General features: G+C 44.9%; 214 protein-coding genes, 1 tRNA gene, 2 pseudogenes and 2 riboswitches (1 of these 219 only partly in view). Of the genes and pseudogenes, 140 read left to right on the plus strand and 77 right to left on the minus strand.

What is annotated here, in order from left to right; all coding sequences use genetic code 11:
- Positions 1-190 precede the first annotated feature (190 nt).
- Positions 191-2,755, minus strand: a complete 2,565-nt coding sequence (gene gyrA, locus BN1546_RS11285; protein WP_040102452.1) for a DNA gyrase subunit A — start codon at positions 2,753-2,755, stop codon at positions 191-193.
- Positions 2,756-3,221: 466 nt separating this feature from the next.
- Here gyrA and BN1546_RS11290 point away from each other — a divergent pair, with 466 nt between their 5' ends.
- Positions 3,222-4,049 (plus strand): YheC/YheD family protein, encoded by an 828-nt coding sequence (locus BN1546_RS11290; RefSeq protein ID WP_090737508.1) that lies wholly within the window; start codon positions 3,222-3,224, stop codon positions 4,047-4,049.
- A 142-nt stretch (positions 4,050-4,191) separates the two neighbouring features.
- On the opposite strand, the gene gyrB is transcribed toward BN1546_RS11290, so the two are convergent.
- From gyrB to dnaA, 6 genes are all read right to left on the minus strand, one after another.
- On the minus strand, positions 4,192-6,102 hold the full coding sequence (gyrB, locus tag BN1546_RS11295; protein WP_013368648.1) for a DNA topoisomerase (ATP-hydrolyzing) subunit B: 1,911 nt from the start codon (positions 6,100-6,102) through the stop codon (positions 4,192-4,194).
- A gap of 31 nt (positions 6,103-6,133) precedes the next feature.
- Positions 6,134-6,385 carry an extracellular matrix regulator RemB gene (remB, locus tag BN1546_RS11300; protein ID WP_007433255.1) on the minus strand — a complete coding sequence of 84 codons (252 nt, stop codon included), beginning with the start codon at positions 6,383-6,385 and terminating at the stop codon, positions 6,134-6,136.
- Between the two features lie 16 nt (positions 6,386-6,401).
- Positions 6,402-7,517: a DNA replication/repair protein RecF gene (recF, locus tag BN1546_RS11305; RefSeq protein WP_058830899.1), complete on the minus strand. Its 1,116-nt coding sequence runs from the start codon at positions 7,515-7,517 to the stop codon at positions 6,402-6,404.
- Positions 7,518-7,571: 54 nt separating this feature from the next.
- The gene (yaaA, locus tag BN1546_RS11310; RefSeq protein WP_016822440.1) at positions 7,572-7,790 is read right to left on the minus strand and encodes a S4 domain-containing protein YaaA; all 219 of its coding nucleotides are present in this window, start codon (positions 7,788-7,790) and stop codon (positions 7,572-7,574) included.
- Between the two features lie 37 nt (positions 7,791-7,827).
- On the minus strand, positions 7,828-8,970 hold the full coding sequence (gene dnaN, locus BN1546_RS11315) for a DNA polymerase III subunit beta (protein ID WP_013368645.1): 1,143 nt from the start codon (positions 8,968-8,970) through the stop codon (positions 7,828-7,830).
- Between the two features lie 186 nt (positions 8,971-9,156).
- On the minus strand, positions 9,157-10,503 hold the full coding sequence (gene dnaA, locus BN1546_RS11320; protein ID WP_013368644.1) for a chromosomal replication initiator protein DnaA: 1,347 nt from the start codon (positions 10,501-10,503) through the stop codon (positions 9,157-9,159).
- Positions 10,504-11,592: 1,089 nt separating this feature from the next.
- Between dnaA and rpmH the strand changes: the two genes are divergently transcribed.
- From rpmH to BN1546_RS11375, 11 genes are all read left to right on the plus strand, one after another.
- The gene (gene rpmH / locus BN1546_RS11325; RefSeq protein WP_007433250.1) at positions 11,593-11,727 is read left to right on the plus strand and encodes a 50S ribosomal protein L34; all 135 of its coding nucleotides are present in this window, start codon (positions 11,593-11,595) and stop codon (positions 11,725-11,727) included.
- A 260-nt stretch (positions 11,728-11,987) separates the two neighbouring features.
- Positions 11,988-12,338 (plus strand): ribonuclease P protein component, encoded by a 351-nt coding sequence (gene rnpA / locus BN1546_RS11330; RefSeq protein ID WP_013373922.1) that lies wholly within the window; start codon positions 11,988-11,990, stop codon positions 12,336-12,338.
- Positions 12,339-12,409: 71 nt separating this feature from the next.
- On the plus strand, positions 12,410-13,276 hold the full coding sequence (locus BN1546_RS11335) for a YidC/Oxa1 family membrane protein insertase (RefSeq protein ID WP_058830900.1): 867 nt from the start codon (positions 12,410-12,412) through the stop codon (positions 13,274-13,276).
- Positions 13,273-14,031, plus strand: coding sequence for an RNA-binding cell elongation regulator Jag/EloR (gene jag, locus BN1546_RS11340; protein WP_013373920.1), 759 nt, complete (start codon positions 13,273-13,275; stop codon positions 14,029-14,031). The genes BN1546_RS11335 and jag overlap by 4 nt, the downstream gene beginning before the upstream one ends.
- 126 nt (positions 14,032-14,157) lie before the next feature.
- Positions 14,158-15,534, plus strand: a complete 1,377-nt coding sequence (mnmE, locus tag BN1546_RS11345) for a tRNA uridine-5-carboxymethylaminomethyl(34) synthesis GTPase MnmE (RefSeq protein ID WP_013373919.1) — start codon at positions 14,158-14,160, stop codon at positions 15,532-15,534.
- 97 nt (positions 15,535-15,631) lie between these two features.
- Positions 15,632-17,521 (plus strand): tRNA uridine-5-carboxymethylaminomethyl(34) synthesis enzyme MnmG, encoded by a 1,890-nt coding sequence (mnmG, locus tag BN1546_RS11350; RefSeq protein WP_013373918.1) that lies wholly within the window; start codon positions 15,632-15,634, stop codon positions 17,519-17,521.
- Positions 17,521-18,243, plus strand: coding sequence for a 16S rRNA (guanine(527)-N(7))-methyltransferase RsmG (gene rsmG / locus BN1546_RS11355; protein WP_090737510.1), 723 nt, complete (start codon positions 17,521-17,523; stop codon positions 18,241-18,243). The genes mnmG and rsmG overlap by 1 nt, the downstream gene beginning before the upstream one ends.
- Before the next feature lie 386 nt (positions 18,244-18,629).
- Positions 18,630-19,448, plus strand: coding sequence for a nucleoid occlusion protein (noc, locus tag BN1546_RS11360; RefSeq protein ID WP_013373916.1), 819 nt, complete (start codon positions 18,630-18,632; stop codon positions 19,446-19,448).
- Positions 19,449-19,635: 187 nt separating this feature from the next.
- The gene (locus tag BN1546_RS11365) at positions 19,636-20,397 is read left to right on the plus strand and encodes a ParA family protein (RefSeq protein ID WP_013373915.1); all 762 of its coding nucleotides are present in this window, start codon (positions 19,636-19,638) and stop codon (positions 20,395-20,397) included.
- Positions 20,390-21,232 (plus strand): ParB/RepB/Spo0J family partition protein, encoded by an 843-nt coding sequence (locus BN1546_RS11370; RefSeq protein ID WP_090737512.1) that lies wholly within the window; start codon positions 20,390-20,392, stop codon positions 21,230-21,232. Before BN1546_RS11365 ends, BN1546_RS11370 begins: the two co-directional genes overlap by 8 nt.
- 204 nt (positions 21,233-21,436) lie before the next feature.
- The gene (locus tag BN1546_RS11375; protein ID WP_090737515.1) at positions 21,437-21,958 is read left to right on the plus strand and encodes a DUF4446 family protein; all 522 of its coding nucleotides are present in this window, start codon (positions 21,437-21,439) and stop codon (positions 21,956-21,958) included.
- Here the strand turns inward: BN1546_RS11375 and yyaC are convergent.
- Positions 21,912-22,517: a spore protease YyaC gene (gene yyaC / locus BN1546_RS11380; RefSeq protein ID WP_080771881.1), complete on the minus strand. Its 606-nt coding sequence runs from the start codon at positions 22,515-22,517 to the stop codon at positions 21,912-21,914. The genes BN1546_RS11375 and yyaC overlap by 47 nt on opposite strands.
- A 250-nt stretch (positions 22,518-22,767) precedes the next feature.
- On the opposite strand from yyaC, the gene BN1546_RS11385 reads away from it, so the two are divergent.
- The 4 genes from BN1546_RS11385 to BN1546_RS11400 all read left to right on the plus strand — a co-directional run bounded on the left by BN1546_RS11385 (position 22,768) and on the right by BN1546_RS11400 (position 25,524).
- Complete coding sequence (locus BN1546_RS11385; RefSeq protein WP_013373910.1) at positions 22,768-23,718, plus strand: mechanosensitive ion channel family protein; 951 nt, start codon at positions 22,768-22,770, stop codon at positions 23,716-23,718.
- Positions 23,708-23,932 (plus strand): DUF951 domain-containing protein, encoded by a 225-nt coding sequence (locus BN1546_RS11390; protein ID WP_013373909.1) that lies wholly within the window; start codon positions 23,708-23,710, stop codon positions 23,930-23,932. Before BN1546_RS11385 ends, BN1546_RS11390 begins: the two co-directional genes overlap by 11 nt.
- Before the next feature lie 77 nt (positions 23,933-24,009).
- A tRNA-Ser gene (locus BN1546_RS11395) sits at positions 24,010-24,100 on the plus strand.
- A gap of 279 nt (positions 24,101-24,379) precedes the next feature.
- Positions 24,380-25,524, plus strand: a protein-coding gene (locus tag BN1546_RS11400) for an IS3 family transposase (RefSeq protein ID WP_090737517.1) whose coding sequence is annotated in 2 segments (ribosomal slippage) — positions 24,380-24,653 and positions 24,653-25,524 — 1,146 coding nt in all. Because the reading frame shifts where the segments join, the coding sequence is not laid out codon by codon here.
- Between the two features lie 72 nt (positions 25,525-25,596).
- Here the strand turns inward: BN1546_RS11400 and BN1546_RS11405 are convergent.
- Both BN1546_RS11405 and BN1546_RS11410 read right to left on the minus strand, forming a co-directional pair.
- Positions 25,597-25,914: a hypothetical protein gene (locus BN1546_RS11405; RefSeq protein ID WP_013373907.1), complete on the minus strand. Its 318-nt coding sequence runs from the start codon at positions 25,912-25,914 to the stop codon at positions 25,597-25,599.
- Between the two features lie 366 nt (positions 25,915-26,280).
- Positions 26,281-26,475 carry a YjzC family protein gene (locus BN1546_RS11410; RefSeq protein WP_013373906.1) on the minus strand — a complete coding sequence of 65 codons (195 nt, stop codon included), beginning with the start codon at positions 26,473-26,475 and terminating at the stop codon, positions 26,281-26,283.
- Between the two features lie 318 nt (positions 26,476-26,793).
- Between BN1546_RS11410 and rpsF the strand changes: the two genes are divergently transcribed.
- The 24 genes from rpsF to BN1546_RS11530 all read left to right on the plus strand — a co-directional run bounded on the left by rpsF (position 26,794) and on the right by BN1546_RS11530 (position 52,233).
- Positions 26,794-27,078, plus strand: coding sequence for a 30S ribosomal protein S6 (rpsF, locus tag BN1546_RS11415; protein ID WP_007433230.1), 285 nt, complete (start codon positions 26,794-26,796; stop codon positions 27,076-27,078).
- A 49-nt stretch (positions 27,079-27,127) separates the two neighbouring features.
- Complete coding sequence (ssb, locus tag BN1546_RS11420; protein ID WP_010346813.1) at positions 27,128-27,619, plus strand: single-stranded DNA-binding protein; 492 nt, start codon at positions 27,128-27,130, stop codon at positions 27,617-27,619.
- Between the two features lie 21 nt (positions 27,620-27,640).
- Entirely contained in the window at positions 27,641-27,913 is a 273-nt protein-coding gene (gene rpsR, locus BN1546_RS11425; protein ID WP_013312800.1) for a 30S ribosomal protein S18, read from the plus strand.
- 530 nt (positions 27,914-28,443) lie between these two features.
- Positions 28,444-30,183, plus strand: a complete 1,740-nt coding sequence (locus BN1546_RS11430) for an ABC transporter substrate-binding protein (protein WP_013373905.1) — start codon at positions 28,444-28,446, stop codon at positions 30,181-30,183.
- Between the two features lie 68 nt (positions 30,184-30,251).
- Complete coding sequence (locus BN1546_RS11435; RefSeq protein WP_090737520.1) at positions 30,252-31,214, plus strand: ABC transporter permease; 963 nt, start codon at positions 30,252-30,254, stop codon at positions 31,212-31,214.
- A gap of 11 nt (positions 31,215-31,225) precedes the next feature.
- Positions 31,226-32,149, plus strand: coding sequence for an oligopeptide ABC transporter permease (gene opp4C, locus BN1546_RS11440; protein WP_013373903.1), 924 nt, complete (start codon positions 31,226-31,228; stop codon positions 32,147-32,149).
- Between the two features lie 13 nt (positions 32,150-32,162).
- Entirely contained in the window at positions 32,163-33,146 is a 984-nt protein-coding gene (locus BN1546_RS11445; RefSeq protein ID WP_013373902.1) for an ABC transporter ATP-binding protein, read from the plus strand.
- Positions 33,143-34,108: an ABC transporter ATP-binding protein gene (locus tag BN1546_RS11450; RefSeq protein ID WP_025679381.1), complete on the plus strand. Its 966-nt coding sequence runs from the start codon at positions 33,143-33,145 to the stop codon at positions 34,106-34,108. Before BN1546_RS11445 ends, BN1546_RS11450 begins: the two co-directional genes overlap by 4 nt.
- A gap of 159 nt (positions 34,109-34,267) precedes the next feature.
- Positions 34,268-35,209 carry a D-alanyl-D-alanine carboxypeptidase family protein gene (locus BN1546_RS11455; RefSeq protein ID WP_090737523.1) on the plus strand — a complete coding sequence of 314 codons (942 nt, stop codon included), beginning with the start codon at positions 34,268-34,270 and terminating at the stop codon, positions 35,207-35,209.
- 234 nt (positions 35,210-35,443) lie between these two features.
- A complete protein-coding gene (locus tag BN1546_RS11460; RefSeq protein WP_025679378.1) occupies positions 35,444-36,505 on the plus strand; it encodes an LCP family protein in 1,062 nt (353 codons plus the stop codon).
- Positions 36,506-36,550: 45 nt separating this feature from the next.
- Entirely contained in the window at positions 36,551-36,979 is a 429-nt protein-coding gene (locus BN1546_RS11465; RefSeq protein WP_013373897.1) for a CBS domain-containing protein, read from the plus strand.
- Between the two features lie 120 nt (positions 36,980-37,099).
- The gene (locus tag BN1546_RS11470) at positions 37,100-37,402 is read left to right on the plus strand and encodes a MazG-like family protein (protein WP_013373896.1); all 303 of its coding nucleotides are present in this window, start codon (positions 37,100-37,102) and stop codon (positions 37,400-37,402) included.
- Positions 37,403-37,407: 5 nt separating this feature from the next.
- Positions 37,408-38,325 (plus strand): DUF2232 domain-containing protein, encoded by a 918-nt coding sequence (locus BN1546_RS11475; protein ID WP_090737524.1) that lies wholly within the window; start codon positions 37,408-37,410, stop codon positions 38,323-38,325.
- 11 nt (positions 38,326-38,336) lie between these two features.
- Positions 38,337-40,325: a DHH family phosphoesterase gene (locus tag BN1546_RS11480; protein WP_090737526.1), complete on the plus strand. Its 1,989-nt coding sequence runs from the start codon at positions 38,337-38,339 to the stop codon at positions 40,323-40,325.
- Complete coding sequence (gene rplI / locus BN1546_RS11485) at positions 40,322-40,765, plus strand: 50S ribosomal protein L9 (protein ID WP_040102463.1); 444 nt, start codon at positions 40,322-40,324, stop codon at positions 40,763-40,765. Before BN1546_RS11480 ends, rplI begins: the two co-directional genes overlap by 4 nt.
- Positions 40,766-40,767: 2 nt before the next feature.
- A complete protein-coding gene (gene dnaB, locus BN1546_RS11490; RefSeq protein WP_013373892.1) occupies positions 40,768-42,126 on the plus strand; it encodes a replicative DNA helicase in 1,359 nt (452 codons plus the stop codon).
- Between the two features lie 376 nt (positions 42,127-42,502).
- On the plus strand, positions 42,503-43,789 hold the full coding sequence (locus BN1546_RS11495; RefSeq protein ID WP_040102464.1) for an adenylosuccinate synthase: 1,287 nt from the start codon (positions 42,503-42,505) through the stop codon (positions 43,787-43,789).
- 230 nt (positions 43,790-44,019) lie between these two features.
- Entirely contained in the window at positions 44,020-44,676 is a 657-nt protein-coding gene (locus tag BN1546_RS11500; protein WP_090737528.1) for a hypothetical protein, read from the plus strand.
- A gap of 310 nt (positions 44,677-44,986) precedes the next feature.
- Positions 44,987-46,510, plus strand: a complete 1,524-nt coding sequence (locus tag BN1546_RS11505) for a M23 family metallopeptidase (protein ID WP_090737530.1) — start codon at positions 44,987-44,989, stop codon at positions 46,508-46,510.
- A 232-nt stretch (positions 46,511-46,742) separates the two neighbouring features.
- Positions 46,743-47,474 (plus strand): response regulator YycF, encoded by a 732-nt coding sequence (gene yycF, locus BN1546_RS11510; protein ID WP_090737532.1) that lies wholly within the window; start codon positions 46,743-46,745, stop codon positions 47,472-47,474.
- Positions 47,471-49,300 (plus strand): cell wall metabolism sensor histidine kinase WalK, encoded by a 1,830-nt coding sequence (walK, locus tag BN1546_RS11515; RefSeq protein ID WP_013373887.1) that lies wholly within the window; start codon positions 47,471-47,473, stop codon positions 49,298-49,300. Before yycF ends, walK begins: the two co-directional genes overlap by 4 nt.
- Positions 49,297-50,637 (plus strand): YycH family regulatory protein, encoded by a 1,341-nt coding sequence (locus tag BN1546_RS11520; protein ID WP_013373886.1) that lies wholly within the window; start codon positions 49,297-49,299, stop codon positions 50,635-50,637. Before walK ends, BN1546_RS11520 begins: the two co-directional genes overlap by 4 nt.
- 18 nt (positions 50,638-50,655) lie before the next feature.
- Entirely contained in the window at positions 50,656-51,420 is a 765-nt protein-coding gene (yycI, locus tag BN1546_RS11525; protein WP_013373885.1) for a two-component system regulatory protein YycI, read from the plus strand.
- Between the two features lie 6 nt (positions 51,421-51,426).
- Complete coding sequence (locus tag BN1546_RS11530) at positions 51,427-52,233, plus strand: MBL fold metallo-hydrolase (RefSeq protein ID WP_090737534.1); 807 nt, start codon at positions 51,427-51,429, stop codon at positions 52,231-52,233.
- Here the strand turns inward: BN1546_RS11530 and BN1546_RS11535 are convergent.
- Positions 52,202-52,408: a hypothetical protein gene (locus BN1546_RS11535; RefSeq protein WP_013373883.1), complete on the minus strand. Its 207-nt coding sequence runs from the start codon at positions 52,406-52,408 to the stop codon at positions 52,202-52,204. The two genes, BN1546_RS11530 and BN1546_RS11535, sit on opposite strands and share 32 nt — an antisense overlap.
- Before the next feature lie 503 nt (positions 52,409-52,911).
- Here BN1546_RS11535 and BN1546_RS11540 point away from each other — a divergent pair.
- Positions 52,912-54,147, plus strand: a complete 1,236-nt coding sequence (locus tag BN1546_RS11540) for a S1C family serine protease (RefSeq protein WP_013373882.1) — start codon at positions 52,912-52,914, stop codon at positions 54,145-54,147.
- Positions 54,148-54,233: 86 nt separating this feature from the next.
- Here the strand turns inward: BN1546_RS11540 and BN1546_RS11545 are convergent, their stop codons facing one another.
- Positions 54,234-55,955, minus strand: coding sequence for a cellulase family glycosylhydrolase (locus BN1546_RS11545; RefSeq protein WP_090737536.1), 1,722 nt, complete (start codon positions 55,953-55,955; stop codon positions 54,234-54,236).
- 212 nt (positions 55,956-56,167) lie between these two features.
- Between BN1546_RS11545 and BN1546_RS11550 the strand changes: the two genes are divergently transcribed.
- The 4 genes from BN1546_RS11550 to BN1546_RS11565 all read left to right on the plus strand — a co-directional run bounded on the left by BN1546_RS11550 (position 56,168) and on the right by BN1546_RS11565 (position 58,744).
- Positions 56,168-56,932 carry a class I SAM-dependent methyltransferase gene (locus BN1546_RS11550; RefSeq protein ID WP_090737538.1) on the plus strand — a complete coding sequence of 255 codons (765 nt, stop codon included), beginning with the start codon at positions 56,168-56,170 and terminating at the stop codon, positions 56,930-56,932.
- Positions 56,933-57,036: 104 nt separating this feature from the next.
- A complete protein-coding gene (locus tag BN1546_RS11555) occupies positions 57,037-57,204 on the plus strand; it encodes a CxxH/CxxC protein (protein WP_013373879.1) in 168 nt (55 codons plus the stop codon).
- An 82-nt stretch (positions 57,205-57,286) separates the two neighbouring features.
- A complete protein-coding gene (locus tag BN1546_RS11560; protein WP_090737540.1) occupies positions 57,287-58,228 on the plus strand; it encodes a helix-turn-helix domain-containing protein in 942 nt (313 codons plus the stop codon).
- Between the two features lie 27 nt (positions 58,229-58,255).
- Positions 58,256-58,744 (plus strand): DinB family protein, encoded by a 489-nt coding sequence (locus tag BN1546_RS11565; RefSeq protein WP_090737542.1) that lies wholly within the window; start codon positions 58,256-58,258, stop codon positions 58,742-58,744.
- Positions 58,745-58,823: 79 nt separating this feature from the next.
- Here the strand turns inward: BN1546_RS11565 and BN1546_RS11570 are convergent, their stop codons facing one another.
- Entirely contained in the window at positions 58,824-59,168 is a 345-nt protein-coding gene (locus tag BN1546_RS11570; protein ID WP_090737544.1) for a helix-turn-helix domain-containing protein, read from the minus strand.
- A gap of 177 nt (positions 59,169-59,345) precedes the next feature.
- On the opposite strand from BN1546_RS11570, the gene BN1546_RS11575 reads away from it, so the two are divergent.
- From BN1546_RS11575 to BN1546_RS11590, 4 genes are all read left to right on the plus strand, one after another.
- Positions 59,346-60,179: a DNA-binding protein gene (locus tag BN1546_RS11575; protein ID WP_090737546.1), complete on the plus strand. Its 834-nt coding sequence runs from the start codon at positions 59,346-59,348 to the stop codon at positions 60,177-60,179.
- Positions 60,180-60,358: 179 nt separating this feature from the next.
- Entirely contained in the window at positions 60,359-60,838 is a 480-nt protein-coding gene (gene rlmH / locus BN1546_RS11580) for a 23S rRNA (pseudouridine(1915)-N(3))-methyltransferase RlmH (RefSeq protein ID WP_013312768.1), read from the plus strand.
- Between the two features lie 390 nt (positions 60,839-61,228).
- A complete protein-coding gene (locus BN1546_RS27295; protein ID WP_176702330.1) occupies positions 61,229-64,420 on the plus strand; it encodes a sacsin N-terminal ATP-binding-like domain-containing protein in 3,192 nt (1,063 codons plus the stop codon).
- Between the two features lie 21 nt (positions 64,421-64,441).
- Positions 64,442-65,404, plus strand: a complete 963-nt coding sequence (locus BN1546_RS11590; protein WP_044786740.1) for a TIR domain-containing protein — start codon at positions 64,442-64,444, stop codon at positions 65,402-65,404.
- Positions 65,405-66,044: 640 nt separating this feature from the next.
- Here BN1546_RS11590 and BN1546_RS11595 read toward each other — a convergent pair.
- Together BN1546_RS11595 and BN1546_RS11600 are read right to left on the minus strand one after the other, a co-directional pair.
- A complete protein-coding gene (locus tag BN1546_RS11595) occupies positions 66,045-66,701 on the minus strand; it encodes a hypothetical protein (RefSeq protein ID WP_090737548.1) in 657 nt (218 codons plus the stop codon).
- Positions 66,702-66,943: 242 nt separating this feature from the next.
- Entirely contained in the window at positions 66,944-67,546 is a 603-nt protein-coding gene (locus BN1546_RS11600) for an isochorismatase family protein (RefSeq protein ID WP_090737550.1), read from the minus strand.
- A 142-nt stretch (positions 67,547-67,688) separates the two neighbouring features.
- Here BN1546_RS11600 and BN1546_RS11605 point away from each other — a divergent pair, with 142 nt between their 5' ends.
- Positions 67,689-68,531, plus strand: a complete 843-nt coding sequence (locus tag BN1546_RS11605; protein ID WP_090737552.1) for a helix-turn-helix transcriptional regulator — start codon at positions 67,689-67,691, stop codon at positions 68,529-68,531.
- Positions 68,532-69,326: 795 nt separating this feature from the next.
- On the opposite strand, the gene BN1546_RS11610 is transcribed toward BN1546_RS11605, so the two are convergent.
- Positions 69,327-69,749 (minus strand): tetratricopeptide repeat protein, encoded by a 423-nt coding sequence (locus BN1546_RS11610; RefSeq protein ID WP_090737553.1) that lies wholly within the window; start codon positions 69,747-69,749, stop codon positions 69,327-69,329.
- Between the two features lie 326 nt (positions 69,750-70,075).
- On the opposite strand from BN1546_RS11610, the gene BN1546_RS11615 reads away from it, so the two are divergent.
- The 11 genes and pseudogenes from BN1546_RS11615 (at position 70,076) to BN1546_RS11660 (ending at position 85,256) form a co-directional block, all read left to right on the plus strand.
- On the plus strand, positions 70,076-70,702 hold the full coding sequence (locus BN1546_RS11615) for a hypothetical protein (protein ID WP_090737556.1): 627 nt from the start codon (positions 70,076-70,078) through the stop codon (positions 70,700-70,702).
- Between the two features lie 70 nt (positions 70,703-70,772).
- The gene (locus BN1546_RS27300) at positions 70,773-71,141 is read left to right on the plus strand and encodes a hypothetical protein (protein ID WP_025679340.1); all 369 of its coding nucleotides are present in this window, start codon (positions 70,773-70,775) and stop codon (positions 71,139-71,141) included.
- Between the two features lie 49 nt (positions 71,142-71,190).
- On the plus strand, positions 71,191-71,604 hold the full coding sequence (locus BN1546_RS11620) for an AAA domain-containing protein (RefSeq protein WP_255305314.1): 414 nt from the start codon (positions 71,191-71,193) through the stop codon (positions 71,602-71,604).
- Positions 71,605-71,829: 225 nt separating this feature from the next.
- Positions 71,830-73,793, plus strand: a pseudogene (locus BN1546_RS11625) (GTP-binding protein).
- Between the two features lie 173 nt (positions 73,794-73,966).
- Positions 73,967-74,740 (plus strand): BBE domain-containing protein, encoded by a 774-nt coding sequence (locus BN1546_RS11630; RefSeq protein WP_090737558.1) that lies wholly within the window; start codon positions 73,967-73,969, stop codon positions 74,738-74,740.
- Between the two features lie 673 nt (positions 74,741-75,413).
- A complete protein-coding gene (locus tag BN1546_RS11635; RefSeq protein ID WP_369690578.1) occupies positions 75,414-81,554 on the plus strand; it encodes a DUF7601 domain-containing protein in 6,141 nt (2,046 codons plus the stop codon).
- Positions 81,555-81,573: 19 nt separating this feature from the next.
- Positions 81,574-82,353, plus strand: coding sequence for a class B sortase (locus BN1546_RS11640; protein ID WP_090737560.1), 780 nt, complete (start codon positions 81,574-81,576; stop codon positions 82,351-82,353).
- A 201-nt stretch (positions 82,354-82,554) separates the two neighbouring features.
- Complete coding sequence (locus BN1546_RS11645; RefSeq protein WP_090739147.1) at positions 82,555-83,127, plus strand: uracil-DNA glycosylase; 573 nt, start codon at positions 82,555-82,557, stop codon at positions 83,125-83,127.
- A gap of 197 nt (positions 83,128-83,324) precedes the next feature.
- Positions 83,325-83,884 (plus strand): annotated as a pseudogene (locus BN1546_RS11650) (DUF4303 domain-containing protein).
- Between the two features lie 51 nt (positions 83,885-83,935).
- A complete protein-coding gene (locus BN1546_RS11655) occupies positions 83,936-84,577 on the plus strand; it encodes a hypothetical protein (RefSeq protein WP_090737562.1) in 642 nt (213 codons plus the stop codon).
- A 142-nt stretch (positions 84,578-84,719) separates the two neighbouring features.
- Entirely contained in the window at positions 84,720-85,256 is a 537-nt protein-coding gene (locus BN1546_RS11660; protein ID WP_090737564.1) for a hypothetical protein, read from the plus strand.
- 67 nt (positions 85,257-85,323) lie between these two features.
- Here the strand turns inward: BN1546_RS11660 and BN1546_RS11665 are convergent, their stop codons facing one another.
- The 3 genes from BN1546_RS11665 to BN1546_RS11675 form a co-directional block, all read right to left on the minus strand.
- Positions 85,324-85,704 carry a hypothetical protein gene (locus BN1546_RS11665; protein ID WP_090737566.1) on the minus strand — a complete coding sequence of 127 codons (381 nt, stop codon included), beginning with the start codon at positions 85,702-85,704 and terminating at the stop codon, positions 85,324-85,326.
- A gap of 207 nt (positions 85,705-85,911) precedes the next feature.
- Positions 85,912-87,906 (minus strand): serine hydrolase, encoded by a 1,995-nt coding sequence (locus tag BN1546_RS11670; RefSeq protein WP_090737568.1) that lies wholly within the window; start codon positions 87,904-87,906, stop codon positions 85,912-85,914.
- Between the two features lie 166 nt (positions 87,907-88,072).
- A complete protein-coding gene (locus tag BN1546_RS11675) occupies positions 88,073-89,161 on the minus strand; it encodes a GntR family transcriptional regulator (RefSeq protein WP_090737569.1) in 1,089 nt (362 codons plus the stop codon).
- Between the two features lie 289 nt (positions 89,162-89,450).
- Here BN1546_RS11675 and BN1546_RS11680 point away from each other — a divergent pair, with 289 nt between their 5' ends.
- The 5 genes from BN1546_RS11680 to BN1546_RS11700 all read left to right on the plus strand — a co-directional run bounded on the left by BN1546_RS11680 (position 89,451) and on the right by BN1546_RS11700 (position 95,379).
- Complete coding sequence (locus tag BN1546_RS11680; RefSeq protein ID WP_090737571.1) at positions 89,451-91,064, plus strand: xylulokinase; 1,614 nt, start codon at positions 89,451-89,453, stop codon at positions 91,062-91,064.
- A 1-nt stretch (position 91,065) separates the two neighbouring features.
- Positions 91,066-91,761 (plus strand): L-ribulose-5-phosphate 4-epimerase, encoded by a 696-nt coding sequence (locus BN1546_RS11685; RefSeq protein WP_058711384.1) that lies wholly within the window; start codon positions 91,066-91,068, stop codon positions 91,759-91,761.
- Positions 91,762-91,802: 41 nt separating this feature from the next.
- Positions 91,803-93,227, plus strand: a complete 1,425-nt coding sequence (araA, locus tag BN1546_RS11690; RefSeq protein WP_090737573.1) for an L-arabinose isomerase — start codon at positions 91,803-91,805, stop codon at positions 93,225-93,227.
- 173 nt (positions 93,228-93,400) lie between these two features.
- A complete protein-coding gene (locus BN1546_RS11695) occupies positions 93,401-93,646 on the plus strand; it encodes a P-loop NTPase family protein (protein WP_058830925.1) in 246 nt (81 codons plus the stop codon).
- A 155-nt stretch (positions 93,647-93,801) separates the two neighbouring features.
- Positions 93,802-95,379 carry a sigma-70 family RNA polymerase sigma factor gene (locus tag BN1546_RS11700; protein ID WP_090737575.1) on the plus strand — a complete coding sequence of 526 codons (1,578 nt, stop codon included), beginning with the start codon at positions 93,802-93,804 and terminating at the stop codon, positions 95,377-95,379.
- Positions 95,380-95,410: 31 nt separating this feature from the next.
- Here the strand turns inward: BN1546_RS11700 and BN1546_RS11705 are convergent, their stop codons facing one another.
- Complete coding sequence (locus tag BN1546_RS11705; RefSeq protein WP_040102489.1) at positions 95,411-95,767, minus strand: hypothetical protein; 357 nt, start codon at positions 95,765-95,767, stop codon at positions 95,411-95,413.
- A gap of 545 nt (positions 95,768-96,312) precedes the next feature.
- Here BN1546_RS11705 and BN1546_RS11710 point away from each other — a divergent pair.
- The 5 genes from BN1546_RS11710 to BN1546_RS11730 all read left to right on the plus strand — a co-directional run bounded on the left by BN1546_RS11710 (position 96,313) and on the right by BN1546_RS11730 (position 100,885).
- A complete protein-coding gene (locus BN1546_RS11710) occupies positions 96,313-97,812 on the plus strand; it encodes a malate:quinone oxidoreductase (protein WP_044786715.1) in 1,500 nt (499 codons plus the stop codon).
- A 373-nt stretch (positions 97,813-98,185) separates the two neighbouring features.
- The gene (locus BN1546_RS11715) at positions 98,186-98,764 is read left to right on the plus strand and encodes a TetR/AcrR family transcriptional regulator (protein WP_013373847.1); all 579 of its coding nucleotides are present in this window, start codon (positions 98,186-98,188) and stop codon (positions 98,762-98,764) included.
- An 80-nt stretch (positions 98,765-98,844) separates the two neighbouring features.
- Positions 98,845-99,405, plus strand: coding sequence for an NAD(P)H-dependent oxidoreductase (locus BN1546_RS11720; RefSeq protein WP_025678166.1), 561 nt, complete (start codon positions 98,845-98,847; stop codon positions 99,403-99,405).
- A gap of 21 nt (positions 99,406-99,426) precedes the next feature.
- On the plus strand, positions 99,427-100,137 hold the full coding sequence (locus BN1546_RS11725; protein ID WP_013373845.1) for an SDR family oxidoreductase: 711 nt from the start codon (positions 99,427-99,429) through the stop codon (positions 100,135-100,137).
- 172 nt (positions 100,138-100,309) lie between these two features.
- Positions 100,310-100,885, plus strand: a complete 576-nt coding sequence (locus tag BN1546_RS11730) for a histidine phosphatase family protein (protein ID WP_090737577.1) — start codon at positions 100,310-100,312, stop codon at positions 100,883-100,885.
- Between the two features lie 90 nt (positions 100,886-100,975).
- Here the strand turns inward: BN1546_RS11730 and BN1546_RS11735 are convergent, their stop codons facing one another.
- Both BN1546_RS11735 and BN1546_RS11740 read right to left on the minus strand, forming a co-directional pair.
- On the minus strand, positions 100,976-102,043 hold the full coding sequence (locus tag BN1546_RS11735; protein ID WP_090737579.1) for a DUF4367 domain-containing protein: 1,068 nt from the start codon (positions 102,041-102,043) through the stop codon (positions 100,976-100,978).
- A complete protein-coding gene (locus BN1546_RS11740) occupies positions 102,004-102,594 on the minus strand; it encodes an RNA polymerase sigma factor (RefSeq protein WP_090737581.1) in 591 nt (196 codons plus the stop codon). Before BN1546_RS11740 ends, BN1546_RS11735 begins: the two co-directional genes overlap by 40 nt.
- A gap of 244 nt (positions 102,595-102,838) precedes the next feature.
- Between BN1546_RS11740 and BN1546_RS11745 the strand changes: the two genes are divergently transcribed.
- Entirely contained in the window at positions 102,839-103,657 is an 819-nt protein-coding gene (locus tag BN1546_RS11745) for an elongation factor G (RefSeq protein WP_090737583.1), read from the plus strand.
- Positions 103,658-103,720: 63 nt separating this feature from the next.
- Here BN1546_RS11745 and BN1546_RS11750 read toward each other — a convergent pair whose 3' ends face one another.
- Positions 103,721-105,166: a DEAD/DEAH box helicase gene (locus BN1546_RS11750; protein WP_090737586.1), complete on the minus strand. Its 1,446-nt coding sequence runs from the start codon at positions 105,164-105,166 to the stop codon at positions 103,721-103,723.
- Positions 105,167-105,451: 285 nt separating this feature from the next.
- On the opposite strand from BN1546_RS11750, the gene BN1546_RS11755 reads away from it, so the two are divergent.
- A complete protein-coding gene (locus BN1546_RS11755; RefSeq protein ID WP_019689041.1) occupies positions 105,452-105,862 on the plus strand; it encodes a YjdF family protein in 411 nt (136 codons plus the stop codon).
- A gap of 147 nt (positions 105,863-106,009) precedes the next feature.
- On the opposite strand, the gene BN1546_RS11760 is transcribed toward BN1546_RS11755, so the two are convergent.
- Entirely contained in the window at positions 106,010-106,591 is a 582-nt protein-coding gene (locus BN1546_RS11760) for a TetR/AcrR family transcriptional regulator (protein ID WP_016324915.1), read from the minus strand.
- A 321-nt stretch (positions 106,592-106,912) separates the two neighbouring features.
- Here BN1546_RS11760 and BN1546_RS11765 point away from each other — a divergent pair, with 321 nt between their 5' ends.
- The 5 genes from BN1546_RS11765 to BN1546_RS11785 all read left to right on the plus strand — a co-directional run bounded on the left by BN1546_RS11765 (position 106,913) and on the right by BN1546_RS11785 (position 111,301).
- A complete protein-coding gene (locus tag BN1546_RS11765) occupies positions 106,913-107,974 on the plus strand; it encodes an LLM class flavin-dependent oxidoreductase (RefSeq protein WP_090737588.1) in 1,062 nt (353 codons plus the stop codon).
- A gap of 26 nt (positions 107,975-108,000) precedes the next feature.
- The gene (locus BN1546_RS11770) at positions 108,001-108,939 is read left to right on the plus strand and encodes an alpha/beta hydrolase (protein ID WP_090737590.1); all 939 of its coding nucleotides are present in this window, start codon (positions 108,001-108,003) and stop codon (positions 108,937-108,939) included.
- A gap of 294 nt (positions 108,940-109,233) precedes the next feature.
- The gene (locus BN1546_RS11775; protein ID WP_090737592.1) at positions 109,234-110,190 is read left to right on the plus strand and encodes an endo-1,4-beta-xylanase; all 957 of its coding nucleotides are present in this window, start codon (positions 109,234-109,236) and stop codon (positions 110,188-110,190) included.
- A 188-nt stretch (positions 110,191-110,378) separates the two neighbouring features.
- Positions 110,379-110,930: a TetR/AcrR family transcriptional regulator gene (locus tag BN1546_RS11780; RefSeq protein WP_090737594.1), complete on the plus strand. Its 552-nt coding sequence runs from the start codon at positions 110,379-110,381 to the stop codon at positions 110,928-110,930.
- Entirely contained in the window at positions 110,930-111,301 is a 372-nt protein-coding gene (locus BN1546_RS11785) for a DMT family transporter (protein ID WP_016822518.1), read from the plus strand. The genes BN1546_RS11780 and BN1546_RS11785 overlap by 1 nt, the downstream gene beginning before the upstream one ends.
- A 107-nt stretch (positions 111,302-111,408) precedes the next feature.
- Here the strand turns inward: BN1546_RS11785 and BN1546_RS11790 are convergent, their stop codons facing one another.
- From BN1546_RS11790 to BN1546_RS11800, 3 genes are read right to left on the minus strand one after another with little or no spacing between them, the layout of a single operon-like run.
- Positions 111,409-112,755, minus strand: a complete 1,347-nt coding sequence (locus BN1546_RS11790) for a GntP family permease (RefSeq protein WP_017426040.1) — start codon at positions 112,753-112,755, stop codon at positions 111,409-111,411.
- A 26-nt stretch (positions 112,756-112,781) separates the two neighbouring features.
- The gene (gntK, locus tag BN1546_RS11795) at positions 112,782-114,320 is read right to left on the minus strand and encodes a gluconokinase (protein WP_013373829.1); all 1,539 of its coding nucleotides are present in this window, start codon (positions 114,318-114,320) and stop codon (positions 112,782-112,784) included.
- Positions 114,313-115,044: a GntR family transcriptional regulator gene (locus BN1546_RS11800; RefSeq protein ID WP_090737595.1), complete on the minus strand. Its 732-nt coding sequence runs from the start codon at positions 115,042-115,044 to the stop codon at positions 114,313-114,315. The genes gntK and BN1546_RS11800 overlap by 8 nt, the downstream gene beginning before the upstream one ends.
- Positions 115,045-115,257: 213 nt before the next feature.
- On the opposite strand from BN1546_RS11800, the gene BN1546_RS11805 reads away from it, so the two are divergent.
- Positions 115,258-116,553, plus strand: coding sequence for a GntP family permease (locus BN1546_RS11805; RefSeq protein ID WP_090737597.1), 1,296 nt, complete (start codon positions 115,258-115,260; stop codon positions 116,551-116,553).
- Positions 116,554-116,574: 21 nt separating this feature from the next.
- A complete protein-coding gene (locus BN1546_RS11810) occupies positions 116,575-117,735 on the plus strand; it encodes a glycerate kinase family protein (protein WP_090737599.1) in 1,161 nt (386 codons plus the stop codon).
- A 9-nt stretch (positions 117,736-117,744) separates the two neighbouring features.
- Here the strand turns inward: BN1546_RS11810 and BN1546_RS11815 are convergent, their stop codons facing one another.
- Positions 117,745-118,785, minus strand: a complete 1,041-nt coding sequence (locus BN1546_RS11815; RefSeq protein ID WP_090737600.1) for a CdaR family transcriptional regulator — start codon at positions 118,783-118,785, stop codon at positions 117,745-117,747.
- A gap of 221 nt (positions 118,786-119,006) precedes the next feature.
- Positions 119,007-120,125: an RDD family protein gene (locus BN1546_RS11820; RefSeq protein ID WP_090737602.1), complete on the minus strand. Its 1,119-nt coding sequence runs from the start codon at positions 120,123-120,125 to the stop codon at positions 119,007-119,009.
- 245 nt (positions 120,126-120,370) lie between these two features.
- Here BN1546_RS11820 and BN1546_RS11825 point away from each other — a divergent pair, with 245 nt between their 5' ends.
- On the plus strand, positions 120,371-120,928 hold the full coding sequence (locus BN1546_RS11825; RefSeq protein ID WP_090737604.1) for a GNAT family N-acetyltransferase: 558 nt from the start codon (positions 120,371-120,373) through the stop codon (positions 120,926-120,928).
- 97 nt (positions 120,929-121,025) lie between these two features.
- Here BN1546_RS11825 and BN1546_RS11830 read toward each other — a convergent pair whose 3' ends face one another.
- Positions 121,026-121,883, minus strand: coding sequence for a GNAT family N-acetyltransferase (locus BN1546_RS11830; RefSeq protein WP_025678126.1), 858 nt, complete (start codon positions 121,881-121,883; stop codon positions 121,026-121,028).
- A gap of 172 nt (positions 121,884-122,055) precedes the next feature.
- Between BN1546_RS11830 and BN1546_RS11835 the strand changes: the two genes are divergently transcribed.
- On the plus strand, positions 122,056-124,008 hold the full coding sequence (locus BN1546_RS11835) for a BglG family transcription antiterminator (protein WP_090737606.1): 1,953 nt from the start codon (positions 122,056-122,058) through the stop codon (positions 124,006-124,008).
- A gap of 170 nt (positions 124,009-124,178) precedes the next feature.
- Positions 124,179-126,176 (plus strand): PTS fructose transporter subunit IIABC, encoded by a 1,998-nt coding sequence (locus tag BN1546_RS11840; RefSeq protein ID WP_090737608.1) that lies wholly within the window; start codon positions 124,179-124,181, stop codon positions 126,174-126,176.
- Between the two features lie 89 nt (positions 126,177-126,265).
- Here the strand turns inward: BN1546_RS11840 and BN1546_RS11845 are convergent, their stop codons facing one another.
- Positions 126,266-127,165 (minus strand): DMT family transporter, encoded by a 900-nt coding sequence (locus BN1546_RS11845; protein WP_090737611.1) that lies wholly within the window; start codon positions 127,163-127,165, stop codon positions 126,266-126,268.
- A gap of 109 nt (positions 127,166-127,274) precedes the next feature.
- Here BN1546_RS11845 and BN1546_RS11850 point away from each other — a divergent pair, with 109 nt between their 5' ends.
- Positions 127,275-128,648 carry a MocR-like pyridoxine biosynthesis transcription factor PdxR gene (locus BN1546_RS11850; protein ID WP_090737613.1) on the plus strand — a complete coding sequence of 458 codons (1,374 nt, stop codon included), beginning with the start codon at positions 127,275-127,277 and terminating at the stop codon, positions 128,646-128,648.
- Positions 128,649-128,730: 82 nt separating this feature from the next.
- Here the strand turns inward: BN1546_RS11850 and BN1546_RS11855 are convergent, their stop codons facing one another.
- Both BN1546_RS11855 and BN1546_RS11860 read right to left on the minus strand, forming a co-directional pair.
- Complete coding sequence (locus BN1546_RS11855) at positions 128,731-129,072, minus strand: DUF3243 domain-containing protein (protein WP_013373818.1); 342 nt, start codon at positions 129,070-129,072, stop codon at positions 128,731-128,733.
- Between the two features lie 133 nt (positions 129,073-129,205).
- Positions 129,206-130,120, minus strand: coding sequence for a phosphatidate cytidylyltransferase (locus BN1546_RS11860; RefSeq protein WP_090737615.1), 915 nt, complete (start codon positions 130,118-130,120; stop codon positions 129,206-129,208).
- 97 nt (positions 130,121-130,217) lie between these two features.
- On the opposite strand from BN1546_RS11860, the gene BN1546_RS11865 reads away from it, so the two are divergent.
- Positions 130,218-130,760: a hypothetical protein gene (locus tag BN1546_RS11865; protein ID WP_025678121.1), complete on the plus strand. Its 543-nt coding sequence runs from the start codon at positions 130,218-130,220 to the stop codon at positions 130,758-130,760.
- A 14-nt stretch (positions 130,761-130,774) separates the two neighbouring features.
- On the opposite strand, the gene BN1546_RS11870 is transcribed toward BN1546_RS11865, so the two are convergent.
- Positions 130,775-131,668: a diacylglycerol/lipid kinase family protein gene (locus BN1546_RS11870; protein ID WP_090737617.1), complete on the minus strand. Its 894-nt coding sequence runs from the start codon at positions 131,666-131,668 to the stop codon at positions 130,775-130,777.
- Positions 131,669-131,946: 278 nt separating this feature from the next.
- Entirely contained in the window at positions 131,947-132,612 is a 666-nt protein-coding gene (locus tag BN1546_RS11875) for a TetR/AcrR family transcriptional regulator (protein WP_025678118.1), read from the minus strand.
- 156 nt (positions 132,613-132,768) lie between these two features.
- Here BN1546_RS11875 and BN1546_RS11880 point away from each other — a divergent pair, with 156 nt between their 5' ends.
- The 3 genes from BN1546_RS11880 (at position 132,769) to BN1546_RS11890 (ending at position 135,316) form a co-directional block, all read left to right on the plus strand.
- Positions 132,769-133,722 (plus strand): aldo/keto reductase, encoded by a 954-nt coding sequence (locus BN1546_RS11880; protein ID WP_025678116.1) that lies wholly within the window; start codon positions 132,769-132,771, stop codon positions 133,720-133,722.
- A 231-nt stretch (positions 133,723-133,953) separates the two neighbouring features.
- A complete protein-coding gene (locus tag BN1546_RS11885; protein ID WP_013373814.1) occupies positions 133,954-134,820 on the plus strand; it encodes an SDR family oxidoreductase in 867 nt (288 codons plus the stop codon).
- Positions 134,821-134,974: 154 nt separating this feature from the next.
- Positions 134,975-135,316 carry a zinc ribbon domain-containing protein YjdM gene (locus BN1546_RS11890; protein WP_040102512.1) on the plus strand — a complete coding sequence of 114 codons (342 nt, stop codon included), beginning with the start codon at positions 134,975-134,977 and terminating at the stop codon, positions 135,314-135,316.
- A 118-nt stretch (positions 135,317-135,434) separates the two neighbouring features.
- Here the strand turns inward: BN1546_RS11890 and BN1546_RS11895 are convergent, their stop codons facing one another.
- Complete coding sequence (locus BN1546_RS11895) at positions 135,435-136,190, minus strand: AIM24 family protein (RefSeq protein ID WP_016822536.1); 756 nt, start codon at positions 136,188-136,190, stop codon at positions 135,435-135,437.
- Between the two features lie 250 nt (positions 136,191-136,440).
- Here BN1546_RS11895 and BN1546_RS11900 point away from each other — a divergent pair, with 250 nt between their 5' ends.
- A complete protein-coding gene (locus tag BN1546_RS11900) occupies positions 136,441-137,493 on the plus strand; it encodes an LLM class flavin-dependent oxidoreductase (protein WP_058830946.1) in 1,053 nt (350 codons plus the stop codon).
- Between the two features lie 124 nt (positions 137,494-137,617).
- On the opposite strand, the gene BN1546_RS11905 is transcribed toward BN1546_RS11900, so the two are convergent.
- The 3 genes from BN1546_RS11905 to BN1546_RS11915 form a co-directional block, all read right to left on the minus strand.
- Complete coding sequence (locus BN1546_RS11905) at positions 137,618-138,127, minus strand: DUF1036 domain-containing protein (protein ID WP_013373808.1); 510 nt, start codon at positions 138,125-138,127, stop codon at positions 137,618-137,620.
- An 81-nt stretch (positions 138,128-138,208) separates the two neighbouring features.
- Positions 138,209-139,717, minus strand: coding sequence for an aminotransferase class V-fold PLP-dependent enzyme (locus BN1546_RS11910; RefSeq protein ID WP_090737619.1), 1,509 nt, complete (start codon positions 139,715-139,717; stop codon positions 138,209-138,211).
- Between the two features lie 135 nt (positions 139,718-139,852).
- Positions 139,853-140,329, minus strand: a complete 477-nt coding sequence (locus BN1546_RS11915; protein WP_058711928.1) for a DsrE/DsrF/DrsH-like family protein — start codon at positions 140,327-140,329, stop codon at positions 139,853-139,855.
- A gap of 371 nt (positions 140,330-140,700) precedes the next feature.
- On the opposite strand from BN1546_RS11915, the gene BN1546_RS11920 reads away from it, so the two are divergent.
- From BN1546_RS11920 to BN1546_RS11935, 4 genes are all read left to right on the plus strand, one after another.
- The gene (locus BN1546_RS11920; RefSeq protein WP_064962866.1) at positions 140,701-141,444 is read left to right on the plus strand and encodes a spr1630 family ClpXP-sensitive toxin; all 744 of its coding nucleotides are present in this window, start codon (positions 140,701-140,703) and stop codon (positions 141,442-141,444) included.
- 40 nt (positions 141,445-141,484) lie between these two features.
- Positions 141,485-142,705, plus strand: coding sequence for a spr1629 family repressor/antitoxin (locus tag BN1546_RS11925; RefSeq protein WP_090737621.1), 1,221 nt, complete (start codon positions 141,485-141,487; stop codon positions 142,703-142,705).
- Between the two features lie 200 nt (positions 142,706-142,905).
- Positions 142,906-143,868: a radical SAM protein gene (locus tag BN1546_RS11930; RefSeq protein WP_025675717.1), complete on the plus strand. Its 963-nt coding sequence runs from the start codon at positions 142,906-142,908 to the stop codon at positions 143,866-143,868.
- A 165-nt stretch (positions 143,869-144,033) separates the two neighbouring features.
- Positions 144,034-145,008, plus strand: a complete 975-nt coding sequence (locus BN1546_RS11935) for an aldo/keto reductase family protein (protein WP_058830950.1) — start codon at positions 144,034-144,036, stop codon at positions 145,006-145,008.
- An 84-nt stretch (positions 145,009-145,092) separates the two neighbouring features.
- Here BN1546_RS11935 and BN1546_RS11940 read toward each other — a convergent pair whose 3' ends face one another.
- The 5 genes from BN1546_RS11940 to BN1546_RS11960 all read right to left on the minus strand — a co-directional run bounded on the left by BN1546_RS11940 (position 145,093) and on the right by BN1546_RS11960 (position 150,164).
- Positions 145,093-145,488 carry a hypothetical protein gene (locus BN1546_RS11940; RefSeq protein ID WP_013373802.1) on the minus strand — a complete coding sequence of 132 codons (396 nt, stop codon included), beginning with the start codon at positions 145,486-145,488 and terminating at the stop codon, positions 145,093-145,095.
- A 189-nt stretch (positions 145,489-145,677) separates the two neighbouring features.
- A complete protein-coding gene (locus tag BN1546_RS11945) occupies positions 145,678-147,618 on the minus strand; it encodes an ABC transporter permease (RefSeq protein WP_058830951.1) in 1,941 nt (646 codons plus the stop codon).
- Positions 147,608-148,369 carry an ABC transporter ATP-binding protein gene (locus BN1546_RS11950; protein WP_013373800.1) on the minus strand — a complete coding sequence of 254 codons (762 nt, stop codon included), beginning with the start codon at positions 148,367-148,369 and terminating at the stop codon, positions 147,608-147,610. Before BN1546_RS11950 ends, BN1546_RS11945 begins: the two co-directional genes overlap by 11 nt.
- 102 nt (positions 148,370-148,471) lie before the next feature.
- On the minus strand, positions 148,472-149,476 hold the full coding sequence (locus tag BN1546_RS11955) for a sensor histidine kinase (RefSeq protein ID WP_040102519.1): 1,005 nt from the start codon (positions 149,474-149,476) through the stop codon (positions 148,472-148,474).
- Positions 149,469-150,164 (minus strand): response regulator transcription factor, encoded by a 696-nt coding sequence (locus BN1546_RS11960; protein ID WP_013373798.1) that lies wholly within the window; start codon positions 150,162-150,164, stop codon positions 149,469-149,471. Before BN1546_RS11960 ends, BN1546_RS11955 begins: the two co-directional genes overlap by 8 nt.
- Before the next feature lie 167 nt (positions 150,165-150,331).
- On the opposite strand from BN1546_RS11960, the gene BN1546_RS11965 reads away from it, so the two are divergent.
- The gene (locus BN1546_RS11965) at positions 150,332-150,961 is read left to right on the plus strand and encodes a YfbR-like 5'-deoxynucleotidase (RefSeq protein WP_013373797.1); all 630 of its coding nucleotides are present in this window, start codon (positions 150,332-150,334) and stop codon (positions 150,959-150,961) included.
- Positions 150,962-151,129: 168 nt separating this feature from the next.
- Here the strand turns inward: BN1546_RS11965 and BN1546_RS11970 are convergent, their stop codons facing one another.
- Entirely contained in the window at positions 151,130-152,314 is a 1,185-nt protein-coding gene (locus BN1546_RS11970) for an RCC1 domain-containing protein (protein WP_090737623.1), read from the minus strand.
- A 119-nt stretch (positions 152,315-152,433) separates the two neighbouring features.
- On the opposite strand from BN1546_RS11970, the gene BN1546_RS11975 reads away from it, so the two are divergent.
- Positions 152,434-152,925 carry a hypothetical protein gene (locus BN1546_RS11975; RefSeq protein WP_090737625.1) on the plus strand — a complete coding sequence of 164 codons (492 nt, stop codon included), beginning with the start codon at positions 152,434-152,436 and terminating at the stop codon, positions 152,923-152,925.
- Between the two features lie 51 nt (positions 152,926-152,976).
- On the opposite strand, the gene BN1546_RS11980 is transcribed toward BN1546_RS11975, so the two are convergent.
- Positions 152,977-153,684: a phosphodiester glycosidase family protein gene (locus tag BN1546_RS11980; protein WP_176702331.1), complete on the minus strand. Its 708-nt coding sequence runs from the start codon at positions 153,682-153,684 to the stop codon at positions 152,977-152,979.
- 238 nt (positions 153,685-153,922) lie between these two features.
- Between BN1546_RS11980 and BN1546_RS11985 the strand changes: the two genes are divergently transcribed.
- Positions 153,923-154,909 (plus strand): aldo/keto reductase, encoded by a 987-nt coding sequence (locus BN1546_RS11985; RefSeq protein ID WP_090737627.1) that lies wholly within the window; start codon positions 153,923-153,925, stop codon positions 154,907-154,909.
- 113 nt (positions 154,910-155,022) lie between these two features.
- On the opposite strand, the gene BN1546_RS11990 is transcribed toward BN1546_RS11985, so the two are convergent.
- The 6 genes from BN1546_RS11990 to BN1546_RS12015 all read right to left on the minus strand — a co-directional run bounded on the left by BN1546_RS11990 (position 155,023) and on the right by BN1546_RS12015 (position 158,977).
- The gene (locus BN1546_RS11990; protein ID WP_025675727.1) at positions 155,023-155,322 is read right to left on the minus strand and encodes a spore coat protein; all 300 of its coding nucleotides are present in this window, start codon (positions 155,320-155,322) and stop codon (positions 155,023-155,025) included.
- A 4-nt stretch (positions 155,323-155,326) separates the two neighbouring features.
- Positions 155,327-155,530: a hypothetical protein gene (locus BN1546_RS27845; RefSeq protein ID WP_090737629.1), complete on the minus strand. Its 204-nt coding sequence runs from the start codon at positions 155,528-155,530 to the stop codon at positions 155,327-155,329.
- Between the two features lie 29 nt (positions 155,531-155,559).
- Positions 155,560-156,696, minus strand: coding sequence for a zinc-dependent alcohol dehydrogenase (locus tag BN1546_RS12000; RefSeq protein WP_090737631.1), 1,137 nt, complete (start codon positions 156,694-156,696; stop codon positions 155,560-155,562).
- The gene (locus BN1546_RS12005) at positions 156,693-157,073 is read right to left on the minus strand and encodes a spore coat protein (RefSeq protein WP_090739150.1); all 381 of its coding nucleotides are present in this window, start codon (positions 157,071-157,073) and stop codon (positions 156,693-156,695) included. Before BN1546_RS12005 ends, BN1546_RS12000 begins: the two co-directional genes overlap by 4 nt.
- Before the next feature lie 40 nt (positions 157,074-157,113).
- Complete coding sequence (locus BN1546_RS12010; protein WP_016324904.1) at positions 157,114-157,365, minus strand: hypothetical protein; 252 nt, start codon at positions 157,363-157,365, stop codon at positions 157,114-157,116.
- A gap of 73 nt (positions 157,366-157,438) precedes the next feature.
- Positions 157,439-158,977 carry an FAD-dependent oxidoreductase gene (locus tag BN1546_RS12015; protein WP_090737633.1) on the minus strand — a complete coding sequence of 513 codons (1,539 nt, stop codon included), beginning with the start codon at positions 158,975-158,977 and terminating at the stop codon, positions 157,439-157,441.
- A gap of 157 nt (positions 158,978-159,134) precedes the next feature.
- Between BN1546_RS12015 and BN1546_RS12020 the strand changes: the two genes are divergently transcribed.
- Positions 159,135-159,803 carry a hypothetical protein gene (locus BN1546_RS12020; RefSeq protein WP_090737634.1) on the plus strand — a complete coding sequence of 223 codons (669 nt, stop codon included), beginning with the start codon at positions 159,135-159,137 and terminating at the stop codon, positions 159,801-159,803.
- 221 nt (positions 159,804-160,024) lie between these two features.
- Here BN1546_RS12020 and BN1546_RS12025 read toward each other — a convergent pair whose 3' ends face one another.
- From BN1546_RS12025 to BN1546_RS12035, 3 genes are all read right to left on the minus strand, one after another.
- Positions 160,025-160,318 carry a DUF1330 domain-containing protein gene (locus tag BN1546_RS12025; RefSeq protein WP_013373783.1) on the minus strand — a complete coding sequence of 98 codons (294 nt, stop codon included), beginning with the start codon at positions 160,316-160,318 and terminating at the stop codon, positions 160,025-160,027.
- 139 nt (positions 160,319-160,457) lie between these two features.
- Positions 160,458-160,829 (minus strand): winged helix-turn-helix transcriptional regulator, encoded by a 372-nt coding sequence (locus tag BN1546_RS12030; RefSeq protein ID WP_058711918.1) that lies wholly within the window; start codon positions 160,827-160,829, stop codon positions 160,458-160,460.
- A gap of 208 nt (positions 160,830-161,037) precedes the next feature.
- On the minus strand, positions 161,038-161,661 hold the full coding sequence (locus tag BN1546_RS12035) for an acetate uptake transporter (RefSeq protein WP_013373781.1): 624 nt from the start codon (positions 161,659-161,661) through the stop codon (positions 161,038-161,040).
- Positions 161,662-161,878: 217 nt separating this feature from the next.
- Between BN1546_RS12035 and BN1546_RS12040 the strand changes: the two genes are divergently transcribed.
- The 3 genes from BN1546_RS12040 to BN1546_RS12050 all read left to right on the plus strand — a co-directional run bounded on the left by BN1546_RS12040 (position 161,879) and on the right by BN1546_RS12050 (position 163,882).
- Positions 161,879-162,235 carry a nucleotide excision repair endonuclease gene (locus BN1546_RS12040; protein ID WP_090737638.1) on the plus strand — a complete coding sequence of 119 codons (357 nt, stop codon included), beginning with the start codon at positions 161,879-161,881 and terminating at the stop codon, positions 162,233-162,235.
- A gap of 116 nt (positions 162,236-162,351) precedes the next feature.
- Positions 162,352-163,296, plus strand: coding sequence for a helix-turn-helix transcriptional regulator (locus BN1546_RS12045; RefSeq protein WP_090737640.1), 945 nt, complete (start codon positions 162,352-162,354; stop codon positions 163,294-163,296).
- A 64-nt stretch (positions 163,297-163,360) separates the two neighbouring features.
- Complete coding sequence (locus BN1546_RS12050) at positions 163,361-163,882, plus strand: DinB family protein (protein WP_040102530.1); 522 nt, start codon at positions 163,361-163,363, stop codon at positions 163,880-163,882.
- On the opposite strand, the gene BN1546_RS12055 is transcribed toward BN1546_RS12050, so the two are convergent.
- The 4 genes from BN1546_RS12055 to BN1546_RS12070 all read right to left on the minus strand — a co-directional run bounded on the left by BN1546_RS12055 (position 163,815) and on the right by BN1546_RS12070 (position 166,416).
- Complete coding sequence (locus tag BN1546_RS12055) at positions 163,815-164,351, minus strand: Crp/Fnr family transcriptional regulator (RefSeq protein ID WP_013373777.1); 537 nt, start codon at positions 164,349-164,351, stop codon at positions 163,815-163,817. The genes BN1546_RS12050 and BN1546_RS12055 overlap by 68 nt on opposite strands.
- Before the next feature lie 36 nt (positions 164,352-164,387).
- The gene (locus BN1546_RS12060) at positions 164,388-165,128 is read right to left on the minus strand and encodes an SDR family oxidoreductase (protein ID WP_090737642.1); all 741 of its coding nucleotides are present in this window, start codon (positions 165,126-165,128) and stop codon (positions 164,388-164,390) included.
- A 28-nt stretch (positions 165,129-165,156) separates the two neighbouring features.
- Complete coding sequence (locus BN1546_RS12065; protein ID WP_090737645.1) at positions 165,157-165,735, minus strand: TetR/AcrR family transcriptional regulator; 579 nt, start codon at positions 165,733-165,735, stop codon at positions 165,157-165,159.
- A 135-nt stretch (positions 165,736-165,870) separates the two neighbouring features.
- Positions 165,871-166,416: a glutathione peroxidase gene (locus BN1546_RS12070; protein WP_013373774.1), complete on the minus strand. Its 546-nt coding sequence runs from the start codon at positions 166,414-166,416 to the stop codon at positions 165,871-165,873.
- 277 nt (positions 166,417-166,693) lie between these two features.
- On the opposite strand from BN1546_RS12070, the gene BN1546_RS12075 reads away from it, so the two are divergent.
- Positions 166,694-167,425, plus strand: a complete 732-nt coding sequence (locus BN1546_RS12075) for a YheC/YheD family protein (RefSeq protein ID WP_255305318.1) — start codon at positions 166,694-166,696, stop codon at positions 167,423-167,425.
- A 182-nt stretch (positions 167,426-167,607) separates the two neighbouring features.
- The gene (locus BN1546_RS12080; RefSeq protein ID WP_176702365.1) at positions 167,608-168,123 is read left to right on the plus strand and encodes a DUF2798 domain-containing protein; all 516 of its coding nucleotides are present in this window, start codon (positions 167,608-167,610) and stop codon (positions 168,121-168,123) included.
- Positions 168,124-168,183: 60 nt separating this feature from the next.
- Here BN1546_RS12080 and BN1546_RS12085 read toward each other — a convergent pair whose 3' ends face one another.
- Positions 168,184-168,924: an SDR family NAD(P)-dependent oxidoreductase gene (locus BN1546_RS12085; protein WP_090737651.1), complete on the minus strand. Its 741-nt coding sequence runs from the start codon at positions 168,922-168,924 to the stop codon at positions 168,184-168,186.
- Positions 168,925-169,083: 159 nt separating this feature from the next.
- Between BN1546_RS12085 and BN1546_RS12090 the strand changes: the two genes are divergently transcribed.
- Positions 169,084-169,971, plus strand: a complete 888-nt coding sequence (locus BN1546_RS12090) for a LysR family transcriptional regulator (protein ID WP_090737653.1) — start codon at positions 169,084-169,086, stop codon at positions 169,969-169,971.
- Between the two features lie 45 nt (positions 169,972-170,016).
- Here BN1546_RS12090 and BN1546_RS12095 read toward each other — a convergent pair whose 3' ends face one another.
- Positions 170,017-170,886 carry an AraC family transcriptional regulator gene (locus BN1546_RS12095; protein WP_090737655.1) on the minus strand — a complete coding sequence of 290 codons (870 nt, stop codon included), beginning with the start codon at positions 170,884-170,886 and terminating at the stop codon, positions 170,017-170,019.
- A gap of 246 nt (positions 170,887-171,132) precedes the next feature.
- Here BN1546_RS12095 and rlmN point away from each other — a divergent pair, with 246 nt between their 5' ends.
- The 3 genes from rlmN (at position 171,133) to BN1546_RS12115 (ending at position 173,985) form a co-directional block, all read left to right on the plus strand.
- Positions 171,133-172,230 (plus strand): dual-specificity RNA methyltransferase RlmN, encoded by a 1,098-nt coding sequence (gene rlmN, locus BN1546_RS12105; protein ID WP_058830965.1) that lies wholly within the window; start codon positions 171,133-171,135, stop codon positions 172,228-172,230.
- Positions 172,231-172,370: 140 nt separating this feature from the next.
- Positions 172,371-173,072 carry a dihydroorotate dehydrogenase electron transfer subunit gene (locus BN1546_RS12110; protein WP_040102538.1) on the plus strand — a complete coding sequence of 234 codons (702 nt, stop codon included), beginning with the start codon at positions 172,371-172,373 and terminating at the stop codon, positions 173,070-173,072.
- Positions 173,053-173,985, plus strand: a complete 933-nt coding sequence (locus BN1546_RS12115; protein ID WP_090737657.1) for a dihydroorotate dehydrogenase — start codon at positions 173,053-173,055, stop codon at positions 173,983-173,985. Before BN1546_RS12110 ends, BN1546_RS12115 begins: the two co-directional genes overlap by 20 nt.
- Positions 173,986-174,086: 101 nt before the next feature.
- Here the strand turns inward: BN1546_RS12115 and BN1546_RS12120 are convergent, their stop codons facing one another.
- Positions 174,087-174,269: a DUF2524 domain-containing protein gene (locus BN1546_RS12120; RefSeq protein ID WP_090737659.1), complete on the minus strand. Its 183-nt coding sequence runs from the start codon at positions 174,267-174,269 to the stop codon at positions 174,087-174,089.
- 250 nt (positions 174,270-174,519) lie between these two features.
- Here BN1546_RS12120 and BN1546_RS12125 point away from each other — a divergent pair, with 250 nt between their 5' ends.
- Positions 174,520-176,145, plus strand: a complete 1,626-nt coding sequence (locus BN1546_RS12125) for an ATP-binding protein (RefSeq protein ID WP_255305319.1) — start codon at positions 174,520-174,522, stop codon at positions 176,143-176,145.
- Complete coding sequence (locus tag BN1546_RS12130) at positions 176,142-176,879, plus strand: response regulator (RefSeq protein WP_090737663.1); 738 nt, start codon at positions 176,142-176,144, stop codon at positions 176,877-176,879. The genes BN1546_RS12125 and BN1546_RS12130 overlap by 4 nt, the downstream gene beginning before the upstream one ends.
- 51 nt (positions 176,880-176,930) lie before the next feature.
- Here BN1546_RS12130 and BN1546_RS12135 read toward each other — a convergent pair whose 3' ends face one another.
- Together BN1546_RS12135 and BN1546_RS12140 are read right to left on the minus strand one after the other, a co-directional pair.
- Complete coding sequence (locus BN1546_RS12135; RefSeq protein WP_090737666.1) at positions 176,931-177,950, minus strand: 2-hydroxyacid dehydrogenase; 1,020 nt, start codon at positions 177,948-177,950, stop codon at positions 176,931-176,933.
- Between the two features lie 18 nt (positions 177,951-177,968).
- The gene (locus BN1546_RS12140; protein ID WP_058830969.1) at positions 177,969-179,024 is read right to left on the minus strand and encodes an AEC family transporter; all 1,056 of its coding nucleotides are present in this window, start codon (positions 179,022-179,024) and stop codon (positions 177,969-177,971) included.
- 291 nt (positions 179,025-179,315) lie between these two features.
- Here BN1546_RS12140 and mmuM point away from each other — a divergent pair, with 291 nt between their 5' ends.
- Entirely contained in the window at positions 179,316-180,263 is a 948-nt protein-coding gene (gene mmuM, locus BN1546_RS12145; protein WP_058711910.1) for a homocysteine S-methyltransferase, read from the plus strand.
- Positions 180,264-180,459: 196 nt separating this feature from the next.
- Here mmuM and BN1546_RS12150 read toward each other — a convergent pair whose 3' ends face one another.
- The 5 genes from BN1546_RS12150 to rhaB form a co-directional block, all read right to left on the minus strand.
- Positions 180,460-182,697 (minus strand): GDYXXLXY domain-containing protein, encoded by a 2,238-nt coding sequence (locus BN1546_RS12150; protein ID WP_172800039.1) that lies wholly within the window; start codon positions 182,695-182,697, stop codon positions 180,460-180,462.
- Between the two features lie 143 nt (positions 182,698-182,840).
- Entirely contained in the window at positions 182,841-183,734 is an 894-nt protein-coding gene (locus BN1546_RS12155) for an AraC family transcriptional regulator (protein WP_058830971.1), read from the minus strand.
- Between the two features lie 268 nt (positions 183,735-184,002).
- Positions 184,003-184,848, minus strand: a complete 846-nt coding sequence (rhaD, locus tag BN1546_RS12160) for a rhamnulose-1-phosphate aldolase (protein ID WP_058830972.1) — start codon at positions 184,846-184,848, stop codon at positions 184,003-184,005.
- A 52-nt stretch (positions 184,849-184,900) separates the two neighbouring features.
- Positions 184,901-186,157 (minus strand): L-rhamnose isomerase, encoded by a 1,257-nt coding sequence (rhaA, locus tag BN1546_RS12165; RefSeq protein WP_058830973.1) that lies wholly within the window; start codon positions 186,155-186,157, stop codon positions 184,901-184,903.
- A 12-nt stretch (positions 186,158-186,169) separates the two neighbouring features.
- Positions 186,170-187,651, minus strand: coding sequence for a rhamnulokinase (gene rhaB, locus BN1546_RS12170; protein WP_090737668.1), 1,482 nt, complete (start codon positions 187,649-187,651; stop codon positions 186,170-186,172).
- Positions 187,652-187,978: 327 nt separating this feature from the next.
- Positions 187,979-188,082: riboswitch (purine riboswitch) on the plus strand.
- A gap of 157 nt (positions 188,083-188,239) precedes the next feature.
- Here rhaB and BN1546_RS12175 point away from each other — a divergent pair.
- From BN1546_RS12175 to BN1546_RS12250, 16 genes are all read left to right on the plus strand, one after another.
- Positions 188,240-188,857, plus strand: a complete 618-nt coding sequence (locus tag BN1546_RS12175) for a xanthine phosphoribosyltransferase (RefSeq protein ID WP_016822598.1) — start codon at positions 188,240-188,242, stop codon at positions 188,855-188,857.
- Positions 188,851-190,158 carry a nucleobase:cation symporter-2 family protein gene (locus tag BN1546_RS12180; protein WP_040102547.1) on the plus strand — a complete coding sequence of 436 codons (1,308 nt, stop codon included), beginning with the start codon at positions 188,851-188,853 and terminating at the stop codon, positions 190,156-190,158. The genes BN1546_RS12175 and BN1546_RS12180 overlap by 7 nt, the downstream gene beginning before the upstream one ends.
- Before the next feature lie 733 nt (positions 190,159-190,891).
- A riboswitch (cobalamin riboswitch) is annotated at positions 190,892-191,096 on the plus strand.
- Positions 191,097-191,314: 218 nt separating this feature from the next.
- The gene (locus BN1546_RS12185) at positions 191,315-192,898 is read left to right on the plus strand and encodes an ABC transporter substrate-binding protein (protein WP_090737670.1); all 1,584 of its coding nucleotides are present in this window, start codon (positions 191,315-191,317) and stop codon (positions 192,896-192,898) included.
- Between the two features lie 15 nt (positions 192,899-192,913).
- Complete coding sequence (nikB, locus tag BN1546_RS12190) at positions 192,914-193,843, plus strand: nickel ABC transporter permease (protein WP_090737672.1); 930 nt, start codon at positions 192,914-192,916, stop codon at positions 193,841-193,843.
- A 14-nt stretch (positions 193,844-193,857) separates the two neighbouring features.
- On the plus strand, positions 193,858-194,673 hold the full coding sequence (nikC, locus tag BN1546_RS12195) for a nickel transporter permease (protein WP_013373745.1): 816 nt from the start codon (positions 193,858-193,860) through the stop codon (positions 194,671-194,673).
- The gene (locus BN1546_RS12200; protein WP_090737674.1) at positions 194,673-195,578 is read left to right on the plus strand and encodes an ATP-binding cassette domain-containing protein; all 906 of its coding nucleotides are present in this window, start codon (positions 194,673-194,675) and stop codon (positions 195,576-195,578) included. The genes nikC (BN1546_RS12195) and BN1546_RS12200 overlap by 1 nt, the downstream gene beginning before the upstream one ends.
- A complete protein-coding gene (locus tag BN1546_RS12205) occupies positions 195,575-196,354 on the plus strand; it encodes an ABC transporter ATP-binding protein (protein ID WP_090737676.1) in 780 nt (259 codons plus the stop codon). Before BN1546_RS12200 ends, BN1546_RS12205 begins: the two co-directional genes overlap by 4 nt.
- Positions 196,355-196,496: 142 nt before the next feature.
- Positions 196,497-198,122 carry a nickel ABC transporter substrate-binding protein gene (gene nikA, locus BN1546_RS12210; RefSeq protein ID WP_090737678.1) on the plus strand — a complete coding sequence of 542 codons (1,626 nt, stop codon included), beginning with the start codon at positions 196,497-196,499 and terminating at the stop codon, positions 198,120-198,122.
- 46 nt (positions 198,123-198,168) lie between these two features.
- Positions 198,169-199,113 (plus strand): nickel ABC transporter permease subunit NikB, encoded by a 945-nt coding sequence (gene nikB, locus BN1546_RS12215; RefSeq protein ID WP_090737680.1) that lies wholly within the window; start codon positions 198,169-198,171, stop codon positions 199,111-199,113.
- Positions 199,113-199,943, plus strand: a complete 831-nt coding sequence (gene nikC / locus BN1546_RS12220) for a nickel ABC transporter permease subunit NikC (RefSeq protein WP_090737682.1) — start codon at positions 199,113-199,115, stop codon at positions 199,941-199,943. The genes nikB (BN1546_RS12215) and nikC (BN1546_RS12220) overlap by 1 nt, the downstream gene beginning before the upstream one ends.
- Before the next feature lie 19 nt (positions 199,944-199,962).
- Positions 199,963-200,784 carry a nickel import ATP-binding protein NikD gene (gene nikD, locus BN1546_RS12225; RefSeq protein WP_090737684.1) on the plus strand — a complete coding sequence of 274 codons (822 nt, stop codon included), beginning with the start codon at positions 199,963-199,965 and terminating at the stop codon, positions 200,782-200,784.
- A 41-nt stretch (positions 200,785-200,825) separates the two neighbouring features.
- Positions 200,826-201,635, plus strand: coding sequence for a nickel import ATP-binding protein NikE (gene nikE / locus BN1546_RS12230; protein ID WP_013373736.1), 810 nt, complete (start codon positions 200,826-200,828; stop codon positions 201,633-201,635).
- A gap of 140 nt (positions 201,636-201,775) precedes the next feature.
- Positions 201,776-202,585, plus strand: coding sequence for a transporter substrate-binding domain-containing protein (locus tag BN1546_RS12235; protein WP_013373735.1), 810 nt, complete (start codon positions 201,776-201,778; stop codon positions 202,583-202,585).
- Between the two features lie 30 nt (positions 202,586-202,615).
- Positions 202,616-203,332, plus strand: coding sequence for an amino acid ABC transporter permease (locus BN1546_RS12240; RefSeq protein ID WP_090737686.1), 717 nt, complete (start codon positions 202,616-202,618; stop codon positions 203,330-203,332).
- 4 nt (positions 203,333-203,336) lie between these two features.
- Entirely contained in the window at positions 203,337-204,104 is a 768-nt protein-coding gene (locus tag BN1546_RS12245) for an amino acid ABC transporter ATP-binding protein (RefSeq protein WP_090737688.1), read from the plus strand.
- A gap of 229 nt (positions 204,105-204,333) precedes the next feature.
- On the plus strand, positions 204,334-205,347 hold the full coding sequence (locus BN1546_RS12250; RefSeq protein ID WP_044786650.1) for an asparaginase: 1,014 nt from the start codon (positions 204,334-204,336) through the stop codon (positions 205,345-205,347).
- A 38-nt stretch (positions 205,348-205,385) separates the two neighbouring features.
- On the opposite strand, the gene BN1546_RS12255 is transcribed toward BN1546_RS12250, so the two are convergent.
- Positions 205,386-206,333, minus strand: a complete 948-nt coding sequence (locus BN1546_RS12255; RefSeq protein ID WP_090737690.1) for a Gfo/Idh/MocA family protein — start codon at positions 206,331-206,333, stop codon at positions 205,386-205,388.
- A 112-nt stretch (positions 206,334-206,445) separates the two neighbouring features.
- Between BN1546_RS12255 and BN1546_RS12260 the strand changes: the two genes are divergently transcribed.
- Entirely contained in the window at positions 206,446-207,405 is a 960-nt protein-coding gene (locus BN1546_RS12260) for a helix-turn-helix transcriptional regulator (protein ID WP_090737692.1), read from the plus strand.
- Between the two features lie 42 nt (positions 207,406-207,447).
- On the opposite strand, the gene BN1546_RS12265 is transcribed toward BN1546_RS12260, so the two are convergent.
- Positions 207,448-207,693 (minus strand): DUF6953 family protein, encoded by a 246-nt coding sequence (locus BN1546_RS12265; protein ID WP_013373729.1) that lies wholly within the window; start codon positions 207,691-207,693, stop codon positions 207,448-207,450.
- A gap of 211 nt (positions 207,694-207,904) precedes the next feature.
- Between BN1546_RS12265 and BN1546_RS12270 the strand changes: the two genes are divergently transcribed.
- Entirely contained in the window at positions 207,905-209,305 is a 1,401-nt protein-coding gene (locus tag BN1546_RS12270) for a helix-turn-helix transcriptional regulator (RefSeq protein WP_090737694.1), read from the plus strand.
- Between the two features lie 206 nt (positions 209,306-209,511).
- Here the strand turns inward: BN1546_RS12270 and BN1546_RS12275 are convergent, their stop codons facing one another.
- Positions 209,512-211,254 (minus strand): ABC transporter substrate-binding protein, encoded by a 1,743-nt coding sequence (locus BN1546_RS12275; protein ID WP_090737696.1) that lies wholly within the window; start codon positions 211,252-211,254, stop codon positions 209,512-209,514.
- A gap of 147 nt (positions 211,255-211,401) precedes the next feature.
- On the opposite strand from BN1546_RS12275, the gene BN1546_RS12280 reads away from it, so the two are divergent.
- From BN1546_RS12280 to BN1546_RS12290, 4 genes are all read left to right on the plus strand, one after another.
- Positions 211,402-212,916 (plus strand): DUF4153 domain-containing protein, encoded by a 1,515-nt coding sequence (locus BN1546_RS12280; protein ID WP_040102561.1) that lies wholly within the window; start codon positions 211,402-211,404, stop codon positions 212,914-212,916.
- Between the two features lie 13 nt (positions 212,917-212,929).
- Positions 212,930-213,496 carry a hypothetical protein gene (locus BN1546_RS12285; RefSeq protein ID WP_040102562.1) on the plus strand — a complete coding sequence of 189 codons (567 nt, stop codon included), beginning with the start codon at positions 212,930-212,932 and terminating at the stop codon, positions 213,494-213,496.
- A gap of 9 nt (positions 213,497-213,505) precedes the next feature.
- Positions 213,506-213,664 (plus strand): hypothetical protein, encoded by a 159-nt coding sequence (locus BN1546_RS27305; RefSeq protein WP_176702310.1) that lies wholly within the window; start codon positions 213,506-213,508, stop codon positions 213,662-213,664.
- 214 nt (positions 213,665-213,878) lie between these two features.
- On the plus strand, positions 213,879-214,316 hold the full coding sequence (locus BN1546_RS12290; protein WP_090737698.1) for a hypothetical protein: 438 nt from the start codon (positions 213,879-213,881) through the stop codon (positions 214,314-214,316).
- Between the two features lie 71 nt (positions 214,317-214,387).
- Here BN1546_RS12290 and BN1546_RS12295 read toward each other — a convergent pair whose 3' ends face one another.
- Together BN1546_RS12295 and BN1546_RS12300 are read right to left on the minus strand one after the other, a co-directional pair.
- Positions 214,388-215,503, minus strand: a complete 1,116-nt coding sequence (locus BN1546_RS12295) for a WG repeat-containing protein (protein ID WP_090737699.1) — start codon at positions 215,501-215,503, stop codon at positions 214,388-214,390.
- Between the two features lie 158 nt (positions 215,504-215,661).
- Positions 215,662-215,922, minus strand: a complete 261-nt coding sequence (locus BN1546_RS12300) for a hypothetical protein (protein ID WP_255305322.1) — start codon at positions 215,920-215,922, stop codon at positions 215,662-215,664.
- A 340-nt stretch (positions 215,923-216,262) separates the two neighbouring features.
- On the opposite strand from BN1546_RS12300, the gene BN1546_RS12305 reads away from it, so the two are divergent.
- The 5 genes from BN1546_RS12305 to BN1546_RS12325 all read left to right on the plus strand — a co-directional run bounded on the left by BN1546_RS12305 (position 216,263) and on the right by BN1546_RS12325 (position 220,715).
- A complete protein-coding gene (locus BN1546_RS12305; RefSeq protein ID WP_040102565.1) occupies positions 216,263-216,580 on the plus strand; it encodes a PTS sugar transporter subunit IIB in 318 nt (105 codons plus the stop codon).
- Entirely contained in the window at positions 216,573-216,905 is a 333-nt protein-coding gene (locus BN1546_RS12310; RefSeq protein ID WP_013373717.1) for a PTS sugar transporter subunit IIA, read from the plus strand. The genes BN1546_RS12305 and BN1546_RS12310 overlap by 8 nt, the downstream gene beginning before the upstream one ends.
- Before the next feature lie 83 nt (positions 216,906-216,988).
- Entirely contained in the window at positions 216,989-218,317 is a 1,329-nt protein-coding gene (celB, locus tag BN1546_RS12315; RefSeq protein WP_064962775.1) for a PTS cellobiose transporter subunit IIC, read from the plus strand.
- Between the two features lie 71 nt (positions 218,318-218,388).
- Positions 218,389-219,798, plus strand: coding sequence for a glycoside hydrolase family 1 protein (locus BN1546_RS12320; RefSeq protein ID WP_090739151.1), 1,410 nt, complete (start codon positions 218,389-218,391; stop codon positions 219,796-219,798).
- Positions 219,799-220,004: 206 nt separating this feature from the next.
- Complete coding sequence (locus BN1546_RS12325) at positions 220,005-220,715, plus strand: GntR family transcriptional regulator (protein WP_025675749.1); 711 nt, start codon at positions 220,005-220,007, stop codon at positions 220,713-220,715.
- Positions 220,716-220,810: 95 nt separating this feature from the next.
- Here BN1546_RS12325 and BN1546_RS12330 read toward each other — a convergent pair whose 3' ends face one another.
- Positions 220,811-222,352 carry a family 43 glycosylhydrolase gene (locus tag BN1546_RS12330; RefSeq protein WP_090737701.1) on the minus strand — a complete coding sequence of 514 codons (1,542 nt, stop codon included), beginning with the start codon at positions 222,350-222,352 and terminating at the stop codon, positions 220,811-220,813.
- A 388-nt stretch (positions 222,353-222,740) separates the two neighbouring features.
- On the opposite strand from BN1546_RS12330, the gene hmpA reads away from it, so the two are divergent.
- Entirely contained in the window at positions 222,741-223,970 is a 1,230-nt protein-coding gene (hmpA, locus tag BN1546_RS12335) for an NO-inducible flavohemoprotein (RefSeq protein WP_013373712.1), read from the plus strand.
- A gap of 105 nt (positions 223,971-224,075) precedes the next feature.
- A protein-coding gene (locus BN1546_RS12340) for an IS3 family transposase (RefSeq protein WP_369690579.1) occupies positions 224,076-225,238 on the plus strand; the annotation gives its coding sequence in 2 pieces (ribosomal slippage) (positions 224,076-224,340 and positions 224,340-225,238; 1,164 coding nt in all).
- Positions 225,239-225,369: 131 nt separating this feature from the next.
- On the opposite strand, the gene serS is transcribed toward BN1546_RS12340, so the two are convergent.
- Positions 225,370-226,659, minus strand: a complete 1,290-nt coding sequence (gene serS, locus BN1546_RS12345; protein WP_090737703.1) for a serine--tRNA ligase — start codon at positions 226,657-226,659, stop codon at positions 225,370-225,372.
- Between the two features lie 900 nt (positions 226,660-227,559).
- On the opposite strand from serS, the gene BN1546_RS12350 reads away from it, so the two are divergent.
- Positions 227,560-228,291: a hypothetical protein gene (locus BN1546_RS12350; RefSeq protein ID WP_090737705.1), complete on the plus strand. Its 732-nt coding sequence runs from the start codon at positions 227,560-227,562 to the stop codon at positions 228,289-228,291.
- Positions 228,292-228,329: 38 nt separating this feature from the next.
- Here the strand turns inward: BN1546_RS12350 and BN1546_RS12355 are convergent, their stop codons facing one another.
- Positions 228,330-228,548: a hypothetical protein gene (locus BN1546_RS12355; protein ID WP_044786992.1), complete on the minus strand. Its 219-nt coding sequence runs from the start codon at positions 228,546-228,548 to the stop codon at positions 228,330-228,332.
- A gap of 456 nt (positions 228,549-229,004) precedes the next feature.
- Here BN1546_RS12355 and BN1546_RS12360 point away from each other — a divergent pair, with 456 nt between their 5' ends.
- Positions 229,005-230,686 carry the 5' portion of a DUF2339 domain-containing protein gene (locus tag BN1546_RS12360; protein ID WP_090737707.1) on the plus strand. 871 nt of this gene lie beyond the right edge of the window, so the window shows 1,682 of its 2,553 coding nt (coding positions 1-1,682); its start codon is at positions 229,005-229,007; its stop codon lies off the right edge, out of view.

The following is a 230,686-nucleotide window of genomic DNA, read 5'->3' on the forward strand; positions in this document are numbered from 1 at the left end:
TCACAACAGCTGCTCCAGCTGCCAGTTATGATGTCATTATATTACTTGGAAATGATCCTGTACATTCATTTTATGCCATTTAAAACGTACTGGTCTGAATTGATCAGCCTGAACAAGAAAAAAAGACTCTCTTGACCAAATAGCCAGAGAGTCTCTTCAATCTAAAATTTGTTGTTTCTATATTCAGGGCTTATTCGTCCTCAGAAGATTCTGAATCGTTACCTTCCGTATCTTCTGTATTCACTTCAAGAGTTGGTTCAGCAGATGATAGAGTTGGCTCCTCACCAGTTCCTCCATCCTCTAATAAATCCTCAAGCAGTTCATCTTGCTCCTCATTCTTGTTCGCACGACAAACCGTTGCAACCGAATCATCATCGCGAATATTAATCAGTCTTACCCCTTGCGTATTCCGACCCATCGTGGAGATTTCCCCCATGCTAGTACGGATCAAGGTGCCACTAGCTGTAATAATCATCAAGTCCTCTTCGGCTTTTACAACCTTGAGGCCGACAACTGGACCATTTTTATCGGTAACGTTAATCGTCTTGATCCCCTTGCCTCCGCGGCTCTGGATACGATAATCCACAGCAGGGGTACGTTTGCCATAACCCTTGGCTGTTACGATCAGAATATCCAGGTCGGTATTGACGATATCCATGCCGATTACAGCATCACTTTCATCAAGACTAATCCCTTTAACCCCTGTAGCACTACGCCCCATAGATCGTACATCACTTTCAGGGAAACGGATAGACATTCCTTGTGCTGTACCGATAATCATTTCCTGCTGTCCATCAGTCAGCTTCACTTCGATCAGGGCGTCATCTTCGCGCAAGTTAATGGCAATCAGGCCGCCTTTGCGGATATTCGCATAGTCATCAAGAGGTGTTTTCTTAATAATCCCATGTTGGGTCGCAAAGAATAGATAACTGTCCTCCACAAATTCCTCAATTGGAATTACCGCATTGATCGACTCACCCTGTTCAATCTGAATCAGGTTAATAATCGGTGTCCCCCGAGCTGTCCGGCTTAAGTCTGGAATCTCATAAGCCTTAATCCGGTATACCTTGCCCTTGTCCGTAAAGAATAACAAATGATGATGTGAATTCGTAATGAACAGATGCTCTACGAAGTCCTCATCTTTGGTATCCATACCTACTACACCACGACCACCGCGTTTTTGACTGCGATACGTAGTAACAGGAAGGCGTTTGATATATCCAGTATGGGTTACAGTAATAATAACGTCTTCACGCGGAATGAGATCCTCATCAAGAATACTTTCTTCACCCACTGTAATTTCAGTGCGACGATCATCGGCGAAGCGTCCTTTCAGCTCATTCAGCTCTTCGCTAATGATGTTGAGTACCAGATGCTCATTCGCCAAAATTTCACGGTATTCCATTATCTTTTGAATTAGCTCGTTATATTCGTTCTCGATCTTCTCACGTTCCAAACCGGTTAAGCGTTGCAGACGCATATCGAGAATAGCCTGAGCCTGCTCAAGAGTCAGCGAGAAACGCTCAATCAGTCCTTCACGGGCTGCTTCTGCAGTTTGGGAAGAACGAATCAAGGAAATAACTTCGTCCAGATGGTCAAGAGCAATACGCAAGCCTTCCAGAATGTGTGCTCTAGCTTCGGCTTTTTTCAGATCGAATTCTGTCCGACGACGAATAACCTCAACCTGATGCTTGAGATAATAATACAAGACATCTTTCAGGTTCAAAATCTTCGGCTCATTGTTTACAATCGCAAGCATATTGATACCGAAATTGGACTGCATGGCTGTATGTTTAAACAAATTATTCAGAACGACGTTCGGGTTCACATCTCTACGCAACTCGATAACGATACGCATACCCGTACGGTCGGATTCATCTCGAAGATCCGTAATGCCTTCAATACGCTTGTCACGTACTAATTCAGCAATTTTCTCGACCAGACGAGCCTTGTTCACTTGGTAAGGCAGCTCATGCACGATAATCCGTGCTTTATTGCCAATCTCTTCTATGGTGGTCTTCGCACGCATGGTCACAGATCCGCGGCCAGTCTGATACGCCTGGCGAATGCCTGAGCGACCTAAGATATAACCTGCTGTCGGGAAATCCGGCCCTTGAATGTAATCCATAAGTTCCATCGGCGTAATGTCAGGGTTTTCGATCAGCGCTTGTACACCATCGATAACCTCTCCCAAGTTATGCGGAGGAATATTGGTTGCCATACCAACTGCAATCCCGCCGACACCGTTAACCAGCAAGTTAGGATAACGTGCAGGCAATACGACAGGCTCGTTCTCTTCACCATCGTAGTTAGGCATAAAATCAACGGTCTCTTTGTTCAAATCACGGAGCATTTCCATGGCTATCTTGGACAGCCGTGCTTCAGTGTAACGCATTGCTGCTGCCATATCTCCATCCACGGAGCCAAAGTTACCGTGTCCATCCACCAACATATAACGCAAGGAAAAATCCTGCGCCATCCGCACCATCGTATCATACACAGCCGTATCACCATGAGGGTGGTACTTACCGATAACTTCACCGACGATTCTTGCCGATTTTTTATAAGGCTTATCTGGCGACATGCCTAGCTCGGACATCGCGTACAGAATACGACGGTGTACCGGCTTCAGTCCGTCCCGCACATCAGGCAAGGCACGGCTAACAATAATACTCATGGCATAATCCATAAAGGATTCGCGCATTTCCACTCCGATATCCCTATTGATGATTTGCGAGTTATTTTGATCCGCCATGCTGGTCCTCCTTCTCATCCTTCAATACAGCGCTCTCTATGTGAAAAGCCTAACAAGACACTGCCTATATACTCCGCTCCTTGCGCAGGATTTTGGCTGAAATCCTCATCTGTATAATTATATTACTTTCACAAAAAGAGCACAATTAAACGCATTTGTCCTCTTTACAGCGTAAAACCCTCGTCATTCCCCTTCTGCCTGTAGCAGATTGCTATTTTCTTGTACAACTTACAAGCCCTGATTATAACAAATTCCCCTGAACTGGGGATTAGCCCCCACCCTAAGGGCCTTTTCCACATACAATACGTATACGGTCAGGGTTCTACTTAGCAAAATTCCGAAAAACGCCGTATTTCTCTATTATATCATTGTTTTACGCGCTTGTCCTTTAGTTTCCCTTGTTTTGTTAAAGGGTGTGAATTCCAGGTACATGACTCATATTTCGAAAAGAAAGGGATGAGAATACTTGTCTATTCAGCGAGTATCCAGTAAGTGGGCCAAAACAAATGCCATTCTTCCCCATCCGACATTGGCCGCTTATATACCGGAAACACGTTTGTACACGTTTGAGCACCTGAATGAAATGTTGGCGGTGTATGGAACTGTCTATATTAAGCCGGATAATGGTACTTATGGTAAAGGGGTTATGCGCGCAGAAAGGCAGACAGAGCAGCTTACGCCGACAGAAGAAGGAATCATCGAGGAGAGAACTTGGTATGTGCTTCGCTATGAAGTAGATATCCTCACCTTTGAAAGTCTGGATGAGTTGCATAGGGTGGTTTCTTCTCGTATAAAGAAACGTCCATATCTAATACAGCGCGGAATTCCTCTTCTTCAGCATGAAGCCCGTCCCTTCGATCTGAGGGTATTAACCCAGATGAACTTGAGGCATCAATGGGAAACAACGCTTATTGTAGGACGTGTAGCTGCTCCTGACAAAGTCGTCACCAATCATCACAGCGGTGGGACAACGCGCTTTTTCAATGAACTGGTGGCTCCATACATGGATGTAAAGGAAGCCGTTCGACTGGAGCAAAAATTATCGAAAATGGGCGAGCGAGTAGCTTGGCAGCTACAAAAAAGATACCCTCGTTTAAGGGAAATCGGGTTAGATGTAGGATTGGACCAGCAAAACTATCCGTGGATTTTGGAGGTCAATACAAGACCAGCCATCAAAGTGTTCGCTTCTCTCCCAAACAAAAGCCTCTATCATAAAATATTCAGATATGCAGTAGGCTACGGCCGGTATACGGCATCCACAGGTAAACCTGTACGCTCTAAGAAAAAGGCCTAAAACATTGAAATTAAATATTCAAATCCATCCGGGCTGGTTAATGACAAGAAAAGGGACGCCCCATTTGGGCGCCCCTTGTGCACTCTTTCCTATACAATCCTAATGAACAGATAACATAGCCATCAGGATGGAATAACACACATTAGAAATCTAGGTTTTTCACGTACTTCGCATGTTCTTGGATAAAGTCGCGGCGAGGTTCTACATTGTCACCCATTAAGGTATTGAACAGCGTATCAGCCAGCATCGCGTCACTGACAGTTACCTGCAGCATTGTACGGCTCTCTGGGTCCATCGTGGTTTCCCAAAGTTGGGTCGCATTCATCTCACCCAAACCTTTATAACGCTGTACATTGTACTTCGCATTTTCTCCAAATTCCTTAATGATCTCGTCACGTTCCGCCTCAGAGTTCGCATAACGAACAACTTTGTTACGCTCAACTTTGAATAGTGGTGGCTGAGCAATGTATATATAGCCCGCATCAATGATTTTGCGCATGTAGCGATAGAAGAACGTCAGCAACAATGTGCGAATATGAGCACCATCGACATCGGCATCTGTCATGATAATGACCTTGTGGTAACGGGCTTTGGTGATGTCAAAATCATCTCCGATCCCTGTACCCATTGCTGTTACCATCGAACGTATTTCATCACTGGACAAAATACGGTCCAAGCGTGCCTTTTCAACATTCAGGATTTTACCGCGAATTGGCAAAATCGCTTGAAAGTGACGATCACGCCCCTGCTTGGCCGATCCCCCTGCTGAGTCACCTTCGACGATGTACAATTCACTGATCGAAGCGTCCTTAGAGGAGCAATCCGCCAGCTTACCTGGGAGCGAACTAATTTCCAACGCACTTTTGCGACGTGTAAGTTCACGCGCTTTGCGCGCTGCTTCCCGGGCTCGAGCTGCTTGTAATGATTTATCAACCACACGGCGGGAGACGGACGGGTTCTCCTCCAGGAATTCCTGGAGTTTCTCTGCGAACAGAGACTCGACAATTCCTCGCACTTCACTGTTGCCGAGCTTTGTTTTAGTCTGACCCTCAAACTGTGGTTCTGGGATTTTGACGGAGATGATCGCTGTCAAACCTTCGCGTACATCGTCACCAGTCAAATTGGCGTTGTTATCCTTAATCAAGCCATTTTTGCGTGCATAATCGTTAATAATCCGGGTTAATGCACTCTTGAAACCTGATTCATGAGTTCCGCCCTCATGGGTGTTGATATTGTTGGCAAAAGAATAAATATTCTCGGTATAGCTGTCGTTATATTGCAATGCAACTTCGACCTGAATCATGTCACGAGAGCCTTCGACATAAATCGGCTGTTCATGCAGTGCTTCTCTTTTTTGATTCAGAAACTGCACATATTCACTGATTCCACCCTCATAGTGAAATGTATCGCTGGCGCCTGTCCGTTCATCGGTCAAGCTAATTGCAATGCCCTTGTTCAGGAAAGCCAGCTCACGAATCCGCGTCTGCAGCGTATCATAGTCATATACGGTCGTTTCGGTAAATATTTGTTCGTCCGGATAGAAGGTCGTTTGGGTACCTGTCTCTTCTGTATCACCGATGACTCTGACATCATACTGTGGAGCACCACGATGGTATTCCTGCTCATATACATGTCCATCCCGTTTGACATGAACGATCATTTTGCTGGAGAGAGCGTTCACCACGGATACACCAACCCCGTGCAGACCACCAGACACCTTGTACCCTCCGCCTCCGAATTTACCACCTGCGTGAAGTACGGTCATTACGACTTCCAGCGCTGATTTTTTCATTTTGGCGTGTTCACTTACCGGAATACCGCGGCCGTTATCTGTAACGGTAATGCTATTATCTTTGTGAACGACAACTTGAATGCTGTTACAATAACCCGCCAGCGCTTCGTCAATACTGTTGTCCACAACTTCCCAGACCAGATGATGGAGCCCCTTGACGCTCGTGGAGCCAATATACATCCCGGGACGTTTCCGAACCGCTTCCAGGCCTTCGAGGACCTGAATCTCGCCCGCATCATAAGATGGTTGATTCATAGACATGCCTTTCACCTACTTCTATAGATTTCTATGGTTAAGCATTGGCAACAAACTGGTTTGCCCGCTTTTTGAGTGTTGTTGAGGAGATGGGGGAATAATACACCGTATTCTGAGTCACTACGATGGACTTGGCTTCCTCTTCGCCAATCATCTCGACATGCTTTTGCTGTTGAGCGTGGTTCACGTATTGTTTGGAGATTTTAGAGGATTTTTCAATCGAGATATCGAAAATAGCCACAAGCTCTGACGAGCGGATGATCTTTTCTCCACCCAGATGAATATACATACCGGTCACTCACTCCTTAGTGTTCCACATGCCCGTCGTGGACGTGATAAATATGGGCACCCTTAAGTCGTTCTGCGTTCAACGTCTCAATCCCGGTTGCCGTGATAAAGGTCTGTACCTTGCTTTGGAAAGTCTCGATCAGCTGAGTCTGACGATAGGGGTCCAGCTCGGACAATACATCATCCAGCAGCAGGATAGGATACTCCCCAATTTCCTCATGAATTAATTCTATTTCGGCCAGCTTCAAAGACAGGGCCGTCGTCCGCTGCTGCCCCTGAGAGCCATACGTATGCACTTCTCTGCCGTTAATGGCAAAGGCCAAATCATCACGATGGGGTCCCGCCAAAGTCATGCCACGGCGGATTTCCTGTTCCCTCATTTGGGATAACTTTATCATAAATCGCTCCAATAAGACAGCTTCATCTTCTTCCTCTGGCTCACCGAAAGAGGGAACATAGGCTAATTTTAACTCTTCTGTCCCACCTGCAATCCCTTCATGAATGGCTTGGGCCCACTTTTGTAGCTTTGTTATAAATTGTTTCCGCTTTTTTACAATTTTAACACCATGCTCAACAAGTTGCTCATTCCATACCTCCAGCATCAGCTGCACGGACGCCATATCTTTACCCCAAGCTTGCTTGAGCAGGTTATTCCGCTGAACCAGCACTTTCTGATATTGCTGCAAATGATACAAATATCCTGGCGCAACTTGTCCAATTTCCATGTCAAGAAACCGGCGGCGAACCCCCGGTGTTCCTTTGACAATTTCCAGATCCTCGGGCGCAAACATGACCACGTTTAACGAACCGATAAAATCGCTCAGCTTTCGCTGCTCTAGCCCGTTGATCTTTGCTTTTTTGCCTTGTGTGGATAACGAGAGATCCAATCTGATTTTCCCGTATTTCTTATCCACATCGGCAGCTAGATGGGTGGAAGTAGCCCCGAAAGAAATTAATTCCTTGTCGCGGGACGTTCGGTGACTTTTAGTTAAAGCCAATACAAAAATCGCCTCAACCAGATTCGTTTTGCCTTGCGCATTTTGTCCGATCAGCAAATTAACGGGCCCAAATTCATTCAGCTCCAGCTGTTCATAGTTCCGGTACTGCTGCAAAACAATGTTGTTCACAAACACATAGGGTCCCCCTTGTTATTCCGCACCTAAAAGGAGTCCTTGCCGTTCAGGCGATCATGCTCCTGCCGTAACCTCGAAACGTCCAATGTCCTCTACTTCTACGGTATCGCCTGGGTACAATTTTCTTCCGCGACGTTCTTCTGGCTCACCATTAACGCGGACTTGCCCCTCCTGCAGTAGGGCTTTAGCCATGCCTCCTGTGGATACACAATCGGCTAATTTCAAAAATTGATCGAGCTTGATGTATTCGGTCTGTATAGATATTGGTTTCAAGGCCTGTTCATCCTTTCGCTTGTTCGGGTGGGTGACGCTAGTTGGTTGTGCGATATGGCAGGATGATATACAGCGCATTGCTGGAATCTGCCGGTTTTAAAATAATGGGGCTCATAATGCCGGTAAAAGCAATCGTCAACTGCTCGCTGTCAATTACCTTCAGCACGTCGAGCATATATTTGGAGTTGAACGAGATTTTGAGTGGTTCTCCCTCAAATTTGGATACATTTACTTCCTCACGCACTTTACCAAGTTCAGATGAGCTGGAGGAAATCTCTAGATCACCGTTTTCCAACGATTGCATTTTTACAATATTCGTTTTTTCCTCACGGGACAGCAAATAAGCACGGTCAATAGACTCGCTCAAACTTTTTGTGTCCACAATCAGTTCTGTTTTGTAAGAAGTCGGAATAATTCTAGAAGTATCAGGATAGGTGCCGTCCAAGATGCGGGAGTAAAATAACACGCGATCCACCTTAAATAATACCTGATTGTCCGCTACGACGATATCCACAAGCATATTTTGATCCGGAATAATTCTGCTCAGCTCATTGAGCGTTTTGCCTGCAATGACAACATTGCTAAAACGCAAGCCTTCAGACGTCTCCAAATGAGCGCTACGGGTGGCAAGGCGGTGGCGGTCCGTTGCGACAAATTTCAATTCGCCCTCAGCCAGATTCCACAATACACCAGTCAAAATAGGTGTCGTTTCATGGGTAGAGATGGAGAATACCGTTTGTTTAATCATATTTTTAAGCAAATCACCTGGCACAGAGATCACTTGATTTTCTTCAATGTTGGGAAGCACCGGAAATTCTTCAGGGTCCAAACCAACGATCTGAATTTCAGTAGCACCGGATGAGATAAAGGTTTGGAATTGGTCTTTTACCTCCATACGGATCTCCTGAGACGGCAACTTTTTGATAATTTCGACAAAGAATTTAGCGGGTAGCACTACACTACCGGGTTGTTCGATCTGAACGACCGTTTGGTCACCATCCTCCATCGGAATAAAGGATTGAATAGAGATATCTGTATCGCTGGCGGTCAGTGTGACTCCCTGGTGATTCACATCCAGCTTAATACCACTCAAAATTGGAATTGTCGTCCGACTGGATATCGCTTTGGATACATGTTGTATGGCCTCGTTCAAAACGTTTTTCAGAATGCTAATCTTCATAAGTTCCTCCTACGGGTTTTAATCCTTCAAGCACGCGTTGACGCGGGCCTTATATAGGTGATGTATATCTTTAAAATATATTAGTAATAGTAATAGGCGCACTGAATATGTGGATAACTATCTGTAACCCTAATAAAATCAAGCCTATCCACATGTGTATAAATTGTGTATAGGCTCTGAACTTGTTCAGGTTGGATTTTTGATTTTTTCTATTAGGTTGTTGATAACTTTAAATAGATCCTGATCCACTTGAATGGATTTGGAGATTTTTTCGTGCGCATGAATGACAGTCGTATGATCACGTCCGCCGAAAGCTTCACCGATTTTCGGCAAAGAATAGTCGGTTAACTCACGGGAAAGATACATGGCAATCTGCCGTGGAAAAGCCACAGCCTTCGTCCGCTTACGTGCTTTGAAATCTTCCAGTCGTAGATTATAAAATTCCCCGACTTGATGCTGTATATCCTGAATCGTGATCATTTTTGGACGGCTGGATGGGATAATATCCTTTAACGCCTCAGCCGCGAGATGGCTTGATACATCCTGATTGGTTAAGGAAGAATAAGCGACAACGCGAATGAGCGCCCCTTCCAGCTCACGGATGTTTGTATCAATTTGATTTGCGATATACATCATGGCCTCATTAGGAATATCCAGGTTTTCCGCCCGCGCCTTTTTCCGAAGAATAGCAATTCTCGTCTCCAGATCCGGCGGTTGAATATCCGTAATCAGTCCCCACTCGAAGCGAGAGCGCAGCCGTTCTTCCAGCGTTGGAATTTCTTTAGGCGGCCGATCGCTTGAGATTATAATCTGCTTGCGTTCCTCATGAAGCGCATTGAACGTATGGAAAAATTCCTCTTGCGTCGATTCCTTGCCCGCAATGAATTGAATATCATCAATGAGCAAAATATCAATGTTGCGATATTTATTCCGGAAACTTTCCCCACGGTTGTCGCGGATGGCATTAATGAATTCGTTCGTAAACTTCTCCGACGATAAATAAACGACCTTGCTGGTCGGATTGTGCTCCAAAATATAGTGTCCGATAGCATGCATCAGATGCGTTTTCCCCAGACCTACACCACCGTATAGAAACAGCGGATTGTAAGCTTTGGCCGGCGCCTCGGCGACGGCCAGCGATGCCGCATGGGCAAAACGGTTCCCCGATCCGATGACAAATGTATCGAATGTATATTTGGGATTCAGCATATGGGACACAGCTTCTTCTTGAACGACCGGCTGCTGCTGAGGTTGTTGCTGAAGGTCGACCTCGGCGGGCTTGTTCTCTTCAATAACGAACTTGACCTCTAAATGCTTGCCCAAAATCTCATAAACCGTTGCCCCGACTAACTTGGTATAGCGGCTTTCAAGCCATTCCACGGCAAAAGTTGTCGGTGCAGAAATCACAATGGAGTGGTCATTTAGTTTCGCTGCCTTGGTAGCCTTAAACCAAGTATCGTAACTCGGCTTACTCAGCTTGGTTTGTATAATGGATAGAATTTGCTGCCATAGTTCAGAGGTATGGCTGTCCACAGACGTCACTCCTTTTAAATCCTGACATTTTACCGAATTAAGCTGCAGAGAGCTGCTCTCGGCGCTTCGGCAAAACGCCTAAAATCACAAAAATATTGTTTGAAGGCCATAAAAAGACATACCGCCGCCTAAATCATGCGGCAGTGTAGTGAGAGAACGCAGCACAAAATGCCCTGAAAAATAGTAATGGAAAATTCCACTGCTGATCAGCAGAAGAAGGGCGATATTTCTCAGGAGGGAATGTGCGGCACGATCCGTTCTCTTGATCCCGCAGGCCAAAACGGGACTGCAATATGTCGAAATCAAATGAAAAATGTAGAATATATCCCCAGAATCCCGAATCCGCACAAAAATAAAAAGATGGATAAATTGAACTTGTTCACAACTTTATCCACAGGGTGTTGATAATATGGAGGGTAAAACAACATATTCACATTCAAAAGTAATATCATCATAGCAAAAGAAGCCTTGTATTTCAATGACTCGTGGTTATTTATCCACAAATTCAATCTGTTGTGTACAATTTTTATTCACAACACAAGATATTGTTTATAATTTGTTCAGTTTTCGACAATAACTCTTTTTCACTCTAAAATGTTATGCACAGGTTATGACCATTTAAATCACAATTCCATTCTTTTTGTGGATCTGTGTATAACACCTATTGCCTTTTGGTTACAGCGGCTTGTTTTTGTGTTGAAAATTTCCGGTAACGTTTCCGACATTATTTTTGGCAAATCAGATGGTGGGGATCTGAAACGGCGTGGGTTCAAATGCGGAAATAAATAAATGAAAAAAAGCAGTTAAAAGAGCAGTATATGTGAGGGACGAAATTCACAGTAAAATGTTGATGAATATTGATCATGGAGAAGAAACGAAAAAATCAGGAATAAAGGGGAAGAAAAGAGTAGAGCGAATGATGGGGGAAGACGGAGAGGGTTTCTGAATGTGAAAAAGAGGGAGAGAATTCAGAAGTACATTGACTTTGGCCGCTATTTGTGGTTAAATGTACAAAGGTGTTTTTTGTGGAGATTGCTATGTTAGGTATATTCCATATAAAACGTATTCCTTGTAAGGAGGTGCAGCACAATGAGACCGACTTTCAGACCGAATGTCAGCAAACGTAAAAAAGTTCACGGCTTCCGTAAAAGAATGAGCACGAAGAATGGCCGTAAAGTTTTGGCAGCTCGTCGCCAAAAAGGTAGAAAAGTATTGAGTGCGTAATGCGTGCATAAAGACCACTACGGTGGTCTTTTTTTTCATAATTGAAGTATTTATGGATCGGATTGCTTCTTCTAATTGTAGAAATGTAGTGTAAAAAGAGGGACAAGTCCTGCATCCTGCTCTATATTAGATGAAGTTTTTGAAAACGGATATAAAATAAGCGAGATTACCATGTTGGAATATTGTCCATACTTCTTACTATATAAGAGGTAAGGGTTGCTTACCGATATGTGTAAAAGAGATGAGCAAGGAGAAGCGCCGTGCAAAAAAAATTGCGTCTACGAAACCGGGCGGACTTTGGGCGCGTATACCGCCATGGCAAATCTTTTGCCAACCATCAGTTTGTGGTGTACTGGTTCCGCCGCAGAGAGGTAGAGCAGTTCCGCGTCGGAATTTCGGCTAGCAAGAAGATCGGCAATGCAGTTGTCCGCAACCGGATGCGCAGGATCGTTAAGGAAATCGTGCGCCATCATGAGCAGGAATTGGTGGAGCAGATTGACCTGATTTTTATCGTTCGTAAGGGTGCGGTTACAAAGTCGTATCAAGAGCTGGAGAAAAGCGTGCTGCACGTTTTGCGCAAAGCCTCACTGCTCAAGTCTACGCGCCGATAATCAGTATCTTTGTCCTACAGGATATGGTATGATTTACGTTGGAATGGATTGGTTAAGAAAGGGGTTATGAAGTGTCGCGTTTGAAGACTCAACGGGGAAAATGGTTCCTCCTGATTGCCTTATTGGCACTTGTTGCTGTGCTGTCCGGATGTACCCAGGCGGCTCACAATTCTTACACGACGGCAGACTTGGCCAATGGATCTTGGTGGCAAAGATATGTCGTTTACTGGTTTTCGTATGCGCTGGATACATTTGCCCAATGGTTCTCTGGAGAATATGGCCTGGCCGTACTGATTCTGGTGATCATCGTGCGTACCATTATTTTGCCGCTTACACTCAAGCAGGTACGCAGTTCCAGAGCAATGCAGGCTATTCAGCCGCAATTAAAAGAAATTCAAGCGAAATACAAGGATACACCTGAGCGAGTCCAGCAAGAAACGATGAAATTGTTTCAAGAAAACAAGGTTAACCCAATGGCGGGCTGTCTGCCTTTGTTAGTACAGATGCCCATTTTTATCGCGCTTTATAATGCCATTTATTATAACTCGGCATTGCGGGATCATGACTTTTTGTGGCTCCAGTTAGGTAAACCGGATCACTTCTTTATCCTGCCGATTCTAGCAGCGATTACGACTTTTATCCAAACTTGGATGATGATGAAAATGAATCCGACACCGCAGCAAGGACCAATGCAATTTTTGCTGTATGTCTATCCGGTGCTGATTCTATTCATGTCGTATAACTTCCCGTCTGCTTTGCCGTTGTACTGGTTCTTCAGTAATATTTACACGATTGTTCAAAACTATTTCCTTTATCGGAATAATGATAAGGACGCAGCATTGGCTAATGTGAAAACAGCCAGTCTCACGAAAACAGCTTCCTCTAATGGTAAGAAAAAAAGTGGTAAAAACACGAAGGGGGCTAAAAAGTCGAGATGACCAAAGTCGTGACATCAGGAAAAACCGTTGAAGATGCTGTAAGACAAGGACTCTCCCAGCTGGGAGTAAGCCGTGAACGGGTAACCGTAAACGTGTTGGAACAGCCGTCAAAAGGATTCCTGGGGTGGCTAGGGGTCAAAAAGGCGAAGGTGGAGCTTACGCTGCTTTCTGAGCCGTCTCCTGAAACCACACACACGGCTGAACCTCATGTATCGGCTCAAGCACCTTCTGACGTGGGACAGGCTGTATCACAAGCTGGGTCTGTTGCGCAGGAAGCGCAGAGGAACATGGAAGCATCCAGGGGACATATAGATCCTTATGAAGAGGCGGTGCGTTTCATCCGTGAAACTGCTGCAGGCATGGGACTGGACGTCGAAGTCGATGTCCGTCATCGCAAGGATGAAAGTACTCTGGATATCTCCGGTCCATCGCTCGGTATGCTAATTGGCCGCAGAGGACAGACATTAGATGCCTTGCAGTACCTGACGAATATTGTTGCTAACCGTCATTCTGATAAATTTATCCGAATTGTGCTGGATGCCGAGCAATTTCGTGCACGTCGGCGGAAAACGCTGGAGGATTTGGCGGAACGATTAGCGAACCAAGCTGTTCGCTATGGCAAGGAAGTGGTACTGGAGCCAATGCCGTCCCAGGAGCGGAAGCTGATTCACGCCAAGCTCCAGCAGCATGCGCTGGTTAGAACATACAGCAAGGGGGACGAGCCTAATCGGCGCGTTGTCATTGCCAAGAAATAATCCGACGCAATGGCTCTCTGCAAGCTGCAGAAGCCATTGCTTTTTTTCTTATATTTCACACTGAACGGGTGCCGTCCTTGATGAAGGGCGGCAATGCCGTTTTACTTGATAGGAGGTAGAAACGATATGCTGAGCGATACCATAGCTGCCATTGCAACGGCTGTCGGCGAGGGCGGCATTGCAGTTGTGCGGGTCAGCGGTCCAGAAGCGGTCACGGAAGTGGAGGCTTTGTTCCGTAGTAAAACGCCCTTAAGTAAGGTTCCGACGCACACGGTACACTATGGACATATTATAGATCCTCAAAGCCAAGAGAAGGTGGAGGAAGTTTTAGTTACAGTGATGCGGGCACCACGCTCTTTTACAACAGAAGATGTGGTAGAGATCAGCACTCATGGCGGGGTGGTAGCCGTTAAACGAGTGATGGATTTGTTACTGCTGCAAAATATACGTCTGGCTGAGCCAGGTGAATTTACGAAACGTGCTTTTTTGAATGGTCGTATTGATCTGAGTCAAGCGGAGGGCGTCATTGACTTAATTCGCTCCAAATCGGATAAAGCCTTTTCGATGGCTTTGAAGCAGGTGGATGGTCAACTGTCCCAGAATATTCGTCGTTTGCGTCATGTTTTGGTTGAGACACTTGCTCATATCGAAGTAAACATTGATTACCCTGAGCATGATGTAGAATCCTTTACGTCTGAGTTAATCAAGGATAAAAGCAGCCAGGTCATGGCGGAAATTGATCGGCTGTTGCATACAGCGGAGCAGGGGAAAATTTTGCGTGAAGGGCTGACTACAGCGATTGTCGGAAGGCCGAATGTAGGCAAATCGTCACTGCTAAACACACTGGCTCAGGGCGAACGGGCGATTGTGACCGATATTCCGGGTACGACCCGTGACGTTATTGAGGAGTATGTGACGATTAATAATATTCCGCTCAAGTTGCTGGATACAGCTGGAATCCGGGAAACGATGGACGTCGTGGAACGGATCGGGGTAGAGCGTTCGAGAACGGCAGTGAGTGAAGCGGATCTGCTGCTCATCGTCATTAATGCCAACGAACCACTGCACGAGGATGAAATGGCATTAATGGAACAAATCCGCGGTAGACAAGCGATTGTTATTATGAATAAAATGGACTTACCGGCCCAAATAGACCGGGATTTGTTGCTGCGCTATGTTCCTGAAGAGCTTATTGTGCCGATGTCTGTGAAGGAAAATGAGGGAGCAGATCGGCTGGAGCAGGCTATATCGAATTTATTCTTTAGCGGCAAGCTGGAATCAGCGGATATGACGTATGTCAGCAATGTACGGCATATTGCTTTGCTGAAGAAAGCGCGCCAATCATTGGTAGATGCCTATGAAGCTGCTGATCAATTAGTTCCGATTGATATGATCCAGATTGATGTAAGGCTGGCATGGGAGCAGTTGGGTGAGATTGTAGGCGATACTGCGCATGATGCGTTAATAGATCAAATATTTTCACAATTCTGTCTGGGTAAGTAGAACATTCAAGCATGGCTGTTTTAAGCCTGCTATCGTTATAGATACACAAGAACATACTCGGGGTGAAAACTCGAATGTATAAGGAGGTAAGAGAGGTATGGGATATCAAGGAGGCGACTATGATGTGATTATCGTCGGTGCGGGCCATGCGGGCGTAGAATCCGCCTTGGCAGCAGCACGGATGGGCTGTCGTACATTGATGATCACAATTAACCTGGATATGGTCGCATTCATGCCCTGCAACCCGTCTATTGGTGGTCCCGCAAAGGGTCATGTAGTACGGGAAATTGATGCATTGGGCGGCGAAATGGGTCGGAATATCGACAAGACATTTATCCAAATGAGAATGTTAAATACTGGTAAGGGTCCTGCCGTGCATGCCTTGCGTGCGCAAGCAGACAAGTTTTCTTATCAGCATGCGATGAAGGAAACGATGGAGAAGGAACCGAATCTGACCTTACGCCAAGGTATGGTTGAAGAACTGATTATAGAAGACGGTAAATGCGTAGGTGTCATTACGAAGACGGGCACAGAGTATCGTAGTAAAGCAGTTGTCCTGACTACTGGCACCTATCTGCGCGGGAAAATCATTATGGGTGAGCTGATGTATGAGAGTGGTCCGAACAATCAGCAGCCTTCGTTGAGACTTTCTGAACATTTGAGAGAGCTTGGTTTTGATCTAGTTCGGTTTAAGACAGGAACACCACCACGTGTGCATAAGGATACAATCGATTTTAGTAAAACAGAAATACAGCCAGGCGATGATCAGCCGAAGTTCTTCTCCTATGAAACGAAGTCCTCGGATAATGAGCAGCTTCCTTGCTGGCTGACGTATACTTCAGTGGAAACACATCAGATTATTAATGATAATTTGCATCGTGCACCGATGTTCTCGGGTCTGATTGAAGGAACGGGACCACGTTATTGCCCATCTATTGAAGATAAAGTGGTGCGTTTCAGTGATAAGCCGAAGCACCAAATCTTTTTGGAGCCTGAGGGTAAAAACACATCTGAATACTATGTTCAAGGCTTGTCGACAAGCTTGCCAGAAGATGTGCAATTAGCAGTACTGCGTACCATTCCAGGGATGGAAAAGGTAGAAATGATGCGTAATGGTTACGCTATTGAATATGATGCGATGGTACCTACTCAGTTGTGGCCTACTTTGGAAACGAAAAAAGTACCTGGCTTATTCACGGCAGGTCAAATTAACGGGACATCTGGTTATGAAGAAGCTGCGGGTCAAGGAATTATGGCTGGTATTAATGCAGCTCGTAAGGTGCAGGGCAAAGAGCCCGTCGTACTGGATCGTTCTCAAGGCTACATTGGGGTTCTGATTGACGATCTGGTGACGAAGGGTACAAATGAGCCATATCGCTTGCTGACCTCCCGTGCAGAATACCGTCTGTTGCTGCGGCATGATAACGCGGATCTGCGATTGACTCCGATCGGGCATGATATCGGCCTGATTACTGATGAACGATACGAGCGCTTTTTGGATAAAAAACAAAAGGTAGAGCAAGAAATTGAGCGTTTGCGTTTAGCTAAAGTTCGTCCGGTTGATGTAAATGAGATGCTGGAGCAAGGCGGATCTGCACCGATACAGGACGGCAGTAATCTATTGACGGTGCTGCGTCGACCTGAGATCAGCTATGCACAAGTGGCACAAATTTCACCTTCACCTGTAGCCCTTACTGAGGAAGAGCAAGAACAGGTGGAAATCCAAATTAAGTATGCGGGCTACATTGAAAAGCAGTTGATGCATGTAGAACGCCTGCAAAAGATGGAGAAGAAGAAGCTTCCAGAGGATATCGCATACAATGAAGTTCAAGGCTTGGCCATTGAAGCCAAGCAGAAACTTGAGAAGATTCGTCCGATGTCCATTGGTCAGGCATCCCGTATCTCCGGTGTAACCCCTGCAGATATTTCCATTTTGCTGGTTTATCTGGAGCACTATAACCGTGTAACGGCAGCGAGGGGATCTTAATGGACGCGATACAACAGCAGTTCAAGCAGCGGCTGGCAGAGCATAGCATTGTGATTAATGACAGTCAGTTAGAGCAGTTTGAAACATATTACCGTGTGCTGGTTGAATGGAATGAAAAAATGAACCTGACGGGTATTACTGAGCGAGAAGCGGTGTACACCAAGCATTTTTACGATTCTGTTTCACTTGCCTTTTATGTTCCGTTAAATGATGTGGAGAGCCTGGCTGACATTGGGTCAGGCGCAGGTTTTCCTGGTATCCCTTTGAAAATATGTTTTCCACATATTCAATTGACCATTGTAGACTCATTGAACAAACGGATACAATTCTTAGCACATGTTGTAGAGCAGTTGGAACTGGAAAATGTCGAACTGATTCACAGTAGGGCAGAGGAATTAGGACGCAAAGTAGGATATCGTGATAGCTATGATCTGGTCACAGCCCGAGCCGTTGCCCGTCTCGCGGTACTAAATGAATTTTGTCTGCCTTTTGTCCGTGAAGGAGGGCACTTTGCAGCGATGAAGGGTAGCGATCCAACCGAAGAAATCAAGGAAGCTTCCTACAGTTTGAAAGAGCTGAAGGGGAGAATTAAGCATGTTCAGGCCTTCCAGCTACCTGTTGAGGATGCAGCTAGACATATGATTATTATTGAAAAAAGAGCAGCTACACCACGGAAATACCCGCGTAAGCCAGGTACTCCTTTGAAGGCTCCGTTAGTGTAAATGTTTGAAAGAAAGTGAATGTTTCACGTGAAACATTCACTTTTTTTATGGTTTATAGATCTTTGCTTAAGAAGACTCCTTGCGTAATACCCTCTACATAATTTTATTCTTTTATCCTTTCGAAAAGCTGGTAGAGACGATAGGATTATGACTGGAAAAGTGATAGAATAGAGATAATCGTTTTAGTGTAAGTTGGCTGCTTCCCGTACTCATGATTTCAGATATACATATAGGGAAGTGGGACAACAAATGTCAGGGGAGTACGTGGAGTGTACCCGCTTACGGCGCTGTTTCATATAGAAGGGTCTACAATCCCCGTAAGGAACTGTTTTTCACGAAGCGCTGTTTGTATGGTGCTATTATGAAATTAGGTGGTATTATACGGAATGAAAGAACAATTTTCCAAGCTATTTGGTTTGACGGAGCGATCCAATGGGGACGAAATAAAACAAATTCCAGTTCGGGATATTGTCAGCAGTCCTTATCAGCCCCGCACCATATTTGACGACGAGAAGATTGATGAGCTATGCCAGACTATTAAGACGCATGGTGTAATTCAACCGATTGTCGTTCGTTTCCGTAATGGACAATATGAAATTATAGCAGGGGAACGTCGTTGGAGAGCTGTCACCAAGCTGGGTATGGAGACGATTCCAGCCATTGTTCGTGAGTTTAATGATTCACAAGCTGCATCCATCGCGTTGATTGAGAATCTTCAGCGAGAGGGTCTAACTGCGATTGAAGAGGCTGTAGCTTATCAAAAGCTGATTGACCTGCATCAACTTACCCAGGAAAGCCTCGCTCAGCGACTTGGCAAAAGCCAATCCACTATTGCTAATAAAATACGGCTGCTTCATTTGCCGGAGAGAGTGAAAGAGGCCCTAATGGAACGGAAGGTGTCCGAGCGTCATGCTCGTGCATTATTGTCGTTAGAGACCGAAGAACTACAGTACAAGGTTTTAGATGAAGTAATTGCTAAGGAACTCAATGTGAAGCAGACAGAGGCACGAGTTGCCTTTTATAAACAAGTATCCACGATTAAGAAATCAAAGCGGATTTCCTTTACTAAGGATGTCCGGCTTGCGCTGAATACGATTCGTCAATCCATTGATATGGTGTCCGGCTCAGGGTTGGATATCAAAACAAAGGAATCTGATCATGAGGATCACTATGAGATTGTCATTCAAATTCCCAAACGTAAGTAAGGGATGAAGCGTACAGCGGCAGCAACTGCCGCTTTTTCTGTCTAACGCCAACATAAAACCGCAGCATACTCGTATTCTATTTTGAAAATTGCCGTTATCCGTAAGTTAAGGACTAAGTAACGTCTTCATAGAGCTTTTGCAATCATGGAACGTAGCAGGATTCCGATTAAATTATGAGGTGAATGAAGTGTCAAAAATAATAGCCGTAGCCAATCAAAAGGGCGGAGTAGGCAAAACGACTACTTCCGTGAATTTGGGCGCCGGACTTGCTTCCCTCGGCAAAAGGGTATTGCTCGTGGATATCGACCCGCAAGGTAATACAACCAGCGGTGTGGGTATCAATAAGGCGGATGTGGCAAATTGTATTTATGATGTACTCATTAACGAGGTTGACCCTAGCGAGGCGATTATCAGTACACAGGTCGAGGGATTGGATATTATCCCGGCAACCATTCAATTAGCAGGTGCTGAAATCGAACTGGTACCAACTATTTCTCGCGAATTGAGATTAAAAAGATCACTTCAGCTCGTCAAGCATAATTATGATTATATATTAATAGATTGCCCTCCATCGCTGGGTATTTTGACGCTCAATTCATTGACGGCTTCCGATTCAGTCATTATTCCGATCCAGTGTGAATATTACGCGCTGGAAGGATTAAGCCAATTGTTGAATACCGTGCGATTAGTACAAAAACATTTAAATACCTCTTTGCAAATTGAGGGTGTGTTGCTAACCATGTTTGACGCTCGCACAAACTTGGGCATTCAGGTCATTGAAGAAGTGAAAAAGTACTTTCAAAGCAAAGTTTATCAGACGATTATTCCACGCAACGTGAGACTCAGCGAAGCACCATCACATGGCCAGTCCATTATTACGTATGATCCCCGTTCTCGTGGGGCAGAGGTATATATTGAGTTGGCAAAGGAAGTGGTATCTTATGAGTAAACGGTTGGGAAAGGGACTGGATGCGCTTATTCCCTCCCTTACAGTCAGTGAAGAGGATAAGGTTGTTGACATTCCGCTCAGCCAGCTGCGGGCAAACCCATACCAGCCTCGGAAAACGTTTGATGAGGAGTCCATTAAAGAATTAGCGGAATCCATTCGTCAGCACGGTGTTATCCAACCCATTATTGCGCGTAGTGTCTTGAGAGGGTATGAGATTATAGCCGGGGAAAGGCGATTTCGGGCATCTCAATTTTGCGGGAATCCGACCATACCTGTGGTTGTTCGCAATTTTACAGATCAGCAGGTAATGGAGATTGCCCTGATTGAGAATTTACAGCGTGAAAACTTAAATGCAATGGAAGTGGCAGTAGCGTATCAGGGGTTAATGGATCAATTCGCCTTAACTCAGGAAGAGTTGTCCATGAAGGTGGGAAAATCACGTTCACACATTGCCAATTTTCTTCGTTTGCTCGCATTGCCTGAGGAGGTTAAAGATCATGTTTCACGTGGAACATTGTCTATGGGGCATGCTAGAGCAATAGTCGGGCTTAAAGATCCAGACATGGTAAAACAGCTGGCCATGCAATGCATTGAGCAACAGTGGAGTGTTCGTGAACTTGAGGAAGCCGTACAACAGTTGGATCATAAGCCTGGAGAAACAAAAGCTAAAGCAAAGGTGCGAAAAAAGGACCCCTATATTGACCATATGGAAGAGTCCCTGCGCGAGCGTTTTAAAACAACTGTGAAGATCAAGCACAATAAGGATAAAGGCAAAATCGAATTGAATTATTACAGCCAGCAGGATTTGGAAAGATTACTGGAGCTATTACAGTAGTCCGTAAAAATATGGACATGTCTCCTTGAGTGAAATGGAAAGTGAGATATGTCTTTGCTTTGTCTGGAATTGCAGGAATCAGAATGGTTTTGATGGATAAACTAATAGCCTTGTGTTATTTGTCTCGCTGTTCTCAAACGTTTAAAATAAAAGGTAAGCAAAGCAGTAACATGATTTTTGAGGTAGAGGGGTAGAAACAAACATATGGCTGAATTGAATGGACTAATCATGGAGCAGCTTGCTGGAATTGTTGCAGGGATCGTGCTTATTTTGCTTATCCTGTTGATTGTTATTATTGTACAGGGATCAAAGCTGAAGAAGATGCGGCGAAAGTATGAAACCATGATGGCAGGCAGCGGTGTAGAGAATTTGGAAACGCTGCTGATTGATTTAAAGGTGCAGATGGATACGATTGAAGATGAGCAGGAAGCCCACCGTGCAAGTATGAAATCACTACGCAGCAAACTGACTGGCTTGAAGGGACATATAGGCATCAAACGTTATAATGCCTTTGGTGAGAGAGGGAGCGATTTAAGCTTCTCTCTGGCTATTGTAGACGATAATCAGGACGGAATAGTATTGAGCGGTATTTATAACCGGGATGGCTCATATGTGTATGCCAAGCCTCTGGAAGCGGGACAATCCGCTTATTCCTTATCACCTGAAGAGAAAGAAGCTATTACTCTTGCGCAGCAAGTAGGACAGACCGGTAATGCCACTCCCTAATTGCGGAGTATAAGCTACTAGCTATGATATCTGATAACTTCATTACCAAATTTAGTCTCGTATTTTGTAACACGAAGTATTCCATGAAGCCGCCGACGTTAACGATACCAGTCAAATGGATATCGCCGACCGGCGGTAATTCTTTATTTACACCTGCTCCAGGCTTGAGAGGACCCTCTGCAACCTGAATGCATCCAACACTGGAGGTTTGTCCAAGACATGCGTCTATGCCAATGATATAAGGCTGTTCGTATCGGTCATGTATGCCGTTCAGTGTGGTTTGCAGGTTCATAGCATGTACAGGCTCATCTAATGTTCCATACAGATTAAATAGGGGGCTTTTGTAGCGGGACAAATGGGTACCCACAAGCGGGCCAAGGCAATCTCCAGTAGAACGGTCGGTGCCGATGCAAATGATGACGATATTTTGTAGACTCCGCGCCTGATGCAGATGGAACAGCAAACGATGGATGATGGCTGATTGGATCCCGGGATCGGTGTGTGATATTTTTAAGCTTAGGGGTTCTTGCCCCGGAATGAAGTCAGATGGATAAGTCATGGAATCTTCCTTTCGTCCTGTAATGGAGTGTGCAGGTTATGCTCGCCTACCTTTAAGAATATACTTGGCCTGCGGGTAACAATTATTCTCAAGATAGTAGCTAGTATATGGATAAACTTGTGCTTTTATACTCGGGAAAAGTAGATTATTCATAGCCATTTGTTTGAAGTCGGGAGATATGCTTATATAGATAGGAAATAGAATGTGGGAAATAGAAAGAGTATTTCCCTGGTTTGAGGAGGAGTACAGCATGACCTTTATACATTGGTTGGCCGGTAATTTAGACACGGATGACGTAGTGCAAGGTGCGATTCATTGGAAGGATGCTGTATGGAAATGGCTTACAGATAGTGCGATGTGGTCGACCTTTTTGTTTGTGATTTTGAAAATTGTAATTATTTTCATCATTACACGTATCTTTATTCGAGTTATTAATAAAATTATAGATAAGTCGATGGAGCAAAAGGGAGATAACGGCAGATTCCGATTGAATACCAGACGGTTAACGACTGTTGGGGAACTGCTAAAAAATGTAACAAATATTGTATTCAATTTCATCTTAATTATGCTGGTGCTATCGCAAATGGGTATAAATCTAGGCCCTCTGATTGCTGGAGCTGGAGTGCTTGGGTTGGCTGTAGGTTTTGGGGCACAGAGCTTGGTTAAGGATGTAATTACCGGATTCTTTATTATATTTGAGGATCAATTTGCCGTAGGAGACGTCATTCAGACGGGAACTTTCAAGGGGACGGTAGAAATGATTGGGCTGCGTACAACCAGGCTGGTGAGCTGGAAAGGTGAGGTGTACATTTTACCGAACGGCTCCATTACGACAGTAACGAACTTCTCCATGTCCAACGCGTTGGCGGTGGTAGATGTGCCAATGAAGGCGGAGCGTAGTCTGGAGGAAGCCGTCAGCTTGGTAAAACAGGCGATCCAAGGCATTGAAGAGTCCAATGCGCAGATACTTAATATGCCGGATGTGTTAGGCGTTCAGTCCATGACTACATCAGAGTATATCGTACGTGTTGTGGCGGAATGTATGCCGAACACAGGGGCCTTGGTAGAGCGTGATATTCAGAATAATATCAAGAGGGCTCTGGAGGACGAGGAACATCGTCAGGCCGCACTGGAAACGGCGATCACCCTTGAAAAAGAAGATGAGCCAGGAAGAAAAGGGGGAGAGAAGGGTGGAGCGTAAGTCGTTTGAACTAGGGGATATTGTGCAGATGAAGAAGCCTCATCCGTGTGGAACGAACGAGATGGAAATCATCCGGATGGGGATGGATATTCGAATCAAATGTGTCGGATGCCAGCATAGTGTGCTGATTCCGCGTGCCAAGTTCGAAAAGAATATGAAAAAAGTGCTGCGCTCAAAGTCCAGTGGTGACGAGCAGAATTCGGAAACCATTTGAGCAGAGAAAGTGGATCATGGTGAACAAGAAATCAGCTTGCGTCATGAAAGCAATGATGATATAATTATCCTTGCTGCGGAAAGGTACCCAAGAGGTCCAAGGGGGCTGACTCGAAATCAGTTAGGCGTCGCAAGGCGTGCGTGGGTTCGAATCCCACTCTTTCCGCCACTAACTTCATGAACTAAATCAATCTCTTACGTCTGCTGACGTGGGGGATTTTTTGTTTTATGGCAATAAATAAATCAGATTACTAAAAATGAATGTAACGATATCGAAAAAATGATTAAGAATTTATTGGTGAATGAATAAGGAGTTAGAGCAAAAGAAAGCTCCTAACAGCGTTTGAAATAATGGGACTGACCCCATAACGGGAGACAAATCAAAACACCTTCAAGAAAATCGAACCATGTCGTAAGATATGGAGATAACCTTGGAGGTGTTTTTACGTTGGCAACGAGAGTGAGTTATCCCTTAGAAATAAAGATGAAAGCTATTGAAATGAGATTGGCAAGAGTCCCGGTAAGAGAGGTTATGGAGCAGTTGGGAATACGGAATAAAACACAGCTAAAAACATGGATGAGGTGGTATCGAAAAGGTGAAGTGCATCGTCTGGAGCAGCCTGTGGGTAAACAATACAGCTACGGAAAAGGTCCGGAACACTCTTCGGAGCTCGAAAAAGTAAAAGCGGAGAACCGGTTCCTGAAGCAGCAAGTGGACCTGCTAAAAAAGTACAAGGAACTGGAAAGGAGGTGGAACCAGAGGTCGCCGTTGCCTGGATCGAATCCATTCGAGACGAAGTGACGGTGTCTGAGGCTTGTACATGGCTCGGAATCGCAAGAGCGACCTACTACCGTTGGAAAGCAACTGTGGGGACAGAGTATGCTGACAAAGCAGTGGAGAGAATCCGGGAGCTTTGCATCCGTCATAAATTTCGGTATGGTTACCGGAAAATCACCGCACTCCTTCGGGCAGAGCAAAGAATGAATCACAAACGAGTTCAGCGGATTATGCAGCGTGAGGGGCTACAATGCCGCGTGAGGATGAAGAAACGAAAGGCCACTGGGCAGCCCGCTCATCCAGCAGAAAATCTGCTGAAGCGGCAATTCCATGCAGAGGCGCCCTTGCAAAAGCTCGTCACGGACATCACCTATTTACCGTTTGGCGGAAAGATGTTGTACTTCTCCAGCATTCTAGACCTGTACAACGGGGAGATTGTGGCTTACAGTATAGCGGACAAGCAAGATACGTCCTTGGTTTTGGATACGCTGAACCAACTTCCAAAACGGTCAAGCATGCTGCTCCATAGCGACCAGGGAAGCGTATATACGTCACAGGCTTATCAAGCTGCAGTAAAGGGAAAAGGCATTACCATGAGCATGTCCCGTAAAGGAACGCCCGCTGATAATGCCCCCATCGAATCGTTTCATTCCACACTAAAGTCTGAAACATTCTACCTCGAAGATCTCATCTGTACAACGACTGCAATCGTTGTACAGACCGTTCGAGACTACATCACCTACTATAACTCAATTCGGATTCAAGCGAAACTAAATAACCAGTCGCCGGTAGATTACAGGCGACTGGCTGCTTAAACTTGAAGGTGTTTTGATCCCTGTCTCACAAACGGGGGTCAGTCCCTAATAGCTGTCAGGAGCTTTCTTTTGTTATAGCTGATTAGGCGGGTAATGATAGCGTTTTGTTCTCTTTGAGCCAGAGATCATCAGAAGGATGGCTGCAATCAAATGGAGTGCCCAGCCTACAAAAGGAATCCAGGCTAGCAAGGAAGTGATTACTCCCCAGACAGAACCGTAGATCGCTTCCTGATTGCGTAACGACAGGATAAGTGTTACTGCATGCAGGACAAGCATAAACCCTAAAGCTGAGTAGCCAGTCCCCATGACAATAGCTCCTCCCACAATCGGTACAGCCAGCACCAATTCGAATATACCTGATATCCACTTTAATATACGAGAATAGCTCATCTTTAAACCTCCGTAAATAGTAGGTCTTTGTACTTGGATATATTCTAGCAGAAGGAGCTGAATTAATCTGCATTTTACCAGTATATGCAAAAAGTCCGATAATGCAACAAAGGAGGACCACAAAGGTCCTCCATCGTAGGCGATACATTTTTAACAGGATATGATCTGTCCAATCACATCATGAAACTCGGTGTACTGACTAGCAATACCGTGTTGAAAAGACAGTGTCCTTTTACACAAACCTAACGCTTCTAATGCCCGGAATGGATCTCCTAACAGTTTGTAAGGCTACGTTGTCCAACGGAACCACACCTCTCTGTTGTATCGCCTAATCATAATATGGCCAGGATTCCGAAGAAATATACATTAGTGGACGCGAGCTTTCGTTTTTTTCTTCCACTTGCGATTATGATTGGTGGTCTTCGGAAAAGAATCGCCTCTTTCCAACGTTATTTGCTGCGGGTTTTGGATTTCAGTATGAAAGCTTTTTTCTCCAACCTCCATATATACGCCGTCGTTTGGGACCTTATCCCCGGGTACGAACTCAGTCTTTTCACCCATACGGTTGTGCCTCCTTAGATAATGAATTTGGACTGCAACGGTTATTGTGCGCTGTCTTAAACAGAAACATGCGAAATTAGGGCACACAGATAGTAGTTAATCAAAAATTATTTCCTTTATATATGCGAAATTTGTGGTGTGATATAAAATTGTATAAAACCAGTGATATGATGTGTGTGAGCAGTTTTTAGCCTTATGCTCGAAATTGCAGGTTGCATTCAGGTGCTCGATTTGGTAAACTGTTTTAGTGCGAGTTTAGGCTCGTTCCTTGCTCTCAACTGAGATTGAGGGCCTTATGTCCATAAGGAGGTGTAAAGAATGCGCAAATATGAAGTGATGTACATTATTCGTCCTGACATTGAACAAGAAGCTGTTCAAGCGACAGTCGACAAATTCCAAGGTATCATCTCTAACGGCGGTGGCGAAATTACGAATCACGATGTAACTAAACGCCGTCTTGCGTATGAGATCAAGAAATTCCGTGATGGTTCTTTCGTTCTGGTAAACTTCACAGCAGAACCTGCTGTTGTTACTGAGCTTGAGCGTATCATGAAAATTTCTGACGAAGTAATTCGTTATCTCATTACGAACGACGTAGCTTAATTATTGTACGTGATTATGTAATGAACAACGCTCAAAGGAGGGGATTGGATTGTTGAACCGTGTCATTCTGATCGGTCGTTTGACCAAGGATCCAGAGCTGCGCTATACACCGTCTGGTGTAGCAGTAACCCAGTTCACCCTGGCTGTAGACCGTCCGTTTACAAGTCAAGGCGGCGAACGGGAAGCGGATTTCTTGCCGATCGTAACCTGGCGTCAGCTTGCTGAAACATGCGCTAACTATCTTCGTAAAGGTCGTTTGACGGCTGTTGAAGGCCGTGTACAAGTGCGTAATTATGAGAACAATGAAGGAAAACGTGTATACGTGACTGAAATTGTTGCTGATAATGTACGTTTCTTGGAATCTAACCGCGATAGCGGCAACGGTGGCGGCAATAGCGGTGGAGGTATGCGTGAGGAGTCTCCTTTCGGAGGCGGTAACAGCAATAGTGGGCGCGGGAATAATAACTCGCGAAACAATCAGGATCCTTTTTCCGATGACGGAAAACCGATCGATATTTCGGATGATGATCTACCATTTTAATTGGGAAAGGACTGACAAAGAATGGGCTTCAGACAAAGAGAAGGCGGAGACGATAACAAAAGACCAGCTCGTCGTGGTGGTCGCAACAAACGTCGTAAAGTATGTTTCTTCACTGTGAACAAAATTACTCACATTGACTATAAAGATACAGACCTGCTTAAAAAATTCATCAGCGAACGTGGAAAAATTCTTCCTCGTCGTGTGACTGGAACAAGCGCGAAATATCAACGTATGTTGACAATCGCTGTTAAACGTTCCCGTCAAATCGCATTGCTTCCTTACACTACTGAATAGTAGTGGGTGGAAAAAAAGGATGTCCCCAATTCTGGGGACATCCTTTTTTATGATTTTTTTTATTGACAACAAGTGCCATCTATTGTAACTTACTAATAATACAATCCATGTTTACCCATTAAGTATAAATCACCTTTTAGTGGCTTAAGAAATTACAAGCTCCCCAACTCGCCAGAGTACACATTTCGGTCATTCGAAATGTTATTTTATATTACATAACACTCAGTTTTCTGTCATTTTCCACAAGTAAATTTCATAAACTTTACAAAAATAGATGTTTTGCAATTGCATATTACATAAAAAAAGATATTGACGTGATATTATTTTACACTTAAGATAAACCTTAATAAAAATGTAATGGTTGTCAGTGCACAAAATTGACCAAGGGTCTAAAACATGTGTTCTACACTATCATTAGGAACAGTAAGGAGGATGTGCAAAACTTCATTTTTGAACCTCGAGCTTTAACGAATCACCGCAGGAATGAGACAGGCTGTTAAATAAAGAACCGACTAAGGGGGATTAACAGGATGGTGCAAACGAAGAAATGGGTTTCTTTGCTTATGGTGCTTACGATCGTTGGTGTTCTGTTTGCAGGATGTAGTGGAGGTGCTAATGAGGCACAGCCGCAGCAAGGCAATGCGGATAATAAAACAGAGGGAAATGAAGCAAGCGCACCAGTTACAGAGGGTGTTATTAAAGCGACGGATTTGTCGCAAAATCCTCCAGGAGCAACGAATCGGAAAGATAACATTGTAGTAGGTATGACGTCACCTAAAGGGGTATTTAACCCGCTATTCTGGCAAACAACTTACGATTTATATGTAGTCAGAACAGTATTTGATTCCTTCTTACAGGTGAAGGCAGATGGTACATATGAAAATAGTTTGGCTGAAAAGGTTGATGTATCGCCGGATGGTCTAAAATACACATTCCATCTGAAACCAGGTGTGAAGTATAGTGACGGCACTCCAGTAACCGTAAAGGATTATGCTTTTGTTCTCAAAGTGCTGCATGATCCGAATTATGATGGAGAAAGCGATATATTATCTTTTAAGATTAAAGGCGGTAAGGAATACCACGATGGCAAGGCGAATGATATCTCGGGTATCAAGGTCATTGATGATAACACAGTAGAGGTAACCGTTACAGAAGCAACAGCTTATACGAAGGATTATCTGGGTGAGCAATACTTCATGCCAGAAGCTTATTACGGAAAAGGGTTCAAGAAGGGTAACCTGGACAGCATCAAGGCGCTTAATAATAAACCAATCGGCTCCGGGCAGTATGTGCTGAAGAGCTTTTCCCCAGGTCAACAAGTCGTACTTGAAGCGAATCCAAACTACTTCAAAGGTGCACCAAAGGTGAAATCAGTTATTTTCAAAACGACAACAGAAGAAACAAACCTGTCTATGCTGCAAACAGGCGAAACGGACATGGACAATATCACAGTTACGGAAGACAATGTAGAGGAATTAAAGGCTCTAGGCTTCTTGGACGTGAATATTATGCCGACAAATGGCTATGGATATATTGCGTTTAATCACAAGGAAAAGAAATTTCAAGACCCTAAAGTACGTCAAGCTTTAACTATTGGTTTAAACCGTAAAGAGATTGTGCAGGGCGTGTATGGGCCATATGCGAATGTCATTAATATTCCACAGTCTACAGAATCTTGGTCTTACACGGATGAAGGTATCAATAAATATGAGTTTGATACAGCGAAGGCGAAGGCTTTGCTGGATGAGGCAGGCTGGAAGGTTGGGGCTGACGGAATTCGTGAAAAGGACGGAGAAAAGCTGACCATTAACTTCTCCGCAACTGCTGATAATCCAGTAGTAGAGGCCTTGCTACCGATCATGTCCAATAACTATAAGGAGCTCGGCATCAAGCTAACTTCTGAAACTTTAGATTTTAACGCCATTATGGATAAAAAGGATACGGGCAAGTTTGATATGTTCTTTGCGGCTTGGGGCTTAACTCCAGACCCGGACACAACGACTTTTATTACGAATGGTGCACAAAATGATATCGGCTATTCCAATAAAAAGGTTGATGAATTAACACTTGCTGGTAAGCATGAACTGGATCAAGAAAAACGCAAACAGATTTACAAACAGCTCTATCAAGAGCTGAACAAAGATCTGCCAACTATCTTTTTGTACCAACGCAGAGATATGTGGCCAGTGAATGGACGTGTATCCGGCTTAGAAATTACACCATACAAAGATTTTGAGTTCACTCTGCATAACGCTCAAATCGCTCAATAAGGGTTGCCAATTGTATGCTCAGCTCTCACGAGCTGGGCATATCACTTTATTCGTCTGGAGGAATGAATATGAAGCAGTACATTATTCGAAGACTGCTGCAACTCATCCCCACACTTATTGGCATATCCATTATCGTTTTTGCGATTTCAGCCATGGTGCCGGGTGATTATATTACAGCCAAGCAGAACCCGAATATGACCGCCGAGAAGGCGCAGCAGCTACGACATATCTACGGGCTGGATAAACCGGAATACCAACGTTATTTTATATGGGCCGGTAATATGTTAAAGGGAAATATGGGGGATTCATTGCAGCATAAGCAGCCGGTAACGAAGGTTATCAGCAATTATGTATGGAACTCTTTTATTATCGCTTTTTTTAGTCTTATTTTTAGCTGGCTCATTGCCATTGTTGCAGGGGTATTTTCAGCTAAGTTCCAATATTCCTTATTCGATAAGTTTGTTACGTTATTCATTTTCTTATGTATGTCGCTGCCTTCATTTTTTATTGGTCTATTGGTCATCAAAATATTTGCTCTTGAATGGGGAATTCTCCCGGTTGGGGGCATGACTACAGCAGGGATGGAAGCAGGCTCGTGGGCTTATATGGTGGATGTCCTCAAGCATATGTTCTTGCCGACACTCGTACTTACGATGCTGAGTACTGGAAGCCTGACTCGTTATTTCCGTACAGGCATGTTGGAGGTCATCCGTCAGGATTATATCCGTACCGCACGCGCCAAGGGTTTAAAGGAACGGACGGTTATTTTCAAACATGCACTGCGCAATGCCCTGATTCCAGCAATCACACTGCTCGGGTTCGAGCTTCCAGCCTTATTTGGTGGGGCGATGATCCTGGAAAAGGTATTTGTATGGCCAGGTGTGGGGCAGGTTTATCTGGAGTCGATTAGTATGCGGGATTATCCGTTTATGCTGGGCTTCACCATTTTTCTGGCTGTTCTCACGCTCATTGGCAATCTACTGTCTGATGTATTGTATGGCATGGCAGATCCAAGAATTCGCTTGAAGTAGGAGGGATACTATTGTCCGCAGAAACAGTCACGATTGAAACGAATCAAAAGGCGGCGATCCGTCCTGAAGCGTCTCCATGGAGAATCGCCATTCGTCGTTTTAACCAAAACCGCCTGGCTTTGGCAGGTCTCGTTATATTAATTCTGATGGTTATCATTTGTGTATTTGGCCCCATGATTTCACCTTATCATTTAGATGATTACAAGCTATCTGACAAAAATTTATCTCCTAATGCGAAGTACTGGCTTGGTACGGATAAGTTTGGTCGAGATATTTTACTGCGTACGATGCTTGCCGGCCGTATTTCTTTGACAGTGGGGCTGGTCGCCACGTTTATTTCGGTCATGATCGGGGCGACGTTGGGTGCGCTGGCAGGGTTTTATCGTAAAGGCGTGGATACGGTTATTATGCGGATTGCCGATATTTTCATGGCGCTGCCTACATTGCCGCTGCTTATTATTCTAGGTGCTGTTCTGTCGGATTTGAAGGTTGATCCGTCGAACCGTATTTATTTTCTGATGCTTATTATCGGAATCCTGAGCTGGACGAGCTTGTCCCGTCTGGTCAGAGGGCAGATTCTTACGCTGCGTGAACAGGAGTTCATGCAGGCGACGGAAGCACTGGGGTTGAGAGACCGCCGTAAAATATTCCGACATCTGCTGCCGAACACGATTCCTACTATTATTGTTACGGCTACGCTTGGAGTGGCTGGTGCGATTATTACAGAATCTGCGCTCAGTTACTTGGGGATTGGCGTTGTGCCGCCCACACCTTCGTGGGGGAACATGATATCGGCTGCGAATAACCTGATTGACTTCCGCAAACGGCCCTGGATATGGGTACCACCGGGAATGTGTATTCTAATTACTGTTGTAGCGATTAATCTGATTGGCGACGGTTTGCGGGACGCGCTGGACCCTAAAATGAAGAAGTAGGAGACGAACGTTTATGGAAAATGCTTTGATTGAATTTCGTAACCTAAAAACCCACTTTCATACCTCTAACGGAACTGTCAAAGCGGTCAATGACGTCAGTTTTAAAATTCGTGAGGGTGAAACGCTCTGTGTGGTAGGAGAATCTGGTTGTGGTAAGAGTGTAACTGCGATGACGATGATGCGGTTGATTGATTCTCCCCACACCTCCGACGGACAAATCTGGTTTGAGGGCAAAGACCTCCTAAAACTCAATAAAGGTCAAATGCAGCAAATTCGTGGCAATGACATTTCGATTATTTTTCAGGAACCGATGTCTTCGCTGAATCCAGTGCTTACGATTGGGGAACAGATTACGGAGCCGTTGCTGATGCATACATTAATGAGTAAAAAAGAAGCACGCGCCCGGGCAATTGAACTGATTAATTTGGTGGGCATTTCGCGATCGGAGGAAATATTCCATTCTTATCCTCATGAATTGAGTGGCGGTATGCGCCAGCGGATTATGATTGCTATTGCTTTAAGCTGCAATCCGAAGCTGTTGATTGCGGATGAACCGACAACGGCACTGGATGTAACAATTCAGGCGCAGATTCTTGATTTAATGCGGGATTTGAAGGATAAGCTTAAAACGTCCATTATGCTGATTACGCACGACTTGGGTGTCGTGGCAGAAATGGCCGATTATGTGGTCGTTATGTATGCCGGGAACGTTATTGAAGAGGCTCCTGTCATTGAGCTGTTCAAAAATCCGCAGCATCCGTATACTCAAGGGCTATTAAAGGCTAAACCTGTCATTAATCAGAAAATGGATCGGCTGTATTCCATCCCAGGACAGGTTCCAAACCCCATTGAGCTGGGTGAAAATTGCCATTTTCATGATCGTTGCGCACATTGCATGCAAATATGCAAGGATCAGGCTCCTCCCTTGAATGAAAAGGAAAATGGTCATAAGGTTGCCTGCTGGCTATATGAGAAAGAAGGGGGGCAACGGGTATGAGCGAGCCTTTGATTCAAGTGGAAGGGCTGAAAAAGTATTTCCCGATCACAGGCGGGGTGTTTCAGCGTACGGTCGGACATGTAAAGGCGGTCGATGATGTATCCTTTCACATTCATAAGGGTGAATCCTTTGGTCTGGTAGGAGAATCAGGCTGCGGTAAAAGTACGATTGGACGCACGATTCTCAGATTAATGGATAAGACAGAGGGATCAGTACGGTACAAGGGCGAAGACTTGCACGCGTTAAACAAGGAGCAGATTCGTGCGCTTCGTCCGAAGCTGCAAATCGTCTTTCAGGACCCCTTTAGCTCACTGAACCCGAGAATTAAGGTTGGTGAGGCGATCGGAGAGGCTTTGCTGGATCACGGGTTGATTGATCGTAATGAGCTGCGGCAAAAGGTCAACGAAACGCTGAATATTTGCGGTCTATCCTCGTATCACTATGATCGTTATCCGCATGAGTTCTCAGGTGGTCAGCGGCAGCGGATCGGGATTGCCCGGGCCTTGATTTTGAATCCTGATTTTATTGTGGCTGACGAGCCGGTATCTGCCCTGGATGTATCGATTCAGGCCCAGATCATTAACTTGTTAAGCGATTTGCAGCAGGAACGCCAACTGACGTACCTGTTCATCTCGCATGATCTGAGTGTGGTCGAGCATCTGTGTAGCCGGATTGGTGTGATGTATCTGGGCTCAATGGTAGAGTTGGCCTCCAAGGAGGAGCTGTTCAGCAATCCGCTTCACCCGTACACCAAGGCTTTGCTATCAGCAGTACCGATTCCAGATCCGACGATCAAAAGACAGCGGATTGTGTTAAAAGGGGACATCCCATCTCCGGCTAATCCGCCGTCAGGATGCAAGTTTCATACACGTTGTCCTATGGCGGAAGCACGCTGTAAAACAGAGGCTCCAGTATATCGAGATGCAGGCGACCAGCATTTTGTAGCCTGTCATTTTGCTTAATACGTCATACTGAAGAAGTAAATATCCGCCTTCCTGTAACAGGGATTGGCGGGTATTTTGTTGTGAAATAAAAAAAGGTAAAAAAATTGTATCTTTTTTTCGAAAAATTGCAGACAAAATGGATTTTTCATCGTCTAATAAGGTATGGAGGTTATTACGATGATGAAAAAACATTGGTTACGTTGGGCTATTGTCGTCCCGGTACTTATTATATTGATTTTTATTACACTTGGACCCCGCTTGTTGATCGGAAAGCCGAATGTGGATGCAGACGCTGCAGTGCTAATGGACATGCATACCGGGGAATTACTAATGGATGTGAATGGCGATAAGCCTATGCCCTCCGCAAATATGTCCAAGCTCATGACCGAGCTATTGGTACTGGAGGATATTCGGACCGGACGGTTAGGCTGGAATGATGAGGTGCGAATTAGTCGTTATGCGAGTACGGTGGGTGGTGTGAATCTATCCCTCCGGTATGGGGAAAGAATGACCGTATCTGAATTGTTTCAAAGTATGGTTGTGTATTCAGCGAATGACGCCGCTGTGGCACTGGCAGAGCGTTCATCAGGGAATGAGTCCGCTTTTGTAAAGCGCATGAATGAAAAAGCTGCCCAAATTGGGTTGTCGCCCGATAGTCGCTTTAGTAATGCCTCTGGGGCAGGTCAGAGTGAATTAGGGCCGAACCATCCTAAGGACATTCGCGGAGAAACGAAGATGACGGCAAGCGACACTGCAAAGTTGGCCTCTTACTTAATTACATCACATCCTGAGATTCTCAGAACGTCCAGCCGTACACAGATGGAATTGAAGGATAAGGGCATTTACATCAGCAATACGAACTGGATGTTGCCTTCCTTGGCTGGACCGTACTCTTATGCGGGCACGGACGGATTGAAAGCAGGATACACAAGCGATGCTGGATATTGTTTCACGGGTACAGCTGAGCAGCATGGCAAACGGTTAGTTGCTGTAGTACTGGGTGCACCGAGCAAGGAGGAGCGTTTCGAGCAGACACGGAAGTTGTTCGATTATGGTTTTTCTCTGTCCACCTCTTTCCCTGTGCGTTTGCAAAATTTGGTGAAATTGGCTCCGCATTAAAAATAAAAGATAACTTTGAAGGCTACATAGAATACTTATATATACATTACTGAGGGCTTTGACCGTAAGGGCGAAGCCTTTTTTGTCATGAATTTGAGGAACTGACCACGCCATGGCACTTTTGACAACAAGGTAGCTGACCTTTTATGCTTTGAGGGGAAGTTTCCGCTTCATGAGGGACCCATCCGGTTTAATGAAGAGATGGGATTTGTGGACGAAAGAAGGAAGGAAGCCATGATGGAGAGAAGACATAAGAGAAGGACCCGTGGAAAGCCCAAAAAGAAAAAGAGGTTTACCGCTCTATATATTTCATGTATTGTCTTGCTTTTAGTTGCAGTGGGAGGCTATCTATTCCGCAAACAGCTGACGCTCGTGGCTTTCGACTGGTTTGTGTCACCGACGCTGGAAAGCAAACTGGAGAAATCCTACCAGCCTCGTCAATCCGCGGAACAGCAGCCGCAAGAGAAGGTGGCTTACCAAAAGGAGCCTTTTTCGGTGTTGCTACTGGGAACGGATCAAAGGCCAAACGAAAAGGCACGTGGTCGCTCAGATACGGTTATATATGCTGCTGTACGGCCCGCAGAATCGCGTGTGCTCTTGGTCTCCATTCCAAGGGATACGTATGTACAGATTGCCGGACATGATTCCAATCGAGATGGTGAGGATGATTTTGATAAGTTAGGGCATGCTTATGCGTTCGGAGGCGAGGATATGTCCATGGCCACCGTAGAGAAGCTGATGGAGCATAAGGTCGATTATTATGCTACGATTAATTTCCAGGGTATTCAGGATGCCGTGAATGCAGTGGGTGGAGTTGTGCTTCCTATCGATCAGCCCATCGAGAATAAAAACCCGCTGCATATCAAGTTCCGTATTGAGGCGGGCAAGCCGCTTTATAATGGTGAAGAAGCCATGTATTATGTTAGGTATCGGGAAGATAGCGACTTCAACCGTACAAAACGTCAGCAAATTTTTTTGAACGCTATGGCCGATAGGCTGCTGAATATCGATGGAATCACCAAGATCCCGGAGTTGCTCGATATTATGGGGGCCAATTTCACAACGGATATGGAACCTGCCTTTATTACTGGGCTTGGCAAGCAAGCTATTTCACAGGGGAATCCACAAATTTCAAGTTTTACGATTACGGGGGAAGGGTTCAAGAAAAAGGGTCTGTACTATGACCGGGCTAATGAACAGGAGCTTGAATATGCCAGACTTATGATTGCGAACTGGCTAGACTCTGATACAACCCCGCAGACGCTGAGGCTTCCCGACAAGCAGGACATTCAGTGAGTAATCAATTGATTTATATTTGATTTTGAGGGGGATTCGTTTCTCATGAATATCGCTTTTTTCTTGCTTCCCAAACAAGAGGTCGCTTGTGTAACGGCGGATGCTACTCTACGGCAAACATTGGAACGAATGGAATACCACCGGTTCACAGCGGTTCCTATTTTGGATAAGGAAGGTAGATATACGGGTACGGTTACAGAGGGTGATTTATTGTGGCATATGAAAGAGTCTGAGGGGAAAATCACCTTTGAAAACGCTTCTAAGTTTATGCTCAAGGACGTTCCGCTGCGGGTTTCGATGAAACCTGTATCCATTGATGCCAATATGGAGGATCTGATTAATTTGGCGAAGGTACAAAACTTTGTGCCTGTCGTGGATGATATGGAGCGGTTTATCGGTATCGTGCGCCGCAGCCAAATTATTGAGTATTGTGAGAAATTTGTGTCTAAGGAATCGCTTAATACTTCAAGCTAAAATAAGCAGCAGAGCTGCTATGAAATAACGATTTACCCTATGGGGTAACAGTTATTTTCAAAATAGGATATGCTATAATGGAGAATAAAGCTTTTTCAGAGGGGTGTGACTCTTCATCATATGCCTAAAGAAATGGATGTAGTTAAACGAGCCAAGGTTATTGAATGGCTTAAAACAGAGGTGCTTGACCAAGTCTCCCGTCTGTTTAAGGCGATGTGGGAAGGCAGTACAGTCCGTATTGGTGATTGTTTGGCCAGCCTGGTGATGAGCAGTTATATTCTGGGGAGGCGTCTTGGGGTGTCTTACCGTGAATTGGATGATCTACTCATCGACAAGCTAAGAAAGCACAGAAAAGAAGGACACCAGTTGGAGGATTGGTATCAGGACATTTCCGCACTGGAAGAACATATGCGTAAGAGGTGAAAACGTTGAAATTCCGCTTGGCCACTGTAGCATGGAGCGTTATTTATTTGCTTCTGCTGCTGACTCTATTGACACCATTTAGAATTATTACCGTATTTTTTCTGATTGTGCCTGGCGCTGTATTGTTTTCATCGCTGCCTTTCAAAGGTTTTCTGGTTCACGTCATACCGGTGCTTTTAATTATAGCGCTACTCGATGTGTATTCGCTGCTTCCTGCGATTTACTTTCTGATTCCTTCTATATTGATGGGACGGGTATATAAAAAAGGAGGATCTGCCTTTCAGGCGTTGATGACCGGAACGGGCATTATTTTAGCCGAATTGTTGTTTGTACTGTTTATCGCTACGTATTCTTTCGGGTTTGATCTTTCACAGTCCCTTCGTGATCAGGCTGAGATGTCGGCCAGTATTGTACAGCAGATTTTGAGTGCGAATCCGATGTTTGCGAATATGAGCTGGACAGCTGAAGATACGCAGAAACTCGGTACAATGCTCATTGGTAAAGTTCCATATGTGATGATTGTCAGTTCGTTCATACTGGCAGTGATCACACATGCTTTGGCACGTCCAGCATTGAATAGTCTCGATGTGCCGGTACGTAAAATGAAGCCTGCCCGCGAGTGGATGCTACCGCGTACGCTGATCTGGTACTATCTGCTGGCAATTGTAATTGGATGGATAGCGGATTCTTCCGATAGCAGCTGGATTCAAACGGTCTCCATTAGTATGCTACCGCTGATCCATGCATGTTTTATTATCCAGACAATTGGTTTTGTATACTTCTGGACGCATAGCCGTAAAAAGAGCCCGGTGATTGCGTTGCTGCTGTCGCTCGTCGTTCTGGTGTTCCAGCCGCTCCGCATTATAGGTATTATTGATTTGGCCTTTCCGCTGCGTGAAGCTATTACAAGATCAAAGAAATAGGGTGAACAGTCATGCCTAAATTTCTACAAAAACGCTGGCACGGCTATCAGACGGTCTGGGCGTTTTTACTGCTGCTGGTGCTTGTCATATGTATTTCCATGTACAACTGGGAACTGGGTGTGATAGGACTGCTGCTATCATTCTTGCTCGGCGGACTGATGCTGAAGACGGAGCTGGATTTTCGTCGGGAACTGAATCAATATATCAGTGGTCTTTCCTTCCGGATTAAGCGGGTGGAGGGAGAAGCGATCAGTACACTGTCGTTCGGTATCATTTTATACAGTGAAAATCGAACCGTAGAATGGCACAATCGCTTTGCCAGTGAGATGTTCGAGGAGCAATCGTTGATTGGAGAGCCACTTCAAGATTTGTTTCCTCAACTCGCAAATGCTCTAAGCACTAAAAAAGAAACGAAAGAGCCTGCTCGTGAACTAAAGGTGGAATTACAGCATGATGAGCGTCATTATCAGTTTCTAATCGTGCCTGATGAGCGTCTGATATATTTGTATGAAGTGACGGAGCTTGCGGTACTGCGCAAGCAGTATGAGAACGAGCGGTTGGCGCTTGGTATCGTCATGCTTGATAATATGGACGAGGCTGCTCAGGGAATGGACGATCAGCAGCGCACCGCGCTTATTGCGAAGGTTTCCAGCGAGATTACGTCTTGGGCCAATCAGTACAATATTTATTTGCGTCGGTTGTCATCTGAGCGTTATCTGATTATGCTGAATCATAAAGCACTCCAAGAACTGGAGCAGAGCCGATTCGTCATTTTGGATACCGTGAGGGAAATGACGGCGGATTTGAAAGTACCGATGACATTGAGCATTGGCTTGTCTTTCGGCGCAGAGAGTATCAAGGAGCTGGGCGAGTTGGCCCAGTCCAGTCTAGATATGGCGCTTGGACGCGGGGGGGATCAGGCAGCAGTGAAAGCGGGACAGCGCCTGTCCTTTTATGGAGGCAAGTCCAATGCTGTCGAGAAGCGTACCAGGGTGCGAGCCCGAGTCATTGCACATGCGCTGCGTGATCTGATGCAGGAGAGCGACCGCGTGCTGATTATGGGACACAAAATACCGGACATGGATGCAATAGGAGCAGCTATCGGTGTATGGAAGGCCGCGGCACTTTACAATGTAGAGGCCCATATCGTACTGGACAAATCCAATCCGTCTATTGACCGAATGATGGAGCAGGTAAACAAGGATGAGAAGCTGTCGCAAGCGCTCATGACACCGGAGCAGTCGCTTCAGGTGATGACCGAGCACAGCCTGCTGGTTGTGGTGGATACGCACAAGGCTTCAATGACGATTGAGCCTCGTCTGGTGCAGACGGCCAGCCGGGTGGTGGTTGTGGATCATCACCGTCGGGGCGAGGAATTTATTAATGATTCTGTTCTAATCTATTTGGAGCCATACGCGTCATCGGCCTGTGAACTGGTGACCGAGCTGCTGCAATATATCCATGAGAAGGTCCAGCTGACACCGCTGGAGGCAACATCACTGCTGGCGGGGATTACGGTGGATACCAAGCATTTTTCCCTGCATACAGGCTCACGTACGTTCGAGGCCGCTGGCTTCTTAAGACGTAGTGGAGCAGATACAGTCATGATCCAGCGCATGTTAAAAGAGGACCTGGATGAATATATTGCTAAGGCGGAAATTATTAAGCATGCTAAAATGATATATGGGCATATCGCAATTGCGGTGACCGAGCCCGGACAAAAAATACCGCAGCTCCTGATTGCTCAGGTGGCGGATTCATTGCTCAATATGACGGATGTACTGGCCTCCTTTGTGGTCAGTGAACGTCCTGACGGCCTGGTGGGGATCAGCGCCCGTTCACTCGGACGCATGAACGTACAGGTCGTCATGGAACGGCTAGGCGGCGGAGGACATCTGACAAACGCAGCGGTTCAGCTGGATTGCTCGCTGGAGGAAGCTAAGCGCAGAGTGGTCGACGTTCTGGCCGAAATTGATGGGGAAGAGGGGTTATTTGAATGAAAGTAATATTCATTAAAGATATGAAGGGCCAAGGTAAGAAGGGGCAGATTAAGGAAGTGTCGGACGGTTATGCAGCAAATTTCCTGTTGCCACGTGGGATTGCCCGCCCAGCAACGGAAGGAAATATGAAGACACTGGAGAACCAAAACGCTGCTGAGGAAAAACGCAAGCAAGAGGAAAAGGAAGAGGCACAAATACTCGGCAAAAAGCTGGAAGAGACAACAATTCAGCTCAAAGCAAAGGCTGGAGAAGGTGGACGTCTGTTCGGCGCGATTACAAGCAAGCAAATCGCAGAGGCTGTTGCTAAAACAGGCATCAAGCTGGACAAACGCAAAATCGAGCTGGAAGAACCGATTCGTACGTTGGGCGTGACTCAAATGACCGTCAAGCTTCATCCTGAGGTCAAAGCTACGCTGAAAGTACAGGTGACTGAAGAATAATTATGGGCGGCGAATTTTTTGATCGGATTCCTCCGCAAAATCTGGAGGCTGAACAGGCGGTTATCGGGTCTATTTTGCTTCAGTCCGAAGCACTGATTACCGCAATGGAGCGGGTGCAGACCGAGGACTTTTACGATAAAGCTCATCAGATGATTTACGAAGCAATGATTGAGCTGGGTGAATCCGGACAGCCGATTGACTTGGTTACGCTGACCTCGAAAATTCAAGACAAGGGACAGCTAGAGGATATCGGTGGTGTCAGTTATCTGGCGAAGTTGGCTCACGGGGTGCCAACAGCGGCTAACGTGGATTACTATGCCCAGATCATTGAAGAAAAAGCGATGCTTCGTCGCTTGATTCGTGCAGCTACACAGATTGTGAGCGAAGGCTATAGCAGTGGCGAGGATGTCGCCGGTATGCTGAGCGATGCTGAGCGCAAGATTATGGAAATCTCCAACGGGCGCTCAGGCAGTGGCTTTATTGCCATCCGCGATGTCGTGATGGAAGTGTTTGACCGCGTTGAATTGCTGCATCAGAACAAGGGGAACACGACCGGAATTCCGTCCGGCTTTGTTGATTTGGATAAGATGACAGCGGGTTTCCAGCGCAATGACTTGATCATTGTGGCTGCTCGTCCATCTGTAGGTAAAACGGCATTTGCCCTGAATATTGCACAAAACGTTGCAGTACGGGCAAAAGAGACGGTTGCCATCTTCAGTCTGGAAATGTCGGCGGCTCAGCTCGTGCAGCGGATGATCTGTGCCGAGGCTAACTTGGACGCGAACGTCATGCGGACAGGTGAATTTAAAGGCGATGACGATTGGGCGAAGCTGACGATGGGCATTGCAGCCTTGTCAGAGGCGGAAATTTATATCGATGATACGCCCGGCATCACTGTGGCTGATATCCGAGCCAAATGCCGCCGTCTCAAGGCGGAAAAGGGACTGGGTATGATCGTTATTGACTACTTGCAGCTCATTCACGGACGCGGCAAAGCGGGCGAGAACCGGCAGCAGGAGGTATCCGAAATTTCACGGACATTGAAACAAATCGCCCGTGAACTTGAAGTGCCTGTAATTGCCCTTTCCCAGCTGAGTCGGGGTGTGGAGCAGCGTCAAGATAAGCGGCCAATGATGAGTGACTTGCGGGAATCGGGTTCCATCGAGCAGGATGCTGACATCGTTGCGTTTCTGTACCGGGATGATTACTATAATCAGGAAACAGAAAAGAAAAATATTATTGAAATTATTATTGCCAAGCAGCGTAACGGCCCGGTCGGTACGGTAGAGTTGGTATTTCTTAAAAATTATAATAAATTCGCTAATTACGAGCGTGCCCATTCGGATGCGTTCGCCGGTTAATATATTAGTATGTTTAGAAAAGGCTCTTTCGACGCGGGTATCGCGGTTTCGAGAGAGTCTTTTTTATAGAATTCATATATTTTCATAGAACGATTGAAACTCTCAATTACGAACAATACTATTTTCATGTAATATAATGTTCGCTTTTTATTTGACTTTGAAAAATGGTACTGGTACACTTATAGTGCTGCTTCAACGCAGCGGGAGATCATTACGCCCGGGGCTTTCCGAACTTGTGGAATGTCTGCGACGGACGTTTTTTCCTGCTGTCCGAGAACGCTTCATATCTGCCCGCTGAGGCGGTTGAAGCCAGATATGTGTTAGCGCGTCAGCTCAAAATCAGAGTGTCTGTGGGCACTCCACGGAGGAATGAAACATGTCAACTGTAGTCGTTGTGGGAACACAATGGGGAGACGAAGGCAAAGGTAAAATCACGGACTATCTGGCGGAAAGCGCTGAAGTGGTGGCCCGTTACCAAGGCGGAAACAATGCTGGTCATACGATTCTCATTGACGGTAAAAAGTATAAGCTGAGCCTGATTCCATCCGGCGTTTTTTATGAAGATAAAAAGTGTGTTATTGGCAACGGCATGGTAGTGAATCCAGCCGCTCTTATTGAAGAAATTACTTATATTCATGATAATGGATTTTCCACAAAAAATTTGGTCATTAGTGACCGCGCACATGTCATTATGCCTTACCATATGACGTTGGATGTGCTGGAAGAAGACCGCAAAGGTCCTAACAAAATTGGTACTACCCGTAAAGGGATCGGTCCTGCTTATATGGATAAAGCTGCACGTAACGGTATTCGTATTGCTGATTTGCTGGATGCAGAGGAATTCGAAAAGAAACTGCGCCATCTAACGAAGGAAAAGAATCAAGTGATTGAGCAAGTATACGGCGGCGAGCCGCTGGATGTTGAAGAAATATTGAAACAGTACCTGGAATATGCTGAGTTTATCCGTCCTTATGTAGCGGACACGTCTGTTGTGCTGAACGATGCAATCGACGCGAATCGTAAGGTATTGTTTGAAGGTGCGCAAGGCGTTATGCTCGATATCGACCAAGGTACGTATCCATACGTTACGTCCTCTAACCCGTCGGCTGGCGGCGTATGTATCGGTTCCGGTGTAGGCCCGTCCAAAATTCAACAAGTGATCGGTGTAGCTAAATCATACACAACTCGTGTAGGTGATGGACCTTTCCCAACGGAGTTGAACGATGAAGTCGGCGATTACATTCGTGAAACAGGTCATGAGTACGGCACGGTTACAGGACGTGCTCGTCGTGTTGGCTGGTTTGACAGCGTCGTTGTCCGTCATGCCCGTCGTGTCAGTGGATTAACGGGTCTTTCCCTGAACTCGTTGGACGTTTTGACAGGCCTGAAAACAGTCAAAATCTGTACAGGCTACAAATACCGCGGCGAGATCATCACGCATTATCCAGCTAGCTTGAAAATGTTGGCGGAATGCGAAGCGGTATATGAGGAATTGCCAGGTTGGAGCGAAGATATTACTGGCGTGAAAACGTTGGAGGAACTGCCTGAAAATACACGCAATTACGTACAACGCGTATCCGAGCTGACAGGCATTCCAATCGCTATTTTCTCGGTTGGTCGTAACCGCGATCAAACGAACCAAGTACTTCCGATTTATTTGTAAGACATCTATAGGATTCTATGAAGGCGTCATGCCTGTTCTAAAATATAGCTATTCCTGCACGATTAGGAGAGAGAGGTGGTTAATGCCTTTCTCTCCTTTTTTCTGTGTAGTTGTGTTTGTGCTAGTTTTACATATTCCAAGGGTTAAAAATCGTCATATCTCGTCAATACTGGTCTATATGCACTTCATGATGTACACATGGCAAGATGCGTATAAGGAGGTAACGGGATATGAGGTGGCTTGGATGGCTGCTTAAAAAAGGAATGACGGTGGTGCTGGTCAGCGCGCTGACACTGGCAGTGACCGGTGTGGTCGTGAATGCCTATGTTCAATCACTGCTGCGGCAGTTTAACATTCAGCTTGATCACCAGCCGATATGGGGATGGAGTTGGCTAAAAGGCAGCGCTGGTACTGACCAAAGTACAGGCACAGGGAAGAGCAAGACGACAGGGAGCGACTCTGGAGGTGTAACACCGCCTGATAATGCTTTGCCTGTCATGGGACAGGGCTTAGAAGAAAGTGGACATGAAGCTGGTGGCTCATCCAATGGAAAGGAATCTCAGGAAGGGGCCACATCGGGGGGAACACCAGGCAGCGAGTCGCGTCAGCAGGCAGAAGGTACAGCTACACCCGAAACGAGTATCGAAGGTCATGATTTGGTCATTACGCCCGACCATCTGACAGAGAAAAAGAACAATTTACCGGCGGCTCAGAAGCAGGAGATTTTTACGATTCTCATGAATAAACTACCGCCGGAGGAGATGCAGAAAATATCAGCCGCGATGGAAGGCGGTCTCACCGAGCAGGAGCTGCAAGATATTCAGCAGGTGCTTGCGAAGTATTTGACCAAAGAGGAATATAACAAGTTGATGGGTATGCTTAAATAATGCATAAATAAAACGCATGAAATGTATGGGCAATGTTAATGCTCAAAACAGGACTGTAGAATCCGCGCCAAGCGCGGATTTTTTTGCGTTCAAGGAAGTAATTGGGGTGTAGTTGAATTCTTTGTAAAAGCTATGTTAAAGTAAACTGTGTTGTGAAAAGGTTAAATTTTTGAAACCTTTTACGTAACTATGCAATGCTAGATAGCGACTATTATCATAGATAAGCTTGTAAAAGGGCTACTTTTATCATGTAAAAAAACAATAATGAACGCATTTAATAGAGATAGGATATGCTGAAAAGGAGAGAACCATGGAGGTTTCTAAGGGGAAGTTATCACCAGACCACAGGAGTGGAAATTCAAGTGTTGAGGGCAATTCTGCTGATAAAGCAGGGAAAATAGCAACATGGTGGAGCGGACGGAAAAGATGGTTAAGTTGGGCGGCAGGCGGCATTGTGATTGTTGGCGGTCTTATTTTTGCTAGCAATCAGTATGTTGGAGCCAATACAGTTCCTTATTATAAAGTGTATGTTAAAGGCGTTGAGGTCGGCAGTATCCTGAATGAGCAGCAGCTTAAGCAGCTGTATACAACGAAGAGCAAACAGTATAAAGACAAATATCCTGACGTGGAAATGGTGCTCAATACGAGCGCGGTAACGACGAGCACGGAAAAGGCATATAAGGCGGATATCGATAGCGCAGCCACGCTGAAGAAGCTGGACGGCATGCTGACTGCCTATGCCAAAGGAGTAAAAGTGAAGGTCAACGGACAGATGGTTGGCATTGTAAAGGATAAAGCGACTGCACAAGCGGCTTTAAAGCAAGTGCAGAAGAAATACACACCTGCAGGTGAAGGTACGGCGACAGGCATCAAGGGGCTGGTTCGCAAAACATCCGTGGGGAGTAGTCATGCTAGCGCAAGCACTAAGGCGCCTAAAGCATGGCTGGAGTCTGCCAGTATCCGTGAAAAGATTGCGTATGAGCCGGTGAAAGCAGATCCGAACAAGGTGCTGACGGAGGCAGAAGCGGTTAAAGTACTAACCGAGGGGCGTGAAGCGCCTATAACGTATACAGTGCAGGAAGGCGATTCCTTGTCATCCATTGCTGCTAAATTCGATATGACGGCTTGGGAGATTAAGCAGAACAATCCTGGCTTGCGTGAATTGTATTTGCAAATTGGGGACGAATTAAAAGTCACGGCTCCAAAGGCACCTGTTACGGTACGAACGGTAGAAAAGGTCGTCGAGCAGATCGCCATCGAGCCTGAAATAGAGATTCGCCAGAGCGATGAATTGAAGGCAGGAGTTACGAAAGTCGTCAGACCGGGACAAGCAGGTCTTAAAGAGATGGACTATCGTTTGACCAAGGAGAACGGCGAGGTCGTGCAAGAGGAATGGCTTGGTCAAAAGGTGCTACAGCCGTCTGTTACCGAGGTGGTTCTGAGAGGAACGAAAGTCGAGGGAGAAGGTTCCGGACAGTTCGCTTGGCCGGTGTCTGGCGCTACGATGTCGAGTAGCTTTGGCGCACGCTGGGGACGTATGCATGAGGGCGTCGATTTGGTTGGCAGTCCTGACATTCACGCATCTGATGAAGGTGTGGTGTCATTTGCAGGTCAGCAGAATGGATATGGCAATGTCATTATGATCGACCATGGAAACGGCTACCAGACGGTGTACGGGCATTTAAGCAGCATTGGCGTTCATGTAGGACAGGTTGTTCAACAAGGCGAGTCGATCGGAGTTATGGGGAGCACAGGACGCTCAACAGGAACGCATCTTCATTTTGAAATTCGCAAGGATAATACGGCACGCAATCCCATGACGTATTTAAGATAGATTTGATGCTTATATCGTTAGCTACATGATTGACGAAGAACAAGGAGAAAGGCCATGTTTTTCTGCATGCTTAACAGCAGGTGCAGACATGGTTTTTTTCTGCGTAAAGAAAAGGGTCTGGAAAAGTAATGGAATAGCGTATGGGTATGATAGAATAGAATAAGCATCTTATGGGCGCTAACAAACGAAAGTTAATGATAGATGATGATCCGTGAGAAGAGGTGATCGCTGTATGCAGGGGACGATTCTAGTAGTGGATGATGAACAACCTATCGCTGATATTTTGAAATTTAATTTGGAAAAAGAGGGCTACGAGGTCATTTGCGCCTTCGATGGAATCAGTGCAGTGGATATTGCGGTTAAGCAACAGCCAGACCTGATTTTGCTGGACCTGATGCTGCCGGGCATGGATGGTATGGACGTATGCCGCGAGGTGCGCGGACATCAGCTTCAAACGCCAATTATTATGCTGACTGCCAAGGACGGGGAAATCGACAAAGTGCTAGGGCTGGAGCTGGGCGCGGACGATTATGTGACGAAGCCGTTCAGCACACGGGAATTGCTGGCAAGGGTGAAGGCACAGATGCGTAGACAGCAACGTGGCGTGGCGGGCACGCCGGAAAGCCGCCCACAGGAGGATAAGCAGGGGCTGCGCGTAGGCGATCTCTTTTTTGATGCGGATATGTATACAGCCTATAAAAACGGAACTCCACTTGACCTGACGCATCGCGAGTATGAGCTTCTATATTATATGGCGAAAAATGCAGGCAAGGTCATGACTCGCGAGCATTTGCTTCAAGCAGTATGGGGATTTGAATACTACGGGGATGTGCGGACGGTAGACGTGACGATCCGGCGGCTGCGCGAGAAGATTGAGGAAAACCCGAGCAAGCCGGAGACCATTCTGACACGCCGTGGCCTCGGATATATTGTTAACGGGGGCAAAGGTGGCCTGCGGGCATGAGATGGCTGTCTTTCTTTCGCACCATTCATGCCAAGTTGATTATTATCTATGTGCTGCTAATTTTGGTGGCCATGCAGTTGATTGGAGTCTATTTTGTCAGCTCGATGAAGAACTCTTTGACGAGTAATTTTACGCAGGATTTGCAAGCACGGGCGGAGATGCTGTCCGTGCTGGCGGAGCAGGATCTGAGCGGCAGTGATGGCAAAATGGAAGAAGATAGCGTCGAAAGTCTGCGTGCACGCGTAAATAACTTGTTTGATTTCAGCGGTGCGGAAATTCAGGTGCTGGATGCCAGCGGCAAAGTACTGATTACTTCTCAAGGCTCCCACGCTGACTATGTCGGACGTAAAAATACGCAGACAGTGGTTAGCCGCGCACTTCAAGGAATCCGTGATAACGAGGAATATATGGTGGACGAGGATAACGTCCGCAAGAAGGTCGTCGCCAAGCCTGTCATCAGCCAAGGCAAAATCGTCGGTGCGGTGTACATCGCTGCTTCGATGGCTGAGCTGTACGATACGATGAAACGCATTAACAATGTGTTTCTCTCAGGTATGCTGATTGCACTCGCGTTGACGGCTGTGCTGGGCGTGGTATTGGCCCACACGATTACGCATCCGATCAAAGTGATGACACGTCATGCAACAGAGGTCGCTGAGGGCAAATTTGACCAGCAGATGCCGGTGTTTGGCGAAGATGAAATCGGTAGGCTGAGCGTGGCCTTTAACTATATGACAGGACGTCTGCGTGAGGCACTGTCGCAGAATGAGGAGGAGAAGGAAAAGCTCTCCTCCATCTTGACCAATATGAGCGACGGTGTGGTCGCCACCGACGATCATGGCCGGGTCATTCTGGTCAATCGCCGGGCCAGCGCCATGCTGGGCGTGAACGAGAATGAAATGACTGGCAGACATATCGCGGTACTGCTAGGGATCGATCCGGAGGAAACCGAGGCTCTGTATAGCGGCTCGTCCGCTTCTACGCTCTTGCAGCTGGAGCCAGCCGGTCAGGATGAACCCATCGTCATCCGTGTGACCTTTACGCCCATTCATCGGCGGGAATTTGGCATTACGGGTACGATTGCCGTGCTCCAGGATGTGACGGAGCAGGAGGAGATGGAGACGACGCGGCGTGAATTTGTCGCTAATGTATCCCATGAGCTGCGCACACCGCTGACGACGATCCGCAGCTACGCTGAAGCGCTGGATGACGGCGCGATGGCTGAGCCGCAGCTCGCAGAACGTTTTGTGGGTGTTATACGCAATGAGACGGAGCGTATGATCCGGTTGGTTACAGATTTGCTGCATCTGTCGCGGCTCGATTCCAATGAAGCGCCTTTGCGGATGCAGCCTGCCGATGTGATGGAGATGCTGGACGAGGTCGCGGATCGGTTTTCTTTTCAGATGAAGGAAAATCACATTCGCTCAGGCATGTTCGTAGAGCAGGGGATTGGCAAGGTCGTAATCGACCGCGATCAGATTGATCAGGTGCTGGACAATCTGATGTCCAATGCATTGAAATATACGCCAGAAGGTGGAAGTATTCGGATCGAGGCTCGCCGCAACAATGAGGGCATGCTGGCTATTTCGGTGCAGGATACTGGAATTGGTATTCCCAAAAAAGATCTGGACCGGATTTTTGAACGGTTTTATCGTGTGGACAAGGCGAGATCGCGCAATATGGGTGGCACGGGACTGGGGCTGTCGATTGCCCGGGAAATTGTAAAGGCCCATGGAGGCCAGATTTTCCTGGAGTCCGAATATGGTCAGGGAACTTGTACGACTTTTACGCTGCCTATGTCGGGTGAAGGGAGGGAAGCACAGTGAAGGAACGTTTGAAGTCCTGGACGCTTGTTTTGCTGGTGGCTTCCAGCCTGGTTCAGACTTATTTTTTGATCTACCGTCTTCCGGGCAGTGATTCTGTAATCACCTCAGAAACGAACTATGTCAAAACCGAAAGCATGGGGCAGGAGAAAAAGATTGAAAATCTTGTATTCCCTGATAGGATGCTAATTCATCAAGGTGAGAAGAAACATACCGTTTTTTATCCGGGGGTTACTTTTTACGATTTAATTTATACACGGCTGGAAAGTCGAAGTTTTAACAATTTCCAACGTCGGAGTATCCAATCAGCGGACTGGGCACGGATCCGCAGTGAGAATGAGGGGATCGAACTATCATTTTCAGGCGGAGTTCCGGTTTCATTACTGGAACGGGTTATGCGTCTGACGCCGGATTCGGTGTTTCAGGGAGAGACGATTAACCGCATCTGGATCTATATCGACGAAAAGAATGCCAAGCCGCACGCGCTTTTTTTTAGTGCCAGAGGCGATGTGGTGTATGAGGCGAACCAGTTCGATATGACGGTAGAAGACATTCGGCAGCATGTGAATTTTGGGAAAAATGCTCCGTTGTACAAGCTGGTGAATAATCAGTACTACATTCCCGTGAATAACCTGGAGACTGTACAGCCTGTGGTATATGCCGGGTTGTTTACGACGGAACAGATGCAGCGAAATTTATTTTTCGATCCAGGCATTACGCGCAATATTCAGGAAAAAGATGGTTCCCAAATTTATACAGATAGCAAGCGTAGTCTACAGATCAAGCAGGATCAACGTTGGATGAGCTATACCGATCCCAGTGCACCAGGGGCAGATGGAAGCAGTCCGATTAGGGACGTATTGGCCGCAGTTGATTTTGTAAATCAGCATGGCGGTTGGGATGCTTCATATCAGATGAAATTGAGGAGCAGCGATGAAAATCGCACAAGTGTGATGTTCCAGCAGTATTATGGTGCTTATCCGGTGCTGGACACGCCATCGTTCCGCTTTGGTACGATTTCATTGCAAATCCAGCAGGAAACGGCATCTGTCTATGATCGTTCGTTGCTGTATCTCAAGGGCGGGGAGCAATCCTCGAGAAAGGTGTTGCTGCCAGGTGGCGAAGCCTTGGAGAAGCAACTGCAAATGGTAGGCGATGGCAAGTCGATTAGGGATCTGACTCCTGTATATCAGCCGGAGCTGATCAATGACGGATTGAAGCTTGTCCCTGAGTGGCGTGTTACGTTCAGCGATGGTTCTGCGGCAGAGATTCATGCTGTTCCTGTAACGACAGCATCCAATACAACACCAACGAAATCAGACCAAGAGACAAAGCGATGATAGGAAGGGGGAACGGGAATGGATTGGAGCCGCGCTAAAAACGTACTGATCTGTACATTTTTGCTGCTCAATGTGGTATTGGGTTATCAACTGTGGCATGATGCGCAGGAAACGGCCGGGCCGAATCTGGATTTTACTTCACTGGATGAAAACACGCAGCGTTTAATGGAAGAGAAAAGCATTCAGGTGTTGGCTCCGATTCCCGGAGATACCCCGCAGCTGCCCAAGCTGTCTTACACCTATGTCCATAGTGGAGAGAAAGATGAACTTGTGCAGCTGCTGAGACCGGTGGACAGCAAGCTGGTATTTACTCATGATGCGCTAGTGGAGGCACTGGAGCCGCAAATCAAGGATATCGATAGCTATCAGTATGATCCGCTGGATGTTCAGGAGGAGCTCGTATCCGGACAGGCAGATGCTTTTGTGCTGCATCCATTGGTACAGGGCAAGTGGCCGCTCTTTAATGTGAAGCTGGCTCTGTTTTACAGCAATCAGAAGATTACAGGGTATCGCAAAATTCAGGTGGAGCTCCAGCCCTCGGATGAGGCAAAGAAAATGCTGCCTGCGTCCAAAGCCTTGGCGAGGTTGATCGACGGCTATTTGCCGCGTGACTCCGTAGTGAAGGATATCCGGCTCGGATATTATGGGCAGACCTTTAACTCCGATAGCCAGGTGGCTGCCCCGGTGTGGCGGTTTATGCTGGACAACGGAAAAGGTGTGTATTATGTACAGATGAACGGAGATGTCATTAGTCCAAAGACAGAACATACAGAAGGGTCTTGAACAGATATGGGGATTTCTTTTACCGTGCTGTCGAGCGGTTCGACCGGCAACGCTACCGTTGTGCGGAACGAAGACACGACATTGCTCATCGATGCAGGTCTCAGCGCAAAGCGTATTGACGAATTGCTGAAAGAACGCGATCTGAGCGGAGAAGAGTTGGATGGTATTTTGGTCACACATGAGCATTCCGATCATGTTAAAGGACTAGGCGCCATGGCGCGTAAATATAATTTACCTATATATGCTAACGAGAAGACATGGTTTGCCATCAGCAAGGCTGTTGGGCAAATCGCGGATGATAACCGCAGAATATTGGAGACAGGCGCGACAAGGGAATTTGAGTCATTGCGTGTAGAGTCTTTTGGCATCTCCCATGATGCGGCTGAGCCCGTAGGGTACAGCTTTTATGATGGGGCAGAGAAGCTTAGCGTAGCAACCGATCTCGGCTATGTCAGTGATAAGGTAAAACAAGCGATATCAGATGCAGATGTATTGGTGCTGGAGGCTAATCATGATGTAGAAATGCTGCGTATGGGTCGTTATCCTTGGAACATCAAGCGCCGTATTCTCAGTGATATCGGCCATTTATCCAATGAGATGGCAGGAGCGATTCTTAGCGAGCTGTTGACCGGACGGACAAAGCGAACGTATCTGGCACACTTGAGCCGCGACCACAATATGATGGAACTTGCGAAGATGACTGTACGCGATGCGATGGAAGACCGCGGCTGTTTTTACAAGGATAGTGAGTTTCGATTGTGTGATACGTATTATGATCGTCCTACACCTTGGGATAAGGTAAGTGAGCCATAAAGCTGTCCAGCTCGGCGGCTTTGCGCTCGACCTCTTCACGGGTCACTATGCCTTTGTCCACCAGTAGTTCAATCAATGTACTTAGTGCCAGTGTATTCCGGTAGTGCTCGTCTTTTAAATCCGCAAGCTTGGCAGCCATGCGAACTTCATCCATAGCGGAACGATGAGAATTCATCTTATATTCCTCCTGTAAAAATATTTTTAAAATGGCGTGCAATAAGCTTGGTTCTGCCTGTGGTTTTGCCAGGTGCTGTGATACAATAAAGCTAACAACAGAAAGCTTTCTGAAGGAAGGCTCTCATCGAAAGTATAGGCTGCTTTAAGCGGACGGGAACAAGCCAGAACGTCTCTATGAGACGATCATTTTGTAATAGAATAGAAGACTTGTTACTATTGTAGTCCATTGGTTTGGAAATCATTCCTCTTTTTCCCTCTATTCGGGGTCAAATTTGGCGTGTATGCTAATTTATGAGATTTGGTTGCTTAGGAAAGTGCTATTTGTGGTGATTAATAAGTAGACCGAAACGATTAGTTGCTGAATTCCGATGGTGGGGGATATTCAATCCATTTGTGATGTTCAACGGAGCAGGTTCTCTGTAGCATAGGTTGGCGCAAGCCCGAATAGCCCTAATTTTTTAGTGAGTGTCGGTGCATGACAACGAAGGGGAGAGGATTAGCATGGGCTTGTTTGAAGATGATTTTTATTCAACGAAGGTGTCCACACGTGCCGCTAAAAAAACAGCATTTAAAGCACGTCGCGGAGGACGGGGACGTTGGCCGCACAGGAATCGCCGGGTAAGTCCGGTGCAGGCTGCTGTCATCAGCGGTGCGGTTAGTGCAGTGGTTGCCGTGCTGCTGTTCAGCTTTATTACAGGTCTTCCCTCCACTACAGCAGTAACCGGAGCAAGTCATTATCCCTTGCGGCAAGCAGCGGGCGATCCGTATGACCGGATTGTGCAAGCGGCAGCCAAGATACGCCCAGCTGTCGTCAGCATCGTAAACCTAAAAGGGGAAGACGGTAACAGTACGGAACAATCAGCGCTTGGATCGGGCGTCATTTTCCGTGTGAGCTCAGGCAAAGCCTTTATTATGACGAACAACCATGTCATCGAGGGATCGGATGATCTGGATATTGTAACCGTAGACGGTGTCAGAAAAGAAGCGAAGCTGGTCGGAAAGGATCGCATTAGTGATATCGCTGTACTGGCCGTTGATGATAAAGGCATTAGCACAGTAGCGGATATCGGGGACTCCAGCAAACTTCGTCTGGGCGAGACGGTCATTGCGATTGGCAATCCACTCGGATTGGGAGACACGCTGACCTCTGGCATTGTGAGCTATACGAATCGAATTATTCCGATTTCCATCAATCAGGATGGTGTATATGACTGGGAGCAGCATGTGATTCAGACCGATGCAGCGATTAATGAAGGAAACAGCGGTGGAGCGCTGGTCGATCTGGACGGACGCGTGATTGGCATCAATACGATGAAAATCGCCGATACAGGTGTGGAAGGATTGGGCTTTGCCATTCCCGCCAATGAAGTAATGAAGACGGTGAATGAACTGGTTGAGGACGGCAAGATCACCCGCCCTTATCTGGGGGTGTACACGGTGGATCTTAATAATGAATATGCACCGCTGGATGAAACTCAGCGCAAGGAACTCAAGCTGCCTGACAGTGTGAAAGATGGGGCCGTTGTTCTGGAGGCCCATGGTCCTGCCAAGGAGGGCGGCTTGAAGCTGAACGATGTCATTACGGCGTTTGATGGCGAACCGATTAACTCTACGCTTGATTTGCGTCGCTACCTGTACGATAACAAGAAGATTGGCGATGAGCTGAAAGTTACCTTTTACCGGGCAGGCAAGGAAGAGTCGGTGACGTTAAAATTAACAGATAAGCCGGAAGGCTAAGGTTGAATGATAGGCTTAACTATAAAGAAGGCGCTCTCCGGCTTATTTCCGGGAACGCCTTTTTTCGATTTCTGCTGTGCCTTAGATTAAGACGTCACGCCCGTCACACGGGTTCCGCTCTTGGTGATTTTGTATGTCACCACATCTCCGCTCCAGAAGTGGAACTTCAACGTGACTTCGCCATCTTTCACACTGTTGAAGAATTCAGGCAGCAGCTTGATGCCATGGGTATCATAGGCAGGGGCAAAAGTATTGCCAAATTCTTTATAAGGTGTCCAATCCTGTGGACCGGCATTGCCACCATTCGTATACACGGCTTCCATCGTCGCAAGCTGGCTACCACGGAAGTCTGTTGGAATGGTAAAGGCTTGAGTAGTCCCTTCGACAGCACTTAATTTTGGTGTATCATACACAACGACTCTAAAATTCCAATCCGCCCCCTTATTAAACTTGGCGGTCATTATGGCATTCTCACCATATTTACCGGAAGTTATTAGGCTGGTGAGCAAGCTGGCTTTGAAGGTTAATGTGTCTCCACTCAGCGTGTAGTCGGTCCCCTGTTTCAGTTGCTTGCTGTTGGCATGGAGTGATTTTAACTGGTTGCCGTTCAGGTTTAGAGTGACCTTGGTTTCCTGAACAGGAGAGCCCTTTTTCAAATGAATGAGATCACTAGCTGCATTGGAGGAACGTCCTTTCAGGCTGGCCTTAATAACATTAAAGAGTTCAGGATCAGACCACTTGTACGTTGTCCGGTTCAGGTGCTGGCCGTTATCCCAGAGCATACCTGTTACTTTCTTCTCTTTCATATAATAGGTCAAAAACTCGAAGAATTTCAGCTTTTCGCCCTGTTCAATAACACCTGTATGCTTATCGAAACCGAGCAAGCCATATTCACCGACAATAACCGGAATTCCCTTGGCTACAAAGGTGTTATAGACATTATCAAACGTTTGAATAATATCATCTTGGGCAACTTTATCAAATGTTGTATTCCCGGCAATGTTTACACTGAAAGGCCAAAAGCCATAATAGTGAACGGTCGCAATCAGATTGGGATCGTTCAGCCCAGTAATTGTGTTGTAAAGCTGGATAATCTTGGCTTGGGCAGGTGGAGCATCCAGACCGGATAGAACAAGAGGACGAGTGGCATTCTTACCACCGGAGGCGCGAACGATTTTGTGGAAGGATACATTTAGCTCATGAAGCATCTGATTCATTTTCGCTTCATCCGTGGTTCCCCCTTCAGAAAACCGGGGCTCGTTAATACTTTCGAACATCAGCTTGTGAGACTGGTCTTTAAAGCGGTCGGCAATTTGTGTCCATAATGCGTTATAGCGAGCTAACACTTCATCATGCTTGGGTTCCATACTGCTTACCCACGTCCATGAATCATGATGGACATTAATCATGACATACAGATTGGCATCCAGTGCCCAGCGAACGACCTCTTCCACACGGTTCATGTAGGCAGACTCAACCGTATAGTTTGGTGCGGCTCCAATGTGCTTATCCCAGGTGACGGGAATGCGAATACTTTTGTACCCTTGGGCAGCAATTTGCTGGATCAAAGCTTGGGTAATGCGCGGATTGCCCCAGGCTGTTTCGTCCGCCCCGACAGCATCCAGCGAATTTCCTAAATTCCATCCGGGCTGCATGGCTTCCACATATGACTGCATATTGCCGGTGGCAGCGGCTGGCTGTGCTTGTCCGTCCGTTTCAACAGCAGCGGCAACGGATGCGAACGAGGTTAACAATAAGATAATGGCAAGCGTCAACGACAGCAATGAAATGGGTCTTCGTTTTAACATAACAGGCCCCTTTACAAAGTTATTTTTGAAAGCGCTTTCCATTAAACACTATCATATTATTTTAATATGGAATACCTGTATAATTCATGTAAAAATCATGTGTGAATTAGTTATTTTACAATTGTAAGCGTTTTTTTGAAAAAATACAGAAATGAGTGTAGAATCTATGACCCTACAAAATCTTCAAATACAAAGGAAAGAAGGAGATGAATATGAATAAGTGGAACACCGAAGAGGCCATTCGACGCTGGAATATGCATGCGGAAAATTTTACTGCTAAGTACACTGAAGAAGGGGATCGGTCTCGTGAAGTGCTGCTAAATCCTGCTTTGCAAGAGTGTATGGGACTGATCGCAGGCAAAAAGGTGCTGGATGCCGGCTGTGGCGAAGGTTATCTAAGCCGGAAAATGGCCAGGGCGGGTGCTTTGGTGGAGGCTGTCGATTACTCGACAGAGATGCTGAGGCTAGCCAAAGAGCGAACACCATCAGCGATGGGAATTACATATCACCACGGCAATCTGGAAAGGCTGGAGATGTTCGAAGACCAGAGTTTTGATCTGATCGTTTCGAATATGGTCATTCAGGACTTGGCTCATTATGAGCGGGCGATTGCCGAAATGCGGCGGTTATTAGTTCCAGGGGGCAGCTTTATTTTTTCTATTTTACATCCATGTTTCCTGACGCCGCAGAGTGGATGGGTGAAGGATGAGGCAGGGAAAAAGCTGTATTGGAAAGTGGATCAATATTTCAACGAAGGCCCTTTGGAGCAAGCGATTCCTTATGATCAGGAGGAAAAGCTTTTGTATTTTCACCGTACGCTGGGCAGCTATGTACAGGCCATTGTGGAGTCGGGTTTGTTGTTAGAGGGGATGATCGAACCGAAGCCGTCTGCTGATATGCTGGAGAAATATCCCCATTTCCGTGAAGACCTGAACGTCAGTAATTTTCTCATTTTTAAGACCAAACGTCAGGGATAGTGGGCAAGCCCTTTCCTTTCCGCGTCAAGTGTGGTAGAACAAAGGAAGGCGGTTTTGACACACCTACAACAGGAAGAGCTTCAAACGGAAAGGGATGCAACGGAATGTACGTGGTATGTAAAGAGCATGTGGAACTGGCAATTGATATGTTCGTCGATGAATACGAGGATGCACCGGATGTCGTCGATCTCAAAGAAACGAAATTTTCGGATTGGGACCCTCCAGTGAAGTGCAAGGAATGTGAGAAAAAAGCAGAGTTTTTGGTCGTCTAAAAAAACAAGCACGGGCGTTTCGGGCAGAAACGTCCTTTTTGTATATATCCCCATCACATTCTGAGACAGGAGTGAACGTTGGATGGACCCTTTGCTGCATTCACTGTTTCGTCCGCTTCAGGTCAATGGAAGTGACCCCTATACATATTATATTGAACAAAAGCCGTCTGCTGCGCTGAGAGCTTACGTAGCCTGCTATTGGGAGTCTGGTCCGGCTACTAGAAAAGTTTCTGAACGGAATATGGTAGTATCGGATAGAGACGAAGCTTCATTAGGCTGGCTGGAGGAAGAAGAGGCAGTGGACCGGGTATTACCTGATGGTTGTACGGATATTCTATTAGAATACGACCCGGTGAGTAAACGTCAGGAACTCTCATACTGCGGGACATTTACGAATCCGTTCGTGTCTACCAGACAAGCAGGGTCCGGGACACGTATTTTTGCGGTGCGATTTTTCCCCGTTGGAGCACATTATTTTCATGGCATGCCGACTCATTTGTTTACAGGCGGTAATTACCGCTTGGAAGACATATGGCCCGAGAATATTGAGATCATAGGTGAGCGTATTTTGGAGGCACGAGACTTTAATGAACGGGTGCGCCTAATGGATCAGTATCTCAACCAGCTTCTACTGCGCCGTAGGACAGACGATTGTGACCTGATGAAAAACCTGCTGCATCGCATCTTTGTGAGCGGCGGAAGTGTGGGGATTAAGGAGCTGGCCGCGCGTGAGGCGATCAGTGAAAGACAGCTCAACCGCAAATTTGGGCAATGGATCGGGGTCAGCCCCAAAAAGTTCAGTGAAGTAGTCCGTTTCCAGAGCGTTCTGCACAGTATTCAGAATGGTGGTTATGTCGATGCGATGGAGCTGGCATTAAAGCACAGCTTTTTTGACCAAGCGCATCTAATCCGTGATTTTCGCAGATTTTATGGAGCTTCCCCGCTTACTGCGGCTAAAGACTTTCGGAAGTTGTCCGATTTTTACAATACACACCCAGAGGCTTCGGCTATACTCAAAATATGAAGAAGAATGCAAAGGAGAGATGAGGATATGAGTGGAACGCTGCAAGTTCGTGATCATCTGCTGAATGAGCTGGAGACTGGAGTACGGACGGGGGAAGCCTTGATTCGTAAAATACGTCCAGAGGATTGGAGCTTTCGCCCACAGGACAATTTCCGCTCGCTGCTGGAGTTAGTGCACCACTTTGTGCTTATTCCAGCTTCGGATCTTGCGATTATGCAGGAGAAGTCCGAGGCAGAAGTGGGAAGCATTGAAAATAGCCTGTCTGGGGTGGAAGATCCCGAGCGCTTGGCTACGGCTTTCAGGGAGAATTTTGAGGTATATAAGGCTTACATTCTTTCGCTTAGCGAAGAAGATTATCTGAATCGTTCAACGAAGGCCTTTTATATGGAGCATGGACATCTACAGGTTCAATGGCAGATTGAGACTGTGACCCATGTGTTCCATCATCGTTCCCAGATCTATAATTATTTGAAGCAACTGGGGCATGAAGTGAGCTTTTTTATGTTGTATGCTTGAGTTTTTTATGGAGATTTATGAGGGCACCTATGCGGTGCTCTTTTTTGGTTTTATTTAAGGCTTTTCAGGGTGGAATGAATTAGTCGAACGCGCGAGAAATTTCCTTACTAACACGTCTGAGAATCCCAACTTGTTCTTCATTCAATCTGCTGGTCAACGCAACAAACTCATCTATGGCCTCTTGCCGAATCATTTCGTCTGTAGTCATATGTTCTTCGGAAAACATCAATTCACTGATAGACACGTTTAAGGCGGTTAACACCTTCTCCAAGGTATCAATCGAAAAGTTTCTTTCTCCTCTTTCTAATGCACCAATATATCTATAGTCCAAGCTTGCAATGTCAGCTAGCTTTTGCTGTGTAAGTCCCTTTGCATTTCGAATAGCCCGGATTCTTGTACCGATTTGCTTGCGTAATTCAGCCATATTACCACCTCATAACAAGCTTATGGAAGATGAAGTGTAAAAGTCAGGTCAAAATATATAGTAAAAATGGTTTATATTGCGCTTTTTAAGTAGTATAATTAGTCTGTTTAGTCACTCCTCACGAGTGGTTGGCAACTCTAAATCGATAAAGAGGATATACTAGAGGAGGTAATATTTTTGCAGGAGGACATTCTTAAATCACTCAAACCAGATGTGATCGTACAACTGTTAAAAATGGCTTATTCCTTCGAAAGCTGGACTCAGGTAAAGACTACATCTGGCATTTTATATAGCCGTGTCCAGCGTATCTACGAAGAACGGCAGTATCATAAAGCAATGAAATTACCCATCCCGCATGTGAATCTAGAACGTCCGTTGGTATATTATTTTGGGCTCAGTCACCTGATGTGCGGAATGGCTCACCAGAATCAGGGTGCATATGAGCAGGCAAGGGAGTGCATCTATAAGTATGCTGAGCTAGGGTGGATGGAGGATTTAGAGGAAGAAGACAATCAAGTTGTCGAGGAATTCAGGTTTTTAGCCAAAACTAATTTATATGCAGTGGATATTTTGTCTGGCAATATAGGGCTGATCGAGGAGTACGTAGCCTTTTTGCAGGATAATCTAGAGGAAATATTACCGGGGCTCAATACCATATTACAGGCAGCGCTTATGTATCATTTGGATGTGGCAGATATTTTACATACGTTTGCAGAGCAGATTAATGAATTCGAGAGTTATGAAGACGCAGAGAACATATCTTACTATTATAGCTACTGCTATCACTTGGCTTTGTACTATCGGAAGTGCGGCAGATTACAGGATGCAGTGGGACTTACTGTGCGGGCGATGCAACTAGCAGATCAGTCAGGTAACGATCGTAATTTCAAGAAATGTACGGCATTGTTCGAATCATTACGGGAATCAGCAACAGCGGAGCAAATCAGCGAATATCAACAGATGCTAATATGGTGTCTTGATGAATACGGAACTGAAAGCATTCCATTGTGATGAGGCCTAAATGAATGATCCGCTATAATCTGAACAGGGAATAGGCTTGTAACGGAGAGGAAATAGATAGGTAAGAGACGTTTCAGATGCTAAAATAACTATGTTACAGGTATGTTTTTAAGTTAATGATCGTAAATACGATTTTACATTATCATTCGACATAGATAGGGGTATGGAATTTGTTTATTCAGCTTATAGGTGTGGGGAAGTTAAAAGAGAAGTATTTGGTCATGGGCATTCAGGAATACGCTAAACGGCTAGGGCCATACATCAAGTTCCAAATGATCGAGGTAGCAGATGAAAAGGCTCCTGATACACTGAGCGAGGCGGAAGTCCGACAGGTCAAGGAGCGAGAGGGTGAGCGTATCCTTGCTCATGTGAAAAGTGAAGCACACGTCATTGTTCTCGCCATCGACGGCAAACTCTGGAGCTCGGAAGAACTTGCAGAGGAACTGGACAAGCTCGGCACCTACGGTACAAGCCATGTTGTCTTCGTCATTGGCGGAAGCCATGGACTCTCTGACGAAGTTCTCCGCCGCGCCCAGCAAAAGCTGAGCTTCGGAAGAATGACCTTGCCACATCAGCTGATGCGATTGGTATTGGTGGAACAGATTTATCGGGCGGTGAAGATTAATCGGGGCGAACCGTATCATAAATGACGGCTAAATTTAAAGATGATGTAGAACAGTTTTGATTAGTAGGTTAACTTATTATGGGGTTTTATTGTTCAGCCCTATTAAAAGAACTTTTAATGTCGAAGATTTACATGACGTGTAGTAAAATAGTAGTACATGTCTCATTTTCGTTGAATTATCCAGTTTTATAAGAAATGAATCTGTTGGCGCATTTAGAAGATGTAATAAGCGAGATTCAAGACCCACGTTCAACCCTTCACAAGCAGTAATATCCTGTCTTGACTTCCCTTGCCGCTGCCTTTCGCGATAGCTTCGCCTTCTAAGGGTATCTAAGTAGTTACGGTTTTTCAATGTCTTTATAAATAGTTCTTCGTAATCGTTAAATTACAGATTATATTAAAGGAGGTTAGCTGTATGAGTTTTAAAGATAAAGTTGATGAATTGCGTAATCAGGCGCAAACAACACAAGCTGCAAACAAAATTATTGATCAGCTCAAAAAGTTAGAAAATAGTAATAATGAAGATACTTCTTATCGTTGGATTTGGGAGCTTATTCAGAATGCAAAAGATGTAGTTAACTGCACTGGAAAAGTTGATATTCTTGTTAATTTTGATGAATACAGAAAAATTATAGAGTTTAAGCATAATGGAAAGTTATTCCTGACAAAAAATATTGTTTTTCTTATTGAACAAGTTTCTACAAAAGAACGAAATGAACTTGATAGGAAAGAAAAGAAAATAACAGGAAAGTTTGGAACAGGGTTTCTAACAACTCATTTACTTTCAAAAAAAGTAAATGTAACTGGGTATTTGTGCGATGAAGATGAGCCTGTACACCAATTTAGTATTGATATTGACCGCTCAAGCGATAATCAGACAAAAATCATCAAGTCAATCGAAGATAGCTGTGAGCAACTTAACAAAAATGCAGTAAAAATTACAAAAGAAATAAATGAAAGTGATTTTAATACTTGTTTTACATATGAGTTAGACGTTCTTGGAATTAAGACAGCAAAAGCAGGCTTAAATAATCTTGTTGCGTCAATTGCATATGTTTTTGCTTTTGTCCCAGAGATAGAATCAATTACTATTCAAGCTAATACTGTGAAAGGCAATTATAAGCAGGTGCTTTCTCGTGGTTATAATGTTGATGTTAATTTGAGAAATGCACAGGTTATTGCTGTGTGTGATACTAAAAGAAAGAATCCAAGGTATATTTTTGCTTTAAAAGATGAAGCGTTAACAAACTTATCAATTGCGGTCGAACTGATAGACATTGGCGAAAAAGCAAACATTCAACAATTAAATGAAAATTTACCCAAACTATTTTGTGATTTTCCGTTACTTGGAACAAGTGATTTTTCTTTTCCAGTAGTTATCAACAATCCATATTTTGAACCTACAGAACCTCGTGATGGAATTGAATTGGAGAGCAGAGCCGAAGAAAAGCAATTTATTAAAGACAATAAAGGGGCATTAGAAACTGCTGTCAAACTTTATAAAACTGCATTGAGTTTTTTTGTGGAAAATAATTATAAAGGTGTTTATAACATTGTAAAAATAAAAGAGCAGCCTCATAAAACTTGGCTGAATGCAGAATGGTTCGATAATAAAATACTTGAACCTATAAAAGTAGAAATAAAATACTTAAACTTAATTACAACAAATACTGGCGACAAAAAACCATTGTTTGAGTTAGGGGATAAACCTGTTGTTTTGATTCCTAAAAATCGAGAGAATAAAGAGGAAATGTTTAAACTTTGGTCGTTATCAAATGCTTTATTTCCTGAACTTCTTCCGAAGCAAGAAGAGTTAGATGCTTGGTGTTGTTCGCTCTGGGATGAATGTAAAAACATGGGCATAGACAACATAGTGCAGGCAATTGAAAGTTCTGAAAACGTATCTTCTTTAAGAAATAAATTAAACGAACAAGATGTATTTGTTTGGTTAAATGAGTTCTACAAATTACTCTTAACAAGTGAAGATGAGAGCTGTAAAAAAATAATAGAACAATCTGAGGTTTTTCTCAATCAAAACGGTAAGTTCTGCTGCTGGAATAGAGTTTATTTTGACAAGGAAATTGATGATACATACAAGGGGGTTTCATTATTATTAGATATAGACGTTAAAGATAAATTACTTCATAAAATGGTCGCAACAGAAATTGCAAAGCATATTGAAGTAACAGAGTATGGATATTCGGAACTGTTTTCTGAAACCACACGGTGTTTACAAAACGAACATCAAAATCGTGGAGATTTCTTTCAAAGAATACTATGCATACAAACAAATGAAAGGCCGAAACAAGATGACTTTTTGAACATCGCTAAAAAGTTTTATAACAATACTACATGGGAGATTGTTGCTTCTAAAAGGTATTCGAAACCCATTTTTGAACAGGCACTAAATTATTGGGTTATAAAGTTGTGTGTTGATATACAGAAAAGTAAAACTTTAGATGTTTTTGCTGACGAACACTTTTTGAACAACGCAGATGGTGCGATTTCTTTTATAAATCAATTTGTGTTATTTTTAGAAAAAAATGATTATAAACATTTGGCAGACAAGTATCTTATTCTTCCTAACCAAAATGGCTCGTTTAAAAGAAGCACTGAGCTACAGCTCGATTCGGGAGAGATTCATGAAATGGTGAAAGATGCTTACTTCTTTACTGGGGTAGACATCAGAATAAAATTGCTTATGAGTAGTATATATTTTCCGTTACCTGAAAACACAGCAACCAATCTTTACCCATTAGCAGATGCAATAACAAATTATATTGAAAATCACAAGAATAAGCTTGGTGAAGATAATGATCAAGAGAGATTGGTTTTTCAAAATTTCTTTTCATACTTAAAGAGCACAGAGGATAAAACAATTAGAAATGCTTTTAAAATTCTGTACAGCAATTTATATTGGTTTTATAATGATGACATAATTTCCGACAACATGCAAAAGGCTGAGAAGTATGAGCAGTTGCTATCTAAACATGGTGTAAAAAGTTTCCAAGAGTTAGAAGAACTATTAAAACAAGCTACAAGCAATGTGCAATCAGCAGAAATAATTAGTATTTCAAAAGAACAACTTGCACAAATTGGGATTAATACTGAAGATGAGTTGTTGCAAGTTTTAAATGTGTTATTAGGAGAAGGAGAAATTACTGATTCTCAATTAGGCGAACTGCCAAGTGGTATGTCCATAGAGGATATTTCCAAGAAATTCCTACACAGTTCAAAAAACAATAGGTTTTCACGTGAATATTATGAAAAAATAATGAATCGTGCTATAGAAAAGGTTTTTTACTACTTGAAAGAAACTGGAAGATATGTCATGTCTGAAAAATTGGAAGAGTGGAAAAATACAAGCTATTCAAAAACCGTTTTTTGGGCAAAGAAAAATGGTACTGATATTCGTATTGTTGTAAGGCCGAGCGATGACGATAAAATTATTTTCTTCTATGAGCAAGAAGTTGCTGCAATGGACGATACCAATTATGAACTTTGGACTGACAATAACGATGGAAATACACGCATGATTACATTGGGTGACATTATTAAAACAACGGGAATTTCAGTCATACCGCTTAAAAATCTTAATCCAAAATAATAGAAAGTGGGGGCTACCGTCTTGACACCAAATGAAGTATTAAGCCTAATAGCAAATAATAATCGTGATAATATTTATTGTGTATATCCTGTTACACCTGATGAAACTATTGGAAGATTAATCTCTGCGCTTTCAAATTGTGGTGGAGGATTAATTGTTTTTGGTGTGCAAGATGATGGAAGAAAACTAAGGGTTAAAGGATACAAATTTAACGTAGATATTGATTCGATAAAAGCGAAACTTAGCGTTAACGTTAATTTAACACTTTTTGATTTGCCACACGAAACTGCAGCGCTTAAATGTATTAATGTCGAAAAGTGTGAAAATGTGGTAGTGTTTAGTGACACACCTTACACACTTGACCATAATAGGAACGTTGCAGAGCTTAATATAAAAAAAGTGTTTCTATCGTATTCGCACAATGATACTTGCATTGCTGATTTAGTAGAAGAAAGGCTTAACTTTTTTGGAAAAGGTAGATTGGCTATTACAAGGGATAAAAGAACGTTAGAATATAAGAGTGATATTCAAAAATTCATGCAGACGGTTTCATCTCACGATTTCATGGTATCTATAATATCAGATAGTTATTTAAAATCTCAAGGATGTATGTATGAAGTTTCAGAATTAATGCGGAATAGAGCATTTAATGATAAGCTATTGACAATTATTTTATCTGAAACAGATGAAAATTTTTATCCTAAAGACAAAAAACCAAAACAGGTAAAAGCAGATGTATATTCACTAAATCGCTTCGAGTATTTAAAATATTGGGAAACTGAAAAAGGAAAAGTAAATAAACTGAATTCAGAAATAAGCGATTTAGCTCTTAAACAAGGATTAGTTGATGAAATTAAACAGATAAACACTATTTCGACAAATATTTCAGAACTAATTGAAATTTTCAAGAAAAGTTTAGGAAAAGACTTTACTGAAATTAATCAAAATGAGTTTTCGGATATATTATCTATTCTACTTTCATAGAATGAAAATAATATATTTTGGGCTACGAAGAAAATAAATGGGTAAGTTGATACGTTTGTTCATGGTTGCTGATAATTCATATGGATTGAAAACAATGGAAATGGAAATATCAAATGTGATAATTAAACCGGCTCTTCGCTCTGCTATGGATGAATAAAGTTTTAGTGAATGAATTTAATTAGCCTGAAAATACTGTGACCCTATCCGACTATTAAAGGATAGGGTCACATTTATGGTCGCTGAATAGTGATGAGAATATCAACGAGCTTTACAACCAGAGAACCAGAAGTGTTGATATAGAGTTCTGATAGATACCAACCAAATAACTAATCTTTTGGAGGGTTCAGATGAACCGCCAATTTAATTTCCAACCTAAAAAAGCGTCAGTGGCGACAATTGCGTCAAATGGCAGAAGGTCAAAGGACACCAATGACACTTCCCGCAGATGTTTCGAGTCAAGGGCTGTTGCGGCAGTCTCATCGAAGGCAAAGGAGCATCAAAAATTTAGCCGTTATAGCGTGTAAGGTGAACCGTATCATAAGTAGGGCGGAACTCTTAGACGAAACAGAAGAGGCGAAAGGTCGGCCACGTGAGTGGTCCTTTCGCCTTTTTGTGATCTTTTTGGGTAGCGAGGCAAATCCTAAGTCCAAGTTAATTCTTTATTGTTTAACAATTCATTCTTCCATTCATCTTTCTTCCAACTTAAATTCTCTCCAAAAAATCTATGGAAGTATTCGGTAGACTCCTTTTCATGATTACTAAACTTAAATACCAGAAAGCATGTTTTTTTAGTGGTAATCACTCGTAGGTAGCCAAGACCATTTGACATCTTTATTAAAAATATTTGTTCCGGGTCAGAAAAATAAGGTTCATATAATGGATTTCCGTTTTCATCAGAGCCAGTCAACCGTTTAGGTGTGGATGGGTCGTGAATATGGAAATGCTTATTTTCCTCCGAGAGTATGGCGCTTATACAGCTTTGTATTTTTAGATTATTAAATTCATCATAAAGTTGAAAAAATACATCAACGCTGAAATCTTCATCATAATTGTTCTTCTCGAAAATCATGTTATACCACCCAGATGTGGACTCATAATAACCTAACTTAACCTTCACAAACTCATGAAAAAACCAAAAAGGTAAAGGAAATAATGTTGAATGATCTTCAAGTTTATTATCTTCCTCTGCATATGAAAAACCAGTAATAAATCCATATAACATAGTAAAGCTTTTCTTTCCTAAATACATACCAGGCTTTTCTTTTATTAAGTTCATTACTGAACTGAATTTGGACATAAGAAATTCCCCTTAAGATGCATTTGCGCTATATGAAGACCGAATTCGTGTACGAGCCCTTTAATCCCTATGCCTGCCGTATTTCTCATGGATCAGCAAGACGTCCATCGAAGTACTTCCTTACATGTTAACATAATGAGGTTCATTTTTCTAAATGGCAGAAAATATGGCTACCATAGCCAACCATATTTTTAAAAGCATTTTTTGATTCTAGACACAATCAGGTTTCCTTTAAAACGAACCTAAATCCCTTCTAGGATCTCTTCCGTTGTGCGAATCCGGCCAATCCTCGGAAAAATAACGTTCCGTACATGCTCATGTTCGGCCTTGGTGAACCCAGTCATGGCGTCAATTGCAAAAATAAGTTGATAGCCGTGCTGGAATGCCTCTCTTGCGGTTGTATCGACTCCGATACCTGAGGATATACCGCATAAAACGATCGTATCAATATTTCGGCGGCGCAGCTGCAGATCAAGGTCTGTTCCATGGAAAGCCCCCCATTGTTTTTTGGAGATGATATGGTCTGTCTCGGTCACTCCGAGCTCGGGAACAAATTCATCCCAGCCCTCTATCAGGTTCAGTCTAGGTACCGTGGTATCGAGCTTGGGAGAAGGTATATCCTTGAAGTCTTTACTGGATACGTGTACAAGATTCACAAAAGCCCCCTTGTTACGAAAAAGATTGGCCAGCTTAGCTGAATTTGCAATGACCATCTCGGCAGAATAAGGAGCATACTGACTGCTAATCCATTTTTGGAGGTCAATGACGACCAGAGAAGTCTTGTTCCAATCTAATAACGGTGCTCGTTCCTCACCCTTCAAATGATTGCAATTTAGTTGATTCATATAGAATCTCCTCCTAACCTTATCTTGTAATAAAATGATGACTACGTCAGTATATAATCGATGATATAGAATAACGAGAGAGGGAATTAACCTAGGAGCGTTACTCCCAGAATAAAAAGAAATACTGGAGGGATGAGATGAAATGCAGGAGGAACGCGAAAAGACCGGAGAATTAGCTGAATTTCTCCGTACCCGACGGGCCCGTCTGACTCCGGAGCAGGTAGGTTTGCCTTCCGGTGAAAGACGGCGGACACCTGGTCTTAGAAGGGCAGAGGTTGCCATACTCGCTGGTATCAGTGTGGATTGGTATACATGGCTGGAGCAGGGTAGAGACATTCAGGTATCCATCCAGGTGCTTGATAGCTTGTCCCGTGCGCTGCGAATGAACGACATTGAGCGAAAACATCTCTTCTTGCTCGCTGCAGGACACTTACCCCCGAGTAATCAAGCGCCACAGAACAAGGTAAGCCGTCTACTGCAGGATTTTTTGGACAGACAGGGGGAAAGCCCTGCCTTTGTGGTAAATTCAAGGTGGGATGTCGTAGCCTGGAACCAGGCCGCGATTCTTGTCTTTGGAGATTACGAAGCAATGTCGGCAAGAGACAGAAATTCGATATGGCGCCTATTCACTACGAATAATGCGAAGCGGATGCTGGGTGACAGTTGGGAAGCGAACGCCAAACATCGGTTAGCCCAGTTTCGGGCCAACTATGCAAATACAGTCGGGGATCCTTGGTGGAGAGAGTTTATTGAGGACCTGCACCAGCAAAGTAAGGAGTTCCAGGAATGGTGGCCGTTGCATCAAGTTATAAATGTGCCGGAAGGTGAAAAGCTGCTTAATCATCCTGTTGTCGGTTCCCTTCGTTTTGGTCATCTTTCCTTCCAGGCTATGGACTCCGTTGACCTCCAGGTTACAGTTAATATTCCTTTGGATACCCCAACAATTGAAAGAATGAGAAAACTTCTTTCTGCGGTTAATCGATAATTCAGCATTTGCCACGTCCGTTGAAGTTATTCCATTTTGGCAGGTGACCTTTCTTTAGCGGGATGGAATAATGAACGAACATCGTGATGTTAGTATGATTCCAATTTGTAAAAAAATTCAAGTGGGTGAGTTGGGGATATGGCTAAAATCGTCAGCGCATGGACCTAGCCAAACGTAACGGTCGTCTCATCGTTCGGATTAATGACTCACAGGATTGCTCTAAAGTGGTTGTTTAAGCGAGACACTGTAAAGAGACCCTTTTTATTTGCCGTTAGACCCGATACGGTGAACCGTATCACAAATAATGTGAAACTTGGGACCTAATCTTCGGACAGGGGGTCGACTCCCCACGCCTCCGCCAACCTTAATAAAAACGAACATAACATACTTAGTTGGTGGATTTTCAGTAACAGTTTGGTTTAGTTAGTAAAAAGACAGTTAGGGCACATTGACCAGCCTTAACTATCCTTTTATTCATGACTCCAAACAGATTGTAGAGATCGTTAGAAATGACGCCAGCCGCTGTTGACAGCGCCTTGCAAAGAGCCAGAGAACGATAGGGCGAAACTCCGTTCAGAAGAATAATGGATACGATAGCTAACCAGAACTTTCATACAACAGGTCTGCACCGGATGGCATACAGGATGTCTATTCGTGCACCTGCAAAATTTTACCAAAGCGATGGAGAGTGAGTTTTTTTGATTTCGCCGTTGAATTCGAAAATAATATTATGGAATGGTTTGAAGGTAAAAAAATATAAAAATACCGTAATCAGCTCTTGCGTAGCCTGAAATTTCAAATCTCTATGTTTGTCTCCAAAAACTCAAGATATTTTGGGTCGTCTTCCATAAAAATCTCAATACCGGCGCCCATGTAAGCCCGGGTTAACTCGTCAACCGCCTTTTCAAAGTTTTCCTGTTCATAATATAATTGCCCCAGCCGAAGGTGAATATACGGATTACCCAACCCCTTCGGACACTGTACGGCATTAAAAAAGCACTTGAAGGCCTTATCGTAATTCTTCATACGATAGTGGACATCCCCAATAGCTACATATATCCAAGTAGCGGCCTCCCATTCTTGATGATTTTCAGGCAATAAACGGAGGGCGGCAATATAATTTTGCTTGGCGGCATCAAGATCGCCTGCCTTCACTAAGTCATCGCCTTGTTTACATAGAGCCCTAATTGCGGAATAAGTGGAATCTGAGAGCTGCAAAGTGATCTCTCCTGTTCTATTGGATTAAGGAATTTTAGACAATGATCTTTTGTTGGCTTTCATCAAAAATGGTGGCGTCCAGTATTGCCGATAAATAGCCTATCGCCCAAATGATATGATCTGTAAATTCTTCTCCATGATCAGGCGGGAATATGAAGCCAATGCGCTCGACACAGTCTTTGACTTCAGGCAATCATATGAAGATTCTACCAAATTTTTAAGCCTATTCATAGATTGAAAGCGCGTTCTAGTTTATGTGAGTACTATTTTCAAAGGGGCCATGCGTGGCATTGGCTTAATATGGTTTAGAAGAAAGGATGATAGAGATGCCAAATGATAATCAACAGCTTCACAAGGAATCGATTAAGTACCTAAAGAATGCCCCTCTTCGCGAAAATGATCCTAAGTTTATCTGCGCAATAAGTGATGTAGCCTATGAATTTTTAACAACAGATGAAGTAGGTTTGATAGAGCAACTGTATTTTAAAATGAAGAATATTGCCCTACGAAATAAGATTCTGTATGGTTTAATCCGGTGCAGACATTTGGAACTGAAGGATTTCTTTCAGAAAGCCTATAAAAAAGAACGATATTTGGATATGAGGCTGCTCGCGATCCATGGATTAGTACAGTATGCGCCAGAAGAAGAGATCGAAAAGGTCACGGCCCATTTTCTTAAGATCTTGATAAAGAGGCCGGAGACTACTCCTTATAACTACTATGAATATGAGTTTCTAAGGTCTGCTTTCGGGTTTCCTCTTCTAATTAAAAAATACGGGTATTCCTGTTTTGAAAAGGTATATCAACAAGTCGAGAAACAATATCAGGATATGCCAGAAGCATTTAAGGGGCATTTGACCTTTGATGAAGATGGGAAGCAAGTTTCGTTGAGAACTCCGATGAAAATAAAGCAAATGATAGATCGTTTTTATGAATCACGAAATCTTCGATAAGCTGAGTCCAAGAAGTTGAAAAGCAGCGACGACTATAACAATGATGAGGTTTGTTGAAAGGAGAATAGAGATGACCGTAAAGTTTACTTTGAATTATACGGATGGAGATTTCATCGAAACCATAGAAGTTCCAATTTATAAAGCGTATCGTGAGGGTACTTCTTTTCAACTGTATCATTTAAATCGCAACCCTACTCGTATTGAACACAAGGAATTGTTGGTTATCGATGAATCGGGGATTGCTCCAGAGTGTATGTTTAAAAGTGTTACAGAATTTTGTGAAAAAATTATCCCCTATTTATTGAATAGGAAAAATGAGTCATTGTTTTTATTCGGGGAATATTATGATGCAGAGAAAGATAAGATGATGGACATTGATGATATTGAGATTCCCTGTTTAATAGGCGGGGCAGCCACCTTACAAGAAGAGAAAAAGTAGACTGGGACCTACAGAGGTAGTCGCTGAGGAACCTGAATCGATAGATTTATTGAAAAAAATGATTGATAAACGTTTGCAGGAAGATCCGGATTTAGCGAATGAAATCTATGTGATCACCCCATTTAGAAATGTGGCTTATAAGCTTGTTCAGGTTTTAGACGAAATTAAATTCACAAAACGAGAAAACGGGAAGACAACGAATATTGGTACAGTTCATACTTTTCAAGGGAAAGAAGCCAAGGTCGTCTACTTTGTTCTTGGCGCCGACTCTGATAGCAGTGGGGCAGCAAGATGGGCTGTCTCTGATCCCAATATGATGAATGTTGCAGCGACGCGAGCTAAAGAAGAATTTTATGTGATTGGCGATAAGAAATTGTATGCCTCACTCGGTAGTGAAGTGGCAAATAAAACGATGTCAATTATTGACGACTATAACAATAATAAGGTCGGGAATGATGGTTAGGCGAAGTTCTCCAAGTTGGAGGAGATTCGAAGGGTAGTTTCCTTTAATAGTATATTAATTATATTTTAATCTGGAGAAATCGTTCAGTATAAATGCAATTGGTTATTTTTATCTTCCGTCTATGAAAAAAGACCCTATCTCAAAACCAACTCCTACCCACTCTCCCGATTTCTATGCTTTAATAAAATGAGCAGTATCAACAAGAAGCGTTGAAAGTGGGGTTCTATGAAGCGACTAACGATTGGCCTGTTCGCCCATGTGGATGCAGGTAAGACAACTTTTGCGGAACAGCTGCTGTACCATACGAACAGTATCCGATCGCGGGGGCGGGTGGATCATCAGGATGCGTTTCTGGACAGCCACGACATCGAGCGGGCAAGGGGCATTACGGTGTTCGCAGATCAGGCGGTAATAGAATATAAGGGAGATAGCTATTACATAATAGACACACCCGGACACGTCGATTTCTCCCCGGAGATGGAGCGGGTGATTCAGGTCATTGATTATGCCATCCTGATTGTAAGCGCAGTTGAAGGTGTCCAGGGTCATACGGAGACGGTCTGGCAGCTGCTGCGCAAGCATCGGATTCCGACGTTCTTCTTTATCAACAAGACAGATCGGATCGGCGCGGATGCAGGCAGAACCGAGGCGGATATCCGTCAGCAGTTGACGGGGGAAGTATGCTGCATTACACAGAGCTTTACTGACGGCATAGTCGGCGAGCCGCTGCGGGAGGCCATGGCGGAGCGGGACGAAGCCCTGTTGGAAGCATTCCTGGAGGGGAGAGAGGATTCCGGCTTCTGGCTGGAGGCTTTGCAGAGGATGATAGCGGCGGGTCTTCTCTTCCCCTGTGCTTACGGCTCTGCGCTTCAGGATACAGGCGTCATTGAATTTCTGGATCAACTGCATCTGCTGGCGACAACCACTTATGATGAGAATGCTTCGTTCCAGGGGCGGGTTTATAAAATTCGGCACGATGCAGGCGGAGCGAGACTCACATTCATTAAGGCGCTGGGGGGTCGGCTGAAGGTGAGAGAACAGCTTAGTTACGAGAGCGGCGGGGTTCAGTATGACGAAAAAATTACGCGGCTCTTCTTGTTTAACGGCCTTAAATCGCAGCCGGTGGAACAAGTAGAAGCCGGCGATTTGTTTGCGGTTACCGGATTGTCCGCCGCCGAGGCCGGACAAGGCCTGGGGTCGATATCAGATAAGTTAGCTTACGATTCGGAGCCAACGTTACAATCGAAGGTACTATTCGACAATTCGCTACATGTACAGAAGGTGCTCGGTGCCTTTCGCACGCTGGAGGCGGAGGAGCCGTCTCTGAACGTCGTTTGGGATGAGAAATTGCAGGAGATTTCTATCCGCGTCATGGGATTGATTCAACTGGAAGTGCTGGAGCAGCTTGTTAGAGAGCGGTTTGGCTTGGCTATCTCTTTTGGACAGCCGGAAATCTTGTATAAGGAAACGATCCAATCGGCTGTAAAAGGGTACGGCCACTTCGAACCGCTCAGGCATTATGCGGAAGTGCATCTGCTGATTGAACCGGGAGAACGGGGCAACGGCATCATGTTCGATAGCAGATGTCATGCCGATGATCTGAATGTCAGCTATCAAAATCTGATTCGGAATCATCTCTACGAACGGGAGCATCACGGACTGCTGACCGGCATGCCGGTCACCGACGTGAACATTACGCTACTGAAGGGCCGCGCGCATAAAGAACATACCCATGGCGGTGATTTTCGTGAGGCTGCCTTTCGAGCACTACGGCAGGGTCTGGAGAAGGCGGACAACGTGCTGCTGGAGCCTTATTACGATTTCAAAATCAAGGTTAATATCGATGAAATGGGCAGGGTGCTGTCCGATATTCAGCGTGCTTCAGGTATTTTTAATCCACCGCAGACAGTCGGAACGCAAGCGGTGGTCACGGGCAGGGTGCCTGTATCAACTTTCATGAACTACAGTGCCGAATTCGCATCCTTCACGCATGGACGAGGCAGTATCCGCTGCGTGTTCAGCGGCTACGACCGCTGCCATAATACGGAGGAAGTTATAGAGCGGATGGGCTACTGCAAAGGGGCAGACCCACTGTATACCTCCTCCTCCATCTTTTGCGCCAAGGGGCGGGTTACTCGGTGCCATGGGATGAGGCGGAAGCCAAGATGCACCTTGAATTAGAACCCTGAATGATCTTTATTAGGAAACTAAGCAACTAAGAAATTATCGTGAGTAGTAAATTTAATGCTGTGCTACTTTTACAATATAAACTGGGCAGTCGCCGTTACTAGGACAGGTGTCCCTACATAGAAATAAGCTGATGAGAAAGGCTTATGTCATGAGCGGGGATGGTGTAAAGTAAATGGCACAAAAGTTGCAAAAGAAAAGTACACGATTAACCGGAAGGATCGTACTTCCGGGTAATCCGTCATACAATACGGCCAGAATGGAGTTCAATAGGCGCTTTTCCAAATTTCCAAGCTTAACCTCAACCATTGAGGTGGCTGCAAAGCAGGTAGGAACCATTGTATCTACTGGGCAATTGCTTGGCGGTGCAGAGGAGCTGCGTCGATTGATTAGACCGCTCTGGCGAGCAGGCACTCCGGTGAAGGTGATGGTGAAGACAGTACCTTTTATTGAAGCAACCCATTTTTTTGCCGAATCGGACCTGAATTTAGAACCAAAGTTTAAAATAACCGGGGCCTACGGATTCCAACCTTTGCCGCCTGAAGGAGTACGAATTATACGCGACTTTTTAGCCAAAGCACCCAACCGGCATTCTAGCGTGTGGAGTCAGAGCTTAGGTGGTGCAGGAAGCGCGGTAAGTCGAGTATCGCCTACTGCAACGGCCTATCCTCATCGGAAGGCTGAGATAATCTACGAACTGTCAGCCCGCTGGAGAAACAACGGGGAGCAGGAGCGGAATATTCAGTGGGTGGAAAGGTTCCGCAGAGCGTTGCGTCCCTTTGTTAAAGGGGATTATGTGAATTTCCCCGATCTGCAGATTAAGAACTGGCCCAAGGCGTATTATGGCGAGAACTTTGGCAGATTGAAGCAGGTGAAACGAAAGTACGATCCTCATAATGTGTTTCGTTTTGCTCAGAGTATTCCAGTGGGTAAACAGGTCAGAAAATAACAATACGCACACCAGATCGAATTAAAACAAGGAGCTGCCGGCGGCAGCTCCTTTAGCAATTTAGCTGATAGCGACGATAAGCTGAACCGTTCCTAAGAGACGCCGAAAAAGTTGAACTTTCGCAAGCGATTTTAGACTCCTTTGGTATGTGAAAAAGTAATTTCCCAATACACTTACCAACTTGGAAGGAAGATTACATAGTTTGTATATGATAAATATATTTATGTTTTATTTACAGATTTTTTGAATGAGGACTCTTAGGTCAAGAGTATTACTTTTAGCCAATGAAAGGATCCTTGAACTTAAAAATATTAAATTTTAATTAATAAAAATCCGATAAATAGGAATGGTCAATCTTACCATACGCAGTCTATTAAAAATCTCATAGTACTGGTGGATGCAGCATCAGAGGGAGGTAATATGAGAAATGAAGAAGGGAGGAATCCATGTCTAGCTTACTATGTATAGTTCCTTAGACTTGTATCAAATCGGGTCTAAAGTCTGGCAATTGTTTAGAATTTGTCTAGGTCTCTATATTATAATGATCGGACACGCCATATAAATATGGCGAATTTGGTAACTTTCTGTTGTAAGCGGCGAAGATGACCAAAGATGAAGGGAAAAAGTTACTGGCCGCTCCCAAAAAAATTTAGAAATGGAGGAGATTTTCGTATTGAAACAAAAAAGCAGTTTAGGTAAAACTATGCTATCTTTCTGCCTGGCAGTTTTGCTTGTCTTGCAGACAGTGGTATTCCCTGCTGCTGCATATGCGGATGACGAATCCGGCTCGCAGAATGCGGCTGAATCGCCTTCGGTATCTGAGGCGGTGTACGGCGCGCCAGACCAACCGTCGTCGGCAACTGAGGCGGTGTACGCTCCGCTGCTCACTTTCACGGCGTTGACGGCAAATCTGACGGACAAAACGGCGGTGCTGGCGAACGCCAATCCGACGTTCAAGCTTACAGTGAAGCAGGGTAACCCTGAAGCTGTGGTTCCGGCAGGGGGCGAGATTAACGGCCGGGAGAATTTTACCCTTGAACTGGATAGTATCGCTGTGCCGACCAAGGGCGACGATCTCAATGCTCCGCCCGAAAGTGTGATTCAGCAGGGGGATTATGCCGTCCTGGATAAGGCGACCTACTTCCCTGGTGTGAATTTGGCGCCTACAGCTCCTATGCCAATTAATCAGGGCGGACTAAAAATTGCTACCGTCCAGTTTTTTGCCGATTCTATCAAAATTACGTTTGACGGCACAGGAGTATATGATGGCAGTAGACGCGACGTCAAAATCGGCTTTTCCGCTGCTGCTAGAGCAGCAGATCAGACCCCTGGCGGTGGCGGGGATACGACCATTTTTGGAGATGGTTATAAGTTTAAAAACTCGGATTTGGTGCCCGAGTATACCATTACTGTAGGCTCCTTAAGCAACGGCGGCTATGACAGTGGGATTAACAGCCCTTCTTTTCAAGAGGGTACCATTACGTGGCGAGCGGTAGTAACTGCAACTGACACGGACGATAAGACCATCCCCATGCGGCTGGACGGGTTGACTTTCTCTGATGAGCTTGCAACCGTCGGTGTATATGTGCCTGGGTCCTTCACTGTGGATGGAAATGCGGCAGATCCTGATTATGCTGCTGATCGCACACTTTTCTACAAGTTCCCAGACGTATCCACTGTAGATAACGTCAAAAGCACGGCGACTATTACTTTCAAAACGTGGATTCCTAAGAATAGTTATTACTACGAAAAGAATGGAAATTTTGCTGATCAGTATGGATGGAACCGCATTGATAATACCGCAAAGCTTTTGGGTGACGCTACCGATGTGAAGGCTTCATCAAATACCCATCGGATTGCTATACGCCCCAACTGGATTGCGGCGAGCGGCAAGCCGGGCAAGAGTGGAAACGATACGCTCATCACGTGGACGGTTGAGGTCAACAAAAGGATTAACAATAACGGTGTACTGTCCAGAACCGGCTTGCAGAACGTTAAGATTACAGACGTCCTGCCCGACGGGACGGAGTTTGTTTCCGCAACCTATAAGAATGGGGACAGCGGTACGGATACCCCAATTACCCGTAACGCCGCAGGGGAGTACGAGATCGGAACCGCCATCGGCGGGAATCTGGACGGGCCCCTCTATATGACAGTTGTGACGAAGGTGACAGACAGCAGCAAGTCAATCTTCGATTACAAAGCGCGCGCAAACTGGGAATTGGATGTGAAGGATGGAGGAACTGCCATCCAGAACAACGATGCAACCGGCTGGGTCGCTCCTGCTGCCGTTGTTGACACTGCACAGGTTCGAATTGGCGCACATGCCTTCACGAAAAGTGCGACCACAACCACCGCGCTGCACAACGTCGCAGGTACCAAGTGGACGATAAACTTGACGCTGCAGTACAATCTGGATGCTCCAGTCGTCTATGATTTGCTGGTTCACGGCGATTCTCTCGATGTACTGAATAATCTGGATGCCAATCCTAAGGTAACGTCGACAACTCTGGAAGCAATCAAGAGCCAGATCGACACCAAGCAGCTTTGGCAAAAATACCGCGAGAATACGTTGACTGTGAGCAATGGGTTGAATGGTGAAGTGATCCCCTTGACGGTGAACGGCGAGCGGGTGGCAGACCTTATCAAAGTTACCGGGTACAAAGGAGATGTACCAGGGAGCGTTTCCTTTGAGTCTGTCACTACCAACCCGAATAACCTGTTCCGCCAGGATAACGCTGGAAACACATGGAGCAACCGGGGACTGCTCTTCGACGGTGACGATTATGTGAGTCGCGCCGAAGCCAACACCTCGAACCTTGTGCGGATGCTGAACAAGGAGATGCTGTATGCGAACACGGCGGGTTTAGAGGGGGTTGCAGCCGATTGGAACCGAAACTATTCAGGCCAATGGAGCGACAGCATATGGAAAAGAACGCCCGTGGCCAGCGACCCGAATTGGTATATGGACAACTCCCGTCCTGACAATTATATCCTGGCAGGCTATGACCGCAAGGATAGAACGGTCACCTTCCGGCTGGCGGTGAACATGCCAGGCTTCAATACGGAGGAGATGGCCAAGGATGGCGGCACCCGTGTAGCCAGCGACATCAAGCTGGTGGATGTATTGCCGGAAGGCTGGGAGTTTGTAGATTATGCTCCGGGCGAGGCTTATAGACTTTATAAAGGTGGTACCGGCTATAGAACCGATGGTAAGGGCGGAAGTGGTAGATATGCACAGGCCGTTTCAGTCATTGCGCCGGGTACGCCTCAGCATGTGGTGAGCTTTATCAAGGATGGCAATGAAGGAACCTTCACCTTCTCCAAGCTGGAGAGTCCCTACGTCATTCTGGTGAAGGCGCGTCCAACCAATGCCGCGCTTGCCAATTACAAGCTAGGCAATAATAACGCCGGGGAGAATCAGGCTATGTTCTCCATGAAATGGGGAGACAAGCCGTATAGTGCTACCGAAGCTCACAGAATCATTGTACCTGTGCAGTCTCTGAGCAAAACGGTGCAAAAGCCTGTTTCTGGTGTACAGGAATGGACGGTGAATTACACACCTCCGTTCGAGATGAAGCCGGGCGTTTATCTGCTGGATACTCTTGCCAAAGGTCTGAAGCTGCGCCAAAATGCGGAGGGTGGCCTATCCCTCGAACCTTCCGACATCGCTGTCTATCCCGGCAAGTTGAAGCCGGATGGCACTTTAGAGCGTAACGGAGGACCGCTGAATCTTGCGGATCCGAATAGTGAGGTGAAAGTCACCGTAGGCACAGACCCGGCAACCGGGGGATCGACGCTTAGGTTTGATTTTGTCGATCCGAACAAGTTCTATCAGATCGTTTACCAGACCGAATCCCAGGGCATGCAGCCGGGAACAGCTGGGAATTCCATCAAGCTGATGGGCGATGATTCCCTTCCGCCGATCGGAGCGCAGAGCAGTATTATGCTGGACGCGAACGATGTAGCGGGAAGTGCCAATGAAAACGGCCTGCTCTTCCTTAAAAAAGTCGGTCCCGACGGTATAACACCGCTGAAGGATGTAAAGTTCCAGTTGCTCAATCCTGACGGTACACCGGCTAGGGATAAAGAAAATAATGTAATGGTGGAAAAAACGACGGGCACGGACGGCAAAACGAATTTCATTATTCAGGTGCCAGGGGATTATTTGCTCAAACAAACATATATTGATCTCCTCACTTACTTGCCTACGACTACGATATACCGGGTACGTGTCATCGATGCGCCCGGCAAGCCTGTCCTTGTTGATGGACAGAAGGTGGAATCGAACAATCCGCTGATCGTTCCTACACCGGCCGAAGGCAAGCTGACCATCAGCAATAAGGTGGAAGGCAACGGCAGCGACCCGGACAAAGAGTTCGAGTACACCGTGACCTTCAACGGCGAAGGCAAGGACGGAGAGTACACCTATAAGAAGCCAGATAATACGTATGGCAAGATCAAAAGCGGTGACAAGATTACCCTCAAGCACGGACAAACTGTGATGCTGCCGATATTGCCTGCGGGTCTGGTTTATACCGTAACCGAGGGCGATTATACGACCGTTGACGGCTACACGACTGATCCGGAGACGAGAGAATGGTCCGGGACAATTGTGAATAAAGGCGACCACAAGGCGGACTTTGTTAATGAACGGGTTGTCAACAAGCTGACCATCAGCAATACGGTCATGGGCAACGGCGGCGACAAGACAAAAGAGTTCGAATACACCGTCAGCTTTGCGGGTGCAGGTAAGGATGAAAGCTACTCTTACGTGAAGTCGGACGGCGACAAAGGTTCGATCAAGTCCGGCGGTACCCTCCGGCTCAAGGATGGAGAGACACTGGATGTTTTGGACCTGCCTAAGAATCTAACTTACACAGTTACCCAGAAAGACTACACAACCGATGAATACATGACTACTCCTGGAGAGCGGTACTATACCGGAGTCATGAAGGGTAAGGATGAAGTAGCCCCATTCAAGAACATGCGAGTCATGACGGGGAGCCTGCTAATCAGCAACAAGGTTCAAGGTAATGGCGGTAACAAAACGAAGGCATTCAAGTACAAGGTCACCTTCACAGGCGAGGGAGCAAACGGCTCCTACTCCTATGAGAAGTCGGACGGCAGTAAGGGCACCATCAAAAGCGGGGATACCTTTGAGCTTAAAGATGAGGAACTGTTCATTGTGGAAGGACTTCCTACGTATCTCCAATATACGGTGACCGAAGATAATTATATGGACGACGGATATGTGACAGATCCTGCTAGTTTCATTCGCACGGGTACCATTCCGGTGAAAAGCGCGGCTGAAGCACACTTTGTGAATACCCGCCAGCTTCCAGTTCTGGAAGGCGTGCTGCGTGACAACAACACAAGAGAAGTCATTCCGAATGCGTCCATCACAGTGACCAATCTGAAGACAGGCGAGAAGCAGACGATTCAGACGAATGAGAAGGGTGAGTATTCGGTCATTGCCGAGGCAGCTACCGACTACACGATCACATTTACGAAGTGGTATCCGGTAGGCGGAAAGGATGTGCCTGTCGAGTTCACGCAAAAAGCAAATGTGGACAGCAGTGTGACGGACGAGACCGTTCCGGCTGATATTACGGCGGTAGGTATTGTGCTTCTGAAGCAGCCTGAAGGGCAGACTTCGCTGCTGGACAGCAAGCTCGCTGGCAAGATGCACATCTACTTGCGGGATGCCAGCAACCAGTATGTAGTGGATAAGAATGGCGCTCCCAAAGCGTTCAACCTAGAGTCGAACGGCGTCTTCTCAGCGGACGGTTTAGCCGCGAAGACTTACAAAATGGAAGTGCGCTACGAAGTGGCGCCAGGTCAAGAATTAACGGTCCTTCAAGCGGATCTGGATGTGAAGGCCAACGGGGAATTGAATATTTCCCAGGGGCTCGTTGACCCGTATGGCATCATTACGGATGCAACAACCGGCATGGTGATTGAAGGCGCTGAAGTGACGCTATATTATGCTGATACGCCAGGAAACACAGCGAGCGGCATCGTGCCGGGCACGAAAGTAACGCTGCCAGCGATTCCGGGCTTTGCACCGAATGATAACGCCAGCCCAAGTCAGAACAGTGACGCAAACGGTGCATATGCATACATGGTATTCCCGAACACGGATTACTATCTGGTTGTAACCAAAGCCGGGTATGATGCGTACACAAGCCCAACTATCTCGGTCGGAAGCGACATTGTACGCCACGATATACAGTTGAAGCCGATAAGTTCCGGCGGTGGTGGCGGCAATAGCGGCGGCAGTGGCGGCGGAACTGGGTCCGGCAGTGGCAGTAGCGGTACCGATAACAGCGACGACGGAGCAGGCAACGTGAACAACGGGGCAAGCAACGTGAACAACGGAGCGAGCAACGTGAACAACGGAACAAGCAACGTGAACAACGGAGCAAGCAACGTCGACAACGGAGCGGGCAACGTGAACAACGGAGCAAGCAACGTGAACAACGGAGCAAGCAACGTCGACAACGGAGCAAGCAACGTGAACAACGGAGCAAGCAACGTCGACAACGGAGCAAGCAACGTCGACAACGGAGCAAGCGACGTCAACAACGGAGCAGGCAACGTGAACAACGAAATCAACAAAGGCAACAAAGGCAACAACGCAAGCGGTAGCGTCGACAATGAAGTCGCCAATGGCGATTACGAGCTGGACGATGCTCCGAAAACAGGGGATAGCAGTCCATCGCCAATCTTCTATATGGTTTTGGCGCTGATATCCTTGATTACGATTGGATTCTGTTTACTCAGCGGCAAGAAGAAAAAGCATATTCAGTAACCGGAAAGGCGGTAAGAAAATGAGTAAAACTAAAAAAGTTCTTATCGCCATTTCCTTCCTTGTGTTGGTATTCTCTCTCGCCAATATAGCGAGAATTTTCCTGTGGGGTTATGCCGATCAAGTGAAAATCGAAGAGTTAGCAAAAGTTTGGGAGGAACAATCGGACAAAGGAGGAGGGGAGGCGATCCCCTCCCCTTTGATTACGAAAGCGAATGAGCCGGTCATGCTTCCCGAATTTCGAGAGCTTTACGAGAGAAACCCGGACATCGTCGGTTGGCTGAAGATTAACGGCACCCGAATTGAGTACCCGGTTATGCAGAATCCACAAGATGAGCAGTACTATCTCGATCATGATTTCGATAAAAAGAAGAGCAAACTCGGTCTCCCCTTTTTGGACGAGCACAGCCGAATCAACGGTTCCGATATTTTACTGATTCACGGACATCATATGAAAAACGGCTGGATGTTCAAAGATTTGATGAAGTATAAGCAAGAAAGCTTCTATAAGGAGCATGCTACGTTCCAGTTCAGTACACTTTATGAAAAGGAAGAGTATGAGGTTGTTGCCGTTATTCTGTCACAGGTTTATCGCAAATCAGATGATGTATTTAAATACTACCAGATTGAGAAAGTAAGTACGCCCGCCGAGTTCGATTCGTACGTTCAGAACATCCAAAAACTTGCTCTATATGAAACGGGTGTAACCCCCCGTTATGGTGACAAGCTTATTGTACTGTCTACGTGTGAGTACTCGACCGAAAACGGTCGGTTAGCGGTGGTCGCTCGAAAGCTTAAATGACGATGTTGAAATACGGAGTCAAGCTGGTTTATATCGCGTTCTTCTCTGGAGGACGCGATTTTTTTTACGCTTCTTTTGATCCAGTTTAGCTGCCCTTACTTTTTCCGATGGACCCGTTATGCTGAACCTTAGCAAGTTTTTGCTTGAGGTGGGCATAATAGATTCATTGTGTGTGAAAGGAAGGGGCTACACGACAAGGAAATGGATCATCCCTATGTAATTTTACCTGAAGAACAAGCACCCAATGGTATAGAGCATTGTGAAATTTGCGAGCTATCCAAGCAGCGGAATCGTGTCATCTGGGGTGAAGGAAATCCGAAAGCTCCACTTATGATGATTCTGGATAATCCCGGAGCCCGGGAGGATCGGGAAGGAAATTCGTTTTTATGCGGTACCCGAGAAACACTACAATACGGCATGAGAGAGGCTGGGATAGACGTAAATGATGTTTATGTCACCTATTTGCTAAAATGCCGACCGATGCGTGCCTATAATAAACCCGAGGCTAGAGCCGCGTGTCTCCCTCATCTACAGTTGCAGCTCTTTCAGAAGCAGCCGCTTGTATTATTTGGATTTGGTAATGTCGTAGTGGAAGCCATATTCTCTAATAAGGAGGGTGCCAGTGTCAAGGAGTTACGAGGCACCTGGTATGAGTTACAGGGTACGCCCATCAGTTTCACCTATCACCCGCTTGCAGTAAGAAGACGACCCAATCTACTTAGGTTCTTCGTAGAAGATTTGAAAGCTTTGAAGGAGAAGTGGAAAGAGATTTAGCTCAAGCAGGATATATAGATTGACGAGAATATTAAAGGAGAGAGGCTGGTTGTGCCAGCCCCTTTTTCATTTTTTTCTCCAACTCTGTTTTTAAGCGCTTATTTCCAGGATTCAGGCAAGAAGTAGGTAGATTTAGGACAAACAATTTTTATAATGGAAATAAGATATATATTTTATGGGGCTAAGGGGCGAATGTCATGAAACCGACGCAAGAGATAGAGGCGCTGACGGCAGAGATTGCCGATGTGGCTAGGACGTCCTTTCGCACTCTGTTTGAAAATGGCGAACGTTACTATTACTGCACGCTATTTACGACTGGAGAGGGACATGCGCCAAGTATCTCCGCCTGGTCATGGGAGGCCTTGGAGAGGGAAGCGGCCAGACAAGGAGAAGAAAGCGGCACGCCGGGATCAACGATTGCGGAACTCATCAAATGGTCCTATGCCGATTCACCCTACTGTTGTTTCAGGGATGAGAACTTCGATGATGTTAAAAATTGTTTATGGAGCGTCCTTCCATTGCGGAACTTGAAGCTGACGAATGGAATCGTGAATTTGATTCGAGGCTGAAGGCCATGGAGCTAGCGATGAAAAGGCTCGATGATGAAGGCCTATTTGCCTTGAATCAACTGCGAGAGTCTGTATGCGTCCTTGTCGAGGTCATGCCGCCAGATGAGATCAATACCGAAATCGTCCTACGTTTGAATCGGGCGGAGTCTCCGGCTATGCAAGCATGGCTGGCGGAAGCGACAGAGTAAGGGTATTCGCATTTAAGCACCTCGTTAAGTTTCTTGAGGGAGAGTTGTAAAATGCCTAATGAAAACCAAAAGAATATTTTAGTTGAGAGAACAAATTGTATTCTTTATTATGCGGGATCGGCCCTATTGAACGAACATAGTGCAGGCTGGATCGGTGGGAATGCACCTGAATTTTTTGATGATCAAGAAGACCTCATTCACGAAGGTAACCAAAAATATGTTTTTTACTTGAGTCTCGTCCATCCCTTTAAACCGGAGAGTATGATTTCGGTCTTCATCCCTGAAGACTATGAGGAGTATTTGGAAAATAACATTTATCCTAATTGCTCGATCAAGGTGATTGAGCATCCCATTTCGACTGAAAGCGTTAAAGATATGTTTACTAACCCAGGTCTTATAAAGCATACAATTTCAAACGGGGAACTAAGCCATGACGAAAAATCGATGGATCAGCCTTTTTTGATCAAAGTAGGCGGAAACCCGAGACTTATTCAAAATGAAGACTATTATTTTACGAAGCTGAAGGAGGAATCACTCTCTTTTTTATTTCAGGTAGATGAAGATGGCTACCCCGAAACGTTGCTTCAGGAGGATTACAATTATCCTTTTGGTTTTGGATCACTATATATTTTCGCCAAAATGGGGACGACTGAGATACAACATCCAGTAGCAGGTTTTTGGCAATTCTCTTGATATAGCGTAGGGACCCTCGGGAGGACTTGAACGGCGGTGAGCCCATCCAACGATTTTCGGCGTGCGTATGCCCCATTCGCACAAGCAGGCAGCCCGCCCCTGGCGTAAACTGAATTATAATCAGTGAGCGAGGTGAACTTCCATGGCACAATCCAAAGAGATGCGTGCACGGGCTAAGAAGTTTCAAGGCCGTCCGGTCTGTGTTACCCTGCACAACGGAGAGACTTACGTCGGCTACATCACTGACGTTAATCGTGGCGGGTTGGTACTTGCGAGTGCTGGAGCTCCCCCACGTGCTTCTTCCGGGAAGCAAGATTCCCGATCTCTCAAACGCAGAGCTGGTGCGCATGCCCCAGGCGTCCGTCTCGGCAACCGGAGAAGCGGCGCACGCAAACCATCTGGCCGTTCGCGCTCCCGCAAGCCGGATGCCAAGGTGTCGGCATTCCTACCGATGATGGGCTCGCTGTTCGGCGGACTTGGTGGACTTGGCGGTGCCACTGCGGGCGCAGGAGGGCTTGGAGGTATGCTCGGCGGCGGCCTACGGCTGTTCGGTATGATCCAGAAATTTGTCCCGGTTGTGAAGATGGGCTACGGTATGATCAAGTCCATTCGCCCATTTCTCGGCGCCGTTAAAGGCTTGATGCCCTCGGCTAGTCCGACCACGCCGAATAACGAATAATCGTTAACCTGTGGACTTTAAGCTCCCTTTGGGTGGTCAGAGGGGGCTAGTCCACAAGCCATTACGACTACCACTGTCTAATCCAGATTGGCTTGAACTCGCAATAACCCATTTCTTTTAGTAAATCCCAGGCATGATCCAGAACTTGAGGTCTCCCCTGAATCCAAAGCTCTTGTCGTTTTGCCATCAAGTAAGAGATGATTTCAGCGATATGCTTGGGTTTACCCAGATGAATGACAGTTTCCATTCCATTAATTTGTGCTGAAATGTCATAAAAGGACCAAGAAGTGTGAGGCTCTTCTTCAGGAGGGTCTGCCTGGAAGATTAACGTAATTTTGATGTTTTTATTTTCTTTCGGAGATAGGTTTAGGATGAAGCGAGACCCGCCTGAGTACCAATAAACGAAGGCATAACCGTCGACCGTAATATTTCTTAATTGGCTTTTCATTATTTTCCCCCTCACTATATGTTGGTTAAAAGATGATCGGCACCTGCGACTCACCTTTGATTTAATTATGGCGTGGCAGAGCCTGAACATTCCGAAATCGGATTTACGAGGAATCCGAAAAATGTAAAACGCTACTGATGTTCCGTTGTCAGTAGCGTTTTTGTATATTAGGAGTATTATTTTACTTTTTCTATTTAATCTTTTGAATTAGTGACTGATTGGCAACGTATAGTAATTAAATGCTTGATCCAACAAGGCACTGGCTTCTTGACGCTTCAAAAGCTGTTTGGAGCGGAAGTCTATGGAGCCGTCTACATTGATCTTGGTATTCGGGTCCATGATACCTTGGGAAACCAAAGCTGTGACTGCTTTAACTGCCCAAGCATCCGTTTCGCCACTCAATTTAACCTTAATTCCAGGCTCAACCTGTTTCAGGTTCTGGATCATTACCGCCGCCATTTGTCTAGTGATAGGAGAATTAGGCTGATAATTACGTAGTCCCGCTATCATCTGCTTCTTATTCGGTTCAATCATGAAAGGTTGTTTATACCACCCGTGGGCGCGCAGTAGCACTTCTGAGAATTCTCCCTGAGTCATCGTTCCTTTCGGATCGAAGAGGTTGGCTGACTTTCCGCTCATGACTTCCAAAGCATTAAGGTTGTTTATATATGAAATATATTTACTATCCGCAGGTACATCAGAAAATGGTGAATCAATGTTTATTTTTTGCGCATAAGCAACGAGGTCTGGGAGCTGCATGTAATACAAATATGCAATATGGCCTGCTTCATTTTTATTAAACGTCAATTTATTACCTGATTCATCTTCAAATAATAAAGGGTGAATCATTTTTAGTGTATGTTTGCCTGATGTTCCTGTCTCCATTATTAGTTTCCCGTCCGAATACGAAACCTTCGTCCTTAAGGCAGCGATACGCGTGTTTTGGTATAATCCCACGTAGTCTTGGGCCTGCTGCTCACTTAATGTCGCGTAGGTTGACTTTGGAACCTCTGATTTTCTCGGATAATAATGATTCATAAATTCTTCATACACGTCAAGACTCATCATGGAGTCGTTATTGTAGGACATGTACATCGCTGTATTCTTCTCAGGCAGAATAACAATCAAGGAAGAATGCCCTGTAACATTCCCTCCTTTTAGAATCACATGCTGATTATTCATCTTCTCTTTGAAGTAGCCTTCGAATCCAATTGTTGTAACCGGGAACTCCTTGTCAGGGAATAATTGGTATGTGTGCATTTGCTCTATGCTCTTTGGGCTCACCACTTCTTTACCTTTGTACTTGCCTTTGTTCAGGTGCATAATGAGGTACTTTGCCATGTCATCTGCGGTTGAAACGATACCGCCTTCAGGTTTTTCCGTTGGTTTAAACCCGTCCAAGGGAATCAGTTCACCTGTTGGTCCATAGTGAGCAGCCATTCTGCTTAACAATTGGGGGGTAAACCGCACACTCGTCGAATTCATGCCTAACGGTTTGAAAATATTCTTTTCCATATATTTGGAATATGACATACCGGTTACGTTTGCTACTGCATATCCCGCTAGCATGAAACCAAAATTGTCATAAGTGTACGCTTCTCCTGGAGGCCTGACCACAGTTGGCATATCTGATGCAATGTACTTCTTCATTGGAAAATATTTGTCCGCGTATTCTGGATGCATTTCCATGAGAATATCTGGTTCATCAAATCCACTTGAATATGTAAGCAGATCAAACATCGTCAGTTTTTTTCCTGTTTTATTCGGAACCTTTATTCCTCCTAAATACTCTTGGATATCGTGTTTTAAATCCATTTTCCCTTTATCAACCAACTGCATAGCTGCCAATGCAGTAAATGACTTTGTAACAGAGCCGATTTGAAAAACGGTATTTTTATCAACAGGGATTTTTTTGCCCTTGTCGGCATACCCGTAACCTTTGCTTAGTATCACTTTCCCACCTGCGACGACCACAAAATTAGAACCAACGGTATTAAACTTTTTCATCTTGTTCGCAAAAACACCATCTGCAAAAGCCTCTAGTTCCTTGGCATCTCGCGGCCCCTCCAAGCTAGCCTTTTCAGATGCAACTGGTATGTTAACGGGTGCGGCAACTGACGCGCCATTGGGTGCCATACATGCGGTAGTTATCGTAGTAGATAATAGTAGAACCGCGAGAATGGTGTAAATCATTTTTTCCATGAATGGTTTCTCCTTGAAATGTATTTTTGCCTTATTGTCCGGCAAAACCCAGTATGGCAAAGGATTTGTCATACCAACAAGTTACATTTCGTCACCCACCATACCAAATCACTCCAAAGTGTCATATGACAATTAGGCACTAGGTTTAAAGGGGCTATGAACCCTTTCAATTCAGTTTCTTCTTTACTGTCTCTCCTTCGATTAACACGGGCTGGTAATAGGTGTTGTTGCTTAGATCCTTTTTCCCTTGCAGTTTCTTAATGACCCAATCGGCGGCATCACGGCCCATTTGTTCCTGTGGGTGTGTCAATGTCGTGAGTTTGATGTTCGCATTTTTGGAAATATAGGAATTATCTTGACCAATTATGGACAAATCTTCGGGAACGGATATTCCAAGTTGTCTGCATACATGTACAACTTCTAATCCGACCTCGTCGTTATAGCAGACAATTGCGGTTAAATCGTCTCTTTGTTCGGTCAGGAATTTCCTCAAGTTGGTGGATAGGTCCTGCTTTGTCTCTGTATAGAATGAGAGCACTTGCTCTGGGTGAAACCGTAATTTGGCTTCTCCAAGCGCTTTGATATAGCCCTTCATTCGATACTTTCCTTGTAAATCGTCCATTTTAGCAATGATGCCAATCTGTGTGTGTCCGTTAGCGATCAATTCTTTGGTTGCCAGATAGCTGGATTGTACGTCATCGAGGCAAAAGAAGGGAACCTCCAACTCTTCATAATAAGCATTAATCATGATGAATGGAACATCCTGTTCCTTGAACGTCAGGTAGTAAGCGATATTGGGATTATATAGATTGCTCTTTGTAGGCTCAATGATCAAACCGTCTACACCAAAGGACAACATCATCTCCAAAGCTTTCTTTTCCTGTGCGACATCATTATTGGTGCTCGCTAATAGTAATGAATAATTATCTTCATTTAATCTGGCTTCAATCCCGCGAATAATAGAGGGGAAGATGTAATCAGAGATGTAAGTCGTGATGACTCCGATGGTTTTATTGCTGGAATTCCCACCGGTTTTTGATCGAAATTGGTTGCTGACATAGGTGCCCGATCCCTTTTCACTTCTTAAAAAACCTTCGTTGGATAGTTCTAAAATAGCCTTGCGAACCGTCTGGCGACTAACTTTATACTTATCCTGCAAAGCCAATTCCGTTGGAATTTGTTCTCCTACGCTGTATGCTCCTGAAAGAATGTTGCTTTTTATATCCTCAAGGATAACCTGATACTTTGGTTTCACTTTATTCCTTCTTTCCAAGTTGTTCTAATACTAATTGATGTATCCATAATATTTGTATGTACATATTTTAGCATAATTATGAGTTTATTATAATCTATTGTCCTATCTGTATAAATACTAAAGATAAAATAGAAAAATACTCGGTTCATCATACTATTTGTAGGCATAACTATGTTTTCGTGTTGACAAATGTACGCACAAAAAATATACTAAGGCTGTAAACAAAAGAAAGCGCCTTCTTTGATTATTGCAGTTATAACAGTTGTTCAGAGAGAGGAGTAACGTGAGCATGGATCAAGACATTAAACAAGCGATTACTAAGGGAGAAACCTCACTTGGTATCGAATTTGGATCCACACGTATCAAGGCAGTACTGATTGATCATCGTTTTGAAACAATCGCATCTGGAAGCTATGAGTGGGAAAACCTCTTGGTAGACGGATATTGGACGTACAACTTAGAGACTATCATTACGGGTCTGCAAGAGGCTTATAGTGAAATGAAACAAGAGGTTGAACAAAAATATGGAGTCACCCTTCATACGGTTGGTTCTATAGGATTCTCTGCAATGATGCACGGATATATGGCTTTTGACAGCAAGGGTGAGTTGCTTGTTCCGTTCCGGACTTGGCGGAATGCGACAACCGGGGCTGCAGCAAAAGCTTTAACTGATAAATTCCAATTCAACATTCCTGAGCGATGGAGTATTGCTCACTTGTATCAAGCGATATTGAACGAAGAACAACACGTTCCTCATATTGATTTTATGACGACGTTGGCTGGATATATCCACTGGCTGCTGACTGGCAACAAAGCAATTGGTATCGGAGACGCTTCGGGTATTTTCCCAATTGATGAGACTACACATGATTATAACGAGTCGATGGTTAAGCAGTTTGATGAACTCGTTGCAGCCAAAGGCTACGATTGGAAGTTACAAGACATTATTCCTAAAGTTCATATCTCGGGCGAGCAGGCAGGTGTACTAACCGCAACGGGAGCCAAAATCTTAGATAAATCTGGCGATTTACAACCAGGTATTCCGCTTTGTCCTCCAGAAGGTGATGCGGGAACAGGAATGGTCGCTACGAATAGTGTGAGAAAACGTACCGGCAACGTGTCTGTGGGAACCTCGGTTTTTGCGATGATTGTATTAGAGAAGGACCTTTCAGCGGTATATCCGGAAATTGATCTGGTGACCACACCGAATGGTAATCCGGTCGGAATGGTTCATGCCAACAACTGTTCAAGTGATCTGAATGCTTGGCTGGGCTTGTTCCGTGAGTTCTATGAGGCCATGGGGCAAAAGGCGGATCCAAATCAATTATTCAGTGTGTTGCTGAACAAGGCTTTGGAAGCAGACCCAGATGGCGGCGGCTTACTTAGCTACGGCTATTTGTCAGGAGAGAATATCACCGGAATAGAGAAAGGCCGGCCATTGTTTGTCCGCTCCCCTGAGAGCCGTTTCAATTTGGCCAATTTCATGCGTACTCATCTGTTCACTGCGTTTGCTGCTCTGAAAATCGGGATGGATATTCTGACAAAGAAAGAAAACGTCGCAATTGACAGCATTCTGGCTCACGGTGGTTTATTTAAAACCCCTATCGTCGGACAAAAGATTGTTGCGGCAGCCATGGATGTTCCGGTATCCGTGATGGCAACAGCTGGAGAAGGCGGAGCGTGGGGTATGGCTATTCTGGCTTCTTACATGATGAACAAGGATCAACAAGAAAGTCTGGAAGACTTCCTCGATCAAAAAGTATTCAGAGATGTTGAGGGACAAGAAATTCATCCTGACCGTTCCGATGTTAAGGGATTCGAAACATTCCTAGAACGCTACACACAAGGCCTGGCGATTGAGCAGGCTGCTGTAGATAATCTAGTGGAAAACTGGAGGAATTGACGTGTTAGAGCAGCTGAAAGAAGAAGTATATCAAGCCAATCTGGATTTGCCTAAACATGGACTCGTGAAATACACCTGGGGTAACGTAAGCGCGGTTGATCGTGAGCGTGGCTTATTCGTTATCAAACCGAGTGGTGTTAGTTATGACACGATGAAACCTAGCGATATGGTAGTTGTTGATTTTGACGGTAATGTTGTTGAAGGAGAGATGAGACCTTCATCGGATACACCGACTCATGCCGTACTTTACAAGCACTACGCAGAGATCGGCGGTATTGTGCATACGCATTCGACTTGGGCGACGATTTGGGCTCAAGCAGGCCTGGATGTACCTGTAATGGGGACTACTCATGCAGACACCTTCTATGGTTCTGTTCCCTGTGCTCGTTTCCTGACACAAGAGGAGATTGATCGTGGCTACGAAGCCGAAACCGGCCGTGTCATCATCGAAACTTTTGAGCAGCGCGGGCTGGATATTTTAGCAGTGCCGGGTGTCCTGCTTAAGGGTCACGCTCCCTTCACTTGGGGGAAAGATGCGAAATCCGCAGTTATGAATAGCGTCGTGTTGGAAGAAGTTTCGAAAATGAACTTATTCGCACGGGAATTGAATCATTTTGCTGAAGAATTGCCGCAGCGTATTCTAGATAAACACTATTTGCGCAAACATGGGAAAGACGCTTACTACGGACAAAAATAAGACCAACTAAACTAACAAACGAAGAAAAGAGGATGAATGTTATGTCAACAGTAGGTACAAAACAGTTCTGGTTTATCGTAGGTTCACAACATTTGTATGGAGAAGAAGCATTAGCAGAAGTCAAAGCACACGCACAAGAAATGACCGATGCCCTAAATAAGAGCGGCGTTCTGCCTTATCCGCTTGTATTGCAGGATCTGGCAGTTAGTGCAGACAAAATCACCAGCCTTATGAAAGAAGTCAACTATCGCGACGAGGTTGCTGGTGTCATCACGTGGATGCATACCTTCTCACCTGCAAAAATGTGGATTCGTGGTACTAAATTGCTGCAAAAGCCGCTGCTTCATTTGGCTACTCAGTATAATGAAAGCATTCCTTGGGCTACGATTGATATGGACTTCATGAACCTCAATCAGGCAGCTCATGGTGATCGTGAATATGGATTTATCAACGCCCGCTTGAAGAAACAGAATAAAGTGGTTGTAGGTTACTGGGAACGCGCAGAAGTGCAAAAGCAAATCGCAGAGTGGATGGATGTAGCGGTTGCTTATAACGAAAGCTTCAATATCAAAGTTGCCCGTTTCGGCGACAACATGCGTAACGTTGGTGTTACGGAAGGTGATAAGGTCGAAGCCCAAATTCAATTTGGATGGACCGTTGACTATTTCGGAATTGGCGACCTTGTTCAGTACGTCAATGCTGTGAAGGAAGAAGAAATTGATGCTTTGTTCGCGGAATACTCCGAACTCTATGAATTTGATTATGGTACTTACAGCAAGGAAGCTTGGGAATCCAGTGTAAGAGTGCAAGCAAGCTATGAAATTGCTATTAAGCGATTCCTGGATGATGGCGGCTATACTGCCTTCACAACAAACTTTGAAGACCTCTATGGTATGAAACAGCTTCCTGGTCTTGCCGTTCAACGTCTGATGGCACAAGGATACGGATTTGCTGGTGAAGGTGACTGGAAGACTGCAGCGCTCGATCGTCTGCTTAAAGTCATGAGCCATAACCAATCCACTGGCTTTATGGAAGACTACACCTATGAATTAGCAGCGGGTCAGGAATCGATCCTTCAATCCCATATGCTTGAAGTTGACCCAACGTTGGCAAGCAACAAGCCTAAAATCATCGTGTCTCCGTTAGGTATCGGCGATCGTGAAGATCCAGCCCGTCTGGTATTTGACGGTAAGGCAGGAGACGGTGTAGTTGTTTCCATGGCTGACTTTGGCACCCATTATAAACTGCTGATCAACGAGGTTACTGCATTTGAACCAACAGTTCCTGCTCCAAAACTTCCAGTGGCCCGTGTACTGTGGAACGTGAAGCCAAACTTCCAAGATGGAGTTAAAGCATGGATTAAGAACGGTGGCGGTCACCATACCGTGGTTTCCTTGAATCTAACCACAGACCAAATTGTTACTTATGCAAAACTGGTTAACCTGGAATACGTAATAATTAAATAATTATAGTTCATCGATAAAAGCATTGGGTCAGTCCTCAAGACCCAATGCTTTTTTATTACTCGTCAGAGGATTTTTAATTCATAAGGACGTGATACTATGACGAATTTACCAGCTACGAAAACGAAATTGGTTATCGTTGAAGGCAACCTAGTGTCCGTGAGGCGATTGAGCGAGTGAAAACGATGAGGTCTCCAGAGTGGCTGGATTTTGTGATTTGGTACCATACAGAGCAGAATTATGGAAAGAATAAAGGGCTGCACGGATATGAAGGATATATTCAGTTCCTTGAGCATCGACGTGAGCTAGAATTGCGCATTATTGAGCAACTTCCTTTTCAATCCTTTATACTGGATAACTCCAGTTATGACTGGGAAAATCAACAACAGACCGTTTCAAACATCATGATGAAGTATTTATAATTACGGGAAACGATAGTTTAATTAGAGAGAGCCATCCTATAAGGGATGGCTCTAAACTTGCTATAGGTTTTTCACAACTTCAATCGAACAAAGTAACCATTTGCAGCAATACCGGCACTTATATATAGAATTTGCATACAGAGGAGGTGCAAGAGGTGCAGTGTTGGATTGGGGAAGCTCGGCTAGGCGATCAAAATGCTTGGAAGCAGATCGTGCAGCATTTTAGTGGGATGGCCTTTTCAGTAGCATTTACCAAGCTGGGTGACTGGAGCATAGTTGAGGATGCAGTTCAGGAAGCGTTCACTGAGGCTTTTGCCAATCTCCATAAGTTACAGGAAGCAGAGGCGTTCCCTGGATGGTTCAAGATCATTGTCGAACGTCAATGTCATCGTCTTCTGCGCCGGAAGACGCCCACGATGATGCCGTTGGCCGAAACTATAGTAATGGATGTGGAGAAATATGATGTGGAACTCATCGCAGAGAGAAGGGAATGGCATCAAAAGCTTCATCAATCCGTCGAGGGTTTATCTGACAAGTTAAAACTGGCGGTTCAGCTGTACTATTTTCAAGGGTACTCAATCGGTGAAATATCAAGCTATCTAAGCGTATCTCCATCCGTGCTCAAAAAACGGTTGTTTGATGCCCGCAATAAGCTGAGAGCTTCACTACTTGTCACCGACTTTGTATCCATGTTTAACGATATTTATGAAGGAGGAGAGTCGATGCTACATATAGTTAATGGAGATCATGTCGGTGACAAGCTGAGGAAAGGGAACATTCGTGGAGATATCTTGGTCTGGAGAGAAGTGTATCCGGTAGGTCCAGTTTCCCTTGAAATGAGCGAGAACTCATCGAGAGCAGCTAGAGCAGAATATTTGGAGAAAACTCTCGGTATCCCAGCAGAAGACTATGTATCAAATTGCGAGGCTCAGGAGCAGATTTTGCATAACTTTCATAAATATGATGAAGTCGTGCTATGGTTCGAGCACGATTTGTTCGACCAGCTGATGCTAAGCTACTTATTGCACTGGTTTTCGACGCAGACCCTAGGTCAAACCAAACTGAGCTTGCTGTGTATCGGCAACTACCCAGGTATTGATCCGTTTAGGGGGTTGGGTCAGCTTACAACGAAGCAGTTAGAAAAATTGTCAGGCACGTGGCAGCAGATCGGTCAGCAGGAGCTTGAGACGGGCAAAGGAATCTGGGAAGCATATACTTCCCCGGATATAACGCGGCATACTGACATTTTGCATGAAGACACATCTGCCCTGCCTTTTGCTCATGCGGCACTTGAACTGCACCTATCTCGTCTACCTTCCACCATGAATGGGCTGGGCATCGTAGAGCAGACAACCCTGGAACTCATCCAGCAAGGAGTAGACTCTCCACAAGAGCTGTTTAAGCAGATCGGGAACCGGATAAGCGGCCTAGGAATGGGTGATTTGGAATTTTGGTATCGTTTAAGGAATATGTCGGAACAACCACATGCACTATTAGAGATTCAAGGGCCCCACTCATTTCCTGATCATCAAAAGAAAACAACTCCATCCTTTGACCAATGTGTTGTTGTATTAACGGAAGTAGGGAGAAATATAACGGCGGGGGCACATGACTGGGTGAAGATGAAGGGAATAGACGAGTGGTATGGCGGCTTGTGGCTGCAAGGTGATTTAGCATGGCGCTGGGATTCAGAGAGAAACCAGTTGGTGTATACGGAACCGTATCATAAATGACAACAAGTTCTGGATGTAGAGCGGGCTTAGTTCATATCAAAAGCCCGGTTACATCCTGATACCCCATACTAACCAACAATTCATTACCATTTAGCTCATGCACTTTCTTCACTGTCACATCTAACTCCATACCAAGTATATACTGCAACACTTCAGCAACATACTTAGGTTGGTTAAGATTAATAGAATATTGTTTGCCCTCTCTCATTACCCGTAATCCCTCATTCAAAGGGCTACCAGTGACAATTGTATCTTTAGTAGTAAATAGAATTATAAATTTTATATCTTTATTTTCAGAAATAATAGTCAACTTGGATCTACAGTAAATATCTCTGACCGTTCTATAATTCCACAAATACGTATTTCCACTAACTACTATTCTCCTCATAGCACTCTAGTCTCCATTCCTACAAGGATGGCAGAATCATTGCGGATTCTGCTTCTTTAGCATTTCAGTCCGGAAGCCGTTCTGCCTGACAAAAAGAAAATGTTTCAAAAATAGTCCAGGTCATGGGGTATCTTCGCCACCTGTCCCTTATTTTACTTGATTTCTACGCATTGTACAGTTGGCGTACAGGCTCTAGATGAATCACATGTTAATTCTTGAAATCCTACATAACAATTCCTGGTTATTCATATACATAAACTGTTGATTTAATTATTGGGAAGCTGTAATCCATGGGAGTAACAAAATCAGCTAGGTTTCTTATAAAAAAACGGAGTTCAATTCTTATTTTCGCGAAGAAGATTCTCACTTTTTAGCAGAAATGATTTATAATTATCAAATAAAAGTAGATATAATTTTTAAATGATTATATTTAAGTTATAATGGAGATAGAAAAGGTATGTTCCTGAGTGGAGCCTTGCTTCTTGAGTCAGTTAAGCAGGAGGGCCTGCTCTTTTTTGCAAATATAAGAGATAAGGAAGGTTTTTATGAATAGTATTCAGAAAAATACAGACGTTATCTTAATTGGTGCCGGGGTCATGAGCGCGACTCTGGGATCATTGCTGAAAGAGTTAGCACCGGAATGGGAAATTAAAGTGTTTGAGAAACTGGCAAGTGCAGGAGAAGAAAGCTCTAACGAATGGAATAATGCAGGCACGGGTCATGCTGCACTGTGCGAGCTGAACTACACATCCGAAAAATCAGACGGATCTGTAGATATTCGTAAAGCGGTTAATATCAACGAACAGTTTCAGCTCTCAAGACAGTTTTGGTCTTTTCTTGTCAACAGTAATTTGATTCGTAATCCACAGGACTTTATCAGGCCAATACCCCATATGAGTTTGGTAATGGGTGAAAAAAACGTATCTTTTTTAAAAAAGCGCTTTAAAGCGCTTTCAAGTGTTTCCCTGTTTCAAGGCATGGAATTTTCCGATGACCCTGAAAAGCTAAAGGAATGGATTCCGCTGATTATGGAAGGTCGTACATTGAATGAACCGATTGCGGCAACCAAAATCGACTCTGGAACAGACGTCAACTTTGGTGCTTTAACACGCATGTTGTTTGACCATTTAAAAAGTAAAAACGTCGAGATTAAATACAAGCATAGTGTAAAGGATATTAAACGTGCGAGCGACGGCTCGTGGAGAGTCAAAGTGCATAATCTGGATAACGGAAAAATCGAATATCATACTGCCAAATTCGTTTTTATCGGTGGTGGTGGCGGAAGTCTACCTTTACTGCAAAGAACCGGCATTCCTGAGTCCAAATATATCGGGGGATTCCCGGTAAGTGGACTATTTATGGTATGTAACAATCCTAAAGTGGTCGCCCAACATCATGCAAAAGTATACGGTAAAGCGAAGGTTGGTGCTCCTCCCATGTCTGTCCCGCATCTGGATACAAGATACATCGGTAACCAAAAAGCACTGCTGTTTGGCCCGTTTGCCGGCTTCTCACCAAAGTTCTTGAAAACGGGTTCAAACTTGGACCTGATTGGTTCCGTAAAACCCAATAACCTCATTACGATGTTGGCGGCAGGGGCAAAAGAGATGGCATTGACCAAATACCTGATCCAGCAAGTGATGTTATCGAATGAAAAGCGTTTGGAGGAACTACGCGAGTTTATTCCCAACGCCAAAATCGAGGACTGGGGGATCGTGGTAGCAGGTCAACGTGTGCAGGTGATCAAAGATACGGAGGGCGGTAAAGGAACTCTTCAATTTGGTACGGAAGTGGTTAGTTCCGCTGACGGCTCGGTGGCTGCATTGCTTGGAGCTTCTCCGGGTGCCTCTACTGCTGTTCACGTTATGCTGGAGGTATTAGAGAAATGCTTCCCACAGCATATGGAAGAGTGGGAACCAAAAATAAAAGAGATGATTCCTTCTTATGGGTTGTCGCTAGCGGAGAACCCAGAGCTTTACCAAGAGATCCATAATACTACAACAGAGACGCTGGGTCTGGGCGAAAAAGAACCGCTGCATCGTTAATTTTTACATGGCTAGTAAATTCGATCATCCAAATATTTTTAATAAAATACACAGTAATCTTACGATACGTATTCAAGTCGCATAAGCGACAACGCCAAGCGGTGGGAAGCTCCCCACCGCTAAAATGATTGTTTACGAGTGCAAAACTTTGTAATGCTTCTGTGTTTATCGGTGTCTGCTATAGTGACTGCAGTAATTATGGAACGGGTTATAAAGGGAAAAACAAATAATTCTTTACCGATCGTTCCCAATATGTTAGGATAAAGCCAGACAGAGAAGAAAAACATATGCGGTGATCAATATAGAACGATCGTTTCCAAAAGGTCGATCCATTTAATCCAGACATATTCTAAATGGTCAGGGGGTAGATAGAATGGCCAGGAGCAAAGAATTTGAAGAAAACGTTGTTCTGGAAAAGGCCATGAAGCTGTTCTGGGAGCAGGGGTATGAGAAAACCTCGATGAATGATCTTGTCGAACATATGGGGATTCATCGAAGAAGTATCTATGATACCTTTACCGACAAGCATACCTTGTTCCTCAAAGTGATGGACCGATTCGGAGAGCGTATTAACGGTAGGTGGGCAGCAGGCATCAAGCAATCTCGGACGGCTAAGCAGGCACTTCAGTTCATTTTTGACTCCATCATTAACGGTGAAGAGGACGTACCGCCCGGCTGCATGTTCGTGAATTCGGCTGTTGAATTAGCGATTCGGGATGAGGACATTGACGAGATAGCGACGAAGGCCTTTGCAAAATCGGAGAAAATGCTTGCAGAAATCGTAACGTGGGGACAGCAAAACGGCGAGTTTACACAACAGTACGAAGTGAAGGAGTTGGCTGAGTATCTGCAAAATGCCTTAGCGGGACTAAGGGTTATGGTGCGGACTTCCGTTCCGAAAGAAAAGCTGCAACGGATAGCTGAGTTAAATCTACGCATTTTAGAGACATAGACGATAACCGAAAACAAATTTTTTTCATTTTTCTAGAACGATCATTCCCATAAACTTTGAAATAGAAAAGGAGAGTTAGTATGAAAACATTAATCATCGTTGCACATCCAAATTTGCAAAGTTCCCGAATGAATCGAGCCTGGACGGAGGTCATGAGACAGCAGCCTGAAACGACCGTACATGTGTTGTATGAAGCCTATCCTGATCATCTGATTAATATTACCCATGAACAGGCTCTGCTGGACAGCCATGATCGAATCATTTTCCAGTACCCGCTCTATTGGTATAGTACACCGCCTTTGTTGAAGCAGTGGTTCGATGAAGTGCTGGCATTCGGCTGGGCGTTTGGTCCTGACGGGGAGCATTTGAAAGGGAAGGAAATCGGCATCGCCATCTCGACGGCAGGAACTGCGGCCTCGTATCAGCCCGGCGGCTACAACCTGTTCACGATTCGGGACATCGCGAAGCCGATGGAGGCGCTGGCCAACTATGTGAGTGCTCATTACCTGCCGCCTTTTGCTATCCATAATGCGAACCATGTGACGGATGAGCAGATTACCGCGAGCCAGGCTGCATATGTCCAGCATCTGGCGACCGTGCGTCATGTCCAAACGTCTGATTTGATCACAATCAATAAATAAAAAACGAGGAGGAAATGAAACATGACAAGCAAAATCGCGTTAATTACCGGAGCAAGCAAAGGGATCGGACTGGAGGTTGCTAGACAACTGGGGCAGCAAGGTATAACGGTATTAGTCGCTGCACGTACGAAAACAGCAGCAGATGAAGCAGCCGCCGGGTTGTTGCAAGAAGGCATTCAGGCAGTCGGCGTGAAGCTCGAGGTGACGAATTCTGCACATATCGCAGAATTGGCCCAATTCATCGAAGATACTTACGGACGGCTGGACATATTGGTCAACAATGCGGGCATTTTGGCAGAAAAAGCGGGTTATGACGGGGATGCTTTCAGAGATACTTTTGAGGTGAACACGTTCGCACCCTATTTGATTACAGAAGCACTGTTGCCGTTACTGCTAAAGAGCAAAGCAGGCAGAATCGTCAACCAAAGCAGCGCTATAGGCTCGATTCAGTTCCAGTTGACCAATGAACGGGTGCAGCGGCTTGCTACCCCGGCTTATGCGGCATCTAAAGCAGCTTTGAATATGCTGACGGCCTACTGGGCGCAAAAAAATAGCGGGACACATCTGAAGGTCAATTCCGTACACCCCGGCTTAGTCAAAACGCAAATGGGTGGGGAAAAGGCGGAGCTGTCGGTGGAGGATGGAGCAAAAACGGCGATCCGACTGGCAACCCTGCCGGAAGAGGGTCCAACAGGCGGATTCTATTACATGGATGATCAGCTTCCGTGGTAAAGCTTTATTTATTGAAAGAAAAAGATTTATATGACATCGTAACAGCAATTATCAATTCGTGTATGGTGAGTGCAGACTGATTGGTCATACCGAAAGATTTGCTCTAGAATTATAATTAATGGGAGGTTTCAGGAATTACGAGAACAAAACGATATCCTTTAAGGAGGCTATTTTGGAAACTTTCATTTACATGGTGAGACATGGTGAGTCACCAAAGACGGAAGGAAATGAAAGAACAAGAGGTTTAACGGATAAAGGTAAATCAGATGCTTATCGAATAACTGAATTATTGAAGGGAGAGGGGATCGAGGTTTTCGTTTCAAGTCCATATCAACGAGCAATTCTCACCATTCAAGAGCTGGCTCGGCGTTCAGGACAAGAAGTTTTGGTATTCGAAGATCTTAAAGAAAGGATCTTTTTGAATGAAGACCACCGAATGCCCGATGCGGAATTATTTCCTTTGTTAGATAAGTCATTTTCTGATCCAAACTTTGCTTTACAGGGAGGAGAGTCTAATACGGTTTGTCAGAACCGAAGTATAGCAGTTCTAAAAGAATTGTTAAAAATCTATCGAGGACAGAAAGTTGCATTAGGCACTCATGGGGCTGTAATGGCTTTAATGATGGGGTATTATGACAAGCAGTACGACTTGAAATTTCTACTACACACATCCAAACCAGATGTATACAGAATGAAGTTCAACGGTCAGGAGTTAATAGAAGTTAAAAGATTGTGGTATACGCCGTAATGTTACGGGAGAAATAGGTACGAAAACGTTGCTCAAAGAGAGACCGTCCTTAGTACAGGATAGTCTCTCTTCAAAACCTTTCTGTAACATCTATTGCAATGAAGCATTAAGCAAATCCTCAGCTATTTTAACCAAATCATCTTTGGTCAGCGGGCTGTCCTGGTTATCGGATATGTTGTAGTGTAAATGTCTTTTTTCATCGAGCCATCCCAGTCGGTTTTTTCCTGCTTCCAAGGGCCTGCTTGCTTCACTTGCCCTGATGTAATAGGCCTTGGTTCCTTTGATTGTCAATTGCTCAGCCGAATCCTGTTCATTTTGCATGATGGTTGTCTTTGTGACTTCAGGAGTGTATTTGGTGACGGTAATGTTTACATAGTCGTTTCCTCTCGCATATCGGGCAAAGGAGGAGTCTGACTTGTTCCAGTTCAGCTTTTGAATAAACAGATTTTCACCCTTCGGTGCAGCTTTGGCCTGTTGCATCAGTTTATCGGTTAAAGCTCGATATTCCTTTTTATTCATCATCCCAGGATATGCAGCGATTGGATAGACGTATCCGAATTCAAACTGATAGCCATCCGGTAGATGAGTGGGATTGCTGAATAATGGAGCCTCAGTTCGCTTGATTTCATCTTGTAAGCTGTTGAAACTTGAAAGTTCAGCCGGTTTGTACGCAAACAGGGCCAGATTAGATAGGTTGTTTTGATTCATAGAATCGTCCTTGACGTAATAAGCGGCATACTCTCCTGGTTGCAAACGGTTCTTCGCCTCTTCGTTCCACCGTGTGTAGGTGGAGGAATGCGTTTTGGAGGCGTCCGTTTCGGCAGGTGTTTTGGCGGTATTTAATACAACGTCGCCCTTACTGTTGCGGAATTCAAGATATTGTGAAGCTGCGTATCCGGTCACAGAGGCACCTACAACAAAAAGCAAAATCATGATAGGGACGGTGATGCGAGGCTGGAAATGGATTTTTCCTATATTCCCCTTTTTGGGCGTCGCCTTTTGGTAGACCTGTTCCATCACTTTGTCAGAGACGTCAAAAGCCTGGATTTTTAAGGCATTCTCTAGCTCGGTTAGCTTGTCCATATTTTTGAATCCCCTGTCTTGCAGATCGGTGTATTTCAGGCTTTGTTTTTGAGTTCTGTTTTGTAACTCACGCATTTGTGATCCTCCTTTAGGGGCTCCATTATTTTTTTGAGCTTTGTTTTTGTTCTGCCGTATTTTTTCTTGATAGCTTCCTCGCTTTTGTTCATGATTTCCCCGATTTCTCCAAACGTTCTCTCTTCAAAAATGCGCAGCACCAGCAGGTTACGCTCCTCCGCGCTCAGTTGGTCCAACGCCCGGCTCAGCGGTTCACTGAAAAGCTGACGTTCCATAACCTGTGCTGCACTGTCTGAAGTCATGTTAGTTGAGGTGAACAGGCTAAGTTTAAATTTGCGCTGTAGATTCTTCCTGCGAATCAGGTTCAGGCAGCGATGATAGGCCATTTTATACAGCCAGGAGGAGAAGCCCACTGTCGGCTTGTACCTGCTAATTTTCTCAAAAGCATTGACGAAAATATCCTGCACAGCCTCTTCCGCCTCCTGCTCACTTCCTAATAGCCTCCAGCAGTACACAAAAATCTGACGCTGATACTCCTTTACAATGTAGGCGTAATCCTGGATCTCGCCAGCTTGAACTTGTTTGATTCTGTATTCGATTTCCTCATTCAAAGATGTAGGCACCCCCTCTGATCAAAAAGAAAATTATATCTGTATAACAAACGAAGATGACCGAAAGGGACACTTTGTCTAAAATTTTTTTAAGTGTTCTATCAACTCTCTAAGAGAATACGATAAAGCAGAACAATTATCTCCCACGTGGTTAGTTTTATAGAGTTAAAGGTATATTGTGGAAGTGAGGGGATGGTAAAATGAAATTAAGATATTCCAAATAGTTTTTATAGGAACGGATTATTTGCATCTAAAGAAAATCGCTGATTTTATGAAAAGACAAGACATTAAACTGGATATCAAAGACACCTGTATACTCTATAGAGAATGTACTGCTGACTTGAATATAAATTTAAAAGGCAATCATTCCAGAATAACAAGTTTAAATGACTTATTTGCAGGAGTTGAAATTCATATTGATCATTTAGAGGCTGGAATGGGATATCAATATGAAAATAAACAAGTGAAAGAAGATATTATTCATTATTGCTGTCATAAAGACGATGAGGAAGGTAAGGAGCTTGGATACCAATTATTTGTAAAATCGTTGGATTACTTCTCCAAGAAATTATTAGCTGAAGGTTTTGTATTAGGGTATCCTGCTGTAGATTCAAAAATTAAAATAATGAATGCCTCTTGTTCAATGTGTTTTTATCGAGATTATTATTACATTAATGGAGCACATGTATCGCTCGAAACCGCTATGCTTGAGGCAGATTGGCAAATATGCGAACCATTGATGCAGGTCCATATGACCTGTAACAAGCTATATTTTAAAGGAAATTCCTTTTTTAGTGGGGTAGAAAATCTATGTATACTCGACGAGGACGAAGATAATTGTAAATTATCATTTAAATCTATACTTTCCACAATCATTGATATTTTAAAAGAGATGTATAACCAAAAAAAAGATGTTTCGGACTTCCATATGGAATTGGACAGCTATGTGCCAGTTGAAGATGTTACTCAGTTAAAAGAGAAATTCAAAGTGATTTATAATATCGATAAATGGAAAGATGAATTAGAGGAGCAAGAGATGAACTCGGCCATCCCGCCTGTATAGCTTACGAAAGCCATCGGCCGTACTGAACGGGATTGCCTCACTCTTTTTTATACAGCGTACCTTCTACTTATGACCTTTGCGTACCTTTAAAAGCTTGCCCTTTACGGTAGTATTCTTCATAATCTCAAGCACCAGTGGGCCCTTGCCATTCAGAATCTCAACATCTGTCACATTATCCAGAATCGTAATGATCCCGATATCATCTGCCGTTACCCCATCCAGCTTAGCGATGGTGCCCACAAAGTCGACAGCTCTAAGTTTTTTCTTCTTACCGCCATTAAAATTGAGCTTCATAATTTGTTGGTTTAATTGCTCGCGTTTGTCGTTTTTGAGTGCAGTTTTTACATGTAGTTTCCGCTCAAAATCTTCTCTGTGAAGATCAACGGCCTCTTCTGAGGGGGCCTTTACTTGCGGAATTGCAAATCCAATGTATGCTTCGATATCAGCTAATCTTTTGCTATCTTTAGGAGTGATTAGAGTAATGGCTTTCCCTGTTTTGCCAGCACGTCCTGTACGTCCTGTACGATGAACATAGCTTTCTTTTTCAAGGGGAATATCATAGTTGATGACATGGGTGATATTCGTGATATCAATCCCTCTGGCGGCTACATCAGTTGCGATCAAGTAACGGAATTGTCCCCTTCTGAATGCGTTCATTACCTCAAATCGCTCATCTTGCTCCATGCCGCCATGGATGCGATCACATGGATATTCGAGGTCAGCCAATGCTCTGAATAGTGTATCTACATGCTCCTGCGTACGACAGAAAATGATGCAGCTGTCAGGGTTCTCAACAATGAGCAGATCCTGTAGCAGAGCCAGCTTGTCCGCCTCCCGCACCTGAATAAGAGAGTGATCAATCGTGGCTGTGGTTACACCTGTCGCCTTGATCTCAATTTCCACAGGATCGTTCATATATTTACGTGACAGTTTGGCTACATCTTCGGGAAAAGTAGCGGAAAATAACATCGTAACTCGGTCATTAGGCAGTGCCTGAATAATCGACTGAACCTGCTCGATAAAGCCCATATTCAGCATCTCGTCAGCTTCATCAATCACGAGATAGGCAATTCGATTTAAGGATAGTGTGCCTCGTTCAATATGATCTAGTACACGTCCGGGCGTACCTACAGCCACATGTGTTCTTTGTTTTAGCTCGGCCTTTTGTATATGAAAAGGATGTTTCCCATAAAGAGGCGTTGCTTTTATCCGCTTAAAGCGTCCGATATTCGTGATGTCTTCAGTAACCTGTAATGCGAGTTCACGGGTTGGTGTCAGAATTAAAGCTTGGGGTTTATTCTCATTCCAATCTACTAGCTCACACAGTGGAATACCGTATGCTGCTGTTTTGCCGCTGCCTGTTTGCGATTTGGCCACAAGATCCTTCTTCTCAAGCGCAACGGGAATAACCTCCGTTTGAATTTCTGTTGGCGTCTCATAGCCCAGGCTATCCAGAGCCCTCACAATTTCTTCACTTAATGGGTAATCTGCAAAATGCTTTTGACTCATTCTCAACCTCTTCTGCGCTGTATTTAAGTACCATTACATATATCATGTCATCGTGTATCGAACTTATACTCAACCAGTATACTCTATTCCAGCTACACTCTAATACATATCAGCGATTAACTTGCTGTTTTCCAGTAAGGCAACTATACTTTTTCTGAGACGAAAAAACACAGTCTGGTTGGTAGTCCAGGCGCATGGAAGACTCTATAATTGCAAGAGTGCCATGTCAGTAACCTTCCCCCCTCGGGATGTCCATCGTTTCGATTTAAAATGAGGGGGATTCAAATGAAGCTTACGATTTATCATGATGGACAGTATTGGGTTGGAGTCGTGGAGGAGCAGGACCAAGGGAAATTGAAGGCAGCCAGGTACATTTTTGGGACAGAGCCTAAAGACGAGGAAATTCTCCATTTTATCCGTGAGGAAATGTGGGAACTTGTTAGTCGGCTTTCACAAGAGGTGGCTATAAAGTGGTCTGAAACGAAGAAGGTCAATCCGAAGCGGCTAGCAAGGCAGGCAGCGTATGAATTAAGGCGGAAGGGAGTCTCTTCCAACGCACAAGAGGCTTTAAAGTTAGAGTATGAGAAGCGCAAGTTGGAGAAACGTACCTACTCTAAACAGCAAAGGGAATCTATGAAGGCACGGATAAGGGAATTAAAGGAGAAAAAAGCGAAGGAAAAACATCGCGGACATTAATAAAACCTCCATACTTATCCGCAATTGTAACGCATGTTTTATCTCGGCATATGTGAAAACATGTGTTACACACAAAGGGCACCCGACTGGGTGCCCTTTAAACTGTCGTATAGAGATTGGTATCCGCTAAAATGAATCCATTCCAAATTACTTAAGCAGTGTCAGTGTTACTTCTATTGTATTATCAATAAATGATCGCTCTGGACGAGACTTTATCATGACGGTCAGACCAATTAACGATACAACTAATGCCTGTGATACAGCCTTCGCATCTAGTCCGATCTCAAGCTCACCTGATTGTATCCCTCGTTCAATGGTTTCTTGAAAAATGACTGCCAGGTACATTTGATGCTCCCTTGTAAGAATTTCAAACTTCTCATCATGGGGCGCAAGTTCAACCATTGTATTAATGCAAAAGCATCCCTTTCTAGGATTTTCCGCATACTCCTCTTCAACCACACCCTCAAAAAAAGTACGAAATGCTTCTTTTACAGATGGAATGCTTTGAAGTTTGGTTCGGATCAGAGAAGCACGGGACATCGTGTATTTGCGTAGCGCGGCTTCGAACAATTCTTTTTTGCCCCCAAAAGTGGAATATATACTGGGGCGTTGAATTTCCATTCTGGAAGTTAAATCACTTAATGAGGTGGCTTCATATCCCTTTTCCCAAAATATTTGCATAGCTGCATCTAAAACTTTCTCTTCGTCAAATTCGCGGATTCGTCCCATAACAATACCTCTCGTTACTCATGATTTTATTCTTAAAGGCTCCATGTATCTGATTATAATGTTCAGTGACATTCATTTGATTACCAATTGGTACGTTATTATCTTATAATTAGTCCTTAAAATTGTCAAATGAAGGTTGGTCTTTCCCGAAAAGAGGAGGTGAATATGAAAGAATAATCAAAGTGGATTTACTATGATTGTTGACAGTATTCTTTTTTGTGAGTTATATTTACTGGGGAAAATAACATACCGGTTGGTATGATATTTTATTGTTATTCAATTGGCACACAAAGAAAGCTATTAGAACGGGAGAGATAGACCATGGAGATAGGTATTACCTCGTTTGTAGAGACAAAGCCTGATGTTCAGACAGGCGAAGTGATAAGTCACGCACAGCGGTTGCGTGAAGTTGTCGAGGAAATTATCCTTGCTGATCAAGTGGGACTTGATGTGTTTGGTGTAGGTGAGCATCATCGAAAGGATTATTCGGCATCTTCACCAGCAATGGTGCTGTCCGCGGCTGCAGCGCAGACGCAACGGATCCGGCTAACCAGTGCAGTGACGGTGCTTTCTTCAGCTGATCCGGTGCGCGTTTTTCAAGACTTTGCTACGCTGGATGGTATTTCAAATGGACGTGCCGAGATTATGGCGGGTCGAGGTTCTTTTATTGAGTCTTTTCCTCTGTTCGGCTATGACTTGGATGACTATGATGAGCTGTTTGAACAACATTTGGAACTTCTCCTTAAAATACGGGAGTCCGAAAAGGTAATCTGGAAGGGCGGTCATCGGCCAGCCATTAACAATTTGGGCGTGTATCCCCGGCCAGTTCAGAATCCTTTACCAATATGGGTAGGTAGCGGGGGGAGGCAGGATTCTGCTATTCGTGCAGGTCTGTTAGGACTGCCCTTGATGTTGGCGATCATTGGAGGAAACCCGATAAATTTTGCACCGCTTGTCCAGCTTTATAAGAAAGCAGCAGCGCACGCTGGTCATGATGAATCGCAGCTTAGGGTTGGGTCGCACTCGATAGGATTTGTTGGAGAGAATAATGAGCAAGCGGCAGATACATATTTCCCTTCTACGATGGCAGGTATGAATAGATTGGGCAGGGAGCGAGGCTGGGCGCATTATGATCGTTCCAGCTATGATGCCGCGCGCAGCTTTGAAGGTGCGCTGTATGTTGGCGATCCCGAGACGGTTGCTCAGAAGATCATTCATCTTCGCAAGCATGTTGGTGTTACACGCTTTATGCTGTATGTTCCGTTAAGCACGATGCCGCATGCCGAGGTGATGAGAGCCATTGAGCTACTTGGAACAGAGGTAGCACCCCGAGTGCGGAAGGAAATAGCCAAGTGGGAAGCGGAGACGGAAAAAAGTTTATAAAATAACCTAACATAGGAGTGATTCGCATGGATTTTAAAAATCGTTTATTACCAGAATTAAGGTCAGTAATTGCACAATTCCCCGGTTTTCAACTGGAGGAGAATTTAGAACTGAGCAGAAGTTATTTGTCGAGTCCGCCTATTGAGCAGTCGGAACACGTACGCACGATAAGCCGGATGATTCCGAGCGTTGCAGGCGAGATAATAGTCAAAATCTACGAACCTGCCCAGCGAACTGACGTTAAGCTTCCGGCCATGCTGTGGATTCACGGGGGAGGCTATGTAATGGGGCATCCTGATATGGACGATGCTTTGTGCGAACGCTTCGTGCAGGCGGCTAATTGCGTCGTCGTATCGGTCGATTATCGACTTGCTCCCGAGCACCCCTACCCAGCTGCCATCGATGACTGTTATGCCGCTTTGACGTGGATGACCGATGAAGCTGAGCTGCTGGGCATCGACTTGGACCGGGTCGCAATTGCTGGTGCAAGCGGAGGTGGCGGTCTAACCGCAGCACTTGCTTTAATGGCTCGTGACAAAGGCGGACCAGCCCTTATCTTCCAAATGCCGCTATATCCGATGATCGACGACCGCAATGTTACGGCATCAAGTCATGAAATTACGGCCGATAATGCACCATGGAGCCGGAAGAACAACTTGACGGCCTGGAACATGTACTTGGGTAATCGTACCGAAGATAGCGAGGTCTCCCCATATGCGGTGCCGTCGAGAGCAGAAAGCTTGGCTGGTCTGCCGCCGACCTACACGTGCGTAGGGCAGCTCGATCTATTCCGAGATGAGACGATCGAATATGTGGCACGCCTTGCCCAAGCGGGCGTTGACGTCGAATTTCATCTGTATCCCGGCACATTCCACAATTTTGAAGGGATGGTTCCTCAAGCAGAAGTAAGTCAACGCGCCAGCCAAAGTTATGTAGACGCGATTGCAAGAGCGCTTAATCCTTAAATAATTAAGGAGCGGTCTTCAGGTGATATGCTCCCAAGAAGATAGACAGGTTGAATAATAAAACCTACTACTGTGAAGGGGGTATATCACTTTTCGCAGCAGCCTTTTCTTTTCGTTTCAGAGTTGTTTGGGATTCGTGTTGTGGCTGTTCTGCAATGATGTAAGATTTTTCGGGTAAAATCTATACTTTCACATGTAGCAGAAAACAACTATTCATTCTTATAATTGGAAATGTAAGCGCTTAAATTATTGAGTAAGAGTATTATCAAATTATACGTGTGAGGAGGAGATTTTATGTTAAGAACTAAAGTGGGCAAGCTGGTGAGCAGTTTGGCGTTGGCGGGTGTGTTGTTATCATCTGTTCTGGTCAACCAGGCTGATGCTGGCCTGGCAAATGGAAGCAAATTTCTGGGGAATATCATTGCGGGCAGTGTCCCTCCTAGTTACGGGACATACTGGAATCAAGTGACGCCGGAGAACTCGACTAAGTGGGAATCGGTTGAAGGCAGTCGTAACAACATGAACTGGTCGCAGGCGGATACCGCCTACAATTATGCCCGTAGCAATGGTTTCCCGTTCAAGTTCCATACGTTGGTATGGGGTGCCCAGGAGCCAGGATGGGTTAAAGGACTGTCGGCTGCTGATCAGAAAGCGGAAGTGACTCAGTGGATTAAAGCAGCAGGTCAGCGCTATCCGAATGCGGCGTTTGTAGATGTGGTGAATGAGCCGTTGCATCAGAAGCCGTCCTACCGCAATGCCATTGGTGGTGACGGGTCGACCGGATGGGATTGGGTCATATGGTCGTTTCAACAGGCTAGACAAGCTTTCCCGAATGCCAAACTGCATATAAATGATTATGGTATTATCAACGACCCTTCTTTAGCCGACCAATATGTCAATATTATTAATCAGCTCAAGAGTAGAGGCCTGATTGACGGTATTGGCATTCAATGCCACCATTTCAGTATGGACAACGTCTCAGTCAACACGATGAATACTGTACTAAATAAGCTGTCGGCGACCGGGTTACCGATCTATGTGTCGGAACTGGATATAACTGGGGATGATAATACTCAACTTGCCAGATACAAAGAGAAGTTTCCAGTCCTTTGGCAAAACCCCTCAGTGAAGGGAGTTACGCTTTGGGGGTATATCCAAGGACAAACTTGGAAAGAGGGTACACATCTGCTGAACTCTAACGGCACGGAACGTCCTGCGCTCCAATGGCTGAGACAGTATCTGAAGAGATAAGCTATAGGTGGCACTTAAAACCCAACAGATGCGGACTTTTGCTAAATATCCGGGCTGGGTAGTTGTTTATTTGAAGAAGTCTTGGCTGAAATGTTACACGCCCAAGGCTTCTTTTTATTTAGCTTAAACGTATCTTTTGATTGAAATAAAACCGTCTGGACGGTATAGTAAAATGGGTGGTGATCAGAATGAATACAACTAAAAAAACATTAAAAAGAGAATTAATCCTTAAAGCGGCTTCTATAATTGTACAAGAAGAAGGAGTAGAAAAATTAACGTTAGAAGCGGTGGCTAAGAAAGCGGGAGTAAGTAAGGGAGGATTGCTTTACCATTTTCCGAATAAAGATGAATTGATTCTGGGGATGGTTGAACAGCTATCGACCAGCTTTATCACCGAATTTAATGAAAGGGCAGAAAACGATACACATTCCCAAGGTAGATGGACTCGTGCTTATATGAATACGTCATTTTCCGGGGATCAGGATGCAAGTGACCTGTATACCGCTCTCTCGGCAGCACAATTTACGAACCCTCAAATGCTCAAGCTGCTTCAGGATGAGTATGCGAATATCCAAAATAAAATCGAAAACGACGAATTAAATCCGGTTCGTTCTACGATTGTCCGATTAGCTATAGACGGTTTGTGGTTTGCCGAAATGTTCGGACTCGCTCTTCCCAATGAAGAATTGAAGCAAAAAATTATAGAAGAATTAAAGACATATATAAAGGAGAATGAATGATGGCTTATTTTTTCTTGGCAATCTCTATTGCTAGTGAGCTTATTGGTACTTCAATGCTTAAAGCTTCAGAAGGTTTTACGAGACTGTATCCGACTCTATTCACGATTGTCGCGTTTGTAATCTCTTTCTTCTTTATTTCACTAACCCTCAAGACACTTCCTCTTAATATGACGTATGCCATTTGGTCAGGGGTGGGGGCTGTTGCTACAACGGTGATTTCAGTATTGATTTGGAAGGAGAAAATCAATACAGGGAGTATCGTAGGGATTGCTTTAATTGTTATTGGCGTGGTGGTATTGAACCTATTTGGTGCAGGACATGGTGAGGCCAAAGGAACAACAGAAGCAACCAGTTCAATCGTCCAAAAATGAAAAAGTATAATATCACTCCAGTTTGTAAAGAGGCGGTAGATCCTCACTTATCGACTTAGAGATTCTAAGAAAGATAGGTGGGGGATCTACCGCCCTGAAATCATGGTTTATACGAATAAACTTAGTATTAAGATGAATCCTAATCCGGCTACAGAAATAATGGTCTCAAGCAATGTCCATGTGGCAAAGGTTTCTTTCATGCTTAAACCAAAATACTCTTTAAACATCCAGAACCCGGCATCGTTAACATGTGAAGCTATTAAGCTACCCGCTCCCGTGGCAAGCACGACTAAAGCAAGATTAACGTCAGATTGTCCTAACATCGGAATTACTAAACCAGCGGTTGTTAAGGCTGCAACAGTCGCAGAACCCAGGGAAATACGTAAGATTGCAGCGATGATCCAGGCTAGCAGAATTGGTGATAATGTAGTTCCATTGAATAAATCGGCTACATAGTCACCTACGCCGCCATTAATGAGTACTTGTTTGAAGGCTCCGCCTCCCCCAATGATCAAGAGCATCATCCCAATATGAGTAATAGCAGTTGTACAAGATGCCATTACATCTTTGATTGGAATTTTTCTTGCGATTCCCATGGTGTAGACGGCAACCAGCAAGGAAATCAACATGGATGTTGATGCATCACCAATAAAACGGATCGCTGCCAGTAAACTATTATCCTCAAATCCCATTGTTTTTTGAAGCAAAGTAATAATCGTAGCAATCGACATTAAAATGACAGGAAGCATTGCAGTAAATACACTGATTCCGAATCCAGGAGTTTCCTCAGACTTAAATACTTTCTGTTCACCTAAAGAGGCAATGTTACCGGTTTTCGTAAATGAAGCAGGTACGAGTTTTTTGGCAAGCTTCGTAAATACAGGACCAGCCAAAATAACGGTTGGGATAGCAATAATGAAGCCATAAAGTAAAACCTCACCAAGGTTCGCGCCATATTCACCAGCAATCACGGTTGGTCCTGGATGTGGTGGTAAGAAACCGTGTGTGACGGACAAAGCAGCGACCATCGGAATACCGAGATATAAGATAGAAACCTTTAATTCTTTTGAAATGGCAAATACGATTGGAATTAACAATACTAATCCTACTTCAAAAAATAACGCAATTCCGATAATGAATGAAGCGGCTACGACCGCCCATTGAATATTTTTTTCACCAAATTTGTCAACGAGGGTCATGGCAATTCTTTGGGCCCCCCCAGAATCAGCGATCAACTTCCCTAACATCGCCCCAAGTCCAAAGATTAACGCTAAGTGGCCTAGTGTTCCGCCTAATCCGGCTTCAATGGTTTTGACAATTTCCTCTAAGGGCATTCCAAGGGCTAGGGCCACGCCGAACGATACAATGATTAGGGAAATAAAGGTGTTTAATTTGAAGCCCATGATTAAAACGAGTAATGCTAAAATTCCAATCGCTACAACGACTAATGGCATTGTAATTACCCCCTGTATTTATCCTTTTAGTGTTTAATTAAGCTTCTTTGATAATTGGCAATCCGTGTATAATCGTCTTCCAATACTCTGGATAGGTTAATGAAAATCGGCAGCAACTTTCTATATTCCTTGGTTGCTTCTTCTTTGGGTGCATGTTTGTTGGTACTGCCAATCATTTCAGAGACGACTTCAAATGATTGGATTTTTCCGGTGGCGTACAAGCCTAAAATACAAGCTCCTAGACAAGAACTTTCGTAGCTTTCTGGAACGACGACTTCAGATGCGAATATATCAGACATCATTTGCCGCCAAACATCCGATCTTGCGAAGCCTCCTGTAGCTTGGATTCGGGTCACTGGCCCGTCCATGCATTCGGTTAAGGCCAAAAATACGGTGTATAAATTGTAAATGACTCCTTCTAAGGCTGCGCGAATCATATGTTCCTTTTTATGTGACATCGTTAAACCGAAGAATGAGCCACGTACGTCTGGATTCCATAAGGGTGCACGTTCACCAGCGAGGTAGGGGTGGAATAACAATCCATCAGATCCTGGCCTTACGCGTTCAGCAATTTTAGTCAACACATCATATGGATCAATTCCTAGTCGTTTGGCTGTTTCTACTTCTGATGAGGCAAGCTCGTCACGAATCCAGCGAAGGACCATCCCGCCGTTATTTACCGGTCCGCCAATGACCCAGTGCTTTTCCGTTAACGCATAACAAAATATTCTTCCCTTTTCGTCTGTTTGTGGCTTGTCTATGATGGTTCGAATGGCACCGCTTGTCCCAATGGTGACGGCAACTTCGCCTTTTCGTATCGCATTGACACCTAGATTAGAGAGAACCCCATCGCTGGCTCCAATGACAAATGGTGTTTGTGGATCGATACCCATCTCTTTTGCTAAAACTGAATTACAGTCGGTAAATATTTTGGTTGTGGGTACGAGCTCAGATAGTTGGGAACGGGTTATCCCCGCAATTTTTAAGGCCTCTTCATCCCAATCCAGCTTTTCGAGATTCATCATGCCCATGGCTGAAGCCAGGGAATAATCAACAACATATAGATCAAAGAGCTTTTTGAAAATATATTCTTTAATCCCGATATATTTTTTAACCTTGATAGCGATTTCAGGAAGATCATTCACAATCCAAGCTATTTTAGTTAAGGGTGACATGGGGTGAATGGGTGTTCCTGTTCGTCTATAGACTTCTTGGCCGTTCAAATCATCTTTTATTTGATGTGCCCACGCTTCGCTGCGATTATCTGCCCAAGTGATACAAGGTGTAAGTGGGCGGTCGTGTTCATCCATTGCAATGACACTATGCATAGCACTGCTAAATGAAACAAACGATAGCTTTTTTTGTGAGTGATGTTTCATGATATTCGAAGTCGCTTGTAGGACTGCCTGAAAAATCTCCTCGGGGTTTTGTTCAGCTGTAGCTATATCCGGTGTATAAAGCGGGTACCCGATATTTTCTTGTTGGATAACTTCGCCTTTTTCACTAAATAAAACAGCTTTTGTACTGGTGGTTCCGATATCTATACCTAACATGTAGTTAGTCATTTGGTGGCACGACTCCTTTGGACAGCAGTTGTTGGGACATCCATAAGTCTTCTACTTTACCTTGAACATCATCAAAGTTTACATGTAAAGACTTAATCATAAGGTCTCTATCTTTTGCCTGGATTGCTTCAATATAAAGCTCATGATTTTTTACAATCCGCGTAAAGTCTTCATACTTTTCTTTGAAACGCATACGCATCGACAACAGAATAAGGCTTTCCATCACGGGCTTTAAATTATTCCAGATCATCAGGATGTATGAATGATTAACTGCACGAATAATCGTTTCATGGAACAAGACATCTTGATATGAAAATTCATCGGCATCACTGTATTTGACCGCGACTTTCATCATTTCGAGTATTTTACTAAGTTCCTTTGCTAAATCATGAGTGTCCATCTTTATAAGACGTTCAAATACGAAGGATTCTATAAGTAGACGAACATCATAAATTTCTTCTATTTCTTTCTCTGATAGCCCCATAACAACGGCACCCATTCTTTCTAAGCGGATGATATTTTCGGAAGCCAGTATTTTTAACGCTTCACGAATAGGTGAGCGACTTACAGCAAAATCAGCAGCCAATTTATTTTCAGATAATATGGTACCGCTTTCAATTGCACCAGAAATGATGCGCATTCTAAGCTCAGACGTAACACGATCACCAGTAGAGGCTTTTAGAAGCCATTTGGAGGGATATAGGAATTCACTGGACTGAACCATAAATTCACCTTCTCATCAATCAAGTATACTTGTATACAAGTATTATAATCTAAAATTTTAAATTTGCAAGCGTATTCATTAGATTATTTTTGTAAGCCAGTTCGGTTTTTTTGTGCAAATGCACAATCAATTTCGTCTGTTCTTCAATATAATTCACACTCTGCAATCGATATAATGAAAGCGTAATCAAAAATTGCCCGGGGGGTTAGACAGATGGAAGGGTTAACGATCAGTTGGATAGGAGCTCTGGCAGGGCTGGCTATTGCAATTATTTTGATATTGAGAAAGCTGAATCCGGTTTACGCCTTATTTTTGGGAGCTATTGTAGGCGCTTTATTGGGCGGAGCCAATCTGGAGCAAACAATCAGCGTGTTAATTAGTGGTACGCAAAGTGTGATGGGGACGGTCATTCGTGTGCTCGCGGCCGGTGTATTAGCAGGCGTGATGATGGAGTCTGGGGCAGCGGAGACAATTGCACAGGCTATTGTAAAGAAGTTTGGCGGCAGTAAAGCGATCCTTGCCCTAGCGTTAGCGACGATGATTATTACAGCAGTAGGCGTATTTATTCCCGTCGCAGTGCTAATCGTGGCACCTATTGCTTTGTCGGTTGGGAACAAAATGGCGATTTCCAAGCTGGCTCTCCTGCTGGCCTTGTCTGGAGGCGGAAAGGCGGGAAATATTATCTCTCCAAATCCCAATACGATTGCGGCAGCACGCGGGTTTAATCTGGATTTAAGCCACGTTATGTTGGCGGGTGTGGTGCCCGCGATATGCGGATTAATCATGACTGTTCTGGTGGCGTCTATGTTAAAAAACAAGGGCGTGAAGGTATCCGAACAGGATATTATGGATAGTGATGTCGATACGTCGAAGTACCCGGTATTGGGACGGGCGATTGTAGCTCCGGTGGTAGCCGTTATTTTGCTGATGATTAACCCGATTGGTTCCATCTCTGGCATTGAAGCACTGTCGAATTTCAAGGTCGACGCAATGTACATTCTGCCGATTGCCGGGATTGTGGGTATGCTGGCCATGGGACAAGGGCGCAATATTCTGAAGTATTCGGCTTCCGGTTTGAATAAAATGACGGCAACCGTGCTTATCTTGATCGGTGCAGGCGGGATTGCGGGTCTGATCTCTGCCTCCAATTTATCTGCTCAGGTAGTTGGCTTAATTGAAGCTTCGGGAGTTTCTGGCACATTTTTGGCACCGCTTGCAGGGATTCTGATGGCGGCTGCCACAGCATCGACCTCGACGGGCGTTATTTTGGCGACTGGATCGTTTGGGGAAGCCATTTTGAACATGGGGACTGCCCCGTTAGCCGCCGCTGTAATGGTGCATACAGGAGCTACCGTCATTGATTCCTTACCACAGGGCAACTATTTTCACGTTACGGCAGACAGCATGAAAATGAGCATTAAACAACGGATGGGATTGATCCCTTATGAGGCTATTGTGGGCGGAACTATGGCGATTGTAGCAACAATCATATATGGATTTATACTTTAATATTCACGATGGGGTGACAAAATGAGAGATAAAACATTTGTACTGGCACCGGACTCTTTTAAAGAAAGCATGACGGCAAAGGAAGTGTGCATCGCAATGGAGAAAGGGCTGCGCAAGGTCTATCCGACAGCCCATTATGTCCACGTTCCGATGGCAGACGGCGGTGAAGGAACGGTACAATCACTGGTGGATGCGACAGGCGGACAGCTTCGTTACATGGAGGTGACCGGACCGCTTGGAGAACCTGTAAATGCGGCATACGGCTTGCTGGGAGACGGCACCACTGCGGCAATCGAGATGGCATCTGCCAGCGGAATCCATCTGGTTAATAAGGACAACAAAAACCCGTTAAAGACAACAACCTATGGTACAGGCGAGTTAATTCGGGAGTGTCTGAACCAGGGAATTCGAAAAATTATCATTGGCATTGGCGGAAGTGCGACGAATGATGGCGGTACAGGTATGGCAGAAGCGCTGGGCGCTAGATTTCTGGATGCAGCAGGCAATCCTCTTCCACGCGGCGGCGGCAGTCTGGGCGAGCTGGCCAGTATTGATATTTCATCACTGGATGACCGCTTGCAGCAGGTGCAATTGATTGTAGCCTGTGATGTGACAAATCCGCTCTGCGGAGAGCATGGGGCATCCCGTGTATTCGGCCCGCAAAAAGGGGCAACGCCAGAAATGGTGCAGCAATTGGATGCCAATCTTGCCCATTATGCGGATGTGGTGAAGCAGCAGCTGGGCAAGGATGTACGCGATCTTCCGGGCGCAGGTGCAGCAGGTGGCTTGGGTGCGGGCTTATTGATTTTTACTCAGGCGACGCTGCAAAAAGGCATTGAAATCGTGATTGAATACACTGGCTTAAAGCAGAAGCTAGCCACGGCCGATATCGTATTGACGGGGGAAGGCGGCATTGATTTTCAGACCAAATTCGGTAAAACTCCGTACGGAGTAGCTCAGGCAGCCAAACAATCCGGCAAAAAGGTCATTGCGGTCGCAGGTTATATCGGGGAAGGGATCGACACGCTGTACAAGGAAGGAATAGATGCAGTGTTTGGCATCGTGCCGGGAGCCTCGGAGCTGGGCAAGCTGCTGGCCGAAGGACCGCAAAACGTAGAGCGTACGTGCGAGAATATCGCAAGAGTACTTCAATTCAATGAGAAAGAACGGATTCTGGCGTGATCCGGCAGTTTATTGATACAGCGCCAATAAGCCGTGCGTAAGCTCAAAAAGCTGAAGGAGATTCCGGGGATCTTTGCCAGTTAAGGTATGGATGCGCTTCAGGCGGTATTGCAGTGTATTTCGGTGAATGTTTAATTCATCTGCGGTGAAGGAGACACTGCCGTTATGGTTAATAAAGCTTCGCAGCGTATCCAGCAAATCCACGGTATCTTCCAGCTTGCTAACCAGATGAATCGTGTTAGTCAGGTTGGTTTGGCTTAATTTGACCAGAAATTCGACTTCAACAAAAGAAACGATCTGCACAGGCGGACGCAGTGCTAGTAAAACATTCATAGCGGACTTGGCTTGCATATAAACATCGGCAATGCTGTGCTCTTGTCTGCTGATGGCAAGCAGCACATCGGGATGGCTGCGTACAAGTGGTTCCAACAGTTTGGCGGTTGGTTCCTGATTTTGTATCAGGATGAGATAACTGTCTTCCTCCATCCGAAAGGATGGGTGCTGCATCAATATATTGGATAACTCGGCCAAATGAGCAGGATCAGAAGGAAGATGCTTTACATATACAGCCGAAGTTTTGAGAAGCAAATCAATGTGATATTGAGCAGCTTCTTTTTTTATTTTTTGGGTGTAGGCTCCCTGATGATTTAACAGCATTTCCAGTACGGATTTTTTACGGTTGGCCTCGTGGGCCAAATGCTCCAAGGAAATGCGCTGTTCAATCAGAAGAGACACCGTAGTTTTAACAATATTGCAAAAAGGACGAACTTCGTCAGGATTGCCTGAAATACCAATGACACCGACTAGCTCATGATGAATGACAATTGGTTCATTGGTTCCCTTTTTCTCGTAATGTCCGTCCTGCCACACTTCAATCATTTTCTCGGTTTCGAGCGCCTGAACAGCCCCCTGGTGAATGGTTCCGATTCGTTCACTCTCGCCGCTGCCAATGATGATGCCTCGTTCATTCATAATATTGATGTTGTATGGAATATCCTTCATCATTTTGTCTACGATGTCTTGGGCTTGTCTTTCGGAGAGCGGAAACAAATCAGGACTCCTCCTTTATCTAGTGATGTAAGGTGTTTTACTATATCGCATTTTTGAAAGGGTTTTCAATTCGTTGTGCATCTGAACAATATAATAGAGCAGGGCGCTGAACGTGTCAGCCTATTTTATCATAGATATCAAGAGTAGTTGTATGCAAAAAAACAGGGCTCCAAGGAGCGCCTGTTTTTTGCGTCGTATTCTCTCATTGCTAGTCATGTTGCCTATGGTCGAACCTCACGAAAGCTATAGGTAATGTCATGAAGTTCTTTCTTTAAACGGCTATATTTTGATGCAGGTGTATAACCGATGATCTGATAGAAATTATTTTCAGTTTCAATAATAGCTACATGGGTGACATAACGGTCTACATCTTTCTGTCCTTTAATCGTGAACTGAGTGGCAGGATATCCTTGAATCGTGGTGTTGGATGAGGGTCCTACCGTAGAGAGATTAAACTCTTTGGTTATATTGTTTTGAATTTTCTTTGTGTAGTACTGGCGCGTTACATTACCCAATTTCTCCTTCGAATTGGATCGTACGATAACAGACTTTTGAATGTAGGGATTGAATATCGCAATATCTGCTTTTCCTTCCCAGTCCGGGTCTGTTGACCAGTCTAACGGGGCTGAGATTTGAAATCTTCCATCTCTACTTACATAGCTCTGTTCCTGCTTGCTTACCGGAGCTTCATCGGACTCGTAACTGTTTGCCAGTACAAAAATAGCATTTACAAACGAGGCTCCCAAAATCACCATTGCGGTAAAAAATATAAAGAGCGACCATCTCATTACCTTTTTGCTAATCGGCTCTAAATCCCGTACCTTTACCACATATGTACCTGCGGCTAAATCACCAATTCGTTGTCTTGATGCAGTTACTAACACGCTGATACCAGCAGGTAGTGAACCCATTAGCAATGGATTGGTATCTATTAACCTGAGCAGCGTGCGAATGAGTGATTTAAGAAAACCAGGAGGGTTTCCTTCTCCGTTAACCACCTTAATACGAAAAACAAATTTGCCAAGCGTATAGCCTGTGTAACCTTCCAAAAGCAAATAATAGCAGAAGAAAGCTATAATCAGAATGCAACGGGAAGCAATCGCTAAAGGCAACAACCATCTGTCTGTTACCTGAATGACCGAGATGAAAAAACAAATATAACCAATTATAAAAAATATGAAATCAAAAATCGTTGCTCCCCAACGTCTAAACAAAATAGACGAACCGTAGGTTTTTGATATTTCAGCCATTCTGTTTGTTTCCCCATAGTTTTGCCCATGCCGAATGTACCTCTCTCTTGCTGTTGCCTGTGAATTCTGTGATATGTGCTGGTCTTCCAAATCGTACACCTCATTTTAATATTCCATAATTTAAGACACACTCCTTATATAACGGTCTTTTTATCATCCATGTTTAGGAAAACATTCTATAAACAAAGAACTAATTATAAATATCCCTTTAGAGGTATTCTTTCATTTACTTTATAATTGGAAGAAGAAAGTAATGATCATCGAATATTGAACTTAGGAGGCGTAGGTATGAATGGAAAGCTGGCGAAAGTGAACAAGGGGACAGGGGTGAGAATATGAAAGGTGAGTTTCCGGTTATAACAACCGAACGTCTTGTATTACGAAAAATGGTAGCGACGGACAGCAAGGACATGTTGGAATACTTTTCAGATGAGCAGGTGATGAAGTTTTATGGACTGAGCCCATTTGAGTCTGAACAGGACGCATTGGATGAGATCAGTTGGTATGATCAGATTTTTGAGACAGACCAGGGAATCCGCTGGGCTCTTCAAACGAATGAAGGTAAAATCATCGGTTCTTGCGGATTTCATAACTGGGATCAACGTCATCACCGAGCAGAAATGGGTTATGAATTGTCCAGAGCCTATTGGGGCCAAGGGTTAATGTCAGAGGTACTTGCAGCTGTAATCGACTATGGGTTTAATACCCTCCTCTTGAACCGCATTCAGGCACTAGTAGAGCCGGAGAATACACAATCCTTGCGTTTGCTTGAAAAAGCAGGCTTTCGGCAGGAAGGAATCCTATCTCAGTATGAATTTACGTTGGGGAAATATGATGATCTTTGCATGTGCGCACTCATTAAATCAGAATATATCAAACGGTATCAGAAATGAAAGATATAGTTGGATCAAACAGGGGAATATGGACAGTAAGAAGGTTGATCATTGTACACATGATTAACCTTCTTTTTGATTTAAATGTGGTGAACCATTATCTATGAAGGGGTATACACATTTCATACTGCTCAATAGGGTCCTTAGAGAAGCCTACCTTTTGGATAAAGCCTTCAAGAGAGTTATTGTCGGACAGGCAGATATATACCTTCTCGGCCTTTTGGGTTTCTGCCGCTTTATGAAGTAGGGTACGTCCAAGGCCTTGGTTTCGATGTTTGGGATCGACCCAAAGAAAGTTGATTTTACCTTGAGCACCCATAGCAATCATGCCGAGTCGGGTTTGATCGACTGCATAGATGCCGAGAAAAACTTCTTGTGTGCTGTTGGCGTAATAAGGTGTGTCACTTTGCCAATGGATGTGACAGTCGGTGAGGGTTGTACGGAAATCTGCGACATCATCAAATATAAGTTTTTTAAGAGTGTACGAAGATGAAGGAGCGGGAGAGACCGATGGGAGCATAGCGTTATAATATTTTAGCGTATAGCGTGCCTGATAGCCGTGCTTTTTATAGAATTGGACAGCTCGGTGATTATCTCTGATGACTTCGAGCCATAGCTGCTGGCAGCCCGCGGAGATGGCCGTTTGTTTATGCAATTCGAGCAACCTGTTGCTAATACCCTGGCCACGGTAAGCTGGACCGATGCATAGCGTACCGCAACGCATGGTCTTGTACCCGTCAAACTGCCGGATACCGCCGAGAATCAAGCCGATTGGCTGATCTTCATCCATGGCAAGGAAAGAGTGGCTCCGTGAATTACCCTCTGGACCGAAAAAACGTGCCGCGAAATCGTCCTGTTCCATGGTCAGGCGAATGGAATAGTCTGAGAATCCGAGCGAAAATGCCTGGAAAATGTGCTCCATGCTGACTTCATTGCATCTCAAATAGGTGATCACTGTTCTTCCTCCTGAAAATCCAGTATATTTGGATTGTCTTATTATACACTCCGTATGTTGCTGTAGGGTTACAATTAGTATATCGATAAGCTAATATAAAGTTAATATAAAGCTAACGAAATATAAACCGATATGCCTGAACATTCTTTATTTTGGAAGATAGGAGATTGGAATGAACAAAAGGCAAGTAGAAATTTTCCGCAAGTTGTTAATTGAATCGGACCGACTGTGGTTAGTTCAGGATTTGGCCGATCAAACGGATTGCTCAGAAAAGACAATTCGAAACGATCTAAAAGTAATTGAAGAATATCTAGTCAAGCACTCCGATGCAAATCTGGTGAGAAGACCGGGACGCGGTATTTATTTGGAGATAAGTGAAGCGGAGCAGGCTGATTTATTTCACCGCCTGTATGCAGGCGAGAGTACAGCCCAGCATGAATCGGATGAGGAGAGGGTGCTGCATCTCGCTTATCGGCTCTTGATGGATGCCAAGCCTGTAACGATACAAGATCTGGCCTCCCAGTATTATGTGAACAAGACGGTGATCCGTAGAGATATGGAGAAGATTGATGACTGGCTGCACAGCTTTGATCTTGCCTTGGTTACCAAGCAGCGCGTAGGCTTGACCATTCAAGGCACAGAGAAAAACAAGCGGATCGCTTTGGCGCGGATGAATCAGCTGATTGATAGTCCTGAGTTAACAGGACAGATGATGCGCAAGCAGTTTGAGCCGCACGAGATTGCAACCATCAATTATGAATTAAAAGCATTTCAAAAGCATCATGAACTCAGCTTTACTGATGAAGCTTTTGAGGGTTTAATGCTCCATATTCTCTTAATGGTCAAACGAACCAAGCTGGGACAGCCCATCTCTCTCTCCGAGCAAGACATTGCCTTTTTGCAGAAGAAGGCCGAATTTACATGGGCTACTTCGTTTTTACGGCAGCTGCAAAAGCTGTTTTCCGTACCTTTTTCCAAGGAAGAAACGGCCTATCTAACCCTGCATTTGCTGGGCGGAAAGTTCCGTTACCAGCAAGAGGATAGAAAGGGCAAACAAAGCGATCTGGCAGACAGCCATCCGCTTTTGCCTAAGCTGATTGAGCAGTTAGTCCGGCGGATGTCGGAGCTGAATATGATTGACTTTTCCAAGGATAAGATGTTGCTGAAAGGGTTGAAGGTCCATTTATATACGACCCTGAACCGGCTTCAATATGGTTTGACGGTGTCCAATCCTATGCTGACTGAGATTAAGAAGATGTATCCTTACATGTTCGACCGGGTTATTATTACGCTGGAAGAGGTAGGGGATTTGGTCCGGTTATCGTTCCCTGAGGAGGAAGCGGCGTATTTAACGCTACATTTTCAGGCTTCTGTGGAGCGACTTCACCAGAAAGAGAGTCATCCTCAGAGAGCCATCATCGTGTGTCACATGGGTATCGGTATGTCCCAGCTACTGCGCACAAAGGTGGAACGTAAGTTTCCGGCTGTACATGTGGAGACAACCCTTTCTAAGGCAGAAGTCCAGGACTATCTGGCAACCCAGGAGGTGGATCTCATCATTACAACCGTAGCTCTTCCAGAGCTGAGCGTTCCGCACATTCTCGTCTCTCCATTGCTGGATGCCAAGGATGAGCGTCAACTGGAGCAAGTGATCAGACGAATGGATGAGCCCGAACCTAGAGTCGCAGATGAATCTGTATTTTTTAAGTATACAACACCTTTTTTAGTCTTTCCCCAGCAAGAAGTGCAGCGTCCGGAACAATTGATTTCCAAGCTGGCGCAAATACTGGAGGACAAAGGATATGTGGAGACAGGATATGTGGACAGCGTATTGGCGCGAGAAAAAATGTCAGCTACGACGATTGGGGGAGGCATAGCCATCCCGCATGGCGGCTCAGAGTGGATAAGGCAGTCCTCCATTGTAGTCGCTACTTTAAAGAAGCCACTTACTTGGGGAACCGAGAAAGTAGAGCTTGTGTTCTTGCTTGCGGTAAAACAGGATGGGCGGGAAGAAATGCGGCAGTTATTTAAGGAATTGTCCCTAATCAGTGAGCAGCCAGCTCTAGTTCATGCTTTATCTAAGGAGACCGATGCGATGAGACTATTAGGGAAGCTAAAGGGATAAACTAAAATTAAAAGCCGTGCTTAGGAGCAGGACTTATCTATAAGTCCTGTTTTTTTGTCCGTATTATTCTATTTTTCCGAAAGTTCCGGTAAAAAGTTCGCCCGATAACAGCAAAAAAGGCGGTTATACTATCAATGTAAGCGGAAACATCAGAGAGAAGGGGAATGACTATGAAGATATTAGCGATAACCTCATGTCCTAACGGAATTGCACATACGTATATGGCAGCTGAGAATCTGCAAAAGGCAGCAGCCAAACTGGGTATCGAGATGAAGGTCGAGACACAAGGCTCCATTGGAGTAGAAAATCAACTAACGGAGCAGGAGATCCGTGAAGCGGATGGCATTATTATTGCAGCGGATAAGACGGTGGTCAAAGACCGTTTCGTCGGTAAGAAACTGCTGGTCGTTGGAGTACAGGATGGGATTCGCCGTCCGGAGGAATTGATCCAGCGGGTGATGAAGGGGAATGTGCCTGTGTACCAGGCAGAGTCACGTGCCTCCGAAGCTGGCTCACAGGAGAATAAACCGAAGCAAAATCCTATCTACCGTCACTTGATGAATGGTGTATCCTATATGGTGCCCTTTATCGTCATTGGGGGATTGCTCATTGCCATTGCGTTGACGATTGGTGGTGAGAAGACACCAGGCGGTCTGGTTATACCGGACGGTTCATTTTGGAAGACGGTTCAGGATATCGGTTCGGCTTCGTTTACCTTTATGATACCAATCCTCGCTGGATTCATCGCGATGAGTATTGCGGATAGACCGGGGCTTGCACCGGGTATGGTTGGCGGATTCATTGCTGCGAACGGCAGTTTTTATGGAAGTGAGGCGGGAGCCGGATTTATCGGCGGAATTATCGCTGGTTTCCTGGCGGGTTATGTTGCACTGGGTATTCGGAAAATGAAGGTTGGGCGAGCGTTACAGCCGATCATGCCTATTATTATTATCCCTGTGTTGTCATCTTTAATTGTAGGATTAATCTTTGTCTTTATCATCGGTTCTCCAGTCGCACAATTGTTTGAAGCTTTGACGGGTTGGCTTGCAGGTATGCAAGGTACAAGTTCAATTCTATTGGCACTGATTTTAGGTGCGATGATCTCCTTCGATATGGGTGGTCCAGTCAATAAAGTAGCATTTTTATTCGGCTCGGCCATGATTGGTGAAGGAAATTACGAAATTATGGGACCGATCGCCGTTGCGATTTGTATTCCACCGATTGGAATGGGACTTGCAGCAATGATCAACAAGCGTAAATTTGCACCAGCAGAACGCGAAGCTGGGAAAGCGACATTCACGATGGGATTATTCGGTATTACTGAAGGAGCGATTCCCTTCGCTGCACAAGATCCATTGCGTGTTATTCCTAGTATCATGGCAGGATCTATGGTCGGTTCAGTCATTGCGATGTTGGGAAATGTAGGGGATAAGGTAGCTCATGGTGGACCGATTGTAGCCATTCTTGGTGCAGTGGACAATGTGTTCATGTTCTTCATTGCTGTTATTGTCGGAGCAGCCGTCTCAGTTATCCTGGTGAGTCTGCTGAAAAGGGATATTGCAACTGCAAATCCGGCTGTTGCTGGAGAAGAGACATCTGGAAATTCTGCCGCAGTAACGGAACAATCTACGATGACTACGACTGCCGCCGAGTCATCAGCTTCAGCGATTGCAAATAACGAACCCGAGGTATCTTCGCAAGCCATTCACATTGAGAAGTTGACAGATATTGTAACGATGGATCTGATTAATCTGGATCTGGAAGGAACGACACAGGATGCCGTGATTGATGAAATGATCGGAGCACTTGAGAGAAATGGAGCCGTAAGTTCTGCCAGTGGTTTTAAACAGGCTATATTGGACCGAGAGAAGGAAAGCTCCACAGGCATTGGAATGAATATTGCCATTCCTCACGGTAAATCGGAAGCTGTTCTGAAGCCAAGCGTGGTCTTTGGGGTGAAGCGGAGCGGAGTGGACTGGAAAAGTATGGACGGAAGTGAAGCGAAACTGATCTTCATGATTGCTGTTCCGCGTAATAGTAAGGACAATGCCCATCTGAAGGTGCTGCAAATGCTGTCTCGTAAGCTGATGGACGACCATTTTAGAGAAGCGCTTCTGGCGGTTACTACCAAGGAAGATGCATATGAATTGTTGGGTCAGGTACATTAATTCCCTGTGTGAAGAACTCGTATCCTATCAAAGGGGGGCTCCCGAAGTTACAGTAGGGAGCCTCTTTTTTGAGAATGGCGTTACGAGAGTCAGCGGCGTTTATGGTGTGACATGAGCAGGATACCAAGGAAGATAAAGCCTGTACCTGCCAGATGAGCAAATGAGAAAGATTCACGGAGGATGATATAGGACAACAGCAGTGTACTAACGGGAATACATCCCGTGTATACAGCGGCCGTACTAGCCGGTACCCTTGAGACGCCTCGGAACCATAAAACGTAGGATAATGCTGTGACAAAGATACCGTAATACAAGACAAGTCCAATCTCCCCTGTACTAACTTGTTTAAAATCGAATTGTCGGGCTTCCCCGAAAGAACATGCCATAAACATAAGCATTGAAAAGAGTGTTATGTACATGGTTCCAAGCAGGGAAGAGACATCGCTGGATAGCATTTTGCGTAATACCGTTAGTGCCGCTTCCCCGAACACAGCAAACAGAACAAGCAACATGCCAATAAATGAGGTTGCATTGGGGGTATTAAACCGGAGTGCTGCTAGATGAGGCACTTGCAGTGCCAAAACACCAAGCAGCGAACAGGCAATGCCGAGCCCGGGACGCAGCGAAATTTTTTCTCTCAGCAGTACATATGAAAGAAGGGCCACGATAGCAGGGGTCAAACTTGTTAGAATTCCACTTTCGGAAGCAGAGGCGTAGGCCAACCCGTATAGCATCAGAACCCGGAAGAGAAACATGCCGATCAAGGCCTGAATGAACAAAATTAGTGCATCTCGTCTACTGATCCTAAATGAAGTTTTCTTGATGAACACTATGGGCACTAAGAATAGAAGGGCAACGGCTAGACTGGCTGATTGCGATAAAAAGACAGGCAACTGCATTACGACCAGTTTACCTACTACCACAGAACTGCCAACGATAAAGGTTGCAACCACTAATTCCATGTAAGTCGAACAGGTAGGCTTGTTCATTTCATGTCACCTCTTGTACAGATATTGATATATACTGTAGCAATAGAAATTGGGCACTTGTAGATCCAGTTGAACAGGTTTTTGACAGTACCGCTTGAGGAGGTAGCCTATGTGGATCTCTATCGATAAAAATATGACAGTTCCGATGCTGCGTCAGGTGTATCAGGCCATAAGGGATCAAATTTTAACCGGGGAACTGCGGGCAGGATATAAGCTTCCTTCGACTCGGGTACTGGCCTTACAGTTGAATGTCTCCCGTAATGTTATTCTCGAAGCTTATGAAATGCTGCTGGCTGAAGGTTTAGCCATTGCACGCCCGGGTTCAGGCACCTATGTAGCCGAGGGGGCTGTTCTTCCGGGTTACGTATCCATACCGCCTGTTGAAATGCCAGAGCCTGCAATGAATGCTCTATGCTCAAATGAGCAGTCGACCATTTCCTTCCGGACAGGCCTTCCTGCATTGGATTTGTTCCCACGCAAATCATGGGCCGATTTGCTTCAAAGCGTATGCAAAGAGGCTCCTGATCTCGCATTGGGTTATGGCGACCCAGCTGGAGAACTGGAGCTACGAAGGGAACTGGCCGACTATTTGGTTCATACCAGAGGGGTAAAAGCAAGACCAGAACATATTGTAATCACGAGCGGAGCAGTGCAAGCGATTCAGTTGGTCACCCGTCTGCTGCTGACCGTGGGCGATGAGGTCCTGGTCGAGGAACCGACGAACGAAGATTTGAAAAGCATTTTGTCGGCTACAGGGGCAACTCTACGAAGCATGCCTGTGGATGATTTGGGAATGCTAACAGCCCATTTGCCGCAAAAAGGGTGCCCCAAACTGGCATATCTGACACCTTCGCACCAGTTCCCTTTGGGAGGCATCCTGCCAATCCAGAGAAGGATCGAGCTGATTCAGTATGCAGCCCGGACAGGGTGCCTGCTGCTCGAGGATGATTATGACAGTGAATTCCGATATGATGGCGGGCCTGTTCACTCCTTGCAAAGTCTGGACCCGGAACGGGTGCTATACGTTGGGACGTTTAGTAAAATCTTGTTTCCTGCATTGCGGATCGGTTATATTGTTCTTCCACCATCACGAGTTGCTGATTTTATCCGTTTGAAGCAACTGGCAGATTACCAGACGGCGAGCCTGGAGCAAATTGTGTTGAGTCGGTATATCAGGAAGCGACTCCTTCATAATCATGTACATAAGATGAAGAAAGTATATGCCAAGCGTCGTCAAGTGCTGATTAATAGCCTTGAGCAGCACTTTACAGGGCAGTATAGAGTGTGCGGCCGAGCTGCGGGTCTACATTTGGTAGCAGAGTTTCAGTTTCTGTTCCGAGAGGATTTACTGAATTGTCTCCGTAGCCAAAATGTGTTTGCAGTACAGCTTGAAGGGAGCCGGTTGCTCATGGGCTATGGACATCTACATGAAAGCGAGATACGTGAAGGGGTTCGCAGAATTAGGAACGCGCTTCAACGATAGTAAACGCAAGAGCAGTCTATCCTCGGATGAGGACAGACTGCTCTTTTATAGTAAAATATTGTTTTTCATAAATTAAATATTTCTACGAGGATTGAGCCACACGTACTAGCATGTGGGCAAGCGCGTGCTGCTGCTCTTTGTCCCCTACCTTCCACAATTCCTGAAGAAGCTTCTCCTCGCTATTGCGCGGTTCTTCCTTGGCTGCCAGATAGCCTGCGATCTTCTCAGCTGCTTTTGCCATCACTTCTTCATTCAAGCCGATTTTTTGAGCCATTTCAATTTTGTCGCTCAAATAACTTTTGAATGAATCAAAGCTGCCCAAGATGTCATCCTTTTTGCTGTCGTCTATCCGATTTAACGCGTCATCTACCTTGTTCAAGGCCACTTCGCCTTCCTTATTCACAACATGATTATGCTCTGCCATTTCTAACGCCTCCTCAAGATTGTTTTCTAGGATAAGGACTGCTTGCGGTACAGTAGTACTTACCCCGGCTAACCAAAATGAAAACGGTGAGAAGCAAGCAGAGTATCGTGGAGCGATGAAGAAAAACATATTGTTACATAAAGTCGAAAAAATAACGAATCACGTGAAAAAAGACGGGCGAGGTGTAGGTCAAGCTATCTACCCGGCTTAAGTAGCTTTTTTTCAAAGCATCGAACTTATTATCATCGCCGATTAATAAATCTCGCTTCAGCACGGAAACCGTTAAGCTCCCGAAGAAACCGCTCAAGCTAATCAACATACCGAAAATAATCCCAAATTTCAGATCAAACGGCGTCAGGTACGGATAGATTAGATACGAAGCCACTATGGTTACGGGAAAAGCAAATGCAAAGCCTTCCCAAGTTATATTGGGATTGGATGTCGGGACGATTTTCCGCTTGCCGAAATAGAGTGATGCCAGATAATGTGCGACATCATTGAGCTGTGTCAGTACCACTAGAAAAAGTACAAGTTTTGCTCCGTATTGCGGCGCAGCAAACTGAAAATAAGCCAGGTGACTCAGTCCAAAAACCATCAGCATGAGTCCCCATTGAGTCGAGCTGACACTACGTAGGAAACCAACGGTTCCTTTATTGATCAATCGTGGGAGCGGTAGCAGTAAGAATACATAGATAGGGATAAAGACGATAAACATCCCATACCACCCGATATAAATCCAATAAAACTGTACAGGAATCGCCAAGTATGCCCATAAAAACAACCTGCGGTCAGCTTTTCTGGATCTAATCATGGAGAAGTATTCTTTTAGCGCAAAGAAAGTAAGCACCATCAAGGAAAGCAGTGAAACGATCGGATTGAAAAGTGTTGCCAGGCAAAAGATAAAGAACATGCCCCACCAGGTCTTAATGCGAAGTCCAATAGCTGCATAGTCTTTGTTTGGCTGTGTTTTGACTACCACTATATAAATTAGATGGATGATTAATAAGGCTATACAAATAAGGGTTAACGTTAATAACGAACTGTCCATTGCGACTCACCAACTTATAGCGAAATAGGATTCCCTGAAGGGGGTCCTATGTTATTATGAAGGAATAATTCAAACTTGATAAGGGGAAGTTTCGTAAATGGTAGCTGATCAATCGGTTTTTATCTTGCTTACGAATACGGGAACGTTTCTGACGAGAGTCATTAAAAGCTATACAAGAGCACCATACAATCACGCCTCCATTTCCTTCAACCGAGAACTTTCGGAGTTATACAGCTTCGGGAGAAAGACCCCCAGTAACCCTCTGGATGGTGGTTTCGTGAAAGAGGATATTAAGACAGGTACATACAGCAGATTTCCGAATACAACATGTGTCATCTACGAGCTTCAAGTAACCGACCGTGAAGTCGAGAAAATGAAGAGAGTTTTACATGTATTTATCCGAAGTCGGCAAAAATATATGTATAACTTACTGGGATTAATTGGCGTTGCACTCAAAGAACCAGTTGAGTTCAGTAATTCTTATTTTTGTTCGCAATTCGTCGCGGAAATTTTACAGCGATCCGGCATCAAAATATGGAACAAGTTGCCCGCCCTTATTACACCAGACGATTTTCGGCAAAGTGACCGATTCCATCTGATCTACGAGGGGAAATTGAGCGATTATGAGCCTCAAGCCTGAGGATAAGCACTTTATTACTTAGACTCCTCAGGCACAATCACCTCGATGTGACGCGCTAGAATACCAAGCTCGATAGGCAAAGAGGGTCCTTCCTCACCATCTACATTCGTACTGACCGGTTCTGCAGAGCTGACACTTACATGCTTTGCAGTAAAGTAAACGATATCACTATGATCTTTCAGGTTGCCTAAAAATAAGCTTATGCTGGCCGTCACCGTGTTCAATATATTAAGGTTTTTGAAAATAAAGCAGTGAAGCAGACCATCATCAACAGCCGCCCCGGGTGCCAGTTTCTCAAATCCGCCAACTGAGTTGGTTAAAGCAGCAAGAAAGAGTGGGGATTCGCCTTCCCAAGTCTTGTCATCATAGCGGACGATAAGCGGATGGGCAGGATGGTTGATAAGTTCTTTCAAACCTTCTTTAAAGTAGGCAAATGTACCAAACATGGATTTATCGTCTGACGACACAGCGGATAGCGATTCGGCAAGGGAGCCAGTGGCAACAACATTGGCAAACATTCGACCGTTTAAGAGACCCATATCTACGGCTTTCACGCGAGCAGAAGTGAGTGCACGGATCGCCAGTTCAGGACTTAGCGGAATTTGTAAGGCACGGGCAAAATCATTGACGGTCCCAAGCGGGATGACCCCTAGTTTTGGACGATGGGCTTGATCCATGAAACCATTAATGGTTTCGTGAAGCGTGCCATCTCCACCGAGGGAAACGACTAGATCATAAGTCTCCTGACATGCAGTGACGCAAAAACGGGTGGCATCAAGTTCTTGTGCCGTCTCTTCGACTGTAACGGCGTATCCTTGCTCACGTAGAATTTCTTCTACGTTTCTGACATGTTGGAGGGATTCCTCTTTGCCAGAAGAGGGATTTACAATGACCATAGCTTTCTTCATATACATATTCCTCTCTTTGGGGAAAGTCTGGGTTACCAACCCTTACCCGAAAAGCATGAAATTACAAACATTTTTCGTAAAGCTATACAGAAAGTTTGGAATACACTAATAAGCGGGGATTATGGATAAGTGATTCGATCTAAACGAAAAGAAGCTGCTTATTGAGCAGCTTCTTTTCGTTTTTAAGAAGTCGAACAAACAAACGTAAAGAAAGCGAATTCTTTTACGAAGCTTCTGTCAGTTTGAAGAGCCTCTTTGTTTTTAGAAAATTATAAAGGTTAAAGAATGTTTTTGGAGATTTTTTGAGTCAAGTATTCTAGTACTGGCATTATCATTTTATCGTCAATCACTACAAGTTTTTCCGGCTTAAACAACTGAAGTTTTTTTAACTGAAAATAATCGTATAAAACTTGTTGAACCGTAAATTGATTGGTCATGAGGTATTTAATATCAAACAAGTCCCTTAGAATTTCATCTTGCTTAATTAGCAGTCTGCCGTTAATTTCATTGAAAAAACCTTCTTGTATGCCTTCTTTATAAAAAGCTAGTATTTTGTCTTCGCGCTCTCTCATAGTTTTGTCAAAGCGATCAAACAAATCTGGATAACTGGTTTCAATATCCTGAAGAAGAGTGTCTGAAAAATAAACGGCAAGAGAAATAGTCTGTTCAAATATCTTCAAGAAACGAGTACCAAAGCTTTGACTGGAATCCAAAGAACTATAAGTCAAGTCCTTCAGGTATTCAATAAATCCGTCCACGATGAACTGTACAATTTCTTCTTTAGTTGCGAAATACTTATATAAGGTGGCTCGACTGATCTCCATTACTTTAGAAATCTCATCCATCCGAATAGATTGAAGTCCGTTTTTTCGTAGATAGGGCAGTAGCTTGTTAATAAGCTTGGTCTTTTTTTCATGTTTTTTATCTTGCATATAGTTATTCAAGTGAAGTCCCTCCTGCATCTATTATAACCTGAATTAGAACAGTAGCATACAAACGGAATACAAAGTAAACAATAAATAAGTATTTTGTTTACTTTGTATTTTTTGTATGCTAATCTGTACATGAAGTGAAGAACTTATAAGAATGAGGTGCCTAAAATGAAAACACAGAAACTTGGACGTAGTGATGTCATAGTTTCTTCTATTGGCTTGGGTATGATGGGCATGTCCCCTGGTATTTATGGAGCTATAGATGATGAAGAGTCTATCAAAACGATTCATCGGGCGCTTGATCTCGGGGTGACTTTGCTTGATACGGCTGATGCGTATGGTAACGGTCATAACGAGGAACTGTTAGGAAAAGCATTGAAGGGACGAAGAGATCAGGCGATCGTTGCTACTAAGTTTTCATATGGTCCCAATTGGGAATTCATCGGTGGACACCCTGACTATGTAAAGAAAGCAATTGATGAAAGCCTACGACGTCTTGGACTTGATCATATAGACCTGTATTATCAACATACGGTGGATCCTAATGTTCCAATTGAGGAAACGGTTGGCGCAATGGCTGAATTAGTGAAAGCCGGAAAAGTACGTTATCTTGGCCTATCTAACGGAATAAATGCGTCTGTTATTAATCCAGCTACTATTCGCAAAGCGTATGAAGTACATCCTATTTCTGCAATTCAATCGGAATATTCTATCTGGACTCGAGACATTGAAGAGGAAGTTGTGCCCACTGCAAAAGAATTAGGGATTACTCTTGTAGCATATAGTCCTTTAAGCAGAGGATTTATTACTGGGGAACGTCATATTAATGAAAACTTGCAAGCAGACGATATACGCAATTCATTGGCACGTTACCAGGGCGATAACTTCAAGGAAAATATTAGTATCGTTGATAGACTAGCCGAAATTGCTAAAGAAAAGAACTGTACGGTACCTCAATTAGCAATCGCATGGACAATTGAAAGAGGTACATTACCGATACCTGGAACGAAACGTCGTAAGTATTTGGAGGATAATATCAAGGCAGTTGATATTCAACTTACCCCTGAGGATTTTGCTCGTATCGATGCTGTTAGTTCAAATGTGTTTGGCAGCCGTTACTAGACTTATTCTCATAATGAAAATACTAAATATAAAATAGCCTACCAAATTACTGGTGGGCTATTTTATATTATTTTTAGCATCTCATAGATGTGGCCAACTAATAGAACGGACTGGGGGCAGTACAGGATTCTAGCATGTGCTAAAAAGCATACCTTTAGACTCTAAATTAGACATATGTCATATTTTTAGTTACTATATAAAAGTAAATAAAATCTGAATGGAGGATTTCGTATGAAAATCGCATTAACAGGAGCAACGGGGCAACTGGGTTCCATTGTGGTAGATACATTGCTTGCATCCGTCCCGGCAAAAGACCTTATTGTTAGCGTAAGAAATCCGGAAAAAGCAGAGGGGTTACGTAATCGTGGCGTTGACGTTCGTCATGGCGATTTTGACAAGCCAGAAACGCTGGATCAGGCATTTGCTGGTGTAGATCGATTGTTGATTATATCCGCAGACGGGGATAATGATACTAGAATTCGTCAGCATAAAGCGGCTGTTGATGCTGCTGTGCGTGCGGGAGTAGGCTTCATCGCGTATACCAGTGCGGCCAATGCCGCTGACAGCACTCTATTCCTTGCACCCGTACATCGTATTACGGAGGAGTTCATTCGTGAGTCAGGTATTCCTTACTCCTTCTTGCGTAATAATTGGTATCTTGAGAATGAAGCAGGCACGATCCAATCCGTACTCGCGGGAGCACCATGGTTAACCTCAGCAGGGTCCGGTAGAGTAGGTTGGGCTGCCCGCGCTGATTACGCGCAAGCGGCTGCAGCCGTGTTGTCTGGCGAAGGACATGAGAATACAATCTACGAGCTCTCTGGTAAGCCGATTACCCAAGAAGAGTTGGCAGCGATACTTGCTGAGGTCCTGGGTAAGGACGTTCCTGTACAGCAGGTAGACGATGCTGCGTATGCCGAGATCATGCTCGGTGCGGGAGTACCGGAAGGTGCCATCCCTATTGTGGTCGGCATTCAACAAGCGATTCGTGAAGGAGCTTTGGATGTTGTAAGCAACGATTTTGAGAAGCTGTTGAAGCGTCCCCTGACGCCGCTTAAGCAAGGAATTAGTGAACTGGTCAAGCAAATCCAAGCATAATAAACGTGTCGTACAAAACGGGTGCTGCCTAGGAAGGTTAGCATCTGTTTTAGTTACATTCATAACTGGAACCGCGACTGATTATCCAATATACTTGTAGGGAACTCCAAGGTAGCTTGGAATAGAAATAAAAATGAATGGAGTACATAATACCATGTCTAATTTGCCAAATTGTCCTGAGTGTAATTCAGAGTACACTTATGAGGACCGTAGTCTGTTCATTTGCCCGGAATGCGCCCATGAGTGGTCTGCCGAGTCAGAAACTGAAAGCAGTGAAGACGTAAAAGTCGTCAAAGATGCGAATGGTAACATTCTGAAGAATGGTGACTCTGTAACTGTCATCAAAGACCTTAAAGTGAAGGGAAGCTCTTCCGTCTTGAAAATTGGCACCAAAGTAAAAAACATCCGTCTGGTGGAAGGCGACCACGATATTGATTGCAAAATTGATGGTTTTGGAGCAATGAAGCTAAAATCGGAGTTTGTTAAAAAGAATTAAAGTATATAGCAGAGAAACTGTTCAGTTCCATGAGGATAAAAAGGAGAAGCCGAGGGCTTCTCCTTTTTTATTAGCATTGGGCATCATTGGGCTTCCAATGCTCATGCCCATATAGATGTCATAGTGGTGCCAGCCACACGGTTCCTGTTCCCCTGTATACATTAACCAGCCCTTCGCCGGAAGCGGCTGAGCCCATTTTGGTTTTCCCCGATTTTTCGACGGTAAACTGTAGGGTGTTGGACCACATAAGGGCAAAGTTGCCATCCACCTTAAGCACATCATTTTGCAATTCTATAACGACCGCTTCATCAGAAGGGATCGGCGCTTGAAGTGCCAGCACTCCTTTTCCACGGGCGCTTAAATTAAACAACCCTTCTCCGCCCAGTGCAGCAGAGGAAAGATTACTACGTGCAACGACGGATATGTCCAGTGTGGTGTCGCAAGCTAAAAACAATCCGTCTTCGATGGCAATGTCATCATTATCGACATCAATAAGCCAAATATATTGATAGGTAGGCTCCAGCATGATGGTTCCCGTGCCTTTATAGTGCGGCTTAATGGCACCTGTCCCTGTTACAGCACCGGATACCAAGTTTCGCATTAAGCCTCCCACGCCTTTTACACCGGTAGTCATTTCCATGCTACCTACAGTATATTGCATGGCACCTGCCCTCATCATAATCTCACTATTATTGATTTCGATCATGAGCTGCTTGCGGCGCATGTTACTTTTGCTCATATAGTAATTGTCTTTCGCAGCCGCAACCGAGGTGCAACTCAAATCTGTTATGTATTCCAGTACCGTAAATCCACCTAATTGGTCAGTGATGGCAACATTGCTGTTATCCTTTAAATTATTAATAACAAAAGCCATAAATGTATGCGCCTCCTTGTTGTTTTCATGGTGTGGGGATGGAAATCTTATTTACTCCATACCATAATTCGACAAAGAGACTGCTTTTCCTGCGCAGATCTCGACACTTCTCTCGCCTGATTTTCAAACTCAGAAAAGGAGAGCTTGAAAAAGATATAAAAAAGGTTCAATATAAAGATATCGGTTTTTAAAATGATTGCTTCGAAAGCAACCGAATGAAAAATGAAACATACAATAGGGGGTAAGACAAGTGGAGATAGGTATAAGTACGTTTGTAGAAACAACACCGGATCCCCAAACCGGTGAGGTTATCAGTCACGCACAACGGATACGTGAAGTGGTCGAGGAAATTGTACTTGCTGATCAGGTAGGACTGGATGTGTACGGCGTGGGAGAGCATCATCGTAAAGATTATGCGGCATCTGCTCCGGCTGTTATACTGGCTGCTGCTGCGGCACAGACCCAACGAATTCGCCTAACCAGTGCAGTTACGGTGCTTTCATCGGATGATCCGGTGCGTGTGTTTCAGGATTTTGCTACGCTGGACGGTATTTCGAATGGACGAGCTGAAATTATGGCAGGCCGAGGTTCTTTTATCGAATCGTTTCCGTTGTTTGGGTATGACCTGGATAACTACGATGAGTTGTTTGATGAAAAACTGGAACTTCTATTGAAAATACGTGAATCCGAAAAAGTGACCTGGAAAGGCGGACATCGGCCTGCGATCAACAATTTAGGCGTGTATCCGCGTCCGGTGCAAAATCCTTTGCCTGTATGGATCGGGAGTGGAGGCAATCAGGAATCTGTGGTTCGTGCGGGCTTGCTTGGATTGCCGTTGGTGCTTGCCATTATCGGAGGCAGCCCTATGCAGTTTGCACCATTGGTGGAGTTGTACAAAAAGGCAGCTAAGCACGCAGGTCATGATGCATCGCTGCTTCCAGTTGCATCCCACTCGCATGGTTTTATCGCGGAGACCACCGAGCTTGCAGCGGAAAAGTTTTTCCCTTCCACTCAGCAGAGCATGAATGTGCTTGGACGTGAACGTGGTTGGGGTCCTTATACTCGTTCCAGCTTCGATGCCGCGCGCAGCTTTGAAGGAGCATTGTATGTAGGTGATCCCGATACGGTTGCCAAGAAAATCATTCATCTCCGTAAACAGGTAGGCATTACACGTTTTCTGTTGCACGTGCCCGTCGGCACGATGCCGCATGATGATGTCATGAGAGCTATTGAGTTATTAGGAACAGAGGTAGCGCCACGGGTGCGTGAAGAGATATCCAAGTGGGAATCCGAGAGCAAATAAGCCGATTGACCTCAGTATAGAGAAAAGAGAAAGGAGCAGACCGTGTAAGGAGGTCGCTCCTTTTTGGTTCTAAATAGTCTGTATTGTTTCTAATTAATCTGTATAGGTGAGTTCAGATCATTCTTTATTTTGTCCGTTTTTTATGAGTGATGCGTTTCTGTAATTGAGGTTTCCCTTGTTGTAATCTCTTAGGTTTGGCAGGAACTCTGCGCAAGATAGGTTTCTCTTGGGTTGCTTTGGAAGGCAGCGTCATGCGGAGTGTGGTTGATGCAGGTTTTCTTTGACTGCTGCTTCTTATAAAGTCGATAGTATAGTTCAAGACGAACGGGCTAACTGCAATTCTCCGCAGTCCCACGTTTCTACAAGTGGTACAGCCTGTATCCCAGCACCAATCGAAGGCATTCTCAGGAACTTGAGTGAAGTATGAACCTTGCCATGTACGTCCAAAATCATCCTCGGCGTAATAGAAAAACGTATTACCTCCGGCGAAGCCGCTCCATACTTGAATAGTTTGACCGGGGTTCACGCGATACCAGCCTGCTTTGGAGTAGTTAACAGGAGTACAGCTGAAGTCCGGATAGGCAAAAACTACAAAGATAGCCGCATTGGTGCTGTTGCGAAAATTGAGACCCATTGTCGCCCCTTCTTTCCTCATATAGTAATCTTACAGTGTAGCTTATGAGTATTTTGAAAGAAGGAAACGGACAAGAGTCTCTTAATTGCTAAAGTTGAACCATTTGCTGATGTCCATTTTGTTATGTTCATTCATAGATCGCCATTCGTTGGATTCCGGTTGATAGGTATAATCTTTTTGCCAGGTTGTTATGTTTTCCACGATAGCCCGTATGGAAGAGACAATATAGGAGACTTCCTGATTGGTCATCATGGGATGAAGCGACAGACGCACCCAGCCCGGCTTTCGAGATAAGTTCCCCGCATGAATCAGGTCTGTCATTTGCTTAGAAGCTTGCTGGTCGATGCCCAGCAAATAATGTCCATAGGGCCCAGCACATGAACAGCCACCTCGGACCTGAATGCCAAACCGGTCATTTAGTAGTTTTACAATCAGGTTATAGTGAATATGGCCGACAACGAAAGAAACGATTCCCAGTCGATCTTGGCTGCTCCCTCCCAAAATGTGTAGACCTGGTATGATGCCCAAGCCTTTTAGCAATAATGAGGTCAACTCCTTTTTACGCTCCCACATGCGGTTGTATCCCATTTGTTCCTTCAACTGAATACAGAGCGCGGTTCGAACAGCCTGTAGAAAAGGAGGAGTGCCTCCATCCTCGCGGGCCTCAATACTATCTTTATACTCGTATCCACCCCAAGGATTGGTCCAACTTACCGTGCCGCCTCCGGGCTGATCGGGAGCACAATGAAGACACAGCCGCGAATCCATAATGAGAACGCCGCTTGTGCCGGGGCCACCAAGAAATTTGTGAGGAGAAAATACAATCCCGTCCAGTTTCTCAAGGGGATCTGTAGGATGCATGTCGATCTCCGCATAAGGTGCGCTTGCCGAAAAATCGATGAAACATACGCCACCATGTTCATGCATTTTGCGGGATAGTTGGTGAATTGGCACTTCGAACCCTGTAACATTGGAGCAGGCGGTAAAAGCGCCAATTTTGATAGGGCGATGCCGAAATTGAAGCAGTAGTCGTTCGAGATGAGCTGGATCGACCATTCCTCCGGGACCCGGAGGGAGACACACAACGTCTCCAATGGTTTCTGCCCAGGAAATATGATTGGAATGATGCTCCATGTGTGTAACAAAAATAACGGGGCGGTCTTTTTCGGCGATGGGGTAGAGGGGCTTTAATTTTTCATGTATTTTCAATCCTAATATTCGCTGAAGCTTATTCACCGCACCTGTCATCCCAGACCCGGCGAATAGAATGATATCATGTTCGTTGGCATGAACGTGGTTCTTAATGATTTGTTTTGCTTTTTCATAGGCTTGGGTCATCAGAGTACCTGTCAAATTAGACTCCGTATGCGTGTTCGCCACAAATGGACCTAATTCATTAGCTATTTTCGACTCGATGGGTCCATATAGACGACCGCTGGCTGCCCAATCCGCATAAATCAGCTTTTTAAGCCCAAATGGAGATTCAAAGGTCTGGTGATAACCGATTGTATTTTCGCGATACTTTTGAAAATAAGCCTCGTTAGAAGGCTGATACCTACAGTTACTACTTCCGATTCGAGCCATGAGCATACGGCGCCTCCCAAGTCGTTCTGTCTTCTTAGGGTACGTAGGTAGGCTGGAATAGGTTAAAAAAAATGGGCGAATGTCATCATTTAGTCAAATTAAAAAGCCTCATCCAATAGCAGGATAAGGCATGGGTATATATTAGATAAAAAGTTGCATATCTGATTCGAGCGCATCCTTCAGATACGTTTTGGCCTCGATAATTTCCAGTTCAGGTATGAATTCTTCCGGTTTAAAGCCCATAATATCCACCGATAGTTTGCAGGCATAAAATTTGACGTTTTTCTTCCGGGCCCCTTTCAGGAAATGGATCAGCTTTGGTGCTTCATTGTCTTCCAGCATTTCCGTCAGCATCAACTTGCCTAGACCGCTAAAATTCATATGGGACAGCGGCATGGCTTCAGGCCCTTTGGGTGTCATCATGTCCATGAGTTTCTCGTAAATTGTTTTGTCCTCAAGCGTCATTTTATCGGGATCACGAACCAATGACAATCCCCAGAACGCAAAAAACATCGTAACCTCGACATCCAGCTCCCGAGCTGTATTGGCCAAAATCAGTCCAGCCATTGCTTTATCATAATCGCCGCTGAACATAAGCAAATTCATCCTTTTATCCACGATCTTCCGCCTCCATTACCAATAGATATATTCAGTATGGATTTGGAAATGAGAACTATGCCCAGTTCACATATTGATCACAATTGTAGAGGGGGTGTAAATATTGGAAACTGATATTTTATAAAAAACTATTCCAGTTGCTAGTAACCAGTATTAATGTACCCATTTCTCGTCAACAGACGAATGATTTGAGGGCAGGAAGAGAATAATTTAAAGGCAACATCGTTTTCAATCCTAAATGACTATAAAGGTTTTGTTCAATATACAGGTTAAACTTTAAAAAAAACAGAAAAAATCATTTCCTTAAGCTCGAATTTCGATTAAAATGTAGGTATTCTTCATACCTATGAATCGGAGCGATGGATATGGATATGGATAAATTCAAATTTAATTCCAAACACAATAAAATGATTGTTGATGCTATCGTAGATGGATACCGCGATTATATTGAGCATCGTAAAGATCGAAAAGCAAAAATGAAGATCAGTTCAGCTTTTGCCTGGACCAAGGGTAACTTTATCGAAAGTAAGATCGCAGAAGAGTGCGTTGATTACGGTTTTACATATAAAAAATCGAAGGCTGGATTAACGTGGGACTATCTCCAATTTATCCACGGAGATTCTAAAATTCTTTTTCTTATTAAGAATGCGGCTTATTTCAATGAGCAATGCTTTTCACAGGCAAAGCTACCTAACAATTACGGGAGGAAAGGTCCACGTCGTACCTATCTTCATGAACTTTCAAAAATTAACAAAGATTTATTGTTTTCCTCTACTCAGCAATCCTCGAAAACAGGGGAAATACCGGAACAACTTTCCTTTCTGATTTTAGAGAGCCAGGTAAAAGATGAACTCGAAAGCTTTAAATCATCCTATAATGAGTTCCATATACTCACATACGCACTTGATGAGGCATATCAGATATCTGAAGTGATGCATTATTTACCCAATCCCAATGATAATATCGCTTACCTGATAGAAGACCTCTCAAGCCTTATTTCTGGAGCTGATTTAACTGAAGAAGATCGCGAAGTAGTGGCGCCAGAAATGAATGAAGATATTATGGACCCAGCAGCTTTCGATATCGGGATATTGGAAGAAGAGCAACACAACTAGATAAACAAGACGGGGTTAGTCAAAATAAGGGGGGAGCAGCATGTTCATAGGTGAAAATTTGATCAATCTACGGATCATGCATGGGTATTCAAGAAAACAGCTCTCTGAAATGTTGGGTGTTACAGAACAAGCAGTCTGGCAGTACGAGAATGCATATACATCTCCTAAAATGCAAATTGTGAATGAGCTAAAGCGGATTTTTAAGGTGAAAAGCAAATATTTCTATACTAAAGACATGCTCGCACGGAATACGACACCTGCTAACGTAAACGTAATGAACATCGCTTATCGTTCAAAAGTTTTGAATGTTATCTCTAAGACGCAGGCGGAAGCGAAGCATGTTGAATATTTAGATGCTTTTATTAACTATATAACAGCCAGAATTAGCCTTCCTACCCTCAAAATTATTAGTTTAAGGGATGAAGTTATCGAATATCTAAACCATTCAGATGACGATAGATCGACTCAAATCGATAAAGTTGCTCATTTGGCACGTAAAAGACTAGGCCTAGCGCAAGATACAAATGACGATCTTATGTTTCTAGTCGAAAAAAGTGGAGTATTCGCCTTTGAGAAGGCAATGGGTGAGGAGATTGATGCTTATAGTCTCTGGACTCGAAACGATCGTCCTTATATCATATTAGGGAATATGAAACGATCAGCTGTTCGGAGAAATTTTGATATAGCACATGAACTGGGGCATCTACTGCTTCATTATCGTCTTGAATTTGCTAATTTAGATAGAAAAGAACACAAAATTATTGAGAATGAAGCGAATATGTTTGCTGGAGCATTCTTGTTACCTGAAGATGAATTTACACTTGATATGCAAAATGTGACCCATATCACAAATCCGGATAATTACTTGGATTTGAAAAAGAAATGGAAAACTTCACTGCAAGTGTTGGGATACAGGGCAGCCCATTTGGGACATCTTAAACCAAAAGATCATCGAAACTTCTACGCAGCTTTGCATCGAAAAGGTTATTTGAAGATTGAACCGCTCGATGAATTAATTCCGATTCAGAAACCAACGAAAATCAAAACAATTATCGATCTTGTTTCTAAAAAGGGTCTCGTGAACATTCATCAAATGGTTGAGAATGATTGGAAAACTGAAGTATCATTCTTTTATCATATGACCGGAATTGTCCCTGATTTTTTTAATAAATATTTGGCGAAAAGTCTTGATTTCGGTCTGCAAAATGTCACGGATATATCCAAGCGTATCTCAGATGTAGCTAAGCAAGTGCAACTATAATTTTAAAAAACATACATTTAAGGCTTTTAAGACCGTCGAGAAACCTATTTTTTTAGATGCAGGTTTCTTTTTTGTATTAATTCAAAATGTCGGAACTCCATTTTCACCGTTACCAATGTCATATCTACAAACCCCTCTCATTCTGTATAATCTCAAGGGAATTCAAGACACAAGCCTGAGATCGGGAGGATTATAAGAAATTGAGTATAGAGAACAAATATAAAGCACTTGAGCTGGAAAAGCCGGGCATCTACGAGCTGGAGGGACTGGAAGTCGGGGTCACCTCTAATTGCAACTTCAAGTGTGATTACTGCTGCGCATATCAGCGGAACGACGGACAATGCATCAGCAGCAAAGAGGTCATAGGTATTATTGATGACATTCCAACGTTAAAACGTGTGCGACTGTCCGGGGGCGAAGTAACCTTAAAGTATGACGATTGTCTGGACATCGTGGCTCACTGTTCGAGCAAGGGAATTGCAACCCAGCTTAATACCAATGCGAGCTTGCTCAGCCCTGAACGAATTGAGAAACTGCGCGACGCAGGACTTTCCAATATTCATATCTCCTTTAACTTCACGGATGCCGATAAATATGCAGCCTATTATCATGTTCACCCTCGTATGTATGAGAAAATCGTTCAAAATATCCGTTTGTGTACCGAAGCCAAGCTGGAAACGGTGCTGGAGACATTGTTATTTGAAGAGACGCAGAACAACATGCCAGCGATCAGTGAAAAGGTTTACGAACTCGGTGTACGCATCCATGAAATCCAAAACAGCATCGTGATGGATCATACGAATTGGAACGCGATCTCCACCAAGGAAGCACTTGTCCGTTCCGTTCATGACCTGATTGCGCATAAAAAAGACGATACTGTGTTGTATTTTACCTGTATGGACCGTTTTGCTGAGGCGCTGGGCTTTAAGGAGCAACCGGGGGTATACTTTTCCAACTGTGTTGATGGTAAAAAACAGCTCCATCTGCACGGGAACGGGGACATCCTAATCTGTGAACTATGCCATCCTGTAGTCATCGGTAATATCTATAACGGAACGTCCTTAAAGGATATTTACAAAAATAAGCCCAAGCAGCTTCAGGAGTTTCTCGACAAACTGCCTTGTCCTGCATATGATGCGCTTTTCCCTGGAGGAAGCATATAAATATAATTTGAGATGATGAGACAATAAGCATCTACTGCCCTAACAAGTAGGGTGGTAGATGTCCCTTCATGTAACTCCACGAGTCCTTTATTATTTGTTTTAATGAAAGGGTTTACATGTTAAGATATATAAAAATGCAAGCTTCTTATGAAAGAAGGAGTAGATATGAGATATAGAAATGTAGGCAACAGCGGTCTTAAAATTAGTGAAATCGGACTGGGGAGCTGGTTAACGTACGGTACGGCCGCCGAACAGGAAGCAGCTCATACCTGTATTGCCAAGGCCTTTGAACTTGGGATTAATTTCTTTGATACCGCGAACGCGTATAACCGTGGAGAAGGCGAGAAGGCTATGGGAGCCGCATTGAAGCCTTATCGGAGAGAGAGCTATGTGCTTTCTACTAAGGTATTCTTTCCTATGGATTCCGGTCCCAATGACAGGGGGCTGTCACGCAAGCATATTATGGAGCAATGTGAGGCGAGTTTGAAGCGGCTCGGCACGGATTATATCGACATGTACTTCTGCCATCGTTATGATCCAGATACTCCGTTGGAAGAGACACTGCGGGCGCTAGATGATCTTCAGGCTCAAGGCAAGATCTTGTATGCTGCGGTCAGTGAATGGAGTGCCGCCCAGCTCACGGATGCCTATGGTATCGGAAAAAGGCTGAATCTGCGGCCGCTGATTGCCAATCAGCCGATCTATAATATGTTCGAGCGTTATATCGAGCATGAGGTTCTTCCCGTATCCGGGCAGATAGGCATCGGCCAAATTGTATTTTCACCTCTAGCCCAAGGCATCCTCACGGGTAAATACAAACCGGGACAACCTATACCGACGGGGAGTCGCGGGGCTGATGCCTCTGTCAATAATGTCATCAGCAGTTACATGAACAATACCGTTCTCAACTGCGTTCAGGAGCTGGATAAGCTGGCGAAGGATTTGGGTGTCACCCTGTCACAACTCGCGCTTGCCTGGATTCTGAGAGAACCGGGTATCAGCGCTGCACTGATTGGGGCTACCAAACCGGCACAAATCGAAGAAAATGTGAAAGCAGTCGAGGTGACTTTGCAACCGGAGACCTGCGCGGAAATTGAGCAGATTCTGAAGCAAACAGAGGGATTTGAGCCTTTGCGCTAAGCATTCACACGAGCCTCTATAGAGGGAAGCCATCAATAACAAAGTCTCGCTCTTCCTGTCCTTAACAGAGAAGGGCGAGACTTTTTAACTTGCTTCAAGCATCGCATAGATGCCTGAAATCATACTAAGTGCAATCCCGCTCACTAAAACAAGGATTTGCTTCTTACTGAGATCCAGCGGATCAAAAAAGATGGGCAACAGCCATTTTAGACTGATGACAGCCCATAGACCTTCCACCAACCCCAATATCAATACCTTTTGCCCCCAGTGAAGCTTCATCTGCGGTGTTAGCGGACCTTCAAGAAACAGGTCACCTGAAGTATGAATATTCCAAGAAACGATAACTACGAATATCACAAGCGTTAATAATGTTGACATAATATAAGTGATATCTTTTTTAGCCTTTTTCGTGAGTTTGGGCGATTTTTTAAACTCAGGGAAGCCGATCAGGAAAAAGACGATTCCTACGATAATAGCCACCCCTACAGAGGAACCGAGTATAATATTCGCTATAATGCCGATGCCATTGATGAGTAATAATAAAATAGGCTCTCCCCCTTTGGGGCTACGATGATAGTTATTTTATTGTACACGCAGGAACGAAAATGCTCAAATATTTGGAAAAGCCCCTGGCACTTTTTTGCCAGAGACTTTTGGGCGTATGACTGATTATAAAGCTGCTTTAATGACCTTTTTATAGTACAGAATGGATAGAACTCCAAAAATGGAATATAGGGCAGTGTATAGTACCATTACGATGATCATAGGCATCCAAACTTCGGTTCCAAACAAGAACCAGCCGGATTGGACGGCGAAATAGCTGTGTGATAGGCCAATCACTAACGGAATGCCGAAGTTAAAGAGTTGTTTTATTTTAATGCCTCGCAGCAGGTCACTTTGGGTGAAGCCTAACTTTCTCAATACAGTATAATTGGCCTTTTCGTCTTCGCTCTCATCCATCTGCTTAAAATAAAGAATACAGCCTGATGTAATGAGAAAGGTCAGTCCCAAAAAGCCAACAACAAACATGATCACTCCCATATTTCTCTTCTGATTGCTGCTCATTTCAAGCTGTGATGTTTGTTGATCGTTAAAATTCGCAGATGCAAACAGTCGATCGGCCTCTTTGATCTGTGCTTCATTTAGTATATCAATTCCAATATATGGGGATGACTTCTTCTGAATCTTAGGATTTACGTCTTTTTTTAACCGCTCAAAGATGGTTTCATCTACAATGGCAGTGGGTAGCCCCCCGGCTGTAAAATAGTAAGGAATGACATAATCCCTTTTTAGACCCACATATTGTTGAGGTATGACTTCTGTTTTTCCCTTCAAATCCAAGGGTCCAAAGTCTTTCAAGGACATGAATTTCTGTAACATATCATTATAGCCCGTTAAAACCGTTTGGCCTGGAGATACATCCGTACCCTCCACAGATTGGTCGCTAATGACAGGCAGTGTCATGGAATCCGTACCATCATTTAATGGTTCCATAGGAGTCTCCATAATTTGTGCTGTCTTCACACTGACTTGAATGACTTCAATTTTCTTTTCTCGATACTTTATATCATGTTCATGAAGTAACGCTTTGAATTTCTCCGCATCCGGCACATTCGTCATGGCAAAATGGGAAGGTACATTGTCCTCAGCTGCTTGATCCGCAGAATAATAGGCGATATAGCTTAAGGATAGTAAACCGATAGCAAGTGCCGATACTGTCGTAATAATGGTTAACAACAAAGCATTGGATTTCATGCGGAACATAATGGATGAGAGGGACAGCACCTCATGGATGTTTAAATATCCGCCTTTGCTTTTTCTGATGATATTGGAAATAAAGCGGATGGATCCTTTATAAAAAAGAAATGTCCCGATGATGACAGAGCCCAAAATAAACACCATCGCCATAAATAGTTCATTTAAGGATGTAAAATCTCCACCAAATAATCTGGAGGAAACATAGTAACCTAAGGCGATAAGCGAGATGCCAATGATCCCGATGATCATCTCAAAGATCGTTATTTTCTTGATTTTCCCTTCGGTGGTTGAGGTCACTCGGAACAAAGACAAAATACTTTGTCTTTTGATAAAAGAATAATTCATGATCATGATCAGTAAGTAGATGACAACAAAAACGATGAGTGTTTGAGTCAGTGCTTGGTTAGAGAAATATAGAGTGGCAATGGCTTCAACACCCGTCGTCTTAAATAAGATCATGATCACTAGTTTGGAAAAGGAGAATCCAACCCCTATTCCGACGAAAAGCGAACCGAAGTATAAAATTAAGTTTTCAGCACTTAGAATGCGAAAAATTTTGTTTTTAGTCATTCCAATCAATTGAAATAAACCAATTTCTTTACTGCGTCTTTTTATAAAAATATTATTAGCATACATAAGGAAAATGCAGACAATAGCGACCAGTAAAACAGAAGCTGCCCGTATGGAGGCTGCACCTTTAACAGAACCCTTCACTTCGTCCATGGAGGGATCGTACTGTAATGTGACGAAGGAGAAATAGAGCGCAACACTGAAAATGAGAGCAAAAACATAGAGATAATAATTGCTCAGGTTTTTTTTCAGATTTTTAAGAATGAGTAGATTAATGTTCATGTTGAACCCCGCCTAAGACCGCTTGGGTTTTCATGATATCCTGGAAGAAGCTTTGTCTCTCCTGCACGCCTTTATGAAGCTGCGTATACATTTGCCCATCCTTAATAAAAATAACGCGGCTGCAATGGCTGGCTGCAACCGGATCGTGCGTGACCATAATAATCGTTGCCTTGCGCTTTTGGTTCAGCTGACCCAGCTTGTTTAATAAATCGGATGCCGACTTCGAATCAAGCGCACCCGTAGGTTCATCGGCAAAAATAATAGTAGGCTCATGAATAAACGCTCTAGCCGCAGATGTACGCTGTTTCTGCCCGCCTGAGATTTCATTGGGGTATTTGTCCTTGAGCTCATAAATCCCCAGTTCTGTAGCGACTTCCTGAAATCTTCGGTTAGCCTCTTTTTTAGGCGTTTTGGTGATAGATAGAGGCAAGAGGATGTTTTCCTTCACGGTGAGCGTATCCAGCAGATTATACTCCTGAAAAATAAAGCCTAAATGCTTTTTGCGGAATTCAGCCAGTTGCTTTTCTTTCATTTTCGTCATTTCGATATCATTGATCTTAATGGAACCGTGGCTCACTTTATCAATGGAGGAGAGGACATTTAGCAGTGTGGTTTTACCTGAACCGGAGGCTCCCATAATACTGACAAATTCACCTTCTTCAATAACGATATCTATTCCCTTCAAAACCTCCTGCATATTTAGCTTATTACCATAGCTTTTGTGAATCTTATGTGCTTCTAAAATATTCACTTCGATGCACTCCTTATTGTTCTTGTAGCCTTATTATAAAAATCGTACCGATGATTTTCCTTTGATTGGGCGAACAGTATATAAAAGCATGTGACATCTCTGTCACATGCTCAGCATACTTACGAAATCATTTCGTTTGGGGAAAATTAAAGTGAAGGTAGTACCCATGTTCGGTTTGGAGTGCACATCTATATGTATGAGCAGGGACTGCGCTGCCTTTTTCGTTAAATATAACCCCATGCCCGTCGAAGTATGATCAGAATGTTGGGTCGTGGATGTAAAACCTTTCTCGAAAATACGAGGTATATCCTTCGGATCAATACCGCGCCCAAAGTCTTGGACCTCAAGCTGTATTCGATCCCTTTGTTCATAGCTGTGAATGATAATATCGCTGGCATCGCTATATTTGATGGCATTGGTTAAGAGCTGTCTGATGATAAAAGCCAGCCATTTGGCATCACTTAGCACTTCCATTTGCTCAAGTCGGATGTCAAAACCGATCCCTTTTTGGATGCACCATGACTGTAATGCTTTGATTTCTTTAAAAACCAGAGATTTTAAATCCACTTGCTCGACATATAGATCATTTTCAATAAAAGATATGCGTTTGTGATGGAGCTGTTGATCCAGCAGTAAGTGAATTCGTAGCCATTCATAGGTTAACTGAGCTTTTAGGGACTTGTCGTCCAACCGCTCAATCATCAAATGCATGGTGGTTAAAGGTGTTTTTACCTCATGAATCCAGGATAGTAGTTCATCTTTTTCATGTTCAAGTGTTAGTTGATTTTGCGAGATGATCTGTTGTAACCGTTCGGTCTGGTCAGTGATTTTTTGTTCAATGATTTGCTCAAACGGACTCTCTGGTTCGCCTATACCTGTTAGTTCTAGAGGGCTCTCCCATTCTTCTAATGTGGTATAGAATTTAGTTTCTTTGAGATAGCGAATGATTAAAAAAACCAAGAAAATCATCATAGATAAGAAGACGATATAAAGGATCGGCATTAATGGAATTGCTGCATCCACATAAGCGATGAACAGGATCAGGAATTGCTGACACACAAACAGTAGAATCCAGCTCAACCTTTCCCTCAGATATTTTTTAATCATAGGCAGGTGCCTCTTCTGTAGCCATGTAGCCTTGCCCCACTTTCGTTTCAATGAAACGGCCCAAATCCAGCTCGTCCAATTTTTTACGCAGGCGGTTCAAGTTGACGGTCAGGGTGTTGTCGCTGACAAAACGTTCATCATCCCAGAGGCTTTTAATTAATTCCTCTCGTGCGACAATTTTATTTTTTTGTTCAATCAGCAGCTTCAAAATAAAAATCTCGTTCTTGGTTAATTCAATGGAGCCAGCCTCATTGGCTACTACATTTTTTTCATAATCGACCGTCGCTCCACGCCATGTTTTCAGGGAAACAGGTTCTGTATTGTAATTGTATACACGGCGAAGTGTGGCCTGTATTTTTGCAATCAGTACGTCAAAATGGAAGGGTTTTTGGATAAAATCATCCGCTCCAAGCTGCATCGACATCACCATATCCGTAGGGTGATCCCGCGATGATAAGAAGATGATCGGGACGTTAGAGTGGGATCGAATCATTCGACACCAATGAAAACCATCAAATTTCGGCAATTGAATATCAATCACGACCAGATCAGGCTTTATCGTTGTGAATTCTTGAATGACTTTACTAAAATCCTGTATACCGTACACATCATAGGCCCATTGAGTTAACCTGTCCTTTATTTCATGGAACAAAGTTTCATCATCTTCAATCAGCAAGATTTTAAACAACGATTTCACCACTTTTTAATTTTTTTATATAAAGTGTATAGCAAAATTTGTTTATGTGCTATATGGGGTTGATTCAACTTGATATTGCGATAATCTGCTGTTAATAGTTGAGGTTTATAGTTGGTTTATATCTACAATCTCATACCGTTAAAAGGATGGATGCATGGATGGGGATTCACACCTATTTTCGATCGCTAAATGAGTTGGAAAGAATTATTCGTTGTCCGGGCAAGTTTAAATTCGAGGAACATAGTGTATCGGCTCATTCCTGGAAAGTAGTACAATATGCCAAAACGCTAGCTGATATTGAAGAGAGAAACGGTGTCTGCATTGACTGGAAAAAGCTATACGAGATTACCAGCAGTCACGATTATGGGGAGATTTTTATTGGAGACATTAAGACGCCTGTTAAGCATTCCTCCAAGGAACTCCGGCTATTAATCCAGCAGGTCGAAGAAGGTATGATTGAGTATTTTATTGAAGAGAATATTCCCGAGGATTTTAAAGCGATTTTCCGCAAACAGCTAAGAGAAGGTAAAGATGATTCTGTTGAAGGTTTAATTTTAGAAGTAGCGGATAAAATGGATCAGGTGTATGAAGCATTTGCCGAGCTTCAGCGGGGAAATACGGAAAAAGAATTTATAGTCATGTACCGTAATGCACTTGTAAAAATCAAGAATATTCAATTACACTGCGTTGAATATTTTTTGGAAAATATCCTACCAGATATGGTAAAGGAAGAAACGCCTTCATCCATTGATATCAAAAAGATTACGGAAGAGGCCTTAGCTCTGTAAATAAATTTCCTTACCATCTTTCAGAAGCTGTGAAGCGCTTCTGTTCATACATAATCATAGGCTTATTTGTAATAAGCAGCTCCTAAGTAAAATTAAAGAGCCAAAGCAGCAGTTGATTGAACTGCTACTTTGGCTTCTTTTAGATTGAGAAGCACGGAAGAGCTATGCTTATTTTGAAAATGGATTCGGGAAGTTGGTTTTAGTGGCTGCATTTTGTTGCTTGGTATTGCCAATTCCCAGTTCACCATTTCTATTAAATCCCCAGGACCAGACCGTCCCATCGGCTGTCAAAGCATGGGAGTGGGTTCCTGCTGCACTGAATGCTACTACATCGGTTAGTGGCGTGTTTGTGTCATCTACAACTTGGGATGGGACTTTAACAGAAAATACATCGGTCCCGTCACCTACCTGTCCTTCATTATTAGTTCCCCAACCCCAAAGAGTTCCGTCATTTTTCAGCGCGAAAGTTTGGGTTTTGCCTGCCTTCAGTCTATTTACGTCGGAAATGTTGATCAATACAGGTGATCTTCTAAAGGTAGAGGTTCCATCCCCCAGCTTACCAGAAGTATTGCTACCCGAAGCGTATACTTCCCCGCTGTTCGTTAATACATAAATACGGTCAGCTCCAGCGGTAAAGGTTTTGATATCATCAATTCGGTATTGAACAGGGGTAAGCTGGTTTTCTTTATCGTCCTGTCCCAGAGCGCCATCATAACCACGCCCCCATACCCATAACTGATTATTTTTGTCTAGAGCTGCGCCAAAACTGTCACCAGCGTCAATGGCTACAATATCTTCTAAGCCTTGTACCTGGACAGGCTTAACGGAAAAGGCGGAAACTCCTTTGGTGCCAATGCCCAGTTGCCCAAAGTTGTTTTCTCCATAAGCCCACACCGTACCGTCATTTTTGAGGGCAAGTGTAAATTGACCTCCTGCTCTCACTTCCTTAACATTATCAATATATTTGTTTTTAACAGGGACTCTTGCCGTATCCCGCTTGTTCCCCGTTCCTAGTTCGCCGTAACTTGCAAACCCCCAAGACCAGATCGTTCCGTCTTTTTTGAGCAAGGTTGAGTGCAAATCACCAGCATCAATCATAGCGATGTCAGATACATCTGCTTGTATCGGGCTTGTTTTATTATTCCCTCCGCCAGCGCCCACGCCGAGCTTGCCATTGCCGTTACTTCCCGTTGCGTAAAATGAAGATCCATCTTCCATAGCCAAGTAAGCGTTAGTGGTCCCTGCTGAAAGCAAATGGTCGTAATTCACGGCAGAATCGGCGCTTGCCGTAATGGAGCTCCCCACTAGAAGTGTTGATGCGGCAAGAGCGGTTAGAGCGAGTTTTTTTAACATATAAACTACACACCTTTCGAAATAGTAATGGATGAATACATGATGAAAGCAACCAAATTGTTCCTGTCACGTCTTATTAGTAAGTCGCAAATGATAAACCAGATTAGGGAGGACCACTGATGAAAAAAGGAGTTTTTGTCCTAGTCTTACTTGTATCAGCCTTATTGTCGGCATGTTCTAAAACGGAATCGGCGTCGCCAGTTAAACAACCTGATACAAATGAAGTGGTGGCTCAATCCATTTTTGATTTAGAACGCCTGGAAAGCACAACGGTATACACGGGGCGTGCTAAAATTAAAAGCATCGAAAAAATGGATAGAGAGATCGAACAACCATTGGCAGCCCCCAGCATGGATTATATGATCCGATTTGAACAGCCGGTTCAATTTGCTCAAGAACTACCTCAAAGTGAAGATCCAACGGAGAAGCCTATCCAATCGGTCTATATATCCGTTCCAGACACACATATTTATAAGCAGATGGATGGTCAGCGGAGGCAATTAATCCGTCCGGCAGAATTACAGGTGGGGCAATCCATTGAAGTCTCCTATGTGTACCCTGTAACACCTGTTTTCCTAGCATTGGAAGTGGTCGTGCTGGATGATTTGTAGAGGAGGAGGCCAGTAAGGCCTCCTTACTTCCTATGGAGCACGTCATAAGGCTTAGGTGATGTTAATAAGTTTCACCATGTTGTAGATATAACGTGTTTGCTCATATTTGACCATAGTGCCTGCAGAATTTTTGACCTGAATGCCGGACGAGCCTCCACCATCCAGAAGAATGGCTTCGAAGCAATCCTGCTTGATAAAATAGTTGCGAAGTTGTTTCAGCGTCGCATTTTCATGAACAACCAGGTAGACCTGCCAAATGTTATTGACGACTTTGAAGCCCAAGCCTGTCCGTCCGATGGATTCGGTGTATCGCAAGGTTCCATTCAGATCGAAATTTTCAATCTCTTTCAGCTCCTTGAGCCATACTTCTTCCTCATTCTTCAGTGACAGACTACCGCCGCTAATAATGGATTTGTACTTAATGGTCGTTCCCATTTGTTTTTTGAGATCCGTCACACTTGAAGTACGGGTAATCCCTATTTTTGTTTTGTTGCTTTCCGTAAAAATAAATGCAGTACCTCGACTATTCTCTTTGGCATTTGCCTTAATATCGTGAGTGTTATTAGGTGTCACCGCAATGGATAAACCTTGAGTCGGTGGTTTTGTGGTGCTGATAGGGTAAAAGAAGCCCCCATTAATCCCGTAATCGGTTTGCTGTGTGATCCGGCTTCGAATATTTTTATTTTGGATATTCGAAGCTGGCGTAATGATCACATGGAAACCATCAGACGTTTTGGTGTAAGAGTAGTTTGCTGGCATGGGAAACCTCCAATTAGATGATTTTGAAACAGAATCTCGCGCGATAATTCGTTTCTCATATATATAGGAAATTTACAGCTGTCTTTTACAACCCGGAAATCAAATTTTTCTAAAAAAATTTGAAACATCATATACAAGAAACCACTTGACTTAAAGTTAACTTTAAGTAGTAACATACTGGGTGTGACGTGGTGATTAGGAAATACGTAACTATTCTGACAATTTGGGAGTGATAGAATTGAAAAAGAAACAACTGGGTAACAGCGAGCTTCAAGTATCTGCACTGGGTCTGGGCTGCATGGGAATGTCCGAGTATTATGGTGAGTTGGATGATCAGGAATCGATCAAAACGCTTTATCGTGCGTTGGAGTTGGGGATCAACTTCTGGGATACAGCCGATGTGTACGGTGTGGGGAAAAATGAAAAACTGATCAGTCAAGTCCTGCGCAGCCACCGGGATGAGATAGTGTTGGCTACCAAATTCTCTATTATGCGCGGAGAGGATGGGGGATTCCTGGGTGTCAGCGGCCGTCCTGAATATGTAAAACAGGCATGTGATCGCAGCCTGCTGAGATTGGGTGTAGATGTGATTGATTTGTACTACCAGCACCGTGTTGACCCGAATGTGCCTATTGAAGAAACGGTAGGTGCGATGAGTGATCTGGTTCAAGCGGGAAAAGTCCGCTATCTGGGGCTATCCGAAGCGTCTCCTGCACTGATCAGACGTGCTCACAAGGTACACCCGATTACAGCGTTGCAAACAGAATACTCCTTATGGAGCCGGGAAGCGGAAGATAAGGTTATACCCACATGTAAGGAGCTGGGCATCGAATTTGTGGCCTACAGTCCACTGGGCCGCGGCTTTTTGAGTGGGCAAATTCAGAAGTTTGATGATTTTGCAGAAGATGATTTCCGTCGCACGGTGCCGCGTTTTCAGCCTGAGAATTTCCAGAAGAATCTGGATCTCGTGCAGCATGTTAAGGATCTTGCGGCTCAAAAAGGAGTCAAGCCTTCTCAGCTTGCTTTGGCCTGGCTGCTTGCGCAAGAGGGAATTGTACCGATTCCCGGTACTAAACGGGTCACGTATTTAGAGGAAAATGCAGGAGCAGTGAATGTGGGCTTGTCCGCAGAGGAAATGGAGACTATTAACGCAATCATCCCCAAAGGAATGGCAGCGGGCCTTCGTTACCCGGCAGAGCGGATGCCAAATTGGCAAGCGGAATAATGAAGAAAATGAGATAAACCAAAAGCCGTCTTTACGCGAATTAGCGGGAAGACGGCTTTGTTGGTTTCATAGATAAGCCAGTGCGTGCATTGTATCATGCCGGGGGCATCGTTTTACAAAACAGGAGCTTGTAATGCAGTGTTGATATTTTGCAGATCCATCGACAGCTGCTCGTTTACGTTCCATGGGTGATACCAACCGCGTTCGATCATATACGTTGAAATTTGCTCATGCATATCAATAGCTTCATCCAGTTGTTTTATAAGCATAGCCTTAATTTCTGGAGTTCCCGCTTCCGTTACAGCCATAGCGTAATTTCTCACACCACTTTTGGCGGTGTTTAAAAAATCGGCAGCAATCATTTGGTCTGTTAACATATTCAGTCCGGTCAAATATTCCAGAAGTATGTTCATTTCTTTACCTCCTTGATGACGAGGCTTGATTTAAAACGTTACCCAGCTCTTGCAATTGGCGTGTTGTTAGGTCAACATCCTTTTGCAATATGGCTTTGAGGACCGGATCTGAGATCAAGGCTTGCATGGTTTTAGATTTGGTAAGACAGACTGTTTTGAATGCCGACAATTCATGGACTTCAAGTGTTTCGTGCAGGCCATACACCATATAATATTTACCTCCAGTCCAATTGATAGTTAAGGTTTAAGTACAACTTTGATGCAATTGTCTTGTCTGGTATCGAAAATTTCATATCCACGTTTGGCGTCGCTTAGCGGAATGACGTGTGTGACAACGTCCCCCGGGTCAACCTTCCCTGTATCGATCAGCTCATACATGTAAGGCATATAGTGAATCACAGGAGCCTGTCCAGTACGCAAATTAATATTTCGCTGAAAAATGTCTCCCATCGGAAAACCGTTATATCGACCGCCGTATACCCCGGTAACTTGAATCGTGCCGCCTTTGCGGACCGCCTGTGTAGCTATGACCAAGCCTCCTAAAGCCCCACCGTGAAGTTTAAGACCGGAAGCCAAGGATTCCAGCGGAGACATTTTGCCGCTCATGCCGGAGCAGTCAATAACCACGTCCGCGCCTCCTTTGGTCATCTCCTTGAGGTAGCTGCCGATGTTTTCTTGGGATTCCACATTAACGATTTCTACGTGATTGGTGCGCTTCGCGTGTTGCAGACGATAATCCAGATAGTCTGCTGCAATGACTCGTTTTGCCCCTTTGAACCAGGCGAATTTCTGCGCCAACAGACCTACCGGCCCGCAGCCTATAACAATGACCGTATCCCCGTCCTTCACTCCGGCGTTATCGACACTCCAGAATGCAGTAGTCATGGCATCAGCGATCAGACAAAGCTTCTCGTCTGAATGTTCGCAACTCTCCGGAATTTTGAAATGAGTGAAATTGGCAAAAGGTACACGTAAATATTCTGCTTGTCCACCCGGATATCCACCGGTTGTGCCGGAATAACCAAAAAAAGCACCCATCTCTCCATTTTCATTCGAATGATCACATTGGCTTTCCAATTGGTTTTTACAATAAAAGCATTCACCGCACGCGATGTTGAACGGAATGATCACGCGGTCTCCCTTTTTCAATTTGGTTACGCCGCTGCCGACTTCTTCTACAACACCCATCGGCTCATGTCCAATGACGAAATTCTCTTGTAAATTCGGAATCATTCCGTGAAGAAGATGCAGATCTGAACCACAAATAGCGGTTGTCGTCAGTCTGACAATCGCATCGTCGGCTTTTTGAATACGTGGGTCAGGAACCTCCTTGACCGCAACGTTTTTGATACCTTGGTAGGTCACTGCCTTCATGCCTGACTCCCCCCAATATGTTCATCCGGCGTGCGATCAAACATACCTTTGCGGGTGGTATCGTCTGGGAACAGTTTCATATTGCTAATGTCCACCGTCTTATTGGCTGACAGTTGATCCAATTGATATTGCTTTTGCAGATCATAGGGATGAAACCATTTTTTTCGTACCATAAGATCGGTAATTTCCTGATGAAGCGCAATGCCTTGATGCAGTTGATTGCGCAATAGGGTTCTGGCATCGGTAGAGACAGTTTCTGTCAAAGCTATTGCTGTGTTCCGAACCCCTTCCTTGACGCGAACCAGAAAATCCATTGCAAGGGTCGTGTCTGCCATTTCGGGCATATTTAATGAGTTTTTTGGGTCCACATAATCCATTTTAGCGGACTGGGTCTGGTTAGGTGTCACATCATTCACCTCAATTTAAAATTGGTGTTGGGCGGAAGTCAGGAACAGGCGCTTGAAACGGTGCTTTAGCATAGATTGCTTGCAAATCGGCAATAGCCTGAATAGATTGCTGAACATCTTTTTCCATTAAATCCTTTAGCTCTTGATCGAATACTAAGCCCTGCATTAATTTGGACTTTGCTAAACATAACGTTTTGAAGTTAAGCACTTCATGGATCTCTAGGGACTCATGCGCCGCTAATGTAGGCTGTTGGCTTATCATAGGCTCACCTTTCTTTTATGATTCTAGAAGGTATGTTGTCCAGCATAACTAGGTTTATTCCGAAAGGATCGTGCTATTCGGCTTCAACCTTGCCAAGTGCTTTTTTAGCGGGGCCTTCAATTACTTCGCCTTGATATGAAAAGCGTGAGCCATGACATGGGCAATCCCATGTTCTTTCGGCCTCGTTCCAGTCAACTTCACAGCCCATATGGGTGCACGTAGTGTCCACCAGGTGCAGTGCTCCTTGTGGATCTCGATATGCGCCCGCCCTTTTGCCGTTTACCCGGACGACTGCCCCTTCGTCTTGCTGGAGTTCTTCGGCTTTTTTATAGCTGATTTCCAGCTTACCAGCAATTAAGTGCTTCGCCACATTCGCATTTTGAGTTACAAATGTTTTAATGTCAGGGTCTGCATGAAATCTTGAAGGGGAGAAAAGATCCTGATACGGGCTTTCCTTTCTGGTTATCAGATTCGTATTTAATAAAGCTGCCGCGACACTTGTCGTCATCCCCCATTTTCTATAACCCGTAGCAACGAAGATGTTAGAAACATCGGATAATTCCTGCCCGATATAAGGGAGCTTGTCTAACGAGTACAGGTCCTGTGCCGACCAGCGATAGACGATTTCCTTTAATCCAAATGTTTGCTCTGCAAACTTTTCTAAAGCTTCATAGTATTGAAATGTGCAGATTCCTTGACCCGTTTTGTGGCCTTCGCCACCGACGATGACCATCGGTTCACCGTTTATTAGTACAGAGCGAAGCGAACGTTTGGGGGTTTCCGCACTTATGTACATACCACCCGGATAGGTTTTGTCCGTCTTGACCGCTAGTACATAAGACCGCTCGGCATGCAATCGCGCAAAATAAAGACTGTTTGGATCATTGAACGGAAAATGAGAGGAGGATACGACATAGTTGCAGGTAATCTTGTGCCCGTCGCTTGTATTAATAATAGAGGGGGTTCCTTTATCCACACCCACAACGGTGGTCTGTTCATAAATCTTCCCGCCTTGCCGGATGACTTGATTGGCTAGATACCTTAAGAAAGGAATCGGATTAAACTGAGCTTGGTTTTCCATCATAATAGCTGCTTTAGTTGAAAAGGGCAGAGGCGTTTGTTCGACATAACTTCCCGGGATGCCAAGTTCCTTGTAAGCTTTATATTCGTCGTTGATTTTTTCCACATGCGTATCCGCACATGTATAAACGTAGGCATCTTCTTCTGTGAATTGACAATCGATATGATACTCTTCTACCGTTTGTCTGATGAATTCAAGAGCATCGCGGTTAGCTTCATAATAGAGTTGGGTTTTCTCTTTACCAAAATGCGAGAGGAACTCGCTATAGATCAAATCATGTTGTGCGGTAATTTTGGCGGTGGTATGGCCCGTTGTTCCATGAAGTATCCGCCCTGCGTCAACGACTGCGACGTTTAGTCCTTTTTTAGAAAGTAAATAAGCAGTGGTAATACCGGTGATCCCCGCACCTACAATAGCAACATCCACCTGAATATCTTCATTAAGCTTGGGGAAATTGGGGACGTCAGTTGAAGCTAACCAATACGATTCTGGAAATTGCGGGAAGGTCGTACGACACTCGTCTTGTTTCATTTTCACAAGCACCCCTTTGATTACAATTATTGTATACATTGTTATCCTTGTATGATTTTATATACCCAAAAAAGGGATACTTTCAGCCAGCTTTCATCTTGTTTTCAGCTTGACCGGGTACAATCAAGGCAATTTTCCCGGGGAGGAATGCATAACAATGAAAACAAAGATGAAAAAGACGGTTTGGATTCCGGCAATCATCGCAGTTACGGTAGCGGCTCTACTCGTAATCTACTATTACTACATGTCCTCGGTTTCCGGCGGCAAGCCTGGCATGCGACCTCCGGGAGGCGGCAATGTAGCAGGGCACATGGGCGGACGTCCCGACGGAAAAGGTGGTGGGGGAAACGGGGAAATATTTAATACCTTGGGCACGATCTCCGTTTTTCTTGGGGCGGCCTCTTTCTGTTGGTTCTGGTTTAAGAAGAAACTGAGATCGCCGTCAATGTTGGTTCGAAAGGCCGGAAAGTTGTTTCACTCCTTGCATAAACTGCTGGGTTGGGCGACCTTGATTCTTATTGCCGTTCATGGCGTCTATTTCCTGATTACCAAACTTCAAGATCACAAAACCTACTCCGGCCTAGCAGCCTTTGCTATTATAGTGGCAATCTCCGGGTACGGCTTCTATATTAATAAAGTACGTAACAAGTGGATGCGAACCATCCATCGTATACTTGGACTGCTGTGGGTTCCCGTGCTGCTGCTACATGTAGGCGGAACAGTAATTATGGCGGTCATCGCCACTCTTGCCGTGGGGGTACTAGTCTGGACACTCGACAGAATGGCGGAAAAAACGATGAAGCCTGTCGCAGGGGACACTCTATAATTTTATGGAATGGTGTTACCTTCATGTGGGGGAGAACAAGATGCTGGCGGAGGCGGTTGATATATTGGTTGCGGTTACATTCTTTACGTTGTATTACAAACTCCTACGTTCTTAATAGGACGTAGGAGTTTGTTTTATTTAAAGAGTATGAAATAAAACAAGCTAGTTACCTAATTCGAGTGCGAATTGTCCTAGTATATGAAAAGTAGCAGAACAGAAGTTTATGCTCTTCCGTTAACCAGAATAACGTTAGCTTGAGTTCCTGATTGACGCAGCTTAATTAAGGGCGCGTAGTCATCGGAATAATAGAACTGCTTGGCAGCCTCGTAAGTCGGGAATTCGTGAACTACGACTATTGACGGCTTCCATGTGCCTTCCAGTGTCTCGGGCTGTGGATCTAGCGTAAGGTTGCGGAATCCCGGAACTTCCTGCAGCAGCGCATCTGCTAGCTCTGCGTATTGTTTGAAAACAGCTTCTTCCTCTACTTTTATATCTACGATAACATATGCGCTCATATCCATTCTCCTCTGTATGTCGGACGGTGATCATACGTCCTAGGATTTCGCCGGCGAGCATCTTTAGCTTAATCCGACACGCGGAGATTGTAAATTAGGCACTTTTTTTATCCTCAGTTTCATTTATTACACCGGTTCGTTATTTCAGGTTTGAAAAGTCGGAGAGATGATGCTCGGCCTGAAACCGTTCTCCCCAAGCCTTCATTTGGGTGAGTATTGACTCAAGCGAAGCTCCGAGCGGGGTTAGCGAGTATTCCACTTTAGGCGGAACAAGGTGATGAACTTCACGGTGAATGAGATTGTCTGCTTCTAACTCTCGTAGTTGGAGGGTCAGCATTTTTTGAGTGGCCGTGGGAAGTGCCCGCCGCAGTTCTTGAAACCGCTTAGTTCCACCCAGCAATTCGTACAGAATGATTCCTTTCCACTTTCCGCCGATAATGCTCAAGGTTACTTCCACCGGACAGCCTTTAGTCGGCGTGCAATTAACTCCATTGTTCAGCCGTTTTCTCAACCATATCATCCCCTTTCACTTTGTTATTATACCAATATTATACTTGGCAGTTTAGTTCAGATACAGTGATCCAAGGCAGCACTTGACTTCAAGTTAACTTTAATAAGCAGCATCTAGTAGCAAGCCGAGTAATTCCAGCCTTATATCCCCAAAGCTGTCTTAACGCGGATCGGCGCGAAAGGTGGCTTTGGGGGGCATACATATGCAGCTAAGGACGTGGTTTGAAGATGCCGAAAGGACGTCCTACAGGCAGGAATGTACGGCCAAAATGTGCATTCAGAACAGCAGCTCCTGTACCGTACAGCGAGAGTAGACCAATGCCCATTTCAGCATAAGCAGCGATGGTGTGGAACACCTCTGGGGCGATGCCGAATGCATCGAAGCTAAGGCCGAGGAACAGAAAATCAATCAACACAAAAATAAAAAATAGAACCTTGTGCGTCTCCATGGCTCCAATGGTCATGAAGAGCGTAAAGATGAGATAGCCGGCAAAGGCAACGCCGAGCTGCCTACCATCCACCGCTGATGCCAGCTCTGAGCCGAATACGCCCATTTTAATCATCCAGCTACTAGCTACGGCTAACCAGAAGAAGGCGTAAGCGCCAAATGCCGTCATGCCAAAGGTGTTGTTATGCTTCGCATCCTGAATGCAGGCAAACAGCTGTGCAAAGGCACCCAGGAAGATAGCCCAAGGAATAATAAAGCTCAAGCCCTCGGTGAGACCAAGCTTTTGGGATGAAGCTACAAGCGTTACAATGGCCAAGCCAAACAGGCCGATCGCGCTCGGATCGGCCGTTATGATTTTTACGTTAGAATGAGATTCATTTTGCATGAAAAAATAGAAGCCTCCAATAATATTTAGGTACGTGTCAATCTGCCGATGCCAGAATCACACTGACATATTGTAACGGAAACCAACCTACTCCGCATAGTAGGGAAATCATAAAATTCCTCCCGATCTGTTAGTAATGGGGCAAGAATTTATGGAATGGTGTTACCTTCATCTTTGTGGTAATATTTACACCTATATAGAATGAGGAAGTGACATAGTGATTAATATAACGATTCCAACTCCGGATATCACAATTACCAAACAGGTTAACCCTGAGCTCAGCCATATTTATGGATTTACAGATTTCCACCTGATTCCTAGAGATAAGGCTGGTATCTTTATGTTCTACAATGCACAGGAGGAATTACTGTTCGTTGGTAAAGCAAGAAAGTTAAGACCCAGAATCAAAAAGCATTTTGAAGATAACGTATCGCCGATCAAGGCTAATCGGAACGAAGTGGCGATTATTGAGGTCTGTATTGTGGAAGATGCGGTAGATCGTGAAATTTATGAAACCTACATCATCAATTCGCAAAAGGCTAAATATAACGTTGAAAAAGTGTTTTATAAGTAACAAAGCAACAAGCAGCTACTTTATAAAAAAAGAGCAATAAGCCGCAGTCGTGCACTGCCCTTATTGCTCTTTTAAATTCGTGCATTTAGATCCTCTCAAGGACGGGGCGATATAGTATGAACAAAACCGACCGCTTGCTGGCTATCTTGCTAGAGTTACAAAGTAAGGATATTATACGGGCCGAGGATTTAGCGGCGATTTTCGAAACGAGTGTGAGAACGATCTATCGGGATATTCAGGCTCTCAGCGAATCGGGCGTACCGATTGTAGGAGCACCGGGTATTGGATATTCTTTGATGGAGGGATACTTCCTGCCTCCTGTAAGCTTTACTGTAGAAGAGGCTGTAGCGCTGCTAATCGGAACAGATTTTGTCGAACAAAAATTTGATACAGACTATGGCATGAAGGCGCAAACTTCACGCAGAAAAATCGAAGCTATTTTACCAGAGAGCGTTCGCAGGGAAGTTGCCCAGGTGCGAACGACTATCAGACTGCTGGCGGTGGATAAAGGAACAAACCATACAGAGAAAGCCTATTTGGAAACGCTGCGCATCGCTGTATTGGCTAAACAGAAGGTTCGGTTTGGTTACTCCAAAAAAATGCCAGAGGCTGACGGGAATCGCCAAAGTGTGCGTGTGGTCGCTCCTTATGGTCTTGTACTGCTGCATGGTTCGTGGGTTTTGATTGGACAATGCGAATTGCGGCAACAGCTGCGCCATTTCCGTTTGTCGCGTATGAACGATCTGATCATGCTGGAGGACGGTTATCAGTTGCCTATTGATTTTAATTTGCAGGATTACAAGCAATCCGATGACCGCCACATAAATGTTCACATACAAGTCCGTTCGGATATTGTAGATAAAGTGAAGGAAGCGAACCATTTTTACATGGAGTCCATGGAGGAGCGTGAGGATGGAATCCATGTATTTTTCCGTGTTAGACACCTAGAGGAATTACTATCATGGATACTTGGTTGGGGTGCAGATGTGGTAGTGCTGGAGCCTGAATCGCTTCGCGAGCGTGTCCGGACAGAAGTGGAAAAAATGTTGAAATGCTACTGACATAATGCTGTCAGTAGCATTCTTGTATAGTAAAGCTACTTTGATAGAGAGGGGCATTTACTATATGAATACAAGCGAAACATTACAGCGTTTTGAAGAGACGGCACAGCACTATCTTCTTGAATTGGACAGCTTTAGCCTGGAGCAATTGCAGTACACACCGCAGGAGGGACAATGGTCGCTTGGACAAATGTATCTTCATTTGGTGAACTCTGCTCTTTATATGCATCTTAGGAATATAGATCTTTGTCTACAGTCTAATGGAGAAAAAGGGACTAAAACGGAGGCGGGCACAACCGCATTTAACTTGGGAAGCTATCCACCCATACGTATTCAAGTCCCACCATCTCCGCAGTATACTCCCCCCCAACCGACGAGCAAAGAAGAGATTGCAGAAGGATTAAACGTGGTGATCCGTAAAATGAGAGAGATTGAGCCAACCGTTGAGAAATCAACAGGGTCGTCTACTTCTCCTCATCCCGGATTTGGCGCGTTGAATGCGGGAGAGTGGTTTAGACTCATCGAGATGCATTATCGTCACCATCTTTTGCAGATGGAGCGCTTGAAGCACGCAATAGTCGGTTAATTGTCTCCCGGCGTAGCCCGATGAACTGCCCGATTTCCTCCTGCGTCAATACGTCTGTTAACGTAGCGGGTGCGATGTAGGAGTGGAACCAGCGTTGAAGCTTCCGAAGCTTCTCGGCAGGCGATACCTCTGTGAGCTGGTCAATTCGTTGCTGCATCATGCGTAGCTTATCCTGTAGCTGCAAAGCGATGGCTCGACATTGAGCCGGGTCTTGCTCCAGCTTCAGGTACCATTCTTTTTGCGACAGAACCTCAATCTCTGAGGTGACCAGCGCCATCGCGGTACCATAATAGGGATTGGGACTGATGAGGGAGTGGTGCGGGATGATTTCATCGGGCACAATTACATTAACTAAAATTTGCGAGCCGTCTTCATGGACTCGGATAATTTTTAACAGGCCGCTTTTTAAGTGATATAAAGGGCCAGTTTCCCCTTGTCGAAATAAGGTCTCGCCTTTGTGTAATATCATGAACGTGTATAGCCTCCATTTCATGTATTCCAGCTTTTAGATGAACCCGCCATTGACGCGGATGGTCTGTCCGGTAACCCACTGCGATTTAGCGCTGACCAGAAACTCAATCACATCAGCGATATCTTCCGGTTCACCGAGACGACCCATAGCATTCATTTTCTTCATGCCTTCGATCTGCTGCTCTGTTTTTCCTGCTTGAAAAAGCTCTGTGTTGACAGGGCCGGGAGCCACGGCATTGATCGTAATTTGCCTGCTTCCGAACTCCTTGGCCAGCTGACGGGTAAATTGCTCCACCGCGCCTTTCGTACCCGCGTATACGCTATAAGCCGGAAACATTTGTCCGATCACGGATGTGGACAGGTTTACGATTCTCCCGTAATTCTCCATGTATTTCATCGCTTGCTGACAGGCAAAGAAGGTACCTTTTACATTCAGCGCGAATTGTTGGTCAAAATCAGCTTCGGTCACCTCAGCCAGAGGTTTGGTAATCATCAGCCCGGCGTTGTTAACCAGAATATCTACTTTGCCGAATTCAGCAATCGTATTGGTAAATAAGGCTTCAATATCGCTCATCTTGCCCAGATCAGCGTGGAGAGCTATGGCTTTTCCGCCTTTTTGAATAATGCCTGCTACAACTTCTTTAGCTCTATCCGGACTGTTGACATAATTGACAACTACAGCAGCACCTAGATCAACCAGCTGCTCAGCAATGGCACGTCCAATTCCCCTGGATGAGCCAGTGATAATTGCTATTTTCCCATCCAAATGCTTCATATGTGCTCAGCCTTCTTTCCAAATATTTTTAAGATATCCCTTTTTCTAAAAGCATCCACACTTCTGAAAACTCCTGATCAATCGTCGGACTCTTCCATTCGTAAGCATGTGCGGGATGATGGAAACGGGTTGTGGCATAGAAAAGCGTACGCGCCAGTTGGATCGGCTGATCCGTTGTAATGCCCCCACGCACAATAATGTCAGCGAGCTGATCCACAATGTGGGCGATATGCTGGTCGATTAAATCCGCGGCTTGCTCGGTGACCCGAGTATACATCCCGAACATTTCCTCGTCATCGCGGGCATAATACTGCTTAAGCTCGATCAAGGTCTGTATATATCGTTTTAAGTGCGGTATTCCTAGCACAGATGAATCCTGGCATATCTTCGTTAACGGATCGATTATCTTTTCATTTAGCCATTTTTCGGTCACGCCTTCAAGAAGCTCGGCTTTACTTTTAAAGTGTCGGTAAATAGTGCCGTGACTTACTCCTAATACTTTGGCAACATCCGTCACGGAGCTTTTAGCTACACCAAAACGCCTAAGTATGTCTTCTGTAGCAATGAGAATCTGTTCCTTGGTCAGTATATCTGAGGATTTTTCCATAGAGACACGGTTAACTTACCGTGTGAGTCACCTCCTTGAAGTCAGGATAACACAACGAGTATCAAATGACAAATATTCGTTTTTGTCATTTGATACTCGTTTTTTTAAAAGAATCCAAAGAAGTGACCAGAAAAACTACAATAGCGATTCGATGACAGGATCAATAGCACAGGGCGCTGTTGTTACTTCAAATCTGCCTTTTACATGGCCATCACGGTTAATCAGGAATTTGGAAAAATTCCACTTGATACCGTCGCCGACGTATATTTCTGGATATTTATCCCGTAAGAAATCATCCATCCATTGACCGTCTTTGGTCTGGGTATCAAAGCCTTGAAAAGGTGACTGTTGGGTCAGATATTGAAATAAAGGATGAGCAGATAAGCCTCTTACATCCGTCTTCTCAAATAGTGGGAAGGTTAATCCATGGTTATTTTGGCAGAATGTCTGAACCTCCGAATTGCTACCCGGCTCTTTTTCATTGAATTGGTTACAAGGAAACGCAAGGATTTCAAAACCTTGTTCCCTCCGTCTTTCATAGAGCTTTTGCAGATCAGCGAATTGACTGGAGAAGCTACACATGCTGGCAGTGTTTACAATAAGGAGAACCTTACCTCTATAGTTTGAGAATTCAATCGGTTTCCCGTTGATTAAGGTTGCTTGAAAATCATAAACAGACAAGTTAACATTCCTCCTCACGTTATTTTATACACATCGTATATCCAGAATTGCTATTGGTCTAATATATTATTGGAATCAACTTTATAGGCATTTACAATAACCCCGTCATGTAAAGATACATTGTCCATCTATCTTTTGAAATCAAAGGAGGCTTGACATAGGAAATAGGAGATTCGCTTCTTACATAGCAAACTGTGGCATTCGCCGTTACCAAGATAGAATATAGATGCATATTCATGTAGTGTGTGCAAAAACCCAACAGAATCGAGGGATATTCGTGCCCATTGGAAAGATGATTCAATACAAGGAAATGCAACAACATCCCATTTTACGCTCGCACTTGCCCGAAACCCGCTGGATTACGAATGCAAGGACTTTACGGATGCTGGATACCTATCGCACAGTCTTCATCAAGCCTAATTATGGGAGTGGGGGAACCGGCATCATACGCGCGAAAAAGGTAGGGAGGAGATATGAAGTTCGTTGCGGCTCCAGTCGCAGAGTCGTTAGATCCCACGCCGTAAGAAGAGCAATTAGAAGCTACCGAAGACCTCATCGTCGTTATTTGGTACAGCAAGGACTCAAGTTAGCCAAATACAAAGGTTCGATTTTTGATGCCAGAGTGTATATGCAGAAGCCAGACTCGGAATGGGTTATCTCAGGGATAACCGGCCGTGTCGCTGCACCTCGAAAGGTCGTTACCAACTATCGGAAGGGAGGACATGCGGCGCCGTTGTCCAAAGTGCTTTTAAGGGTTTTTAAAAATGACAGAGCAAAAATGAAAGAGATTTTGGACCAGATCATCGAGCTTTCTAGAATTATTGCCGACACGATTGACAAAAATCATCCGGTTCGCGAGCTGGGCATCGATCTTGCTGTTGAGAAGAGTGGCCAAATCTGGATTATCGAGGCCAATCCGCATCCCGGACATATGTTATTCAGGCAGCTCCCTAATCATAAGATGATTCGCAACATTTTGAGAAACAAACGTCGTATTCATTATCATTAGGATAAAGTGTTTTAAAGCAGCACTCTAATATCAGAACGGCAACATTTCAAGGTATCGTTGAGATGAACGATGCCTTTTTTGTGTTAAAAGAGAGTGTCTATCGAATTGTTCACAAAATGTTCACTTATGTGAGGGTTTCGACTATTTATATAATTAGCAAAGCAAAAGAAGGGATGATGGAATTGCCAACAACGAAGAAAGAAAATATTTATTTTGGTTTAATGATGTGCTTGGGGATGGTCGTATTCATGACATTGTATAATCTATATACAAATGGCTTGATTGGCACCATGTCTCTAAAGGCAATGCTTCTTCAATTTATTTTATGTTTTATCACTGCTTTCGTATTGGAATTATGTATTGTCGGTCCAGTAGCAAAGAAAATAGCCTTCTCATTACCGTACGACAAATCCAAAAAGCTATTTGTAATTCTATCCCTTTCATGTTGTATGGTCATTGGCATGGTTCTCTGTATGTCACTTTATGGTTTGGGGACGGCTTACTTTTTTAATAGTCTTTCAGAAGGCTCATTATTTAAAAATTACTTGTCTTTAGTTGTTAAGAATTTTGCGTTTGCTTTTCCTCTACAGCTCTGCATTGTAGGGCCGCTTGTTCGCTATTTATTTGTTAGATTCGTGAAAGGTACAAGTATGGGGATGCCATTAGGCAAAAACGTAGTTAACGACGGTATTCGATAGCTCAACAGCCGCCTTCTGTCTGAGAAGGCGGCTTGTTTTTTACCCAGAAGCTCAGTACCTTTATAGCGTTTGTCCGCTGTCTACCGTAATGATCTGGCCTGTCATGGCTTCCTGTTCCAGGGCAGAGCAGACCATGCTGGCAATATCCTCAGGTGTAGAAACGCGCTGTAGCAGCAGATGAGGAGCCAATTGTTTCATTTGTTCTTCCCTACCTGCCCACCATCTTGTCGCCACCGCGCCTGGTACGATGCAATTGACTCGAATATCAGGGGCCAGGGATCGTGCTAACGATTTGGTCAGCCCGTGGACGGCTGCTTTGGATACTGCATAGGGTAGTGAGGAACCTAGCCCTGTTTGTCCAGCTATACTTCCCAGATTGACGATAGCTCCTTGTTGACTATGCTTCATACTAGGAGCTACGGCTCTAGCACAGTAAAACATGCCTTTCACATTGACATCCAAGAGATCATTCCACACCTCTTCCGTAACGGCTCCTAGATCTTCCATCAGAATATGATGTGTAATGCTGGCGTTATTCACCAATACATCAACCGTGCCGTATTGCTGAACAATCTGCTCGACCATATCCCGTACTTCCCGATCTTTGGAAACATCTGCCTGTAATGCAATTGCACTTCCTCCCTGTTCAAGTATCATACGTACGGTTTCCTCTGCCTCGTCTTTAGAACGGGAATAGTTTACGACTACAGTAGCCTTTCGATCTGCTAATTCTACACATATCGCTCTCCCAATTCCTGTACCGCCGCCTGTAACTAGGGCTACTTTTTGATGTAAATCCATGTATATCCGCTCCTTAGCCAACTCGTTAGTGTTGTGTGAGAAAAGTAATATAATCTGTTATGGATCATTGTAGAGGATGTATTATATTTTGTATAATTGAATTAACTGAACCTGTAATTCAATAAACTTGAATTAAACAAGCGACTTGGGAGTAGGAGAATGGATATTAAAGCACTCAAAACATTTCAGATGATTGTGAATTACGGGAGTTTTATGCGTGCGGCGGAAGCGTTGAATTATGCGCAATCCACTGTGACGATGCAAATACAGAAGCTGGAATCCGATCTAGGAGTTCAACTAATTGAGCGGGGCAAGAAAATAAAGTTAACTGAAGCGGGCAGGATGTTTTATGAGCAGAGTTTGCCCATTGTAAAAGACATGGGGCAACTGCAGGAAAATATGGAGAACCTGCAAAGGGGAACCGCAGGTGACATTCGTATAGGAGTGACTGAACCGACCGCCAGTTACCGACTACCCGAAATTTTAAAGCGGTTCTTAAACCATTACCCTCACATTCGGGTTTCTGTTGAGTTTGGGAATACACCTACATTAAGCGAGCGTATTCTCCAAGGGGATGTGGACATAGCATTATGCTCTGCCCCGGATTTGGGTACAGAGCTATATTTTGAACCTTTATTTAAGGAGAATTTTGTGGTTTTGATGCCTGAACATCACCCTCTTACAGAAAAGGAGTGCATTGGACCCGCAGATTTACAGGGGCATCGCCTACTTATTACGTCGTCCATCTGTCCTTATCGGCGCAAACTTGAAATGGTCGTGAAGGAACATGGAATAACTACGTTAGACACGATGGAAATTGGCAGCATGACGGCTCTAAAATCTTATGTGGAATGTGAATTAGGGATTGCCCTTGTGCCCCAAATTCTAGTCCATCCTGTCCCGGCAGGAACAGCAGTGAGGCAATTAAGCGGCAGCTTGATCGATATGACCTTTGGTCTTCTTTGTAAAGCAAACGAGGCACCGCTGAAGCTGGCAAGCTCAAGGCTATATTCTGTGTTAAAGCAGGAGCTTGGGCAATTGTCGTGAGCATACGATATCAAACCGACTGCAATAGGCAGCCGGTTCGTTTGGTTATTTTTTCGTAATGGGAATCCATACTTCACTTCGGTATTCCTCAGCATGAGTATCTCCCATGGTATATACCTCTAGCTCAGGCCCGCCTGAGTGCTCATAGTTGCTGGCAGGGAACCATTCCTGGTAAATTCTTTGCCATACCTTCTGGATCGAGTGAGGCATAGGGCCGATGGATGTAAACACGGCCCAGGTTGCAGCCGGGATGGTTCTGGCTTCTAATCCGTTCGAGGCTGCTACGTCTTCACTGCCCTCTGCGGCGATAAGGTAGCTAAACGTTTCCTCACCGTGCTTCATGTCCAGACATATACCGAGGATATCATCGCCTGTCCCCAAGGCATGAATGCGATCCGATGTGCCATCTGCGTTAAGTTGATCCCAGAATTTTGGGATTTCCCGAAGGTTTTCACCGTTCTTAGTAGTAACTTGAATGGACTTCCCAATGACCGTAAAGGCCGCCTTCTCTACAATTTTATAATCCATTTCCTGATCTCCCTTCAGTGATAGATGGAAGGTGATGCGTGGAAAGGCTTTCAGGTTCACTCCCGGGTTTCTGGCCTCAGAGGGAGAAATACCGTGTACCTTTCGGAACGCTTTAGAAAAAGATTCGGGGGAATCATAACTGTACTTGAACGCAATATCCAGTACTTTGGTGGTAGAAAGACTCAATTCCTGAGCAGCCAGGGTCAATCGACGTTTGCGCACATATTCTGCTACCGTAACGCCAGTCAGCATATAAAACATCCGTTGAAAATGAAAGGGCGACGAGTAGGCCGCCTTTGCAATTTCATCAATATCGAGGGGCTGCTGCATTCTTTCTTCCATTAGATCGAGCGCGTTCTTGATCCGAAGCAACCATTCCAACCACATCACCTTCCTTGGTTGTAATCATATCATTCACGGTGTCCGTCATCCTGTCTTTGCGTGCTTTTGTCGAACAGGATATCATCAGCCTGCCCCTTGTGTTCATAATTAAAATTTGGGACAATACAAGAAGTGTTTGAATAGCGCGGAGCGCTCAAACATGCTATGATGCAATGATAGTTGAGACGAGTCGTGATGGCTAGGGTTTATATATAGAAATACGAATTTTAACGTTTGAAAAGAGGATCGAACATGAAAAAGGAATCCATTTATGGATTAACGCTAGACCAATTGACAGCATGGCTCATGGAGCATGGACATAAAAAATCTCGGGCATTGCAGGTATGGGACGCATTGTATCGGAAACGGATTACTGATTTTGCGGCGATGACAGAGGTTCATGAGAATTGTACTCGCCTGTTGGCAGAGAACTTCTCTATTGAAACCCTGGAAGAACACGTGAAGCAACAATCAGCAGACGGGACGGTCAAGTTTTTGTTCCGTTTGCAGGATGGTAATTTGATTGAGACGGTATTAATGCGGCATAAGTTTGGATTATCCGTATGTGTGACGACACAGGTGGGATGCAACATTGGATGTAGCTTCTGTGCAAGTGGGCTGTTGAAGAAGAGCCGTGACCTTTCCAGTGGTGAAATCGTAGGACAAATTATGAAGGTGCAGCTGTATCTGGACCAGGAACGTCCGGGCGACCGGGTCAGTCACGTTGTGGTAATGGGAATTGGCGAACCGTTTGATAACTTTGTGAACCTGTCCGATTTCATTCGGGTCATTAAGGATCATAAAGGGCTGGCGATTGGGCCGCGGCATATTACCGTGTCCACAAGTGGCCTTGCCGATAAAATCATTGAATTTGCTGATTCCGATCTGCACGTCAATCTTGCGATCTCCCTCCACGCTCCGAATAATGAGATTCGTACCCGCATTATGAAGATCAACCGGGCGATCCCGATTGAGAAGCTCATGCAGGCAATTGATTATTACTTGGACAAAACCAATCGTCGGATTACGCTGGAGTACATCTTGCTGAAGGATGTTAATGACGGTAAGGAGCATGCGCTCGAACTGGCTGAGCTGGTGGGCCATCGTCGCAATCTGGCGAACGTGAACCTGATTCCATACAATCCGGTGGATGAGCATAGTCAATACCAGCGGAGTGAGTCGGAATCGATTACTGGCTTCTATGATGTTCTGAAAAAACAAGGTATTAGCTGTAGTGTTCGGCTGGAGCACGGAGTCGACATTGATGCGGCCTGCGGACAGCTGCGCAGCAAGCAAATTCGCAAGGATGCCAATAGCAGCCGCAATGCGGAGCGCGAAGCTATTAGTTAAAATATACGAGCGTACTCTCTAACAGGAGTACGCTTTTTGTATACATGAGCCATCGAACAAAACGTCAACTATAAATGTGAAAATAGTCACGTAATAGTTGCTGCTTTTACGTTATAGTGAGTGGTTAGTGGAGGGGTTATATGGCTAACGTAATTTCAAATGTGGCGCTCGTTCCGGGCATTTATGTGATGAAGATAGAGGGGAAATTTAAGGGGAAGATGGGTCAGTTCTACATGCTGCGCAGCGGGAATGGTTACCCACTGCTGCCCAGACCCATCAGCATTTATGATATTGGGGAAGAGAGCATTTCCTTTTTGTATCGGGTTGTTGGAGAGGGGACCCATCTATTTTCCCAATTACAGCCTGGTCAGGAGATTCAATTGGAAGGACCCTTTGGAAACGGGTTTCCGCAGGTTGAGGGCAGTTTGGCTTTAATCGGCGGTGGCATGGGTACAGCACCATTGTTATTGGCTGCAAAATATTACCCGCATGCAGACGTTTATCTGGGGTTTGCACAGCAGGCCTTCGGGGTTGAAGCGTTCGAGGCTGCGGCAGCATCTGTAGAGGTCAAGGTAGGGGGGAGCATCGTCGAGCAGGTCGATCCGGCTTGCTATGCGAATATGTTTTCCTGCGGGCCAACTCCGATGTTGCAAGCACTCGCGCTGAAAACGGCGGGTACAGCGTCCCGCTTATATATTTCAACAGAAAGACATATGGCCTGTGGCATTGGCGCATGTTTGGGCTGCACCGTGCGTACCCGTGGAGGCAATCGGAGGGTATGTAAGGAAGGGCCTGTATTCCCGGTGGAGGAGGTGGAGTTCGATGATCTCCATGGCGTGTAATATAGCAGGTGTACCGTTCAAAAACCCGATTATCATGGCATCCGGTACGTTTGGGTTCGGGCGTGAGTATGCGGAATTCTATTCTCCTGAACTACTCGGCGGCATCGTCGGCAAGGGGCTAACCCTTCATCCGAAGGCGGGGAATACGGGGCAACGAATACATGAGACAGCATCAGGCATGCTGAATAGTGTAGGATTGGAAAATCCGGGTGTGGCGGCTTTTTTGAAGGATGAACTGGATGACATGACTCGCTGGAATATGGCTGTTATCGCCAATGTGGGCGGCTCCAATCTGGAGGAATACGTTCAGGCCGTAGCCATGATTACGGAAAACGCGCAAAAACGCCGTACAATGAACCGTAGAGGCGTTGACATGCTGGAATTGAACATTTCATGTCCCAATGTGAAGCAGGGTGGGATGCAATTTGGTATCCAGACGGAGGTAGCGCGGGAGGTGGTGCGTCAGGTACGCAATGTGACGGCGCTTCCGCTAGTTGTCAAGCTGTCTCCAAATGCAGAGAACATCACGCAGATGGCGGTTATGTGCGAGGAAGAAGGCGCCGACGGCGTTTCGCTGATCAATACATTTTCTGCAATGAAAATAGATATACGTCGGCGCCGCAGTGTGTTCGCCAACACGTATGCAGGCCTTTCCGGACCGGCAATCAAGCCGATTGCCTTGCGCATGGTTCACCAGGTGGCGCAGGCGGTATCCATTCCCGTGATCGGGATGGGCGGGATCAGCTCTGTGGAGGACATTATTGAATTCACCATGGCAGGGGCCGCCGCCATTCAGGTGGGAACGTATAATTTTGCCCATTTACATGCAGGAGCTGAGTTGGTATATGGACTAGAACAATGGATGCAGCAGGAAAAGGTGCAGTCCCTGGATGAGATACGAGGAATTTTGTGAACCTAGCACTCATTTGTGTATAAACTTGAGCATACAAAACCGGCTTGTCTTCTAAGGCAAGCCGGTTTTGTATTTTATTTTACCGAACCAGCCAGACTTGACTAATGGTTAATATCGCATTTGTTCAAGATGAACGAAATTTGATTTTCCAGCTGGTGAATGGCTTCCTTGGATGCCTGGTCATTGGCACCTTGTGCCTGAAGCGTAGCGAGCTCCTGCTTGAGTTGATGAAGGTCTTCTCCTGCATGAGCGCAGTCGTAATTGCTCTCGAGATTGTCAATCATCCGTTATCCTCCCTTTCGTCAGGTATACGTCCTTATTATGGAGAATTGACCTTTCCTTATTCAGCATATTGTTTTATTTCAGGTAAAGGCTGCGTTATCCACTAATGGGGCGCGTAAAGCTTGTAAAATAAGAAGGGATTTTGTCAAACGATGTCGAATAAAAAGGGATTATAGGGGCAAGATAGGCTCTTCTTCCCATTGGAGAGCTTGATAAAGAAGCTGGGTGATAGGGTTGCGGTTAAAAGGTAAGTTGAAACCGAGAAGACAATTCAAAGTTTCGCTACAATTCATGATTATTATTTTGGTTGTTTTAGTTATTATTATTTCCTTGATTATATCCTTGCTTCTCATTCGTAATTTCGTGATTAACAAGCATTTTGATAATACGAAGGAAAAACTTTCAGGTATTGCCAAGGTGGTTGCCAGTGACAACGATGTTATTCGTAATGTTGAGCAAGGAGTCCCTGTGAAGCAAATCCAAGACTATTCGCTTGGAGTAATGCATAACGTTAATGTGGATTTTGTAGTCATACTGAACCACGATTTAATTCGGCTATCCCATCCGAATGAAACCATGATTGGCAAGCCGTTCTCTGATTTGGACGATGCCAGAAAAGCACTATCCGGTCAGGGACATTTTTCTGAAAATATCGGTGTTTTAGGCCAAGGCTACCGTTATTTTACGCCGATATTTAATCAACAGAAAGAGGTCATTGGCATTGTATGTGTAGGACTGACCATGAGAACGCTAAATCATGATTTGATGCAGGCGCAGTATACCATTTTTGGAGGACTGATGCTGGGACTCTTTAGTGGAGTTCTGGGCGCGATCATTCTGGCACAAAAAATCAAAACGATCTTATTTGGTCTGGAACCACAAGAGATAGCAACACGATTACGTGAAAAAGTAATTATTGAAAATGAGGTCGCTGAAGGAATTATAGCCATTTCGGCTGACAAGAAAATTATGCTTATGAACAAGGAAGCTCAGGCCAAGTACCAACTGGCGAATCAAGACAAAAAAGCCCCGATAGGCGAGCAGATCGATACCAACTTTTATAACGCGCTCTTCAAGAAAGTGTTTGATAGTAAGAAGAAGATCAAGGACCGCTCGTTTTATGTGAATGGTATAGAAGTCATTGCGACAGTAACCCCTATACATGTAGAAAATGAGTTTTTTGGGGCAGTTGCTACACTGCGCGACCAATCCGAGATGATTCATCTTAGCAATCAGTTGAGTGGCACAAAATATTATATTAACTCTCTTCGCGGACAGACGCATGAGTTTATGAACAAAATGCACGTGATCTCCGGACTGATTGAGATGAGGAAATATGAAGAAGTCAGTCAGTATATTCAGCAGCTAAATCACCGGTATCAAAATGAAGTAGGCTTTCTAACAGAGAGGATTAAGGTTCCGGCTTTAGCAGGTTTTATTATGGGGAAAATCAAAGAAGCACGCGAGCAGAATATTTCGGTGTTACTGGAAGAAAGCTCGAATGTATCCAATCTAGAAATGCAGGACATTGTTCATGATGTCATACACATATTGGGCAATTTTTTTGACAACGCGATAGACTCCATTTTACAAAAAAGGCAACCCGGCAAAATTGAATTGAAATTGAATTATGAGTGTGAGGGAAATGTGTTCATTTTGAAAGTGAAGGATAATGGTATGGGAATTGACTCTGAAATGCAACAAAGAATATTCGAGCATGGCTTCTCAACCAAAGGAGAGGACAGGGGGTACGGCTTGAATCTGGTTAAAACCATGGTGGACAATCACCAGGGCATCATTGAGATTGACAGCCAACCTGGTCTGGGAACAAGTATCTATGTAGAGTTGCCCTGTACATTGGAGGTGACGAGTGAATGAAGGTACTCATTGTTGAGGATGATCCTATGGTTGCTGAGCTCAATCAACAGTTTATTGAGCGTATGGACAACTTGGATGTGGTATGTAAAGCAGATACTGTCCAGAAGGCACAGGATTGTCTTCAGAAGTTCACACCTGATCTGGTATTGCTGGACGTTTATTTACCCGGGAAAAGTGGATTAACCTTGTTATCCCATATGCAGGAGCAGCAGTACCATGCTTCGGTTATTTTAATTACGGCTGCAAAAGATATTCAAACGGTAAAGGAAGCTGTTTTCTATGGAGTGGCAGACTATCTAATTAAGCCTTTTACATTCGAACGCTTTAAGCTGGCTGTTGAGAAAATCCAGCGTTTGGCCACGGTGATGGAGGAAGGGAACGGAATTAATCAAGCTGTCATTGATCAATATTTTAATAAAGAAGAGCCTATGGGTGTAGAAAAGAAAAAACCTGCTGAACAACTTTCCCCAAATCTATCGAAAAATCTGTCTAAAAACTTGTCCAAATTGACCATGACTACCATACTGAAGAGTATCCAAGAGCTGGACGGACCTTTTTCGGTTGAAACATTGGCCAGAGAAGTGGACTTGTCCCGTATTACAGTCAAAAAATATATTCAGTTCCTGGTAGACGATGGCTTCCTGATTGAATCGATAGAATACCACAAGGTTGGAAGGCCGCTAATGCTCTATCAGATCAATTCGGATATAAAAGAACCGCCATTTCCAGTATGACCTGGAGATAGCGGTTCTTTACTGTCCAATGAGTGTGCCAAGCTTCCTACCCTATTTCATAGCGAGAACAGGAAGTGGGACCAGATTGTCCGAAGAATGAGTTGTAATGATATCATGGAAGTTTTCGTAGCTGGTTTCAATCATGTTGGATAACGCAGTAACGGTATTCGAGCCGGCATGAGGTGTGACCAACACTCTTGGATACAGCTCCACAAGCTTCTGGATCGTTGGGTCCGGGAGCATTTGCCATGGGTCAAATGCTTTGAAAAATAGTTCTTCCTCTTTAGGAAAGACATCTGTTCCGAACCCTTCCAAATGATTGCTGAGCAAAGCATCCAGAATGGCTTGGTTATCTTGTAATTCCCCGCGTGAGGTGTTGATGAGAATAGCTCCCTTTTTCATTTTTGCTAAAAAGCTGGCATTAATCATTTGGTCGTTCTGTCCCGGCAGGTAAGGAACATGCACACTGACGATATCACTCTCTGCCAGTAGTTCATCCAAGGTTGTGAATGGAATGACGGCCTTGGCAGCCTCCGATTGGTACACATCATAGCCGATAACAGAAGCTCCTAATCCTTTAAATAATTTGGCTTCCGTCAGGCCGATGCGACCGACCCCGATAATCCCAACTTTACAATTGTGAATCTCTTTGCTGAACGTATGCTCGTCCACAATAAAATTTTTGAAAGAGCTTTTGGTAGTCATGTAAGCAGTGTGACGGAGCAGCATCATAGCAAGAGTTAAGGAAAGCTCTGCGATAGCATTCGGAGAGTAGGATGGCACACGTGCGACCTTCATTCCAAATTCGCTGCAGGCATCCAAATCAATATGGTTGATTCCGACGGTTCTGGTGAAAATATATTGAATGCCGTACTGATTGAATTTTGCGAGATTTTCCCGATTGGCAGCACAGTTTCCTCTTAACAAAACAGCATCGTGATGCTGGGCCAGTTCTGCATTGCTGGAGGTCAGCAGCTCTTCTACTAGCGTTAGCTGGAAATTATATTTATTAAGCTCATGGAAATAGGGCTTCTCATATGAACGGGCACCATAGCAGATGATTTTTAACATGTTGTTTCCCCCCCTGATTTAGAAAATTCCAATTTTATCGATGACATTGAGCGTAATAATCCACACCGGAATCATGACGACGGAAGTAATAGTTGATAGAAGCGATGCGTTGGAAGTTAGTACAGCTTCCTTATCAAAACTGATGGCATAGGCTGCGGCTACGGTAGCTGTAGGAGTAGCCATCATAATGACAATGGTAGATAAAGCGACAGTATCGACCGACAGAATATGAGATATAGTCAACAAAGCCAGCAAAACGATGTTCACAATAGGTACCAGCCAAACTTTAACAAGGCTGTAATACCATGATGTCTTGTCTGTAGCTGCCGACTTGAAGCTGATTTCACCCAAAGTTGAACCAATCGATAACCAGGCCAATGGAGAAGCTAGTCCGGCAAGGTAGGTCATGGGCTTGAACAACCAGACAGCGGTTTGATCAATTCTTAGAAAAGCAAACTGCTGAATGGCCCCATCCTCTGTAGTCACACTCATTTGTGGTAAATAACCCTGGAACAACCAAACAAACAAGCCTATAAAAGTCGCAATAACAATCGGATTCAAAAACATAGTTTTGAGATTTTTAAGCTCCATTTTTAAGCCGCTCATTTTGATATAGCCATAAGAATATAAGAAAATGCGGTAGCCTATATTAAAAATGGAACTGTACATCACTCCAGTAGGACCGTAAATGGCACCGACAATGGGAATTCCGAAAAAAGTAGTAGAACCGAAAATGGTTAGTACCCGCAAAACATCCTGCTTATCCTTGTTGTAGCTCAGGAAGAACGGCTTGGAGATAAAGATGAGAATGATATAAATGAGAATCCCCCATATTAAAACATTCATGCCCTGTTTTAATATTGTAGGATTGATATCCTGCATGAAAGAATTAAAGGCTAGTGCTGGTAGAGCCACAGTGAGAACAACCTTAGATAGCATCTTTCCTACGGCTGCGGTAAAAATCCCCTTCTTGCGGCAAAAGAAGCCGAGCAGGATAATAAAAACGGTAGAAGCGATAGAACTGACAATACTGTTATCTGTTAAGGTCGCTGTAATCATTTCTAGTAAAGACATAGATAAAACCCTCTCTTGTACCTTTTTTCACATAAATGACGATGCAAAATGTGACAATGCAATTCCCTGATCTTTTGGCCAAAGTGTTTGGTTTGCACCTTTATAGTAAAAAAACTTTGTGAAAAAAAGAACAATATCTAATTAATTTAACTTATGAAACTAATTTAAAAAATTTATACGTCACATCAGGATGTAAATGTGAGGTGCCCATCAACATACATGCTATAATATAAAAAATTAAATCCAACCTAGTCAGTGGGTTAAATAGATTAGACAAGCAGGAGGGTCCGCATGAATCCGATACAACGTATAGTGAACAAATTTCAGCTGATCGTGCTGGACGGCGCAATGGCGACTGAATTGGAACGTCATGGGCATGATCTGAACGATAGCTTATGGTCGGCCAAAATACTCTATGAACATCCGGATTCGATCAAGCGTGTACATCGAGATTACTTTGAGGCTGGGGCAGACTGTGCGATTACGGCGAGCTATCAGGCCACTGTGGAAGGCTACGTTCAACGAGGGCTGAGCGAAAATGAGGCGTTGAAGCTGATTCAGTCATCGGTGCTGATTGCTGTACAGGCACGAGATGAGTTTTGGGCCGATGTGACGGCTACTGCAAGTCAGCAGCATCGTCCCAAGCCGCTGGTTGCGGCCTCTGTCGGACCCTATGGAGCGTTTCTCGCTGATGGTTCAGAGTATCGCGGTGATTACAAGCTGAGCGAAGAGCAGCTTATGGAGTTTCACAGGCCGCGCATGAAAGCTCTGATCGAGGCGGGAGCAGACATTTTAGCTTGTGAAACGATACCCTGTCTGGTGGAAGCCAAGGCTATTGCCCGCTTGCTGAAGGAATTCCCCGGTACGTATGCCTGGATCAGCTTTAGTGCAAAGGATGAGCAGCATATCAGTAACGGCGAGTCTGTCGCCGCATGTGCAAAGTGGCTGAATGAGCATGAGCAGGTGGCTGCGGTAGGGATCAATTGCACGTTGCCCAAATTCATTCCATCTCTTATTCACGAAATACACAGCCATACGGACAAGCCGGTGGTGGTATATCCCAATCTGGGGGAGGAATATGACCCGGTCACCAAGACATGGCAGGGCCATACTTGTACAGAAACGTTCGGACAGAGTGCCCGGCAGTGGTATGAAGCAGGAGCGCGTATGATTGGTGGCTGTTGTCGGACTCAGCCGCAGGATATTAAAGAAATCGTGGCATGGTCGAGAGAGATATAAACGAGGATAAGCTTTAGGGAAAGGTTATCATGGAGTTTTCCTCCATTGCCGCAAAAGAAAAAGCAGGCTGAACCAAGTTATGCTCCAGCAATGGAGCAACCTGGTTCAGCCTGCTTTTTGTACAAATAAATTTTTAAAGCCCCGCTTCGTTCACTATCTCTACCTCTCTACCTCTCTACCTCTTTGCCAATCCAGATCAGCTTTCCACCAAACGTTCCAGCAGTGCGTCTCCATTGCGGCTGACCCGAATATAGGCGTAATGAGCGTTCTGTTCAACAGTACGTCCGGTTCCTTCAGGAATGAAATAATTCTCAATACCGTACAGAATACGAGAACCATTCCATTGTCCATTGAGAACAATTTCATGATGGGCAAGTTTCTCACCATCTTGATATAGACGATCAGCAATGTATACTCCTTGGCTATTTGGTGTGAGAACGACTTTAACCTTGCCTCGGTTCCAATCCTTCTCCTGAAGAGAGTTCTTAGAAGGAGGAGTAGAAACATCGTAATTCAGTGCCACATAGTCGCCCTGTAACAGGGAGCGCGGGTCTATAGGAGCCAGCTTGAGCTTAACGGAGGTACCTGTGGCGAGCAGGGTTTCACTTCTCGCCGTCTGATAGCCGATAATTCCTAGCTGTAGCACAATGACAATGGCAATGAGTAACGGGCTTAAGCGCATAAAGCTAAAGCTGCGGTGGTCGGCATCGAACGCTGTTTTGCCGCTATGGGCCATTCGTCGATCGAACCACCAGGTAATTCCCAGTACAATGATTCCCAGTAGCGCCAGTGTAAAAGATTTATAGAGCAGCGTCCACAATAAATCATAGTATTTGAAGCCGATAAAAATAAACCAGAATACGACGCTTGTAATAGCCTCCGATTTTTGTTTGTGACGGATAAAGGCAAAGACCATCCATGTAACGATAACAAAATAAAAAATGTTCATGAACATATAAGAGTGTGGAATGACATCCTCGAAAAACGTCGTCCAAAACAGGAACAATAAGCTGAAAAATAATGAACTATCCCGAAGATGTCCTTTTAGCTCTGTCTTGGGTCTAAAGTAGCTTAGCCCATATAAGACGGCATTGAGAGCGAACAGGGCGAAGATGATGAACTTATAGGTCCAGTTCCAGCCATCCCACTCTTGATACTGTTGAAACAAAACAGTTGCCATATTCAGGTTTACAAAAGTATAGGCAAAAAATCGCTGCCTTTTCCCCTTGGAGCGAAACCATCCGGCGATGGAAACGATCAGAAATAATACCGAAAGTAGCGTCTGATCTGACCATAGAATGGCCGCCAGGCCGGTAATATAGCTGATGGTCAGCAGCGTATAACGGATTACAGAATCCAGCTTGGACTCTGGTATGACGATCATCGTAATCATCAGCAACAAAGACACGCCCAGCAGTACATATTCGGTGTGATTTACGTTCGTGCTAATCATAATCAGTCCGATGAGAGATATACTGCCAATCAGCACTCCAACCACTTTGATTATGCGAGATACGGTTTTGGTGATCCACTCACTGCTATGTTCCTCAGGGACGGCTGTCTCATCCGGAGATGGTTTTCCCAAACGATTTAAATAACGGAAAAACCATACGTTACCCGTCAATAGCAGTGCCACAAAAATCAACCCGAAAACAAAGAATGGTGATGAAGAGTACGCCTCTGCCAGCTCTATAAATTTAAAGACAGCAAACGCCGAAAGCGCCAATGCATTCAAGGTCAGTAACGTTTTATTCACCCGAACCTTGGTAAATATATAAAATCCTAAAGCAATCACAGCGATATGCGGTATATTCATGATTAGGCCATATCCATCGAATGCAAAGGAGTTGGTCATCGCCAACATAGCTATATGGAGAACAGTAAAGCTCATATATTGTAGTGGAGCCGAATGTATACGATGAAGGAACGTCAATAGAAATAGCACCAGATTGAATATTGCGAACACTCCAGCGATGGACAACGATTCCAGTTGGCTATAAGACGGGCTTTGCATCGTTGGATAGAAGTAAAGCCATACCCCTAAATGAATCAGTACATAAGACAGCATATATAAAGGATTGTAGCGAGTAATCCAGCTAAGCAGTAAAGCCGGCACTGACCAAATGAAAAACAACCCGTAGCTGTCCGCATGGGAGTTGTAAATTTGACCGAGCAACGCCACGGAAATGCCGAAGGCTACACAGCCAGCCACCAGAAATATATTGGACAGAAAAGCTTGTTGCCCGGGAACAGCACGTATACGTGCAAATACAAAAGATAAGCCATAAAACAAAACAATAAGCGCAACAGCTAGCACAATTTTGACTGTTCGATCCAGTCCGCCCCAATTGGAGGCGAAAAAATAAATAATCGCAGCCAGTATCAGTGAGATGCCCAGCAGATAACCTGTACGTATAGCATTGAATCGCAGCATGGAATTCACGTACCTTTCCTGTTGGTTTGATGCTTATTATAGCGTTGATAGCGCTCAGAACCAAGTACAAATTAGGATCAGGTCATAAAAAAGGGAGAGCCGCCGTATGATGGTGGTTCTCCTGTATCATTACTGGATTCCGACTAAGCGTTGGCAGTGCGGATCTCTTGCCGGGACTGATGCCGGAAGCGATACTCTCGGGGTGGGATTCCTGCTGTTTTCTTAAATGCTTTGGAAAAGGTGGACATATCGGTATATCCGATGGATTGGGCGATAATCGACAAATTGTAAGTAGTTTGTTCCAGCAATCTTTTGGCTTCGTTAATCTTGAGAGTTTGCAAATACTTGGCGGGGGATATGAGAAAGGTGGAATGGAATTTACGTGAAAAATGCGCACGATCCACACCTACATGCTCAGCAATTTGCTCGATTGTAACACGGTCACAATAATGCATTTCGATGTAATCTTTCCCCTGCTGGAGCCAATAATCAGAGCATACAGAGTTGCGCAGCGCGCCAGATGTGTTGCGGGACAACTCCTCGAAGATCTGGTGTAGTGTAATTAAGCGGGCCAGATCGCTGCCCTGTCTGTTGTGGTCGTTGACGATGGAAAATAGGTTGGAGATAAGCTCGAGGATGTCCTCGCTCACTGCGTTAGCTATAAATGGCTTAGAGGGGGTAATCCCGATCCGCTCCAGTAGCGCCAGTGATTTTGGTCCCTCAAAGGCAATCCATACCTTTTGTAACGGGTGCTCTTGGTTGGTGTAATATTCATGGGCAAGATGGGGGAAAAAACAGAATAAATCAGACTTTTGGACAAGATACTTCTTTTCCTTATAAATGAACTCAGCCTGCCCTTCAAGTGCAAAAATAAAATAAAAATAAGGGACAGCCTTGGGGCCGACATGACAGCTTGTTTTCGAAATATCCATACCCAGTCTGACCGGCCAAATAGCACTGGATTTTTCTAGTTCGGTTGTTGTGAAATAATGGTCTTCCACGATGTCGAAGTGATCTTCATTCTTTGTTCTTCTCATATTGTCACCTCTCCTTTGGTGGAGATAAGGGAATTTTGATTTTATTGTATATAAAGGAAAGTGTAATTACAAGTTAATTCATTGGAATTTGGGGTTATAAAATTAAAACGGTTTATAGAGGATACTGTTTATACCTGCTGTCGGATCGTGTCATGGGTAAAACATTCGAATCCAGTAGCATTCAGTTATGCATGATAAAGGCTCCATGGCTGGTAAGAGACGAGCCGTGGAGCTTTATAGAGTTCGGTGCTATACGATTAGCCTATGTCTATACGTTCAGGATTCCTTCTTTTGGGATAACATTAAAGGCTTTAGCCAGATCGGCCAATTCCTGATCTGTAATCCGTTGCTTGATCTCATGCTGAGCAATCAGCATATAAATTTGTGCTGCTTTTTCAATTGTTTCAATCAGGCCAAACGCTTCATCAATGGAGCTACCTGTTCCGAAAATGCCGTGATGAGGCCATAATACAGCGTGATGATCCTTCATTTTTTTCGCTGTTTCGCGGCCGATTTCGCTGGAGCCTGGCACCATCCAAGGGATTACACCGATACCGTCTGGAAAGACTACGATACATTCGGTACACATTTCCCACAGCGTTTTGGTGAATTTGTTTTCGTCCAAACTATGAATAAAGGTCATGGCAATGACATGAGTGGCATGATTATGGATCACAACCCGATGGTTAGGATCGACCTTCAAGCGTTCAATGTGGCTCATAAAATGAGATGGCAATTCGCTGGTAGGAACCGCGTCATGTTTGAGGCCCCACAAAATTTCTAACTGCTCACCATCTTGGGATACACGCAGGACTCCTAAATTGGCTTCCGGATCGGCAATAACGTTTTTGAAGTACTTGCCTGATCCAGTGACGATAAAATATTTGCCTGCCAGTTCATTCACTGGGAAAGCGGGTTTAATCGTTCGAATGACTTTTTGAATATCAATATATTTGGCAACCTCGGCCTCATCCAGAATATAACTTACATTGCCTCCATTGCGTTCATCCCAGCCGAATTTCCACATGTTTTGCGTAATTTCCGCCATCTCTCGAACAAATGGGATATCCAGTCCTGATTTTCGTTCTTTTTGATTCTCCAGCACAGTAGTCATGGATGATCTCTCCCTTTGGATGATATGAATATAAAATTATCAGTGCAGTAGTTTATCGTTTCAGCAGGACCTGTTGTTCATAGTTTTTAGCTTCGGTTAGCCATTCCTCACGAACGGGAACGCCGTTTTGAGCGCAATAGTAATCCCATACAGCCCCAAACGGATAGGATTTAAACTCTTCGACCAAGGCAAGGCGTGTCGTGAAGTCTCTTTCCTCTTCGGCCTTTTTCAGTTCCTCAATCGGTTCCAGCATGGCGCGAAGCAACGATTTGATGGTGTTGCGTGTTCCAATGACCCAAGCAGCCACATGGTTAATACTCCCATCAAAGAAATCAAGGCCGATATGAGTGCGGGAGAGCAGCTCACCGCGAACCAGCTCACGGGCAATGTCCAGCAATTCGTCGTCCATCGTCACGACATGATCGCTATCCCAACGAACAGGTCTGCTGACATGGAGCAATAATTGATCGGTAAACATCAGCACAGAGGACAGTTTGTTCGAAATGACTTCTGTCGGGTGGAAGTGACCGGAATCGAGACAGATAGATTTACCCCGTGTCAGGGCGTAACCCATATAGAACTCATGAGAGCCGACGACATAGCTTTCCGAACCGATGCCGAACAGTTTACTTTCAACTGCGTCGATGTTGTAATCTTCACTAATTTCCTCGCTGAAAATCTCGTCCAGAGCGTCCCGCAGACGTTCTCTTGGAGCCAAGCGATCCACCGGGGTATCCTTGTAACCATCCGGCATCCAGTGGTTTGTGACACATGGCTGACCGAGTTCTTTACCGAAATGTTCTGCAATCCTGCGTGATTTTTTACAGTGTGTGATCCAGAAATCGCGAATATCCGGATCCTTGTGACTTAGTGTGAAGCCATCCTCCGCTTTGGGGTGGGAGAACAGGGTCGGATTAAAATCAAGTCCAAGCCCTTGCTGTTTGGCCCAGTCTACCCAGTTCTGAAAATGGCGTGGCTCCAGTTGATCCAAATCTACTTGTTCTGTAGTATCCGCATAGATCGCATGCAGATTAACCTTGTGTTTACCGGGGATGAGCGATAGAGCTTTTTCTAAATCCTGACGCAGCTCATTAGGCGTGCCTGCTCTACCTGGGTAGCTGCCTGTTACGGCAATTCCCCCGCTAAGCTGTTTATCTTTGAACAGGAAACCCTGCACATCGTCTCCCTGCCAGCAGTGTAGTGATATTTTAATTTGTGAGAGCTTCCGTAAAACGTCATCCACCTGAATACCGTGGCGGGCATACAGCTTTTTCGCTTCGTTATAACTCGCTTCAATGGCTTCGTTCATGACTTTACTCCTTTATTGAGATATGTGAGTAGGGGATGTTGCTTGTATTTTGAGGCGTTCCCAGCGATCCAGAAGCTCTTTCATGCCTTCCACTGATTGCGGCTCATATAGCCGAGTAGGGAAGGAGTTAGCTATGGTTCGGCCAGCAGCTTTCAGATCTCCAAGAGCACCAGAGCTGATTAATTGCACAACAATATTGCCGATGGCTGTCGATTCGGAAGGTCCTGCCTGAACCTCGATTTCTAAAAGGTCGGCTGTTAGCTGACATAGTAATTCGTTGTTAGCGCCTCCGCCGACAATGTACAATCGGGTAATCGTTTCGTCCGTTAAATGTTGTAGTTCATGTAAAGCGTCTCGGTAGCTTAAGGCCAGACTGTCGAAAATACAGCGGGCAAGCGCGCCAGGTGTGTGCGGGATAGGCTGCCCGGTTTCTTCACAGAACCTCTGAATCTCAAGGGTCATACTATCTGGATTTAAGAATGAGGACTGGTTGCAGAGGACGAGACTGACAAATGGTGTCTCTGCTGAAGCCAATTCGGCCAATTCAGCAAAACTATGTGCAGAGCCTCCCTCTCTTCTAACCTCCTGAATCATCCATAAGCCCATAATATTTTTCAAAAAACGGTACGTATCGTAAGAGCCCCACTCATTGGTGTAGTTCGCCTGCATAGCTGTCTTGGTATTCAAGGGTTGGGATCGTTCCATACCCAGTAGCGACCATGTTCCACTGCTAATATAAGCCCAAGACTCTTCCCGCGGTGATGGAACACCTGCAACCGCTGAGGCGGTATCGTGCGTAGGCACAAGGATGAGTTGGCAGTCTGGAAGATCGTACTTCCGAACAAGCTCCGGCAAAATGGGGCCCAGGACGCGTCCAGGCTCAGCCAGCTCCGAAAATTGATTGCGCCGAAGCTGGAGCAGGGAGAGCAGATCCTCATCAAATTCTCGGGTGTTTACGTTGAGAAGCTGCATCGTGGAAGCATTGGTCATTTCATTGACCATAATGCCAGTCAAGCGATAGTACAGATAATCGGGAACCATCAATATTTTATCTGCCTGGGCGAGTTGTTCCCGATCATGGACGAACAGCTGATACAAGGTATTAAAGTTTAGTTCCTGGATGCCCGTTTTCTCATATACATCCTCTCGGCTGATGAGCTGGTGCAGCTTATCGGGGGCTTGTAGAGTGCGTGCATCGCGGTATGCGTACACCTCATGGATGCGATGACCTTCCTTATGAAGTAACACGTAATCTACAGCCCATGTATCAATGCCGAGCGTACAGGATTCAATCCCGTTTTGCTTAGCCTTTTGCAGTCCTTGAATGATCTCATCAAATAAATTGTCTATGTTCCAGTAATTGTGCCCGTGCCTCTCAGTAAAGGAGTTGTTGAAACGATGAAGCTCTTGCAAGTGAATTTGTTCACCTTGTAGGGTTGCACTCACGAGTCTTCCGCTTGAAGCTCCAATATCAACAGCAAGATAGTTGTTCATATCTAATCTCCTTGCATGGTGAAGTCCTGGCAGCCCGAAAGTCTGCCTTTTGTTTCTTAACTAATTCCATACTACTTCCGTTTGTCTGTGTAGTCAACGTAAACGGAAGTAAAAACCTTGGTTTTATCTTTGGAATTAAAAATAAAATTAAAAACAAATATTGTTTTGTGTTGTTTTCCGTTTTTTAATATCTGTTTTCTACTATATATATACCTCAAACAGGGATCGGTGTGTTGCTGCGATATTCAAATTGTGGAAGGTTCTCCAAATGCCGCTGTTTGTATGAAAAATAGTCTTGAAACCGCCCGCCAGAGGGTGTAGTATACAAGATATCAATTTCATATGACTCGTATAATATTGGGGATATGGCCCAAAAGTTTCTACCGGATGACCACTGTAATCGTCCGACTATGAGTGATAGCGCATCAGCTTCGGATGAATGCGGGCATTTTATTTGTGCGCCAATCCGTCAGGGATTACGACCCCAAGGACAGGCTTCACTTGAGAAACGACTCAAGGGAGCTTGTCCTTTTTTGGTTTTAGCAGGTTTTATTCTATTTTAAAGTACAGAGGAGCGATATTCGCATAATGAAAGCTTTGGAAGAACGTATTCGTCAAGAGGGACAGATTTTATCCGATACGGTGTTAAAGGTAGATTCATTTTTGAATCATCAGGTGGATACAGCATTAGCATTGGAGATTGGCAAGGAGTTCGCACGCCTGTTCGGCAGTGCTCCGATTACCAAGGTACTTACCATTGAAGCTAGTGGCATTCAATTTGCGATGGCTACTGCTATTGCCTTGGGGGTACCGTTCATTTATGCGAAGAAGAAGAAGGCGATCACGCTGAATGAACAGGTATACTTCGCAGAGGTTCATTCATTCACTCGGCAGGAAACCTATCAGGTGAGCATTTCCCAAAAATATCTCGATGCTAGCGACCATGTACTGATCGTGGATGATTTCTTGGCTACTGGTGCAGCTTTGGTCGGACTTACGGATATTGTGAAGGAAGCAGGAGCGGAACTGGCCGGAGTCGGCTGTGTAATTGAAAAGAGCTTTCAGGAAGGTCGCGGGCTGTTGGAGCAAAGGGGCATTGCTGTACGTTCTCTTGCGCGTATCGCTTCCATGGCACCGGGCGAAGTCCATTTTATAGAGGAAGCTGGCACGGTGATTCCTCCCGTTAAGGAGAATGTGGGATGTTAAGTAAACAAAAATTATTTGCGCTGGGCTTCCAGCATGTCATGGCGATGTACGCCGGAGCCATTGCTGTTCCTCTGATTGTAGGGGGAGCACTTCACCTGACGCCAGCCCAGATGGCCTATCTAGTGGCTGCTGATTTATTCACTTGCGGGATTGCTACATTATTACAGATTATGGGCACACGCTTTTTTGGAAGTAGATTGCCTGTCATTTTGGGCTGTACGTTTACGGCAGTAGGACCCATTATCGCAATTGCTTCGACCTCAAATCTGGCGACAGCGTACGGTGCCATCATTTTGTCCGGTATATTTGTGGTGCTTGCGGCACCGCTATATGGCAAACTGTTACGCTTTTTCCCAACAGTGGTTACCGGCTCGGTCGTTACGATTATCGGTCTATCCCTTATTCCGGTGGCGATGAACAATGTAGCGGGTGGTCAGGGCAGCGCGGATTTTGGACAGCCGCGTAATTTGCTGCTGGCACTGGTTACACTACTGGTTATTCTGCTTGTCAATCGAGTAGCTAAGGGCTTTTTACGCTCGATTTCCGTACTTATTGGTCTGTTCGCAGGTACTGTAGTCGCCTATGCGATGGGAATGGTGCATTTTGCTCCCGTAGCGGATGCTTCATGGGTGAGTATTGCGCAGCCGTTTTATTTTGGCAAGCCAGAATTCAGCATTATGGCGGTATGCACGATGATTATCGTCAATATTGTCAGCATGGTCGAGTCTACGGGGGTTTATCTGGCAGTAGGTAAAGCGATTGATCAGAAGGTGGAACAAAAGCAAATCGTCAATGGACTTCGTTCGGAGGGGCTCGCGATTATGCTGGGCGGTATTTTTAATGCGTTCCCTTACACGGCCTTCTCGCAAAATGTGGGTCTGATCTCGCTAACTCGCGTCAAATCGCGTAACGTTATTTTTGCTGCGGGCGGCATCATGGTCGTTCTCGGTTTGCTGCCTAAGCTGGCTGCCTTGACGACAGTGATTCCTAACGCTGTGCTGGGCGGGGCAATGATCGTCATGTTTGGCTCGGTTGCTGCATCAGGTATGTCTATTTTGTCAGAAGTAGATCTGCGGAAGGAAAGCAATCTGCTGATCGCAGCATGCAGTATTGCTGTAGGCCTAGGCTCAGCTGTTCTGCCGCAAATGTTTGACCAACTGCCTAGCTTTGCCAAAATGCTGCTGCAAAATGGTATTGTATCGGGCTCGATTACGGCAATTGTCTTGAACATCGTTTTGGCAAGAAAACAAGCTGAATCGGTCAAAGGCGTAAATGTCTCGGAGGTTCCACAGAAGGTTTGATGAATAGGAAATAGATAAAAACAGCCGGAAAGAGGACGTAGCCTCTTTTCCGGCTGTTTGGCATGGGGTTACCAAGAGCAGGTTATTTATTAAGCAACATGAAGTTATTGATAACCCCCCTCTTGTATGAAAATGGAGGATTGAGAACCTACTAGAAAAGTTTGCTAGAGTAGTAGGAAGAGGAATGGTATAATCTAAACTATGGATTTTGAATAGTGGTGGATGTTTTCGGACCACGGTGCAGCTTCCCGAAAGGGGGTGAAGCCGATGGTCACACTTGTGTCGTGCTACGATGTGTTGCGTTGGATGGTTACGTTACTAAGCCTGGTGTTTAGTATTCGTAAACTTTATCGCTGGCTGCGTCGGAAATTTCGGAACAAGCGAAAACCCACCGCTTGATTAGGTTAGGCGCCTAACGGTGGGTTTAGCTAAGCATTTAGCGCGCCGTGGTGATCCACAGCCTTTCAAATCCTAGGAGTCTTTGCCGTTGGCGCGGCGAAGGCTCTTTTTAGTATACGGATACGGTGGATATCTCTATACCTAATTTTAGCACGTGAATTGCGTGCATGCAATGAATAGTCACAGCCTTGATTCTCATCGTATCATTCAAATTTAAAATATTACGCTGCATTTGTTGACAAGCCAGTAGCAACAAAATAAGATAATCCTAATTCGTAATAAAAAGGAATAAAGGAAGAAAACAGGTGTGAGCCGGACAACTCTATATACGAGGTTTTGTTGAGACGATGTAGATAGTTGTTGAGCGTGTTCACTTAAAAGGGAAGTTCGGTAGATTCCGACACGGACCCGCCACTGTATACAGGCATCAGCAGGGTACTGCTGGAGCTTTCAGAATAGCCACTGGAACTGTGAGGAACCGGGAAGGCCTGAAAGATAAGCCTGGAGTCAGGAGACCTGCCTGTTTTGACATCACTGTCAGACCCACGGGATGCTGGGGAGGTGGTTAGGCGTGCTGCATACGGAATGTCTGAAACCGATCTGATCCCTTCTATGTTTTTGGAGTTGGCTTTGAGGTGAGTTTTGACATTTTATAATGAAAGCATTTCTGACTGCTGGTCAAGTGGTTGGGAATGCTTTTTTCGCGTTTTGCGTTAGGTTTATACGATATTTTACAAGATAGAGGAGGAAATGTGGGATGATAGGCAATCGTAATAGGCGTTCATGGTTCATATGTACAGGATTGCTGCTGCTGATGGCAGTTATGGCTCTTTCGGGATGCGGCACAGCCACGAAGACGGAGGATAGCTCAGGCAAGGGTGAGAATACTCCTGCACAACAGACTCCAGCAGGTAAAAAGCTGGTGATGGCGTATACGTGGAAACCGTCAGGCGTCGATCCGCATGGAGACAATAGCTGGGATGTGATGCGTTCCGGTGCCGGTGAGACACTCATTCGTTTGAATGAAAAGTTGGAGCCTGTGGCTTGGCTAGCCAAGGAATGGAAGCACGACAGTCCTAACGTGTGGACGTTCAGCTTGCAGGATAAGGTCACTTTTCATGATGGAAAGAGTATGGATGCAGTAAGCGTAAAAGCATCTTTGCTGCGCTCTATCGAGAAAAGTCACCTGGCGAAGGATTTACTGGATGTGAAGTCCATTGATGTAAATGGCCCGCTGACGTTGAAAATTACGACAAACCAACCGAATGCAGCGCTGGCATCCAATCTGGCTGATCCGTCAACAATCGTGCTGGATGTGGCATCCATGAAAGATGAGCAGAGCTACCCTGCGATGACAGGTGCTTTTAAAATTAAAGCCTTTAACAAGGATCAATCCTTGGTCGTAGAGCGTTATGACGGATATTGGGGCGAAAAGGCACGACTGGCTGAAGCAACGATGAAATTCATTACGGACGGTAATTCGCGCCTGATGGCGTTGCAATCCGGTGAGGTGGATGTAGCGACGGATATTCCGGTAGATAACGCAGAGGTATTAAAAAAGAACGACAAGCTACAAGTGCTGTCGGCTCCGTCCTTGCGTACCCATATGATTGTGTACAACATGGAATCGTCTGTGTTCAAGGATGCGACCAACCGTAAGGTGGTGGACAGTCTGATTCCGCGCGCATCCATTGTGAGCGCCGTCATGAGGGGCTACGGTACGGAAGCAAGCAGCCCGTTTCCGAGTATCCTTCCCTTCGGTAAGATTGAGCGCAAAGCATTGAACGGAACGGCAGAGCAGTTGTTGACGAAGGATGGCTGGCAAAAGGATGCCCAAGGCACATGGTCCAAGCAGGGCAAGCCATTCGAGGTTACGCTGCTGACCTTCCCTCAGCGTCCGGAGCTATCCGTCATGGCTGAGGTTATTCAGAGCCAGTTGCTGAATGAGGGAATCCAGGTCAAAATTCGCAAGGTGGAAAATATCGACGAGGCGTTGACCAAAAACGATTGGGATTTTGCTATGTACAGCATGCTCACGGCCCATACAGGGGAACCGCAGTATTTTATGGACATGTTCTACTCCTCTACAAGTGAAGCTAATGTAAGCCGTTATGCTTCCAAACCGCTGAAGGATATTCTTCACAACCTGAAGTTGGCAAAGGATACCGCACAGCGTAATGCGGTAACACTGCAAGCGCTGGATATCATCAATACAGACTTGCCGCAGTCGTTCATTGTACACCCTGACAATGTGTTTGGCGTGAAAAAAGGGGTAGAGGGCTTTACGCCGCATCCGATCGAGTATTACTACATTACAGCGCAATCTGATATTGCTGAATAACGAGCTACGTATCCTATGATTCGTTTTATACTGGAACGTGTGGCGCAGCTGCCCATCATTGTATTCGTTGTATCCACGCTGACTTTTGTACTGATGAGGCTGGCCCCTGGTGACCCTGCCCTCATTTTGCTCACCGCGCATAATGTTCCTGCTTCTGGGGAGGCGCTGACCGCGCTGCGAAACGAACTGGGCTTGAATGAGCCGCTTCATATTCAATATGTGAACTGGCTGCGGGATGTGTTCACGGGACATTGGGGAACCTCATATGTGTCCAAGGAGTCGGTGCTAAACGAACTGTGGAGCAGACTGCCCGCTACGGTGGAGCTAGCTTTGGCGGGCTTTGCCGTCATGACGGTGCTTACGCTTGGGATGGGGCTGGCTGCCTCGCTAAAAGTCAGCGGTCCACTAGATCGTCTGGGCAGGCTGTTCGCTTTGCTGGGATCGTCGATCCCTTCTTTTTGGCTTGGTTTTCTGCTGATCTATCTATTTTCCGTTCGCTTGGGCTGGCTCCCATCCATGGGAAGGGAGGACTGGACACATTTAGTACTCCCAGCGCTGACGCTTGGTGCAGGATTGGGAACGGTGCAAGCTCGTCTATTGCGTGCTCAAATGCTGGAGCTGAGTGACCGCAATTTTGTGAAAGCAGCGAGGGCTCGTGGTTTTTCCCGTATGCATATTCTCTTTTTTGAGCTATTTAAACATGCCGTTCTGCCAATGATTACGCTGTTAGGTACGAATCTATCATTTATGCTGGCAGGTAACGTCATCGTAGAGACCATTTTTTCATGGCCAGGGTTGGGCAAGTATTTTATAGATGCAATTACGCAGCGGGATTACCCGGTGATTCAGGGATATGTTATGTTTGCCGCATTTTTAATTGTAGGTGTTCAGTGTTTGGTGGATGTGGTCCAGACGGTGATAGATCCAAGGCTGCGTTTGCGTTAAGGGGGAAGCGAAAAATGAAAAAGATACGGCTTTCCTTTAGAGGAAGCTTGCTGACAGGGGGCGCACTGTTTGGCCTGATCGTGCTGCTCGGATTGCTGGCTCCATGGGCCGCCCCTCATGATCCTCTGCATGTGGACCTTCTGAACCGTTTGGCACCACCCAGTCGGAAGTATCCTTTTGGTACGGATCATCTGGGTCGGGATGTGCTGTCACGGCTCATTTACGGGATTCGGACGAGTGTGCTAATCGCTTGTGCGATTACGGTAGCTACGCTGTGTATCAGTCTGCCCACAGGCTTGCTCATTGGTTATGTGCGAGGGCGCGTGGATCAGTTGATTATGCGGGGAATCGACGGCGTACTGGCTTTTCCTGATATTATTTTAACGGTAGCGATTGTGGGTATTTTGGGGCCGGGTTTCGTCAACATGACCCTAGCGATTATTGCGGTACGGTGGGCGGGCTATGTCCGCTATATCCGTAGTTTGGTTCAAAAAGCTTGCCAGGAGGACTATGTACGGTATGCCCGTTTGTTCGGTAATTCACACGTGCGCATACTAAGGCGTTATGTATTGCCACAAGTATGGCCGCAATTGTTGGTTTATACGGTATGGGATATCGGACGCGTGGTGTTAATGATCGCTGGGCTCTCCTTTCTTGGACTGGGTGTACAGCCGCCCAAGCCAGAGTGGGGTGTGATGCTGCATGATGCAACCTCGTATTTTCAGGTGGCTCCGCATGTTATGATCTTCCCGGGTTTGGCGATTATGCTATTTGTGCTTGCCTGCCAGCTTCTGGGTGATCATTTTTCGGAAAAGGAGGCGGCAAAATAGTGGGGGAGCGACCAGTCACGGGGCGAAAGGACACGATAGAGCAAGCATACATGCAAAAACCGTTGTTACACGTGGAACATTTGGAGATTTGCCGTACAGGTGTAAGAGCCAGCGGAAGCGAAAGCAAACCGCTATTACGGGATGTGAACTTTTCCGTCTACCCAGGGGAAATTGTAGCCTTGACTGGGCCAAGTGGATGCGGCAAAAGCCTGACCGCACACGCAATCGCGGGTATGCTGGACCCAGGTGTTGGTGTTACGCAAGGGTGCATCTACTATAACGGGGAAGACATTATCCCGTTCCATGAACAGCGCTGGCAAAGACTGCGCCGTGGGGAAATTGCCCTGCTCATTCAGCAATCACTGAGCGGGCTGAATCCGATCCGTACCGTCCGCGCCCAGCTGACGGATACGCTTAGACTGAACGGGGGGCGCCTGATGCACGCCCAGAAGGAGCTGGGGCAAGCTGATGCTGCCCCGTCCCACACTGCATCGCAGCCCCAGGGCGTGCTGTCACGGATGCGGGAGATGTTGAACCGTGTCACGGAGCTGTCTGGAGGCCGTATTATTCCAGGGCAGGAAGCCTATTTGTGTTCTCTGCTCCGCAAGGTCGGTTTTGCCGATCCTGAGCATATTCTGTCATCCTATCCTTTTGAACTAAGCGGAGGTATGTGCCAAAGGGTACTGCTGGCTGCAATGTTAAGCTCTGGTCCGCGCCTCTTTATTGCCGACGAGCCTACTACAGCGCTGGATGTAATCAACCGTGACAAAGTTCTGGCATTGCTTCTACAGTTGAGGGAAGATTTCGATCTCGCGATTTTGTTAATTTCACATGATCGTCAGGGGATAAGCCGCATAGCAGATCGGGTGCTGGAGATGACCCCGGAAGGAAGGATGCACGAGTGATATTGGAATTGAAGAACGTCACCAAAGCTTATCCTGTCCGCAGACGGAGAAAAGGCTGGTTCAACACGAGTCAGGGTGAGCAGCAGGCTATACAGAAAGTGAGTCTGGAGTTACGACAGGGAGAATGCCTTGGATTGGTTGGAGAAAGCGGAAGTGGCAAAAGTACGCTGGCACAGTGTATTCTGGGGCTGGAGTCGTTGACCTCGGGGGAAATCTGGCTGGATCACCAGCCCATACATACTAGAAGGATGAAGGATATTCATTTGTACAAACGAATCCAGTTGGTTGCGCAGGACTCGGCCTCTTCACTGCATCCCCGTATGACCATTCAGGATATTTTGATGGAGCCGATCCGTAACTATTTTCCTAAGCGAAAGGTAAGGGCGCTGGATATCTGCCTTTCCTTACTGGAATCGGTAGGGTTGGAGGCTGACAGTCTGGGAAAATACCCTGCGCAGCTAAGCGGTGGACAAAAACAGCGGGTGTGCATTGCTCGGGCGTTGGCGGTTGAACCAGAAATCATCCTGTTCGATGAATCGGTCGCCAATCTGGATACGACAACTCAGTCTTCCGTGCTAGACATGCTCAAAAGAATGCAGCTCGAACGCCAGCTGTCCTATCTTTTTATCACCCATGATCTTCAGTCCACCCGTACGTTCTGTGATCGGGTTGCCGTCATGGTTCAGGGAGAGATCGTGGAGATATTTGAGGATTGGGATGAAGAACTATTGAAGCATGAATACACGCGTGCCCTATTTCAAACATTGGCGGATTAATCCATAAATTTAATATTATACAAATTCAAAATAAATAATAGCTCTGCTTGCCGAATATTGTTGACAAAATATAATGTGGTACCTATTCTAAATATGATTATGATAATCATTATCACATATATAGAAAAGGGGAAATACATTGATGTCCGTTCGACACCGCAAGACTGCCACCCTTATGTTGGTGACGCTCCTCTTATTATCCGTTATTCTGGGCTGCGCGAAGCAGGAGAACACACCTGCATCCACCTCTACTAACGGAGCTGCCAATGAAAAGTCGATCACGCTATCGTGGCCACGGGATATTGGTACAATGAATCCTCACGTATACAACCCTTCCCAACTTTTTGCACAATCCATGATTTATGAGCCGTTAGTCAGCTACAAGCAAGGAGGCAAGCTGGAGCCTGCTTTGGCTGAATCTTGGACCATATCCAAGGACGGCAAGACATATACGTTTAAGCTGCGTAAAGGTGTGAAATTTTCCGATGGAACGCTATTTAATGCAGCGATTGTCAAAAAGAACTTTGACGCTATTATGAAAAATGAGAAAACGCATAGCTGGCTTGGTATAGTAGGCGTTCTCGACAAAACTGAAGCTGTAGATGACAGTACGTTCCGAATGACGCTCAAAGAGCCATACTACCCGGTTCTTCAGGATCTGTCTGTCGTTCGCCCGTTCCGGTTTTTGGGTGAAGCCGGGTTCCCGGATGATGGAGATACGTCCAAAGGAATTAAGAAACCTGTAGGTACAGGACCTTGGATGCTGGATGAATACAAGCAGGATGAGTATGCAACCTTTAAGCGTAATCCGAATTATTGGGGTACTGCACCGAAGGTGGACAAAATTACGGTCAAAATTATTCCCGATGGTGAAACACGTGTAATGGCCTTTGAAAAAGGCGACCTGGATCTGATTTATGGAGAGGGTGTTATTAGCCTGGATGCTTTCAAACAGCTTCGCGACACGAATCAGTATGTTACTACGCTATCCGAGCCTGTTGGCACAAGAAGCCTGTTGCTCAACTCGTCCAATCCGAAGCTGGCAGACCTTCGGGTACGTCTGGCACTCCAGCATGGATTTAACAAGCAGGCGATGGTGGAAGGCGTAACCTCAGGGCTGGAGGAAACAGCGGATACGGTTTTATCCAAAAACTACCCATATACAAATGTGGACTTACAGCCAATAGGCTATGATGTGGAAAAATCCAAGGCATTGTTGGATGAGGCTGGCTGGAAGCTGCCCGCAGGCGGCACAATACGGGAGAAAGACGGACAACAGCTGGATTTTGAGCTGATTTTCGACAAGACCGATCCGATCCAAAAGGCGATGGCTGAAACCATTCAGGCCGAATGGGGAGAGCTGGGTGTCAAAGTGAATCTGACCGGACTGGAGTTGACGGTTCAAATCAAGCGGCTTAGATCCAACCAGTTTGATCTGTATTTCTGGTACAACTATGGTGCGCCTTATGATCCGCATTCCTTTATTAATGTTATTGCCAAGAAGAGCTTCGGAATTTCTGAGGTGCTGAGCGCCCTTCCCATGAAGAAGGATCTGGATCAGCAAGTACACGAAGCACTTTCATCGACAGATGAAACCAAGCGTCAAGAACTGTATGCTTCGATTTTGAAGACGCTCCAAGAGCAATCTGCCATTGTGCCTATTTCGTATATTAAGAAAACGGCAGTGTATCAGAAGAAGATTACTAACTTTGTTTTCCCAGCTAATCGGGATGAAAATCCATTTGAGGGAATTGAAATTGGAAAGTAACTGAAACGGTGAGGTAACGTTAATTTACAGAATAGGAGGACAACTTATGATTAGCTATATCGGGAAGCGAATGGTAGCGGTCATTCCTATTGTTCTCTTTGCCACCCTCGTTACTTTTGCACTCATTCACATTTCACCGGTTGATCCGGCTGAAGCTTACTTGACGGCTGCCCATATTTATCCTACCCCGGAAGTTCTGGAGCAGAAAAGACATGAGTTCGGACTGGATCAGCCATTGCTGACACAGTATATGCATACAATTCAAAGAATCAGTCGGTTGGACTTTGGTACTTCGTATCTGACCAACAAGCCAGTGTGGGGTGAGGTGAAGGCTCGATTGCCTGCCACTGTGGAGCTGGCCTTAAGCAGCATGGCACTATCTATACTGGTGAGCATCCCGTTGGGTGTGTTGGCGGCGATGCGTAAAAATGGCTGGATCGACATGCTGAGTCGGGGGATTTCGTATTTCGGGGCATCTATTCCCCAGTTCTGGCTGGGATATTTGTTAATCTTCTTTTTCTCTGTCCGATTGGACTGGCTACCTGTAGAGGGCCGGGGAACGTGGCAGCATCTGGTGTTACCGACGTTGACTCTGTCGCTGGTTCTGATTGCTTTATATACGCGTCTGTTGCGATCCAGTGTGCTGGAACAGCTTCAGGAAACGTATGTACAGTATGCCAGAACCAGAGGAATACGCGAGCGGGTGATTATGCTCAAGCACATACTCAAAATGGCTATGACTCCGCTAATAACAAGTATGGGCATGAATCTGGGCAAGTTGCTGACCGGAACGATTATTGTGGAGCAGGTGTTTTCATGGCCCGGGTTTGGCCGTTATTTTGTGGAGGCCATTTTTAACCGGGATATTCCTGTCATACAATGCTATGTTTTTTTGGCGGCATGCCTGTTCATCGTATGCAATTTGCTCGTTGATCTGGTGCAGTTGTATATGGACCCCCGAATTTCCTCGAAGGGACGAGCAGAGCAGTGATGATAAGGTTGCGTAAAATGTTCAAGGATCAAAAGGTAATCGTGGTTTGCTCTGTCGTGCTGGCAGCCCTTTTTATCATAATGGCGCTGGCTCCGTGGCTGGCTCCCCATGATCCCGTTAAGGTCAATTTACTGCATAAGCTGGAAGGCCCTTCAAAAGAGTATTGGCTGGGAACGGATCATCTGGGTCGGTGTAATCTATCCCGGCTGCTGTATGGAGCACGAATTTCGCTTGGCTTTGCGACATTAATTTTCCTGTCCTCGCTTAGCATCGGTGTTGTGATTGGATCAGTTGCAGGTTATTTGGGCGGTTGGGTCGATAGTGTACTGATGCGGTTTTGCGAAGGCATTATGGCGTTTCCCAACTTGGTGCTTGTGCTCGGCATTGTCGGTATTTTTGGGCCGGGTCTCATGCAGGTGCTGTTTGCCTTGATGCTGGTGCAGTGGGTGTACTATGCCCGAATGTGCCGCAATATGGTCGTCAGTCTGAAAGAGCAGAATTTTATAGCGGCCGCAAGGATTAGCGGCTCCTCCTCAGGGGCCATTATCCGGCGGCACATCATTCCAAATGTGCTGCGGCCGATTGTGGTCATTGGTACGCTGGAGATGGGCTGGGCGATTATGGATATCTCCGCGTTGTCATTCCTTGGTCTAGGTATCCAGCCGCCGACTCCTGAATGGGGAGCCATGATTCATGAGGGAACGGGATACATCCGCAGTCATCCGGAATTAATGATTTATCCGGGTATCATGATTCTGGTGGTGGTGATGGCCTTCAATATATTGGGGGAGACGCTGTCCGACCGATACGGGATTGCCAAACGTCAGTAAAACAGGAGTGGGGACAACGATGGATGACACGGCCAAGACGCAGGTGCTGGAGGTCAGCGGCTTGCAGGTAAAGCTCAAAACTGATGCAGGGGCGGTATCTCTACTAGAGCCTATCCATTTTGAACTGAAAAAGGGGCAGGTTCTGGGTCTTGTCGGCGAGAGTGGGAGCGGCAAAACAGTAACCTGTAACGCGCTTCTCCAGTTACTGGATCGCCAGACGATGGATGTGGAAGGCAGTGTCCGTCTGAACGGTCGTGAGTTGAACGGAATGACAACTGAGGAGATGCGCCGCATTCGGGGCAAGGAAATCGCTTTTATTATGCAAAATCCGATGAGAGCTTTTACGCCAGTATATACGATTGGGGATCAGTTTATGGAAACGATCCGCGCGCATACCGGATTAACCAAACAACAGGCGCGCGATCTTGCCATAACGGCTCTGGAAAATATGAATCTGCCTGATCCAGCCAAGCTGATGAAGCGTTATTCGTTTCAGTTGAGTGGCGGGATGCTGCAACGGGTCATGATCGCCATTTCCATGTGCCTGCGACCAGCAGTGGTTATTGCGGATGAACCGACAACGGCACTCGATGTGGTCAATCAGCTACAGGTGCTGAGAGAGTTGGATCGCTTGCGTATGGAATATGACACGTCTATTTTGCTGATCTCGCATGATCTGGGTGTCATCTCCCAAATGGCGGATGAAGTGGCAGTGATGCAGCGGGGACGTATTGTTGAGCAGGCAGAGGTTTTTCAGTTGTTCGACCAGCCACAGCATGAATATACGAAAATGCTGCTGCAGGCCAGACCTAAGTTGTCCCTTCAGGGCATAAATCAGTAGGGAGATTAGTTGCCTGTTGGATACTTTCAAAGGGGGAGCGAATGCGTGTGCTGCAAGTGAAGGAAGTAACTCATAGCTATAGAAAGCGCAAATGGCTGGGCCGCTCCGAATCACGTCTCCCTGTGCTCACTGATGTGTCGCTTACCATAGAGAGCGGATTTTGTCTGGGACTGCTGGGAACCAGCGGAGCGGGGAAGAGCACGCTGGGCAAGGTTATTCTGGGGCTGGAGAAGCCGCAGGAGGGTCAGGTACTGTTTCAGGGGCAGGACATCTATAATGGAAGTCCTCAAGTACGCAGGGGATTGCGACGGGATATGCAGGTTGTATTCCAGGACTGCTATTCTGCTGTAAACCCTCGCATGACCGCCGGACAGATTGTCGGAGAGCCTTTGGATAATTACGAGCGGTTATCAGTGCAGGAACAAAAAAGAACGGTAGAAGGCCTGCTGGAGCGGGTGGGTCTCAAGCCGGAGGATCGAAATAAATATCCGCACCAATTCAGCGGTGGACAATTACAGCGGATTAATATTGCACGGGCGATTGCGCTCAGACCCAAGCTGATCGTGCTGGATGAGTCCGTCAGCAGTCTGGATATGGTTCATCAGATGCGCATTTTATCCCTGTTGGAAGAGCTGAAAACTTCATTTGGATTGTCATATCTGTTTATCACGCATGATATTCGAGCGGCTTACGCCGTCTGTGATGGCATTGCTGTGATGGAACAGGGGAGATTAATCGAGCACTGTGATAAGAAAGATCAGATTTTTGAATCTGCTCACCCGGCTGTGCAACGTTTAATTTCGTCCATTTTGCCGGAGCACCCTGCAGACCGTCTTCCACTTCATGAATAACAACTGACCCGCAAGGGTCTTTTTTTGTGCAATATCTGGTTAGATAATCGAAATGAAATTTGCTAGTTGTATTATTTGAATAACTCGTTATAATATAAAATCATAGTAAATTACTTGGATTTCAAAAGGGGATATCACTTATGAAGAAATCTGCTTTAGTAGCAGCGATTGGCCTATCTCTTGTGTTATTAACGGGTGCTTTGAGTGGATGTTCCTCGAAGGAAGCGGCATCAGGAGATAAGGTACTCTATGTGGGGACACAAAATGACTACCCGCCGTTTGCTTTTACGAATGATAAAAACGAGCTGACCGGATACGATGTGGAAGTAGTCAAGGAGATCGATAAGAAGCTGGACGGCTATAAGATTGAATTTGTACCTTCGGGCTGGGATGCGATATTCCTTGCGCTGGATGCGAATAAAGTTCAGATCATCGCAGATGAAGTTGCCAAAAATCCGGAGCGTGAGAAGAAGTATCTGTTCTCGGATGAGTCCTATTTCTCCGCTCAGTCGGTTATTATTGTGAAAAAGGGTAGAACGGATATCCATTCTCTCAAGGATTTGGAAGGCAAGAAGGTAGCCGCCTCGGTAGGGGATTCCTATACGCAGTTACTAGAGCAGTATAATGCGAAGAACGGGAACAAAATTATTTTAAAATATAACGATACAGGCACTTCGTCCGATAACCTCCAAGACGTGCAAAATGGCCGAGTGGATGCTTATGTGAATGATCCAGTGATGGCCGCAGCAACGATCAAGAAGGAAGGCTTGCAGGTGGAAGCTGTGGGCGAGCCTGTGCAAAGCGATAATATCAACCTAGTGTTCAAAAAGGATAAGCAGGGTGAGGAGCTGAAAGCTAAAATCGACCCGATTATTAAAGAGCTTAAAGCGGACGGAACACTGAAAAAATTGTCTGAACAGTGGACAGGCGGAGAATTTATTCCTCAGTAATAACAATGTAAAAAGTAGAGTGGGGTTCCTATGGAAAAGCTGTTTGATTTAGATTATATGCTGAAAAGCCTTCCCCAGATCGTGGAGTATCTCCCTGTTACATTATGGATTGCGTTTGTCTCCATGCTGCTGGGTGCGATCATCGGGTTGGCTACGGCCTTAATCCGGATATACAAGGTGCCTGTCTTGGCGCCCTTGTCTACGTTGTATGTCTCGTACATCCGGGGAACACCGCTCATTGTACAGCTGTTTCTCGTATATTACGGAATACCCAAGTTTTTGTATTATTTTCAGAGCGAATATGGCTTCTTGCAGGAATTCAATGTCTATGTCATTCCGCCCGAGCTGTTTGCGTTGCTTTCATTTTCGTTGAACCTTGGAGGATATTTGTCGGAGACATTCCGGGCAGCGATTCATTCAGTCGATCGGGGACAATTTGAGGCTGCCAATTCCATCGGCATGAGCCAAACACAGATTATGCTCAAAATTGTGTTGCCGCAGGCGCTAACGGTGGCTTTGCCCAATTTGGGAAACACACTGATCAGTACAGTGAAGGATACATCTTTTATTTTTATGATTGGTGTCGTCGATATGATGGGACAGGCCAAAATTATGGGCGCGCGAGCGTTGGCTTTTTTTGAGGTATATGTTGCGGTGTCTTTGATCTACTGGTTGGTGTGCATCATTATTGAGCGCGGGCTTGTTGTGCTGGAGAAGCGTATCCGAATATACGAAAGAAGTGAATAAGGGCATGATTCAACTTCATCAAATTCATAAGCATTTTGGGCAGCATCATGTGTTAAAGGGCATAGACCTGACGGTGGGCAAGGGAGAAGTCGTGGTCATCCTGGGGCCAAGCGGATCGGGGAAGTCTACACTGCTGCGCAGCATTAATTTTTTGGAACAGCCGACCAGCGGTATCATTGAAATTGACGATCTGAAGGTAGATGCGGCCAAGGCCGGAAAAAAGGACATTCTCGGATTGCGGATGGCAACGGCAATGGTATTTCAGCAATATCAGTTGTTTAAAAATTTGAATGCACTCCACAATGTGATGATTGGTCTGACCAGTGTGAAAAAGATGGATCGCAAGCAGGCAAGGGAGATCAGTGAAGGCATTTTGGAAAAGGTCGGGTTAAAGGATCGTATGACCTATTATCCTGCCCAGCTTTCGGGTGGACAGCAGCAGCGTGTTGCGATTGCCCGCGCTTTGGCGCTGAATCCGCAGGTGTTGTTGTTCGATGAGCCGACCTCCTCACTTGATCCTGAGCTGGTGGATGAAGTACTGTCCGTGATTCAAAAGGTGGCGAGTGAAGGCAATACGATGATTATTGTCACGCATGAGCTTGGTTTTGCAAGGGATGTAGCGGATCGGGTCGTGCTGATGGAGCATGGTGCTATTGTGGAACAGGGGCCGGTGGAGCAGTTTTTCAATCATCCGAAGGAAGAACGGACACGGCAATTCCTGGGCAAAGCTTTGGGGCAAAGAACGTTACTGGAGCAACCAGCATCGCCATAAAAGTACGTGAATGGGTTAAAGGTATGTGCAGTGCTGTAGATTCATTGCAACTATCGTAAAAACACGCTAAACAAGTCGCGGGAGGCAGGAAAGTCGGCGCTTGTTTTGTCGTGCTTTTTTAGCCTTACATTCGAAGTTATTTTCCTTTGCAAAGTAGCTAATCACCCTTATTCATGATAAATTCTAAGAACAATAAAGTGAAGTTGTAATCGGGAAGGAACATTGGCAAATGAAAAAGGTTCTGTTCATTAATACCGGAGGAACAATTTCTTCCTCCTATCAGGAAAACGGCCTGACTCCAACCCAATCGGCTGAAAATATTTTGGCTGAAATTCCGGAGCTTCAGGAAATTTGCGAGATTGATGCCTGCAATCTGATGAGCATTGATAGCACCAATACACAACCAGAGGATTGGGCTTCCATCGCTCGGATGGTACATCGTTCGCTCGATCAATACGACGGTATTGTTATTGCCCATGGCACGGATACGATGGCTTACACAGCTTCAGCCCTGAGCTTCATGTTGGGGACTGTGGACAAACCCGTTGTGGTGACAGGTTCGCAGGTATCCATATTGGCCGAGCACAGTGATTCCAAAAAAAATGTAATTGACTCATTCCTGACCGCATGTGGCGAGGTGGCAGGGGTTTTTGTCGTGTTTAATGGCAAAATTATCAACGGTAGTCGCAGCTCGAAAATCAGAACACGCAGCTATAACGCTTTTGAGAGTATTAACTATCCGTACATAGGTCTCGTGGAGAACGGCAAGGTGGTCTATACGGAGGGTGTATTTGCAAATCGTGATACCGTTCGTCACCCATACAATGACGGGTATGCTGCTGAAGTATTTCTGCTCAGGCTGATTCCAGGTACGAATCCCGCGATTTTCGATGCTATTCAGAGTTTGGGCTATAAAGGTATCGTCATTGAGGGCTTTGGCATGGGGGGCGTGCCTTTTAAAGAAAGAAGCCTCATTAGCAAAATTGAGGAGCTGATGAAGGACGGTATGAGTATTGTCGTCACAACTCAATGTCCTTATGAGGGCGGGGACCTGACGATTTATGAGGTAGGTCAGAAGGTACTGGAGAAGGGTGTTATTCCGGGCTATGACATGACAACGGAAGCGCTGGTGACGAAAATGATGTGGGCGTTGGGACAGACGACAGACCCGGCCGGGGTAGCCAAGATTATGGCAACGAACTACGCGGACGAAGTGTCCTTGCCTGCGGATACAGCTTCCTGATAGGAAGCTGATTTCCGTAGGTGCCAGCTACATACCGGCTAACGCCGAGCCTGCTCCAGCCTGTTTTTAATCTCAATGGCCATTTCCAGTGCTTGTACGGCCGACTCCAGGGGAATGAGGCATTCCGCATGTCCGCCAAAGCATTCAAGTGCATGATCCCAACTTTTTTCGTATGGATTGGCAGACTCGAGATTGATTTTTTGCTGTCCTGATGCGGTATACTCAAATAATGCGGTGGGTATAGGATCGTTTTCGTCACTCTCATGAAATACCAGTTTGGCTTTTTCAAAATAAGCTTCATAGGCCACCGTGAAAGGATAGCTTTTCGGCATATGGGAAGAAGCGATGACTTCTGTGAAGGCATCCCGATGCTGAAAATAAGCCCGAACCTGTGCCTGTTCGGGATGGACTACCTCTGTGCCCCACACTGTATATGGATCACAGGGACCCCATAGCCAGGTGAATAAATCCAGTTCATGAATCATGAACTGCGTAGGGATGGAGCTTAGTCCAAGGTCTCCCCACAAGGGAGGGGTTTCTCTTTTCAAGGACAAGGAAATGAGTTTTCCGTATTTTTGTTGGCGATAAGCCTCGTACAGATAGGTATAGGCAGGATCAAACTTAATGAACTGGTTGACCAGAATTTTTTTGCCATATTGCTTCTCAGCTTGTTGCATAAGAAGAGCGTCTTCGAGATGAAAGCAAACCGGTGTTTCACAAAATACATGCTTCCCGTGCTTTAGCGCATCAATGGCATGTGACCTATGCAGGTGGGAGGGCAGGCATAGATCGACGATATCCACGTCCGGATCCAGCAGAATATCCTCTATATTTTGTGTGACTTCTACGTTTAGCTCCTCTTTCAATTTTTGCAGCTTGGTTTCGTTCCTTCCAAATACAATGAGTCTGTTTACCTTGGGATGGTTGTTTAACAGTGAGGCATGATACGCGCCGAATCCCGTCCCCAAAATTCCAATATTCATCATCCATTACACCCCTTTACTTCTATGATACACACCTATTGTTGCCAACAGGGTGTCAACAATCTTTGCATCATCTTTTCATTTCGGGTTAACCATCTATTGTGGAGGTATGATTGTGAGACTGCATCGTCTAATCGCGATTTTATTATGTATCGAATCTAGAGGGAGAATGAAAGCCAGGGAATTGGCGTTGGCATTGGAAACCTCTGTACGCTCCATTTACAGGGATATCGACCTTCTGGCTGAAGCCGGAGTTCCGATTGTTACCGCATCCGGCCCGAAGGGCGGAATTTATTTAATGGACGGTTATACAGCGAATCTGAAACAGTTGAATGGCGGGGATGTCATTCAGTTGTATTTAACGGGGATGGGCATTTATACGGGCGGGTCCACAGAATCGGGTTTGAAGTTAAAGAATACTTTGCTCAAACTGGAACAGACGATGCCGGCCCCATATCAGTCCGATATTAGGAAAGCCAAAGCGCGGTTTTATTTTGATGATACACCGTGGTGGACGGAACGTGTAACGATTCCTTGCCTGGAAGCCGTGAGAGCGGCAGTGTGGGGGTCCTATAAAGTAACTATTCAGTATGAGAAAGCTGACGGCTCTTGTTCTTCTCGCGATGTACATCCCTATGGACTTGTGGTGAAAAAGGGAGATTGGTATCTTATTGCCTTTTGTGAAGTCGGGCAGGAGATTCGGACCTTTAAGTGTGAGAGAATTATAGAGATTCAGCCGTCTGCCGAAGTCTTTGAGGTTCCTGGAGATTTCTCACTGGAACATTATTGGATGAGGCAAGAAAGCACGTTTAAGCAGCTTTGTAGAGAGAAAGAATACTATCCTGTTCTGATCCGAACGACTAAGAAGCAAGCTGGAATACTAGCGAAAAGGATGGAAATCATTCAGTCTGTGCAGGAGGGCAGTCACTTCATTGTAACCGTTAACATGTATAGCTATGAAGCGGCTTGCCGCGATGCGATGGATTGGATCGGCCGGGTTGAAATCGTGGAGCCTGCAATACTCCGACAGTTTGTGAAGGAGGAAATTAGCCGACTCCAGAGGATCTACGGTTAAATCATCAAAAAAACATCTGCCGATAGCAGATGCTTTTGCTTGTTAAGTCCAGGCCCAGAGGAATGCATCACGATCCCAGGCGATTCGGCCACCATGTAGCTTGCGAAATGCCTTTTTGATTTCTTTTTCCAAAGAGACATGACCATGTTCGCTTATAAACACATACTGCTCTCCATATTCAGAGCGTACATATGCAATGGCATCTTCTTGTTTCAAAGTGCCCACTTCACGGATCTGCGCGACCATCCATTGTGCAATTTGTTGTTCTATAGTTGGGGTGTTGTCCATTTGTCGTATCCTTTCCTGCGACCGATTGGGTGTAGCTGTTCAGCTCGCCTTCTGTAGTATACGGCAATTCGGAGAATTATTGAATTTTTTGATATAAATGTACTGATGCAGTTGGCTAAGTGGGCTTTCTTTTGTATAATTAAGGGAATATTCACGGGAATTTTCTTTTTTTGTATTGAAATCATGCAAGTTATCCCTGGGGGTGCCTGATTTGAAGGAAACAACCACTATTCGCGCAGAGCTGGAGCAGTACATCAGACGAGAAGGAATTACGATTAGTAAGTTTGGGGAGAAGACAGGTATTAATGCAGGTACGATCAGTGCCATAATCAACGGTAACCGGCCAATTGCGATGCTGTTGCTGGATCGGATTGCTGCAGGCATGGGGCTTGAAGAAGGGAGCCTCTATGAGCTATACATTGATGAATTTATACGGAATACGGCACCGAATTGGCGACGGGTTCGTCCCTTTTTGCATCGCTGTGCAGAGCTGAATAAATTGGATTGTATTAAGCAAGTCGTGGAGTTTATGATGGACTATCTCATATACGCCCCGGCTTTATTTGAGACAGCGGAGGAATTGTTCAGCGAAGGTAGGTTTGAGGCTGCGGCCATTATTTATAAGAATGTCGCGGAAAGTGAGAAGTATCAACATTCGGAGCGGCTGGCGCTCTGCCAATACCGTTTATTTACGATTTCCGTTGGCGATGATCAGGATGAGAATTTATGGGCAGCCACACATTTTGAAAGCTTTGTGGAGCGATTGGGTGAAGCAGACCAATTAGATGCCTTAAGAGACTTGGCTAATACGTATGCTTCCTTGCGGCGTTGGGATAAAGTAGAATGGTTTGCTGAAAAAATGGCTCAAAAAGCCAAAGTACAATACGAGCAAAAATACGGAAATACCAGAAAATCAGAGCGTGGCAGGGAACCTAAGGGTCCTTTATTTATGTATATTGTATACTCTTATGTGCTGCGAGCCGGGGTGTGGGATGAGCGCGGGGATTATCAGAAGGCGCTGGAATATGTATCCCTGTATTCGGATTTGAGCTGGGTGCAAGAGGATACGGAAGAAGCTCGGCGTCTGAAGGCTCTTTGTAGCAACTGGGCTGAGGCCAACGGGTATTTGTATCAGTTGATGTCCGGCAGCTTGGATGTAATTCCACAGTATGTAGATTATTTGGAAAAAAATGAAGGAGAAATTCTAGTGGGGTTACATAAAATAATGGTAGCGGCTAACCGTTATGATTTTAATGTAGATCATGTACTGCAACACTTTGAAAAACAAATTGAGGCATTTGCAGATCAGCATGCCAAGGTAGGCACCTATACCGAGCAAATGTCAGCAGATCTCTATGCACGATTTTTGGCAGAGATGGCTTGTTACGATCTCAACAAACATCGTTATTCCAAAGGTATGAAATTCCTGCTCGAGAGCCTTTCCTATTCCGTCGTGCTGAATGGTAATCCTGTCACCATCAAATGTGTAGGACTATTTGAAAAGTATCGGCATACTGCCACTTCTGAGGACAAAGAGGAGTATAAAAACTTACTTGGAGAGGTAGAGTACATCCATGATAAAAAAGATCGTTTTTTCTCTGCTCGCATTTAATGTTTTTATCCTATTGCATTTTCCACCCGTCACCCCTCCTATAGAAGACCCAAGCGATGTCCACAGTCATGGGCTGGGGGGATGGGCATTGTCATCTCCTGAACCATTCGCATAGAGGGTCTGGATAACATTAAAAAAGGTATTCTCTTATGAAGAAGAGGATACCTTTTTTATTTGGAAGTGCATTTGAAGGAGCGTCCTTGCCGTCAAGTGAGAGGAGTTGGGAGCTGGGCAGGCGGAAACCATACATGACGCAGATCCACCCAGCCCTGGCTGTTAAAGGATACGCCGCGTACAGTAGGAAGATATGCCGTTTGAACGGGCTTTTCATATAAGATATGCAGCTGGTGCTCATCCATGAGCCGAGTTTCGATATGTTCAAATTGCTGCGCTCTGACGGTATGATCAGCTTCCCGTGCAATTTCGCGCAGCAGTCTTTCGATATCCACGCGGCTATGCGGCTCCACATGTCCGGATACATTAAGATACAGATCAAACAGGCGCAATTGCTCATCACGGTCACGAAACAGAGAAAAGATGATTAAGTCTGACTCTATACGAATCGATGAACTTTTAAATTCATTCATGGATGCGGCCACGATGTTACAGGTATATCCACAGGATTCGAGCTGGGCAGCGACCCGTTCTGCATCCGCTCTATACTCAGGAATGGTGGCAATTTGCAACGCCGCCAGTGGTACACATGAATCGTTAGCGTTAGATGAATCCACTGCTGAAGGAAGGGGGCGATGATCCAGACATGCTACAATCCGAGCACGTATTTCCGGGTTGCGCAGCGGTCCGTCCTTGTGTGTGTTACATGTGATAAATTTGCGCACCGAAGCTGCCGAGTGAATCTGGCTCCATGCGGTATCCGTGTCTCTTGCCAGGATAGGATTATGAATAATGTGAAAAGAGGAAGCGGTGTCTTCCATATCCGACGATTCCAGCTTAGTTGCCCACGGGAGTTGGACGATTTCCACCCGATCTAGATGAGCACGACCTTGAAAATAAGGTGCAAAAGCCTCAAGTAGGCACAGGCTTTCGTTCATTTCCGTGACCTTGAAGGCCCCTGTACCGATAGGACGGACGCCAAATGCGGCTTCACCCACCTGATTAAGCTCACGCGGTACAATTGCAGCCCGGCTGGTACACAGGAAGGATAGAAATAGCTCGTTCGGCTCCTTTAGTACAAAGCGTACCATCGTCGGACTCAACGCCTGAACGTGCTGAATTTGCCGGACGATAAAATGGTAAAGTCTCCTTCCCGGCGCCCGGCTCAGTCGCTCAAAGGTATAAACGACGTCTTCTGCGGTCAGTATTTTGCCGTTATGAAACAGCACTTCTTTACGCAGGAAAAAAGTCCACTGCGTACGAGTAGTGTCCACTTCCCAAGCGTGCGCCAGTCCGGGCAAAATCTCGCCGCTCTCGTTCGCCCGGCGGGCCAGCCCGTCAAAAACATGGCTGGATACGAAGGACTCGGCGAGCCAGTTCAAGTACAACGGGTCCAGCGTATAGAGCTGCTGGCGAATAGGCAGACGCAGCGTGTCGATCTGCTGCTGATCACTGCGCACCTCTGCGTGATGCCCGAAATAATTCAGCAGCCAGCCTTGTAAATGCTCCTGCATGGTGGAGGAGCGTGAATGAGCTCGGATTTCATCCAGTGCGCGTTTGATATCATGGCGGTCTATGGCTTGCATCATGGATTGCACGGCAATGTCTTCCGGCTGAATGAGGAAGCGTAGACTGGAACGGCGGCCTCTGCCTCGGCGGGGAGTCCATTGTATCCAGTCGTGCTGCTCCATTTTCTGAATGATCATCAAGGCGTTGCGGTGGGTGCAGTCAAAAATAGCCGCCAGCTCATCCAGTGTAGTCTCTATGGTATAGTTCTCGTCCCTGTCGTCAGCTGCGTGGGAGTGAAGCCGTAAAAATTGGGCGTGAAGTTTCATTCAGGAATGCTCCGTTTCCCCTATGCTTGAGTAAAAGCGTAACTGCTTTTATAAAATAGGAAATTTTATTTCAATTAATTTCTCTTTATCTTCTTATTTTATCATCTACAATAAGGGTTATAAAGCATAGTTGTGGAGGTATTTACCATGCATGACAAGATGAGTGGATCGTCTTTGCCGAAAGCGTCGTTGTTGTCCGCCTTTGCTGGCGCCATTGTGTTGGCGCTGGTTCATCAATATCTGTTCTTCGGACATGGGCTGGGCGTGTCTATGCCTATTTTTGTTATTGTATTTTACGTGTATATGTATTCCTTTAATCGAGATCGTTGCCGGCCCGTTTCATGGATAGGACGTCTGCTGTTCGTGGTCATTATGATGCTGGCACTGACATATGTGCTGTTCGATAACCCGATCTTCTATGTGTTAAATGCCCTGGCTATAGCTGCTCTGATTAGCGTGCATATGGTGTTGCTGTTCGGGGAAAAAAGGCATGGTTGGTCGGAAATCGGTATTATTGGTCAGGCGCTAAGCCATTGGTTTTATCAAAATTTTCGCCATATCGTGACCCCGTTTCGGATGTTTAAGACGGCAGCCTTTCGGAATGTAAAGGATGAGCGTAAGCGTGTATTGGGTAAAGTGATAATCGGTCTACTTATTGCCTTGCCGTTGCTACTCATTATTATATCTCTGCTGGCTTCGGCAGACGGGATGTTCGAAAAGTTGTTATCTGGCATACCCGCATGGATTGGCACATTGACCTTTGGGAGTGGTTTGCCGCGGCTGATCTGGACCTGCTTTTTTACCTTCTGTTTTTTCTGTTACTTGTGGGGATTTGTACAGCCTGCTCCGCGGAATACGGAGAGAGAGGCTCAGCCAGTAGCAGCAGTACCTTACCACGAGCCGGTCGCGATCAAGTTTGATCCTGTCATTACCGCTACAGTGCTGATTGTCATGAATCTGGTGTATGTTGTGTTCGTCGTGCTGCAGTTCGGATATCTGTTTGGTGCATGGGAAGGAGCTTTGCCAGAAGGAACCTCGTATGCTGAATATGCGAGAAGAGGATTCGGGGAGCTGGTTATGGTAACAGGTATCAACTTTGTGCTGATGATCAGTGTATTGAAGTGGACTGAATTCGGCTCAGGTATAGTGCAAACATTGAACAGTGGCCTGCTGTACATACTCGTTGGTTGTTCGGGTGTGATGCTGTACTCGGGATATACCCGGCTGGTCATGTACGAAGAAGCATACGGCTATACGTATATCCGCTATCTGGTACACGCATTTATGATTTTTCTAGGCCTGTTGCTGCTCGTTGCAGCTGTGCGCATTCATGTCCGCCAGCTTCCACTGGCGAAATATTATATTGTACTCGCTCTAATCGCCTATGTCGTCGTGAATTATGTGGGCATTGATGTACGGATAGCTGAAAATAATCTCGAACGGTATCGTACAACATCGGTGATAGACAAGGAATATTTGAGTGAGCTATCAGCGGACGCGATTCCACTGCTGATTGATTTTAGCCGTAAGGAACATGGAGCGCTGGATGAGTTTTTACAAACCCGCTTGATGAGCATGACGAGAGAAGAATCGAATTGGCCAGAATTCAATTGGGCTAAGTATCGAGCGCAACAGGAATTGCACGACTATATTTTGGAATGAGAGGTGTTTGGGAATGATCGGAACAGATACGACACAGGATATGGTATTGGAGCTACAGGATGAAATGTCACAGTATCAGTATCAATTTGGTGTAAGGCGGAATGATTTTCTCGTGGAGGCTATGTCCTACGGGATGAGTGAGGAGGAAGCCCGTGATTATGCTATCCAGCGTATTGGCCCGGTCGTTCCCGTCACCTGCATCCCTACGTTAGCTCTAGGCAAAGTGAGACCGCTCAGTCCAATGTTGGCAGCGCGGTACCAATATGCAGGGGATTGGAAGGACATCCATGAGCATCTGCTCCTTCCTGATGAAGTGCTGCGAATCGTAGGTACACAGCATTTTCGCAGCTGGATCAGCGATATGCGAAATTACTGGGTAGAATCGGCCCCTTACCGATTCGGGGATGATCGTCTTTCGCTGCTGTCGGTTGCAAGCGAGAAAGAAGGTCACTTTTCCATGCTCGTCTGGAGGGAACCTGGTGAAGAGCCAGAGGTATGGACGTATGCTTCCCAGCATGAATACCGATTCAGTCATTTGCTCCACTGGTTCAAGTGGCTGAACGGGCGCAGTGAAGAATGAGAGGTACAGATGATGAAAAAGAATCATAATTGGATCGTCCTCTTTATTGGCATTGCTGTAATGGTGGGGGTTGCAGACTATTTTACACCCGCTAAGCCTGCGACTACTCCTGAGCTTATCGTTCCAACCGTAATTAGTGAAGAAAGCCTTCAACTAAGTGATGATTAATCAAGCAAAAGCCCTGGTTATCACTGTGAATGGAATCTGAATAGAAAATATAAAAAAAGTTCATTTTCTGTGGTATTGCGTTGTTAAAGTAAGCCGGAAATCACCCTAATAGTTGAGAGGGAATTGAAGCCAACATCAATTGAATGTGGAGCCATTCAGATGTTTAAGCGACTCCGTCATTTCCTCTACAACTTATATTCAGGGGGAATTTTCAATGGCTAGAAGTGCAAGCACATACGCATCTGTAATTGACGGTTTTAAGGTAGAAACGAACAAAAAGTATTCACCGGTAGGTGGAACAAAATGTAATATTTTCGCGCAAGATGTGATGGCTGCGATGTCGGCTTCCTTGCCAGGTGGCTTAGCCAATCAAATGGCTGATGCTTTACTGAATAAAAAGGCGCCAGGCTGGTCCTCTGTAACTTTTCAGGATGCTCAAAAAAGAGCAAATCTCGGGTACCCTACCATCGGGATCAAAAAAGCGGACGGACATGGTCATGTCGTAGTCGTCAGACCGAAGGGATCATCGATCACGATCTTGAAAGAAGTACAGATCGCTCAGGCGGGGACCAAAAATTACAACAGTAATACTATTAATTATTCTTGGGTGGCAGCTGATCTGCTTGGCGTAAAATTCTATACACACGACTAAGTGGTTTGAGATATTGGCAATCTAAACAACCCTGGAAGCAGATCCATTCGATCTGCCTCCAGGGTTGTTTTTTATTTTGAAACAGAATGTTTAGATACAATGAAGGCTTTGCCTGGCTTGATAAAAGCAACAGCATAACCATTAGAGAAGGAAGAAGATTCCGATCTGTATGCAAGCTTGGTCAGCAGTTGACCTTGGCGATTGATGTATCCGAATTTTCCGTCCGAAACGGATGAGTTTGCTTGTTTACCGACTAAAGCAATGCCTTCCTTGAATGGAGATGTAACGTCATATTTTTGTTGATATTTAATGACCAATGTTCCGGTTTTATCAATAAACCCAACTTCATTTTTCGCATTTTTCACACTGGCCAGACCCTCGCTAAAATCCTGTGCATCCGTAAATTTAAAGGGAATCACGACTTTTCCCTGTTTATTGATGAATCCCCATTTACCCTTGGCATTTTGTACTGGGGCCAATCCTTCCGAGAAGTCTCCGCCGGATTTGTATTGAGGTGGAATGACTTCTTTGCCTGCCGTATTGATATAACCGTATAGCCCCTTGCTATTTTGAACAATAGCCAAGCCATTCGAGAAACTACGGCTGTATTTATATTGATAAGGAATCGCTAGTTTACCGGAAGCATTCACAAAACCAACCTTCCCAGTGTTAGGGGCATAGGCAAGAGCCAGACCGTCTGTAAATACATATTCTGAATCCACATTTTCTTTAAAATGAGAAAGGATTTTTCCCGTTCGATCTATAATTGCATTTTCTTTGGTGTCTGCTATTGTGACCTTGGCTTTGCCTTCGGAAAAGACATTGGCTTCGGTATATTGGCAAGGAATAACCAGTGTCCCTTTGGTATTAATGTATCCATAGAGATTGGTTTTTGTATTTTTGACTACAGCTCGTTGCTCTTGAAAATCACCAATAGGTTTAAGCTCGGCGGGAAGAGAGAAGGCTTTTTGTCCTTTGGTATTGTAATACACAAGGTTTCCGGTAGATGTTTCAGCGGCCAATAAGCCATCATGGAAAGCACCATCGCTTGAAGGACGAGCAATGTTGTAATCTACAGCGGTTTTAGAGACTTCAATGGTTGTTGTACTGGATGCGGCCCAACCTGTTCCCATAACGGAGAGGCTAGTCACCAGAATCAATGCAGTTAATCCTAACTTTTTCAACATGCATAAGCTCCTTTGTGAGTTGATTTTTAACTTCAGGCTTCAAAGAATTCTGCCCTCATACGTAAGGCCTTCCATAATATAGACGATAAAAATGTAGGAATGTTTCTTGATATTCAAATTTTTTCTAATTTTCAGTGTGTGAAAGCTCTAAACCTGACCTACATCTTTCGGATGCTCAACAGAGAGTTGCCGTTACGCATAAACTCATACGGGATCTTGGCCTCCGTCACCCGTAAGCCTTCTGCCTCCAGCTCAAGAATCAAACGATCTAGCAGATCGTAACGAGTGCCTGTTAAATCGGTCAGAGGAAAAATGCGGACTTCCTCTGAAGCCACTCGTAGCAGTTCGTGTACCGTATTTTTATGAAACTCATAGTCGAGTCGATCACTATACCTAAACAGAAAATGGGCAGACAGCACGATATTAAACTCTGTTCATCCTCAAAGCGAAGCTCTGGTAGTACCGCAGCAACGTAGCGTTCTGGGTGCTTCCTCATATATCTGCGTGCAATCCTGAAGTGCTTGATGCCGCTGCTCGCTAAGCCCTCGCACATCTCTTATAGTGAGAATCGATTATTATTGAGAGATTTAAGATAATATCAGTTCATTTTTCAAAAAAAGAAGAAAATGTGTCATTTTAAAAAAAGTCTATACATATATGTTAAATGTATAGACAAATCCGAAAAGCGGATTTATAATTACGCTGTAAACGTTTTCTAGTAGTTATCATCCAATCAGACCTTGAAGGGAAGGAATAATCATGAAGAGAATTTTACTGGCGTGCAGCTCAGGTATGTCTACAAGTTTGCTGGTTACCAAGATGCAGGAATATGCTAAGTCCATTGGAGATGAGGCTGAAATTTGGGCAGTAGGTCAAGATCAGGCGGCAGAAGATATGGCTAAGGCTGACGCGGTATTGATTGGCCCGCAAATGAGTTTTCTTAAAGGACAACTGGAAAAGGAAGCATCTCAATATGGTATTCATGTAGAAGTGATCGACATGATGGCCTACGGAATGGTTGACGGTAAGAAAGCCTATGAACAGGCCGTAAAGCTGGTGGAACGCAAAAATGGATAAGATCAATATAGCTGAACTGACGGAAGAGCAAATTAGTTTCCAACTTATTCTTCACAGTGGAAGCGCTCGCAGTAAAGTAATTCAAGCGCTGACTGAATATCGAAATGAAAATGTAGAAGGTGCGGACGAACTGCTCAAAGAAGCCAAGCAAGATTTACGTGCTGCACATGATATCCATTTTCAAATGGTTAAGAAGGAAGCGGGAGGTACTCAAACTCCCTTCTCGCTCCTTCTGATGCATGCCGAGGATCATCTGATGTCCACGGTTACCATGAAGGATCTGGTTAAAGAACTACTGGAGCTGTTCAAATCCAGAAGTTTATAGCAGGACCTGTAAAATTGTGAATTTTGGGACATGAAATGCTTGCAACCCTATGATGCAAGTCACTTCGCGGGGAGGAATAGGCTTTGTTTGAAAAATTAAGCCGGATACTGATACCTATTGCCGGTAAACTGAACAACAACCGCTATCTTACTGTACTGCGTGATGCATTTATGTTGTCATTTCCATTAACAGTTTTTGGCTCCATCATTGTCGTTATTATCAATCTGCCGTTTCTCAAAGGGTGGATGGGGGACGGTAATTATGCGACTTTTAACAGTCTGCTGAACATTGCGCCGAGTGCCACCCTGAACATCATGACCTTATTCGTGGTTGTCGGGATCGGCTATTATTTATCCCGAAGTTATAAGGTCGAGCCCATATTTGGCGGCATGATCGCGTTGGTCAGCTTCTTGATGCTCACCCCGTTTGTGCTGACACAAGAAAACGGTGCCACGATTGCTGGTGTCATTCCGTTAGATCGAATTGGGGCCAAAGGCATGTTCCTTGGCATGATCGTTGCTTTTATAGCTGCTGAAATTTATCGAAGAGTGACACAGCGGAACATTGTTATCAAAATGCCTCCAGGCGTTCCGCCAGCTGTTGCCAAATCGTTTGCCGCTTTGCTTCCGGCGTGTATCACATTGGGCATATTTTTGATCATTAATGTTGTAGTTACACTGACTCTTCATAATAACCTGCATGATCTGATTTATCATGCTGTACAGGCACCTCTGGTGCATTTGGGCAGTGGTATTGTTCCTACATTAATTGCTATTTTCTTTGTTCAGCTTTTATGGTTCTTTGGGCTTCATGGTCAGATTATTATCAACTCAGTCATGGAACCGATCTGGAATACGCTGGCACTTGAAAACTACGAAGCGTACTCCAAAGGAGCAGAACTGCCGCATATTATCACCAAGCAGTTTGTGGATATTTATACCGTAGGTATCGGTGGTACAGGTATGACACTGGCAGTCGTGCTCACGATTCTGATCTTCCTAAAGAGCAAGCAATTGAAGCAGGTCAGTAAGTTGGCCATTGGACCAGGTCTATTCAATGTCAATGAACCCGTCATTTTTGGTTTGCCGATTGTGATGAATCCGCTTATTTTTGTCCCATGGGTCATTGCTCCAATGATTGTTACGCTGATTACTTACTTCGCGATGTCCACCGGGCTTGTACCACCGCCTAACGGAATACAGGTCCCTTGGACGATGCCGTTGTTCTTTAGTGGAATGATGGCTACGGGATCTCTAATGGGAGGCGTACTGCAGTTGTTTAATATGGCTGTCGTTTTTGTCATTTGGTTCCCATTCCTGAAATTTATTGATCGAATGAACGTCCGTAAAGAGCAGGAAGAGGAGATTAACCAAGCAGCCATTGCAGGTAAGGATCAAACTGTTGGAATGTAGTGTGAATGAGCCTGAACCAGCGGCTTATTCATTGCAAAAGAGAGAGGAGTAGAGCTGTGAATCATACCGAAATGAAAGATACAGAGCAGCAAGCCATTCAATACTGTTTTCCATCCGACTTCTGGTGGGGGTCATCAGCCTCGGCTACCCAGACAGAAGGAACCGTGGAGGGAGACGGCAAAGGACCGAACATCTGGGATTATTGGTTTGAACAGGAGCCAAACCGTTTTTATGACGGGGTGGGGCCTGGCGATACATCCCGCTTCTATACTCGTTACAAAGAAGATATTGCACTCATGAAAGAGCTTGGCCATAACTCCTTCCGGTTCTCCATTTCCTGGTCACGCCTGTTTCCGGCAGGAAGAGGTGAATTGAACCAGAAGGCGGTTCAATTCTATAATGCCGTCATTGCAGAGTTGCATAAGGCAGGGATTGAGCCGTTTGTGAATCTATATCATTTTGATTTGCCGATGGCTTTGCAGGAAAAAGGAGGATGGGTAAACCGGGAGACGGTCGAAGCTTACGTGGATTACACTAACACTTGCTTTGAGCTATTCGGGGATCGTGTAGCCAAATGGTTTACACATAACGAGCCGATTGTCCCGGTGGAAGGCGGCTATCTGTACGATTTCCACTATCCAAATGAAGTGGATTTCGGGAAAGCTGTACAGGTGGGATATCATACCCTGCTATCGAGCGCGAGTGCCATTAAGGCTTACAAAGAAGGCGGTTATAAGGGCAAAATTGGTATTATTTTGAACCTGACGCCAACTTATCCGCGTAGTCAGCACCCTGCAGACGTGCAGGCTGCTGAAATATGCGATGCGTTCTTTAACCGTTCCTTTTTAGACCCATCTGTGACGGGAGAATTTAATCCTTTGCTCGTGGAGCTATTACGCCAAGAGGGATTCGTACCAAGCATGGAAGACGGAGATCGGGAGATTATACGTCAGGGCACTGTGGACCTGCTGGGGATTAACTATTATCAGCCGCGCAGAGTCAAGGCTCGCGAAAGTCTTCCGAATCCAGATGCGCCTTTTGTGCCGGAACGATTCTTCGATTATTACGCCATGCCTGGTCGTAAGATGAATGAGATGCGAGGCTGGGAGATTTATGAGAAGGGCATTTACGACATTCTGACCAATGTCAGGGAGAATTATGGAAACATTGAATGCTTCATATCAGAAAATGGAATGGGTGTTCAAGGCGAGGAAAAATTCAGGGATGAGAACGGCATGATCCATGATGACTATCGCATTGATTTTATCCGTGAGCATCTCAAATGGGTTCAACGTGCCATCTCAGAAGGCTCCAATGTAAAAGGTTATCACTTATGGACATTTATGGACAACTGGTCCTGGACGAACGCTTATAAAAATCGCTATGGCTTCGTATCTGTCGACCTTCAGAACGAAGGCAAAAGATCCGTTAAACAGAGTGGGCACTGGTTCAAGCAAGTGATCGAAAATAACGGATTCTAAGGTGGTGGGTGGTCCTCTGGACCACCTTTTTTTATCACCGAGCCAAGTTCCCCTGTATACTGCTGGTGAGAAAGTATATTGTTCGGTATACTTACTTATACCATAATACCTCGATGTCCCCGCCTGCAGAACCAAAAGAACCAGCGCTACCGATGTTTTTGGTAAAATGCTGACATAAAACAAATTTTAGTACAGGTGGTAGACAGATGAATAAATACCAACGGATTGCACAAGAGGTCAAGAAGCGTATTATAGATAAGACCTATAGCAGTGATGATCCGATCCCCGATGAAATTTCACTGGCCAGTGAGTTCCGGGTAAGTCGGATGACGATTAAGAGGGCATTGGATACGTTGGTGTCGGAAGGGCTGTTGAATCGTAAAAGAGGACACGGAACCTTTATCGTCAAATCGGTCTACAATGGTCCGGTTAATGTCGTTGTGAATGAAATGCTGGGGCTGACTAACGTACTGCGCGGGAAAGAAATCAAAAGTAAAATCATAGCCTTTGACGTTCAATTTCCATCTGAAGAGGTAGCGGCGCATCTATTTATTGATGCCAATTCTCCTGTGTATCATGTAGTCCGTCTGCGTATTGTAGAAGGAGAGCCGTATGTGATAGAGCGCACATACATGCCTACCAAGCTGATCAGCGGTATTACCGAGCAGGTGTTGCACGGCTCAGTGTACAAACATATTAAGGAGGAGCTGGGCCTTAATATTGTCAGTTCACATCGTACCATCCGTGCGTCCAAGTCGACCGAGCTAGACTGGAATTATTTGGATTGTGGTGCGGATGATCCGGTTTTAGAAATTGAGCAGGTAGGTTATCTGGATACGGGTATACCGTTTGAATACTCATTCTCACGGCATCGGTATGATAAATTTGTGTTTACCACAGTAAATCGGATACGTTGAGCGAATGAGTACGAAACAGGTGGTAAAGCAAACATGGCAGAAGAAGCCTATCAGATGTGGGCGCTCTCCTGCCATGTTCTTTTTAATGAAGCAAATTAATTGCCAAGCAATCTTACTTCATGCACCGTTGGGGTATACCAGTTGTTCGGATTATTAAATAGCACTGCATTTACAAGATTGATGCGCACGTAACGGGCTTGGAAGTTAACTTTGTCACTGGTAAAGCCATATGTGGTATTGCTTGTGCGGTCAATGGTGGAATAATGAACACCATCCGTACTATACTCGATTTTATACTTGTAATATGCCTCAGATCCTTTGTACATAAACCATGAAATATTCACTTCGCTAATCGTCTTGGTACTGGCCAAATCGACCTGCCACCATGCAGGCCAGGATGCAGATGTAGCCTTCCATGAAGTTTGAGGGTTGCCATCGTTCGCCAGTGAAGCCGGAGAAGCGGAGGCGGCTGAGCTGGCAGTTGCTGTTTTGCCTTGCGCGTGATTCACAAGAGAAGGCAGGATGACCTTGCCTGTGGCAGCATCCAAATCCCAACTACTGTACCAATTGAGGGTTGCCGTTTTATTAGCATCATTCAAGGTCAGTGGCAACCAGATGAATTTGTGATCGCTCAGATTGAGCGGGTTCCAGCGGTCGCCCATATAGATGTAGCTGGTTCCAGTGCTGCCTGTAATTGTGGCGATGGAGTGGATTTGCGAGCCATAAGCCGCCGGATCTCCGAAAGGCGACAAAGCAGACCAGCTTCCAGTCATGGAGCTGGCGGTTGCATAAGCACCCTGATTCGGATACCAGCCGGATGCCTGTGAGGTAAACAGGTAGTAGGTGTTATTCTTTTTCACAACAGCGGGGGCTTCACGATAGCCATTTTCAAAAATCCAGCCAACGAACGACTGCACACCTGTATAATCGGCCGTCAGCTTGAAGATTGCCATCGTATCGTTGGCGCCGCCATTTTTACGGGAAGCTGTAATGAGGTAGCCGCTACCGTCAGTATCCGTAAATACCGTCATATCACGAGACTCATAATTCAGCGGGCGGAAGCTGCCTTGGTAAGTAAAATTCCCGTCGGGTGTATCGCTGGTAGCGACAGCTACGCGACCGAGTGAGTAATCCGTGCCATTTTCATAGTGTGCCCATAATACATATTTTCCGGTGGATTTGTTGTAAATGACTTTGGGACGCTCAATTTTGCTTGAATTCAGCTCAGGGGCGGAATCTTTGGTGAGAATACTACTGCGGAAGGACCAATTTTTCAAATCGGTCGAGGTGTATACGTTCACTTTTTCAAATTTCCAGTTTTCGGCATGCTCGCCGTACCAATAATAAGTGGAGCCTACTTTTAGGATATTTCCGCTGTTTGCCTGAATCGGGTTACCTGCGGTGTCTTTCCAATCTGTTCCGTTCGTAATGGCTGTGCTTGCTATTGCATTCAAGGAAAGTTCTGCATTAGCGGCGTCTATACCATTCAGCGATGGGTTCATCTCGCTCCCATAGGTTGCTTGCGTAACGCCTGTAGTATTGGCATGTACCGCATCAGGTTGAAGACCTGCACCGACCACTGCGAGTATAATACAAATCCATGCGGCTAACGATTTGCTGTTGCTGATCCACTTCACGATATCATCTGCCTCCTTTAACACGGATAGGATGGGCCAGAAGGGCTTGTCCGGCACCTCATCTTTGATTTTATCTTAATTGGAAGCGTTTACAAGTGGAATAAATTGAAGTCTTTAGAATGGTAAACTGCTGTTAGAAGAAAGAACAAATTTGATCATTACATACGAAATAGGTATATAGGGAAGCTCGTCACTTATATCAGAATTGTTTGTGATTGTGCGCTTTGTCATTGACACGTTCATGAATTATTTCAAATTTAAAGTGACTGGAATCACATAAACGATTGCTTTATGTGGGTATACTTGCTTTAATTGAGGGTTAACAAAAGGGAACTATGTTAATAACAACTATTGTTCATCTTATTTTGGAGAGAAGAGGGATACTACGATGTTAAGTGAGCAAACCATTGCAACGATTAAATCGACTGTACCTGTTTTGGAGGTACACGGAACTACGATCACCAAGCGTTTTTACCAGATGATGTTCGAGGCCCATCCCGAGCTTCTCAATATATTTAATCACGCGAATCAGAAGCAAGGACGTCAACAAGGTGCGTTGGCCAATGCTGTATATGCGGCTGCACAGCACATTGACCGTCTGGAGGAAATTCTTCCGGTGGTACGTCAGATTGCACATAAGCATCGTAGTTTGGGGATTAAGCCAGAGCATTATCCTATCGTCGGGAAATATCTGCTCGCTGCGATCAAGGACGTGCTAGGGGATGCAGCAACAGATGAGATCATCAACGCATGGGCCGAAGCCTATGGTGTGATTGCGAATGTATTTATAGATGTGGAAGCTGAAATGTACAAGAACGCTGAACAGCAGCAGGGAGGCTGGTCAGACTTCAAGAACTTTGTTGTGCAGAAAAAGGTTAAGGAAAGCGACCAGATTACGTCCTTTTATCTGGTGCCGCAGGATGGACAGGTGCTGCCTGCATTCGAGCCTGGGCAATATATCAGTCTGCAGATGCAGATCCCGGGTGAACATAACACCCACATCCGTCAGTATAGCCTTTCCGATGCACCGGGCCAACCTTACTACCGGATATCCGTAAAACGCGAGGACGCCGTCGGGTCTCGCCCAGCGGGTAAAGTATCTGTGTATCTGCATGAGCAGGTGCAGGAGGGCGATGTGCTGCGGGTGTCTGCACCTGCGGGTGATTTTACGCTGGATCAGACAGATCGCAGACCTGTTGTATTGATTAGCGGTGGAGTCGGGCTAACCCCGATGGTCAGTATGTTGGCTTCCTTGGTGAAGTCTGCTCCAGATCGGCCCGTCACCTTTGTCCACGCAGCGGTCAACGGAGATAACCATGCTCTGCGTAATGAGGTGGAAAAGCTGGTCGCCACACATGCACAGGCGGCCGTTCGGTGGTGCTACAGCAGACCAACCGAGCAGGATCGTCTAGCCCAGGCTTTTCACAAGGAAGGACGTTTGGATCTGGCTTGGCTGCAATCCGTAATACCGGAACGTAATGCCCAATATTACTTTTGCGGCCCTGTGGGATTCATGCAATCGGTATACGGCCTGTTGAAGGAGTGGAATATCCCTGCATCGGATATCCACTATGAATTTTTTGGTCCTGCCAGTGCATGGGAAGCAGAAGCGCAGTGAGACATTAAAAAAGACGAAGGATTGGTATTATCCCCTTCTAGTAGACAAGAGAGAAAAGACATCTGTTAAGATGGACTTAATCTTGTTGAACGGAGGGGATTTTTCATGGCTAAAAAGGGACAATCATTCCGGCAATACTCCTTAGATGTAAAGATGGAGGCAGTCCGGTTGGTGAACGAAGAACATATGAGTATTCGTGAAGTGACGAAACAATTGGACATTCGCAATAAATCCCAAGTGCAAAGCTGGGTGATGAAACATCGAGCGGGGGAGAACCTCCAGCCAACGACCCCAAGGCAGGGACGAACCAAAACGAAATTTTCCAGTATGGAAGAGGAGATGGCGTATCTACGGGCGGAGATTGAATATTTAAAAAAGCAGTATCCAAATCTACACAAGGAGTGACGAGGAAAGAAGCGAGGTTTGAAATTATTGAGGGAATGCGAACACGATATTCGTTGAAATGGTTACTTGAATTAGCCCATGTTTCTCGGGCAGGATATTATAAATGGAGAAAGAATCAGCAAACAACCCAGCAGCGTAAGCAAGAAGAAGAGCTTCTGGAATCGCATATGTTGTCGATCCACCGGATCCATCCCTATTTTGGTTATCTGCGGATGACCGTTGCTTTACGTAGAGAAGGTATCTTGGTCAATCACAAAAAGGTGTACCGCCTAATGAAGAAATTAGGAATCCGTTCCGTCATTCGAAAGAAGCGGCGCTTTTTTGGCAAACAGGCATCTGTGGTAAATGCCAACCGATTAGATCGACAATTTCAGGCAGATTCTCCTTTATCCAAGCTGGTTACCGATATTACATACATACGAGCTGGAGAGCGGTTTGTATATCTCTCTGTCATTCAAGATCTGTTTAACAATGAAATCGTGGCTTGGCGTCTTTCGGAACGAAATGACCTTGCTCTAGTTAGCGAGACCCTAGACGTTCTAAGTAAGAACGCGAACATGGAGGGTGTCATTCTCCATTCAGACCAGGGTTTTCAGTATACCTCCAAGCCGTTTAACCGCAAACTTAAGCAGCTTGGAATGTTTGGGAGCCATTCAAGGCGTGGAAATTGCCTAGACAATGCCTGTATAGAATCCTTCTTCTCCCATCTTAAAACAGAGAAGATTTATTTAACGAAACCCGGAACCCTAGCGGAGGTAGAACAACACGTACGGGAGTACATTTCTTTTTATAATGAAAATAGATTTCAGAAAAAATTAAACAACCGTTCCCCGATTGAATACCGAGAAACGGTTGCTGCTTAAAGATGTCTTTTTAGTTCTGTCTACTTGACAGGGGTATGACCAGATCGTTGTCCTTCGTCTTTTTTGTGTTTATTACTGTGAGGAAATCCTACTCATTTGTCTCTACGCTTCTTCAGAGTGTGCCCATATTTTCATGACGTGGGCACACGCAAAAAATCCATATGCTGCGGCATATACTGACGTAAAGCTTCTGGAATGCGGATCGAACCGTCCTCTTGTTGGTGATGCTCTAGCAGCGGGATCAATATCCGAGGCGAAGCGACCGCTGTATTGTTGAGTGTGTAACAATATTGTAGCTTGCCGTCCGCGTTACGGTACCGGATGTTGGAACGACGCGCCTGAAAATCAAGCAGCTGGGACGACGAGTGTGTTTCGCCGTAAGACTGTCGACTAGGCATCCATGTCTCAATGTCCACCTGCTTGTAGGTTTTTTGCGACATGTCGCCTGTACAGACAGCCATCTTGCGGTAAGGTAGCTCCAACAGTTGAAGCAGATCTTCCGCATTATGCGTAATCTCCTGAAACATCTGCTCTGAAGCGTCCAAGCTCGCCTCACAGATGATGACCTGCTCCACCTTGGCAAACTGGTGCACACGATACAGTCCGTGAACGTCCCTTCCGGCCGAGCCGACCTCGTTGCGGAAGCATACGGATACCGCCGCCAGCCGAATCGGGTCTGTAACGTCCACAATTTCTCCGCTGTAATACGAGACCAGCGGAACTTCCGAGGTGCCTACAAGCCATTGATCCTCCCCTGCGATGCGGTACGTCTGATCCAATCCAAGCGGGAAAAAGCCAGTGCTGCGCATTGCCTCGGAGTGTACCATTAATGGAACGTCCAGCAGCTGAAATCCTCGTTCGCTTAGCAGATCAACAGCAAGCTGCTGCACAGCCCGGTGCAACGCCACCCCAGCCCCCGTCAGATAGTAGTTACGGGTACCGGCTGTTTTGACACCGCGAGGCACGTCGATCAGGTTGTGAAGCTGGCCGAGCGTCATGTGATCCTTGGGTTCAAATCCAAAGTCAGGTATCGTCCCGACCCGCTCCAATTCTACATTATCTTCATCCGTTCTTCCCCATGGCGTATCTGGGGATACGATATTAGGCATTAGAAGCAAAAGCTGTTGAAATTGTTCCTCTATTTCCTGTTGCGGAACTTCCAGAAGATCTAGTCGTCCGTTAATTTCTTTAACCTGCCGCTTAGCCCGTTCCGCCTGTTCATTCTTTCCGGCATGAATCAGTGCCCCAATATCCTGACTGCACTGATTGCGTGTCTGACGAAGCTGTTCTACTTCCTGAAGCAACTGCTTTCTCCGATCATCCAGGGTTAACAATTCTGCGACCGATACCTGTATTCCTTTGTCGTCTGCTGCTCTCTGAACTTGCTCTTGATGCTCTCTGATCCATTTGATATCCAACATGACACCGCACTCCTTCTTCGGATAAAAATACAAAAAGCGCCCTCATCCACATGGGACGAGGAGCGCTTTGATCTCGCGGTGCCACCCAAATTGACCGGACAGCATGACTGATGTCATGACTCTCCAATCCACTTTGCTCCGCTTTAACGGGCGGGTCCGGTTTACTTAGGAACATATCGCCATATCGTACACTAACGTATAATCCTTGGCGTAAACGCCTCCGAGTTGGATGCTCTTCATAGGCATAATGTCGTTTGCTTTTTTGTTAGTATACGAATTTTTGGCAGGTTAATCAAGCTACAAGAACCTTTTAAGCTGCTTATGCGAGATTCTGAGATACCTAACATACCAGCATATTGTTGTTGTGTAGCATTCGGATGGCTTTCATATAGATCTAAAAGAAGTTGGGCATGATCTCTTTGGGTTGAAAGACTTGTATACGCATAAATACGATCTTGAGCATATAGTTGCAATCTTTACATATCAGAAAGCCTTTAATATCACTTAATTCTTCGGTAGATAGACAAAAATGACAAGACTGCCCATAGTATCTTTTTAGTAATAGTGTACCCGTCTGTTCATATGCAAAAAATTCAATAGAATAGCTTTGAAAAGTCAGCTATCTAGGAAAATATACTCATTTTAGGTTTATTGAATTTTATGGTAGTAAAACAGAAACTTTGTGATACAATAATTATTGAAATTATTACCTTTAATTAAAAAATATAATAAAATTGAAATATTTTATATTTTAATTTTATATGCAATTTTCTTCACTCTATTTTTGCTCGATTACATAACACTACATACTGACATATTTATTGGGGTTGTTAGTCGCTTTTTTTGTAAGTTTCTATGCAAAAAAGGTTTCTATAAAATAATATTATTGGAGGAATTGCTTTGAAAAAGAAAAGTATTGCATTGTTTGCTCTATCATTAGCTCTATTTTCTGTTCCGGTTGTATCTGTTGCAAATGCTGAGACAACTAATTCTAATATTGCTGTTAGTGAGTCAGCTACTTCACAGCCCGAAGTAGTTAAAGCCTACATAACTACAGACAGTGGTTTGGAAGAAATCTCGTTAAATGAGTATCAAAAGCTCCTTTCTCAAGAACAGCCACAGACAGTCACAGCTCAAGTTTATGATAGCGGAAATAGGATTAGTCCAATGGCTGATACTGGCCTTGACTTTGTTTTTAAGCGTAAATTAATTCAATCCGCATATTATCCTCAACAATTACAAGTAGATCAGAAAACCGATATAACTGACTATATAAAAAATTCAAGTAAAACTACCACATTAACGCAAATGGTAGGTTGGTCAAAAAGTTTTTCGTGGAGTGCGAATATGACCATTTCCACTAAATGGAATGATGCAGTAACTCAAGTTCTAGGAGGTGGCTGGTCAACTACTGAAACCCATCTTTATAATAGTTCTCTAACTGTTCAGCCTGGATATCAAGCGAAACTACAATTTACCCCTTTTTATAAAGTAGTTAGAGGGGACCTAGTTGGTTATAATTATGTGGGCAAGGAATTAGAGCGTATCAAAAATGTTACCATTAAATCACCTGTTAAACTTGCGGGTGGTAAAGTACAAGGTGTAATCACAGTAGTAGAAAGAAGGCTCTAGTACTTAAATTATTAAGTCATAATGTAAAAGAAGAAGGCCTAGGCCTTCTTCTTTTTTTTCAAATATTCATATTCACTTATAATTAAGTAAGCTACTCCAATAATCAAAGCAATTACGGCAAAAACTTTTAAAGAACCAAACGGAGCATAAAAAGGATTTAACTGCCCGGCTCCTGTAATTGCTGCACAAAGATAATAAGAAGAATACAACATAGCAGATATAAAACAAAATATTGTTCCTGTCATAGCCCTATTCATTGTTTGTTCATTCCCCTTTAAAATATTTTGAAATATGTCCAAAATATATAAACAAAATTATTATAATCCAAAAGGTTACACACATCAACTTTTGGAGATTATCAATAGTCCTCACGCCTATTTATGGTCAGTCACAGATGGGGAAACGCAAGAGAGGATTATAGATAAATCTGAACTATACACTCTACTTTATTTTTTACTTCCGTTTTTCAACATGACCTTTCCAAAAAAATGCATATACAGTGTAAATAATTCGGATTTCATGTTTGCGAAGAGGGAAGGTAGGCTTTATTTCTTATGTATATCCATTCTACTTCATCTGTGATGATGAAACTGGAAGAATATTTAAGTAATAGCCTTAAATCAGCGTTCAAAATGGGCTATAGTCTCTATAATGCTATTTTAATTTCATGTAAAATGTATTGATTACCAAAACGAACAGCGATGGAGGAGAACATGGAGGATTTTAAAGATCGTTTACATACGATCCGCCAAGAACAGAATAAGCTGCTCAAGGAGTATCAAACATTAATTGCAGATTACGAAGCTTCAGATATCATTCTGGAGAATGAGGTGCTGCGAAAAAAGTTCGAGGATTATCAGGCTCGCTGCATTCATTTGGAAGAGCGGGTACGACATATTGAGCAGGAAAATGGAAAGCTGCGTACTGCGCTGACAGAGCAAATGCTGAGCGAAAAGGCGAATATGATTCGCATTTCGCGGGAAAAGCTGGAGACCTATTTTGCTTCCAGAACTGCAGAAGGGGAAAATCGGCTGACATCCATTGAGTATGGGGCTAAAAACCGGGTGGACCAGCTTATTCAGCAAACCACTCATGAGCTTAAAGAGGATCAGGACGAGATCGTCGCTAGACTGAGACTATTCTCAGAGGAGATTCGTGACCGGATCATGGAGCAACGCAGGCGGTTTCAGGAGGCAGAGCGCAAATTGCTTCATCAGACGGCACACGAGCTCCATCAACTCGGGGAAGAAGAGATCAGCGAAGAAACGATGCAGAAGCGTATGAAGCAGAATCAGTTTGAAATGATGCTGGGATTGAACTGGATTAACAAGCTAGGAATTTTGCTTATTATCTTGGGTGTGGGAGCCGCTTTTAAATACTCATACTCAAACTGGTTTACAGGAAATATGAAGGGCGTTGCCTTCTTTTTGCTAGGAGCGCTAATGTTGGGCGGCGGCGAGTGGTTGTATCGCAAGCAGAAGCAGACCTTTGCGCTCGGTATTTTGGGCGGCGGTATTTCTGTACTGTACGGGTCCATATTTTATAGCTACTTTTTGCTAGAAATCATAGGGATGTATACAGGCATAGGCTTGTCCGTTCTAGTTACGGTGACCGCTGTGCTGTTGTCATTAAGATATGAGTCTCGAACGATATGTTCCTTCGGTTTAGTAGGAGGATATCTCCCGTTCTTTTCCTATATGGCTGCAAACGGGTTGGAAGGAAACGCCGTGTATATTGCGATGGGTTATCTATTCCTGCTGAACCTGTTGATCCTGCTCGTATCCTTCCGCAAACGGTGGGTCATCGTGCAATATATCAGCTTTCTACTCAATACCCCATTAATGGTTGTACTCACGTGGTTATCAGACAGCACCATAGCCAGTATGCTGTATGCAATCATTACATTTGCGATGTATCTCGGGATGACACTGTGGGTGCCGTTCCGATTCAAAACAAAACTATCATGGCTGGATTTCTCCCTGTTGGCTCTGAATACAGTCGTGAGCTGTTCCGTTCTGTATTCTCTGTTCGGTGATGCAGGCCTGGATGATTACAAAGGATTGCTGGCACTCGTCTTTTGCTTGGTGTATGGGGGCTTGGGCCAATGGGTTCGTCGATATATTCCAGAGGAGAAACAAACCAAAATACTATTTTATGCGACATCATTGACCTTTGCCATTCTCATGATTCCGTTCCAGTTTGGAGTCAGATGGTTGTCCATGGGTTGGTTAATCGAGGCAGTGCTCCTCACATTATATGGACATCGCTATCGCTTGAAGGAATTAGAGCGTGCAGGCTGGGGCATTCTAGGACTGTGTCTGGGCGCATTCTTTTTCATCGATTTTCCTATATATCTGTTATCAGGCTTTGAGACGGATTATTTTGGGCTCAAATA

The organism is Paenibacillus sp. Mc5Re-14, assembly GCF_001049835.1.
GTDB lineage: Bacteria > Bacillota > Bacilli > Paenibacillales > Paenibacillaceae > Paenibacillus > Paenibacillus polymyxa_C.

Excerpts from the sequence above, each read along its gene's own strand:
- BN1546_RS11445 (WP_013373902.1), top strand. The coding sequence starts at position 32,163 with ATGGAAAATGCTTTGATTGAATTTCGTAACCTAAAAACCCACTTTCAT.
- BN1546_RS11565 (WP_090737542.1), top strand. The coding sequence starts at position 58,256 with ATGAGTGGAACGCTGCAAGTTCGTGATCATCTGCTGAATGAGCTGGAG.
- rhaB (WP_090737668.1), bottom strand. The coding sequence starts at position 187,651 with ATGAACAACTATCTTGCTGTTGATATTGGAGCTTCAAGCGGAAGACTC.
- BN1546_RS12095 (WP_090737655.1), bottom strand. The coding sequence starts at position 170,886 with ATGTGGTTGGAATGGTTGCTTCGGATCAAGAACGCGCTCGATCTAATG.
- BN1546_RS11450 (WP_025679381.1), top strand. The coding sequence starts at position 33,143 with ATGAGCGAGCCTTTGATTCAAGTGGAAGGGCTGAAAAAGTATTTCCCG.
- BN1546_RS11870 (WP_090737617.1), bottom strand. The coding sequence starts at position 131,668 with ATGAAGAAAGCTATGGTCATTGTAAATCCCTCTTCTGGCAAAGAGGAA.
- BN1546_RS11955 (WP_040102519.1), bottom strand. The coding sequence starts at position 149,476 with ATGATTAAAAAATATCTGAGGGAAAGGTTGAGCTGGATTCTACTGTTT.
- BN1546_RS12045 (WP_090737640.1), top strand. The coding sequence starts at position 162,352 with ATGAACAAAACCGACCGCTTGCTGGCTATCTTGCTAGAGTTACAAAGT.
- BN1546_RS11835 (WP_090737606.1), top strand. The coding sequence starts at position 122,056 with ATGAACAAAAGGCAAGTAGAAATTTTCCGCAAGTTGTTAATTGAATCG.
- BN1546_RS11755 (WP_019689041.1), top strand. The coding sequence starts at position 105,452 with ATGAAGCTTACGATTTATCATGATGGACAGTATTGGGTTGGAGTCGTG.
- nikE (WP_013373736.1), top strand. The coding sequence starts at position 200,826 with ATGCGTGTGCTGCAAGTGAAGGAAGTAACTCATAGCTATAGAAAGCGC.
- araA (WP_090737573.1), top strand. The coding sequence starts at position 91,803 with ATGTCAACAGTAGGTACAAAACAGTTCTGGTTTATCGTAGGTTCACAA.
- rplI (WP_040102463.1), top strand. The coding sequence starts at position 40,322 with ATGAAAGTAATATTCATTAAAGATATGAAGGGCCAAGGTAAGAAGGGG.
- BN1546_RS11560 (WP_090737540.1), top strand. The coding sequence starts at position 57,287 with ATGGACCCTTTGCTGCATTCACTGTTTCGTCCGCTTCAGGTCAATGGA.
- gyrA (WP_040102452.1), bottom strand. The coding sequence starts at position 2,755 with ATGGCGGATCAAAATAACTCGCAAATCATCAATAGGGATATCGGAGTG.
- gntK (WP_013373829.1), bottom strand. The coding sequence starts at position 114,320 with ATGACTAACTACATGTTAGGTATAGATATCGGAACCACCAGTACAAAA.
- BN1546_RS11370 (WP_090737512.1), top strand. The coding sequence starts at position 20,390 with ATGAGTAAACGGTTGGGAAAGGGACTGGATGCGCTTATTCCCTCCCTT.
- BN1546_RS11975 (WP_090737625.1), top strand. The coding sequence starts at position 152,434 with ATGAAAAAAGGAGTTTTTGTCCTAGTCTTACTTGTATCAGCCTTATTG.
- BN1546_RS11660 (WP_090737564.1), top strand. The coding sequence starts at position 84,720 with ATGGCACAATCCAAAGAGATGCGTGCACGGGCTAAGAAGTTTCAAGGC.
- BN1546_RS11850 (WP_090737613.1), top strand. The coding sequence starts at position 127,275 with ATGTGGATCTCTATCGATAAAAATATGACAGTTCCGATGCTGCGTCAG.
- mnmG (WP_013373918.1), top strand. The coding sequence starts at position 15,632 with ATGGGATATCAAGGAGGCGACTATGATGTGATTATCGTCGGTGCGGGC.
- dnaB (WP_013373892.1), top strand. The coding sequence starts at position 40,768 with ATGGGCGGCGAATTTTTTGATCGGATTCCTCCGCAAAATCTGGAGGCT.
- BN1546_RS11810 (WP_090737599.1), top strand. The coding sequence starts at position 116,575 with ATGAGAGATAAAACATTTGTACTGGCACCGGACTCTTTTAAAGAAAGC.
- BN1546_RS11725 (WP_013373845.1), top strand. The coding sequence starts at position 99,427 with ATGACAAGCAAAATCGCGTTAATTACCGGAGCAAGCAAAGGGATCGGA.
- BN1546_RS12250 (WP_044786650.1), top strand. The coding sequence starts at position 204,334 with ATGAAAAAGGTTCTGTTCATTAATACCGGAGGAACAATTTCTTCCTCC.
- BN1546_RS11865 (WP_025678121.1), top strand. The coding sequence starts at position 130,218 with ATGGTAGCTGATCAATCGGTTTTTATCTTGCTTACGAATACGGGAACG.
- BN1546_RS11970 (WP_090737623.1), bottom strand. The coding sequence starts at position 152,314 with ATGTTAAAAAAACTCGCTCTAACCGCTCTTGCCGCATCAACACTTCTA.
- BN1546_RS12175 (WP_016822598.1), top strand. The coding sequence starts at position 188,240 with ATGAAAGCTTTGGAAGAACGTATTCGTCAAGAGGGACAGATTTTATCC.
- BN1546_RS11505 (WP_090737530.1), top strand. The coding sequence starts at position 44,987 with ATGGAGGTTTCTAAGGGGAAGTTATCACCAGACCACAGGAGTGGAAAT.
- BN1546_RS11570 (WP_090737544.1), bottom strand. The coding sequence starts at position 59,168 with ATGGCTGAATTACGCAAGCAAATCGGTACAAGAATCCGGGCTATTCGA.
- BN1546_RS11465 (WP_013373897.1), top strand. The coding sequence starts at position 36,551 with ATGAATATCGCTTTTTTCTTGCTTCCCAAACAAGAGGTCGCTTGTGTA.
- BN1546_RS11375 (WP_090737515.1), top strand. The coding sequence starts at position 21,437 with ATGGCTGAATTGAATGGACTAATCATGGAGCAGCTTGCTGGAATTGTT.
- BN1546_RS11925 (WP_090737621.1), top strand. The coding sequence starts at position 141,485 with ATGTTCATAGGTGAAAATTTGATCAATCTACGGATCATGCATGGGTAT.
- BN1546_RS12115 (WP_090737657.1), top strand. The coding sequence starts at position 173,053 with ATGATCTCCATGGCGTGTAATATAGCAGGTGTACCGTTCAAAAACCCG.
- BN1546_RS12275 (WP_090737696.1), bottom strand. The coding sequence starts at position 211,254 with ATGAAACTTCACGCCCAATTTTTACGGCTTCACTCCCACGCAGCTGAC.
- rlmN (WP_058830965.1), top strand. The coding sequence starts at position 171,133 with ATGAAAAAGGAATCCATTTATGGATTAACGCTAGACCAATTGACAGCA.
- BN1546_RS12185 (WP_090737670.1), top strand. The coding sequence starts at position 191,315 with ATGATAGGCAATCGTAATAGGCGTTCATGGTTCATATGTACAGGATTG.
- dnaN (WP_013368645.1), bottom strand. The coding sequence starts at position 8,970 with ATGAAGATTAGCATTCTGAAAAACGTTTTGAACGAGGCCATACAACAT.
- BN1546_RS11760 (WP_016324915.1), bottom strand. The coding sequence starts at position 106,591 with ATGGGACGAATCCGCGAATTTGACGAAGAGAAAGTTTTAGATGCAGCT.
- BN1546_RS12050 (WP_040102530.1), top strand. The coding sequence starts at position 163,361 with ATGAATACAAGCGAAACATTACAGCGTTTTGAAGAGACGGCACAGCAC.
- BN1546_RS12255 (WP_090737690.1), bottom strand. The coding sequence starts at position 206,333 with ATGATGAATATTGGAATTTTGGGGACGGGATTCGGCGCGTATCATGCC.
- noc (WP_013373916.1), top strand. The coding sequence starts at position 18,630 with ATGAAAGAACAATTTTCCAAGCTATTTGGTTTGACGGAGCGATCCAAT.
- BN1546_RS11805 (WP_090737597.1), top strand. The coding sequence starts at position 115,258 with ATGGAAGGGTTAACGATCAGTTGGATAGGAGCTCTGGCAGGGCTGGCT.
- BN1546_RS27300 (WP_025679340.1), top strand. The coding sequence starts at position 70,773 with ATGACCGTAAAGTTTACTTTGAATTATACGGATGGAGATTTCATCGAA.
- BN1546_RS12085 (WP_090737651.1), bottom strand. The coding sequence starts at position 168,924 with ATGGATTTACATCAAAAAGTAGCCCTAGTTACAGGCGGCGGTACAGGA.
- BN1546_RS12110 (WP_040102538.1), top strand. The coding sequence starts at position 172,371 with ATGGCTAACGTAATTTCAAATGTGGCGCTCGTTCCGGGCATTTATGTG.
- BN1546_RS11630 (WP_090737558.1), top strand. The coding sequence starts at position 73,967 with ATGGCACAAAAGTTGCAAAAGAAAAGTACACGATTAACCGGAAGGATC.
- BN1546_RS11555 (WP_013373879.1), top strand. The coding sequence starts at position 57,037 with ATGTACGTGGTATGTAAAGAGCATGTGGAACTGGCAATTGATATGTTC.
- BN1546_RS11655 (WP_090737562.1), top strand. The coding sequence starts at position 83,936 with ATGCCTAATGAAAACCAAAAGAATATTTTAGTTGAGAGAACAAATTGT.
- BN1546_RS11600 (WP_090737550.1), bottom strand. The coding sequence starts at position 67,546 with ATGAATCAACTAAATTGCAATCATTTGAAGGGTGAGGAACGAGCACCG.
- BN1546_RS11860 (WP_090737615.1), bottom strand. The coding sequence starts at position 130,120 with ATGGACAGTTCGTTATTAACGTTAACCCTTATTTGTATAGCCTTATTA.
- BN1546_RS11665 (WP_090737566.1), bottom strand. The coding sequence starts at position 85,704 with ATGAAAAGCCAATTAAGAAATATTACGGTCGACGGTTATGCCTTCGTT.
- BN1546_RS11770 (WP_090737590.1), top strand. The coding sequence starts at position 108,001 with ATGGATTTTAAAAATCGTTTATTACCAGAATTAAGGTCAGTAATTGCA.
- nikC (WP_013373745.1), top strand. The coding sequence starts at position 193,858 with ATGAAAAAGATACGGCTTTCCTTTAGAGGAAGCTTGCTGACAGGGGGC.
- BN1546_RS12135 (WP_090737666.1), bottom strand. The coding sequence starts at position 177,950 with ATGTTAAAAATCATCTGCTATGGTGCCCGTTCATATGAGAAGCCCTAT.
- remB (WP_007433255.1), bottom strand. The coding sequence starts at position 6,385 with ATGTATATTCATCTGGGTGGAGAAAAGATCATCCGCTCGTCAGAGCTT.
- BN1546_RS12065 (WP_090737645.1), bottom strand. The coding sequence starts at position 165,735 with ATGGAAAAATCCTCAGATATACTGACCAAGGAACAGATTCTCATTGCT.
- BN1546_RS12310 (WP_013373717.1), top strand. The coding sequence starts at position 216,573 with ATGGATAAGATCAATATAGCTGAACTGACGGAAGAGCAAATTAGTTTC.
- BN1546_RS27295 (WP_176702330.1), top strand. The coding sequence starts at position 61,229 with ATGAGTTTTAAAGATAAAGTTGATGAATTGCGTAATCAGGCGCAAACA.
- BN1546_RS12025 (WP_013373783.1), bottom strand. The coding sequence starts at position 160,318 with ATGAGCGCATATGTTATCGTAGATATAAAAGTAGAGGAAGAAGCTGTT.
- nikC (WP_090737682.1), top strand. The coding sequence starts at position 199,113 with ATGATAAGGTTGCGTAAAATGTTCAAGGATCAAAAGGTAATCGTGGTT.
- BN1546_RS12245 (WP_090737688.1), top strand. The coding sequence starts at position 203,337 with ATGATTCAACTTCATCAAATTCATAAGCATTTTGGGCAGCATCATGTG.
- rhaA (WP_058830973.1), bottom strand. The coding sequence starts at position 186,157 with ATGAACGAAGCCATTGAAGCGAGTTATAACGAAGCGAAAAAGCTGTAT.
- BN1546_RS11455 (WP_090737523.1), top strand. The coding sequence starts at position 34,268 with ATGATGAAAAAACATTGGTTACGTTGGGCTATTGTCGTCCCGGTACTT.
- BN1546_RS12120 (WP_090737659.1), bottom strand. The coding sequence starts at position 174,269 with ATGATTGACAATCTCGAGAGCAATTACGACTGCGCTCATGCAGGAGAA.
- BN1546_RS11595 (WP_090737548.1), bottom strand. The coding sequence starts at position 66,701 with ATGTCCAAATTCAGTTCAGTAATGAACTTAATAAAAGAAAAGCCTGGT.
- BN1546_RS11470 (WP_013373896.1), top strand. The coding sequence starts at position 37,100 with ATGCCTAAAGAAATGGATGTAGTTAAACGAGCCAAGGTTATTGAATGG.
- BN1546_RS11750 (WP_090737586.1), bottom strand. The coding sequence starts at position 105,166 with ATGAGTCAAAAGCATTTTGCAGATTACCCATTAAGTGAAGAAATTGTG.
- BN1546_RS12090 (WP_090737653.1), top strand. The coding sequence starts at position 169,084 with ATGGATATTAAAGCACTCAAAACATTTCAGATGATTGTGAATTACGGG.
- BN1546_RS11720 (WP_025678166.1), top strand. The coding sequence starts at position 98,845 with ATGAAAACATTAATCATCGTTGCACATCCAAATTTGCAAAGTTCCCGA.
- BN1546_RS11500 (WP_090737528.1), top strand. The coding sequence starts at position 44,020 with ATGAGGTGGCTTGGATGGCTGCTTAAAAAAGGAATGACGGTGGTGCTG.
- BN1546_RS11990 (WP_025675727.1), bottom strand. The coding sequence starts at position 155,322 with ATGAACATACTTCTGGAATATTTGACCGGACTGAATATGTTAACAGAC.
- nikA (WP_090737678.1), top strand. The coding sequence starts at position 196,497 with ATGTCCGTTCGACACCGCAAGACTGCCACCCTTATGTTGGTGACGCTC.
- BN1546_RS11430 (WP_013373905.1), top strand. The coding sequence starts at position 28,444 with ATGGTGCAAACGAAGAAATGGGTTTCTTTGCTTATGGTGCTTACGATC.
- BN1546_RS11895 (WP_016822536.1), bottom strand. The coding sequence starts at position 136,190 with ATGGCTTTTGTTATTAATAATTTAAAGGATAACAGCAATGTTGCCATC.
- gyrB (WP_013368648.1), bottom strand. The coding sequence starts at position 6,102 with ATGTCTATGAATCAACCATCTTATGATGCGGGCGAGATTCAGGTCCTC.
- BN1546_RS11905 (WP_013373808.1), bottom strand. The coding sequence starts at position 138,127 with ATGGGTCTCAATTTTCGCAACAGCACCAATGCGGCTATCTTTGTAGTT.
- BN1546_RS12000 (WP_090737631.1), bottom strand. The coding sequence starts at position 156,696 with ATGAAGGCAGTGACCTACCAAGGTATCAAAAACGTTGCGGTCAAGGAG.
- BN1546_RS11545 (WP_090737536.1), bottom strand. The coding sequence starts at position 55,955 with ATGTTAAAACGAAGACCCATTTCATTGCTGTCGTTGACGCTTGCCATT.
- BN1546_RS11785 (WP_016822518.1), top strand. The coding sequence starts at position 110,930 with ATGGCTTATTTTTTCTTGGCAATCTCTATTGCTAGTGAGCTTATTGGT.
- BN1546_RS12180 (WP_040102547.1), top strand. The coding sequence starts at position 188,851 with ATGTTAAGTAAACAAAAATTATTTGCGCTGGGCTTCCAGCATGTCATG.
- walK (WP_013373887.1), top strand. The coding sequence starts at position 47,471 with ATGAGATGGCTGTCTTTCTTTCGCACCATTCATGCCAAGTTGATTATT.
- BN1546_RS11780 (WP_090737594.1), top strand. The coding sequence starts at position 110,379 with ATGAATACAACTAAAAAAACATTAAAAAGAGAATTAATCCTTAAAGCG.
- rpsR (WP_013312800.1), top strand. The coding sequence starts at position 27,641 with ATGGGCTTCAGACAAAGAGAAGGCGGAGACGATAACAAAAGACCAGCT.
- BN1546_RS12130 (WP_090737663.1), top strand. The coding sequence starts at position 176,142 with ATGAAGGTACTCATTGTTGAGGATGATCCTATGGTTGCTGAGCTCAAT.
- BN1546_RS11670 (WP_090737568.1), bottom strand. The coding sequence starts at position 87,906 with ATGGAAAAAATGATTTACACCATTCTCGCGGTTCTACTATTATCTACT.
- BN1546_RS11775 (WP_090737592.1), top strand. The coding sequence starts at position 109,234 with ATGTTAAGAACTAAAGTGGGCAAGCTGGTGAGCAGTTTGGCGTTGGCG.
- BN1546_RS11825 (WP_090737604.1), top strand. The coding sequence starts at position 120,371 with ATGAAAGGTGAGTTTCCGGTTATAACAACCGAACGTCTTGTATTACGA.
- BN1546_RS12355 (WP_044786992.1), bottom strand. The coding sequence starts at position 228,548 with ATGAATAGGGCTATGACAGGAACAATATTTTGTTTTATATCTGCTATG.
- BN1546_RS11640 (WP_090737560.1), top strand. The coding sequence starts at position 81,574 with ATGAGTAAAACTAAAAAAGTTCTTATCGCCATTTCCTTCCTTGTGTTG.
- BN1546_RS11680 (WP_090737571.1), top strand. The coding sequence starts at position 89,451 with ATGGATCAAGACATTAAACAAGCGATTACTAAGGGAGAAACCTCACTT.
- BN1546_RS11880 (WP_025678116.1), top strand. The coding sequence starts at position 132,769 with ATGAAAACACAGAAACTTGGACGTAGTGATGTCATAGTTTCTTCTATT.
- BN1546_RS12060 (WP_090737642.1), bottom strand. The coding sequence starts at position 165,128 with ATGAAGCATTTGGATGGGAAAATAGCAATTATCACTGGCTCATCCAGG.
- BN1546_RS12140 (WP_058830969.1), bottom strand. The coding sequence starts at position 179,024 with ATGTCTTTACTAGAAATGATTACAGCGACCTTAACAGATAACAGTATT.
- BN1546_RS11855 (WP_013373818.1), bottom strand. The coding sequence starts at position 129,072 with ATGGCAGAGCATAATCATGTTGTGAATAAGGAAGGCGAAGTGGCCTTG.
- nikD (WP_090737684.1), top strand. The coding sequence starts at position 199,963 with ATGGATGACACGGCCAAGACGCAGGTGCTGGAGGTCAGCGGCTTGCAG.
- BN1546_RS12155 (WP_058830971.1), bottom strand. The coding sequence starts at position 183,734 with ATGAGAAGAACAAAGAATGAAGATCACTTCGACATCGTGGAAGACCAT.
- BN1546_RS11735 (WP_090737579.1), bottom strand. The coding sequence starts at position 102,043 with ATGCGTGAGTTACAAAACAGAACTCAAAAACAAAGCCTGAAATACACC.
- BN1546_RS11965 (WP_013373797.1), top strand. The coding sequence starts at position 150,332 with ATGGGGATTCACACCTATTTTCGATCGCTAAATGAGTTGGAAAGAATT.
- BN1546_RS11615 (WP_090737556.1), top strand. The coding sequence starts at position 70,076 with ATGCCAAATGATAATCAACAGCTTCACAAGGAATCGATTAAGTACCTA.
- BN1546_RS11435 (WP_090737520.1), top strand. The coding sequence starts at position 30,252 with ATGAAGCAGTACATTATTCGAAGACTGCTGCAACTCATCCCCACACTT.
- BN1546_RS11535 (WP_013373883.1), bottom strand. The coding sequence starts at position 52,408 with ATGAATTCTCATCGTTCCGCTATGGATGAAGTTCGCATGGCTGCCAAG.
- BN1546_RS12005 (WP_090739150.1), bottom strand. The coding sequence starts at position 157,073 with ATGGATTATGTGGACCCAAAAAACTCATTAAATATGCCCGAAATGGCA.
- BN1546_RS12305 (WP_040102565.1), top strand. The coding sequence starts at position 216,263 with ATGAAGAGAATTTTACTGGCGTGCAGCTCAGGTATGTCTACAAGTTTG.
- BN1546_RS11550 (WP_090737538.1), top strand. The coding sequence starts at position 56,168 with ATGAATAAGTGGAACACCGAAGAGGCCATTCGACGCTGGAATATGCAT.
- BN1546_RS12240 (WP_090737686.1), top strand. The coding sequence starts at position 202,616 with ATGGAAAAGCTGTTTGATTTAGATTATATGCTGAAAAGCCTTCCCCAG.
- BN1546_RS11645 (WP_090739147.1), top strand. The coding sequence starts at position 82,555 with ATGGATCATCCCTATGTAATTTTACCTGAAGAACAAGCACCCAATGGT.
- BN1546_RS11605 (WP_090737552.1), top strand. The coding sequence starts at position 67,689 with ATGCAGGAGGAACGCGAAAAGACCGGAGAATTAGCTGAATTTCTCCGT.
- BN1546_RS12020 (WP_090737634.1), top strand. The coding sequence starts at position 159,135 with ATGAAAACAAAGATGAAAAAGACGGTTTGGATTCCGGCAATCATCGCA.
- BN1546_RS12035 (WP_013373781.1), bottom strand. The coding sequence starts at position 161,661 with ATGCAAAATGAATCTCATTCTAACGTAAAAATCATAACGGCCGATCCG.
- BN1546_RS12290 (WP_090737698.1), top strand. The coding sequence starts at position 213,879 with ATGGCTAGAAGTGCAAGCACATACGCATCTGTAATTGACGGTTTTAAG.
- BN1546_RS11800 (WP_090737595.1), bottom strand. The coding sequence starts at position 115,044 with ATGGTTCAGTCCAGTGAATTCCTATATCCCTCCAAATGGCTTCTAAAA.
- yycI (WP_013373885.1), top strand. The coding sequence starts at position 50,656 with ATGGATTGGAGCCGCGCTAAAAACGTACTGATCTGTACATTTTTGCTG.
- BN1546_RS11495 (WP_040102464.1), top strand. The coding sequence starts at position 42,503 with ATGTCAACTGTAGTCGTTGTGGGAACACAATGGGGAGACGAAGGCAAA.
- BN1546_RS12265 (WP_013373729.1), bottom strand. The coding sequence starts at position 207,693 with ATGGACAACACCCCAACTATAGAACAACAAATTGCACAATGGATGGTC.
- BN1546_RS12295 (WP_090737699.1), bottom strand. The coding sequence starts at position 215,503 with ATGTTGAAAAAGTTAGGATTAACTGCATTGATTCTGGTGACTAGCCTC.
- BN1546_RS11765 (WP_090737588.1), top strand. The coding sequence starts at position 106,913 with ATGGAGATAGGTATTACCTCGTTTGTAGAGACAAAGCCTGATGTTCAG.
- BN1546_RS11385 (WP_013373910.1), top strand. The coding sequence starts at position 22,768 with ATGACCTTTATACATTGGTTGGCCGGTAATTTAGACACGGATGACGTA.
- BN1546_RS11705 (WP_040102489.1), bottom strand. The coding sequence starts at position 95,767 with ATGAGGAGAATAGTAGTTAGTGGAAATACGTATTTGTGGAATTATAGA.
- BN1546_RS11840 (WP_090737608.1), top strand. The coding sequence starts at position 124,179 with ATGAAGATATTAGCGATAACCTCATGTCCTAACGGAATTGCACATACG.
- BN1546_RS11460 (WP_025679378.1), top strand. The coding sequence starts at position 35,444 with ATGATGGAGAGAAGACATAAGAGAAGGACCCGTGGAAAGCCCAAAAAG.
- rpmH (WP_007433250.1), top strand. The coding sequence starts at position 11,593 with ATGAGACCGACTTTCAGACCGAATGTCAGCAAACGTAAAAAAGTTCAC.
- BN1546_RS11845 (WP_090737611.1), bottom strand. The coding sequence starts at position 127,165 with ATGAACAAGCCTACCTGTTCGACTTACATGGAATTAGTGGTTGCAACC.
- serS (WP_090737703.1), bottom strand. The coding sequence starts at position 226,659 with ATGTTGGATATCAAATGGATCAGAGAGCATCAAGAGCAAGTTCAGAGA.
- BN1546_RS12320 (WP_090739151.1), top strand. The coding sequence starts at position 218,389 with ATGAAAGATACAGAGCAGCAAGCCATTCAATACTGTTTTCCATCCGAC.
- jag (WP_013373920.1), top strand. The coding sequence starts at position 13,273 with ATGACCAAAGTCGTGACATCAGGAAAAACCGTTGAAGATGCTGTAAGA.
- BN1546_RS11920 (WP_064962866.1), top strand. The coding sequence starts at position 140,701 with ATGGATAAATTCAAATTTAATTCCAAACACAATAAAATGATTGTTGAT.
- BN1546_RS27845 (WP_090737629.1), bottom strand. The coding sequence starts at position 155,530 with ATGGTGTATGGCCTGCACGAAACACTTGAAGTCCATGAATTGTCGGCA.
- BN1546_RS11945 (WP_058830951.1), bottom strand. The coding sequence starts at position 147,618 with ATGAACATTAATCTACTCATTCTTAAAAATCTGAAAAAAAACCTGAGC.
- BN1546_RS12010 (WP_016324904.1), bottom strand. The coding sequence starts at position 157,365 with ATGATAAGCCAACAGCCTACATTAGCGGCGCATGAGTCCCTAGAGATC.
- BN1546_RS27305 (WP_176702310.1), top strand. The coding sequence starts at position 213,506 with ATGATGAAAAAGAATCATAATTGGATCGTCCTCTTTATTGGCATTGCT.
- BN1546_RS12280 (WP_040102561.1), top strand. The coding sequence starts at position 211,402 with ATGCATGACAAGATGAGTGGATCGTCTTTGCCGAAAGCGTCGTTGTTG.
- BN1546_RS12015 (WP_090737633.1), bottom strand. The coding sequence starts at position 158,977 with ATGAAACAAGACGAGTGTCGTACGACCTTCCCGCAATTTCCAGAATCG.
- BN1546_RS11890 (WP_040102512.1), top strand. The coding sequence starts at position 134,975 with ATGTCTAATTTGCCAAATTGTCCTGAGTGTAATTCAGAGTACACTTAT.
- BN1546_RS11530 (WP_090737534.1), top strand. The coding sequence starts at position 51,427 with ATGGGGATTTCTTTTACCGTGCTGTCGAGCGGTTCGACCGGCAACGCT.
- BN1546_RS12285 (WP_040102562.1), top strand. The coding sequence starts at position 212,930 with ATGATCGGAACAGATACGACACAGGATATGGTATTGGAGCTACAGGAT.
- BN1546_RS11540 (WP_013373882.1), top strand. The coding sequence starts at position 52,912 with ATGGGCTTGTTTGAAGATGATTTTTATTCAACGAAGGTGTCCACACGT.
- rpsF (WP_007433230.1), top strand. The coding sequence starts at position 26,794 with ATGCGCAAATATGAAGTGATGTACATTATTCGTCCTGACATTGAACAA.
- BN1546_RS11710 (WP_044786715.1), top strand. The coding sequence starts at position 96,313 with ATGAATAGTATTCAGAAAAATACAGACGTTATCTTAATTGGTGCCGGG.
- yyaC (WP_080771881.1), bottom strand. The coding sequence starts at position 22,517 with ATGACTTATCCATCTGACTTCATTCCGGGGCAAGAACCCCTAAGCTTA.
- BN1546_RS11790 (WP_017426040.1), bottom strand. The coding sequence starts at position 112,755 with ATGCCATTAGTCGTTGTAGCGATTGGAATTTTAGCATTACTCGTTTTA.
- BN1546_RS12235 (WP_013373735.1), top strand. The coding sequence starts at position 201,776 with ATGAAGAAATCTGCTTTAGTAGCAGCGATTGGCCTATCTCTTGTGTTA.
- BN1546_RS11910 (WP_090737619.1), bottom strand. The coding sequence starts at position 139,717 with ATGCTCATGGCTCGAATCGGAAGTAGTAACTGTAGGTATCAGCCTTCT.
- nikB (WP_090737672.1), top strand. The coding sequence starts at position 192,914 with ATGATTCGTTTTATACTGGAACGTGTGGCGCAGCTGCCCATCATTGTA.
- BN1546_RS11715 (WP_013373847.1), top strand. The coding sequence starts at position 98,186 with ATGGCCAGGAGCAAAGAATTTGAAGAAAACGTTGTTCTGGAAAAGGCC.
- BN1546_RS12150 (WP_172800039.1), bottom strand. The coding sequence starts at position 182,697 with ATGCTGCGATTCAATGCTATACGTACAGGTTATCTGCTGGGCATCTCA.
- BN1546_RS12325 (WP_025675749.1), top strand. The coding sequence starts at position 220,005 with ATGAATAAATACCAACGGATTGCACAAGAGGTCAAGAAGCGTATTATA.
- BN1546_RS11480 (WP_090737526.1), top strand. The coding sequence starts at position 38,337 with ATGCCTAAATTTCTACAAAAACGCTGGCACGGCTATCAGACGGTCTGG.
- BN1546_RS11935 (WP_058830950.1), top strand. The coding sequence starts at position 144,034 with ATGAGATATAGAAATGTAGGCAACAGCGGTCTTAAAATTAGTGAAATC.
- mnmE (WP_013373919.1), top strand. The coding sequence starts at position 14,158 with ATGCTGAGCGATACCATAGCTGCCATTGCAACGGCTGTCGGCGAGGGC.
- mmuM (WP_058711910.1), top strand. The coding sequence starts at position 179,316 with ATGAATCCGATACAACGTATAGTGAACAAATTTCAGCTGATCGTGCTG.
- rsmG (WP_090737510.1), top strand. The coding sequence starts at position 17,521 with ATGGACGCGATACAACAGCAGTTCAAGCAGCGGCTGGCAGAGCATAGC.
- BN1546_RS11405 (WP_013373907.1), bottom strand. The coding sequence starts at position 25,914 with ATGAGCTATTCTCGTATATTAAAGTGGATATCAGGTATATTCGAATTG.
- hmpA (WP_013373712.1), top strand. The coding sequence starts at position 222,741 with ATGTTAAGTGAGCAAACCATTGCAACGATTAAATCGACTGTACCTGTT.
- nikB (WP_090737680.1), top strand. The coding sequence starts at position 198,169 with ATGATTAGCTATATCGGGAAGCGAATGGTAGCGGTCATTCCTATTGTT.
- BN1546_RS11885 (WP_013373814.1), top strand. The coding sequence starts at position 133,954 with ATGAAAATCGCATTAACAGGAGCAACGGGGCAACTGGGTTCCATTGTG.
- yycF (WP_090737532.1), top strand. The coding sequence starts at position 46,743 with ATGCAGGGGACGATTCTAGTAGTGGATGATGAACAACCTATCGCTGAT.
- BN1546_RS11980 (WP_176702331.1), bottom strand. The coding sequence starts at position 153,684 with ATGCCAGCAAACTACTCTTACACCAAAACGTCTGATGGTTTCCATGTG.
- BN1546_RS12055 (WP_013373777.1), bottom strand. The coding sequence starts at position 164,351 with ATGATATTACACAAAGGCGAGACCTTATTTCGACAAGGGGAAACTGGC.
- rhaD (WP_058830972.1), bottom strand. The coding sequence starts at position 184,848 with ATGACTACTGTGCTGGAGAATCAAAAAGAACGAAAATCAGGACTGGAT.
- BN1546_RS11410 (WP_013373906.1), bottom strand. The coding sequence starts at position 26,475 with ATGGGTGAAAAGACTGAGTTCGTACCCGGGGATAAGGTCCCAAACGAC.